The sequence below is a fragment of the Erythrobacter colymbi genome (genome assembly GCF_002155685.1).
Lineage (GTDB): Bacteria > Pseudomonadota > Alphaproteobacteria > Sphingomonadales > Sphingomonadaceae > Erythrobacter > Erythrobacter colymbi.
Map to the genome: position 1 here is coordinate 395,420 of NZ_MUYK01000001.1, position 224,430 is coordinate 619,849.

At 68.2% G+C, this 224,430-nt stretch carries 212 protein-coding genes, 4 tRNA genes and 1 riboswitch (2 of these 217 only partly in view); of the genes, 116 read left to right on the top strand and 100 right to left on the bottom strand.

What is annotated here, in order from left to right; translation table 11 throughout:
* A protein-coding gene (locus tag BZF57_RS01740) for a TonB-dependent receptor domain-containing protein (protein ID WP_086733963.1) crosses the window boundary here: on the bottom strand, positions 1–1,179 show its 5' portion. It extends 1,965 nt beyond the left edge of the window; the window shows 1,179 of its 3,144 coding nt (coding positions 1–1,179); its start codon is at positions 1,177–1,179; its stop codon lies off the left edge, out of view.
* Between the two features lie 341 nt (positions 1,180–1,520).
* Between BZF57_RS01740 and BZF57_RS01745 the strand changes: the two genes are divergently transcribed.
* Together BZF57_RS01745 and BZF57_RS01750 are read left to right on the top strand one after the other, a co-directional pair.
* On the top strand, positions 1,521–2,690 hold the full coding sequence (locus BZF57_RS01745) for an acetyl-CoA C-acetyltransferase (RefSeq protein WP_086733965.1): 1,170 nt from the start codon (positions 1,521–1,523) through the stop codon (positions 2,688–2,690).
* Between the two features lie 28 nt (positions 2,691–2,718).
* The gene (locus BZF57_RS01750) at positions 2,719–3,504 is read left to right on the top strand and encodes an SDR family NAD(P)-dependent oxidoreductase (RefSeq protein WP_086733967.1); all 786 of its coding nucleotides are present in this window, start codon (positions 2,719–2,721) and stop codon (positions 3,502–3,504) included.
* A gap of 151 nt (positions 3,505–3,655) precedes the next feature.
* On the opposite strand, the gene BZF57_RS01755 is transcribed toward BZF57_RS01750, so the two are convergent.
* Positions 3,656–4,519 (bottom strand): hypothetical protein, encoded by an 864-nt coding sequence (locus BZF57_RS01755; protein ID WP_086733969.1) that lies wholly within the window; start codon positions 4,517–4,519, stop codon positions 3,656–3,658.
* A gap of 231 nt (positions 4,520–4,750) precedes the next feature.
* Between BZF57_RS01755 and BZF57_RS01760 the strand changes: the two genes are divergently transcribed.
* Positions 4,751–5,623 (top strand): crotonase/enoyl-CoA hydratase family protein, encoded by an 873-nt coding sequence (locus tag BZF57_RS01760; protein ID WP_086733972.1) that lies wholly within the window; start codon positions 4,751–4,753, stop codon positions 5,621–5,623.
* On the top strand, positions 5,616–6,107 hold the full coding sequence (locus BZF57_RS01765) for a MarR family winged helix-turn-helix transcriptional regulator (RefSeq protein WP_086733974.1): 492 nt from the start codon (positions 5,616–5,618) through the stop codon (positions 6,105–6,107). Before BZF57_RS01760 ends, BZF57_RS01765 begins: the two co-directional genes overlap by 8 nt.
* 84 nt (positions 6,108–6,191) lie before the next feature.
* Here BZF57_RS01765 and BZF57_RS01770 read toward each other — a convergent pair whose 3' ends face one another.
* From BZF57_RS01770 to BZF57_RS01800, 7 genes are all read right to left on the bottom strand, one after another.
* A complete protein-coding gene (locus tag BZF57_RS01770) occupies positions 6,192–7,187 on the bottom strand; it encodes a type II secretion system F family protein (RefSeq protein WP_086733976.1) in 996 nt (331 codons plus the stop codon).
* Between the two features lie 19 nt (positions 7,188–7,206).
* Entirely contained in the window at positions 7,207–8,178 is a 972-nt protein-coding gene (locus tag BZF57_RS01775; RefSeq protein ID WP_086733979.1) for a type II secretion system F family protein, read from the bottom strand.
* A 106-nt stretch (positions 8,179–8,284) separates the two neighbouring features.
* Entirely contained in the window at positions 8,285–9,565 is a 1,281-nt protein-coding gene (locus BZF57_RS01780) for a pilus assembly protein CpaE (protein WP_086733981.1), read from the bottom strand.
* Positions 9,566–9,568: 3 nt separating this feature from the next.
* Positions 9,569–10,264, bottom strand: coding sequence for a CpaD family pilus assembly protein (locus tag BZF57_RS01785; RefSeq protein ID WP_086733983.1), 696 nt, complete (start codon positions 10,262–10,264; stop codon positions 9,569–9,571).
* A gap of 19 nt (positions 10,265–10,283) precedes the next feature.
* A complete protein-coding gene (locus tag BZF57_RS01790; protein WP_086733985.1) occupies positions 10,284–11,885 on the bottom strand; it encodes a type II and III secretion system protein family protein in 1,602 nt (533 codons plus the stop codon).
* A gap of 43 nt (positions 11,886–11,928) precedes the next feature.
* The gene (gene cpaB, locus BZF57_RS01795) at positions 11,929–12,969 is read right to left on the bottom strand and encodes a Flp pilus assembly protein CpaB (RefSeq protein ID WP_086733987.1); all 1,041 of its coding nucleotides are present in this window, start codon (positions 12,967–12,969) and stop codon (positions 11,929–11,931) included.
* Between the two features lie 89 nt (positions 12,970–13,058).
* On the bottom strand, positions 13,059–13,544 hold the full coding sequence (locus BZF57_RS01800; RefSeq protein WP_086733989.1) for an A24 family peptidase: 486 nt from the start codon (positions 13,542–13,544) through the stop codon (positions 13,059–13,061).
* Between the two features lie 133 nt (positions 13,545–13,677).
* On the opposite strand from BZF57_RS01800, the gene BZF57_RS01805 reads away from it, so the two are divergent.
* The 3 genes from BZF57_RS01805 to BZF57_RS01815 all read left to right on the top strand — a co-directional run bounded on the left by BZF57_RS01805 (position 13,678) and on the right by BZF57_RS01815 (position 15,988).
* Complete coding sequence (locus BZF57_RS01805) at positions 13,678–14,643, top strand: alpha/beta hydrolase (protein WP_086733992.1); 966 nt, start codon at positions 13,678–13,680, stop codon at positions 14,641–14,643.
* Entirely contained in the window at positions 14,640–15,749 is a 1,110-nt protein-coding gene (locus BZF57_RS01810) for an NAD(P)/FAD-dependent oxidoreductase (protein WP_086733995.1), read from the top strand. The genes BZF57_RS01805 and BZF57_RS01810 overlap by 4 nt, the downstream gene beginning before the upstream one ends.
* 62 nt (positions 15,750–15,811) lie before the next feature.
* A complete protein-coding gene (locus tag BZF57_RS01815; RefSeq protein ID WP_069309665.1) occupies positions 15,812–15,988 on the top strand; it encodes a YegP family protein in 177 nt (58 codons plus the stop codon).
* Between the two features lie 120 nt (positions 15,989–16,108).
* Here BZF57_RS01815 and rnhA read toward each other — a convergent pair whose 3' ends face one another.
* The 3 genes from rnhA to ispH are packed head-to-tail and all read right to left on the bottom strand — an operon-like array spanning position 16,109 to position 18,557.
* Positions 16,109–16,567, bottom strand: coding sequence for a ribonuclease HI (rnhA, locus tag BZF57_RS01820; RefSeq protein ID WP_086733997.1), 459 nt, complete (start codon positions 16,565–16,567; stop codon positions 16,109–16,111).
* A gap of 25 nt (positions 16,568–16,592) precedes the next feature.
* Complete coding sequence (locus tag BZF57_RS01825; protein ID WP_086733999.1) at positions 16,593–17,564, bottom strand: homoserine kinase; 972 nt, start codon at positions 17,562–17,564, stop codon at positions 16,593–16,595.
* A gap of 15 nt (positions 17,565–17,579) precedes the next feature.
* Complete coding sequence (ispH, locus tag BZF57_RS01830; RefSeq protein ID WP_086734001.1) at positions 17,580–18,557, bottom strand: 4-hydroxy-3-methylbut-2-enyl diphosphate reductase; 978 nt, start codon at positions 18,555–18,557, stop codon at positions 17,580–17,582.
* A gap of 72 nt (positions 18,558–18,629) precedes the next feature.
* Between ispH and BZF57_RS01835 the strand changes: the two genes are divergently transcribed.
* The 9 genes from BZF57_RS01835 to tatC all read left to right on the top strand — a co-directional run bounded on the left by BZF57_RS01835 (position 18,630) and on the right by tatC (position 26,101).
* On the top strand, positions 18,630–19,280 hold the full coding sequence (locus BZF57_RS01835; RefSeq protein WP_086734003.1) for a hypothetical protein: 651 nt from the start codon (positions 18,630–18,632) through the stop codon (positions 19,278–19,280).
* A 224-nt stretch (positions 19,281–19,504) separates the two neighbouring features.
* Positions 19,505–21,253, top strand: a complete 1,749-nt coding sequence (argS, locus tag BZF57_RS01840; RefSeq protein ID WP_086734005.1) for an arginine--tRNA ligase — start codon at positions 19,505–19,507, stop codon at positions 21,251–21,253.
* 28 nt (positions 21,254–21,281) lie between these two features.
* Complete coding sequence (locus BZF57_RS01845) at positions 21,282–21,974, top strand: SPOR domain-containing protein (RefSeq protein ID WP_086734007.1); 693 nt, start codon at positions 21,282–21,284, stop codon at positions 21,972–21,974.
* 91 nt (positions 21,975–22,065) lie between these two features.
* The gene (nagZ, locus tag BZF57_RS01850) at positions 22,066–23,088 is read left to right on the top strand and encodes a beta-N-acetylhexosaminidase (protein ID WP_086734010.1); all 1,023 of its coding nucleotides are present in this window, start codon (positions 22,066–22,068) and stop codon (positions 23,086–23,088) included.
* Positions 23,085–23,870 carry a segregation and condensation protein A gene (locus tag BZF57_RS01855; RefSeq protein ID WP_086734012.1) on the top strand — a complete coding sequence of 262 codons (786 nt, stop codon included), beginning with the start codon at positions 23,085–23,087 and terminating at the stop codon, positions 23,868–23,870. The genes nagZ and BZF57_RS01855 overlap by 4 nt, the downstream gene beginning before the upstream one ends.
* Positions 23,867–24,493, top strand: coding sequence for an SMC-Scp complex subunit ScpB (gene scpB / locus BZF57_RS01860; RefSeq protein WP_086734014.1), 627 nt, complete (start codon positions 23,867–23,869; stop codon positions 24,491–24,493). The genes BZF57_RS01855 and scpB overlap by 4 nt, the downstream gene beginning before the upstream one ends.
* Positions 24,494–24,602: 109 nt before the next feature.
* The gene (locus tag BZF57_RS01865) at positions 24,603–24,842 is read left to right on the top strand and encodes a twin-arginine translocase TatA/TatE family subunit (protein WP_086734016.1); all 240 of its coding nucleotides are present in this window, start codon (positions 24,603–24,605) and stop codon (positions 24,840–24,842) included.
* Positions 24,843–24,876: 34 nt separating this feature from the next.
* The gene (gene tatB, locus BZF57_RS01870) at positions 24,877–25,299 is read left to right on the top strand and encodes a Sec-independent protein translocase protein TatB (protein WP_086734018.1); all 423 of its coding nucleotides are present in this window, start codon (positions 24,877–24,879) and stop codon (positions 25,297–25,299) included.
* Positions 25,292–26,101, top strand: coding sequence for a twin-arginine translocase subunit TatC (tatC, locus tag BZF57_RS01875; protein ID WP_086734020.1), 810 nt, complete (start codon positions 25,292–25,294; stop codon positions 26,099–26,101). The genes tatB and tatC overlap by 8 nt, the downstream gene beginning before the upstream one ends.
* A gap of 144 nt (positions 26,102–26,245) precedes the next feature.
* On the opposite strand, the gene BZF57_RS01880 is transcribed toward tatC, so the two are convergent.
* The gene (locus tag BZF57_RS01880) at positions 26,246–27,886 is read right to left on the bottom strand and encodes an amidohydrolase (protein ID WP_086734022.1); all 1,641 of its coding nucleotides are present in this window, start codon (positions 27,884–27,886) and stop codon (positions 26,246–26,248) included.
* Positions 27,887–28,032: 146 nt separating this feature from the next.
* Here BZF57_RS01880 and BZF57_RS01885 point away from each other — a divergent pair, with 146 nt between their 5' ends.
* From BZF57_RS01885 to BZF57_RS01900, 4 genes are all read left to right on the top strand, one after another.
* Positions 28,033–29,295: a threonine ammonia-lyase gene (locus BZF57_RS01885; RefSeq protein ID WP_086734024.1), complete on the top strand. Its 1,263-nt coding sequence runs from the start codon at positions 28,033–28,035 to the stop codon at positions 29,293–29,295.
* A 210-nt stretch (positions 29,296–29,505) separates the two neighbouring features.
* Positions 29,506–30,351, top strand: coding sequence for an arginyltransferase (locus tag BZF57_RS01890; protein ID WP_086734026.1), 846 nt, complete (start codon positions 29,506–29,508; stop codon positions 30,349–30,351).
* Between the two features lie 43 nt (positions 30,352–30,394).
* Positions 30,395–32,668: an autotransporter assembly complex protein TamA gene (locus BZF57_RS01895; RefSeq protein WP_086734028.1), complete on the top strand. Its 2,274-nt coding sequence runs from the start codon at positions 30,395–30,397 to the stop codon at positions 32,666–32,668.
* Positions 32,668–36,906: a translocation/assembly module TamB domain-containing protein gene (locus tag BZF57_RS01900; RefSeq protein ID WP_086734031.1), complete on the top strand. Its 4,239-nt coding sequence runs from the start codon at positions 32,668–32,670 to the stop codon at positions 36,904–36,906. Before BZF57_RS01895 ends, BZF57_RS01900 begins: the two co-directional genes overlap by 1 nt.
* 117 nt (positions 36,907–37,023) lie before the next feature.
* Here the strand turns inward: BZF57_RS01900 and BZF57_RS01905 are convergent, their stop codons facing one another.
* Positions 37,024–37,590: a lysozyme gene (locus tag BZF57_RS01905; RefSeq protein ID WP_086734033.1), complete on the bottom strand. Its 567-nt coding sequence runs from the start codon at positions 37,588–37,590 to the stop codon at positions 37,024–37,026.
* 217 nt (positions 37,591–37,807) lie between these two features.
* Between BZF57_RS01905 and BZF57_RS01910 the strand changes: the two genes are divergently transcribed.
* Positions 37,808–38,014, top strand: a complete 207-nt coding sequence (locus BZF57_RS01910) for a helix-turn-helix transcriptional regulator (RefSeq protein WP_086734593.1) — start codon at positions 37,808–37,810, stop codon at positions 38,012–38,014.
* A complete protein-coding gene (locus BZF57_RS01915; protein WP_143738303.1) occupies positions 38,011–38,667 on the top strand; it encodes a hypothetical protein in 657 nt (218 codons plus the stop codon). The genes BZF57_RS01910 and BZF57_RS01915 overlap by 4 nt, the downstream gene beginning before the upstream one ends.
* A gap of 47 nt (positions 38,668–38,714) precedes the next feature.
* Here the strand turns inward: BZF57_RS01915 and BZF57_RS01920 are convergent, their stop codons facing one another.
* From BZF57_RS01920 to BZF57_RS01945, 6 genes are all read right to left on the bottom strand, one after another.
* A complete protein-coding gene (locus tag BZF57_RS01920) occupies positions 38,715–39,494 on the bottom strand; it encodes an alpha/beta fold hydrolase (RefSeq protein WP_162290943.1) in 780 nt (259 codons plus the stop codon).
* A gap of 141 nt (positions 39,495–39,635) precedes the next feature.
* On the bottom strand, positions 39,636–41,045 hold the full coding sequence (gene glnA, locus BZF57_RS01925) for a type I glutamate--ammonia ligase (RefSeq protein WP_086734039.1): 1,410 nt from the start codon (positions 41,043–41,045) through the stop codon (positions 39,636–39,638).
* A 65-nt stretch (positions 41,046–41,110) separates the two neighbouring features.
* Entirely contained in the window at positions 41,111–41,449 is a 339-nt protein-coding gene (locus BZF57_RS01930; protein ID WP_066526030.1) for a P-II family nitrogen regulator, read from the bottom strand.
* A 231-nt stretch (positions 41,450–41,680) separates the two neighbouring features.
* Complete coding sequence (gene argC, locus BZF57_RS01935; protein WP_086734041.1) at positions 41,681–42,610, bottom strand: N-acetyl-gamma-glutamyl-phosphate reductase; 930 nt, start codon at positions 42,608–42,610, stop codon at positions 41,681–41,683.
* A gap of 3 nt (positions 42,611–42,613) precedes the next feature.
* Positions 42,614–42,976 (bottom strand): hypothetical protein, encoded by a 363-nt coding sequence (locus tag BZF57_RS01940; RefSeq protein WP_086734043.1) that lies wholly within the window; start codon positions 42,974–42,976, stop codon positions 42,614–42,616.
* 93 nt (positions 42,977–43,069) lie between these two features.
* Complete coding sequence (locus BZF57_RS01945) at positions 43,070–44,455, bottom strand: leucyl aminopeptidase family protein (RefSeq protein ID WP_086734045.1); 1,386 nt, start codon at positions 44,453–44,455, stop codon at positions 43,070–43,072.
* A gap of 68 nt (positions 44,456–44,523) precedes the next feature.
* Here BZF57_RS01945 and BZF57_RS01950 point away from each other — a divergent pair, with 68 nt between their 5' ends.
* The 3 genes from BZF57_RS01950 (at position 44,524) to BZF57_RS01960 (ending at position 46,768) form a co-directional block, all read left to right on the top strand.
* A complete protein-coding gene (locus BZF57_RS01950; protein ID WP_143738306.1) occupies positions 44,524–45,444 on the top strand; it encodes a PdaC/SigV domain-containing protein in 921 nt (306 codons plus the stop codon).
* 32 nt (positions 45,445–45,476) lie between these two features.
* Positions 45,477–46,304: a type I methionyl aminopeptidase gene (gene map / locus BZF57_RS01955; protein ID WP_086734050.1), complete on the top strand. Its 828-nt coding sequence runs from the start codon at positions 45,477–45,479 to the stop codon at positions 46,302–46,304.
* Positions 46,305–46,471: 167 nt separating this feature from the next.
* A complete protein-coding gene (locus BZF57_RS01960) occupies positions 46,472–46,768 on the top strand; it encodes a hypothetical protein (RefSeq protein ID WP_086734052.1) in 297 nt (98 codons plus the stop codon).
* Positions 46,769–46,784: 16 nt separating this feature from the next.
* Here BZF57_RS01960 and BZF57_RS01965 read toward each other — a convergent pair whose 3' ends face one another.
* Genes BZF57_RS01965 through ccmA form a run of 3 tightly spaced genes read right to left on the bottom strand, consistent with a single transcriptional unit; the run spans position 46,785 to position 48,705 of the window.
* Positions 46,785–47,408 carry a hypothetical protein gene (locus BZF57_RS01965; protein WP_086734054.1) on the bottom strand — a complete coding sequence of 208 codons (624 nt, stop codon included), beginning with the start codon at positions 47,406–47,408 and terminating at the stop codon, positions 46,785–46,787.
* 38 nt (positions 47,409–47,446) lie between these two features.
* Entirely contained in the window at positions 47,447–48,097 is a 651-nt protein-coding gene (locus tag BZF57_RS01970) for a heme exporter protein CcmB (protein ID WP_086734056.1), read from the bottom strand.
* A complete protein-coding gene (gene ccmA / locus BZF57_RS01975; RefSeq protein WP_086734058.1) occupies positions 48,094–48,705 on the bottom strand; it encodes a heme ABC exporter ATP-binding protein CcmA in 612 nt (203 codons plus the stop codon). Before ccmA ends, BZF57_RS01970 begins: the two co-directional genes overlap by 4 nt.
* Positions 48,706–48,780: 75 nt before the next feature.
* On the opposite strand from ccmA, the gene BZF57_RS01980 reads away from it, so the two are divergent.
* Together BZF57_RS01980 and BZF57_RS01985 are read left to right on the top strand one after the other, a co-directional pair.
* Positions 48,781–49,080 (top strand): 4a-hydroxytetrahydrobiopterin dehydratase, encoded by a 300-nt coding sequence (locus tag BZF57_RS01980; protein ID WP_086734595.1) that lies wholly within the window; start codon positions 48,781–48,783, stop codon positions 49,078–49,080.
* Positions 49,080–50,210 carry a hypothetical protein gene (locus BZF57_RS01985; protein WP_086734060.1) on the top strand — a complete coding sequence of 377 codons (1,131 nt, stop codon included), beginning with the start codon at positions 49,080–49,082 and terminating at the stop codon, positions 50,208–50,210. The genes BZF57_RS01980 and BZF57_RS01985 overlap by 1 nt, the downstream gene beginning before the upstream one ends.
* A 258-nt stretch (positions 50,211–50,468) precedes the next feature.
* Here the strand turns inward: BZF57_RS01985 and BZF57_RS01990 are convergent, their stop codons facing one another.
* The 3 genes from BZF57_RS01990 to BZF57_RS02000 form a co-directional block, all read right to left on the bottom strand.
* Positions 50,469–51,272, bottom strand: a complete 804-nt coding sequence (locus BZF57_RS01990; RefSeq protein ID WP_086734062.1) for an SDR family oxidoreductase — start codon at positions 51,270–51,272, stop codon at positions 50,469–50,471.
* Between the two features lie 155 nt (positions 51,273–51,427).
* Positions 51,428–51,784, bottom strand: a complete 357-nt coding sequence (locus BZF57_RS01995) for a hypothetical protein (RefSeq protein ID WP_143738309.1) — start codon at positions 51,782–51,784, stop codon at positions 51,428–51,430.
* Between the two features lie 92 nt (positions 51,785–51,876).
* Positions 51,877–52,494 (bottom strand): DNA-3-methyladenine glycosylase family protein, encoded by a 618-nt coding sequence (locus BZF57_RS02000; protein WP_086734066.1) that lies wholly within the window; start codon positions 52,492–52,494, stop codon positions 51,877–51,879.
* A gap of 107 nt (positions 52,495–52,601) precedes the next feature.
* Here BZF57_RS02000 and BZF57_RS02005 point away from each other — a divergent pair, with 107 nt between their 5' ends.
* The 33 genes from BZF57_RS02005 to BZF57_RS02165 all read left to right on the top strand — a co-directional run bounded on the left by BZF57_RS02005 (position 52,602) and on the right by BZF57_RS02165 (position 87,892).
* The gene (locus BZF57_RS02005) at positions 52,602–52,919 is read left to right on the top strand and encodes a 2Fe-2S iron-sulfur cluster-binding protein (protein ID WP_086734068.1); all 318 of its coding nucleotides are present in this window, start codon (positions 52,602–52,604) and stop codon (positions 52,917–52,919) included.
* Between the two features lie 17 nt (positions 52,920–52,936).
* Positions 52,937–53,308: a DUF1905 domain-containing protein gene (locus tag BZF57_RS02010; protein WP_086734070.1), complete on the top strand. Its 372-nt coding sequence runs from the start codon at positions 52,937–52,939 to the stop codon at positions 53,306–53,308.
* A gap of 164 nt (positions 53,309–53,472) precedes the next feature.
* Positions 53,473–54,495 carry a cysteine synthase A gene (locus tag BZF57_RS02015; protein WP_086734072.1) on the top strand — a complete coding sequence of 341 codons (1,023 nt, stop codon included), beginning with the start codon at positions 53,473–53,475 and terminating at the stop codon, positions 54,493–54,495.
* Positions 54,492–54,917: a hypothetical protein gene (locus BZF57_RS02020; RefSeq protein ID WP_086734074.1), complete on the top strand. Its 426-nt coding sequence runs from the start codon at positions 54,492–54,494 to the stop codon at positions 54,915–54,917. Before BZF57_RS02015 ends, BZF57_RS02020 begins: the two co-directional genes overlap by 4 nt.
* A gap of 37 nt (positions 54,918–54,954) precedes the next feature.
* Positions 54,955–55,698 (top strand): DUF4350 domain-containing protein, encoded by a 744-nt coding sequence (locus BZF57_RS02025; protein ID WP_240505819.1) that lies wholly within the window; start codon positions 54,955–54,957, stop codon positions 55,696–55,698.
* 465 nt (positions 55,699–56,163) lie between these two features.
* Positions 56,164–56,592 (top strand): division/cell wall cluster transcriptional repressor MraZ, encoded by a 429-nt coding sequence (locus BZF57_RS02030; RefSeq protein WP_240505820.1) that lies wholly within the window; start codon positions 56,164–56,166, stop codon positions 56,590–56,592.
* The gene (gene rsmH, locus BZF57_RS02035; protein WP_086734080.1) at positions 56,589–57,533 is read left to right on the top strand and encodes a 16S rRNA (cytosine(1402)-N(4))-methyltransferase RsmH; all 945 of its coding nucleotides are present in this window, start codon (positions 56,589–56,591) and stop codon (positions 57,531–57,533) included. The genes BZF57_RS02030 and rsmH overlap by 4 nt, the downstream gene beginning before the upstream one ends.
* The gene (locus tag BZF57_RS02040; RefSeq protein ID WP_086734082.1) at positions 57,530–58,096 is read left to right on the top strand and encodes a hypothetical protein; all 567 of its coding nucleotides are present in this window, start codon (positions 57,530–57,532) and stop codon (positions 58,094–58,096) included. The genes rsmH and BZF57_RS02040 overlap by 4 nt, the downstream gene beginning before the upstream one ends.
* Complete coding sequence (locus BZF57_RS02045; RefSeq protein WP_206073178.1) at positions 58,093–59,823, top strand: peptidoglycan D,D-transpeptidase FtsI family protein; 1,731 nt, start codon at positions 58,093–58,095, stop codon at positions 59,821–59,823. Before BZF57_RS02040 ends, BZF57_RS02045 begins: the two co-directional genes overlap by 4 nt.
* Positions 59,820–61,301 (top strand): UDP-N-acetylmuramoyl-L-alanyl-D-glutamate--2,6-diaminopimelate ligase, encoded by a 1,482-nt coding sequence (locus BZF57_RS02050; protein ID WP_086734084.1) that lies wholly within the window; start codon positions 59,820–59,822, stop codon positions 61,299–61,301. Before BZF57_RS02045 ends, BZF57_RS02050 begins: the two co-directional genes overlap by 4 nt.
* On the top strand, positions 61,302–62,774 hold the full coding sequence (locus tag BZF57_RS02055) for a UDP-N-acetylmuramoyl-tripeptide--D-alanyl-D-alanine ligase (protein ID WP_086734086.1): 1,473 nt from the start codon (positions 61,302–61,304) through the stop codon (positions 62,772–62,774).
* A 48-nt stretch (positions 62,775–62,822) separates the two neighbouring features.
* On the top strand, positions 62,823–63,893 hold the full coding sequence (gene mraY, locus BZF57_RS02060) for a phospho-N-acetylmuramoyl-pentapeptide-transferase (protein ID WP_086734088.1): 1,071 nt from the start codon (positions 62,823–62,825) through the stop codon (positions 63,891–63,893).
* A 16-nt stretch (positions 63,894–63,909) separates the two neighbouring features.
* Entirely contained in the window at positions 63,910–65,280 is a 1,371-nt protein-coding gene (murD, locus tag BZF57_RS02065) for a UDP-N-acetylmuramoyl-L-alanine--D-glutamate ligase (RefSeq protein WP_086734090.1), read from the top strand.
* Positions 65,277–66,512: an FtsW/RodA/SpoVE family cell cycle protein gene (locus BZF57_RS02070; protein WP_086734092.1), complete on the top strand. Its 1,236-nt coding sequence runs from the start codon at positions 65,277–65,279 to the stop codon at positions 66,510–66,512. The genes murD and BZF57_RS02070 overlap by 4 nt, the downstream gene beginning before the upstream one ends.
* Positions 66,509–67,735: an undecaprenyldiphospho-muramoylpentapeptide beta-N-acetylglucosaminyltransferase gene (gene murG, locus BZF57_RS02075; RefSeq protein ID WP_086734094.1), complete on the top strand. Its 1,227-nt coding sequence runs from the start codon at positions 66,509–66,511 to the stop codon at positions 67,733–67,735. The genes BZF57_RS02070 and murG overlap by 4 nt, the downstream gene beginning before the upstream one ends.
* A complete protein-coding gene (gene murC / locus BZF57_RS02080; RefSeq protein WP_086734096.1) occupies positions 67,732–69,168 on the top strand; it encodes a UDP-N-acetylmuramate--L-alanine ligase in 1,437 nt (478 codons plus the stop codon). The genes murG and murC overlap by 4 nt, the downstream gene beginning before the upstream one ends.
* Positions 69,165–70,130: a UDP-N-acetylmuramate dehydrogenase gene (gene murB / locus BZF57_RS02085; RefSeq protein WP_240505821.1), complete on the top strand. Its 966-nt coding sequence runs from the start codon at positions 69,165–69,167 to the stop codon at positions 70,128–70,130. Before murC ends, murB begins: the two co-directional genes overlap by 4 nt.
* A 130-nt stretch (positions 70,131–70,260) precedes the next feature.
* Complete coding sequence (locus BZF57_RS02090) at positions 70,261–71,253, top strand: D-alanine--D-alanine ligase (RefSeq protein WP_086734098.1); 993 nt, start codon at positions 70,261–70,263, stop codon at positions 71,251–71,253.
* Positions 71,231–72,172, top strand: coding sequence for a cell division protein FtsQ/DivIB (locus tag BZF57_RS02095; RefSeq protein ID WP_086734100.1), 942 nt, complete (start codon positions 71,231–71,233; stop codon positions 72,170–72,172). Before BZF57_RS02090 ends, BZF57_RS02095 begins: the two co-directional genes overlap by 23 nt.
* Complete coding sequence (gene ftsA / locus BZF57_RS02100) at positions 72,172–73,512, top strand: cell division protein FtsA (protein WP_086734102.1); 1,341 nt, start codon at positions 72,172–72,174, stop codon at positions 73,510–73,512. The genes BZF57_RS02095 and ftsA overlap by 1 nt, the downstream gene beginning before the upstream one ends.
* 166 nt (positions 73,513–73,678) lie before the next feature.
* Positions 73,679–75,391 (top strand): cell division protein FtsZ, encoded by a 1,713-nt coding sequence (ftsZ, locus tag BZF57_RS02105; protein ID WP_086734104.1) that lies wholly within the window; start codon positions 73,679–73,681, stop codon positions 75,389–75,391.
* 65 nt (positions 75,392–75,456) lie between these two features.
* Complete coding sequence (locus tag BZF57_RS02110; protein WP_086734106.1) at positions 75,457–76,866, top strand: SPOR domain-containing protein; 1,410 nt, start codon at positions 75,457–75,459, stop codon at positions 76,864–76,866.
* Positions 76,867–77,025: 159 nt separating this feature from the next.
* Positions 77,026–77,532, top strand: coding sequence for a type III secretion system chaperone family protein (locus BZF57_RS02115; protein WP_240505822.1), 507 nt, complete (start codon positions 77,026–77,028; stop codon positions 77,530–77,532).
* 120 nt (positions 77,533–77,652) lie between these two features.
* Positions 77,653–78,444 (top strand): pyrroline-5-carboxylate reductase family protein, encoded by a 792-nt coding sequence (locus tag BZF57_RS02120; protein WP_086734110.1) that lies wholly within the window; start codon positions 77,653–77,655, stop codon positions 78,442–78,444.
* A gap of 143 nt (positions 78,445–78,587) precedes the next feature.
* Positions 78,588–79,331: a Bax inhibitor-1/YccA family protein gene (locus tag BZF57_RS02125; RefSeq protein ID WP_086734112.1), complete on the top strand. Its 744-nt coding sequence runs from the start codon at positions 78,588–78,590 to the stop codon at positions 79,329–79,331.
* A gap of 195 nt (positions 79,332–79,526) precedes the next feature.
* Positions 79,527–80,447 (top strand): hypothetical protein, encoded by a 921-nt coding sequence (locus tag BZF57_RS02130; protein WP_086734114.1) that lies wholly within the window; start codon positions 79,527–79,529, stop codon positions 80,445–80,447.
* A 114-nt stretch (positions 80,448–80,561) separates the two neighbouring features.
* Positions 80,562–80,637, top strand: a tRNA-Ala gene (locus BZF57_RS02135).
* A gap of 296 nt (positions 80,638–80,933) precedes the next feature.
* Positions 80,934–81,127: riboswitch (cobalamin riboswitch) on the top strand.
* Positions 81,128–81,246: 119 nt separating this feature from the next.
* Complete coding sequence (locus BZF57_RS02140) at positions 81,247–83,211, top strand: TonB-dependent receptor plug domain-containing protein (protein ID WP_086734116.1); 1,965 nt, start codon at positions 81,247–81,249, stop codon at positions 83,209–83,211.
* A gap of 10 nt (positions 83,212–83,221) precedes the next feature.
* Entirely contained in the window at positions 83,222–83,731 is a 510-nt protein-coding gene (locus tag BZF57_RS02145) for a hypothetical protein (protein WP_086734118.1), read from the top strand.
* Entirely contained in the window at positions 83,728–84,645 is a 918-nt protein-coding gene (locus BZF57_RS02150; protein WP_086734120.1) for a cobalamin-binding protein, read from the top strand. Before BZF57_RS02145 ends, BZF57_RS02150 begins: the two co-directional genes overlap by 4 nt.
* Before the next feature lie 130 nt (positions 84,646–84,775).
* Positions 84,776–85,852 carry an Obg family GTPase CgtA gene (gene cgtA, locus BZF57_RS02155; protein WP_086734122.1) on the top strand — a complete coding sequence of 359 codons (1,077 nt, stop codon included), beginning with the start codon at positions 84,776–84,778 and terminating at the stop codon, positions 85,850–85,852.
* 7 nt (positions 85,853–85,859) lie between these two features.
* Complete coding sequence (proB, locus tag BZF57_RS02160) at positions 85,860–86,978, top strand: glutamate 5-kinase (RefSeq protein WP_206073179.1); 1,119 nt, start codon at positions 85,860–85,862, stop codon at positions 86,976–86,978.
* Positions 86,975–87,892, top strand: coding sequence for an NAD-dependent epimerase/dehydratase family protein (locus BZF57_RS02165; RefSeq protein WP_086734125.1), 918 nt, complete (start codon positions 86,975–86,977; stop codon positions 87,890–87,892). Before proB ends, BZF57_RS02165 begins: the two co-directional genes overlap by 4 nt.
* An 86-nt stretch (positions 87,893–87,978) precedes the next feature.
* On the opposite strand, the gene BZF57_RS02170 is transcribed toward BZF57_RS02165, so the two are convergent.
* The 10 genes from BZF57_RS02170 to BZF57_RS02215 all read right to left on the bottom strand — a co-directional run bounded on the left by BZF57_RS02170 (position 87,979) and on the right by BZF57_RS02215 (position 96,678).
* Positions 87,979–88,758, bottom strand: a complete 780-nt coding sequence (locus tag BZF57_RS02170; RefSeq protein ID WP_086734127.1) for a phosphoadenylyl-sulfate reductase — start codon at positions 88,756–88,758, stop codon at positions 87,979–87,981.
* The gene (locus tag BZF57_RS02175) at positions 88,748–89,209 is read right to left on the bottom strand and encodes a DUF934 domain-containing protein (RefSeq protein WP_086734129.1); all 462 of its coding nucleotides are present in this window, start codon (positions 89,207–89,209) and stop codon (positions 88,748–88,750) included. Before BZF57_RS02175 ends, BZF57_RS02170 begins: the two co-directional genes overlap by 11 nt.
* Positions 89,202–90,860: a nitrite/sulfite reductase gene (locus tag BZF57_RS02180; protein WP_086734131.1), complete on the bottom strand. Its 1,659-nt coding sequence runs from the start codon at positions 90,858–90,860 to the stop codon at positions 89,202–89,204. The genes BZF57_RS02175 and BZF57_RS02180 overlap by 8 nt, the downstream gene beginning before the upstream one ends.
* On the bottom strand, positions 90,860–91,312 hold the full coding sequence (locus BZF57_RS02185) for a hypothetical protein (protein ID WP_086734133.1): 453 nt from the start codon (positions 91,310–91,312) through the stop codon (positions 90,860–90,862). Before BZF57_RS02185 ends, BZF57_RS02180 begins: the two co-directional genes overlap by 1 nt.
* On the bottom strand, positions 91,312–91,611 hold the full coding sequence (locus BZF57_RS02190) for a DUF2849 domain-containing protein (protein WP_086734136.1): 300 nt from the start codon (positions 91,609–91,611) through the stop codon (positions 91,312–91,314). Before BZF57_RS02190 ends, BZF57_RS02185 begins: the two co-directional genes overlap by 1 nt.
* Positions 91,608–92,366, bottom strand: a complete 759-nt coding sequence (cobA, locus tag BZF57_RS02195) for a uroporphyrinogen-III C-methyltransferase (protein ID WP_086734138.1) — start codon at positions 92,364–92,366, stop codon at positions 91,608–91,610. Before cobA ends, BZF57_RS02190 begins: the two co-directional genes overlap by 4 nt.
* Before the next feature lie 63 nt (positions 92,367–92,429).
* The gene (locus BZF57_RS02200; protein WP_086734140.1) at positions 92,430–93,410 is read right to left on the bottom strand and encodes a mechanosensitive ion channel family protein; all 981 of its coding nucleotides are present in this window, start codon (positions 93,408–93,410) and stop codon (positions 92,430–92,432) included.
* The gene (metC, locus tag BZF57_RS02205; RefSeq protein ID WP_086734142.1) at positions 93,410–94,597 is read right to left on the bottom strand and encodes a cystathionine beta-lyase; all 1,188 of its coding nucleotides are present in this window, start codon (positions 94,595–94,597) and stop codon (positions 93,410–93,412) included. The genes BZF57_RS02200 and metC overlap by 1 nt, the downstream gene beginning before the upstream one ends.
* Entirely contained in the window at positions 94,594–95,451 is an 858-nt protein-coding gene (locus tag BZF57_RS02210) for a sulfurtransferase (protein WP_086734144.1), read from the bottom strand. The genes metC and BZF57_RS02210 overlap by 4 nt, the downstream gene beginning before the upstream one ends.
* 96 nt (positions 95,452–95,547) lie before the next feature.
* Entirely contained in the window at positions 95,548–96,678 is a 1,131-nt protein-coding gene (locus BZF57_RS02215; RefSeq protein WP_086734146.1) for a hypothetical protein, read from the bottom strand.
* Between the two features lie 161 nt (positions 96,679–96,839).
* Here BZF57_RS02215 and queF point away from each other — a divergent pair, with 161 nt between their 5' ends.
* Positions 96,840–97,322 carry a preQ(1) synthase gene (queF, locus tag BZF57_RS02220; protein WP_086734148.1) on the top strand — a complete coding sequence of 161 codons (483 nt, stop codon included), beginning with the start codon at positions 96,840–96,842 and terminating at the stop codon, positions 97,320–97,322.
* A gap of 161 nt (positions 97,323–97,483) precedes the next feature.
* Here queF and BZF57_RS02225 read toward each other — a convergent pair whose 3' ends face one another.
* Positions 97,484–99,676, bottom strand: coding sequence for a putative bifunctional diguanylate cyclase/phosphodiesterase (locus BZF57_RS02225; RefSeq protein WP_086734150.1), 2,193 nt, complete (start codon positions 99,674–99,676; stop codon positions 97,484–97,486).
* 333 nt (positions 99,677–100,009) lie between these two features.
* Between BZF57_RS02225 and BZF57_RS02230 the strand changes: the two genes are divergently transcribed.
* The 3 genes from BZF57_RS02230 (at position 100,010) to BZF57_RS02240 (ending at position 110,206) form a co-directional block, all read left to right on the top strand.
* Complete coding sequence (locus BZF57_RS02230; protein ID WP_276206595.1) at positions 100,010–105,457, top strand: AMP-binding protein; 5,448 nt, start codon at positions 100,010–100,012, stop codon at positions 105,455–105,457.
* A 110-nt stretch (positions 105,458–105,567) separates the two neighbouring features.
* Positions 105,568–109,266 carry an SDR family NAD(P)-dependent oxidoreductase gene (locus tag BZF57_RS02235; RefSeq protein WP_086734152.1) on the top strand — a complete coding sequence of 1,233 codons (3,699 nt, stop codon included), beginning with the start codon at positions 105,568–105,570 and terminating at the stop codon, positions 109,264–109,266.
* Positions 109,267–109,279: 13 nt separating this feature from the next.
* Positions 109,280–110,206, top strand: a complete 927-nt coding sequence (locus BZF57_RS02240) for an acetyl-CoA carboxylase carboxyltransferase subunit alpha (RefSeq protein ID WP_086734154.1) — start codon at positions 109,280–109,282, stop codon at positions 110,204–110,206.
* Here BZF57_RS02240 and BZF57_RS02245 read toward each other — a convergent pair.
* From BZF57_RS02245 to BZF57_RS02265, 5 genes are all read right to left on the bottom strand, one after another.
* The gene (locus BZF57_RS02245; RefSeq protein ID WP_086734156.1) at positions 110,203–111,288 is read right to left on the bottom strand and encodes an MBL fold metallo-hydrolase; all 1,086 of its coding nucleotides are present in this window, start codon (positions 111,286–111,288) and stop codon (positions 110,203–110,205) included. The genes BZF57_RS02240 and BZF57_RS02245 overlap by 4 nt on opposite strands.
* A 60-nt stretch (positions 111,289–111,348) precedes the next feature.
* Positions 111,349–111,421: transfer RNA gene (locus BZF57_RS02250), tRNA-Thr, on the bottom strand.
* Positions 111,422–111,440: 19 nt separating this feature from the next.
* A complete protein-coding gene (locus tag BZF57_RS02255; protein ID WP_086734158.1) occupies positions 111,441–112,328 on the bottom strand; it encodes a hypothetical protein in 888 nt (295 codons plus the stop codon).
* The gene (locus BZF57_RS02260; RefSeq protein WP_240505823.1) at positions 112,325–112,681 is read right to left on the bottom strand and encodes a hypothetical protein; all 357 of its coding nucleotides are present in this window, start codon (positions 112,679–112,681) and stop codon (positions 112,325–112,327) included. Before BZF57_RS02260 ends, BZF57_RS02255 begins: the two co-directional genes overlap by 4 nt.
* Positions 112,678–113,994 carry a replication-associated recombination protein A gene (locus BZF57_RS02265; RefSeq protein ID WP_086734610.1) on the bottom strand — a complete coding sequence of 439 codons (1,317 nt, stop codon included), beginning with the start codon at positions 113,992–113,994 and terminating at the stop codon, positions 112,678–112,680. The genes BZF57_RS02260 and BZF57_RS02265 overlap by 4 nt, the downstream gene beginning before the upstream one ends.
* A 118-nt stretch (positions 113,995–114,112) precedes the next feature.
* Here BZF57_RS02265 and BZF57_RS02270 point away from each other — a divergent pair, with 118 nt between their 5' ends.
* Both BZF57_RS02270 and BZF57_RS02275 read left to right on the top strand, forming a co-directional pair.
* On the top strand, positions 114,113–114,778 hold the full coding sequence (locus BZF57_RS02270) for a PadR family transcriptional regulator (protein WP_086734162.1): 666 nt from the start codon (positions 114,113–114,115) through the stop codon (positions 114,776–114,778).
* Positions 114,779–114,877: 99 nt separating this feature from the next.
* Positions 114,878–115,315, top strand: coding sequence for a hypothetical protein (locus tag BZF57_RS02275; RefSeq protein ID WP_086734164.1), 438 nt, complete (start codon positions 114,878–114,880; stop codon positions 115,313–115,315).
* 3 nt (positions 115,316–115,318) lie between these two features.
* Here BZF57_RS02275 and BZF57_RS02280 read toward each other — a convergent pair whose 3' ends face one another.
* Complete coding sequence (locus BZF57_RS02280; protein WP_086734166.1) at positions 115,319–116,500, bottom strand: glycosyltransferase family 4 protein; 1,182 nt, start codon at positions 116,498–116,500, stop codon at positions 115,319–115,321.
* Positions 116,501–116,786: 286 nt separating this feature from the next.
* Between BZF57_RS02280 and BZF57_RS02285 the strand changes: the two genes are divergently transcribed.
* The 5 genes from BZF57_RS02285 (at position 116,787) to BZF57_RS02305 (ending at position 121,995) form a co-directional block, all read left to right on the top strand.
* Positions 116,787–117,965 (top strand): phosphoserine transaminase, encoded by a 1,179-nt coding sequence (locus BZF57_RS02285; protein ID WP_086734168.1) that lies wholly within the window; start codon positions 116,787–116,789, stop codon positions 117,963–117,965.
* A 136-nt stretch (positions 117,966–118,101) separates the two neighbouring features.
* Entirely contained in the window at positions 118,102–119,688 is a 1,587-nt protein-coding gene (gene serA / locus BZF57_RS02290; protein WP_086734170.1) for a phosphoglycerate dehydrogenase, read from the top strand.
* Positions 119,689–119,844: 156 nt separating this feature from the next.
* On the top strand, positions 119,845–120,972 hold the full coding sequence (locus BZF57_RS02295; RefSeq protein ID WP_086734172.1) for an ATP phosphoribosyltransferase regulatory subunit: 1,128 nt from the start codon (positions 119,845–119,847) through the stop codon (positions 120,970–120,972).
* Positions 120,969–121,358 carry a RidA family protein gene (locus BZF57_RS02300; protein ID WP_086734174.1) on the top strand — a complete coding sequence of 130 codons (390 nt, stop codon included), beginning with the start codon at positions 120,969–120,971 and terminating at the stop codon, positions 121,356–121,358. The genes BZF57_RS02295 and BZF57_RS02300 overlap by 4 nt, the downstream gene beginning before the upstream one ends.
* Positions 121,359–121,410: 52 nt before the next feature.
* Positions 121,411–121,995, top strand: coding sequence for a hypothetical protein (locus BZF57_RS02305; protein WP_086734176.1), 585 nt, complete (start codon positions 121,411–121,413; stop codon positions 121,993–121,995).
* Positions 121,996–122,392: 397 nt separating this feature from the next.
* On the opposite strand, the gene BZF57_RS02310 is transcribed toward BZF57_RS02305, so the two are convergent.
* Positions 122,393–123,454, bottom strand: a complete 1,062-nt coding sequence (locus tag BZF57_RS02310; protein WP_086734179.1) for an alpha/beta hydrolase — start codon at positions 123,452–123,454, stop codon at positions 122,393–122,395.
* Between the two features lie 131 nt (positions 123,455–123,585).
* Between BZF57_RS02310 and BZF57_RS02315 the strand changes: the two genes are divergently transcribed.
* The 3 genes from BZF57_RS02315 to BZF57_RS02325 all read left to right on the top strand — a co-directional run bounded on the left by BZF57_RS02315 (position 123,586) and on the right by BZF57_RS02325 (position 126,867).
* A complete protein-coding gene (locus BZF57_RS02315) occupies positions 123,586–124,875 on the top strand; it encodes an adenylosuccinate synthase (RefSeq protein WP_086734181.1) in 1,290 nt (429 codons plus the stop codon).
* A gap of 274 nt (positions 124,876–125,149) precedes the next feature.
* Entirely contained in the window at positions 125,150–125,704 is a 555-nt protein-coding gene (locus tag BZF57_RS02320; protein WP_086734184.1) for a L,D-transpeptidase family protein, read from the top strand.
* Positions 125,705–125,853: 149 nt separating this feature from the next.
* On the top strand, positions 125,854–126,867 hold the full coding sequence (locus tag BZF57_RS02325) for a helix-turn-helix domain-containing protein (RefSeq protein ID WP_086734186.1): 1,014 nt from the start codon (positions 125,854–125,856) through the stop codon (positions 126,865–126,867).
* A 39-nt stretch (positions 126,868–126,906) separates the two neighbouring features.
* On the opposite strand, the gene BZF57_RS02330 is transcribed toward BZF57_RS02325, so the two are convergent.
* The 4 genes from BZF57_RS02330 to argH are packed head-to-tail and all read right to left on the bottom strand — an operon-like array spanning position 126,907 to position 130,722.
* Positions 126,907–127,830 carry a precorrin-2 dehydrogenase/sirohydrochlorin ferrochelatase family protein gene (locus tag BZF57_RS02330; protein WP_086734188.1) on the bottom strand — a complete coding sequence of 308 codons (924 nt, stop codon included), beginning with the start codon at positions 127,828–127,830 and terminating at the stop codon, positions 126,907–126,909.
* Between the two features lie 7 nt (positions 127,831–127,837).
* Positions 127,838–129,097 (bottom strand): diaminopimelate decarboxylase, encoded by a 1,260-nt coding sequence (gene lysA / locus BZF57_RS02335; protein WP_086734191.1) that lies wholly within the window; start codon positions 129,095–129,097, stop codon positions 127,838–127,840.
* 9 nt (positions 129,098–129,106) lie between these two features.
* Entirely contained in the window at positions 129,107–129,346 is a 240-nt protein-coding gene (locus BZF57_RS02340) for a hypothetical protein (protein WP_086734612.1), read from the bottom strand.
* Positions 129,346–130,722 carry an argininosuccinate lyase gene (argH, locus tag BZF57_RS02345; RefSeq protein WP_086734618.1) on the bottom strand — a complete coding sequence of 459 codons (1,377 nt, stop codon included), beginning with the start codon at positions 130,720–130,722 and terminating at the stop codon, positions 129,346–129,348. Before argH ends, BZF57_RS02340 begins: the two co-directional genes overlap by 1 nt.
* A 34-nt stretch (positions 130,723–130,756) precedes the next feature.
* On the opposite strand from argH, the gene BZF57_RS02350 reads away from it, so the two are divergent.
* Positions 130,757–131,323 carry a TlpA family protein disulfide reductase gene (locus tag BZF57_RS02350; RefSeq protein WP_169712916.1) on the top strand — a complete coding sequence of 189 codons (567 nt, stop codon included), beginning with the start codon at positions 130,757–130,759 and terminating at the stop codon, positions 131,321–131,323.
* Here BZF57_RS02350 and BZF57_RS02355 read toward each other — a convergent pair.
* The 5 genes from BZF57_RS02355 to BZF57_RS02375 all read right to left on the bottom strand — a co-directional run bounded on the left by BZF57_RS02355 (position 131,263) and on the right by BZF57_RS02375 (position 135,380).
* Complete coding sequence (locus BZF57_RS02355) at positions 131,263–132,528, bottom strand: FAD-dependent oxidoreductase (RefSeq protein WP_086734193.1); 1,266 nt, start codon at positions 132,526–132,528, stop codon at positions 131,263–131,265. The two genes, BZF57_RS02350 and BZF57_RS02355, sit on opposite strands and share 61 nt — an antisense overlap.
* 91 nt (positions 132,529–132,619) lie before the next feature.
* Positions 132,620–133,468 carry an archaetidylserine decarboxylase gene (gene asd, locus BZF57_RS02360; protein WP_086734195.1) on the bottom strand — a complete coding sequence of 283 codons (849 nt, stop codon included), beginning with the start codon at positions 133,466–133,468 and terminating at the stop codon, positions 132,620–132,622.
* 38 nt (positions 133,469–133,506) lie between these two features.
* Positions 133,507–134,259 carry an SDR family oxidoreductase gene (locus BZF57_RS02365; RefSeq protein WP_086734197.1) on the bottom strand — a complete coding sequence of 251 codons (753 nt, stop codon included), beginning with the start codon at positions 134,257–134,259 and terminating at the stop codon, positions 133,507–133,509.
* Between the two features lie 79 nt (positions 134,260–134,338).
* Positions 134,339–135,214 carry a phosphate/phosphite/phosphonate ABC transporter substrate-binding protein gene (locus BZF57_RS02370; protein ID WP_086734199.1) on the bottom strand — a complete coding sequence of 292 codons (876 nt, stop codon included), beginning with the start codon at positions 135,212–135,214 and terminating at the stop codon, positions 134,339–134,341.
* A gap of 90 nt (positions 135,215–135,304) precedes the next feature.
* A tRNA-Val gene (locus BZF57_RS02375) sits at positions 135,305–135,380 on the bottom strand.
* Between the two features lie 68 nt (positions 135,381–135,448).
* On the opposite strand from BZF57_RS02375, the gene BZF57_RS02380 reads away from it, so the two are divergent.
* The 3 genes from BZF57_RS02380 to BZF57_RS02390 are packed head-to-tail and all read left to right on the top strand — an operon-like array spanning position 135,449 to position 137,483.
* Positions 135,449–136,057, top strand: a complete 609-nt coding sequence (locus tag BZF57_RS02380) for a GNAT family N-acetyltransferase (protein ID WP_086734201.1) — start codon at positions 135,449–135,451, stop codon at positions 136,055–136,057.
* 10 nt (positions 136,058–136,067) lie between these two features.
* The gene (locus tag BZF57_RS02385) at positions 136,068–137,060 is read left to right on the top strand and encodes an asparaginase (RefSeq protein ID WP_086734203.1); all 993 of its coding nucleotides are present in this window, start codon (positions 136,068–136,070) and stop codon (positions 137,058–137,060) included.
* Between the two features lie 39 nt (positions 137,061–137,099).
* Positions 137,100–137,483 (top strand): hypothetical protein, encoded by a 384-nt coding sequence (locus tag BZF57_RS02390; RefSeq protein WP_143738312.1) that lies wholly within the window; start codon positions 137,100–137,102, stop codon positions 137,481–137,483.
* A gap of 129 nt (positions 137,484–137,612) precedes the next feature.
* Here the strand turns inward: BZF57_RS02390 and BZF57_RS20555 are convergent, their stop codons facing one another.
* From BZF57_RS20555 to fmt, 4 genes are all read right to left on the bottom strand, one after another.
* Positions 137,613–138,089 carry a HEAT repeat domain-containing protein gene (locus tag BZF57_RS20555; protein WP_143738315.1) on the bottom strand — a complete coding sequence of 159 codons (477 nt, stop codon included), beginning with the start codon at positions 138,087–138,089 and terminating at the stop codon, positions 137,613–137,615.
* Between the two features lie 319 nt (positions 138,090–138,408).
* On the bottom strand, positions 138,409–139,518 hold the full coding sequence (locus BZF57_RS02395) for a zinc-binding dehydrogenase (protein WP_086734207.1): 1,110 nt from the start codon (positions 139,516–139,518) through the stop codon (positions 138,409–138,411).
* Positions 139,519–139,668: 150 nt separating this feature from the next.
* Positions 139,669–140,409, bottom strand: coding sequence for a tRNA pseudouridine(38-40) synthase TruA (gene truA, locus BZF57_RS02400; protein ID WP_086734209.1), 741 nt, complete (start codon positions 140,407–140,409; stop codon positions 139,669–139,671).
* A 79-nt stretch (positions 140,410–140,488) separates the two neighbouring features.
* A complete protein-coding gene (gene fmt, locus BZF57_RS02405) occupies positions 140,489–141,394 on the bottom strand; it encodes a methionyl-tRNA formyltransferase (protein WP_086734211.1) in 906 nt (301 codons plus the stop codon).
* Positions 141,395–141,447: 53 nt separating this feature from the next.
* Between fmt and recR the strand changes: the two genes are divergently transcribed.
* The 5 genes from recR (at position 141,448) to BZF57_RS02430 (ending at position 145,140) form a co-directional block, all read left to right on the top strand.
* Positions 141,448–142,044, top strand: coding sequence for a recombination mediator RecR (gene recR / locus BZF57_RS02410; protein WP_086734213.1), 597 nt, complete (start codon positions 141,448–141,450; stop codon positions 142,042–142,044).
* 148 nt (positions 142,045–142,192) lie between these two features.
* The gene (locus BZF57_RS02415) at positions 142,193–142,765 is read left to right on the top strand and encodes a peptide deformylase (protein WP_086734215.1); all 573 of its coding nucleotides are present in this window, start codon (positions 142,193–142,195) and stop codon (positions 142,763–142,765) included.
* 4 nt (positions 142,766–142,769) lie between these two features.
* Positions 142,770–143,111 (top strand): hypothetical protein, encoded by a 342-nt coding sequence (locus BZF57_RS02420; RefSeq protein WP_086734217.1) that lies wholly within the window; start codon positions 142,770–142,772, stop codon positions 143,109–143,111.
* Between the two features lie 77 nt (positions 143,112–143,188).
* Positions 143,189–144,619 (top strand): DNA recombination protein RmuC, encoded by a 1,431-nt coding sequence (locus BZF57_RS02425; protein WP_086734219.1) that lies wholly within the window; start codon positions 143,189–143,191, stop codon positions 144,617–144,619.
* Positions 144,620–144,624: 5 nt separating this feature from the next.
* Entirely contained in the window at positions 144,625–145,140 is a 516-nt protein-coding gene (locus tag BZF57_RS02430; RefSeq protein ID WP_086734221.1) for a DUF3291 domain-containing protein, read from the top strand.
* 200 nt (positions 145,141–145,340) lie between these two features.
* Here the strand turns inward: BZF57_RS02430 and BZF57_RS02435 are convergent, their stop codons facing one another.
* The 7 genes from BZF57_RS02435 to BZF57_RS02465 all read right to left on the bottom strand — a co-directional run bounded on the left by BZF57_RS02435 (position 145,341) and on the right by BZF57_RS02465 (position 150,729).
* Entirely contained in the window at positions 145,341–146,138 is a 798-nt protein-coding gene (locus BZF57_RS02435; RefSeq protein ID WP_086734223.1) for a TrmH family RNA methyltransferase, read from the bottom strand.
* A gap of 33 nt (positions 146,139–146,171) precedes the next feature.
* The gene (locus BZF57_RS02440; protein WP_086734226.1) at positions 146,172–146,450 is read right to left on the bottom strand and encodes an HPr family phosphocarrier protein; all 279 of its coding nucleotides are present in this window, start codon (positions 146,448–146,450) and stop codon (positions 146,172–146,174) included.
* Between the two features lie 10 nt (positions 146,451–146,460).
* Positions 146,461–146,889: a PTS sugar transporter subunit IIA gene (locus BZF57_RS02445; RefSeq protein ID WP_086734228.1), complete on the bottom strand. Its 429-nt coding sequence runs from the start codon at positions 146,887–146,889 to the stop codon at positions 146,461–146,463.
* Between the two features lie 106 nt (positions 146,890–146,995).
* Positions 146,996–147,919, bottom strand: a complete 924-nt coding sequence (gene rapZ / locus BZF57_RS02450; protein ID WP_086734230.1) for an RNase adapter RapZ — start codon at positions 147,917–147,919, stop codon at positions 146,996–146,998.
* Positions 147,916–148,392: an HPr kinase/phosphorylase gene (locus tag BZF57_RS02455; protein ID WP_086734232.1), complete on the bottom strand. Its 477-nt coding sequence runs from the start codon at positions 148,390–148,392 to the stop codon at positions 147,916–147,918. Before BZF57_RS02455 ends, rapZ begins: the two co-directional genes overlap by 4 nt.
* Positions 148,389–149,954, bottom strand: a complete 1,566-nt coding sequence (locus BZF57_RS02460; RefSeq protein ID WP_086734234.1) for a sensor histidine kinase — start codon at positions 149,952–149,954, stop codon at positions 148,389–148,391. Before BZF57_RS02460 ends, BZF57_RS02455 begins: the two co-directional genes overlap by 4 nt.
* The gene (locus BZF57_RS02465; protein ID WP_086734620.1) at positions 149,947–150,729 is read right to left on the bottom strand and encodes a response regulator transcription factor; all 783 of its coding nucleotides are present in this window, start codon (positions 150,727–150,729) and stop codon (positions 149,947–149,949) included. Before BZF57_RS02465 ends, BZF57_RS02460 begins: the two co-directional genes overlap by 8 nt.
* Positions 150,730–151,050: 321 nt before the next feature.
* Between BZF57_RS02465 and BZF57_RS02470 the strand changes: the two genes are divergently transcribed.
* Positions 151,051–152,664, top strand: coding sequence for a phosphoenolpyruvate carboxykinase (locus BZF57_RS02470; RefSeq protein WP_086734236.1), 1,614 nt, complete (start codon positions 151,051–151,053; stop codon positions 152,662–152,664).
* A 122-nt stretch (positions 152,665–152,786) separates the two neighbouring features.
* Positions 152,787–153,110 carry a hypothetical protein gene (locus BZF57_RS02475; RefSeq protein WP_086734239.1) on the top strand — a complete coding sequence of 108 codons (324 nt, stop codon included), beginning with the start codon at positions 152,787–152,789 and terminating at the stop codon, positions 153,108–153,110.
* Positions 153,111–153,137: 27 nt separating this feature from the next.
* Here BZF57_RS02475 and BZF57_RS02480 read toward each other — a convergent pair whose 3' ends face one another.
* The 3 genes from BZF57_RS02480 to BZF57_RS02490 all read right to left on the bottom strand — a co-directional run bounded on the left by BZF57_RS02480 (position 153,138) and on the right by BZF57_RS02490 (position 158,566).
* Positions 153,138–154,745 (bottom strand): hypothetical protein, encoded by a 1,608-nt coding sequence (locus BZF57_RS02480; RefSeq protein WP_206073180.1) that lies wholly within the window; start codon positions 154,743–154,745, stop codon positions 153,138–153,140.
* Between the two features lie 109 nt (positions 154,746–154,854).
* Positions 154,855–156,477, bottom strand: coding sequence for an FAD-dependent oxidoreductase (locus BZF57_RS02485; RefSeq protein WP_086734241.1), 1,623 nt, complete (start codon positions 156,475–156,477; stop codon positions 154,855–154,857).
* Positions 156,478–156,715: 238 nt separating this feature from the next.
* Positions 156,716–158,566, bottom strand: coding sequence for a DUF885 domain-containing protein (locus BZF57_RS02490; RefSeq protein WP_086734243.1), 1,851 nt, complete (start codon positions 158,564–158,566; stop codon positions 156,716–156,718).
* Between the two features lie 74 nt (positions 158,567–158,640).
* Here BZF57_RS02490 and BZF57_RS02495 point away from each other — a divergent pair, with 74 nt between their 5' ends.
* Positions 158,641–158,856 carry a hypothetical protein gene (locus BZF57_RS02495; protein ID WP_086734246.1) on the top strand — a complete coding sequence of 72 codons (216 nt, stop codon included), beginning with the start codon at positions 158,641–158,643 and terminating at the stop codon, positions 158,854–158,856.
* Positions 158,857–158,885: 29 nt separating this feature from the next.
* Here the strand turns inward: BZF57_RS02495 and BZF57_RS02500 are convergent, their stop codons facing one another.
* Together BZF57_RS02500 and BZF57_RS02505 are read right to left on the bottom strand one after the other, a co-directional pair.
* Positions 158,886–159,566 carry a TonB family protein gene (locus BZF57_RS02500; protein ID WP_086734248.1) on the bottom strand — a complete coding sequence of 227 codons (681 nt, stop codon included), beginning with the start codon at positions 159,564–159,566 and terminating at the stop codon, positions 158,886–158,888.
* A gap of 422 nt (positions 159,567–159,988) precedes the next feature.
* A complete protein-coding gene (locus tag BZF57_RS02505) occupies positions 159,989–160,645 on the bottom strand; it encodes an alpha/beta hydrolase (RefSeq protein ID WP_086734251.1) in 657 nt (218 codons plus the stop codon).
* A gap of 88 nt (positions 160,646–160,733) precedes the next feature.
* Between BZF57_RS02505 and BZF57_RS02510 the strand changes: the two genes are divergently transcribed.
* From BZF57_RS02510 to BZF57_RS02520, 3 genes are all read left to right on the top strand, one after another.
* A complete protein-coding gene (locus tag BZF57_RS02510; RefSeq protein WP_086734253.1) occupies positions 160,734–161,738 on the top strand; it encodes a cysteine desulfurase family protein in 1,005 nt (334 codons plus the stop codon).
* A 124-nt stretch (positions 161,739–161,862) separates the two neighbouring features.
* Positions 161,863–162,960: a cysteine desulfurase family protein gene (locus tag BZF57_RS02515; protein ID WP_086734255.1), complete on the top strand. Its 1,098-nt coding sequence runs from the start codon at positions 161,863–161,865 to the stop codon at positions 162,958–162,960.
* Entirely contained in the window at positions 162,957–163,292 is a 336-nt protein-coding gene (locus BZF57_RS02520) for a 2Fe-2S iron-sulfur cluster-binding protein (RefSeq protein ID WP_086734257.1), read from the top strand. The genes BZF57_RS02515 and BZF57_RS02520 overlap by 4 nt, the downstream gene beginning before the upstream one ends.
* Positions 163,293–163,299: 7 nt before the next feature.
* Here BZF57_RS02520 and BZF57_RS02525 read toward each other — a convergent pair whose 3' ends face one another.
* Positions 163,300–163,842, bottom strand: a complete 543-nt coding sequence (locus BZF57_RS02525) for a type 1 glutamine amidotransferase domain-containing protein (protein ID WP_086734259.1) — start codon at positions 163,840–163,842, stop codon at positions 163,300–163,302.
* Between the two features lie 103 nt (positions 163,843–163,945).
* Positions 163,946–164,932 carry a DUF4349 domain-containing protein gene (locus BZF57_RS02530; protein WP_086734261.1) on the bottom strand — a complete coding sequence of 329 codons (987 nt, stop codon included), beginning with the start codon at positions 164,930–164,932 and terminating at the stop codon, positions 163,946–163,948.
* 161 nt (positions 164,933–165,093) lie between these two features.
* Here BZF57_RS02530 and parC point away from each other — a divergent pair, with 161 nt between their 5' ends.
* Entirely contained in the window at positions 165,094–167,403 is a 2,310-nt protein-coding gene (gene parC, locus BZF57_RS02535) for a DNA topoisomerase IV subunit A (RefSeq protein WP_086734263.1), read from the top strand.
* A 7-nt stretch (positions 167,404–167,410) separates the two neighbouring features.
* On the opposite strand, the gene BZF57_RS02540 is transcribed toward parC, so the two are convergent.
* The 6 genes from BZF57_RS02540 to BZF57_RS02565 all read right to left on the bottom strand — a co-directional run bounded on the left by BZF57_RS02540 (position 167,411) and on the right by BZF57_RS02565 (position 172,270).
* Positions 167,411–167,944 carry a hypothetical protein gene (locus BZF57_RS02540; RefSeq protein WP_086734265.1) on the bottom strand — a complete coding sequence of 178 codons (534 nt, stop codon included), beginning with the start codon at positions 167,942–167,944 and terminating at the stop codon, positions 167,411–167,413.
* A gap of 217 nt (positions 167,945–168,161) precedes the next feature.
* Positions 168,162–169,346 carry a CCA tRNA nucleotidyltransferase gene (locus BZF57_RS02545; protein ID WP_086734268.1) on the bottom strand — a complete coding sequence of 395 codons (1,185 nt, stop codon included), beginning with the start codon at positions 169,344–169,346 and terminating at the stop codon, positions 168,162–168,164.
* Positions 169,336–169,944 (bottom strand): CoA pyrophosphatase, encoded by a 609-nt coding sequence (locus tag BZF57_RS02550; RefSeq protein ID WP_086734270.1) that lies wholly within the window; start codon positions 169,942–169,944, stop codon positions 169,336–169,338. The genes BZF57_RS02545 and BZF57_RS02550 overlap by 11 nt, the downstream gene beginning before the upstream one ends.
* On the bottom strand, positions 169,941–170,495 hold the full coding sequence (locus BZF57_RS02555; RefSeq protein WP_086734272.1) for a DUF1285 domain-containing protein: 555 nt from the start codon (positions 170,493–170,495) through the stop codon (positions 169,941–169,943). Before BZF57_RS02555 ends, BZF57_RS02550 begins: the two co-directional genes overlap by 4 nt.
* Positions 170,496–170,558: 63 nt before the next feature.
* Entirely contained in the window at positions 170,559–171,089 is a 531-nt protein-coding gene (locus tag BZF57_RS02560) for a GNAT family N-acetyltransferase (RefSeq protein ID WP_086734274.1), read from the bottom strand.
* Positions 171,089–172,270, bottom strand: a complete 1,182-nt coding sequence (locus tag BZF57_RS02565; RefSeq protein WP_086734276.1) for a PQQ-dependent sugar dehydrogenase — start codon at positions 172,268–172,270, stop codon at positions 171,089–171,091. Before BZF57_RS02565 ends, BZF57_RS02560 begins: the two co-directional genes overlap by 1 nt.
* On the opposite strand from BZF57_RS02565, the gene BZF57_RS02570 reads away from it, so the two are divergent.
* The 4 genes from BZF57_RS02570 to folP all read left to right on the top strand — a co-directional run bounded on the left by BZF57_RS02570 (position 172,269) and on the right by folP (position 176,149).
* On the top strand, positions 172,269–172,892 hold the full coding sequence (locus tag BZF57_RS02570) for a ribonuclease HII (RefSeq protein ID WP_086734278.1): 624 nt from the start codon (positions 172,269–172,271) through the stop codon (positions 172,890–172,892). The genes BZF57_RS02565 and BZF57_RS02570 overlap by 2 nt on opposite strands.
* 90 nt (positions 172,893–172,982) lie before the next feature.
* A complete protein-coding gene (locus BZF57_RS02575) occupies positions 172,983–173,690 on the top strand; it encodes a hypothetical protein (RefSeq protein WP_086734280.1) in 708 nt (235 codons plus the stop codon).
* Between the two features lie 213 nt (positions 173,691–173,903).
* A complete protein-coding gene (locus BZF57_RS02580) occupies positions 173,904–175,028 on the top strand; it encodes a site-specific DNA-methyltransferase (protein WP_086734282.1) in 1,125 nt (374 codons plus the stop codon).
* A gap of 8 nt (positions 175,029–175,036) precedes the next feature.
* The gene (gene folP / locus BZF57_RS02585; RefSeq protein WP_086734284.1) at positions 175,037–176,149 is read left to right on the top strand and encodes a dihydropteroate synthase; all 1,113 of its coding nucleotides are present in this window, start codon (positions 175,037–175,039) and stop codon (positions 176,147–176,149) included.
* A gap of 59 nt (positions 176,150–176,208) precedes the next feature.
* Here the strand turns inward: folP and BZF57_RS02590 are convergent, their stop codons facing one another.
* The 3 genes from BZF57_RS02590 to BZF57_RS02600 form a co-directional block, all read right to left on the bottom strand.
* The gene (locus BZF57_RS02590) at positions 176,209–176,970 is read right to left on the bottom strand and encodes an SDR family NAD(P)-dependent oxidoreductase (RefSeq protein ID WP_086734286.1); all 762 of its coding nucleotides are present in this window, start codon (positions 176,968–176,970) and stop codon (positions 176,209–176,211) included.
* 47 nt (positions 176,971–177,017) lie between these two features.
* Complete coding sequence (locus BZF57_RS02595) at positions 177,018–177,797, bottom strand: SDR family oxidoreductase (RefSeq protein WP_086734288.1); 780 nt, start codon at positions 177,795–177,797, stop codon at positions 177,018–177,020.
* 134 nt (positions 177,798–177,931) lie between these two features.
* A complete protein-coding gene (locus tag BZF57_RS02600; RefSeq protein WP_086734622.1) occupies positions 177,932–179,368 on the bottom strand; it encodes a sigma-54-dependent transcriptional regulator in 1,437 nt (478 codons plus the stop codon).
* A gap of 302 nt (positions 179,369–179,670) precedes the next feature.
* On the opposite strand from BZF57_RS02600, the gene BZF57_RS20560 reads away from it, so the two are divergent.
* The 15 genes from BZF57_RS20560 to BZF57_RS02670 all read left to right on the top strand — a co-directional run bounded on the left by BZF57_RS20560 (position 179,671) and on the right by BZF57_RS02670 (position 192,318).
* Positions 179,671–179,793, top strand: coding sequence for an aa3-type cytochrome c oxidase subunit IV (locus BZF57_RS20560; RefSeq protein WP_143738318.1), 123 nt, complete (start codon positions 179,671–179,673; stop codon positions 179,791–179,793).
* An 11-nt stretch (positions 179,794–179,804) separates the two neighbouring features.
* The gene (locus BZF57_RS02605; protein ID WP_086734290.1) at positions 179,805–180,926 is read left to right on the top strand and encodes an NAD(P) transhydrogenase subunit alpha; all 1,122 of its coding nucleotides are present in this window, start codon (positions 179,805–179,807) and stop codon (positions 180,924–180,926) included.
* Between the two features lie 4 nt (positions 180,927–180,930).
* Entirely contained in the window at positions 180,931–181,296 is a 366-nt protein-coding gene (locus BZF57_RS02610) for a PH domain-containing protein (RefSeq protein WP_086734292.1), read from the top strand.
* A gap of 20 nt (positions 181,297–181,316) precedes the next feature.
* Positions 181,317–181,598, top strand: a complete 282-nt coding sequence (locus BZF57_RS02615) for an NAD(P) transhydrogenase subunit alpha part 2 (protein ID WP_086734294.1) — start codon at positions 181,317–181,319, stop codon at positions 181,596–181,598.
* A gap of 3 nt (positions 181,599–181,601) precedes the next feature.
* Complete coding sequence (locus tag BZF57_RS02620; protein ID WP_086734296.1) at positions 181,602–183,056, top strand: NAD(P)(+) transhydrogenase (Re/Si-specific) subunit beta; 1,455 nt, start codon at positions 181,602–181,604, stop codon at positions 183,054–183,056.
* A 7-nt stretch (positions 183,057–183,063) separates the two neighbouring features.
* The gene (locus BZF57_RS02625) at positions 183,064–183,405 is read left to right on the top strand and encodes a hypothetical protein (protein WP_086734298.1); all 342 of its coding nucleotides are present in this window, start codon (positions 183,064–183,066) and stop codon (positions 183,403–183,405) included.
* Positions 183,406–183,493: 88 nt separating this feature from the next.
* Positions 183,494–184,699, top strand: a complete 1,206-nt coding sequence (locus tag BZF57_RS02630; RefSeq protein WP_086734301.1) for a parallel beta-helix domain-containing protein — start codon at positions 183,494–183,496, stop codon at positions 184,697–184,699.
* Positions 184,696–185,712 carry an SO2930 family diheme c-type cytochrome gene (locus BZF57_RS02635; RefSeq protein ID WP_086734303.1) on the top strand — a complete coding sequence of 339 codons (1,017 nt, stop codon included), beginning with the start codon at positions 184,696–184,698 and terminating at the stop codon, positions 185,710–185,712. The genes BZF57_RS02630 and BZF57_RS02635 overlap by 4 nt, the downstream gene beginning before the upstream one ends.
* Complete coding sequence (locus tag BZF57_RS02640) at positions 185,709–186,695, top strand: alpha/beta fold hydrolase (protein WP_086734305.1); 987 nt, start codon at positions 185,709–185,711, stop codon at positions 186,693–186,695. The genes BZF57_RS02635 and BZF57_RS02640 overlap by 4 nt, the downstream gene beginning before the upstream one ends.
* Before the next feature lie 96 nt (positions 186,696–186,791).
* Positions 186,792–187,496, top strand: a complete 705-nt coding sequence (locus BZF57_RS02645; protein WP_086734308.1) for an aspartate/glutamate racemase family protein — start codon at positions 186,792–186,794, stop codon at positions 187,494–187,496.
* A 275-nt stretch (positions 187,497–187,771) separates the two neighbouring features.
* Complete coding sequence (locus BZF57_RS02650) at positions 187,772–188,935, top strand: deoxyguanosinetriphosphate triphosphohydrolase (protein ID WP_086734310.1); 1,164 nt, start codon at positions 187,772–187,774, stop codon at positions 188,933–188,935.
* A complete protein-coding gene (locus tag BZF57_RS02655; protein WP_086734312.1) occupies positions 188,928–189,650 on the top strand; it encodes an NAD(P)H-binding protein in 723 nt (240 codons plus the stop codon). Before BZF57_RS02650 ends, BZF57_RS02655 begins: the two co-directional genes overlap by 8 nt.
* Positions 189,647–190,099 (top strand): ABA4-like family protein, encoded by a 453-nt coding sequence (locus BZF57_RS02660; RefSeq protein WP_086734315.1) that lies wholly within the window; start codon positions 189,647–189,649, stop codon positions 190,097–190,099. Before BZF57_RS02655 ends, BZF57_RS02660 begins: the two co-directional genes overlap by 4 nt.
* Positions 190,100–190,157: 58 nt before the next feature.
* Positions 190,158–191,720 carry a long-chain-fatty-acid--CoA ligase gene (locus tag BZF57_RS02665; protein ID WP_086734317.1) on the top strand — a complete coding sequence of 521 codons (1,563 nt, stop codon included), beginning with the start codon at positions 190,158–190,160 and terminating at the stop codon, positions 191,718–191,720.
* Between the two features lies 1 nt (position 191,721).
* Positions 191,722–192,318 (top strand): DUF938 domain-containing protein, encoded by a 597-nt coding sequence (locus BZF57_RS02670; RefSeq protein ID WP_086734319.1) that lies wholly within the window; start codon positions 191,722–191,724, stop codon positions 192,316–192,318.
* On the opposite strand, the gene BZF57_RS02675 is transcribed toward BZF57_RS02670, so the two are convergent.
* The 3 genes from BZF57_RS02675 to BZF57_RS02680 all read right to left on the bottom strand — a co-directional run bounded on the left by BZF57_RS02675 (position 192,315) and on the right by BZF57_RS02680 (position 193,665).
* Positions 192,315–192,446: an Entericidin EcnA/B family protein gene (locus BZF57_RS02675; protein ID WP_086734321.1), complete on the bottom strand. Its 132-nt coding sequence runs from the start codon at positions 192,444–192,446 to the stop codon at positions 192,315–192,317. The two genes, BZF57_RS02670 and BZF57_RS02675, sit on opposite strands and share 4 nt — an antisense overlap.
* Positions 192,447–192,555: 109 nt before the next feature.
* Complete coding sequence (locus BZF57_RS21710; RefSeq protein WP_276206596.1) at positions 192,556–192,687, bottom strand: hypothetical protein; 132 nt, start codon at positions 192,685–192,687, stop codon at positions 192,556–192,558.
* 66 nt (positions 192,688–192,753) lie between these two features.
* A complete protein-coding gene (locus BZF57_RS02680; RefSeq protein WP_086734323.1) occupies positions 192,754–193,665 on the bottom strand; it encodes a DMT family transporter in 912 nt (303 codons plus the stop codon).
* Between the two features lie 65 nt (positions 193,666–193,730).
* Between BZF57_RS02680 and BZF57_RS02685 the strand changes: the two genes are divergently transcribed.
* Positions 193,731–193,970: a hypothetical protein gene (locus tag BZF57_RS02685; RefSeq protein WP_086734325.1), complete on the top strand. Its 240-nt coding sequence runs from the start codon at positions 193,731–193,733 to the stop codon at positions 193,968–193,970.
* Positions 193,971–194,171: 201 nt separating this feature from the next.
* On the opposite strand, the gene BZF57_RS02690 is transcribed toward BZF57_RS02685, so the two are convergent.
* On the bottom strand, positions 194,172–195,701 hold the full coding sequence (locus BZF57_RS02690; RefSeq protein WP_086734328.1) for a TadA family conjugal transfer-associated ATPase: 1,530 nt from the start codon (positions 195,699–195,701) through the stop codon (positions 194,172–194,174).
* A gap of 195 nt (positions 195,702–195,896) precedes the next feature.
* Between BZF57_RS02690 and glmS the strand changes: the two genes are divergently transcribed.
* Together glmS and BZF57_RS02700 are read left to right on the top strand one after the other, a co-directional pair.
* Positions 195,897–197,732: a glutamine--fructose-6-phosphate transaminase (isomerizing) gene (gene glmS / locus BZF57_RS02695; RefSeq protein ID WP_086734331.1), complete on the top strand. Its 1,836-nt coding sequence runs from the start codon at positions 195,897–195,899 to the stop codon at positions 197,730–197,732.
* Positions 197,733–197,875: 143 nt separating this feature from the next.
* Complete coding sequence (locus BZF57_RS02700) at positions 197,876–200,170, top strand: putative bifunctional diguanylate cyclase/phosphodiesterase (RefSeq protein ID WP_240505824.1); 2,295 nt, start codon at positions 197,876–197,878, stop codon at positions 200,168–200,170.
* A 16-nt stretch (positions 200,171–200,186) separates the two neighbouring features.
* On the opposite strand, the gene purQ is transcribed toward BZF57_RS02700, so the two are convergent.
* Together purQ and purS are read right to left on the bottom strand one after the other, a co-directional pair.
* Positions 200,187–200,876, bottom strand: coding sequence for a phosphoribosylformylglycinamidine synthase subunit PurQ (purQ, locus tag BZF57_RS02705; protein WP_086734333.1), 690 nt, complete (start codon positions 200,874–200,876; stop codon positions 200,187–200,189).
* Positions 200,876–201,121, bottom strand: a complete 246-nt coding sequence (gene purS, locus BZF57_RS02710) for a phosphoribosylformylglycinamidine synthase subunit PurS (protein ID WP_086734626.1) — start codon at positions 201,119–201,121, stop codon at positions 200,876–200,878. Before purS ends, purQ begins: the two co-directional genes overlap by 1 nt.
* A 304-nt stretch (positions 201,122–201,425) precedes the next feature.
* On the opposite strand from purS, the gene BZF57_RS02715 reads away from it, so the two are divergent.
* On the top strand, positions 201,426–203,672 hold the full coding sequence (locus tag BZF57_RS02715) for a TonB-dependent receptor (RefSeq protein WP_086734335.1): 2,247 nt from the start codon (positions 201,426–201,428) through the stop codon (positions 203,670–203,672).
* Between the two features lie 79 nt (positions 203,673–203,751).
* Here BZF57_RS02715 and BZF57_RS02720 read toward each other — a convergent pair whose 3' ends face one another.
* From BZF57_RS02720 to infA, 7 genes are all read right to left on the bottom strand, one after another.
* The gene (locus BZF57_RS02720; protein ID WP_086734337.1) at positions 203,752–206,631 is read right to left on the bottom strand and encodes a M16 family metallopeptidase; all 2,880 of its coding nucleotides are present in this window, start codon (positions 206,629–206,631) and stop codon (positions 203,752–203,754) included.
* Between the two features lie 86 nt (positions 206,632–206,717).
* Positions 206,718–207,521, bottom strand: a complete 804-nt coding sequence (purC, locus tag BZF57_RS02725) for a phosphoribosylaminoimidazolesuccinocarboxamide synthase (protein ID WP_086734340.1) — start codon at positions 207,519–207,521, stop codon at positions 206,718–206,720.
* A 23-nt stretch (positions 207,522–207,544) separates the two neighbouring features.
* Positions 207,545–207,619: transfer RNA gene (locus BZF57_RS02730), tRNA-Phe, on the bottom strand.
* A gap of 130 nt (positions 207,620–207,749) precedes the next feature.
* Positions 207,750–207,935: a DNA gyrase inhibitor YacG gene (yacG, locus tag BZF57_RS02735; RefSeq protein ID WP_086734342.1), complete on the bottom strand. Its 186-nt coding sequence runs from the start codon at positions 207,933–207,935 to the stop codon at positions 207,750–207,752.
* The gene (locus BZF57_RS02740; protein ID WP_086734629.1) at positions 207,932–208,894 is read right to left on the bottom strand and encodes a ribonuclease; all 963 of its coding nucleotides are present in this window, start codon (positions 208,892–208,894) and stop codon (positions 207,932–207,934) included. Before BZF57_RS02740 ends, yacG begins: the two co-directional genes overlap by 4 nt.
* Positions 208,895–209,023: 129 nt before the next feature.
* Complete coding sequence (locus BZF57_RS02745) at positions 209,024–209,596, bottom strand: Maf family protein (RefSeq protein WP_086734344.1); 573 nt, start codon at positions 209,594–209,596, stop codon at positions 209,024–209,026.
* An 18-nt stretch (positions 209,597–209,614) separates the two neighbouring features.
* Positions 209,615–209,860, bottom strand: a complete 246-nt coding sequence (gene infA / locus BZF57_RS02750; RefSeq protein ID WP_007163491.1) for a translation initiation factor IF-1 — start codon at positions 209,858–209,860, stop codon at positions 209,615–209,617.
* A 238-nt stretch (positions 209,861–210,098) separates the two neighbouring features.
* On the opposite strand from infA, the gene BZF57_RS21205 reads away from it, so the two are divergent.
* A complete protein-coding gene (locus BZF57_RS21205) occupies positions 210,099–213,344 on the top strand; it encodes a TonB-dependent receptor (RefSeq protein WP_086734346.1) in 3,246 nt (1,081 codons plus the stop codon).
* 33 nt (positions 213,345–213,377) lie between these two features.
* On the opposite strand, the gene BZF57_RS02760 is transcribed toward BZF57_RS21205, so the two are convergent.
* Positions 213,378–214,571 carry a BaiN/RdsA family NAD(P)/FAD-dependent oxidoreductase gene (locus BZF57_RS02760; RefSeq protein ID WP_086734348.1) on the bottom strand — a complete coding sequence of 398 codons (1,194 nt, stop codon included), beginning with the start codon at positions 214,569–214,571 and terminating at the stop codon, positions 213,378–213,380.
* A gap of 65 nt (positions 214,572–214,636) precedes the next feature.
* Here BZF57_RS02760 and uvrC point away from each other — a divergent pair, with 65 nt between their 5' ends.
* Positions 214,637–216,658: an excinuclease ABC subunit UvrC gene (gene uvrC / locus BZF57_RS02765; RefSeq protein WP_086734350.1), complete on the top strand. Its 2,022-nt coding sequence runs from the start codon at positions 214,637–214,639 to the stop codon at positions 216,656–216,658.
* Between the two features lie 161 nt (positions 216,659–216,819).
* Here the strand turns inward: uvrC and BZF57_RS02770 are convergent, their stop codons facing one another.
* The 3 genes from BZF57_RS02770 to BZF57_RS02780 form a co-directional block, all read right to left on the bottom strand.
* The gene (locus tag BZF57_RS02770; protein ID WP_086734352.1) at positions 216,820–217,725 is read right to left on the bottom strand and encodes an OmpA family protein; all 906 of its coding nucleotides are present in this window, start codon (positions 217,723–217,725) and stop codon (positions 216,820–216,822) included.
* 190 nt (positions 217,726–217,915) lie between these two features.
* A complete protein-coding gene (locus BZF57_RS02775) occupies positions 217,916–219,739 on the bottom strand; it encodes a DUF885 domain-containing protein (RefSeq protein WP_086734354.1) in 1,824 nt (607 codons plus the stop codon).
* A gap of 122 nt (positions 219,740–219,861) precedes the next feature.
* Complete coding sequence (locus tag BZF57_RS02780; protein ID WP_086734356.1) at positions 219,862–221,370, bottom strand: carotenoid oxygenase family protein; 1,509 nt, start codon at positions 221,368–221,370, stop codon at positions 219,862–219,864.
* A 152-nt stretch (positions 221,371–221,522) separates the two neighbouring features.
* Between BZF57_RS02780 and BZF57_RS02785 the strand changes: the two genes are divergently transcribed.
* Positions 221,523–222,338, top strand: coding sequence for a universal stress protein (locus tag BZF57_RS02785; protein ID WP_086734359.1), 816 nt, complete (start codon positions 221,523–221,525; stop codon positions 222,336–222,338).
* A gap of 116 nt (positions 222,339–222,454) precedes the next feature.
* Here BZF57_RS02785 and BZF57_RS02790 read toward each other — a convergent pair whose 3' ends face one another.
* The 3 genes in view from BZF57_RS02790 to BZF57_RS02800 are tightly spaced (at most 22 nt apart) and all read right to left on the bottom strand, a layout consistent with a single transcriptional unit that may run on beyond the window.
* Complete coding sequence (locus BZF57_RS02790; protein WP_086734361.1) at positions 222,455–223,378, bottom strand: acyl-CoA thioesterase; 924 nt, start codon at positions 223,376–223,378, stop codon at positions 222,455–222,457.
* A 22-nt stretch (positions 223,379–223,400) separates the two neighbouring features.
* Positions 223,401–224,279, bottom strand: a complete 879-nt coding sequence (locus tag BZF57_RS02795) for a cupin-like domain-containing protein (RefSeq protein WP_086734363.1) — start codon at positions 224,277–224,279, stop codon at positions 223,401–223,403.
* Between the two features lie 2 nt (positions 224,280–224,281).
* Positions 224,282–224,430: the final stretch of a GNAT family N-acetyltransferase gene (locus BZF57_RS02800; RefSeq protein ID WP_240505825.1), read on the bottom strand. The gene runs 1,009 nt beyond the window's last position; the window shows 149 of its 1,158 coding nt (coding positions 1,010–1,158); its start codon lies off the right edge, out of view — the gene reads right to left on this strand; its stop codon occupies positions 224,282–224,284.

A 224,430-nucleotide genomic window follows, 5' to 3' on the forward strand; every position in this document is an offset into this window, starting at 1 on the left:
GGCAGCGCGCTGACCGGCACCCAGCAGCGGGTTGTCGCAGTTGATCGACAGGGTGTTGCCGAAGTTACCCGACGGAGCGATCTGGGCGACCGTGCGGTCGTCCATGAACATGAACTCCATGTAGGGCTTGATCGCGCTCGAGATCTCGTAGTCCGCGAAAAGGCCGGCGGTGTAACGCTCGTCCGGGCGCTGGAAGTAGTTCAGCGGGCCGAAGTTGAACGGCGTGGTGCCGCCCAGCAGCGTGCGGTTCGGGCCGAACTGCGCGAGGGTCGAGGTGAAGTCTTCACCGAAGCCTTCGTTGTAGAACACGGTGCCGGTGGCCGAGGTGGCCGAGCCGCCGCAGTTGTACAGACGACCGCCGCCCGAAACCGTGGCTGCGGTGTTGGCCGAGAGCGAGCACGACGAGTAGTCGCGACGGGCCTGCAGTACGGGATCGATCTTGCGGTAGCCGACATAGGCCGTGACGTGGCCGCGGCCGTCGTCGAAGCTGCTGCCGAAGGCGATGGTGCCGTCGAAGGTGCCGCCGTCGGTGACCAGACCGGTCGGGTAGCCGAAGCCGCGCGCGTCGTTGGCGCCGCGGATCGAGGCGTTGGCGCGGTTCTGGTGGTTGTAGACGCCGTAGTTGGCGTTGATCTTGAAGCCTTCGAAGTCGGTGTCGAGGACGAAGTTGACAACGCCCGCGACCGCGTCGGCGCCGTACACCGACGAAGCACCGCCGGTCAGCACGTCAACGCGCTCGATCAGAGCGGCCGGGATCATGTTGATGTCAGCAGCCGAGGTGCTCGGCGTGCCGGGCGCGAGGCGACGGCCGTTGACCAGCACCAGGGTACGCTCGGAGCCGAGGCCGCGCAGGTTGAGGGTCGCGGTGCCGGTGGCGCCGTTCGAGATGCTGCCACCCTGGGCGGCGAACACCTGCGGGAGCGAGTTGATGAGGTCTTCGACGCGGGTCGTCCCGGTCAGCGCGAATTCCTCGGCGGTGACGACGGTGACGGGGCTGGCCGATTCAAGGTTCGGCGAGCGCAGACGCGTACCGGTGACGACGATCGCCTGACCGGAATCGGCGGTATCTGCGGCGGTATCCGTGGTAACATCGGCTTCCTGCGCAAAGGCAGGGGCGCCGATCGTCAGCGCGATGACGGCGGTCGCCGCACCGGCCTTGAGAAGCGTGTGCTTCTTCATGGTGGTCTTCCTCCTCTAGGTTTGACCAGGTCAATTGACACTTCAAACGTCAAGGGTGCGCGACAAAACGTACGCGCAGCCCCCTCCGAACTACACCGATGCGTCAAGCGCATAGGCGGTGGGAAGGGGATGAAGCGAACCTGCAACGCTTTGCAGAAGCCATGTATTATATCTGCAACACTTGGCAGGTGAAACGTGCGGCACGCGCGACGAGCCGCCAATCATTTTGACCGCTTGATTTGGCCTCGGCGCTTGAATAGGCGAGGCAGCAAGCGAGTGGCGAAGCGAAACTGATTTGCCCGGCGCGCGGGCCCGCAAGGGCGCTTGAGGAGGAGAGGTTTATGACCACTGCATATATCGTAGAAGCTGTCCGCACCGCCGGTGGCCGCCGCGGCGGACGTCTGGCCGGTGTTCATCCCGTCGACCTGCTGGCAAAGTCGCTCGATGCCATCGTCGAGCGCAGCGGCATCGATCCCAAGGCGATCGACGACGTGGTGACCGGCTGCGTCAGCCAGGCGGGCGAACAGGCGCTCCAGGTGGGCCGCATGGGCGTTCTCGCCTCGAAGCTGCTCCCGCAGTCGACCCCGGCTGTCACCATCGACCGCCAGTGCGGCTCCAGCCAGCAGGCGATCCAGTTCGCCGCGCAAGCGGTGATGAGCGGCACCCAGGATGTCGTCATCGCCAGCGGGGTCGAGAGCATGACCCGCGTGCCGATGGGCTCGAACGTCACGCTCCACGCCAAGGAAGGCCTGCTCAGCAAGGCCGCCGGGATCGAGGAGAAGTTTCCCGGCATCAACTTCAGCCAGTTCATGGGCGCCGAGATGATCGTCAAGAAGCACGGCTTCACGAAGGACGATCTCGACCGCTTTGCACTCTCGAGCCACGAGAAGGCGATTGCCGCGACCAAAGCCGGCGCCTTCCAGCGCGAGATCGTCGGCGTCGAGATCGAGACGCCGGAAGGCACCCAGCTCCACACGGTCGACGAAGGCATCCGCTTCGATGCGACGCTGGAAGGCATCTCGGGCGTCAAGCTGCTCTCGCCCGACGGTGCGATCACTGCGGCTTCCTCGAGCCAGATCTGCGACGGGTCTTCGGCGGTGCTGGTTGTGTCCGAGGCCGCGTTGAAGGCGCATGGCCTGACGCCGCTGGCGCGCATCCACAACCTCACCGTCACCGCGGGTGATCCGGTCATCATGCTCGAAGAGCCGCTGTTCGCCACCGACAAGGCGCTCCAGCGCGCGGGGCTCTCCATCGACGACATCGACCTGTTCGAGGTGAACGAGGCCTTCGCCTCGGTGCCGCTCGCCTGGCTCAAGCACACCGGCGCCGACCCGTCGAAGCTCAACGTCAACGGCGGCGCGATCGCGCTCGGCCACCCGCTCGGCGCGAGCGGCACCAAGCTGATGGCGACCCTCGTCCATGCCCTGCGCGCGCGCGGCAAGAAATACGGCCTCCAGACGATGTGCGAAGGCGGCGGCGTCGCCAACGTCACCATCATCGAGGCGCTCTAATCCCCTATAATTCGAGAGGAAAATCCCAATGGAAGTTTCAGCCAACACCCCCGCCGTCGTGACCGGCGGTGCCTCGGGCCTCGGCGCGGCGACCGCCCGCGCGCTGGCCGCCAAGGGCGCCAAGGTCGCGATCTTCGACATGAACGCCGAAAAGGGCGAGGCCCTCGCCGCGGAAATCGGCGGGGTGTTCTGCCTGGTCAACGTGACCAAGGACGAAGACGTCGACGCCGGTTTCGCCAAGGCCCGCGCGGCCCACGGGCAGGAGCGCATCCTCGTCAACTGCGCAGGCATCGGCAACGCGATCAAGACCGCCAGCCGCTCCAAGGAAGACGGATCGGTCAAGCACTTCCCGATCTCGGCCTTCGACTTCGTGATCCAGGTCAACCTGATCGGCACCTTCCGCTGCATCGCCAAGTCGGCTGCGGGCATGCTGACCCTTGATCCGATCGACGAATTCGGCGAGCGCGGGGCGATCGTCAACACCGCGTCGGTCGCGGGCGAGGACGGCCAGATCGGCCAAGCGGCCTACTCGGCCTCGAAGGCGGGCGTCATCGGCATGACCCTCCCCATCGCGCGCGACCTGATGAACGAGGGCATCCGCGTCAACACCATTCTGCCGGGCATCTTCGACACCCCGCTGCTCGCCGCCGCGCCGCAGAACGTGCGCGATGCGCTGGCCGCTTCGGTGCCGTTCCCCAAGCGTCTCGGCATCCCGACCGAGTATGCCAAGCTCGCCATGACCATGATCGAGACCGGCTACTTCAACGGCGAGGACGTGCGCCTCGACGGCGCAATTCGCATGGCTCCGCGCTAAGCGAAAACCGGCCCCTTGTTTCACGTGAAACAGGGGGCTGGACGGCGCTGACAGGGGTCTGGAGGGGGTCGAGACGGGGTCTGACCCCGGTCTGGCCCCACCTGACAAGCAAAGGGCCCTCCCGCCACCCGGCGGCGAGGGTCTTTTGCTGTCAGGCCAGCGCGTCCTCGCCCGGATGGGTGAAAAGGTCGCACAGCGGCTCCAGTTCCGGGATGCCGAAATGCGCCCCCCAGCGATGCGGCAGGACAAGGTCCTCGGCATCGGCGGGGTAGTAGTGGAAGAAGAGCAGATGGCAGAACCCGCCCGCAACCTTCGGGCGGCGGTAGTGCCATTGCGACGAGCCCTGGAACAGCAGCGCCTGCCCGGGCTGCATCAGGTGTTCGGCGAAATCGAGCGCGGCATCGGCGATCACCGTCTCGGGATCGAAGCTCGCGGGCATTTCGCCCCCCGCCCAGTCGACCGGACGGCTGACGTGGATCGGCCACACCGCATCCTGCTCGATGCAGTAGTCGAAGGTGTACATCGCCCGCGGATCGTCCATGTGCAGGTCGCACTTGCCGCTCGCCCCGTAGCGACTGAGAAAGTTGTAGCTCGATACCAGACGCTGGCCGGTCAGCGCCTCGACCCGCGGGCGGAGTTCTTCCTGCAATTCCACGAAGCGCGGGATGCGCCACATGACATCGCGCCCGAAATCGGCGTTCTCGCGCGCCTGCTGGGCGTGCGCATCGGGCCGGGCGGCGCGGGATATGGCGATGATCTCCTCTCGGGTCGCATCATCGAAGACATCATCGACCAGTATCTCGCGCCAGCCCGGCGCCGCGCCGAGCGAGGCCAGCCCCGCCACGAAATCGGGAAGCCTCTCGGGACGCACCTTGGCGAGATAGCGCCGCGCGACTTCGACCCGGCGCAGGAAGTGGGAATCGTACCAGCCCAGCTGGCCGACCTCGCGGATCGCGGCCGCGGCTTGCAGGTGCAAGACGAAATAGGCCGGATCGCGCAGCCGGGTCTGTGGCACTCTCGTCGACATTCCTTCCGGGCACCCCCATGCCCCGTCTCGTTCGGGGGCGAATTTGGCACGAATCCATCGGCTGACAACCGAAAATACTAACCAAAGATAGGTTTGGATGTAACTTCAGTCACTTCCTTTCGGTGCCCGTCCCTGATCGGCACAGCCCATCGCTTTTGCGGGGGTTCCCTTTTGCCGCAGGCATGGCATCACCCGGACAAAGCAGGAGAGGGATCCGCCATGAGCAAGACCACCCAGATCATCGTCACCAAGGCTGACGGCATCGCCACCATCACCTTGAACCGTCCCGAGAAAATGAACGCCTATACCCGCACGATGGGTGAGGAGATCATGGCGGCGATGGACGATATCGACGCCGACGACGCGATCCGCGCGGTGATCTTCACCGGCAGCGGCGAGAAAGCCTTCTGCGCCGGCGCGGACCTGACGCCCGAAGGCGGCGGGCAGGTGTTCTCGAGCGGGGACAGCGTCGATTCGCTGTCCGATCCGCGCGTGCGCGATGGTGGAGGCCTGCTGACGCTGCGCCTGTTCGAATCGAAGAAGCCGCTGATTTCGGCCTGCAACGGCGTGGCGGTAGGCGTGGGCGCGACGATGCAGCTCGCGATGGACATTCGCCTTGCCAGCAGCACCGCGCGCTACGGCTTCGTCTTCGCGCGGCGCGGGATCGTGCCCGAAGCCGCCTCGAGCTGGTTTCTGCCGCGCATCGTCGGCATCAGCCAGGCGCTCGAATGGTGCTATACGGGGCGCATCTTCGATGCCGAGGAAGCCAGGGCCGGCGGCCTCGTGCGCTCGGTCCATGCGCCCGAGAATCTGCTCCACGCGGCGCAAGGTCTGGCGCGCGAGATTGCCGACAACACCTCGGCGATCTCGGTGGCGATGACGCGCGCGATGATGTGGCGTCTGGCAAGCAGCGACCACCCGATGGAGGCGCACAAGATCGACAGCCGCGCGATCTACCGCCTCAGCCGCGGCGCCGATGCCAAGGAGGGGATCGCGAGCTTCCTCGAAAAGCGCAAGCCCATGTATCCCGGCAAGGTCAGCGCCGACATGCCCGATTTCTACCCGTGGTGGGACGAACGCCCCTATGAGTGACGAGGACAGCGCGCTGTCTGGCGAGCTGGCGGGGTTCTTGCCCTACCAGCTCTCGGTCGCGTCCAACGCGGTGAGCGCGCTGATCGCCGAGCGCTATCGCAAGCGCTTCGGCCTCAAGATCCCCGAATGGCGGGTGATGGCGGTGCTGGGCGACGGGGGCCCGGAAGGTTCAGGCGCCGGTGGGGCGATGACCCAGCGCGCGCTGACCGCGGCGACCGTGATGGACAAGGTCGCGGTCAACCGCGCGGTCAAGGTGCTGGAGGAGCGCGGGCTGATCGCGCGGGTGCCCAATCCGGGCGATGGCCGCTCGCACCTGCTGGCGCTGACGGGGGAGGGCCGGGCGATCCACGCCGAGGTCATGCCGCTGGCCCGGGCGACCGAGGCCGATCTGCTCGCCGAACTCGCACCGGGCGAGGAAGACGCGCTGCGCCGCCTGCTGGCCCGCCTGCGCGCGCGGGCGATGCGCCTGTCGGAGAACCGCTAAGGTCTGCCCCAATAGGCAAGGGCCGGAGCCGGGGGTTGCCCCCCAACTCCGGCCCCGCTCGGCCACATCAGCAGCATTTGGCGACTACTTGATGAGGTTGTCCGAGATCGAGCACGCTGCGGGGCCGAGAATAACGACGAACAGCGTGGGAAGAATGAAGACGATAAGCGGCACGGTCATGATCGCGGGCAGACGCGCGGCCTTTTCCTCGGCGCGCATCATGCGCTCGTTGCGGAATTCGGCCGAGAGCACGCGCAGCGCCGAAGCGAGCGGTGTACCGTAGCGTTCGGTCTGGATCATGGTCGTCACCACGCCCTTCACCGCTTCGAGATTGACGCGGTAGGCAAGGTTGTTGAACGCCATGCGCCGTTCGTTGAGGAAGCTGAGCTCGATCGCGGTGAGGGCGAATTCGTCGCCCAGTTCCGGATAGGCGCGGCCCAGTTCCTTGGCGACGCGGTTGAAGGCGGCGTCGACGGTGAGACCGGCCTCGGCGCAGATCACCAGCAGGTCGAGCGCATCGGGCAGGCCCTTCTGGATTTCCTTGGTGCGCTTGGTCGCCTTGTTCTTGAGGAAGATTTCCGGGCCCTTGTAGGACAGGAAAACGCTCATCGCGAAGGCGAACAGGCGGGTCATCGGGCCCCAGTCGGGCCAGAATTCGACCACGTAGATCAGCAGGCCCATGATCCCGCCGACCACGATCGGCGCGATGGCGCGCAGACCGATGATGAGAACCGCGAGTTCCTTGTTGCGGTAGCCCGCATGCGCCAGCTTCTGCTGGATGGTCTTGATCTGGCTGTCCTGGAGGACGTTCAGCTTGTCGAGGCTCGACTTGACCTTGTCGGTCGTGTCGGTGCGCCGCACGAGGCTGGTGCGCTTCTTCGAGGCGGCGGTGACGATACCGGCCTTGAGCTGTTCGCGCCGCGCTTCGAGCGCCTTGACGCGCTTGGCCATCGGGTCGCGGATCGTGACCGCGGCATAGATCGCCAGCATCATCGCGAAGGCGGCCATGCCGACGAGCACCGTGCCGACGACGATGACGTCGAAGCCGAGCAGTACTGGTCCGGCGGGTTGGTTGATCATGGTCCTCGCTCCCCCGCCGTCAGATTTCGAAGTTGACCATCTTGGCCATGATGAACACGCCGATGCCCATCCACACGCCCGCACCAAGGCCGGCCACGATCAGGCGGTCGTCGGTGAAGAAGGTGCCCATGTACTTGGGGTTGATGTACATGATCGCGCCGAAGACCAGGAACGGCAGCGAGCCGACGATGTAGGCCGAGGCCTTGGATTCCGAGCTCATGGCGCGGATCTTGAGCTTCATCTGGGCGCGCTTGCGCAGCACGTCGGCGAGGTTCGAGAGGGTTTCGGCAAGGTTGCCCCCCGTCTCGCGCTGGATCGCCAGGGTGATCGTGAAGAAGTTGAACTCCGCGATGCCGAGCTTGTCGGCGGTGTCCTGGAGCGCGTCCTCCATGGTCTTGCCGACCTTGATGCGGTCGATCACGGTCTTGAACTCGTAGCCGACCGGACCGGGCACTTCGGTCGAGACGATCTGGAGCGTCTCGGTCACCGGCAGACCCGAACGCAGACCGCGCACGAGCAGCTCGATCCCGTCGGGGAACTTCGAGACGAAGGCGTTGGTGCGCTTGTTGATCAGCCAGTTGACCACGAAGTGCGGCAGGCCCGCGCCCACGAACAGGCCCACGCCCAGCGACAGGATCGGCGCGCGGCTCATGGTGAAGACCACCACCGCCACCGCCAGCGTCAGGCCGAGCGAGGCGTAGATATACTGCGAAACGGTCCAGCCCTTGCCGGTGCGGTTGAGCCGCACGGCCAGCGCTTCGGTCCGCGATCCGGAGCCGGCGACCTTGTAGTTCTTGGGCTTGCGCGCCGCGATCGCGCGCTTGAACTGCGCGTCGACCTTGGCATCGAGGCTTTCCGAGTGCCGGTAACGCAGCGCCTGGATGCGGCGCTTGGTCGCCTTGGCAGCGCCCGAGCCTGCGACCACGGCATAGCCCGCGACCAGCACAGCGAAGATCACCAGGGTGATGAGCAGGGTTTGGAAGAAGTCCATGCCGTCGTGTCCTGCCTTAGTTCCTTGCCGCGCAGCCTATCGCTGCCGCATTGCCGTGGGACCGGCGGGCAGGGGAGCCGGTGCTCGCCCGCCCGCTGGCTGATGCTTATTCTGCCGCTGCGGGCTCGCCCTTGGTCTTCTTGGGCAGCAGCGACTTGATGTCGAAGTTGCCGAGCAGCGACTTCTTTTCGGCCCCGAAGCTGGCCGTCTCGTCCGAGCTCACGCCCATCACGCGCTCGGCGATCTGGCGGATCGCCGCGGTCGCCTTGCTCGAGCGGTTGGCATCGACGAACACCTGGCCAAGCTTGGCCGCGTTGGTGGCCGCCTTGACGTCGTAGGGGATCACGAAGTCGACCTTGCGCTCGATCGAGGCCTCGAAGTCGGCCCTGCTGATCTCCGACAGGCTCGGCTGGACCTTGTTGGCGACGATCATCGGATGCGCGTGGCTCGCGTTGGACTTGAGCCACGAGAGGATCCGGATCGTGTCGCGCGCCGAGGCGAGGGTGAGCTCGCAGGTCAGCACCACCAGGTTCACGTCAGCCAGAAGCTGCGGGAAGTTGATGAGCATGTTGCGCGGCAGATCGATCACCGTCATCTCGAACGCCTGGCGGAACTCGTCCTCCAGCTGCACGAAGGCGGCGCCATCGGTCATCAGCGGCTGGTTGATCGGGGCTTCCGCCGAGAGGATCGACAGGTTGTCACCGGCCCGCACCATCGCGCGCTCGATAAACAGCGGGTCGATGCGGCTCGGGTTTTCGATCGCGTCGGTCAGACCGCGGCCCGGCTCCAGATCGAGCGCGAGCGCGCCCGTGCCGAAGTGGACGTCGAGGTCGAGCAGCGCGGTCGGCGACTTGTGCTGTTCGCTGAACAGCCACGCGAGCGAGGTGGCGAGCGTCGAGGCCCCCACGCCGCCGCGGGTGCCCACCACCGCGGTCGAGATGTGACGCTTGACCGCATCGGAATCGCCCGCCTTGGGCGACATGAACACGGCGAGCGCCTGGTTGAGCGCATCATGCACCTGCTGCGGCGACAAGGGCTTGAGCAGGTAGTCGTGGATCCCGCTCGAGAGCAGGTCGCGGTAGAGGCGCACGTCGTTGACCTGGCCGATGGCGATCACCACCGTGCCCGGCTCGCACACTTCGGCGAGCGCGTTGATGTCGTTCAGCGGGTCGCCGCTTTCCGACAGGTCGACCACGAGGATCGCCGGCGAGGCGCTGACCGAGAGCGATTGCACCGCGTTGCGCAGGCCGCCCTTGTTGCACTTCTCCGGCTGCCAGCCGAGCTCGATCACCACCGGACGCAGCACATCGAGTGCGTTGTCGTCGCAAATATAGGCCGAGAAGGGATCGCGATTGCCGGGCAGGCCCGATTTCCAGGGAGCATTCATGGCTTAGTTACCTCCTCCACCGCCGCCGCCGCCGGAGCCGGCCGTGCCGGGGTCCTTCAGGCCGGATTTGCCGGTCGGTTCCATTTCACGATAGGTCGAGATCGCCTTGCTCGAGGTCGCGATCACGGTCTCGCCCGAGCCCTTCTTGCCTTCGAGCAGATCCTGCGGATCGGCCACCATCGCGGCGAGGTTGCTGTTCACCGCGCAGCCGTGGCCCGGGTGCAGGCCGTTGGTGTAGTTCATGTCGCTCTTGGCCGACCAGTCGGGGCAGCCCGGCACGCTGGCGCTGGAGCGGGTGATGACCACGCGCGCCTGGCCCGGCTGGAGGTAGCCCGGGGTGACGGGTGCGGTATCGCTCAGCATCAGGCCATAACGGCCCGCCAGATCGCGGATCGCGTTGGTCACGGCCGGGTTCTGGCCCGGGTTCTCGATCGCGATGCGATCACCGTAGCGCAGGTCCATCGTCTCGAACCAGCCGTTGAGGCGCTGCTGTTCCGAGATCGGCAGGCCGGCGCTGCTGGTGGTCACGTCGAGCACCATGTTGGTGCGTTCCACGACCGGCTGCTTGACGCTGTAGAGCGAGGGGTTGGTCGGCATCCCGCCGCAGCCGGCAAGGCCGAGGCCCAGCGCCAGCGCGATCGCGGCCTTGGAGACGAGGGCAGGCACGCGGGCCGGCCGGGTGTGTCGTGCATTCGGCATCTGAGGCACCTTTCCTGGATTAGAGGCTGAAGCCCGGAGCGGCTGCGGCGGCATCGGCCTTCGCGGCGCGTTCGGGACGGCGGGCTTTCTTCTCGGCGCGGCGGGGTTCCTCGCCGGTGTTGCCGGGCAGGATCGCGGCCGGATCGGCGGTGCTCACCTTCGGCGCGGGCGCGTCAGGCTGGGCGGCCGTCGGGCCGGGGCGCTGTTCGCCCGAGACGCCGGCGTTTTCCTTGTAGCCGAGCAGCTGCTGGAACTCGTTGGCCGAGCGGTAGCCGTCGGTCGGCAGCTTGATGTCCTTCGCATCGACCGGCTTCACCAGATAGGGGGTGACGATGATCACCAGCTCGGTCTCGCCGCGGCGGAATTCGCGGCTGCGGAACAGGTTGCCGAGGATCGGCACGTCACCCACGCCCGGCGCCTTGTCGAGCAGGTTCTGCGCGTTGGCGCTGAGCAGGCCCGCGATCATGAAGCTCTGGCCCGAGCCCAGCTCCACGGTGGTTTCGGTGCGGCGGGTGGTGATCGCGGGAACCTGGAAGTTGTTCAGCGTGATCGCGCCGTTGGTCGAAAGCTCCGAGACTTCCGGACGCACGCGCATCGAGATGCGGCCGTTCGAGAGCACGGTCGGGGTGTAGGCGAGGCTGACACCGAACTGGCGGAACTGGATCGACACCTGGCCGAGGCCCTGCGACACCGGGATCGGGAATTCGCCGCCCGCGAGGAAAGTGGCGGTCTCGCCCGACAGCGCGGTGAGGTTGGGTTCGGTGATGGTGGTCACGAGGCCAAGGCGTTCCGACAGGTCGAGCGCGCCGAGCACGTCGACACCGAACAGCTTGCCGAGGCCCGCGATCGAGGTCTTGCCGGCGGAGTCGAGGCCGTAGCCCGGGATCTCCGTACCGTCGGGCAGGGTGAAAGCGGTCTGGCCGACGCTGTTGCCCACGCCCAGCGGACCCGAGGGGCCGCCGTCCTGGGGCACGATGTTGCGGCCGGTGCCGACACCGAAGCGGAAGCCGCTCGAACCGTCGAAGGTCTGCAGGTTGCCGCCGATGTTGCGCAGCAGGCTGCGGTTCACTTCGGCGATCTTGACCTGCAGGTTGACCTGCAGCGGGGTCGCGGTGCGCAGGCGGCTGATGACGTTGGCTTCCTTGCCGAGGAAGGCGGTGACGAGACGCTCGGCCTCGGCAGCATCCTCGGGGGCGCCCACGGTGCCGGTCAGCAGCACGGTGTTGGTGCCCATCGTCGACACGTTCACCTTGGCATCGGGCATCGCCATGGCGAGCATCTGGTCGATGCTGCCGATGTTCGAGCCGACGCGGATGTTGGCCGAGAAGATCACGTCGCCGCGTTCGTTGCTGGCGTAGACCGTGGTCTCGCCGCCAGCCTTGCCGAACACGTAGAGCTGGCGCTGCGACTTCACCTGGACGTCGGCAACATCTTCATTGGCGACGAAGACATCGGCCATCGTGCCGGGCACCGTCACCAGTTCGCCCTTGCCGATCGACAGGACGATTTCCTGCGAAGGCTTGACGACCTGCTGGGCGATGGCCGTGCCCGCCGGCATCGCTGCCATCGGGACCGCGATCATCGCGGCGGCCAGCAGCTTGAGCTTCAACTTGCGTGTCATGGGTTGACCCCCCTCGGGTTTGATCGACATCAGTGCGCTCCCGTCAGTTCGACTTGCCAGCGCCGGATCGGGCGACGGGGGTCTCGGTGGTTTCCTTGCCGCGGGTGACGCGCACGCTCGGGCCGCGATAGACCGGAGCCGCGTTGCCGCCGCCGTTCGAAGGCGCCACGACCGGAGCCGCCGGAGCCGAGTACTGCTGCGGGGCAGTCTTGGGCGGCACGGTGGAGCGCTGGAAGCGCGACACATCGCCACCGGTCACGAAGGTCGTGCCCTTGTCCATCGGACGGGCCATCGCCGCCTTCAGCATCTTTTCTTCCTGCTCGGGCGTCGCGCCTTCGGGGATCTGGACGTCGCCTGCGGCCACGGCCTTCTCCAGTTCCGACTGGCTGTCGGCGATCGAGCGCAGCGCCAGGCTGATCGTGCCGATCGTCTGGGCGACCGCGATCTTCTCGGCGATCTTGGGCGTCACCTCGAGCGTAACGGTGCGGAATTCCGCGACGACAGTCTTGCCGTTCTCGTCGGTGGTCTTCTCGGTGGTCTGGTCGGTCGCCAGCACCCGCAGGTTGCGCAGCACGGTTTCGGCGGTGCGCAGCGGAGCGGACTGGTCGGCGCCTTCGATCTGCTGGGTCAGCACCAGATCGACGCGGTCGCCGGCGAAGATGAAGCCCGCAACCCCGGTGGTGGCCGAAACCGGCACCGTGACGGCGCGCATGCCCGGCCCGAGAGCCGCCGCGAGGAAGCCGCGGTCGCCCGGGCTCACCAGCGAGCCCTGCGTGACCGGCTCACCTGCGGTGATCGGATAGCGCACGACGGTGCCGAGCAGCTTGTTCATGTCGGCTTCGCCGTCGATGAAGTAGGCGTCCTGCACCAGCTCCTTGGGCCAGGGCTGGAAGCCCAGCGCATCGGCGGTGATGATGGTGCCGGCAGTGAGTGCCCGCTTGGCGACCAGCACGCGCGGGCCGGTCGGCACGGCGGCTTCGGCGGCGGGGGCATTGCCTCCGGCGAACAGGCTGCGTGCGGCAAAAGCCGTGCCGATCGCGATGATCAGTGCACCGAGCAGCAGAACCAGTTTCTTCCTATCCATGGCTCAAGTAGCCCCCTCGTAATCGCCCTGGGTTTGGTTAGCGGGCAGGTATGGTTGCAGTGCGTAAGGCTTGACTGGTTAAAATCGGGTTATGCGCTGAAAGAGGCCATCGTGCCGGCCGGCAGATAGTTGATCGCCAGCACCCACAGTCCCCCGATCGCGATCGCCACGCCATAGGGCACCGCGATCCGGTCGCGCTGGCGGCGGGCGATGTGCCAGAACACCAGCAGGATCGTGAGGAAGCCCCCGACCACCGCCATGATCAGCAGCAGCTGCATGAAGGTGTAGAACGGCAGCCACAGCGCCAGCGCGGTCAGCAGCTTCACGTCGCCCCCGCCCATCCAGCGGATCGCGAACAGGCCCGAGCACACGAAGAAAGTCACGACCGCGACTCCGACCTGCAGGGCCACATCGGGCCACGGCGACAGGCCGGTCGACCACCAGAAAGCGGGTGCGGCCAGCGCAATGCCGAAGTTCAGCCAGTTGGCGATCTGCCGGCTCCGGATATCGGTGAAAGCGGCCACCAGCAGCGCAATTGCCAAGGCGATCAGCAGACCGTAGGAAATGGTATTCATCGTCGTCGTCCCCCGGACAGGGCCGGTGCCACACGCACCCGCTGTCCTTCTTCGGGACACTGCTACAGGCTATGACTTACCAAATAGTAACCACACTTCGCGGCCTCGCCGGCCGGTTTGCAGGAGCCCCGCGATGAGCACCGCGACGATTCTCCAAGCGATTGATCGCCGCGCGATTCCCGCCGATGCGCGCGAAAGCACCTGGGCTTCAGCCGATGGCCACGCCATCCGCCGGATCGACTGGCCGGGCGCCGCCGCTTCCCCGCGCGGCTCGATCCTGTTCCTCCCGGGGCGCGGGGATTTCTACGAGAAATATCTCGAAACGCTCGAACAGTGGCACCGCGCCGGCTGGCGGGTGACCGCCTCGGACTGGCGCGGGCAGGCGGGCTCCGGGCGGCTCGGCAAGGACGCCTACACCGGCCACATCGAGGATTTCGGCATCTGGATCGACGATCTGGCACTCCTGTGGGAGCGCTGGGTGGCCGAGACTCCGGGGCCGCACGTGCTCGCGGCGCATTCGATGGGCGGGCATATCGTCCTGCGCGCGCTCGCCGCCAAGCGCGTGCAGCCCGATGCCGTGGTGCTGAGCGCGCCGATGACCGGCGTCAACGGCCCGCCGCTCCCGCTCGGTGTGCTCCACGGAGTCGCGCGCGCCATGTGCGCGGTCGGCGATCCGATGCGGCAGGCGTGGAAGTGGAGCGAGAAGCCCGGCGTCCTCCCCGACAACCGCGACAAGCTGCTGACCCACGATCCCGTCCGCTATGCCGACGAGCAGTGGTGGCGCGATCACCGCCCCGCGCTCGTCATGGGCCCGGCCAGCTGGCGCTGGGTCGAGCGGGCCTATGCCTCCTCGATCGTGCTCGAAGCCCCCGGCGCGCTGGAGGGGGTGGATACGCCGGTGCTGATCATCTCGACCTCGGGCGACAAGCTCGTCAGCCACCCCGCCAACGTCCGCGCCGCCGCGCGCCTGCCCAAGGGGGAACTCCTCGCGCTGGGCGAAGAGGCTCACCACGAGGTGCTTCGCGAGGTCGATGCGGTGCGCGACCGGCTGATGGCGGCCATCGGCGATTTCCTTGACCGGACAGCGCCCGCCCAATGATCCACGATATCGCCGTCATTGGTGCCGGGATGGCCGGCGCGAGCCTTGCTGCCGAGCTTGCCCCGCACGCCCGCGTGCTGCTGCTCGAGGCGGAGGACGCGCCCGGCTATCACGCCACCGGGCGCTCGGCGGCGTTCTGGGAGGAATGCTACGGCGGCCCCGGCGTGGTGCCGCTGACCCGCGCCTCGGGCGCCTATCTCGATGCCCACGGCTTCCTCACCGCGCGCGGCGCGCTCTATGTCGGGCGCGCGCAAGACCGCGCGGCGATGGCGGAGTTCCGCGCCAGCTATGACGGGACAGGGGTGCAGATCGAACCGCTCGCTCCGCAGGCGCTGGCGCAGCGCGTGCCCCATATCCGCCCCGAATGGAGCGAGGCGCTCTACCAGCCGGCCTGCGCCGACATCGACGTGGCGGGCCTGCACCAGCACTATCTCGCCGAGGCGCGGCGGCTGGGCGTGACCATTGCGACTCGGGCGCGGGTGAGCGGGCTCGCGCGCAAGGACGGCGTGTGGACCATCACCGGCGAACGCGGCGAGACATGGCAGGCCGCCACCCTGGTCAACGCCGCCGGGGCCTGGGCGGACGAGATCGCGCGCCTCGCGGGCGTGCGGCCGATCGGCATCGCCCCGTTCCGCCGCACCGTCGCCGTGCTGCGAGTCGCGCCCGCAGCGCCCGCCGATCTTCCGCTGGTGATCGACGTCGGCGGCAGCTTCTATTTCAAGCCCGACGCGGGCCGCCTGTGGCTCTCCCCGCATGACGAGGTGCCCTCCGACCCCTGCGATGCCGCGCCCGAGGAACTCGACGTCGCCATCGCCATCGACCGCTTCCAGAACGTCACCGACTGGCGGATCGAGGCGGTAGAGCGGCGCTGGGCGGGCCTCAGGAGCTTCGCGCCCGACCGGATGCCGGTCTACGGCTTCGATCCGGCGGAAGAGGGCTTCTTCTGGTTTGCGGGGCAAGGCGGTTTCGGCATCCAGACCGCGCCCGCCGCCGCGCGACTCGGGAGCCAGCTGATGACGGGGCAGGGGCCGGACGCGATGACAGCGGCGATCGACGCCTCAGTCTATGCGCCTTCGCGCTTCGCGGTAGCGCTACAATCAGCCTAGGCAAGCCGCGGCCCATCTGGCATTTCCCTAATGTGGATTAACCACTTCAGGAGGGAATACCGATGGCTCACACGTTCGAGATCTACAAGGATAACGCCGGCGAGTTCCGCGTGCGCTTCAAGTACAATTCGGAAGTGATGTTCTCGACGCAGGGCTATTCGAGCAAGGCCAGCGCGCAGAACGCGATCGATTCGATCAAGAAGAACGGCCCCGACGCGGCGGTCGAAGATAACAGCTGATTTCCCCCCTCGTCATTGCGAGGAGCCAAAGGCGACGAAGCAATCCATGGACGAACCGCCCAGCGTGCGGATGGCCTGGATCATGGATTGCTTCGCCTGCGGCTCGCAATGACGAGAATGTCAGTGCGGGAAGCTCGATTTCGGATCGGCCTGCCGCACCGCTTCCTCGCTCGCCAGCGCGTCGGCGCGTTCGTTTTCGGGGTGGCCGGCGTGGCCCTTCACCCATTGCCATGACACCTTGTGGGGCCGCACGGCCGCGATCAGCTCGCGCCACAGGTCCTCGTTGGCGACCGGCTTTTTCGCCGCATTCACCCACCCGCGCTTCTGCCAGCCGAAGATCCACTGGGTCATCCCGTCGATGACATAGCGGCTGTCGGTGTGGACGGTGACCGCGCAGGGCTCCTTCAGTGCGGTGAGGCCGCGCAGCACGGCGGTCATTTCCATCCGGTTGTTGGTCGTCTCGGGCTCGCCGCCGACCAGTTCCTTCTCGTGCCCGCCGCTGCGCAGGATCGCGGCCCAGCCGCCCGGGCCCGGATTGCCCTTGCACGCGCCGTCGGTGAAGATGTCGACCTGTTTCATCGCCGCGGCTTTGGCGGGAGGCGTGTCAGCCTGCAAGCAGGGCCGCGCCGTGGTCGTGGTAAAACTGCCAGCGCCGCGCGAACTGCATCGGGTCCTTGCGGGTGACGAGCGCATCGTCGGGCGTGTCGAGCCAGTCCTCGGCGCGGGATGCGACGAACCTGAGGCACGCGCCCTTGGCGACCTCGGGGAAGATCGCGCGCTCTTCCGCCGTCAGGCGGCGGACCGACTGGTAGCCCTCAGCCAGCGCCGCGCCGCAATCCGCGCGGTAGGCGTTCGCGGCATCGAAGCACCACGCGGCATGGGTCACGGCGAGGTCGAGCACCATCGGGCCGGTGCAGGCGAAGTAGAAATCGATCAACCCCGTCACCCGGTCGCCCAGCATCAGCACGTTGTCGGGGAAGAGATCGGTGTGGGTCTGCGAGTGCGGGAGCGCCGCAAGGTCGAGCGCCGCGGCGGCGCGGGCGTGACCGATCATCGCGGGCAGCGCGGGGTCGATCGTCGCCAAAGCATCGGCTCCGCAGGTCTCGAGGATCGCGGCCGAGGCGGCGAAGTCCATCGCGTTGGCGCGGGTTTGCGGGAAATCGGCGGCGGCAAGGTGGAGGTTCGCCAGCACCTCGCCCACGGCGCGGGCCTGCTGCGGGGTGGGCCGCGTCGGCGAGACCCCTGGCAGGAACTCGATCAGCGCTGCCGCCTTGCCCTCGACCATCCGCCACGAAGCGCCCTCGCGGTCGTGCATCGTGCGCGGCACCGGACATCCCTTGCCGGCCAGATGATCGAGCAGTCCGAGGAAATAGGGGAGGTCCGCATAGTCGATCCGCCGCTCGTAGAGCGTGAGGATGAAGCGCGTGCCGGATGTGCCGGAACCCGTCGTCTCGACCAGCCAGTTGGAATTGGAGACCCCCTCGGCGATCCCCTTGGCCATCACCAGCCCGCCGACGTCATATTGCGCGATCAGCCGGGCGAGGTCCTCCGCGCCGAGGTGCGTGTAGACGGCCATCGCCCTGCGGAACCCTTACTCGGTCAACTGGCGGGGCAGCTTGAAAACCATCTTCTCGACCGTGGCGGTGATCTCGCGCTCGCGGATGGTGCGGTGCTGGGCGAGGGCGGCGACCACCTCGCGCACGAGGATTTCCGGCGCCGAGGCCCCGGCGGTCAGCCCCAGCGTCTCCACCCCTTCGAGCCACGCGAAGTCGATCTCGGAGGCGCGCTGGATCAGCTTGGCGGGGGTGCCGAGCCGCTCCGACACCTCGACCAGCCGCAGCGAGTTCGAGGAATTGGGCGCGCCGATCACCAGCACCAGATCGCAGTCGTGTGCCAGCTCCTTCACCGCCGCCTGACGGTTGGACGTGGCATAGCAGATGTCCTCCGCCTTCGGCCCGAGGATATTGGGATAGCGCCACTCCAAAGCCTGGATCACCTCGCGGGTATCATCCACCGACAGCGTCGTCTGGGTGAGGTAGGCCAGCTCCTCGTCGGAATCGAAGGGCAGCTTGTCGACGTCCTCGATGGTCTCCACAAGGGTCATCTGCCCCGGCTCGACCTGGCCCATCGTGCCGATCACCTCGGGGTGGCCTTCGTGGCCGATGAAGATGATGTGGCGGCCCTTTTCGATCTGGCGCTCGGCCTGGCGGTGGATCTTGCTCACCAGCGGGCAGGTGGCATCGACATAGAGCAGCTGGCGGCGCTTGGCCTCGGCCGGCACCGTCTTGGGCACGCCGTGGGCGCTGAACACCACTGGTGCATCGTCGGGCACTTCGTTCAGTTCCTTGACGAACACGGCGCCCTTGGCCTTCAGCCCTTCGACCACGTATTTGTTGTGGACGATCTCGTGGCGCACATAGACCGGCGCGCCGTAGCGTTCGAGCGCCTTCTCGACGATCTCGATCGCGCGGTCGACCCCGGCACAGAAGCCGCGCGGGGCGGCGATCAGCAGGTTCAGGGGCGGCAGCTCGGCGGCGGGAGCATCGGTGGCGGGAAAGGGCGCGTTCATGTCGCCCCCTCTAGCGCTTTCCACCCGTCCTCGCTAGGGCGCACGGGATCGTTTAATTCGAGGACGGCTTTGATGATGCTCCGCGCACGCGCCCTTTTTGCCCTGACCGCCGTGGCGGCGCTGTCCGCCTGCTCGCAGAAGGGCGAGCTGGTGATCGACCAGGGCGTCGGCATCGCCAGCGTGCTGACCCTGTGCCCGGCAGTCGGCATCCCCGACTACACCGGCGACATCACCACCTTCCGCAATCCGGCCGACACCACCGTCGCCAGCCTCGATGTCAGCGCGGCGATGACCAACCTGCGCAGCGAGTGCAACGACACCGCCGACAAGGTCTATTCCGAAGCGAGCTTCACCGTGAACGCGCGGCGCACCGACACGCGCGGCGCGCGCACGGTCGAGCTCCCTTATTTCGTCACCGTCGTGCGCGGCGGCAGCGCGGTGGTCTCCAAGCGCATCGGCACCGTCACGCTCGCCTTCGCCGACGGGCAGGAGCGCGCCTCGGCGACCGCCAAGGCCGGCAGCTTCGTCAACCGCGCCGATGCCGCGCTGCCCGAGGACATCCGCCAGAAGATCACGAAGCGACGCCGGGCGGGCGACGAGGAAGCAGCCCTCGATCCGCTCGCCGATCCCGAAGTGAAGGCCGCGATCGCGCGCACCCGCTTCGAAATGCTGGTCGGCTTCCAGCTGACCGAAGCGCAGCTGAAGTACAACGCGACGCGCTGATTTCTTGCGGGGGCGCCTCCGCGCCCCCGTCCTCGGTGCTGTTCCCTTCGCTTCGCTTCGGGGCACCTGCGGCTCGCTCCGTGCGCTCGCGACGCCTTTGGCGTCGAAACATCGCCACACGCTGCGTTTCGTTTGTGTCCCTTCCTCCCCGCCCCGGGCTTGACCCGGGGCCCCGCTTCCTATCTTGCACGCGCGACATATCGCGCCAGACGCACGAGAACACGATGACCGCCACGAAAACCCTCTACGCCGCCTATGCCGCGCTGATCGAAAGCGTTCTGACCGAACTGGTCGCCGAGGGCACGCTGCCCGCCGGCACCAGCTTCGCCAACGTCACGCTCGAGCCGCCGCGCGATGCATCGCACGGCGACCTGGCGACCAACGCCGCGATGGTTCTCGCCAAGCCCGCCGGATTGAACCCGCGCGCGCTGGCCGAGGCGATCACGGGCAAGCTCGCCGCGCACGCGGGCATCACCAGCGCCGAGATCGCCGGCCCCGGCTTCATCAACCTGCGCCTCGCGCCTGCCGCATGGCTCGACGAGCTTGCCGCCATCGCCACCCTCGGTGCCGACTACGGCCGTTCGCAGATGGGCGAGGGGCGGATGGTCAATGTCGAGTACGTCTCGGCCAACCCCACCGGCCCGATGCACATGGGCCACTGCCGCGGCGCGGTGGTGGGCGATGCGCTTGCGGGCCTGCTTGAATTCGCCGGGCACCGCGTCACCAAGGAATATTACGTCAACGACGCGGGGGCGCAGGTCGATGTCCTCGCCCGCTCGGTGCACATGCGGTATCGCGAAGCGCTGGGCGAGGCAATCATCATCCCCGAAGGCCTCTATCCGGGCGACTACCTCGTGCCGGTCGGGCAGGCGCTTGCCGCCGAGTTCGGCGACCGGTACGCCGCCGCGCCCGAAGCCGAGTGGCTGCTCACGTTCCGCACCCGCGCCGTCGCGGCGATGATGGACATGATCCGCGCAGATCTGGCGACGCTCGGCATTGCCCACGACCTCTTCTCTTCGGAGGCCGAATTGCAGGCCTCGGGCAAGGTCGATGCGGCCGAAGCCTGGCTGCGCGCGCATGACCTCGTCTATGACGGCGTCCTCGAAGCCCCCAAGGGCAAGGCCCCGCCGGAAGACTGGGAGCCGGTCTCGCTGCCGCTGTTCCGTTCGACCAATTTCGGCGACGATCAGGATCGCCCGATCAAGAAGTCGAACGGGGCGTGGACTTACTTTGGCGCGGACCTCGCCTACCACTTCCAGAAGGCCCAGAGCGCAGATGCGCTGGTGGACATCTGGGGCGCGGACCATGCCGGCACCGTCAAGCGGATCAAGGCGGCGGTGGCGGCCCTGACCAGCGCGGATGGTGCGGCCCCCAAGCCCTTCGAGGTCAAGCTCGTCCAGATGGTGCAGCTGATGAAGGGCGGCCAGCCGTTCAAGATGTCCAAGCGCGCGGGCAATTTCGTCACGCTCGCCGATGTCGTCGAAATGGTCGGCAAGGACGTGGTGCGCTTCACCATGCTGACCCGCAAGCCCGACGCGCAGATGGATTTCGACTTCGACAAGGTGGTCGAGGCCTCGAAGGACAATCCGGTCTTCTATGTGCAATACGCCCACGCGCGCATCCGCTCGACGCTGCGCAAGGCCGCGGACATCGGGATCGTGCCGTCCGATGCCGCACTGGACAGGCTGGGGGCCGAAGAGCTGGCGCTGGTCGCCCGCGCCGCGCAGTTCCCGCGCGAGATCGAAGCCGCGGCCCGCGCGCGCGAGCCGCACCGGATCGCCTTCTACCTATATGATCTGGCCGCCGACCTCCATTCCTACTGGAACCTCGGTAATGACCGCCCGGAAAAGCGCTTCATCGTGGAACAGGATGCAGAGCTGACCGCGGCGAGGCTTTTCCTTGCGCAGGCAATCGGGCAAGTGATCCGCAATGGTCTCGGCGTTCTGGGCGTCGAGGCGGTGGAAAGCATGTGATTCTGCCCGAGGGGGGCTTGGTGTCGTGATGGTCGATGCGGAATACGAGGAACTGGGCGAAGCGGACGGCGAGCTTGATCTTGCCGATACCGACAGCCTGCCCTGGCTCGAATCCGACGAGGAGGACGAGGAAGCGGGCGGGCTGGATACCAGCCAAATCATGCTCTTCGCGCTCGGGCTCGTGGCGCTGCTCGGTGTGGTGGTTGCGGGCGTGTGGTGGGTGTCGAACCGCGCCGCCAACAGCGAAATCGTCGCCGATGGCAGCGTGATCGCCGCGCCCGAAGGCCCGATCAAGACCCGGCCCGACGATCCGGGCGGCAAGGAATTCGCCGGCACGGGCAATGTCGCGCCGGTGGTGGGCGAGGGCGGATCGCGCCCGGCGGTGGTCGCCGAGCCGACCATGCCCGCGCTGCCCGGCCCCGCCGCCTCGCCCTCGGCCGCCGCGACGAAGCCGATGCCTGCCGCCTCGCCTTCGGCTGCGCCTGTCCCCGGGGTCGGCGTGCAGCTCGCCGCCTACGGCACCCGCGCCCGCGCCGAGGAAGGCTGGCAGCAGGTCTCGCGCCGCACCGATGCCCTGACCGGGGTCAAGTACCGGATCGTCGAGGGCAAGGTCGATATCGGCACGGTCTATCGCCTGCAGGCCGTCGCCGGCAGCCGCGCCGAGGCGGACCGGCTGTGCGCCGCGCTCAAGGCCGACGGGGTCGATTGTCAGGTCAAATAGGGTCGAAATAGGTGGGGATTGGGGCGGGTCAGACCCCGTCTAGACCCCCTCCAGCCCTTGCTAGACCCCCCTTAGAGTGCGACTTTGGGGCATGATTCCGGCGATTTTCGGCATTTCCGGCCCCGTCCTCACTCCGGACGAACGCGCCTTCTTCCGCGATTGCGACCCGGCGGGCTACATCCTGTTCGGTCGCAATATCGTCGATCCGGAGCAGCTGCGCGCGCTGACCGATGACTTGCGGGCGATCCACGGGAGAGAGCGCCTGCTGGTCTCGATCGACCAGGAAGGCGGCCGCGTGGCGCGCCTGAGGCCGCCGCACTGGGTGGGCTATCCGGCGGGCCAGTCCTTTGAAAAGCTGTATGAAATCGCTCCCGCCAGCGCGATCGAGGCGGCGCGGGCCAATGCCACCGCGATGGCGCTGGAGCTGTCGGCGATGGGGATCACGGTCGATTACCACCCCCCGCTCGACCTGCGCGTGCCCGGCGCCCACGACGTGATCGGCGACCGCTCCTTCGGCGAAGACCCGATGCAGGTGGCAGCGATCGGCCGCGCGATCCTCGAAGGCCTCGCAGCGGGCGGGGTCGCCGGTTGCATCAAGCACATGCCCGGCCACGGCAGGACCGATGTCGACACCCACAAGGCGCTCCCCACCGTCACCGCTTCGGCCGACGAGCTGGAGGCCGACCTCGCGCCGTTTCGCACGCTTAATCATGCACTTGTCGGCATGACAGGGCACCTCGTCTTCACCGCATGGGATGCCGAGAACCCCGCCACCCTGTCGCAAACCGTGATCCGCGACGTGATCCGCGGCCGCATCGGCTTCGACGGGCTGCTGCTTACCGACGACATCGACATGGAGGCATTGGGCGGCTCGATCCCAGAACGCGCCGCGCGCGCGCACGCGGCGGGGTGCGACATCGTCCTCAATTGCTGGGCGAAGATGGACGACATGACGGGCATCTGCGAGGTGCTCCCCGCCATGTCCGAGGCCACCACCGCGCGGCTCGACCGGGCGCTGGCGGGCACGCGGGTCGCCGATGGGATCGCGCCGCAAGCCACGGAATTGCTGGCGAAACGCGACGCTCTGCTCGCGCTGACAGGGACGCCTGCATGACCGCGCCCGACCAGCCCTTCATGTTCGCCGCCGACGCCGGACGGCCGGACACCGATGCGCTCTATCTCGAACTCGACGGCTGGGAAGGCCCGCTCGACCTGCTGCTCGATCTCGCGCGGCGACAGAAGGTCGATCTCAGGCAGATCTCGATCCTCGCGCTGGTCGACCAGTACCTCAATTACATCGAGCGGGCGGGCGCGCTGAAGCTGGAACTGGCGGCCGATTACCTCGTGATGGCGGCCTGGCTCGCCTATCTCAAGTCGGCGATGCTGCTGCCCAAGGCGGAGCAGGAAGATCCCTCACCGGAGGAACTGGCGCTCCGGCTCCAGATCCGCCTGCAACGCCTCGGCGCGATGCGCGAGGCGGCGGGCCGTCTGATGGGCCGCGACCGGATCGGGCGCGACGTGTTCCTGCGCGGCGCGCCCGAGGGCCTGCGCACCGACCGCAAGACCGTGTGGCGCTCGGACCTCTTCACCCTCATCCAGGCCTATGGGCAGGTGAAGGCCCGCACCGCGCCGCGCATCTATCACGTGGCGAACCGCCCCGTGATGACGCTCGATTCCGCGCTCGAGCGGGTCTCGGCGATGCTTGGCGTGACGCTCGAATGGATGGAAATCCGCGACTTCCTGCCGCCCCATGCCTCGCCCGAACTGAAGCGCTCGGCGCTCGCCTCGTCCTTCGTCGCGGCGCTGGAACTGGCCAAGCGCGGGCGGGCCGAGCTGGAGCAGGAGGGCGCCTTCGCCCCCTTGCGCATCCGCCGCCTCAAGGACGCCGCTGCATGAGTGAGGAGCCCGGCACCCTCGAACGCGCGGTGGAAGCGACGCTGTTCGCCGCCGAGGAGCCGATGACGGTCGAGGCGCTGGCGGGCCATCTCGGCGGGCTCGCGCATGGCGATGTGCGCGAGGCACTGGCCCTGCTCGAAGCCCGCTACCGCGCCCGCGGCGTGCATCTGGTCGAGCGCGGTGGGCGCTGGCATTTCGAGACTGCGCCTGACCTCGCCCACCTGCTGCGGCGCGAGAAGGAGCAGGTGCGCCGCCTCAGCCGCGCGGCGACCGAGGTGCTCGCCATCATCGCCTATCACGAGCCCGTCAGCCGCGCCGAGATCGAGTCGATCCGCGGGGTGCAGACCAGCGCGGGCACTCTGGACGTGCTGATGGAGGCGGGCTGGGTGAAACCTGCGGGCCGCCGCGAGGTGCCCGGGCGTCCGGTGATCTATGCGACCACGCCCGACTTCCTCGACCACTTCGGCCTATCGAGCCGCCGCGACCTGCCCGGCATCGACGAACTGCGCGCCGCCGGTCTGCTCGATCCGGTCGACGAGGCAATGGAGAACGCGATGCGCTTCGAGCCCGACGAGGAGCCCGACGAAGACAGCACGCCGGACGACGAGAATCTGGCGGACTGACTGGCAATTCGCGTGAAGCTGCCCTAAATGGGCCTCTACCAGATCCGGGCAGGTTCCCGGCCATGCGGCGCACCATACCCCCTCGGGCCGCATTTCAGGAGTTGAGACAATGGGTAGCCTTTCCCTCGTTCACTGGCTGATCGTCCTGCTGGTCGTGCTGATCCTGTTCGGACGCGGCCGCATCTCGGAAATGATGGGCGATTTCGGCAAGGGCATCTCGAGCTTCAAGAAGGGCCTCAACGAGACCGACGAGCAGGTCGCCAAGGCCGCGCGGATCGAGCCCCCGGCGGCTCCGGTCGAGACCCCGGCCCCCGCGCCGGTCGAGAAGACCGACAGCACCGGCGCCTGATCGCGCTCCCTGACCGCAAGCCGGGCATTCCCCCATGTTCGATGTCGGCGCCGGAGAGCTGCTGGTCATTCTGATCGTCGCCGTGGTGGTGATCGGGCCCAAGGACCTGCCGCTCGCCATGCGCACCGCAGGCCGCTGGATCGGCAAGATGCGGCGCATTTCGGCCCATTTCCGCTCCGGCATCGACGCGATGGTGCGCGAGGCCGAGCTGGAGGAAATGGAGAAGAAGTGGAAGGCGCAGAACGAGGAAATCATGCGCCGCTCCGCTGCCCTGACCGAAGCCGAGGCGGGCGCGCCGGTGATGACGGGGCCGCCACCCGTTGAGACGGCCCCGGCCGTGACCTCGCCTGCCGAGCCGCCTGCCGCTGACACGCCCCCGGTCGAGCCTGCTGCCGAGCCGCTCGCCCAGCTGCCGCTGCCCGAACCCGCGCCCAAGGGCTCCAGCGCCGATGTTTAAGATCGAGGATCTCGACGAGACCCGGGCGCCGCTGCTCGACCACCTGATCGAGCTGCGCACCCGCATCGTGCGCGCGCTGATGGCGCTGGGGGTGGGCTTCGCGATCTGCCTCTACTTCGCCGACGAGATCCTCGGCATCCTTGTCTTTCCGCTGAAGCAGGCCTTCCCCAACGGGCAGGGCCAGCTGATCTTCACCAAGCTGCCCGAGGTGTTCTTCGTCGAGCTCAAGGTCGCGCTGTTCGCGGGCTTTTTCGTCAGCTTCCCGATCATCGCCAACCAGATGTGGGCCTTCATCGCGCCCGGGCTCTATGCGCGCGAGAAGAAGGCGTTTCTGCCCTTCCTGCTGGCGACCCCGGTGCTGTTCACCGCGGGGGCCTCGCTGGCCTATTTTCTGGTGATGCCGACCGCGTTCAAGTTCTTCCTCGGCTTCGGGGGCACGGCGGGCGGGCTGAAGGTCGAGGCGCTGCCGAGCGCGGGCGAATATCTCAACCTCGTGATGCAGTTCATCCTCGGCTTCGGGGTGACCTTCCTGCTGCCGGTGCTGCTGCTGCTGCTCCACCGCGCAGGGATCGTCAGCCGCGAGCAGATGGTGGCGGCGCGGCGCTATGTGATCGTCGGCATCTTCGTGATCGCCGCGATCGTGACCCCGCCCGATCCGGGCTCGCAGATCATCCTTGCCGTGCCGCTTCTGCTGCTGTTCGAAGCCTCGCTGGTGCTGATGAAACTGCAGGAAAAGGCCGTCGCAGCCGACAAGCTGGCGCGCGAGGCGGAGGAAGCGGCAGAACGCGCGGCGGCGGAGTAAGCGTTCTTGTCGTCAGCCACCTTCGGTGGCTCAGACCTCCCGCCCCGCCTCCCCACCCGGCCACCAATAGTACCACTATGTTGTGGTGGCCGGGTGGGGAGGCGGGGCGGGAGGTCTGCATCGCGCGCCAGCGCGATCGCAAAATCAACGCACCTTGACCCCGCCGACCCACACCTGGAGCACCTTCATCTCGCGCAGCGCCTCGGGCGAGGCGAAGAGAGGGTCGCGGTCGACGATCAGGAAGTCCGCGCGCTCGCCCGGCAGCAGACGGCCGAAGCGGCCCTCGGCGAAACCGGCATAGGCGGCATCGGCGGTGAAGCCTGCGAGCGCCTGTTCGCGGCTCACCGTCTCCTGCGGGAACCACCCGCCGAAGGGTTCCCCCTTGGCATCGGTGCGGCTGATCGCGGCGGCCATCCCGGCCCAGGGATCGGCGGGCTCGACGGGCGAGTCCGAACCGAAGGCGAGCCTGCCGCCGACCTTCAGCACGCTCCGCCACGGATAGGCCCCCGCCAGCCGGTCCGGACCGAGCCGCGCCTCGGCCATCAGCCGGTCGGAGGTCTGGTGGAGCGGCTGCATCGAGGCGATCACCCCGTGCTGGCCCAGCCGCGCGATGTCGGCGGGATCGACGATCTGGGCGTGCTCGATCCGCCAGCGGCGATCACCCTTGTAGCTTTCCGAAAGCTCCTCGATCGCGGCAAGGACCTCGGCATTGGCGGCATCGCCGATGGCGTGGACGGCGGTCTGGAAATTGTCCATCGCCGCGCGGCTCATCAGGTTGCGGAGCTGCGAGGGGCTGAGCAGCGGCAGGCCGCGGGTGCCGTGATCGTCGGCATAGGGCGCCTTGAGGCTCGCTCCGCGCGAACCCAGCGCGCCGTCGAGGAACAGCTTGATCCCGCCCATCCGCAGGTGATCCTTGTAGAGCCAGCCGGTCGGCTCCGGCCCCGCCATCAGCTCCAGCGTCTCGACAGAATCGGCATAGGACATGATGCGGATCTGCAAGCGCCCCTCGTCGCCCGCGCGGCGGAAAGCGGTCCAGTCGGCGGGCTTGGTGCCCATGTCGGCCACCGCGGTGACGCCCTTGGCCAGCAGCACCTCCTGCGCCTTGGCGAGCGCGAGATCGCGGTCCTCGGGGCGCGGGGCGGGGACGACCTTGCCCACCAGCTGCACCGCGTTGTCGACGAAGACGCCAGCGGGCGCGCCCTTGGCATCGCGGATGATCTTGCCGCCTGCCGGATCGGGGGTCTTGGCGGTGATCCCGGCGGCCTCGATCGCGAGCGTGTTGGCCCACTGCGCGTGATTGTCGGCCCGTTCGAGCCACACGGGGCGGTCGCTCACCACCGCGTCGAGCTCGGCGGCGGTCGGGAAACGGCCGAGGCCCCACTTCTCCTGGTTCCAGCCGCGCCCGATGATCCAGGGGCGGCCCGGATTGGCTTCGGCAAAGGCCTTGATCTTGGCCAGCGCGTCCTCGAGCGAGGTCGTGCCCGACAGGTCGAGCGTCAGCGCGGCAAAGCCGGTGTCCATCACGTGGACATGGGCATCGATCATGCCCGGCAGCATCACCCGCCCTTCGCCATCGAGCCGGTAGTCGGTCTGCGGACGCTTGTCGCTGCGGTCGAGAACGGCGGTGATCTTTCCGTCGTCGTCGAACACCAGCCCCGAGAAGCGCTTGACCTTGCCCTCGGCGTCGATCGTCACCCCGTCGACATTGTCGACCAGCGTGTCGGCAAAGGCGGGGGCGGCAAGGGCGAGGGAGGAGGCAGCAAGAAGAGCGGAAACGAAGCGCATGGCGATCCCTGGGAAAGCGGTGAGGCGGGCTGCCTATCGCCTTCTCGGGCGCTTGCCAACTTTCACCCCTGCACAGAATTCCTTTCGTGGCCGCGGCCCAAGCAACATTGCCCTTGCGCGTCCAAGGCTCTAATCGCCTCGGCACTATGTCGACACAGCTTGCCGCATCGAACCCCAAGGGCGCCGCCGCCACGCCGGCCGACCTGACCCTCGACGACGTCCGCGCCGCTGCCGCGCGGATTGCCGGATCGGTGGTCAACACCCCGATGATGCACTCGATCACGCTGTCGGAGATTACCGGCGCGGATATCTGGCTGAAGTTCGAGAACCTCCAGTTCACCGCCGCCTACAAGGAGCGTGGGGCATTGAATGCGCTGCTGCTGCTCGACGAGGAACAGCGCGCACGCGGCGTGATTGCGGCCTCGGCCGGCAACCATTCGCAGGGCCTCTCCTATCACGGCACCCGTCTGGGCGTGCCGGTCACCATCGTCATGCCCAAGCCCACCCCCACGGTGAAGGTGATGCAGACCGAGAGCGTCGGCGGCAAGGTGGTGCTCGAGGGCGAGACCTTCGACGAGGCCTATGCCTATGCCCGCAAGCTCGAAGGCGAGCTGGGCCTGACCTTCGTCCACCCCTTCGATGATCCCCACGTCGCGGCGGGCGCGGGCACCGTGGCGCTCGAAATGCTGCAAGTGAAACCCGATCTCGATTGCATCGTTACCCCGATCGGCGGGGGCGGGCTGATTTCGGGCATGGCGACCGTCGCCAAGGCCATCAACCCCGATATCGAGGTCGTGGGCGTGCAGGCGGGTCTGTTCCCCTCGATGTTCGACCGGATCAAGGGCGCGAACCTGCCCTGCGGCGGCGACACGCTGGCCGAGGGCATCGCGGTCAAGGTGCCGGGCGATTTCACCAGCAAGGTGATCGCCGAGCGGGTCGACGATATCGTGCTGGTGGATGAACCCGCGCTCGAAAAGGCGGTGGCGCTGCTGCTCCAGATCGAGAAGACCGTGGTCGAGGGCGCGGGCGCGGCAGGGCTGGCCGCAGTGCTGCGCAATCCGGCGCGCTTTGCGGGGAAGACCATCGGCCTCGCGCTGTGCGGCGGCAATATCGACACGCGCCTCCTCGCCAACGTGCTGCTGCGCGATCTGGCGCGGCAGGGCCGCCTTGCGCGACTGCGCATCACCTTGCAGGACCGCCCCGGCGCGCTGTTCCGCGTGATGCGCCTGTTCGACGAGCACAACGTCAACATCATCGAGATCTACCACCAGCGCATCTTCACCACGCTGCCGGCCAAGGGCCTGATCACCGACATCGAATGCGAGGCGCGCGATGCCGAGCAGGTCGAGCGGCTGGTCGAGGGCCTGCGCGCCAACGGCTACTCGGTGCAGCTGGTCGAACTCGGCTGATTTCCGCGAAAATCCGGTGACGCGGACCGGGGTTAACGTCCCGGTTTGCACCATTGCGGCTGCGCTTTTGCGGTGGCCTGCGCAGCCATGTGCCAATTTCGCGATATTTTCATGGTTAAGGGACTTTTACCGGAGCGAAGGTGTGGGCATAAGATTTTCTTAACACTTTCGCCCATCCGCGATTCAGCGCTCAAAGGACAGGCCCCACCCGTGACGGCACCGATCCGCTTCCCTCGCTTCTTCGTGACCAGCCCCGCGCCGTGCCCCTATCTGCCGGGCCGCAGCGAGCGCAAGGTGTTCACCGAGCTGAAGGGGCCGCACGCGGATCAGCTGAACGAGGCGCTGGGCCGCATCGGGTTCCGCCGCAGCCAGACGGTCGCCTATCGTCCCTCCTGCCTCGATTGCCAGGCCTGCGTCTCGGTGCGGGTGGTGGCGGGCAAGTTCCAGCCCTCGGCCACGCAGAAGCGCGATCTGAAGCGCAACAGCGACCTCATCGTCACCGAATGCCGCCCTTGGGCGACCGACGAGCAGTTCGCGCTGCTCGCCCGCTATCTCGGCCAGCGCCACCCCGATGGCGGGATGTCGGCGATGGACGAGCTCGATTATGCCGACATGATCGAGCACACGCCGGTCTCCAGCGTCGTCACCGAATATCGTGAGCCTGGTCCCAACGGGAAGCCGGGGCGGCTGGTGGGCGCGTGCCTGACCGACCGTCAGGGTGACGGCCTGTCGATGATCTACTCTTTCTACGAGCCCGATCACCCGACCCGCGCGGGTCTCGGCAACTTTATTATCCTCGATCATATCCGCCGCGCGGCGGCTGAGGCATTGCCTTACGTCTATCTGGGTTACTGGGTCGAAGGCAGTCCGCGCATGCAGTACAAGGTTCGCTATCGTCCGCTCGAGCGGCTGACGCGCGAAGGCTGGCAGCTCATGGAGGCCGGTGACCAGCACCGCCTGATCGCAGCGGCAACCGCGCCGCGCCGCGCGCAGGACGAAAGCCTCGCCGCCGTGCGGGGCAAGGATGGCCAGCCTGTCAAGTTCACGGCCAGCTGAGGCCCGTCGGCGGGCCACTCTCCGTCTCGCTATTGTCGCAGGATTGGGTAACGCCGCGCTGGCGATCACCGGCGGGGCGGCCCATGCGGCTGCCGCGGCGCAGCCTGCCCAGCCGGGCGCGGAGCAGGTGGAGAAGCCGCCTGAAACGCCCGAGGTAACCGCGGTCGCCCCCGAGCCAGAGCCCGTTCCCCAATCGCTCGACGACCTGATCCCGGAAGAAGCCGTCAACAATCCCGAAGCCTGGGCGACCGGCGGCGTGCCCGGCACCACCCCGCAGGTCGAGGATGTCGATCCGCTTGCCGCTGCGCCCGATCCGGCCTTCGATGCTGCCTTCACCGCACTGGGCGATCCTTCGGCCGATGCGGGCCTGCCTGCCCCGGTCGATGGCGGCCTTGGCGATTTCGCGCTTGAGGATATCCAGCCGCTCCCCGCCGATCCCGAGCTTGAAGCGCTCGCCAGCATCGATGCGCCGGTGCTCGCCGAACTGCCAGAACTCGCCGAAACCCGCATCAGCAGCACGCTGGTGCTCGCGCTCCCCACGGCAGAGGCCGCCTTCCCCGAGAAGGACGAATTCGTCGAGCGCTTCCGCGACCTGTCCACCTTGCGCGAGCTCGACGATGGCGAGGAAGCCGCCCCGCAGGTCGCCGCCCGCGCGCGGGCCGATGCCGAACTGCTCGGCGATATCCTGCGCACCTATGGCTATTACAGCGGCGAGGTGGTGCGCCAGCTTTCGGGCGGTCGCCGCGCGGGCGAGGCGGCGGAGGACGCTGCCGAGGCCGCCGCCAGCGAGCCGCGCGTGCGCTTCGATATCCTGCCCGGGCCGCGTTATACCTTCGGCACCATCGATCTCGGCGCGCTCTCCGCCCTGCCGGAGCCCGATGCCACCCGCCTGCGCGAGGTCTTCGCCATCGCCTCGGGCGATCCGCTCTACGCCGACCGCATCATCGAGCGCGAGATCGACTTGCGCGTGGCGCTGGGCGAAAGCGGCTATCCCTTCGCCGAGGTGGCCGAGCCGGAATTGCTGATCGACCATGCGCGCGAACAGGGCGACCTGACGCTCGATGTCGAACCCAAGGGCAAATATGTCTTCGGCGAAGTGGTGAGCAACGACCCGCGCTTCCTGTCGGGCAAGCACCTCGCACGGATCGCCCGCTTCGACCGGGGCGACACCTTCCAGCAGAGCCTCGAGACCGATCTGCGCCGCGCGATCATCGCCACCGGGCTTGTCTCCAGCGTCACCGTCACTCCGCGCGAGACCCGCGCGCCCGAGGGCGGCAGGCCGGGCGAGGTCGCGGTCGATGTCGCCTTCGAACGCGCGCCGGTGCGCACCATCGCGGGCGCGATCGGTTACGGCACCGAGGACGGGATCAAGCTCGAAACCCGCTGGGAGCATCGCAACCTCTTCCCGCCCGAAGGCGCGCTGCGGCTGCGCGGCATCCTCGGCACGCGCGAGGCGCTGGCGAGTGTGGGCGTGCGGCGCAACAACTTCCTCGGCCGCGACCAGGTGCTCACCGTCGACGTGTTCGGCAGCGACATCACCACCCAGGCGGTGGACTCGCGCGGCTTCGGGACGCGGGCGACCTTCGAGAAGGTCTCCAACATCCTGTTCCAGAAGCCGGTCAGCTGGCAGATCGGCGGCGAGCTGCTCTATACCGACGAGCGCAACCGCACTGCGCGTGTCGCGCCCGGCGGGCCGGTGCCGCGCCAGACCTATCTGATCGGCGGGCTGTTCGGATCGCTCACGCTCGATGCGAGCGACGATCTGCTCGACCCGACCGAGGGCTGGCGCGCGACGCTGTTTGTCGCCCCGGAAGTCTCGCGGCAGGGCGGGGCGCAAACCTTCTATGTTCGCACGCAAGCCGACGCGAGCTATTACCAGAGCTTCGGCGAGCTGACGCTGGCGGGCCGCGTGCGCGCGGCGACGATCCAGGGCGCGGCGGCCGAGGACATCGCGCCCTCGCGCAGGCTCTATGCCGGCGGCGGGGCCTCGGTACGCGGCTACGGGTTCCAGGGCGTCGGCCCGCGCGACACGGCGGGCAATCCGGAGGGCGGCGCCTCGCTGGTCGAATTCGCGCTCGAAGCCCGCATCCCGACCCCGCTGTTCGGCGGGGCGATCGAGGTGGTGCCCTTCATCGACGGCGGCTCGGTCGCGCGCGGATCGACCCCGGACTTCGACGAGATCCGCTTCGGTGTAGGCGTCGGCATCCGCTACAAGACGACCTTCGGCCCGATCCGCGTCGATGTCGCAACCCCGCTCAATCCCACGCAGTTCGATAGCCCCGTGGTGGTCTATGTCAGCCTCGGGCAGGCGTTCTGATGGCCGGGGGGGTGGAGACCGCCGGCGACACCGCGCCGCCGCCGCCGCCGCCGTCGTCCGGTGCCCGGCGGCGCTGGGGGAAGCGGCTGGGCTGGATCTTGGGCCTGCTGCTCGCCCCCTTCCTCCTCACCGCGCTGTTCTTCGCCACGCCCATCGGCAAGCGCTTCATCGCCGACCGCATCGCCGCCACCGCGCCCGCCTCGGGGCTCAGGTTCAGCGTCGGACGGATCGAGGGCGACATCTACGGGCAGGCGGTGCTGCGCAAGGTGGTGGTGAGCGACCCCAAGGGCGCGTTCCTCACTATTCCCGAAGTGCGGCTCGACTGGCGGCCGCTGAACTGGCTGTGGAGCGGGCTCGACATCCGCGAGGTCACGGCGCGGCGCGGGCGGCTGACGCGCCTGCCCGAACTGCTCCCCGGCGACCCCGATGCGCCTCTGCTCCCCGATTTCGACATCCGCGTCGACAAGCTGGTGATCGACGATCTGGTGATCGCCAAGGGCCTCGCCACCGGGCGGGACGAGCGCACCGATCTCACCGCGAAAATCGACATCCGCGAAGGCCGCGCGCTGATCGACGCCAAGGCGAAGCTCGGCGCGGAGGACCGCATCGCGCTGCTGCTCGATGCCGAGCCCGATGGCGACCGCTTCGAGCTGGAGGGCGATTACCGCGCGCCGGCGGGCGGCGTGCTGGCAGGGCTGGCGGGCTTGCAGGCGGGCTACACCGCGCGGATCGTGGGTGACGGCACCTGGGCGCGCTGGCGCGGTGCGGCGGTGGCCCGCAGAATCGGCGCACCGGGCGAGCGGGTCGCGGCGTTCCGGATTGCCAATGACGCGGGGCGTTACGGCGTGCTCGGCCAGCTGCGCAGCGGTCTTGCGGGCGACACCATCGCGGGCCGCGCTCTGGGCGATACGACCTCGCTCGCCGCCAGCTTCACGCTCGCCGACAGCGTGATCGAAGGGCGCGCGGCGGCGGTCTCCTCAGGCGCTGACCTGCGCGCGGCGGGCATGGCGAACCTCGCCGACAAGCTCACCGATGGCGCGCGGGTGCGGCTGACCTTGCGCAATCCCGACCTGTTCGGACCCAACCTCAGGATCGAGGGCGGCACGCTCGCCGCGAGCCTCAATGGCGCCTTCGATGATCTCGGGATCAGGCACGAGATCGCGGTGAAGCGTCTCGTCGCCGCCGGAACCGTCACCGCGACAGGGCTGGCGCAGGACGGCAGCGCGCGGCTCAAGGATTCGCTCCTCAGCCTGCCCATTGCGCTCACCGCCGAGCGTGTCACCACCGGCAATGCCTTCGCCGATCCGCGCCTCGTGAAGGGCCGCGCGGGCGGGGTGCTGACCTTTGACTTCGCGCGCAACTTCCTCGCCATCGACCGCGCGCAGATCATCTTCCCGGGGCTCGAGGCGATGCTGGCGCTGCGGGGCGATATCCCGGCGGGCGCCTATGCCATCGCGGGCCCGGTCGAGGCGAGGCGCCTCAAGGTCGAGGGCGCGGGCGAGGTAACCGCCAATGCCAAGATCCTCGCCAAGTTCGGCCCCGCCGTGCCGTGGAGCCTGCGCGCCAATCTCTCCGGCGTGCTGAGCCGGATCGGCAATGCCACCATCGTCAACCTCGCAGGCGAAAGGGTAGCCTTCAAGGGCGAGCTCGGCATGGGGGCGGGCCAGCCGATCGTCTTCAGGAACACCACCGTCACCGCCCCGCGTCTGACCGCGCGGCTCGACAGCAAGGTGGTGACCGGCGGCGGCGTGACCCGCACCGTGCTCGCCGGGAGCGGGCGGCAGGCGCAATATGGCCCCTTCAGCTTCGATGCCGAGATCGCCGCCGATGGCCCGCGCGCCGTGCTGGTGCTCGCCGATCCCTATCCGGCTGCCGGCCTCAAGGACGTGCGCATCGCGCTCGCGCCGAGCCAGGAGGGCTTCGGGCTCGATGTGGCGGGCCAGTCGCTGCTCGGCGAATTCGACGGCGCGCTCGAGCTGTTCCTGCCCGAGAACGCGCCGACACGGATCGCGATCAACCGGCTCAATGTCTACAAGACCGACGTGACCGGCGAGGTCGTGCTGCGCGACGAGGGCGTGGCGGGCGACCTGAGGCTCGCGGGCGGGGGCGTCAACGGCACGGTCAATTTCCGCCCGCAGGATGGCGGCGCGATCGGCTTTGCGGTCGATCTGGCGGCGCGCAACGCGAGCTTCAGCGGCGCGACCCCGATCAGCATCACCCGCGCCGATCTGCAGGCGACCGGGCGCTATGCCGATGGCAATGCCACGATCGACGCCGATGTCTCGGCCGCGGGCTTTGAATATGGCAGCCTCAGCCTTGCCAACCTCACTGCCAAGGCGGCGATCAGGAACGGGCAGGGCAAGGTGACGGGCACGGTCTCCGGCCGCCGCGCGGACCGCTTCGCGCTCAATTTCGACGCCGATGTCGCCGCCAACCGGATCGCGGCGGTGGCGCGCGGGCAATATGGCAATGCCCGGATCACCATGCCGCGCCGCGCGGTGCTGACGGCCCGGGACGAGGGCGGCTGGGCCCTCGCTCCCACCCAGATCGGCTTCGGCGGCGGCTTTGCCATCGCGCGCGGCAGCTTCGGCGGCGGGGCGACCGATGTCGAGCTGAAGGTCTCGCAACTGCCGCTGCGGCTGCTCGATCTCGCAGGGGCGGACTTGGGGCTGGGCGGACGGCTCACCGGCGTGATCGATTACCGTCAGGCGGGCCGCGACGCCCCCACCGCCCGGGCGCGGGGGCGGATCGACCGCTTCAGCCGCGCGGGGTTGGTGCTCTCGTCCAAGCCCATCAACGTGCTCGGGGTGGTCGACCTTGGCGCGGATCGCATGACCGCCGCCGCCCGCCTGTTCGAAGGTGACGCGCGGCGCGGCGACGTGACGGTCGCGATCAACGGCCTCGGCCCGGACGGGGCGCTCCCAGACCGGCTGATGCGCGGGCGGCTCGACGCGCGCCTCGCCTTCGACGGTGCGGCCGAGACCTTGTGGCGGCTCGCGGCGGTCGAGGCCTTCGACCTTGCCGGCCCGGTCCGCATCGGCGCCCGCGCGACCGGCACGCTCGCCGATCCGCGCATCACCGGCACCGTCGCGAGCGACGACCTCACCGTCCAGAGCGCGCTCACCGGCACGCGCATCACCAAGGTCACCGCGCGCGGGCGCTTTGCCGGATCGCGGCTCGAACTGGTGCGCTTTGCCGGCCAGACCGCCGGAGACGGGACGATCAGCGGCAGCGGCACGGTCGACCTTGGCGGGATGAGCGCGACGCGTGGCCCCGCGCTCGATCTGCGCGCGGCGGTGAAGGACGCGCGGCTGCTCGACGCCAACGGCTTGCAGGCGACGATCACTGGCCCCTTGCGGATCGTCTCCAGCGGCATCGGCGGCACCATCGCGGGCCGTGTCACCATCGACCGCGCGCGCTGGGCGCTGGGCCGCGCGGCCGAGGACAATGCGCTGCCCCGGATCGCCACGCGCGAGATCAACGGCGAGGGCCGCGGGCGCACGCAGGTTTCGGGCCGCGATGCGACCTGGCGCTATCTCGTCAACGCCTCGGCCCCCAACCGCGTGGCGGTGGAAGGGCTGGGGCTGGAGAGCGAGTGGGGCATCGATATCGCCCTGCGCGGCACGGTCGCCGATCCGCGCATCGGCGGCACCGCGCGGCTGGTGCGGGGCGACTACACCTTCGCCGGCACCCGCTTCGAGCTGACCCGCGGGCGCATCCTGTTCGACGTGGGCGAGCCGATCAACCCGCGCCTCGACGTGCTGGCCGAGACGTCGAAGAACGGCACCAATGTCGATATCGCGATCACCGGCAACGCCCAGTCGCCCAGCATCGCCTTTTCGAGCGACCCCTCGCTGCCCGAGGAGGAGATCCTCGCGCGGCTGCTGTTTGGCGGGTCTGTGACCTCGCTCTCGGCGACCGACGCCGTGCAGCTGGCCGCCGCGCTGGCCGCGCTCCAGGGCGGGGGCGGGGGGCTCGATCCCATCGGCCAGCTGCGGCGTTCGATCGGGCTCGACCAGCTGCGCATCGTCAGCGCCGACCCGCTGATCGGGCGCGGCACGGGCATCGCCATCGGCAAGAACATCACCCGCAACATCTATGTCGAGCTGGTCACCGACGGACGCGGCTACAGCGCGACGCAGGTCGAATACCGCATCACCAGCTGGCTGGCGCTGCTCGGCACGGTATCGACCATCGGGCGCGATTCGGTGCTGGTGCAGGTCTCGCGGGATTATTGAGGAATCCTTGTTTCCGCACGCCTCCGGCGCGCGAAATCCTCGCTCACGCGGCCTGAAGGCCACATCGCTGCGGGCGGCCGTTCGGCCTTGCGGTGGCTGCGCCGCCGATAACCAGCCCTAGCCATCCTCGCTCGTATACAATTCGGCCTCCTCCGCCCGCCGCCGGACGAGGCCTTGCAGCACCTTCCCGTCGGCGCGGGTCCAGCGGGCGAATTCGTGCGCGGCGCCGGCATGGTCGCCTGCCACGTGCTTGCGGGTGAGCGTCGCGCTCCGGATCGCGCCGGTGTTGTAGTGGAAGCTGACCAGCGCATCGAACTGGCTCTGGGTGGTCAGCGCCTTGCCGATCGCCTTCGACACCTCGGCAGCGAAACGGTCGAGGTCAAGCGCGAGGCGGATGTCGCATTGCGCCTGCGTCCAGACGGTATCCGGGCCGATCATGCCGCCGGTGAAATGGTCGCGCCCGGTCGCGCCCCAGCCGATGGTCCAGGGCGCAGCGCCGGTGCCGGGGTCGGGATAGGCCGCGATCAGCCCGTCCGGCCGGAGCCGCGCGCAGCCCTCGAAGCGCTTGATGAGCGCGATGCCGGCGGGGCCGATGGGGCGGGCGGGGGCGGGCTGCACGGCGGCGGGAATGGCGGCGAGCTTGCGCATCAGCACAGTGAGCGGGGTGGAGGGCTGGTAGGGCATGGCGGAGCCTCTTCGTGAACGGTGAGGCCCGGCGATTGAGCATGCTTTGGCGGAGTAGGAAAATGGTTTCCTGCGCGCCGGCGTGAGGGGTGACAAGAGTTCTTGACTGACAAGAACTCTTGTCTGTAAAGAGCTCTTGTCAGGTGGCGCCACGATTCGCTTTCGGATCCCACGCAAAGCCCGAATGCACTTCATCAACTTGCTGCCGGAACCGAACGTGGAAAACCGTCTGAAGCACTACCGGGAGGAACGGGGCTGGAGCCAGGGTGAACTCGCCCGCCGCCTCGGCGTCTCGCGCCAGACGATCAACGCGGTCGAGACCGACAAGTACGATCCCTCGCTGCCCCTCGCGCTGCGCATGGCGCGCCTGTTCGAGGTGGCGGTGCCGGATCTGTTCATCGATCAATGGGAGCCCGAAGCATGATGACCCAGGAAAAGTCCCCCGCAACCCCGCGCTGGGTGAAGAAGCTGCTGATCCCCGCCCTGATCGGGGCCGCGGCGGGCTATGCCGCTGCAACCGCGATGATGCACTACATCGACAGCCCCGCGATCGGCGGTCTCGGCGAGTCCGCGACCGTCGCGGCGCTGACCGCGCTGGTCTATATCGTCGTCGGCCTCGGCGTCGCTTTCGGAGCCGCCAGCCCCAAGGTCGGCGCGCGCTTCCTCAACGTCGAGGACGCGGATGAACTGCGCGAGCAGAAGAAGGTGCTCACGCTCTCGGGTGCGGCCATGACGCTGTGGGGTGCGAGCCTGCTGGCGCTGGCCTTGGCGGCGCCCGACGGGCCCGTCCCGCAGGGTCTCGCACTGGCAATTGGCCTCGGGGGGCTGGTGGTCGGCAGCTGGCTTTCGCTGGTGGTCTACCGCGCCAGTGACGAGCTGATGCGCGCGGTCAATCTCGAGGCGGGGGCGCTCACCTACGGCCTTGTCCTGCTGGTGGCCGGCGGCTGGGCCATGCTGGCGCACCTCGGCTACACCGCCGCGCCGCAACCGCTCGATATCTTGAGTCTGTTCTATGCGCTGGTACTGGTGGCGAGCTTCATCGTCATCGGCCGGCGCGGGATGCTGATGCCACGGTGACCACCTCTGCTCGAGCGGCCGCGCATCGCAGCCGAGCCACCCGGCGTTTAGCGGTCCAGATCAAGGAACTCCGCGATCAGGCGATTGAAGGCGTCGGGCTGCTCGAAGTAAGGCGAGTGGCCCGCGCCGGGCATCACCACCATCCGGGCATCGGCGAAGTGCGGCACCAGGTCCGACAAAGCGGCTGGCGGCCAAATCGGGTCGTGCTCGCCCGCCAGGATCAGAACGGGTGCGGTGATCCTCGAAAGGCTTTCGAGCGGAAGAAGGAAATCGGGCGCGAACAACCGCTCGGCGAGCACCGGATCGGCGACCGGGTTGAACGCGCCGAATTGCCGGTAGATCGAGGCCATCAGCGGCTGCGCATGGATAAAGCTCTCGGTCAGCGCCAGCGCTGCGGGTCCTTGGCGACCCATATGCTGGCGGGCCTCGGCGAAGGAATGGAGTCCCGGAAGGTGGGCGATGCCGGCCAGTGTGCAGCACAGCACCAGACGTTCCACAAGATCGGGGCGGGCGAGGGTGAGGCGGACGCCCGTCCATCCACCGAGTGACTGGCACACGACCTTTGCGCGGGTTGCTCCTGCTGCGGTGATTACGTCGGCGGCGGCTTCCACCATCTGCGCATCCATCCGCGCGGCGTCGACCGCGCCGGATTCACCGAAGCCGGGGAGGTCATAGGCGATGACGTGATGCGCTTGTGCGAATGCTGCGAATTGTTGCCACCACGCCGCTCGGTTGGCACCTGCGCCGTGAATGAACAGCAGGCTCGCCTCGCCTGCGCGCGGCTCTCCCTGAGCCGACCAGCGGATCCCGCCAACTGCGCCTTCCATGATCGTCGTGCCCTCCTGATGCAGTCCTACCATAGTCGGGTTACGTAGCATTTGCTACATCAAATCCGCGCATGGGCCCAAGCGAAAGGGGCGGAAGGATCGCTCCTCCCGCCCCCTTGGGTGCAAACCGGCAGGTGCCGATTACATCGAATAGTACATGTCGTATTCGACCGGGCACGGCGTGGTTTCGGTGCGGATCACCTCTTCCCACTTCAGTTCCATGTAGGCCTCGATCTGGTCCTTGGTGAACACGTCGCCCTTCAGGAGGAACTCGTGGTCGGCGGCCAGGCTGTCGAGCGCCTCGCGAAGCGAACCGCACACGGTCGGCACTTCGGCGAGTTCGGCCGGCGGCAGATCGTAGAGGTTCTTGTCCATCGCCTCGCCCGGGTGGATCTTGTTCTCGATCCCGTCGAGACCCGCCATCAGCAGCGCCGAATAGGCGAGGTAGGGGTTGGCGAGCGCATCGGGGAAACGGAACTCGACGCGCTTGGCCTTCTCGCCCGCACCATAGGGGATGCGGCACGAGGCAGAGCGGTTGCGGGCCGAATAGGCCAGCAGCACCGGCGCCTCGAAGCCCGGCACCAGACGCTTGTAGCTGTTGGTGGTCGGGTTGGTGAAGGCGTTCAGGGCCTTGGCGTGCTTGATGACGCCGCCGATGTAGTAGAGGCACATTTCCGACAGGCCGGCATATTCGTTGCCAGCGAACAGCGGCTTGCCGTCCTTCCAGATCGACATGTGGGTGTGCATCCCCGAACCGTTATCGGCCTTGATCGGCTTGGGCATGAAGGTCGCGGTCTTGCCGTAGGCGTGGGCGACCTGGTGCACGACATACTTGTAGATCTGCATGCGGTCGGCGGTCTGCACCAGCGTACCGAAGGTCAGGCCGAGTTCGTGCTGGGCGGCTGCGACTTCATGGTGGTGCTTGTCGCAGGGCAGGCCCATTTCGAGCATGGTGGTGACCATCTCGGCGCGAATGTCGACGGCGCTGTCGACCGGCGCGACCGGGAAGTAGCCGCCCTTGGCACGCGGGCGGTGGCCCAGGTTGCCGTTCTCATATTCCTTGCTGGTGTTGCCCGGCAGTTCGATATCGTCGATCGCGAAGCCCGAGCCGGCATAGCCGTCCTCGAAGCGCACGTCGTCGAACATGAAGAACTCGGCTTCGGGGCCGACATAGACGGTGTCGCCCAGACCGGTCGACTTGAGGTAAGCCTCGGCGCGCTTGGCGGTGGTGCGCGGGTCGCGGCTGTACCAGTCACCGGTCGAAGGCTCGACGATGTCGCAGTTGATGATCAGCATCGGGGTGGCGCTGAAGGGATCGACCCAGGTCTCGGTCAGGTCGGGCTTCAGGATCATGTCGGATTCGTTGATCGCCTTCCAGCCGGCGATCGACGAGCCGTCGAACATCAGGCCGTCTTCCAGCTCGTCCTCGCCCATGACACCGGCGACCATGGTGAGGTGCTGCCACTTGCCCTTGGGATCGGTGAAACGCAGATCGACCCACTCGATTTCCTCGTCCTTGATCTTCTTCAGGACGTCTTTTGCTTTCGACATTTCGGTGTTGCCTCCAAGTTATATCTGGCCGGCCCGCCCGGTTGGCAGGCAGGAGAGGGTGGAAATCAGATCGCGTCGTCGTTGGTTTCGCCGGTGCGGATGCGCAGGGCGCTCTCGATGGCGGTAACGAAGATCTTGCCGTCGCCGATGCGGCCGGTCTGGGCGGCCGAGGCGATGGCTTCGACCACGCGTTCGGCCTGGTCGTCGGCGACGACCACTTCGAGCTTCACCTTGGGCAGGAAGTCGACGACATATTCGGCGCCGCGGTAGAGCTCGGTATGGCCCTTCTGCCGCCCGAAGCCCTTGGCTTCGGTGACGGTGATGCCGGACACGCCGATTTCGTGCAGCGCCTCCTTCACCTCGTCGAGCTTGAAGGGTTTGATGATCGCTTCGATCTTTTTCACGTCGTCCCCATCCGGTTGGCCGATCCGCGCCTGGCCGATTGCTGACCGATTCTTAACAAGAACCGTGCCAAGCGCTAAGGTGATGGCCTTGTACGATCCTTGCCGCTTGAAGACTCAAGGGGAGGGATGTCTTTCGCCGATGAGGGGCGGTTAGCAAGATTATGGTGCACCGCGCAATGGTGCACAGCATCAGATCACCGCATGCCTAAATTTTAAGCAGGGTTGCCGGATTCAAAGGCGCAGGCCGGTGGTTTCCGGCAGGCCGCACATGATATTGAGGTTCTGGATCGCGGCCCCCGAAGCGCCCTTGCCGAGGTTGTCGAGGCGGGCGATCAGGCGGGCCTGCGTGCCGTCGGCAGAGGGGCAGACATGCAGGGCGAGGCCGTCCCACGGCGCGGTCGATTTCAGCAGCAAAAGCTCGGCCGGGATCGGGGCGAGCGGCGCGACCGAAACGAAGGCGCTGCCGGCATAGAACGCCTCGAGCGCGGCGTGGAGCGCGGTGCCTTGCGGCTGGACGGGAAGCGCGGCGAGCGGCAGCGGCACATCGACCACCATGCCGCGATGGGCCGGAATGACGCTGGGCGAAAATACCGGCGCGTGGGTGAGGCCGGCATAGGTCTGCATTTCGGGCAGATGCTTGTGTCCGCCAGCCAGACCATAGGCCCGGAAAGCGATGTCGGGCTCGGCCTCGAAACGGTCGATCAGCGCATTGCCGCCCCCCGAATAGCCGCTCACCGCGTTGACGGTGAAGGGGAAGTCGGCCGGCAGCAGCCCGGCGCGCACCAGCGGCGCGACCAGTGCGAGGAAGCCGGTGGGGTAGCACCCCGGATTGCTCACCAGCCGCGCTTCGGCGATCCGCTCGTGCCCGATCAGTTCGGGGAAGCCATAGGTCCAGCCTTCCGCCACACGGTGCGCGCTCGAGGCATCGATGATGCGGGTATCGGAGCCCTCTGCCAGCTTCACCGCTTCCTTGGCGGCCTCGTCCGGCAGGCACAGGATCGCGATGTCGGCGGCGTGGAGCGCATCGCGGCGGGCGGCTTCGTCCTTGCGCTGGGCATCGTCGAGGACGATCAGGTCGAACTCGTCACGCCCTTCCAAACGCTCGCGGATTTCGAGGCCCGTGGTGCCTGCGGCCCCGTCGATGAACAGCCGGATCGCCACGGCTCAGGCTTCGGCGGGGGCGAGGTCGCTCGCCCGGCACCAGCCGGAGGGGCCTTGCGGACCCGGGCAGCCCCATACCCATTCGCCCGCCACGTCGAGCAGCTCGAACCGGCTTCCGGCGGGGAGCGTCGCGAAGACCTCGGCATCGGCGCGGGGGGTGAGGCGCAGGCCTGCGCCCGCGTCGCCGACAGTGCGGGCATGGGGGATGACATAATGCGCCGCGAGATGCGTTCCGGCGAGCGCCATGTGAGCCAGATCGCCGCGCAGCGGCAGCGTGCCGGGCGCGGGGCGCTCGACCGGGCCCTTCAGGCCCAGCACGCCCTCGGGCACTGCATAATCCGTAGTGTCGCGCGCCGTGCCGCTCATGCGTGTTCCGTCAGCCCTTACCGGTAGCGCCGCTGCCTCTCCCCAGGCGCGGCGTGGCAGGCCCGTTAGCGGCAAGCGGCCCCGAGGGCAAGGTCAGGCACCGTAACGGCTGCGGATGGCGTGCCACGCTGCTCTCAGGCCGAGGCCCCTGCCGCCCCGCGCGCGGCCGGGCTTGGGCGCGGGGGTCCAGGCGAAGGTGTCGAAGTGCACCCAGTCCAGCCCCTCGCCGACAAAGCGGTCGAGGAACAGCCCGGCAACGCTCGCCCCGGCAAAGGGGTTGGCGGCCGAGTTCGCCATGTCGGCGACGTCCGAGGCGAGGTATTCGCGATAGGCATCGTGGAGCGGCAGGCGCCAGGCCGGATCGTCATGCGCCTTTCCGGCGGCGAGGAAGGCTTCGGCGGTCTCGTCCCGCCTCGCCATCAGGGCAGGGAGATCAGGGCCGAGCGCGACCCGTGCCGCGCCCGTCAACGTGGCGAAATCGACAATCAGATCAGGGCTTTCCTCCGAGGCGCGGGTGAGCGCGTCGCCGAGGATCAGGCGCCCCTCGGCGTCGGTATTGTCGATCTCGACCGTGAGGCCCTTGCGGGTGCGCAGGATATCGCCGGGCCGGAAGGCATTGCCCGCAATCGCATTTTCCACTGCCGGAACAAGCACATGGAGCCGCACCTTGAGCCGCGCCTCCATCACCAGCCCCACCAGCGCGATGGCGTGCGCGGCGCCGCCCATGTCCTTCTTCATCAGCCGCATGCCCGAGGGCGGCTTGATGTCGAGACCGCCGCTGTCGAAGCAGACACCCTTGCCGACCACCGCGAGCACCGGATGTGTAGGATCCCCCCAGACGAGATGCATCAGCCGCGGGGCATGGTGCCGTGCCGCCGCGCGCCCGACGGCGTGAACCATCGGGTAGTCCTGCTCGAGGGCATCGCCCCGCACCACGGTGAGCTCGGCCTTGTGGGCCTTGGCGAGCTTCTCGAATTCCGCCTCGAGCGCGGCGGGGCCCATGTCCTCAGGGGGCGCATTGACGAGGTCGCGCACCAGCAATTCTGCTTGCGCTTCAGCCACATAGCCATCGATCTGTCCGACCTGCGCGGTCAGCAGCACCCTCGGCCCCTGAGCCTTGTCCTCGCTCTTGTATCGGGTGAAGCGGTGCTGGGCGGTGATCCAGCCGAACATCGCCGGCCCGGCCTCGCCATTCGCGAGGCGGTAGACCCCTTCGGGCAGTTCCTCGGCGAGCTTGGCGAGGCACCAGGCCGAGAGGCTCTCGGGATTGGCTACCCCGCTGATAACAAACCACGAATCTCCGTCGGGAATGATCGCGAACTGGTATCCCCCGCCCTCGAATTTCTGCGCCGCAAGGCTTGCGCGCTGGCCGGCCGACAGCCCCTTGGCGAAGGCTTCGAAGCCGTCCTTGCTGACGAGGTGGATGGCAATGGCAGGTTCGCCGCGGTCGGGCCGGATCAGGGCTTTGGCTTCGGTCATTCCCGTTCCATAATCGGACCGGCCCGATTGTCACCACCGGATTCGGATGAGGCCATGAGGAGGACGCCATGTTTCATGTGAAACGCGCAAATGCGGGGGGTCTAGAGGGGGTCTGGAGGGGGTCTGGCAGGGGTCTGGACGCCGCTGGTGCCCGTCTGGCGCGCGCTGGCGGGGTGCTGGCGCTGGTCTGGCTCGCCGCCTGCTCCGCGCCCGAGGATGCGGCCGGGAAGACCGCCGCTGCCGCACCCGACACCGCCGCCGCACCGACGCCGCCCGCACCGCCTGCTCCCGCACCCGCCAAGGTCGAGTTCACCGACAACGAGGCGAAGACCGTCAAGGCCGGCGAGGCCAAGCGCGAGTTCGCCTATAGCTGGCCCGAAGAGGTGTCCGCCATCCCCGCACTCGCCGCGCGCTTCACCGCCGAGCGCGACCGGCAGCTCGCCGAACAGAAGGCGGACTGGCAGGGCTCGCTCAAGGAATTTGCCGACAGCGACTGCTTCGGCTGCATCAACCGCGAGGCCCAGACCAACTGGGACGTGGTCGCCAACCTGCCGCGCTTCCTCTCGCTCTCGCAGGCCTTCTACGCCTATACCGGCGGCGCGCATGGCAACAGCGGATCGGCCGGGCTGGTGTGGGACCGCGAGGCCGGCAAGGCGCTCGAACCGGAGGATTTCTTCACCTCGGCCAAGGCGATGCAGGACGTGCTCGGGCCGCGCTGGTGCAAGGCGCTGGCCGAGGCGCGCCGCGCCAAGATGGGCGGTGATGCGCCGGTGGATGACGGCACCTTCCCCTGTCCCCCGATCGAGGATCTGACCGTGCTGCTCGGCTCGAAAGGCAAGACCGCCTTCGACCGTATCGGCCTGATCGCCGATCCCTATGTCGCCGGTTCCTATGCCGAAGGGCAGTACGAGGTGACCATCCCGGTCACGCCTGCGGTGCTTGCGGCCGTCAAACCCGAATACAAGGCAGCCTTCGCGCTCGGGAAGTAGCTTTTCGGGGCGGCAGTCGCTATGTGAGGGCGATGCACGATTATCAACTCGTTGACGGCGATACGACCGTCTACCGCGATGGCTCCATCAAGCTCCACACGCCGGAAGGCTTCGAGGGGATGCGGAAGGCCGGGCGCCTGGCCGCCGAAATCCTCGATGCCTGCGTCGAACTGGTGAAGCCCGGCGTCACCACCGGCAGCATCGACGATGCCGTGCGGGGCATGATGCTGGATGCGGGCGCGGTGCCGGCGACGCTCGGCTACCGCGGCTATGCGCATTCCTCGTGCATCTCGATCAACCACGTGATCTGCCACGGCATTCCGGGCGACAAGGTGCTGAAGGATGGCGACATCCTCAACATCGACGTCACCCCGCTGGTCGATGGCTGGCACGGCGACACCAGCCGGATGTTCTACGCGGGCGAGCCTTCGCTGAAGGCGAAGAAGCTGGTCGAGGTGACTTATGAATGCCTGATGCTCGGCATCGCCGCGGCGCAGCCCGGCGCGCGGCTGGGCGATATCGGCGCGGCGATCGAGGCGCACGCGAGCCAGTTCCGCTACAGCGTGGTGCGCGAATTCTGCGGCCACGGCCTCGGCAAGCTGTTCCACGACGCCCCCGAAGTGATCCACGCCGCGCGCGCAGGCACGGGGCCGGAGCTGCGCCCGGGGATGTTCTTCACCATCGAGCCGATGATCAACCTCGGCAAGCCGTGGGCCAAGGTGCTCGGCGACGGCTGGACCGCGGTGACTCGCGACAAATCGCTCTCCGCGCAGTTCGAGCACTCGATCGCGATCACCGAGACGGGGAACGAGATTTTCACCAAGAGCCCGACGGGGCGGGACTGCCCGCCTTACGTTTAGGTTTTTCGCACGCCCCTCCGGGCGCGCGATCCTCGCTAGACGGGCAGCAAAGCTGCCCCCGCTGCGGGCGGGCAGTCGCCCTTGCGGCCCTGCGGGCCGTCTCGCCATTTTCGTCATCCCGGACTTGATCCGGGATCCAGCTTCCTTTTGGATTGGGGGCATTCCAGATGCGCGACCTGATCGAGCAAGCAACCCGCGAAACGCTGGTCGAGTTCATCTTGGCCGTCATCCACGGCTACACAATCATGGCGCGCGATCCTGATTTGAGCGAAGAGCAGCGCGCCATCATCAATAACCGCATCCACTACCTTGTCGGTCATGCATGGTCGCTGGTGAAAGGCCTCGAACTGAACAGCTGGATGATCGACGGAATTGCGGAGCATTCCGCCCCGCTTGTCCCTTCGCTCCGCAAGCACGCCGACGCGATCCTGAAGAAGCTGGACCCCGGATCAAGTCCGGGGTGACGGGAGAGGTCCGCCTCTACAAAAACAGCACCGCCAGCACAGCGCTCATTACCGTCACCAGCCCCACGGAAAACCCCAGCATCGCCAGAACCGGCCGCGTCACGCGTCCGTGCAGCACCCAGTCGTACCCCGCCGACACCGCGACCGTGATCGGCACCTGCACCGCAATCGCGACCGGATCGGGCAGGCCGAGGACCTGCACCACGCGGGCATAGGCCGGGGTCATCAAGGCGAGGGTCGCGATCAGCATCGCCTGGCGGTGCGCGGCGATGTCGCGGCGGCGGGCGTAGTGGATCGCGAGGAAGTAGAGCGGCACGAAGGTCGCAAACGCCGCGAGGTTCACCACCGTCACCTCGGGGCGGCCGAGTTCCAGCCCGATGCGCCACGAGATCACCCCGCCGCTCACCAGCATCGCGCCCACCAGCGCGATTGACGCGCGGCCCGTCGCGCGGTGGGCGGCGAGCTTGAAGCGCGCGGCGAGGAAGCTCTGGCTCGCGAGCAGCGTCAGCCAGGTGATCATGCTACCCGCATGGAACACCACGATCGGGGTATAGCGCGCCTGCACCTGCGGATGGGCGAAGGCCTTGAGCGCGAAGGCGGCGAGCGTGAAGCCCAAGAGCCCCAGCGCGATATTGCCCATCAATAGATTCGCCCGAACGTGGGACTCCGGTGCTCTCACTACTGCTCCCTTGCAGCCCTGATCGCGGCTCCGGCGGCAAACGGGGCGAGTGCCACCAGCGCGAGGCTTATGGCTCCAACGAAGCCGAGGCTGACTTGATCCTGACGGGCGAGCGCACCGGCGCCGAAAATCAGGATCGGGAGGGCGAGGGGGATGAGCAGCAGCCCAGAAAGCGCCGCGCCCGCCCTCAGCGAAGCGGTGAGCGCGGCGATCATCAGGCCTATCGCCGCCAGCCCCGGCGTGCCTGCCAGCAGACCGAGGAGGAGGATGGAGAAGGTCTCGCCCTCGATCTTGAGCAGCGCGGCGGCGGGGAAGGTCGCCAGCAGCAGCGGCGGGCCGAAGCTGAGCCAGTGGGCGAGGAGGCGGACGGCCATCATCGCCTCTTCCGCCACGCCCCGAAGGCGCAGCTGGTCGAAGAACCCGAGCTGGATATCGCGCGCGACCAGCTTCTCCAGCGGCAGGATCGCCGCCAGCAGCGCCGCGATCCACACCACGCCGCCGCCTGTCTTGGCCAGCAGGTTCGCGTCCGGCCCGACCGCGAAGGGGAACAGCATCGCCACCGCGACGAAGAACACCACGGGCAGCGCCGCCCCGCTCCCCGTGAAGGGGAAGAACTGCGCCAGATCGCGGCGGAGCAGGGCGAGGATCATGCGTAATCCTCTTCCGGCGCCGGCGCGAAGTCCTCGATGGCGAAGCTCGTCATCCCCGGCACATCGAGCGGCTGGTGCGAAGCGATCAGCGCGATCCCGCCGCCGCCGATATGCAGCCGGATCAGAGCGACGACCTTGGCAATCGTATCGGTGTCGAGCCCGGACAGCGGCTCGTCGAGCAGCCAGATCGGCACCGCGCGATTGAGCAAAGCCGCCAGCGCAGCGCGCTTCTTCTGCCCGGTCGAAAGGAACCGCACCGGCACCTCGAGCAGCGGCCCGAGCCCTAGGATCGTGATGGCGCCATCGGGGCTGGTGCAGCCGTCGACACGTTCCCAGAACGCCAGCGCGCGGCCGAGCGGCAGGTCGGGATCGAGGCCGGTGCGCTCGTCGAGCAGGCCCAGCGCGCCCTCGCGCCGCACCTCGCCCGCATAAGGCGTAGTGAGGCCCGCGAGCGCGCGGATCAGCGTCGTCTTGCCCGCACCATTCGCCCCCGTCACATGGCACGCCGCGCCCGCCTCCAGCCGGAACGACAGCCTGCGGAACAGCAGCCGCTCCCCGCGCCGGCAGGCGAGGTTTTCGGCGGTCAGCAGGGGCGAGGGCGCTTGCATTGGGCCGCAGCGTTAGGGAAAAGGCGGGCCGCAAACAAGCGACCCCCTTCAAGGAATTGCCCCCCGATGTCCGATATGTCCGTGCCCGAACTCACCCCCGAAGAGGCCGCCGCGCTGCTCGCTGCCCACCCGCAGTGGGAGGCCGCGCGCGAGGGCAAGGCGATCGCGCGCACCTTCCGCTTCAAGGATTTCTCCGAGGCCTGGGGCTTCATGAACCGCGTCGCCCTGCTGGCTGAGGCGCAGGACCACCACCCCGAGTGGTTCAACGTCTACAACCGTGTCGAGGTGACGCTGACCACGCATGATGCGGGGGACAGCGGCGGCCTCTCTGCGCGCGATGCGAAGATGGCCGCCAGCATCGACGCGCTGGTGTGATGCACGCGGGCGCTCTCCTCGCCGCGCTGGCGCTGGTCGCCGCGCCGGCGGGCGCGCAGGAGCCCTCGCAGCAGGCGCGCATCTGGAAGGGCACGCTCGGTGATGCGGCGATCACCGCCTGCTTCGATCCGGCGGAGGACGGGCGCAACGTCTATTACCGCGATGCCGCGCTCGAGACCGTGCGGCTCGAGGCGCGTGACGCGCCGACGCCGCTGGTCTTCACCGAAGCGAGCGGGGCGGAGGAGGACACGGGCGCGGTCTGGACGTTGCAGCCGCCCGCCGGGGAGACCATGACCGGCGAATGGCGCAAGGGCGATGCGGTCCTGCCGGTCCGCCTGACCGCTCTCGCCGTGAAGGCGCCCGAATATGGCTCGATCTGCGAGGAGGCCGATTTTCTCGAGCCCCTGCTGGCGGGCGGTACCTATAGCAGCACTGCGAAGGTGCTGGGCGGGATGGCCTATACCGAGCTTGCCTATGCCGGGCCGCAGCGCTCAGGCCTGTCGGATTACAACTTCCGCACCTTTGCCATCGCGCCCGCGAGCCTCGAAGACGAAGCGATCAATGCCGCGCTCGGCGCGGTGCTGCCCGATGGCTCGCTCGCCCATGCGATGGGCCAGTGCGCCGCGCCGATGCTCGCCAATGCGGGGGTGCCCGGGTACATCGACGAGGCGCTGACGCCGATGCTGATCACGCAGCGCTGGGTGGCCCTGCGCCGCAGCGGCAGCTCCTATTGCGGCGGGGCGCATCCCAACGAGATCACCGCGTTCGAAGTCCATGACCGGAAGAGCGGCGGCGAGGCCGACACGACCAGGTGGTTCAGGCCGGGCGCGCTGGTGTTCTACGATTTCGAACCGCAGCCGGGCCAGTTCCGGCCGATCAAGGGCCTCTCGGCCGCGCTTACCGAGGCGGTGATGGCTCGGTGGCCCGAAGGCGCGCGCGATCCCGAATGCCTCGAAGCCGCGCGCAGCGAATGGGGCTGGGAGATCGGCCTCACTGCGGAAGGGCCCGTCTTCGTCCCGATCTTCCCGCACGTGTTCGCCGCCTGCACCGAGGAGGTGACGCTGCCGTGGAAGGTCGCGCGGCCCTTCCTCTCGGCCGAGGGGCGGGCCGTGATGACGGGTTTGCGCTGAACTACGCCAGCGTAAACGCGCTGATTTCGGCGCGTAGCGCCGCAAGGGCAAATGCCCGCCCGCAGCGACGCGCGCTTCAGCGCGTGTGAGCGAGGATTTCGCACGCCGGATGGCGTGCGGACAAATGACCGCGCGCAGCGCCGCAAGCGCGAATGGCCTCAAGCAGCGCAGCGGTAGGCCAAAATTACACCCGCCCGCAGCGGGCGCAGCTTGCTGCGCGTCTGGCGAGGACCGCATCGCGGAGGCGATGCGGAAAACCTATTGCCCCAGGGGCCGCAGGCTGTTGCGCAGTTGCTTCCGCACCCGCCCGGGCATCCAGCGCTTGGCGAAGGCCATGCGCTTGCTGGTCTCGCCCACGAAGTAGTCGAGCTTGGTGCCGTGCACCGCGTCCCAGATCGCCTGCGCCACGTGTTCGACCGGGGTGATCTCCAGCCCTGCCGCCTTCACCCGTTCGCGGATCGCCTCGTTCGATTTGCGGTTGCCGGTGCCGTTGAGGAGCGGGGTCTCGATGAAGCTCGGGCACACCGAGGCGACCGTGATGCGGTCCTCGGCCCATTCGGCATCGAGGCTCTCGGTCACCGCGCGCACCCCGAACTTGGTGGCGCAATAGACGCTCATGCCCGAGGAGCCCGCGATCCCCGCCGCGCTCGCGATGTTGACCAGCGCCGCGCCCGGCGCGCTGGCCTTGAGGTAGGGATAGGCGGCCTGCGCGCCGTAGAGCACGCCCTTGAGGTTGATGTCGAGGCAGCGGTCGATCTCGTCCGGGTCGAGCTCGGACAGCGATCCGCCGGTGCCGATCCCGGCATTGTTGACCAGCACGTCGATCCGCCCGCCGGCGGCTGCGGCGAACTCGGCCAGCGCCTCGTCCCACCGCGCACGGTCGCGCACGTCGAGCTTGCCCGACCACTTGGCGTTGCCGGAGATCAGCGACAGGGTTTCGGCCATCCCGCTCTCGCTGATGTCGCCGATGCCGACGAACCAGCCCTTGGCGGCAAAGTGCAGCGCCGTCGCGCGCCCGATGCCTGAGCCGCCGCCGGTGATGAAGATGCTGCGCTGTGCCATTGTGGGGGATCCCTCTCCGATTGCTATTTGCAACCTGTCTAGAGCGGACTGACACGCTTGTCAGCAGTAAGCGTGAGGGAGTTCACAGGGGCGGGTTTCGGGGCGCGTGAAACTGCGACCTTAGGGCCGGAAGTGGGTGGAATGCGGACGGTTTTTCAATCGTGGAAAGAGTCGATGATGTGCTGCTCGGTGACTCCCTCTTGCCGTGCCCAAAGGATCATAAACTCAGCAAGATACCAGTCGATAATCTCGTTTGGTCGCGTAAGGCCTATTAGGAGGCGCAACCCGCCTTGGTTTTCGACGCTTGTTTTGCCAATCTCGGCCCATACAGCAGCCTCAAGTGCAGCCATGTCATGCGGCTGGCTGCAATCATCGAACGCGGCAACGACCTTTTTCTGCAGGTCATCCGAAAGCGAAATGTGCCTGTAAAGATTACGAGTAACGATATGCGTCATCGGACTGATGCCACCTTCGTCTATCGCTCGAATTAAACTGTCAGCATCACCTGCCATATAAGCAGAATATCGACCTGGAGAAAGTCCGCAACGGGGTCGCTAGCTGACCGTCCGCTTTCGGGCGGGAAATTCGAAAAGCGGACGCCCACTTACAGCGCCGGATTGGCGTAGAAATGCCACGTGAAGATCGCCATCGCCCCGCGCTGCGGCGACCATGGCTCGGCCAGCGCGCGGGTGGCCTTTTCCGCGGGGCGCTCTTCGAGGCCGAGCAGGCGCTTGACCCCCTCCTGCACAGCAAGGTCGCCCGCGGGCCAGATGTCGGGGCGGCCCTCGGCGAAGAGGAGGTAGATCTCCGCCGACCAGCGGCCGATGCCCTTGATGCGGGTGAGGAGTTCGATCGCTTCCTCGTCGTCTGCCGGGAGGTTCTCGAAATCGAGCTCGCCAGCCTCCGCCAGCTCGCACAAGCTGCGCGCATAGCCCTGCTTCTGGCGCGAGAGGCCGCAGGCGCGCAGGGTGTCGAAATCGCGCTTGAGCAGACAGCCGGGGGTGAAGCCCTCTCCCAGCTCCGCCTCGAGCTTGCGCCACATCGAAGCCGCCGCCGCGACCGAGACCTGCTGGCCGACGATGGTGCGCAGCATGGTCACAAAACCGCGGTCGCGCAGGCGCGGTTCGGGATAGCCGATCCGCGCCAGCTCCGCCGCCAGTCGCGGCTCCCTCGCAGCCACCGCATCGAGGTCTTCACGCAATTTTTCGGCTGACAGGCCCACTCGCACTTTCCTTAACTTGCACTGGTCGCCAGACTATCATAGCAGCGCCCTCGAGCCTCTCACAGCGCGTGATCTTGCGCCCAATAGCCGAAAAGGAACACCTATCCATGCCCAGACTGGTCGTCACCAACCGCGAAGGCGCCACCAGCGAGATCGAGGTCGCCGACGGCCTCACCGTGATGGAAGCGATCCGCGACAATGGCTTCGACGAGCTGCTGGCGCTGTGCGGCGGGTGCTGCTCGTGTGCGACCTGCCACGTGGTGGTCGATCCGGCCTTCGCCGACAAGCTGCCCAAGATCAGCGAGGACGAGGACGATCTGCTGGAATCCTCCGATCACCGCGCGCCGACCAGCCGCCTGTCGTGCCAGATCCCCTTCACTGCGGATCTCGACGGGCTGCACGTCACCATCGCTCCGGAAGATTGATCGGGTAGGGCGGGGCGGTGGACGCTGACCTCGCCCGTTTCCTGCGCGACGAGCTGGGCGTAGCGCCCGAGGGCTCGTCCGCCGGGCCGTGGCGCGTGAGCGGTCCGGTGTGGCTGTGGCAGGGCAGCGATGGCGCGCCCGCCAAGGGCAGCTGGTATTTCCTCACCATCGGCGGCGAGACCGCACAGGCGATCAAGGCCGCTGCGTCCAAGGCCGACGCCTGGGGCTCGGTGCGGATCGAGGCGACCATCGGTGGCACGACATGGCGCACCTCGCTGTTCCCCTCCAAGCAGGTCGGCGGCTGGATGCTCCCCCTGAAGGCTGCGGTCCGCAAGGCCGAGAAACTGGCCGAGGGCAGCGTGGTCGAGGCGGTGCTGGCGCTGGCCTGATTTTCGTCATTGCGAGCAGCCGAAGGCGACGCGGCAATCCATGGTCTGTCTTGGCACCCTGATGATGGCCTGGTTCATGGATTGCTTCGCCTGCGGCTCGCAATGACGAAGGGGAGGCGCCTTCCCCGTTGCTCCTCGCGTTCCGAACGCCTAACTCTCACCCCATGAACATCACCCGCCCCTTCGGCGACACGCTCGCGCTTATCGGCAATACCCCCATCGTCCGCCTCGCCGGCCCCTCCGCCGCCGCCGGCTGCGACATCTACGGCAAGTGCGAATTCGCCAACCCCGGCTCCTCGGTGAAGGACCGTGCGGCCTTGTGGATGATCCGCGATGCGGAGAACCGCGGCGATCTCAAGCCCGGCGGCACGGTGATCGAGGGGACGGCCGGCAACACCGGCATCGGCATCGCGCTCGTCGCCAATGCGCTGGGCTACAAGACGATCATCGTGATGCCCGACAACCAGTCCAAGGAGAAGATGGACACGCTGCGGGCGCTGGGCGCCGAGCTGGTGCTCGTCCCGCCGACCAAATATTCCGATCCCGGCCACTTCCAGCATGTCTCGCGCCGGATGGCCGAGGAGACGCCGGGCGCGGTCTGGGCCGGGCAGTTCGACAATGTCGCCAACCGCAAGGCGCATATCGAGGGCACCTCGCAGGAAATCTGGGAGCAGCTCGAAGGCCGCATCGACGGCTTTACCTGCGCGGCTGGCACCGGCGGCACCATCGCCGGGGTGGGGATGGGGCTGAAGGAGAAGGACCCCGAGATCCGCATCGCGCTGACCGATCCGCACGGCGCAGCGCTCTACAACTACTATGCCAAGGGCGTTCTCGAGGCTGAAGGCTCCTCGGTCGCCGAGGGGATCGGGCAGGGGCGCATCACCGCCAACCTCGAAGGCGCGCCGATCGACACGCAGTACCGCATCTCGGATGAGGAAGGCCTCGTCTGGGTCGAGCGGCTGCTGCGCGAGGAGGGCCTGTGCCTCGGCCTCAGCTCGGGGATCAATGTCGCGGGCGCGGTGGCGCTGGGCAAGGAACTGGTGGCCGAGGGCCGCCCGAACCCGCGGGTGGCGACGATCCTGTGCGACACCGGCTTCCGCTATCTCTCGACCCTCTACAACCCCGAATGGCTGGCCGCCAAGGGTCTGCCGTCCTTCGACTGGCTTCAGCAGGGAGCAGCGGCATGAGCGGACTTTCGTGGCGGGAACGCATGCGGCGGATGAACCAGCGCAGCCTGTTCGCTCCGGGCAGCACCGCGCCGGCGGCAGCGGGCGAGGTCGCGGGCGAACCGGTCGACATCCTCGCCCCCGCCAGCGTGCGGGCAGAGGCGGTGCAGCGGCTTCAGGTCGGGGTGGTGAGCATCGGCACGATGGTGCTGCTCGTCGGCCTTGCCAGCATCATCGGCGGGCAGGCTGACCGCAACGACAAGCTCGCCGTGCCCGAAGCGGCGCCCACGACCGAGCCGAGCGCGGCCGCCGCGCAGGCCAATCCGCTGGCGGATGCGGGCGTGGTGCCCGATATCGCCGCCCAGCCGAGCCCCTCGCCGAGCGTCAAGCCGCTCGACCTGCCGCCGCCGGACTCTGCGGGCAATGCCGCGCCCGGGCAATAGCGCCCTTTCCTTAGCGCTGACTCTCGCGCTGGCGCTGATGCTGGCGGGATGCGACCGCGCGCCCGCCATTGCCGACGCACCATCCTCCGCTGCGAGCGCGGCTGCGCCCGCCACGAGGCTCGGGCTGATGAGCAGCCTGCCGCTCTACTGGCCGGCCGGCGCCGGGATCGAAGACATCGCCAAGGGCACCGCGACCCCGCCCTGGCAGCGCGCCGCGCTGGAGGGGGCCTATGCGCTCGAACCGCTCGATACGCTTGCGCCCGTTCCCGGCCTGTCCGCCGATGCGCCCGCGACCGATCCGCTGGCGGGCCTGACGAGGCTCGCGGTGATCCAGCCGCGCGGGCTTTCCCCTGCCGACAATGTCGCGCTCGATGACTGGGTGCGCAGCGGGGGGCACCTGCTGCTGGTGCTCGATCCGGCGCTGACGGGGGAGTACGACGCCCCGCTCGGCGATCCGCGCCGCCCGGTCGATAGCGCGCTGATCCCGCCGGTGGTGGCGCGCTGGGGGCTCGCGGTCAGTTTCGACGAGGCGCAGGCCGGGGACGTCACGGCCGCGCCTTTCGGCCCGCTCTCAATCCCGCTCGCGTTGGCGGGCCTCATCGCGATCACCGATCCGTCAGCTTCGGCCTGCACGCTCGAGGCGGGCGGGGCGGCGGCGCGCTGCACGATCGGCAAGGGCAAGGTCACCCTGATCGCCGATGCCGCGATCTTCGAGCATCCCGAGCTTGCGGGCGAGGGCGGGGCGGCCTTGCGCGCCGTGATGGCGGAGGCGCTCAGATGACGGGCACGGGAAATCACGGGACGCGGGGGACTCGGGACTCGGACGGGCAGGGGAAATCGCGGGATGGCGCGGTTCCGCAGGCCGTTTCCGGGCGGAGTCTTGACCCCCCGGACGGGTTACGCAGTGATACTGTCAACGGGAGAAATGTTGTAAAAACAGTTTAATACCAAGTTTTCCCGCAAAATCCCCGAAAAATCCCTTTCATCCCCGCCCCATCCCCGATATGACCGGGGTCCATCAGACATGCCTGTATGTCGTGCTGTCAGCCGGTGGGGCTGGCGCAGGCCGTGCCGCTTGCGTGCGGCCGGGGCGGGGAAGGCGTGTCCGGGGGAATTTGAGCGCGTCGTTTTGCGGGACCGCCGGTCGCCGGTGCCGCGAGGGGTTAGAGGGGATCGCAGGCACGTGTCTGCTTTTGGAGCATATAATGGCCAAGCTTACTCGCCCGCGGGCGAGAAGGGCCGCTTTGTGCTTCCGCCCGAGTTCCGCAAGGCCGTGAAGGAAAGCTCCGCCGGCAACCGCACCCTCTGCCTTGGCGTCCACGACCGGCTCGATTGCCTCGTCGGCTTCGGCCTGTCGCGCATCGACCAGCTCAACGCGCAGCTCGACCGCGAGGAAAACCTCGCCATCGAACGCAAGGACTACGGCTTCGACCGCGATGTGCGCGCCGCGCAGCTTTTCGGCTTCTCGCAGCTGCCCTTCGACGACAGCGGCCGCTTCGTCATGCCCGAGCATCTGCGCGAGCTCGGCAAGGTGGGCGAGGGGCTCTATTTCCACGGCGCGGGCCACTTCTTCTTCATCTGGAACCCGGAGGAACTGGCGCGCATGGGCCCCGAATGGCGCGGGGCGCAGGCCGCCTGTGCCAAGCTGATGGCCGCGGGGAGGAAGGCGGCATGAGCCAGGCAGCCCCCCACATCCCCGTGCTGCTCGACGAGGTGATCGCCGCGCTTCAGCCGCGCCCCGGCATGACCATCGTCGATGCGACCTTCGGCGCGGGCGGTTACACCACCGCGCTGCTCGAAGCGGGCGCGACCGTCCACGCCTTCGACCGCGATCCCGATGCGATTGCGGCGGGGCAGGCGCTCGTGGCGCGCTACGAAGGCCGCCTTGCGCTCCACCCCGCGCGCTTTTCGGCGATGCGCGACGAGCTCGCCGCCGCCGGCGTGCCGCAGGTCGATGCGGTGGTGATGGATATCGGCGTGTCCTCGATGCAGCTCGACCAGGGCGAGCGGGGCTTTGCCTTCATGCACGACGGCCCGCTTGACATGCGCATGAGCCAGGCGGGCGAGAGTGCTGCCGATTTCCTCAACACCGCCGACGAGGAAGCGATCGCCGACGTGCTCTACCAGTATGGCGAGGAACGCCAGTCGCGCCGCGTCGCCCGCGCCATCGTCGCCGCGCGCCCGCTCTCGACCACCGGCGAGCTGGCCCGCGTGGTGCGCCGCGCCTTGGGCCACAAGCCGCACGACAAGAAGGACCCGGCGACCCGCACCTTTCAGGCCGTGCGCATCCATGTGAACGACGAGCTGGGCGAACTCGAAGCCGGCCTTGCCGCCGCCGAGGCGCTGCTGGGCGAGGGCGGGATCCTCGCCGTGGTCAGCTTCCACAGCCTCGAGGACCGCATCGTCAAGCACTTCTTCAAGGCGGCGAGCGGCGCGGGCCGTGCCGTTTCGCGCCACCTGCCCGGGGAAATCCCCGGGGCACCCCCAACCTTCGTGCAGGTTTCCAAGGCTATTCGTCCCTCAGAGGCCGAGATCGCCCGTAACCCGCGCGCCCGTTCATCCACCCTGCGCCATGCCATCCGCACCGGCGCGCCAGCGAGGAGCCTTGCCGCATGATGACCAGCTCTCAAGCCCGATCGCTCGGCTGGGCCGCTGTGCTCGCGATGTGCTTTGCCGCGGTGGTGGTGCTCAGTTTCAAGGTGCACGCGGTGCGCAGCGAGGTGCTGCTCGCCGAACGCCAGCTGATCGCGCTCCAGCGCGAGACGCTGCTGCTCGAAACCGAGTTCGAGACCCGCGCCAGCCAGCGCCAGCTCGCCGAATGGAACCAGGTCGAGTTCGGCTACGAGGCCCCGCGCGCCGGGCAGTTCCTCGATGGCGAGCGCCAGCTGGCGAGCCTTGGCGAGGTGCGCGGGCCCGATGCGCCTTCGCCGATCCGCCTTGCTAGCGCCGATGCCGACGAGATCGCCGCCGCCGCGGCCGACGCGCCCATGCGCTCGCCGGTGTCCGGCGCGAAGGTGACGCTCGCTTCTGCCGCGTCCGAGAAGGATGCCGGCGCGGTGTTCGCGCAAGCCTTCGGTGACTTCCTGATCGACGCCTCGCCGATCCGCCCCGCGCGGGCCGAAACCCCGGCGCGCGCCGCCAAGGGCGCCGCCGCCGCCGCGAAGGGAACCGGGGAATGAACACGCTGGCGGTCCACGCCGCCACGCCCGTCATTCCCGCCGGACGCCTGCCGAGCGCAGGGCTGCGCGCCCAGTTGCTGTGGGCGGCGCGCTTCCGGGTGCTGTGGCTGCTCGCAGGCTTCGTCGCCATCGCGCTTGTCGCGCTGCTGCGGATCGTCTCGCTCGGCCTGGGCGGCAATGCCCCGCAGCGCACCAGCCTCGAAGAGGCGCTGCTGCCCCCGCGCGGCGAGATCACCGACCGCAACGGCGCTCCGCTCGCGCGCGCCTTCCCGGCCTATGCCATGTGGTTCAACCCCAAGGCGATGGGCGACAATGGCGCGCCGCTGGTGCGCAGCCCCGCCGAGGTCGCCCGCGCATTGAAGGAAATCTTCCCCGACATCGACGAGGCGCGGATGGCCAAGCGCCTCGCCTCGGGGCAGTCGGGCTACCTGCGCCGCCGCATCCTGCCGGAGGAAGCCAACAAGGTCTTCGCGCTCGGCGAGATCGCGCTCGAAATCCCGCGCGAGACCGACCGCTACTACCCGCAGGGCACGCTCGCCGCGCATGTGCTGGGCTATGTGGTCGAGGACAAGGGCGGGCAGCTCGGCATGGAAGAGGTGCTCGAGGATCGCCTGAGCCACCCCGACCAGCGCACCGCGCCGGTCGAGCTCTCGCTTGACCTGCGTGTGCAGGGCGCGCTCGAGGACGAGCTGCGCCGCGGGATGCTCGCCACCAACGCGCTGGGCGCGGCGGGCATCGTGCTCGATGTCGACACCGGCGAGGTGATGGCGATGGCGAGCCTGCCGGAATTCGATCCCAACACCGCAGGCGCGAGCGGGGCGGTCAACGTCTTCAACCGCGCCACCAACGGCGTCTACGAACTCGGCTCGACCTTCAAGCCGCTGACGGTCGCCGCTGCCATCGACGCTGGCGTGGTGCGCGATCTCGGCCGCCAGTGGAATGCCGCGCCGGTGCCCGTGGGCAGCCGCACGATCAAGGATTCGCACGCGATGGGGCCTAGCCTCAACGTGCCGCAGGCGCTGGTGCATTCCTCCAACACCGTCACCGCGCGGGTCGCCGACGAGCTCGGGCCGGAACGCCTGCGCCGCGCGATGATTGATCTGGGCATGGACCGCCGCCCGTTCATCGAACTGCCCGCCAAAGGCAAGCCGCTGTGGCCGCAAGGCGACTGGAGCCGCGTCACCAACATGACCGTCGGCTTCGGCCACGGCCTCGCCGTGACCCCGCTGCACCTCGCCAGCGCCTATGCCGCGATGGTCAACGGCGGGATCTGGCGTCCGGCGACCCTGCTGAAGCTTGCGCCCGCCGACGTGCCGCGCGGACGCCGGGTGTTCAAGGAATCGACCTCCTCGCGCATGCGCCAGCTGCTGCGGATGATCTCGCTCTACGGGACCGGCAAGGCGGCTGACGCCCCCGGCTACCGCGTGGGCGGCAAGACCGGCTCGGCGGAGAAGGCTGGCGTGGGCGGCTATAACAAGACCGCGCTGGTCTCCTCCTTTGCTGCCGCCTTCCCGATGGACGCGCCGCGCTATGTCGTGGTGGTGGTGGTCGACGAGCCCAAGGGTACGATGGCCTCGAGCTTCCAGCGCACCGCCGCCTTCACCTCGGCCCCGATCGTCGGCAAGCTGGTGCCGCGCATCGGCCCGATGCTGGGCGTCCAGCCCGACGACAGCCGCGATGTCGATATCTCGGACCTGCGCTACCTCGTGGGCGGGGACAAGGAATGAAGCTGGGCGAACTCCTTGCCAAGGCGGGCCTGCCCGGCAGCGGTGACCAGGCCGTCACCGGCTTTGCCATCGATCACCGCAAGGTCGCTCCCGGAACCGTATTCGGCGCCTTCCAGGGCGCGCGTGTCAATGGCGAGGATTTCATCCCCGCCGCAGTTGAGGCTGGCGCGATTGCCGTCGTCGCCAGACCCGAAGCCCGCGTCGAGGGTGCGCTGCACCTTTCCGACGTCAACCCCCGACGCGCTTTTGCGCGCCTCGCCGCGGGCTTTTTTTCTCCCTACCCCGCCACCATCGTTGCGGTGACGGGGACCAACGGAAAGACCTCCACGGTCGAGATGACGCGCCAGATCTGGCGCATGGCGGGCGAGCGCGCGGCGAGCATCGGGACGCTCGGCGTGACCACGCCCGACGGTTCGGTCTCGACCGGGCTGACCACACCTGACATCGTCACCTTCCTCGCCAACATGGCGGGCCTTGCGCGTGAGGGCGTGAGCCATGTCGCCTACGAAGCCTCGAGCCACGGGCTCGACCAGTATCGCAACGAGGGCCTGACCGTTTCGGCGAGCGCCTTCACCAATTTCAGCCGCGACCATCTCGACTATCACGGCACGATGGAGGCCTATTTCGCGGCCAAGATGCGGCTGTTCACCGAGGTCGTCGCGCCCGGCAGCCCGGCGGTGATCCACGTTGGCGAGCTTGGGGCGGACGACGGCTCGGAATGGACCGCGAAGGCCATCGCGCAGGCACAGGCGCGCGGTCTCAAGGTGCTGACCGTGGGCGAGGGCGGAAGCTTCCTCAAGCTGGTCGCACGCGAACCCGGGCAATTGGGGCAGCTTCTTCACATCGAACATGAAGGCACGATGCGCAAGGTCAACCTGCCGCTGATCGGGGCCTATCAGGCGGCCAATGCGCTGGTTTCGGCGGGCCTTGCGATGGGGACGGGGATCGCGGCATCGTCCGTGTTCGACGCGCTCACCCGCCTGCAACCCGTGCGCGGGCGGCTGGAGCGCGCGGCGATCAACGCTGCCGGCGCGCCCGCCTATGTCGACTATGCCCACACCCCCGATGCGCTCGAAGCCGCCATCGCCGCGCTGCGCCCCCACGTGGCCGCGGGCGGCCGCCTGATTGTCGTCTTCGGGGCCGGGGGCGACCGCGACGCGGGCAAGCGACCGCAGATGGGCGAAGTCGCCGCGCGCGCTGCCGACATTGCCATCGTCACCGACGACAACCCCCGCTCGGAAGATCCCGCTGCGATCCGCGCCGCGATCATGGCGGGCGCGGGCCCCAACACCCGCGACATCGGCGGGCGCCGCGAAGCCATCGCCGCCGCAATTGGGGAAGCCGGGGCGCAGGACATTGTGCTGATCGCGGGCAAAGGCCACGAGCAGGGACAGATATTCGGGTCTGGAGACAACATGCGGATCGAAGCGTTCGACGATGTCGAAGTGGCGCGCGAGTGCGCCGGAGGGCAGTGTTAAATGAATATGCCGCTCGCTCACCCGATGCTGCACCAGTGGCCCGTCACGCAGCGTGACGCGCTCCCCCTCGCGCTGTGGACCGCCGCCGAGATCGCGGCTGCGACCGGCGGTATCGCCAGCCATGACTTCGAGGCGAGCGGCGTCGAGATGGATTCGCGCGACGTGAAGCCGGGCGATGTCTTCGTGGCATTGAAGGGCGAGGCGATGGACGGCCACCGCTTCGTCGAGGCGGCCTTTGCCAAGGGTGCGGTGGCGGCGATCGTCGACCGCCCGGTCGATTACCCGCACGTGCTGGTCACGGACACCACCGCCGCGCTCCACGCGCTCGCCCACGCCGCGCGCGACCGCGCTGTCGAGGCGGTGCGGATCGGGATCACCGGATCGGTCGGAAAGACCGGCATGAAGGAGGCGATCTTCGCCTGCCTCGACCGCGCCAGCCGCGGCGCGGCGCATCGCAGCGTGCGCAGCTACAACAACCATGTCGGCGTCCCGCTTTCGCTGGCGCGGATGCCCGCGCGGGCCAAGTTCGGCGTGTTCGAGATGGGCATGAACCACCAGGGCGAAATCGCGCCGCTTTCTGCTCATGCGAAGCCTCACGTGGCGCTGATCACCACCATCGCGCCCGCGCATATCGAGAACCTCGGCAGCCTCGAGGCCATCGCCGACGAGAAGTCGCAGATCTTCACCGGTCTTGTCGAAGGCGGCGTCGCGATCATTCCGGCTGACAGCGAATGGGCCGAGCAGATGATCGGCCACGCCAAAGCCTGCGGCGCGCATGTCGTGACCTTCGGCCGCGCCAAGACCGCCGATGTGCGGCTGCTCGACGCGATCCCGGCGGCAGGCGGCGGCTCGCTCGTCACCGCCGACCTTGGCGACCGGCGCATCTGCTACACCATTGCCGAGCCGGGCGAGCACTGGATCGTCAATTCCTTGGGAGTCATGGCGGCCGTGCGTGCGGCTGGCGGCGATCTCGCCAGCGCCGGCCTCGCGCTCGCCGAGATGGGCGGCCTCAAGGGCCGCGGCGCGCGCCATAACCTCAGCGTCGCCGGCGGCACCGCTCTGCTGATCGACGAGAGCTACAACGCCAACCCCGCCTCGATGCGCGCGACCCTCAAGGCGCTCGCCGCCACGCCCGCCACCCGGCGGCTCGCAGTGCTCGGCTCGATGAAGGAGCTGGGCGACTTTGCCGATGCCTTCCACCGCCAGCTCGCCGAGCCGATGGCCGAGGCCGGCGTCACCCACGCGATCCTCGTCGGCGACGAGATGCGCGCCCTCGCGGACGAATTGGGGAAACTGTCCACAGGCCCGCTTGGCAAGGCCCTCACCTTCGCCCATTGCGAGGGGCCTGCCGAGGCGATTGCGGCGCTCGGGCAGTTCGGCCTCGCCAAGGGGGATGCGGTGCTGGTCAAGGGGTCCAATTCGGTCGGGCTCGGCAGGCTGGTGTCACATTTTACCGAGAATGCCCGCGCCTGAGGCGCATCCGGAGGCTCAGGCCCGGTGACGGGCGCAAGGGACGACTGAATGCTCTACCTGCTTGCCGAGTGGCTTGGCTTCGAAGGCATCCTCAATCTGGTGCGTTACCAGAGCTTCCGCGCGGGCGCGACGCTGATGACCGCGCTGCTGATCGGCCTCGTGATCGGACCCCGTTTCATCAACCTGCTGCGCGTGCGCCAGGGCAAGGGCCAGCCGATCCGGCTCGACGGCCCGCAGACGCACCTTGCCAAGCGCGGCACGCCGACGATGGGCGGGCTGATGATCCTCGTCTCGCTGACGCTGGCGCTGCTGATCTGGATGAACCTGGCCAGCCCCTTCGTCTGGGCGTGCCTTGCCGTCACGATCGGCTTCGGGATCATCGGCTTTCTCGACGATTACGACAAGGTCTCGAAGAACAGCCATGCGGGCGTGCCGGCGCGCGTCCGGTTGCTGGGCGAGTTCGTGGTAGCGGGCGGCGCGGCGTGGCTGATCGTCAGCCAGATCAACACCAACCTCTACCTGCCCTTCCTCACCGGCGTGAGCATCCCGCTTGGGCCGGCCTATTATGTCTTCGCCGCCTTCGTGATCGTGGGCGCGGGCAATGCCGTGAACCTCACCGACGGGCTCGATGGCCTGGCGATCATGCCGGTGATCATTGCGGCGGGCACCTTCGCGATCATCTGCTATCTGGCGGGCCGCGCGGACTTCTCGAACTATCTCGGCATCCCGCATGTGCCCGGTGCTGGCGAACTGGCGATCTTCTGCGCCGCGATCATGGGCGCAGGCCTCGCCTTCCTGTGGTTCAACGCGCCGCCTGCCGCGGTGTTCATGGGCGACACCGGCAGCCTTGCGCTCGGCGGCGCGCTGGGCGCGATCGCGGTCGCCTCGCACCATGAAGTCGTGCTCGGCATCGTCGGCGGGTTGTTCGTGCTCGAGGCGGTCAGCGTCATCGTGCAGGTCTTCTGGTTCAAGCGCACCGGCAAGCGGGTGTTCCGCATGGCCCCGATCCACCACCATTTCGAGCAGCTCGGCTGGAGCGAGAGCAAGGTCGTGATCCGCTTCTGGATCATCGCCATCGTGCTCGCGCTGATCGGGCTGTCGACGCTGAAACTGCGGTAAGGGAGGGGCGCGCGGCGTGATCACCTCCCCCGCCTTCAAGGGCAAGCGCTATGCGGTGCTCGGCCTCGCCCGTTCGGGCGCGGCGGCGGCCGAGGCCTTGCTGGCGAGTGGGGCGGAAGTGATCGGCTGGGACCGCCAGCCCCACGCGCGCGAGGTGTTCGAGGGGCGCTGCCGGTTGATCGACCCGCTGGAGCTTGACCTCACCGGCTTTGCGGGCGTCGTCGTCTCGCCCGGCGTACCGCTGAACTCGCACCCCATCGGGCCGCACACCTGGCAATATGGCCTGCCCGTGATCGGCGACATCGAGCTGTTCGCCGCCGCCCGTGCGAGCCTGCCGCCGCACAAGGTCGTCGGCATCACCGGCACCAACGGCAAGTCGACCACCACCGCGCTGACGCACCACATCCTTGCGACCGCGGGCATCCCGACGGTGATGGGCGGTAACATCGGCGATCCGATCCTCGGGCAGGAGCCGCTGCCGGAAGGCGGCATCTATGTGCTCGAACTGTCGAGCTTCCAGATCGACCTCACCTTCACCCTCGATTGCGATGTCGCCGCGCTGACCAACATCACGCCCGATCACCTCGATCGCTACGCCGGGTTCGAGGCCTATGCCGCCTCCAAGGAACGGCTGTTCCAGATGCAGGAGCACGGCACGGCGATCATCTGTGATGAAGACGCGCCGACCACCGCCATCGCGGACCGGCTCGCCGCGGCGGGCAAGCCGCTGGTGCGGGTGAATACCGCCGATCTCGATGCGGCGGGGCTGGCCGAGGGACGCTCGCCCTCGCTCGCGGGCCCGCACAATGCCCAGAATGCCGCCGTCGCGGTCGCGATCTGCCGCCAGCTCGGCCTCAGCGACGCGCAGATTGCCGAGGGCCTCGCCTCCTACCGCGGCTTGCCCCACCGCATGGAGCGGGTGTGCGAGGTCGAGGGCGTGACCTACATCAACGACAGCAAGGCGACCAACGCCGCCTCCGCCGCCCCCGCGCTTGCCGCCTTTCCGCCTGATCCTGCCATCAACGGCGGCGCGCCCCGCATCCACTGGATCGTCGGCGGGCTGCCCAAGGAAGATGGCCTCGGCGCATGTGCCGATCACCTCGCCAACATCGCCGCCGCCTATACCGTGGGCGAGGCCGGGCCGATGTTTGCGGACCTGCTTGAAGGCCAGGTGAAGGTCGAGCGCTGCGAGCTCATCAGCGAGGCCGCGCGCCGCGCGGCCGAGGCGGCGCATCCGGGCGATGTCGTATTGCTGAGCCCGGCCTGCGCCTCCTATGACCAGTTCCGCGACTACGAGAAGCGCGGTCTGCACTTCCGCCAGATGGTCGGCGCGATCGCCGGCTGCGACACCTGTCTCGATCCCGAAAGCCGGAGCATCCTGCCATGACCGCACCGGCCTACACCTCGCCCACGCGCGTGAGGGGCAGCGGCAATTACCTGCCCCCCGTGCCGGTGCAGAAGCGCTGGCGTGACAGCATCCGCATCTGGTGGCGCGAGATCGACAAGATGCTGCTGCTGCTGATCGGCCTGCTGATGGCGGTCGGCATCGTCGCCGTCGCCGCGGCCTCGCCCGCAAGCGCCGACCAGCTTTCGACCGCCAAGGAGCGGGTGCCCGATTTCATGTTCTTCCAGCGGCACATCGTGTTCCAGCTGATGGGGCTGACGCTGATGATCGGCCTCAGTTTCCTCGAACGCGATCAGGCGCGCCGGCTCGGCATTCTGGTCGGCGCGGTGATGCTGGCGCTGCTGTTCGTGGTGCCCTTCATCGGCGAGGAAAAGAACGGCGCGCGGCGCTGGATCAATGTCGGCATGAGCCTCCAGCCGTCGGAATTCCTCAAACCCGGCTTTGCGATCATCTGCGCGTGGATTCTGAGCTGGCGGCTGCGCGATCCGGGCCTGCCGGTGATCGCCTTCGTCACCGGCTTCTTCGGCCTGATCGCCGCGCTGCTGATGCTCCAGCCGAACCTCGGCGATGCGATCCTGTTCGGCGGTATCTGGCTCGTCATGGTGCTGCTGGCCGGCCTGCCGTGGCAGCGCATCGCGGGCGTGGGCGTGGCGGGCGCCCTCGGCCTGACGCTCGCCTACATGTTCTACGACAACGCGCGCCACCGTATCGACGGCTTCCTCGGCGGCGGCACGGCCTTCGATCAGGTCGACCTTGCGCAGCGCACCATCACCGCGGGCGGGTGGACGGGCACCGGCCTGTGGCTCGGCATCCGCAAGATGAACCTGCCCGAGGCCCACACCGACTACATCTTCTCGGTGATCGGCGAGGAGTTCGGGCTGATCATGTGCGGCATGATCGTGCTGCTCTACTGCGCGCTGGTGCTGCGCGCGCTGATGCGGCTGACGGGTGAGGACAACCTCTTCGCCCTGCTCGCGGGCGCGGGCCTCATCACCCAGTTCGGCGGGCAGGCCTTCATCAACATCCTCGTGAACCTCAAGCTGTTCCCCTCCAAGGGGATGACCCTGCCGCTGATTTCCTACGGCGGTTCATCGACACTGGCGGTGTGCTTCACGCTTGGGCTATTGCTCGCGATCACCCGGCGCAATCCGTTCCTCGCCCGCGAGGGGACGAGCCTGCGCGACCTGATCGAACGCAAGGACGAACGCCCATGACGAGCGAACCCCGCACCGGCGCTTCCCGCCATTTCGTGCTGGCGGCCGGCGGCACCGGCGGCCACCTGATCCCGGCCTTCGCGCTCGCGGCCGAGCTGCACGCGCGCGGGCATCACGTGGCGCTGATCACCGATGCGCGCGGGGCCAATATTCCGGGCAAGCCCGACTTCATGCCCGCCCATGTCCTGCCCGCAGGCCGCTTCGGCAAGAACCCGCTGGGCTGGCCCGCCGGCATCCGCGCGGTGATGGAAGGCCGGGCGATGGCGCTGCGGCTGTTCGAGCACTTCCAGCCCTCGGCCATCGTCGGCTTCGGCGGCTATCCCGCGCTCCCCGCGCTGCTCGCCGCGACCTCGGCCAAGCTGCCGAGCATCGTCCACGAACAGAACGCGGTGCTCGGCCGCGTCAACCGCCTGCTGGCAGGGCGGGTGGACGCGATCGCGACCTCGTACGAAAGCGTCGACCGCCTCAGCCCCAAGCACGCTGGCAAGGTCCACCTCGTCGGCAATCCCGTGCGCGCCGATGTGCTGGCGCTGCGCGAACAGGATTTCCCCGCCTTCACCGAGGAGAGCCTGCTGCGCATCCTCGTCACCGGCGGATCGCAGGGGGCGAGCGTGCTGTCGCAGGTGGTGCCCGATGGCCTCGCCATGCTGCCGCCGGCGCTGCGCCAGCGCCTTCAGGTCACGCAGCAATGCCGCCCCGAGGACCTCGAGGCGGTGCGCAAGCGCTATGCCGAGCATGACATTCCCGCCGAACTCGGCACCTATTTCGAGGACATGCACGAGCGGCTGGCCGACGCGCACCTGTTCATCGGCCGCGCGGGCGCCTCGACCATTGCCGAGCTCACCGCCGTGGGCCGCCCGGCGATCCTCGTGCCGCTCCCCATCGCCACCGACGACCACCAGGCCGCCAACACCCGCGAGATGGTGAAGGCGGGCGGGGCGCGGATGATCCGGCAGGACGCGTTCCAGCCCAAGGAGCTCGCCAAGCAGATACAGGTCATGGCGATGAACCCGGCGAGCCTCGCCAACGCCGCCCATTGCGCCTTCAACTGCGGGCGCCCCGATGCGGCGAAGGATCTCGCCGACCTCGTCGAAAGCATGAGCGGGATCGATCTCATGGACGTGATCCGCGTCGGCGAGGCTGCACCTGCGGCCACCGCCGCCGCCGCGCGCCCCGCCACCGGGACGGCCTGCGCAGAAGCCAAGGAACAGACAGAGGCATGAAGGGCGTCGGCACCGATATCGGCATCATCCACTTCGTCGGCATCGGCGGGATCGGCATGTCGGGCATCGCCGAGGTGATGCATAACCTGGGCTACCAGGTGCAGGGCAGCGACATTGCCGAGGGCCCGAGCGTCGAGCGGCTGCGCGCGCGCGGGATCACCGTGCACGTGGGCCACAAGGCCGAGAACGTCGCGGGCGTCGCTGTGGTCGTCACCTCGACCGCCGTGCGCCGCACCAACCCCGAAGTCGCCGCGGCGCTCGAAGCCCGGGTTCCCGTGGTGCGCCGCGCGGAAATGCTCGCCGAGCTGATGCGCCTCAAGTCCACCGTCGCGGTGGCGGGCACCCACGGCAAGACCACCACGACCTCGATGATCGCGACCCTGCTCGATGCGGGCGGGATCGACCCCACCGTGATCAATGGCGGGATCATCGAGCAATATGGCTCGAACGCGCGGCTGGGCGATTCCGACTGGATGGTCGTGGAAGCCGACGAGAGCGACGGCAGCTTCCTGCGCCTCGATGGCACCATCGCGGTCGTCACCAATATCGATCCCGAACACCTCGACCATTACGGCGATTTCGATGGCGTGAAGCGCGCCTTCGTGGAGTTCATCCACAACGTCCCCTTCTACGGCGCGGCGGTGCTGTGCGTGGACCATCCCGTCGTGCAGGCGGTGATCGGCGATGTGCGCGACCGCAAGGTCGTGACCTACGGCTTCTCGCTCCAGGCCGATATCTGCGGGGTCAACATCCGCAGCGAGGACGGGGGCAACTCCTTTGACGTGATCGTCCGCCAGCGCGGTCTGGAAGATCGCCGGATCGAGGGCGTCCACCTGCCGATGCCCGGCCGTCACAACGTCCAGAACGCGCTCGCCGCGATTGCCGTCGCGATCGAGATGGGCTGCTCGGACGAAGTGATCCGCACCGGCTTTGCCCGCTTCGGCGGCGTGCGGCGGCGCTTCACCCGCGTCGGCGCGGTGGAGCTCGATGGCGGCAAGGTCACCGTGATCGACGACTACGCCCACCACCCGGTCGAAATCCGCGCCGTGCTCAGCGCCGCGCGCGAGGCTGTGTCGGCAGGCGGGCGCGTCATCGCGGTCGCCCAGCCGCACCGCTACACCCGCCTCAAGGACCTGATGAACGACTTCCAGTCGTGCTTCGACGATGCCGACATCGCCTATGTCGCCCCGGTTTACCCCGCGGGCGAGGAGCCGATCGAGGGCGTCGACCATGCCGCGCTGGTGGCGGGCATGAAGGCCCGCGGGCACCGTGCCGCGCGCGAGATTGCGGGCGCCGATGCGCTCGCCGAGACGCTCGCGGGCGAAGTGGTGCCGGGCGATCTCGTCGTCTGCCTCGGCGCGGGCGACATCACCAAGTGGGCCGCGGGCCTCGCGCCCGCGATCACCGCCCGCCGGGGAGCGCAGGCGGCATGAACCAGCCGGGCGATACCTATATCTACGACGACGGTTCGGCCCCGACCTGCGCGGTTGAGGGCGCGGTGAGCGCGCCCGTGCCGCTCGACGGCATCCGCGGCAAGCTGACCTGCAAGGCCCCGCTTGCGCCCTATACCTGGTTCAAGACCGGCGGGCCGGCCGACTGGCTGTTCGAGCCTGCCGACATCGAAGACCTCAAGACCTTCCTCGAACGGCTCGATGGCGAGATTCCGGTCATGGCGCTGGGCCTCGGCTCGAACATGATCGTCCGCGATGGCGGCGTGCCCGGCGTGGTGGTGCGGCTCGGCAAGAGCTTCGCCAAGGTCGCGCATACCGGCGAGATGGAACTGACCTGCGGCGGCGGGGCGAGCGGCATCCTGGTGGCCTCGACCGCGCGCGACCTCGGTATTGCGGGGCTGGAATTCCTGCGCGGCATCCCCGGCACGGTCGGCGGCTTCGTGCGCATGAACGGCGGCGCTTACGGGCGCGAGGTGGCCGATGTGCTGCTCGACTGTGCGGTGATCCTCCACGACGGCAGCTTCATCACCTTGAACGCCGAGGAACTCGACTATTCCTACCGCCACTCGGCCCTTCCCGAGGGGGCGATCGTGGTCTCCGCGCGCTTCCGCGGCCACCCGGGCGAGCCTGCCGCGATCGGCGCGGAGATGGACCGCATCGCCGCCGCGCGGGAGGCCTCGCAGCCGCTGCGCACCAAGACGGGCGGATCGACCTTCAAGAACCCCGAGGGCCACAAGGCGTGGCAGCTTGTCGATCAGGCGGGCTGCCGGGGCCTGACGCTGGGCGGTGCGCAGGTCTCCGAGAAGCACACCAACTTCCTCATCAACACCGGCACCGCCACCAGCGCCGACATTGAAGGCCTCGGCGAAATGGTGCGCGACAAGGTCTATGCCCAGACGGGCGTGAGCCTCGAGTGGGAAATTCAGCGGGTGGGGCGGCCGTGAGGAACCACGCACCACAGCCCTTCGCCTCGAGCCCTTCGGCAGGCTCAGGACAGGCTGCCGACTATCTGTCGCCAGTCGAGAGGCAGGAGAGCGGTGTCTCGACTTCGCTCGACACGAACGGAATTGAAGGATGACTTTTGCCAAACCCCTCCACGTCGCGGTCCTGATGGGCGGCTGGGCGAACGAGCGGCAGGTCTCGCTGACTAGCGGCGCGGGCGTCGCCGATGCGCTCGAGAGCAAGGGGCACCGCGTCACGCGGATCGACATGGGGCGCGATGTTGCCCTGCGCCTGCATGAGGCAAAGCCCGATGTCGTCTTCAACGCGCTCCACGGGGTGCCGGGGGAGGACGGGACGGTGCAGGGGATGCTCGACCTGATGGGGCTTGCCTACACACACTCGGGCCTCGCCACCTCCGTGATCGCGATCGACAAGCAGCTGACCAAGCAGGCGCTGGTGCCCCACGGCATCCCCATGCCGGGCGGGCGGATCGTGACGCGTGACGAGCTTTACCAGCGCGACCCGCTGCCGCGCCCCTATGTGCTGAAGCCCGTGAACGAGGGATCGTCGGTCGGCGTCGCCATCGTCACCGCGGACAGCAATGTCGGCAACCCGATCATCCCGCAGGCGACCGGCCCGTGGCAGGAATTTGCCGAACTGCTCGCCGAGCCCTTCATCAAGGGCCGTGAACTCACCGCCGCGGTGCTCGACGGCCCCGATGGCCCGCGCGCGCTCGGCGTCACCGAACTGATCGTCGCCAACGGCTTCTACGATTACGAGAACAAGTACACCGCCGGGCGTACCGAGCACATCTTCCCCGCCAAGCTCCCGCCGGAGATCACCGCCCTGTGCGAGGCCTATGCGGTCAAGGCGCATCAGGTATTGGGCTGCCACGGCACCAGCCGCACCGATTTCCGCTGGGACGAGGAAGCGGGCGAGGACGGGCTGTTCGTGCTCGAAACCAACACCCAGCCGGGCATGACGCCCCTGAGCCTCGTGCCCGAACAGGCGGCGGGCTGCGGCATCTCCTACGCCGATCTGGTCGAGATGCTGTGCGCGGAGGCCCTGCGGGTTCATGCCCTCAAGCAAAAGGGAGGCAGCGATGGCGCAGCAGATCAGGCGTAACGGCACCCCCGGTGTCCGCCGTGCGGCCAAGGCGCAGAGCCGCGCCGTGGTCGCCCGCAAGGCGCGCGGGCAGGCGAGCGGCGTGCTCGACCGGATCATGGGCGCGCTGCCCTTCACCGAGGAACAGTGGAGCCGCATCTGGCTCGCCATGATCATCGGCACGGGCGTGGGCGTCGCCTTCATCATCGCCAGCCTTGCCGGGGTTCCCGCGCTGGCGCAGGCGCAGGTCGCCTCGATCGCGGCCGATGCGGGCTTCACGGTGCAGAACGTGCGCGTGACGGGCACCAGCCGGATGGACGAGCAGCAGGTCTATGCCCGCGCGCTCGCCACCCGCAACCAGGCGATGCCCGATGTCGATATCGCCAAGCTGCGCGAAGATCTGCGTGCGCTGCCGTGGGTCAAGGACGCGCGGGTCTCGATCCAGCTGCCCCACACGCTCGCCATCGACATCGTCGAGCGCGAGCCGCACGCGGTGCTGGAGAAGGCCGACCGGCTGATGCTGATCGACGCAAGCGGGGTTGAGCTCGAACCGGTCGCCGCTGCCAAGGCCAAGGGCATGCTGCGCCTTGCCGGGCCGGGGGCGGGCAAGCAGGCGCAGGCGCTCGAGACGCTGCTCGCCGCCGCGCCCGCACTGGCGCCCAAGGTCGAGGCGGCCGAGTGGGTCGGCAACCGCCGCTGGAACCTCACCTTCACCACCGGCCAGCTGCTCGCCCTGCCCGAAGGCGAGGTCGAGGCGGCGACGGCGCTGGTCAAGTTCGCCCGGCTTGACGGCAAGAACCGGCTATTGGGCGGCAAGGTGATCGCTTTCGACATGCGTACGCCCCCGCGGCTCTACCTCCGCCTGCCCGACGCCGTGGGCAAGCCCAAGGTCGTCGCCGCGCCCGAAGAGAACGGCAAGACCGGCGGGGAGACCACCTGATGGCCAGCCGCGCCACATCTGCCCAGCGCCGCCTCGCGCGCACCTATGCCGCGGTCAATGTCGGCAGCTTCCGCATCTCGGCCATGATCATGGGCGAGACCGAGAACGGCGACTTGCAGGTATTGGGCAGCGGCCACCGTGCCAGCGCCGGGATCAAGCGGGGCTATGTGACCGACATGGGCGCGGCCAGCCACGCGATCCGCGACGCGGTGGAGCGCGCGGAGAAGAGCGCCAACACCCCCGTCAGGAGCGTGTGGATCGCCTGCGCCGGCGCGGGGCTCGCCAGCCACGTGGTCGCGGTCGATATCGAGATCGGCGGGCGTCGGATCGAGGACGAGGACGTCGAGGCCCTGCTGGTCGAGGCGCAGGACATGATCCAGCCCGATGGCCGCAAGGTGCTCCACGCCCAGCCTGCGCATTACACATTGGATGGCGCCCACGGCGTCGCCAACCCGCGCGGGCTTCATGCCGAGCGGCTCGGGGTCGATATCCACGTGATGCTCGCCGATGGCGCGCCGGTGCGGAACCTCACCGAAGCGGTGCAGAACGCGCATCTCGAGGTCGAGGGCGTGGTCGCCGCGCCGCTCGCCGCCGGGCACGCCTGTCTGACGCCGGAAGAGCGCGAGCTTGGCGTTGCGCTGGTCGAGATCGGGGCGGACATCACCAATGTCGCGGTCTTCGCGGGCGGGATGCTGCTCGGGCTCCACGCGATCCCGATGGGATCGGGCTCGATCACCGATGCGATCGCCTCGAGCTTCGGCATCCGCCGCTCGCAGGCCGAGCGGCTCAAGTGCGTCGCCGGATCGGCGGTCGCCAGCCCTTCGGACCACCGCGAGCTGATCCCGGTCAGCGGGCCCCAGGAACTGGGGGGCGAGGGCGGGGAGGGCGGCGCGCCCGTCGGCCCGCTCGCGCGCGGGGCGGACGACAAGAACCGCATCGTGCGCGCCGAGCTGATCGCGGTGGTGACGCAGCAATTGTCGGTGCTGACCGGCGAGGTCGGCAAGGCGCTCAAGACAATGGGCTTTGCCGGCGCGCGCGCGGGGCAGGTCGTGCTCACCGGCGGGGGAGCCGAGCTTGCCGGTATGGCCGATTTCATGCAGGGTGCGCTCGGACAGCCGGTGCGGCTCGGGCGTCCACCGCAGCTCACCGGCATGCCCGAAGCGCACCACGCGCCGGGCTTCGCGACGCTGGCGGGCCTGTGTCTCTACGCCGCCGACGACCCGGTCGATATCCGCGCAGTAGGCACGCGGCGCGCAGGGGTGTACAAGGCCTTCACGCGCGAAAGCGGGATCATGGCGCTGCTGACGCGGCTGTTCCGCGCGCTGAAGGAGTATTTCTGAGCGGTGCGGCGGCCGGTTGACGCAGGGGCCGCCACGGAAAACGCCGCAAGCGATGCTGTGGATAAGGGTTTTGCCGCTATAAAATGTGCAACCCGATTATGTCAGAGACGATAAATGCGGGAAATCGGATAAAAATGGCCGTTGCCCGCGCCTGGAGGACCAGCTGATGAGCATCAATATCGGACCCGCAGCGAGCGACGATCTGCGCCCGCGCATCACCGTCATCGGGATCGGCGGGGCCGGCGGCAACGCGATCGCCAACATGATCGCGGCCGAGATCGAGGGCGTCGAGTTCATCGTCGCCAACACCGACGCGCAGGCGCTGAGCACCTCGCCGGCCGAAAAGCGCATCCAGCTCGGGCCCGACATCACCGGCGGTCTCGGTGCAGGCGCTCGCCCCGAAGTGGGCAAGGCTGCGGCGGAAGAAACCGTCGCCGAAGTCGAGAAGGCGCTCGAAGGCGTCAACATGTGCTTCATCGCGGCGGGCATGGGCGGGGGCACCGGCACCGGCGCCGCGCCCGTGATCGCCGAAGTCGCGCGCCGCATGGGCGTGCTGACCGTGGGCGTCGTCACCAAGCCGTTCCTGTTCGAAGGCACCCGCCGCATGCGCGCCGCGGAAGCCGGGATCGAGGAGCTGCAGCAGCACGTCGACACGCTGATCGTCATCCCCAACCAGAACCTGTTCCTGGTCGCCAAGGCGGAAACCACCTTCAAGGAAGCTTTCCAGCTCGCCGACGAAGTGCTCCAGCAGGGCGTGCGCTCGATCACCGACCTGATGGTCATGCCCGGCCTCATCAACCTCGACTTTGCCGACGTGCGCTCCGTCATGAGCGAGATGGGCAAGGCGATGATGGGCACCGGCGAGGGTGAGGGCGAGAACCGCGCGCTCGACGCCGCCGAACAGGCGATCGCCAACCCGCTGCTCGATGGTGTCAGCATGGCCGGCGCCAAGGGCGTCATCATTTCGATCATCGGCGGCGAGGACATGCGCCTGCTCGAAGTCGACGAGGCCGCCAACCACATCCGCGAACTGGTGGACGAGGACGCGAACATCATCTGGGGTTCGGCCTTCAACCCCGACCTCAAGGGCAAGATCCGCGTCTCGGTGGTCGCCACCGGGATCGAGCAGAGCGCCATCGGCCAGTCCGAACGCTCGCAGCCGGTCTCGCTCGGCGGCGCCCGCGCGCCCAAGCGTCCGGTGCTCGAACTGTCGGACGACGAGGGCTTCGGCGAGCTTCCGCCCGTCGCCGCTCCCGCTCCTGCTGCGCCGACCTTCGATCTGGGCGCCGCTCCGGTGACCACTTCGGTCAGCTATGACGACGAGCCGCTCGACCTTGCCGAGGAAGCCGATGGCGACGAGGACGGCGATTATGGCACGGCCGCGCCCTTCGAGCTGACCGGCATGCAGGCCGGTGACGATTACGGCGAGGAATACGAGGACGACGTCGACGATATCGTCGATCCGCTCGCAGGGCTGCGCGGGGCCGATGCCGGTGCCGGTGCGACCCCGGGCTACGGCTATGCCGCCACGCCGGCTGCCGAGGACGACGCGGACGAACCGCTCGAACTCGACGGCGGCTATGCCCCCTATACCGAGGCCGAGGACGAAGGCCCGGCGCAGGACGACCTGCTTGCCAGCGCCGATCGCCTGGCTGCCGAAGACCGCCCGGTCGAGGCGCGCCTTGGCGGCGGACGTCGCCGCTCGCTGCTCGGCGGCGAGGGCGGTGCCGGTGGCGGCGCGGGTGGCGGCTCGACCCTGTTCGAGCGCATGGCCAACCTGTCGCGCAGCACCGCGCGCGATGACGATGACGAGGACGAGGGCGACGAAGGTCCGGCGCTCAGCATCCCGCGTTTCCTCGGCCGCCAGAACAACCAGTAACCGCGCGCCAGCCGCGCTGTGTCGCAGTGCGGCTGGCGGGTCGCTGACAGCTTGCTAGAGACCCGATGATGGTGTCGCGCTCCTGTGTCTCCTGTGCCCTCGCACTGGCTGCGGCCCTGCTGCCTGCGGGCGTGGTGCGCGCGCAGGACAGCGTCTCGCAGCCGGTGGTGCAGGCGCTCCCTTCGCCCGAAGTACAGCGGTTGAACCGCGCGCTGGTCGCGCTCGCCAAGGCCCCGCGCGACCGCGATGCGCTGGTCGAGGCAGGGCAGGCGGCGCTGGGCGTCGACGATCTCGAAGCGGCAATCGGCTTCTTCGGTCGCGCGGCGGAGGTCGATCCGGGCAGCGCGGCAGTCGCGCAGGGGCTCGGCTCGGTCTACCTGCGCGCAGGCCGGGCGGGCGAGGCACTGGTTCAGTTCGACCGCGCTCTGGCCGCCGGGGCGGACGAGCGCACGGTGCTCTCCGACCGCGCCCTGACGCTCGATCTGGTGGGCGAGCATCCCGCCGCGCAGACCGCCTATACCCGCGCGCTCGAACTCGATCCCGCCAATGACGAGGCGCGCCGCCGCCTCGCGATCAGCTTCGCCATTTCGGGCAACCGTGCGCGGTTCGAGGATACGCTGCGCCCGCTGCTCGACCGGCGCGACATGGCCGCGCAGCGTGCGCGCGCCTTTGGCCTCGCGATCCTGGGCGACAGCGACCGTGCGACCGCGATCGTCGAGCAGGTGATGCCGCGCGATCTGGCGACGCGGCTGGTGCCCTATCTCGGCTATATGCCGCGCCTGACGAAGCCGCAGCAGGCCGCCGCCGCCAATCTCGGGATCTTCCCGCGCGCCGCCGATATCGGGCGCGACGATCCGCGCCTTGCCCGTTTCGCCGCCGAGGAGCGCGCCGACAGCCGGCTCGCGCCCGCAGGCGCGCCGCTCGGTTCGCGCCCGTCACCGACTCCGACTCCGACGTCAGCTTCCGCCACGCCGCGCCCCGCGCCCGCCCGTCCGGCTCCCGCGCCCGCAGCGCCGACCCTGCGCGTTGCCGATGCCTTCGCCGATCTCGGCGCGCCGTTGCCCGATGCCAAGGTCAGCGGAGATGCGGTCGACCTCGCGCGAATCGAGGTGAAGCGCGAAGCCGCCCCGCAGCCCGCGCCAAAGCCCGAAGCCAAACCCGAAGCCAAACCCAAGCCCAAGCCCAAGGAGCCCCCCAAGCCGGTTCACCCGAGCCGCGTCTGGGTGCAGGTGGCGACCGGCAAGAAGATCGACGCGCTCGCCTTCGACTGGAAGCGCATCTCCAAGGAAGGCGGCAAGGCGATGTCCCCCTACAAGCCGCACACCGCGCGCTGGGGGGCGACCAACCGCCTCGTCATCGGCCCCGTCGCCAACCGCGACAAGGCCGAGGCGCTGGTGCGCGAGCTGAAGAAGAAGGGGCTCGATGTGTTCCTCTGGCTCAGCGACGAAGGCGAGGCCGTTCAACCACTTAAGTAACGCAAGACGCCTGTCCCCGCGTTTCTTTGCACAGGCTTTGCACAGGTCTGTCCGGTTCTCCCCAGCCGCCCTGATGCAGGTGATTGCCAATCGCCCCCTTCCGCGTCCATCCCTCCTCGCGATGGTGACACACCCCTCTTCCACCACGAGTGCCAGGGCATGAGAGCAGCTGACATGGACTATTCCGCCGAGGACGATGCCGCCCCCGTCGACATGCTCGCCAGCCTGTTCGCAGCGCGCGGTTGGCCCTGCGAGCTGGTCTCGGAAGACGAGATGACCGGCGAGGTGCAGGGCAGCTGGGCCAATTACCAGCTGCGCGCGATCTGGCGACCCGAGGACGGCGTGCTCCAGTTCCTGTGCTTGCCCGACATCCGCGTCACCGACGACAAGCGCGCGGCGGCCTATGAACTGCTCTGCCTCGTCAACGAGCAGATGTGGCTCGGCCATTTCGACATCTGGTCGAACGGCGACGTCCTGCTCTACCGCCACGGCGCGCTGCTGGGGGATCACGGACGGCTCAGCCTCGACATGGCGCAGGCGCTGGTCGAGAGCGCGATCGACGAATGCGACCGCTTCTACCCCGCCTTCCAGTTCGTGCTGTGGGGCGGCAAGAGCCCCCGCGCAGCGCTGGAAGCGGCGATGGTCGACGCGGCGGGCGAGGCCTGAAGACATTCTACCCCAACTCCGTTCGGGCTGAGCTTGTCGAAGCCCCGCACTTCTTTATTGCGCTCCAATCGAAGAAGAAGGACGGCCCTTCGACAGGCTCAGGGCGAACGGATATTGCGTATGAACCATCTCCTCATCATCGGCTGCGGGAACATGGGCGGGGCGATGCTCGCCGGATGGCTGGCTGCGGGCGAGCCGCCTGCGCGCTTATCGGTGCTCGATCCCGCCTTGCCCGAGGCACCCGAGGGCGTGGCCCTCTATCGCGATGCCGCCGAAGTGCCGGGCACGCATGACGCGGTGCTGCTCGGGTTCAAGCCGCAGCAGCTTGGCGCGCTGGGGCCGGGCTTGCAAGGGCTGACCGTGGGGCGCACCGTGTGCTCGCTGCTCGCCGGGATCACCCGCGCGCAGCTCGCAGCGGCGTTCCCGGGCGCGAGCGCCCACATCCGCGTGATGCCCAACCTCGCCGCGCGCATCAACAAATCGCCGGTGATCCTCGCCGAGACGGGCCTCGATGCCTCCGCGCGCGAGGCTGCCTTCGCACTGTTCGACGCCCTCGGTAGCGCTGTATGGCTCGAGGACGAGGCGCAGTTCGATCTCGTTACCGCACTCGCCGGATCGGGGCCGGGCTTCGTCTACCGCTTCATCGATGCGCTGGCGGGCGCGGCCATCGATCTCGGGCTCGACGAGCCGACCGCCGCAGCGCTTGCGCTCGCCACGGTCGAAGGCGCCGCCGCGCTTGCTGCTGCTTCGGACGTCGGCCCCGCCACCCTCGCTGACCGCGTTGCCAGTCCGGGCGGCATGACCCGCGAGGGCCTCAACGTGCTCGACGAAGGCGCGGCTCTGCGCAAGCTCCTCACCGCCACGCTCGCCGCCACCCGCGACAAGGGCGCCGCGCTCTCGCGATCAAGTTAAGATTAACAACGGTTAAGCTGAACAAATTGCACGCTTTGCAATCCGGTTTCGCTTGAAAAGCCCGAAGGAACCCACGATATTGCGTCACATGGAGAGCACGGGCTTTTTCCGCGCTCCATGATGGAAAGGCTAAGGGTTTCACAATGGCTGACTGGAATGACACCTCGCGCAACGCGCAGCGTCTGGGCTCCGTGCCCCGCGCGGGAGGCGATGTCGCTGGCCGCGTGACCTTCGACGAGGGTCTGCGCAAGCACATGCTCTCGATCTACAACTACATGACCTCGGGCATCCTGCTGACCGGGATCGTCGCGCTGCTGGCCTTCACCAGCGGCATGGCCGAGACGATCCATTTCAGCGCGCTGCGCTGGGTGGTTGGCCTGTCACCGCTCGCGATCGTGTTCGCGATGAGCTTCGGGGCGAGCCGCTTCAGCACCGGCACGCTCCAGCTGATGTTCTGGGGCTTTGCCACGCTGATGGGCCTGTCGCTGTCGTCGATCTTCCTCGTCTATACCGGCGGCTCGATCGCGACCACCTTCTTCGCCACCGCGGCGGCCTTCGCCGGTCTGTCGCTCTACGGCTACACCACCAAGAAGAGCCTGTCGGGCCTCGGCAGCTTCCTGATCATGGGCGTGGTCGGCCTGTTCGTGGCGATGCTGATCAACCTGTTCCTGCAGAGCCCCGCGTTCTACTACGCGATCAGCTTTGTCGGCGTGCTGATCTTCGCTGGCCTCACCGCCTATGACACGCAGCGCCTGAAGGACGAATACCAGTATCTGCGTGGCACCGAGTTCGCCGGCAAGGCCGTGGTGCTGGGCGCGCTGACGCTCTACCTGGACTTCATCAACATGTTCCAGTTCCTGCTCAGCTTCCTCGGCAACCGCGAGTAATCGCGCTGCCCGGCGGGCCTCGCCCCGCCGCAAGAATGTTGAAATGTCGAATGCCCGGGGGCCTAAGCGGCTTCCCGGGCATTTGCTTTGTTAGCCGCCGCGGCTATCGCAGCGCTTCAGGCTGGAGCAAGCCGGGGGCCCACATGCTGACCCCGAAGCGGCGCGCACAGCCGCAGCAGGAGAGAGATACCCCCGATGAGCGCGGCCCCGCATACGTCTTCCCCGTCCGCCACGACCACGCGCACGCCTTTCGGTCTGGCGATCACCACGCTGGCCGTGGGCGCGGCGCTGCTCGGCGCCTGCGCCACGCCCGCTCCCCCGCCGCCTCCGCCGCCTCCGCCCCCGCCGCCGCCCGCGCCGGTGGTGGTCGAGGCCGTGCCCTATCGCCCGCTCCCGCCGGGCGGCGCGCATTACGTGATGACCATGCCGACCCGCGGGCCTGACGGGCGGCGCATCACCGTCAACAGCAACCTGTCGAACGACCAGCTGGTGTGGAACCTGCGCTCGGCCTGGAACGTCGCGGCCCTGAATTGCCTCGCGCCCGAATACGAGCCGATCCTGCAGGCCTACCGCGCTTTCCTCACCAAGAACGTCAAGGGGCTGAAGGCGGTCAACGACCGGATCGAGCGCAGCTACACCAGCCGCTTCAAGGTCAAGCGCGATGCGATCGTGGCGCGCGATGGCTACACCACGCAGGTCTACAACTTCTTCGCCGAGCCCGCCGCACGCGCCGGGTTCTGCCGCGCCGCGCTCGAGATGGCGAACCGCGCACTCGCCGCCCCGCCCACCGATCCGCTCGCATTTGCGCAGGCCAATTTTGATGGCCTGCTGGTGCCCTTCGAGCAGTTCTTCGACGAGTACGAGGCCTATCAGCGCGACTCTTCGGAATGGGACGACAAGTGGGGCGCGATGTACGGCGCCTCGCAGCCCGGCTGGGTGGCGGTGCAACAGGCCCGCGCGGGCCTCAGGATCGACCCGAACGCCGGAGCCGCGCAGACCGTGATCGACCCCGTCACGGGGCTTCCCGTGCCGGTCATCCCGGTCAAGGAAGGCGTCACCTCGCAGCCTGTGGTGCAGCCGATCGCGCCGGGCACCGGAGGCGCTTCGGGCAAGTAGCGCGAGGCGGCGTGTGGGCTGCAAAAACGCCGTTGCAAGCCCGCGCGCGAGACGCTAATGCGCCCGCCTGCCCGCTCCCCCGAAGGGGCGCGGCGGGCATGTGAAAACTGGAACGGGGCCGTAGCTCAGCTGGGAGAGCGCGTCGTTCGCAATGACGAGGTCAGGGGTTCGATCCCCCTCGGCTCCACCAGTTAAACGCAAAGGGCCCTCCCCTCGCGGGGAGGGTTTTTTGTTTTCGCCCTCAGACGCCGGGCGGCGGACGTCCGTCCGCCTTGGCTTCGCCGCATAAGCGGCGGCGGCCGTTCGGCCTTGCGGCGCTTCGCGCCGATTCACCACGCCTATCGAAGTCCTCTTACTGTCATCCTCGCGCAGGCGGGGACCCAGCTCCCTTGGCAGTATCGTTATCGAGAGACCGGTTCCCCGCCCGCGCGGAAATGACAGGAATGCCATGACAAGGCCGCTTGCCGTCAGCCTTGCCTGACGCTATCCACCTCCCCGCGCCAAGGTAACGGGAATGCGGTTCGATTCCGCAGCTGTCCCTGCAACTGTAAGCGGTGAGTGTGGGGTGCGCTCCCTCCTTTCGGGAGGGCAGCCACTGGGGGTCTCCGGACCACCGGGAAGGCGAGCATCCCATGCGGCGATCCGTGAGCCAGGAGACCGACCGGGGCGTGTCGCTCTATGCCGGGTTCAGGGGTTGGCCAGGCGCGGAAACAGACTTTCGTTGTGAGCGACATCGCTGGGCTGTGGGGAAGGGCAACCTCCCTTGCGGCCACCATGTTGCTGATGACGGGAGGAATCCGTGAAGAATTTTGCATTGCTGGGAAGCGTCGCTGCGGCGGCGCTGGTTTGGGCTGCGCCTGTGTGGGCGCAGGAGATCGACCGCGAGAACGGCGAGGGCGATCCGCTGATCGAGGGTCTCTATGATCCCGCAGCCACGGTGCCGGAAGGCAACATTCTGGTGAACGCGTCGCGAGCGGCCGGATACACCTTGGCATCGAGCTACACCGGCTCGGCCCTCGTCATCACCGCCGACCAGCTCGAAGACCGCCAGACCCGCGACATCGCCGACGTGCTGCGTGACGTCCCCGGCGTCGCGGTCGCGGGCGTGGCGGGCCAGACCCAGATCCGCCTGCGCGGCTCGGAGGCCAATCACGTGCTGGTGCTGGTCGACGGGATCGAGGTCTCCGATCCCTTCGCGGGCGAGTTTGACGTGGGCACCTTGCAAGCCGAACCCGGCGCGCGGATCGAAGTCCTGCGCGGGCCGCAGTCGGCGCTCTATGGCTCCGACGCGATCGGCGGGGTGGTCGCCTACAACAGCGGCAGCGGGCGCTCGGTCCCGGGCTTCTCGGCGCGGCTGGAAGGCGGGACGCAGGGCACCGTCAACGGCGCCGCGCGCTATGGCGCCTTCGGTGACAGCTGGGACGCGGCGCTCTCCGCCGTGGTCGTCAGCACCGACGGCCAGCCCAACGCGCGGGGCGGCACGCGCGATATCGGGCGCGACAGCTACACGCTGGCGGGCAAGGGCAGCATCGCCGTCGGCGACACCCTCACCCTGCGCACCGCCACCCGCTTCATCCGCACCGAGGGGCAGTCGAACGACAGCGATTTCGACACCACCAGCCCCACTTTCGGCTTCATCATCGACAGCCCCGGCACAGGCTTCACCAACGAGGCGGTCTATGCGCTGGTCGGTGCGCGGCTCGATACGCTGAACGGCCGCTGGATCCATGATTTCTCGGTCCAGATCGCCGATGTGAACCGCGAGACCTTCAGCCCCTTCGGCACCTCGAGTGCAAGCGAGGGTGACCGTGTGAAGGCCTCCTATGTCAGCGCCTTCACGATTGCCCAGGAACACAACCTCACCTTCGCCGCCGATTACGAGGTCGAGGGCTTCCGCAACGCCTTCGCGGGCAGCGGCGGCTTTACCGGTCGGCGCGAGATCGAGCAGGTCGGGCTGGTGGGCGAGTATCGCTACGAGGGCGAGGCGCTCGACCTCTCCGCCGCCATCCGCCACGACTTCAACGACCTGTTCCGCGATGCGACCACCTTCCGTGTCGGTGCGGGCTACCGCATCACCGAGGGCACGCGGCTGCGCGCGGCGGGCGGATCGGGCGTCAAGAACCCCGGCTTCTTCGAGCTCTACGGCTTCGTCGACGGTCGCTTCATCGGCAATGCGGCGCTCCGGCCCGAGAAGTCGAAGGGGTGGGAAGTGGGCCTCGACCAGAACCTCGGCGACAGCGCCAAGGTGGCGGTGACCTATTTCGACAGCACGCTCGACGGCGAGATCTTCACCACCTTCCCGCCGCCCAACTTCATCGCAACCCCGGCCAACCGAACCACCGAGAGCCGGCAGCGCGGGGTCGAGGTATCGCTGGCCGCGCAGCTGTCCGACCAGTGGAGCCTCGATGCGGCCTATTCCTACCTCAAGGCGCGCGAGAACGGGGTGGAGGAAGTCCGCCGCCCCAAACACATCGCCAGCGCCGCGCTGACGTGGGAAGCGCCCGATGATGCCGCCTCGGCCACCTTGGTGGTGCGCCACAATGGCGCGACGCCGGACGTCGCCTTCTCCGACCCGAGCTTCGTGCCGGTGCGGGTGCAGCTCGATGACTACACCCTCGTCAACTTCAACGCCCGCGTGAAGCTGACCGACAGCCTCGCCGCCTTCGCCCGCGTCGAGAACCTGCTGGGCGAGGAATACGAGCAGGTGTTCAGCTTCGTCTCCCCCGGTCGCTCGGCCGCGGTGGGCGTCGAGGCGCGGTTCTGAGGGGGGCTGGATGATGACCGATACGCGCAATCCGCTCGCCCTGCTGGCGCTCCCCGCGATCCTTGCTGCAACCACGCTGTCGGGCACGGTGGTGCTCGCCTGCATGATGCCCTTCGCCGCCATCGCCACCATCGCCGCGCTCGCCATGCCCGGGCGCCGCGGGCTGGCGGCGGTGGTGCTGTGCTGGCTAGGCAACCAGGTGCTCGGCTTCGGCCTCATGGGCTTCCCGTGGGACGGGCCGACCTTTGCCGCGGGCCTCTCGCTGCTGGCATCGAGCCTCCTCGCCTTCGCCGCGGCCGGGGCGGTGCGGGGAGGGGCGCTCGTCGCCTTCCTCGCCGCCTTCGCCACCTTCGAGGCGAGCCTCTTCGCCTATGCGCTGCCCTTCGGCGATCCGGCACTCTTCGCGCCGCGCATCGTCGGGCTCATCGCGCTGAATGACGCGCTGTGGTTCGCCGGGCTGTGGCTCGGCTGGCAGGTGCTCGCGCATATCCCCGCGCTCGGCCAGCGGCAGGCGCGATGAGCGCCGCACTCTTGCGGATCGTCTCGCTGCTCCCCAGCGCCACCGAGATCGCGGTGGCGCTGGGCTTGCAGGACAACCTCGTCGGCCGCAGCCACGAATGCGATTTTCCCCCGGCGGTGCAGGCGCTCCCCGTCTGCACCTCGACAAAGCTCGAGAAGGGGCTGACCTCGCAAGCGATCGAGGACCGGGTGAAGGCGATCGTCGAGAAGGGCCTGTCGGTCTATGATGTCGATGCGCCGCTGCTGAAGTCGCTCAGGCCCGACGTGATCCTGACGCAGGCGCAATGCGCGGTCTGCGCGGTGACGCCTGCCGATCTGGAGGAGGCGCTGGCGAGCTGGGTGGGGACGCCACCCCGGCTGGTCTCGCTCGCGCCCGATGACCTTGCCGACGTGTTCGGCGATCTCCGGCGCGTGGCCGAGGCAGCGGGCGTGCCCGAGCGCGCCCCCGAGGCGGCGGCGCGGATGCGGGCGGGGCTCTGTGCGCTGCCGCTGGCGCCTGCCACGCGCCCCAAAATGCTCGCGGTCGAATGGATCCAGCCGCTGATGGTGGCGGGCAACTGGGTGCCCGAACTCATCACCGCCGCCGGGGCCGAACCGCTGCTCGCCGCGCCGGGGGTGCATTCGCACTGGATCGAGGCCGAGGCGGTGGTCGCCGCCGATCCCGACATCATCGCGCTGATGCCCTGCGGCTACCAGCTCGCCCAGACCCTGCCCGAAGCGCGCGCGCTGCTGGCGCAGGAGCCGTGGCGGAGCCTGCGCGCGGTGCGCGAGGGGCGGGTCTTCGCGGTCGATGGCCACCATCTGTTCAACCGCCCCGGCCCGCGACTGGTCGAGAGCGCCGAGGTGCTGGCCTGCCTGATCCACACGCCCGACGCGGTGCCCGAAAGGCTTGCGCCTTTCATTGCGAGGCTGTGAGACCGAACCCGTTCGTGTCGAGCGAAGTCGAGACACATGGCCACGGCCTCTTGACTGCGCTCGAGGCGAACGGGGAAGGGGAATCGCCATTCTCCTCGCATTCGCAGCAAAAAATGCATAAGGGGCGCCCATGCATTTCCTCGACCAGGCCAAGATCTATGTGAAGTCCGGCGGAGGCGGCCCCGGGGCCGTCTCGTTCCGGCGTGAGAAATACGTCGAATATGGCGGCCCCGATGGCGGCAATGGCGGGCGCGGCGGGGACATCGTGTTCGAAGCCGTCGCCGGCCTCAACACGCTGATCGACTTCCGCTATTCGCAGCACTTCAAGGCCCCGCGTGGCGGCCACGGGATGGGCAAGGACCGCACCGGGGCCTCGGCCGAGCCGCTGGTCATCAAGGTGCCGGTCGGTACGCAGATCCTCTCGGAAGACAAGGAAGAGGTGCTCGCCGACTTTACCGAGGTGGGCCAGCGCATCGTGTTCCTCGAAGGCGGCATGGGCGGTCGCGGCAACGCGTCTTACAAAACCTCGACCAACCGCGCCCCGCGCCAGCACCAGCCGGGCATTCCGGGCGAGGAAATGTGGGTGTGGCTGCGGCTGAAGCTGCTTGCCGACGTCGGCCTCGTCGGCCTGCCCAATGCGGGCAAATCGACCTTCATCAATGCCGTAAGCAACGCGCAGGCGAAGGTCGGCGACTATGCCTTCACCACGCTCGTCCCCAAGCTCGGGGTGGTGCGCCACAAGGGCCGCGAATTCGTGCTCGCCGACATCCCGGGCCTGATCGAGGGCGCGGCGGATGGCGTGGGCATCGGCGACCGCTTCCTCGGCCATATCGAGCGCTGCCGGGTGCTGATCCACCTCATCGACATCACCGGCACCGAGGACGCCGACCCCGCCGAGGCGATGCGCATCGTCGAGGAGGAGCTCGCCGCCTATGGCGACAAGGAGCACACGCGCCTCGACGAGAAGCCCCGGCTGGTGGTGCTGAACAAGCTCGACCTTGCCGACGCCGAACTGGTCGAGGGCTTCCGCAAGGAGCTGCTTGAGGCGGGTGCGGAGCAGGTCTTCGCTGTCTCGGGCGCGACGGGTGCGGGGATCCCCGAACTCCTGGACGCGGTGCTCGGCTACCTGCCGGACCGCACCGCGACCGAGACCAAGGCGGTCGAGATCGAGGACGACGGCGACGCGCCCGAGTGGTCGCCCTTGTAACCTGCCCATGCTGAAAAGCCTCGCCGACATCACCGCCGCGCGGCGGATCGTGGTCAAGATCGGCTCTTCGCTGCTGGTGCGCGGCGGGACGGCGGGCGTCGCATGGCTGCACAGCCTCACGGCCGACCTCGCCGCGATCCGCCGCGAGGGGCCGCAGGTGATCGTGGTGAGCTCGGGCGCGATTGCGCTGGGCGCGGCGCGGCTGGGGCTGGCGAAGGGCGGGCGCGGGAGCCTCGCCGACGCGCAGGCCGCCGCCGCCGTCGGCCAGATCCAGCTCGCCGACCTGTGGAGCCGCGCGCTGGGCGAGCACGGCATCACCGCCGCGCAGATGCTGCTGACGCTGGGCGACCTCGAGGACCGGCGGCGCTATCTCAACGCTGCGGCGACTTTGGATCGGCTGCTCGAGGCGGGCACGATCCCGGTCATCAACGAGAACGACAGCGTCGCCACCGAGGAAATCCGCTTCGGCGACAACGACCGCCTCGCCGCGCGCGTGGCGCAGGCGGCCAATGCGGACGTGGTGCTGCTGCTGTCGGACGTCGACGGGCTATATGACCGCGACCCGCGCGAGGAGGGCGCGACGCTGATCCCGGTGGTCGAGGCGGTCACGCCCGAAGTGATGGCGATGGCGAGCGGGGCCTCGTCCTCGGGGCTTGGCTCGGGCGGGATGATCTCCAAGCTGCAAGCCGCACAGATCGCGACGCGCGCGGGGATCGCGCTCGGGATCCTCAACGGGACGTGGGAATCGCCCATCGCCAATGCTCTGGCTGCGGGAACGGGGACGCTGTTCCTCCCCGTCAGCGCGGCTTCGGCGCGCAAGGCTTGGCTCGGCGGGCGGCTCGCGCCTGCGGGCGAGCTGCGCGTCGACAAGGGCTGCGCCGAAGCGCTGAAGGGCGGGGCGAGCCTGCTCGCGGCGGGGGTCGTGGGCGTGTCCGGCCAGTTCCGGCGCGGCGATCTCGTCAGCGTGCTGAGCCTCAGGGGCGAACGCCTCGCGCAGGGTCTTGCCGAGTATGACGCGGACGAGATGCAGCTGATCGCCGGCAAACGCGCCGAGGATCAGGCCGAGCGGCTGGGCTATGCGCCGCGTTCCTGCGTGATCCACCGCGACCACATGGTTCTGCTGTGACCCTGCTGGCGATCACCGGCGCGACCGGCTTCGTCGGCTCGGCGGTGCTCGATGCGGCGCTCGCCGCAGGCCACACGGTCCGCGCGCTCGCCCGCCGCGAGCAGGCTGCCCGCGCCGGTGTGGAGTGGGTGCGCGGCGATCTGGGCGACATGGCGGTGCTCGCGGCGCTGACCCAAGGCGCGGACGCGGTGATCCACGTTGCGGGCCTCACCAACACCCCCGACCCGGCCGAATTCGAGGTGGCGAACGTTACCGGCACGGCGAACGTGATCGCGGCGATGCGGGGGGCAGGCGTCAGGCGGCTGGTGTTCGTCTCCTCGCTCTCGGCGCGGATGCCCGCGCTGTCAGCCTATGGCGCGTCCAAGGCGAAGGCCGAGGCGCTGGTGGAGGCCTCGGGGCTCGACTGGACCACGGTGCGCCCGCCCGGCGTCTATGGCCCGCGCGATATCGACTATCTCGACATGTTCCGCACCGCCAAGTGGGGCTTCGTCCCCCTGCCGCCCGGCGGGGCGAGTTCGATCATCCATGCCGACGATCTTGCGCGCCTGCTGGTGACCCTCGCTGCGAGCAACGCCGCGCCGACGCGGAAGAAGGTCTACGAGCCCGACGACGGCCGCGAGGGCGGGTGGAGCCACAAGGAACTCGCCGCCGCGATCGGCCGCGCGGTGGGGAAGAGCAGGGTCTTCGCCCCGCACCTCCCGCGCGCCGTGCTCGATGCCGCCGCCGCCGCCGACCGCATTGCACGCGGCGACCGCGCCAAGCTCACGCCCGACCGCGTCGGTTACATGGCGCACCCCAACTGGGTCTCGCGCTTCGACAGGAAGCCCCCGCCGGGCCTGTGGCAACCGCAGATCAGCGGCGAGGAGGGGCTGAAGGCGACCGCGGAGTGGTATCGCCGCGAGGGGTGGCTTTAGCCTCTTCGTTCGTCATTGCGAGGAGCCGAAGGCGACGCGGCAATCCATGGATTGCTTCGCTACGCTCGCAATGACGAGAATTGTTCCTAGAGGAACGGTTCCTCGCCCGGCTTGTGGATGCCGCATTCGGTCTTGTCCCAGCCTTTCCACCGGCCCGAGCGCGGGTCTTCGCCCGGCGCGACCTGCGAGGTGCAGGGCGAGCAGCCGATCGAGGGATAGCCTTGCGCGATCAGCGGGTGGCGGGGGAGGTCGTGCTGGATGAAATAGCCCTCGATCTGGCCCGCGTCCCAGTCGATCAGCGGGTTGATCTTGAGCCGTCCCTGCGCGTCGCTCGTGTCGATCTCGAAGCGCGGCAGGTTGGCGCGGGTCTTGGCCTGGAACGCCTTGCGTCCCGTAAAGCTCGCATCATAGCCCGCCAGCGCCTTGCCGAGCGGGCGCACCTTGCGGATCTCGCAGCAGCCGTCGGGATCGTAGGACCACCTGAGGCCGGTCTCGTCGCGCTTGGCGAGTTCCTCCGCATCGGGCGTCAGCACCACGAGGTTGAGGCCGAGCAGCGCCGCGAGCTCGTCGCGATAGGCGAGCGTTTCGGGGAAATGCTTGCCCGTATCGAGGAACAGCACCGGCACGGTCGGGTCGACCGATGCGACCAGATGCAGCAGCACCGCGCTCTCCGCCCCGAAGCTCGAGACGATCGCGAGGTTGCCCGCCAGCTGGTCGCGGATCACGCTTTCGAGCATCTCCTGCGTCGAGGAGCCGCGGAACAGGTTGTTGAGGCGCACGGCGTCATGCTCGGTGAAGCGGGGCTTCAGGTCGAGGATGTCGGGGGTGTGCACCGCGCCCGGGACGAGCTTGAGTTCAGGCTTCATGGCGCTTGTCCGCAATCGTGCGCCGCGCATCCGCCGCGCGCTGGTAGACGTTCTCCCAGGTCGCGAAGGCGCGCATCGCGTCTTCCTCGTCGAGGCGCTTGTCGGGGGCGAAGCTGTCGAAGCCGCAGCGACGCATGTGGGAGAGCTGGTCGATCAGCACATCGCCGACCGCGCGCAATTCGCCGGTGTAGCCCGCCTCGCGCAGGATGCGCGCCGCCGAATAGCCGCGCCCGTCGCCGAACACGGGGAAGTTGACTTCCACCAGCGCGAGGCGATCGAGGAAGGGCAGCAGCACCCGCGCATCGTCGCCCGGCTCGATCCGGACCGCGGTGGCGTTGGTCTGGTCGCAGCAGGAATCGACCGTGACGGCGGCATGATCGACCGGCTCGTCATCGCGGAAGCGGAACTGCACCTCGTCGGGGGAAGTGCCGAGATCGCGGGCGTTACCCATACAAAGCCTCCTTGAACGGCTCCATGCCGATGCGGCGGTAGGTGTCGAGGAAGCGCTCGCCCTCTGCGCGGCTCGCGAGGTAGACGTCGGTCACTTTCTCGACCGCGGCGATCACGCCGTCTTCGTCGAAGCCGGGGCCGGTGATCTTGGCGAGGCTGACGTCCTCGGCCTCCGATCCGCCGAGCGAGAGCTGGTAGTTCTCGGTCCCCTTCTTGTCGACGCCGAGTATGCCGATGTGGCCGGCATGGTGGTGCCCGCAGGCGTTGATGCAGCCGGAGATCTTGAGCTTCAGCTCGCCCACCACCTCGGTGCGGCCCGTCTCGGCGAAGCGCTCGGAAATGCGCTGGGCGAGCGGGATCGAGCGGGCGTTGGCGAGCGAGCAGTAATCGAGGCCCGGACAGGCGATGATGTCCTCGATCGTGTCCATGTTGGCAGCGCCGAGGCCCGCCGCGTCGAGCGCCTGCCACACCGCCGGAAGATCGGCGATGGCGACGTGCGGCAGCAGCAGGTTCTGCGTGTGCATCACCCGCAGCTCGTCGAAGCTGTATTCGCGCGCCAGCCGCGCCACGACACGCATCTGCTCCGAGGTTGCGTCCCCGGGGATGCCGCCTGCGGGCTTGAGGCTGATGACGGCCGAGACGTAGCCCGGCGCCTTGTGGGCATGGGTGTTGCGGCGCACCCACTGCCCGAAAGCACTGCCCTGACCGCCGTTCGCCTCGAGCATAGTCGAGAGGCTCTGTGTCTCGACTTCGCTCGACACGAACGGGGGAGGGGCGAAGAACGCCTTGATGCGTTCAAGTTCCTCGCGCGGCGGTTCCACGCCCACGCTGAGCATGTGCGCGAATTCCTCCTCGACCTGGCGGATATATTCCGCCGCGCCGAGCTCGTGGACGAGGATCTTTATGCGCGCCTTGTACTTGTTGTCGCGCCGGCCGTAGCGGTTGTAGACGCGCAGGCACGCCTCGGCATAGGTGATGAACTGGTCGATCGGCACGAAGTCGCGGATCAGCGGGGCGATCATCGGCGTGCGGCCCATGCCGCCGCCGGCGTAGAATTCCGCGCCGATTGCGCCGTCGCGCTGCACGATCCGCACGCCGATATCGTGCAGCCGCATCGCCGCGCGGTCCTTCTCGCTCGCGATCACCGCGATCTTGAACTTGCGCGGCAGGTAGGTGAACTCCGGATGGAAGCTCGACCACTGGCGCATCAGCTCGGCATAGGGGCGGGGGTCGACCACCTCGTCCGCCGCCGCGCCCGCGAAGTGATCGGACGAGATGTTGCGGATGCAGTTGCCGCTGGTCTGGATCGCGTGCATCTCGACCGTAGCGAGGTCCGCAAGGGCATCGGCGCAATCGTCGAGCTTGATCCAGTTGTACTGGATGTTCTGGCGGGTGGTGAAATGCCCGTAGCCGCGGTCATACTTGTCGGCGATGTCGGCGAGCATCTCCAGCTGCCGCGCGTCCAATGTGCCATAGGGAATGGCGACGCGCAGCATGTAGGCATGGAGCTGGAGGTAGAGCCCGTTCATCAGCCTGAGCGGCTTGAACTGGTCTTCGGTCAGCTTGCCTTCGAGGCGGCGGCGGGCCTGATCGCGGAACTCCTCCACGCGGGCATCGACCATCGCCTGGTCGTATTGGTCATAGCGGTACATCAGCGGGTTCCAGTCAGAACGGGGAGGCGCTCGGTGCCAAGGATGGTGCCGAGCTCGCGCAGGGTCTTGCCCTCGACCGGCACGGTCTTGTGCGCGGCGCGGATGGCTTCGAAGGCGGCGCGGGTGGGGGGATCGTCATAGCCGAGCGGGGTCGGGTAGCCGACTTCGACCAGCAGATCCCACTCGCCGTCCGTGGCCGGATTGGCGATCAGGCGGTAGGAGGTGAACAGGCCCTGCTCCACCGCCTTCGCGTCCATCGCAAACCAGTTCAGATGGATGAAGGCGGTGAGATTGGCGCGCTCGCCCGGGAGCGCCTTGAGGCGGGTCCATTCGACCACCATCGTGGTGCGGGACTCTGCCGGCTTGGGCGCCGGAGCGGGCGCGGTTTCGGAAGCGGCGGGCACGGCGGCGAAGGCGAAGGCCGAGGCGAGCGTGACGGCAGGCAGGCGCATCAGATCACCCAGTCCCAGCCGGTCTTGGCGGCGGTCGGCACGGCAAGGTCGCGGCGCACCGTGGGACCGAGCGCGCGCACGCGGTCCTTGATATGCGCCGGGCGGACATGACCCGCGGCGTCGATGCTGGCCTCGATGGCGTAGGGCACGTTGACGCGGCGCGCGGCGGTTTCGCGGGCGAGGATTTCTTCGGCCTCGTCACCCACGTCGACTGCATCGTCGACGAACAGCGACCAGCCGCTGCCGTTCCACCAGGTGACAGCGCCCGTGCGCAAGTCGTTGCCGGTGAGGATTTTCATTCTGCTCTCTCCTGTGCGAGCGCCGCCACGACAGCGTCTTCGCGCGCGGTGACGTCGCCGATGACAATGAGGGCGGGGCTCTTGACCGCCTCGGCCTCGACCAGCTGCGGCAGGCCCGCAAGCAATCCGCGCAGCACGCGCATTTCGGGGCGCGCGGCGTTCTCGATCACCGCGACCGGCATTTCGGGGGCAAGGCCGTCGGCCATCAGCTTTTCGGCGATCTGGGGCGCGGTCGAGACGCCCATGTAGATCACCAGCGTGCGGCCTTTGCCCGCGAGGCCCGACCAGTCCTGTTCGGCAAGGCCCTTGCACTGGCCCGCGACGAAGCTGACGATGCTCGAGGCGTCGCGGTGGGTGAGCGCGATCTGCGATGCGGCCGCCGCGCCGTTCGCCGCGCTGACGCCGGGGACGACTTCGACCGGAACGCCGGCCGCGCGCGCGTCCTCGGCTTCCTCGCCGCCGCGCCCGAAGATGAAGGGATCGCCGCCCTTGAGGCGCACGACATCATGGCCTTGCAAAGCCTCGCGGATCAGGAGGGCGTTGATGTCCTCCTGCGGCATGGTGTGGCGCGCGCGCTGCTTGGCGACCGAGATCAGGCGCGCGTCGGGGCGGGCGAGGCCAAGGATGTCCGGGCCGATCAGTCCGTCATGGACGATGACGCTTGCGCCCTCGATCAGGCGGGCGGCGCGCAGGGTGAGAAGGTCCACCGGACCCGGCCCCGCGCCGACGAGATAGATGGTGCCGGTCTTTCGCATGGAAGCGCAAATGGGCGAAGCGGCCCATCCGTTCCAGCGAGAATGGGTTGGCCGGGGTGTAGCTTAGCTTTCGGGGGCGTCGGTGCCGCGCTTCTCCAGCGCCGCGACAAGCTGGTCGAGCGCCTCGCTCTGCTTCAGGTTAAGGTCGCGCTGCGGGAAGGGCAGGCCCACGCCGTGCTCCTTGAACAGCGCCCACAGGTGCTTGAGGACGTCGCTCTTTACATTGCCGACACCCTCCTCGGGATCGTCGATCCAGCAGTGGATGGTGAAGTTCACCGCATTATCGCCAAAGCCGTTCCACCACACGCTGGGCGCAGGGCTGGCGAGCACCCGCCGCGCCTTGCCCGCCGCCTCCAGCATCAGCCGCTCGGCCAGCGCCATGTCGGCATCGTAGCTCACCCCCACCTGCACCTGCACCCGCACATTTTTCGAGGAATAGGACCAGTTCTCGACCTGATTGATCATCAGGTTCTCGTTGGGGATGAGGTATTCGCGCTCGTCGCGGGTGGTGACCGAGACCGCGCGGATGCCGATTTTCCTGATCTGGCCGAAGGTCTGCTGTCCGCTCTGGTCGGATACCGCGATAACGTCGCCCGGCTTGATCGACTTGTCCATCAAGAGGATGATGCCCGAGATCAGGTTGCCGAAGGTTTTCTGCAGGCCGAAGCCGATCGCGAGGCCGAAGGCGCCGGAGAAAACCGTCAGCGCCGTGAGGTCGATGCCGAGCAGGTCGACCCCGATCAGGAAGGTCGTCACCCAGATGACGATGGTGGCGATCTTCTCGGCGAGGACGGTCTGCGTCCCGTCGAGCCGCGTGAGGCGGCGCAGCGCCGCGCGGGTGAGGCGCGTCGCGATCATCGCGAAGGCGAGCGCGGCGAGGATCGCCCCGGCGGCGAACAGCACGTCGAACAGCGAGATGCGCCAGTGGCCGACCTCCAGCGCGATGGCATCGAGCCGGTCGGCGATCCCGCCGATGGTCTGCGAGCGTTCGGCGAGATCCTCGCGCAGGACGTCCGCCCCGCCGACGCTGTCGCCCGCCGCCATCACACCAGCGCCAACGCCTGGGCGAGGTCGGCGATCAGATCGTCCGGATCCTCAAGCCCGATGGAGAGGCGCAACGCGGGCGCACCGCCGGTGGGGCAGGGCATGACCGAGCGGTAGGTGCGCGGGGTGATGGGCAGGGCGAGGCTCTCGTAGCCGCCCCAGGAGTAACCGTTGCCGAACAGCGCGAGCGCGTCCGAGACCCGGGCCGAGGCGGCGGGGTCGTCGCTCGCCAGCACGAAAGAGAACAGCCCGCAGCCGCCGGTGAAGTCGCGTTGCCACAGCGCATGGCCGGGATCGGAGGGCAGCAGCGGGCACAGCACCCGCGCAACCTGCGGCTGGCCTTCCAGCCATGTCGCCACCTTGAGCGCCGCGGCGGTCTGCGCAGCGAGACGCACGCCCATTGTCCGCAGACCCCGTGCCGCCAGCGCGGCATCGTCGGGCGAGACCACCTGCCCGAGTTCAAGGCTCACCCGCCGCAGCGCGGTGTACCAGCGCTTGCCCGCGCTCGCGCTGCCCATCATCAGATCGGAGTGGCCGCCGACATGCTTGGAGAGGCTCATCATCACGATGTCGCAGCCATGCTCGAGTCCCGCAAAACCGAGCGGGCTCGCCCAGGTGTTGTCGAGCAGCACGACAGCCCCGGCCTCGCGCGCGATGCCGGCCAGCAAGGGCACGTCGGTCATCTCGAAGGTGAGGCTGCCGGGTGCTTCGAGCCACACCGCCTTTGCCCCCGGCACGGCGGCGCGGAAGGCCTCGACATCGCGCGGGTCGAAGAAAGTGGTCTCGACCCCCAGCCGCGTCAGCAGCCCCGTCGCCATGCTGCGCGTGGGGTCATAGGCATTGTCGCTCATCAGCAGCCGGTCGCCCGGCTTCAGCACCGCGAGCATCGCCCCCGCAATAGCCGCGACGCCGCTCGGATAGAGCACCGTCCCGTAAGCGCCCGGCTCGATCGCAGTCAGCGCATCGGCGAGCGCCCACTGGGTCGGCGCGCCGCGGCGGCCGTAGAAGAACTGGCCGTCGGCATTGTTCTGCCCCGCCGCCTGACGATCCGCGTCGGTGGCATAGAGGTGGGTCGAGGCGCGCCACACGGGCGGATTGACCACCGGTCCGGTCCACTCCGGCCGCCGTCCTCCGCGCACCAGACGGGTGGCAGGCTTCAGATGCCGGTCGTCCCCGCCGCCGCTCATTCTTGCGGCCCCTGCGCCTTGGGCGTGGCGGGATCGGCGCTCCATTCGCTCCAGCTGCCATCGTAGAGCGCGGCGTCGTCCACCCCCACGAGATGCAGCGCGAAGAGCAGCACGCTCGCGGTCACGCCGCTGCCGCAGGTGGCGGTGATCGGGGCGGACAGGTCGACCCCTGCGCCTTCGAAGGCCGCGCGCAGTTCGGCGGGGGTCTTGTAGGTGCCGTCGGCGTGCAGCACCGAGGTGAAGGGCAGGTTGAGCGCGCCCGGGATGCGCCCGTTCTGGCCGCCATGGACCGGATCGATCCCGCTGCCAAAGACGCGGTCGGCGCTGCGGGCGTCGAGCACTTGGGCGGCGCGGGTTTCGAGGTTGGCGAGCATGTCGGCTTTGCTCCGCACCCGCGTCGGCGCGGTGAAGGAGGCGGCGGTGCCGCTCGCGCTCTCGGGCGTCCCGCTTTCGAGCGGCAGACCTTGCGCGCGCCACTTGGCGAGGCCCCCGTCGAGGATCGCGACATTGCTCCGCCCGCTCGCGGTCAGCACGAACCATGCCCGCGCCGATGTGCGGATCGCGCTGTCGTCATAGATCACGATGGCGTCGTCCGGCCCGACGCCAAGGCCGGCGAGACGCTCGGCGAGCTGGGCGGGGGTGGGGAAGGCATAGGGGACGGGCGACCCTGCGTCATAGAGGCTCGCGAGGCCAAGAAACCGCGCGCCGGGGATATGCGCGGCGGCGAATTCGGCCTCGGGATCGCGCGCGGCGGCGGGCAGGTGGTAGGAAGCGTCGAGCACTGTCAGGCCGGGCGCGCCGAGGTTGTCGGCGAGCCACTCAGTCGAGATCAGCGAGGCGGAAAGCGTGGTCATGCGCCCGACCCTAGCGCGGCCTGCGTGCGGGTGCAAAGGGCGCGGGGTCGGCGGTGCAGCGGGCGGGGCGGCGGGTGCCTCTCCGGTCCGCCGGCCTCAGGCCGCCGCGCCGACCGGCGGGATCGCGACCGCCTGCGCCACCAGTCCGGCAATCGCCCCCGGCGGCACGTCGAGCGCGATGGGATGGACGCGGCCCGCAGCGCTCGGGGTGCCGATCACGAAGCTTCTGGCCTGCGCAGGCACGCCCTCGGCTTCGAGGGTGACGTGGGCCAGCGGAATGAACAGCGGCGTCTGCCCCTGCCGCAGCGGGGCGATGGCCGAGAGCGGGAGCTGCACCGTGCCCGAGACGCTGCGCGCCTGATGCGGTCCGATGCGCTCCAGCTCCGCCAGACCCTGCGCGCTGCCCGCCGAGGGTGCATTGCCGGCACTGGCCCGCGCACAGGCAAGCTGCACCGCGGTGCGCGCGTCATTGACCGCGCGGCCCGAACGGTTCGCGATGGTGAGGCGGTATTCGACCGTGAACATCATCACGCTGCGGGTCGCCGAGGTGATCTCGAGCACCATGTCGAGGCGCGGGGCCTCGTCGATCACGGGCGCGGATGCAGGGGCGCTGCCCGCGACCGGCGCGGCAAGGCGCAGGGCCTTGGGCTTGCGCCGCCGTGCCAGCATCACGCCTCCGCCGAGCAGCGCCAGCGCGCCGAGCCCGCCTGCGGCATAGGGCCACCATGCGGGCAGCGCGGCGAGGGCGTCGGTCGCGGAGGCATCGGTCGCAGGCGTCCCGGCGAGCGGCGGCGCGCCCGACAGGATCGAGGGCGCGGGGGCATCGGCGGTGCCGCTCGGCAGCGTCGTCGGCGCAGCGGCGTCGGGCGCGGCTGCCGCGTTGGCCGCTGCGGTCGAGGGGGCGGCTGCGGGCGCCGGGGACGCAGGGCGCGGCGCGGGCGCGCGGCTCGCACTCGGCGCGGGGAGCGGCTGGATCACCGGCGTCGAAGTGGCGCTCGGCGCAGCACTCGGCGTTGCGGTTGGCGTCGCGCCGGGCGCGGTGCGCGGCGGAATGGCGATACCCGCGCGCTCGTCCGAAGGGCCGGCAGGGGCGGGCGTGGGCGAGGGGCTGGCGGGCGGCAGCTCGAAGGTCTGCTGCGCGGCCAGCGGCACGGGCGGCGCCAGCCACAGCGCGGTGGCGGCGGCGAGCGCGGGCAGGGCGGCAGGGCGGATGGTCGGGCGGATCATGGTCGCGTGGAACGGCTCTGGTGGATCGGGCGGGCAAGGCGGGTGCCGGATCCTGCGTGAACCGGCGCTGTCTTGCCTCTTGGCTCCCCCATAGAAAGCATGGGCCCCCCGCGTCCAGTTCCGGCCTTGCGCGGCGCGGCGGATCGGGGCAACAGCGCGGCATGGAAAGCACACCCCCCTCTTCCGGCCCCGCAAAGCCGACCCCCCAGTTCCTCGGCAAGGATACGCCGCTGCCGACCTCGCCCGAGGAAGCGGTGCTCGATTACGTGCCCAACCCGCGCGTGGGCCTCACCTATCTGGTCCGCTTCGTCTCGCCGGAATTCACCTCGCTGTGCCCGGTGACCAACCAGCCCGATTTCGCGCATCTGGTGATCGACTACGTCCCGGGCGAGACGATCGTCGAGAGCAAGAGCCTCAAGCTGTTCCTCGGTTCGTTCCGCAACCACAACGGCTTTCACGAGGATGTGACCGTGGGGATCGGGGTGCGCCTGTTCGAGGAGATGCGCCCGCAATGGCTGCGCATCGGTGGCTACTGGTATCCGCGCGGAGGCATCCCGATCGACGTGTTCTGGCAGAGCGGCACGCCGCCCGAGGGCCTGTGGCTGCCCGATCAGGGCGTGCCCTCCTATCGCGGACGCGGCTGAGGCGGGCGCTGGCGGGAGCCTGCCGCAGCCTGCCGCCAGCGGGCGTTCGCGCGCTTCCAGCGGCCGCCAGACCCCCTCCAGACCCCTGCCAGACCCCATCCAGACCCCCTCCGGCGCGATGTTTCGCGTGAAACATCGCGGTTCGGGGTGGCGGGGCCGGATCAGTGCATCGGCATGCTCAGTTCGAGCTGGGTGAACTTGGGGATCGACTTGTTCGCCTCGCGCCACTTGGCGAGCGGGAAGGCCCCCGCGCCCAGCGCCGCCAGCGGAATGCCCGCCTCGGCCAGCGAATAGGGCGAGATGCGGTGCCGGGTCATGAACCCGCCGCTGCCGTCGGAGATCAGCGGGGTCTCGAACTTGAGGCCCTGGCTGTTCTCGGTGGCATTTACCACTTTGCTTACAACAAGTTGCCCGTGCCCGAGATCGAGCACCACGTCGGTCCCGACCGGCACGCCGGCCAGCCCCGTGATGCGCGCCCCGGTCTTGGACAGGTTGCGCAGGATCACGTCGTAGTAATGGTCCTCGTGGATCAGCCCGACCTTGCGGAAGATGGTGATGCGCTCCGAACGGTGGCGCGGCGGGCCGCTCGGGCGGAACATCGCGCTGCCCTCGGCGAACTGGGCGAGCACCTGCTCCTGCGTGATCGGGCGCGAGAAGATGTAGCCCTGCACCAGATCGGCCCCGCGCTCGCGCACCAGCTCGAGTTCGTCCATCGCCTCCACCCCCTCGGCGACGGTTTCCATGCCCAGCGCCTTGGCCAGCGCGACGATCGCGGCGATGATCGCCGGGTTGATGTCGCCGTTCTCCGTGCAGCCGCGCACGAAGCTCTGGTCGATCTTTATCTTGTTGAAATGCCCGTGTTTCAGGTAGCCGAGCGAGGAATAGCCGGTGCCGAAATCGTCGAGCGCGAGGCGCACCCCGAGCTTCTTCAGGTCGCGGAAAATCGCGTCCACCGTCTCCAGATCGCCGACGAAGACGCTCTCGGTGATCTCGAGCTCGAGCCGGCCCGGCGGCAGGCCCGAGGCCTGGAGCGCATTGGCCACCGCCTTGCGATAGCCCGGGCGGATGAACTGCTTGGCCGAGACGTTGACCGCCACCCGGATCGTCTCCGGCCACGCCAGCGCGTCCATGCACGCCTGCCGCAGCGCCATCTCGCCGATGCGGATGATGAGATCGTCGTTCTCGGCGACGGGGATGAACTGCGCCGGGCTGATGTCGCCCTCTTCGCTGTCGTGCCAGCGCAGCAGCGCCTCGAAGCACTTGACCTCGTTGGTGACGGGATCGACCAGCGGCTGGTAGGCGAGCTTCAGCTCGCCCTTGTCGACCGCGTCGCGCAGCCGGTCGCCGAGCATCGCGGTTTTCGATGCCGCGTCGCGCAACTCGCTGGTAAAGAAGCAGAACGTGCCGCCACGGGTTTCCTTGGCGGAGTAGAGCGCCATGTCCGCGGCGCGGGTCAGCTCGTCGGCCTCGACCCCGTCATAGGGCGCGATCGCGATGCCGACCGAGGTGCCGATGATCGCCCGGCGGCCGTTGATCTGGTAGGGTTGCGAGAGCGACTGGACGATGCGGTTGGCGAGCTCGCCCAGCGTGCCGCGGTCGTCCATGTCGGGCAGCAGCACCTGGAACTCGTCCCCGCCGAGCCGGCCGACTTCGCCGTGGTCCTTGACGATCGAGGACAGGCGCTGCGCGACCTGCTTCAGCAGCTCGTCCCCCGCGGGGTGGCCCATCGTGTCGTTGACCTGCTTGAACCGGTCGAGATCGAGCATCATCAGCGCGCAGGAGCGCTGGCTGACCCGGAACGCGGCGAGCATCGCCGAAAGGCGCTCGCCCAGCTTGCGGCGGTTGGCGAGCCCGGTCAGCTCGTCGACCTGCGACTGGCGCGCGACCTGCGTTTCGTAGGCATACTGCGCCGAGATATCGACCGCGCTGCCACGATAGCCGCGGAACTCGCCCTTGGCATCGAGCAGCGGGCGCGCGTTCAATCGCCACCAGCGCGTGGCGCCGCGTCCGGTGGGCACGGCGACGATCTGCTCATCCAGCCGCGAGCGCGCCTTGAGCTTGAAGGCGAGGCTGCGCTGGGTGGGGCCACCGTCTTCCTCGTCGACGTCGCGGAAGACGCGGGTGAGCGGCTTGCCGATCAGCGACTCGCTGTCCGCACCGAGGTCCGCGAGCGCGCGCTGCGACAGGAAACTGAGGTTGCCTTCGGAATCGGTCGCCCAGAACATGCCGATGCCGAGCTCCTCGACCTCGCCCAGCACCGAGGTGCTGTCGGGCGAGGGCGTGCGCGGCGACTTGTTCGCAGCGGGCGCGGCGTTCCTCGAATCCCGAACGGTCTTGCGAAAGCCTAGCGGCATGTTTCGTCCTTGCCCGGCGCTCCCGGCGGGACGCGCGCATAAGGCGCCATAAGGCTAACGTCCTTGCGAAAGCGTTACCCATAGATTTCGCCCCCGCTGCGGCAGGCGGAGGCGCGGGCGCGGCAGATGGTCCGGAACTGAATCCGAGCAACCGCGTTATCGGCCTGTGCACCTTGCGCGGCATTTTCTTGCCCGTGAGGCTAGCGACGTGTAATTTTGCTGCAATCCGCCGGCGTTCGGGATCGCGCCCTTGCGAGTTTGCATGCGTAGGGGGACGGTGCCATTTCTGTCGATACACTGCTGGCGAGCAAGCCCGAGGCTCTGACCAACCCCGTGCGCACCCGCGCCGATTGGGACGCGATGCGCGCCGCCGCGCTCGCCGATCCGGGCGCGTTCCATGGCGACATCGCTGCCCGCAACATGCACTGGTTCGTGGCCGAGGCAGGCCCCTCGGGCGCGTGGCTTGCGCGCGGGGAGGATGGCGTCTGGCACGGCTGGGATGCGGCGAGCGGTGCACCTGTTTCTCCCGTGCTCCCCGCCAGCTTTACCCCCTGGCACGCCGGTTTCGACGGCAGCAACGCCCCGCACTGGCGCTGGTTCGTCGGCGGGCGCACCAATGCGGCCTTCTCCGAACTCGACCGCCATGTCCTCGCCGGCCACGGCGCCGAGGCAGCGCTGGTGTTCGAGGGTGACCGCTGGGACATGTCCGCCAACGCGGGCAAGGGCGCACCGATCGACTGCTTCACCGTTAGCCGCAAGCAGCTGCTGCTGGAGGTGGCGAAATGCGCGGTGGCGCTCGAAGCGCTGGGCCTGAAGCCGGGCGACCGCATGGCGTTGAACATGCCGAGCATCGTGCCGCAGATTTACTGGACCGAAGCCGCCAAGCGCATGGGCGTGGTCTATACGGCGGTGTTCGGCGGCTTCTCCGACAAGACCCTGTCCGACCGCATCGCCGACACCGGCGCGCGGGTGATCGTCACCTCGGACGGCTCCTACCGCAACGCGCAGGTGGCCGCTTTCAAGAACGCCTATACCGACCCCGCGCTCGACAATTTCGTGCCGGTGACAACGGCGCTCGACATCCTCGGCGGCCTCGATCTGGAACTGCCCGAGGGCGGGCATGAGACGATCCTCGACACCGTGCGCGAGGCGCTCGCCGGAGAGATCACGGTCGATCGGTCGGACGTGATGCGCGGCGTGGGCCGGGCGCTGATCAACCTCGGCGCGGAAGGGCGGATTACCTCTGCCGACGCGGCGCGCGTGCGGATCGCGATTGCCTCGAGCCTCGTCACCCTGCCGCCGCGCGTGGAGGCGGTGATCGTGTGCCGCCACACCCACCAGCCCGACATGATCTGGCGCGAGGAACGCGATCGCTGGAGCCACGAGCTGACCGACAGTGCGCTGGTGACGGTGCTCGAAAAGGCGCGCGGAGCGGGCTTTGCGGTGCAGTCCGAGGCTGATCTGCTGGCGCTCGCCGATGCCGATTTCGTCCGCGCGATCTGGGCTTCGTCAAAGCCGATGCCGGTCGATGCCGATTATCCGATGTTCTTCATCTACACCTCGGGGAGCACCGGCAAGCCCAAGGGGATCGTCCACTCGCACGGCTATGCAGCGGGCGTGGCCGAGACCATGGCGGCGAGCTTCGACGCGCGCCCCGGGGACACGCTGTTCGTGGTCGCCGATCCGGGCTGGATCACCGGGCAGAGCTACCTAATCTGCGCGCCGCTGATGACGCGGGTGACCTCGCTGGTCAGCGAAGGCTCGCCGGTCTTCCCCCACGCGGGCCGCTTCGCCTCGATGATCGAGCGTCACAAGGTCCGTATCTTCAAGGCGGGGGTGACCTTCCTCAAATCGATTATGTCCGATCCTGCAAACCTCGCCGAGGTCGAGCGTTACGACATGAGCGGCTTGCGGGTGGCGACCTTCTGCGCCGAACCCGTTTCTCCGAGTGTGCAGGCCTTCGGGATGGAGCACGTCACCCCGCGCTACATCAATAGCTACTGGGCGACCGAGCACGGCGGGATCGCGTGGACGCACATGTTCGCGAACCACGATTTCCCGCTGCGCCCCGATGCCCACGCCTATCCGCTGCCGTGGATCGTGGGCGATGTCTGGGTCGAGGATGGCGAGGGCAAGGGCGCCCCCGCTCCCTTCGCGCGCGCCGATGATGGCGGCGTCCCGTGGCGTAAGGCGGACATCGGCGAGAAGGGCGAGATCGTCATCGCCGCGCCCTATCCCTACCTCGCGCGCACCATCTGGGGCGACATCGCGGGCTTCAAGGTCGAAGACGGCCGCGTCGATCCCGCCTGGCGCGGCGATGCGGCGCGCTGGGAAGAGGGCTACTGGAAGCGCTGGAAGGGCGCCTGGGCCTATACCCAAGGCGATTTCGCGATCCAGCATGCCGATGGCTCGTTCTCGCTCCACGGCCGCTCCGACGACGTGATCAACGTCTCGGGCCACCGCATGGGCACCGAAGAAATCGAGGGCGCGGTGCTGCGCGACAAGGCATTGGCGCCGGACTCGCCGGTCGGCAACGTGCTGGTGGTCGGCGCGCCGCACCGCGAGAAGGGGCTGACCCCGCTCGCCTTCGTGGTGCCGGTCGCGGGCCGCAAGCTGACGATCGAGGACAAGCGCCGCCTGTTCGATCTCGTCCGCACCGAAAAGGGCGCGGTCGCGGTGCCGGCGGACTTCATCGAGGTCTCGCAATTCCCCGAAACCCGCAGCGGCAAATACATGCGCCGCATGGTCCGCGCGCTAGTGGTGGGCGAGGATGTCGGCGACGTCACGACCCTGCGCAACCCCGAGGCGCTGGACGAGCTGCGCACCGTCATCGCCGACTGGCAGCGCAAGCAGCGCATGGCCGACGAACAGGCGCTGTTCGACCGGCACCGCTATTTCCTCGTGCAATACAACACGGTTGCTCCCGGCAAGCAGGTGGCGACCGTCACGGTCACCAACCCGCCGGTCAACGCCCTCAACGAACGCGCGATCGACGAGCTGGTGCTGGTTACCTCCACCCTTGCGCGCGACGACAGCGTGGTCGCGGTGGTGTTCACCGGCGAGGGCACATCGTCCTTCGTCGCGGGCGCGGACATCCGCCAGATGCTCGAGGAGATCCACACGGTCGACGAGGCGATGGTGCTCCCCAACAACGCCCACCTCGCCTTTCGCACGATCGAGGGCATGAACAAGCCCTGCGTCGCGGCGGTGCAGGGGGTGGCGCTGGGCGGCGGGATGGAGTTCGCGCTCGCGTGCCATTACCGCGTCGCCGAGCCGGTGGCGCGTTTCGGCCAGCCCGAGATCCGCCTGCGGCTGCTCCCCGGCTATGGCGGCACCCAGCGCCTGCCGCGCCTGCTCGCCGACCGGCGCGGGGCTGAGGGCCTGCGCGATGCGCTCGACCTGATCCTCGGCGGGCGGAGCATTACGGCGGAGCAGGCCGCGGCCATCGGCGTGGTCGACCAGCTGGTCGATGGCGCGGAAGACGCGCTCTCGGCGGCCCATGCCGCCGTTCGCGACTTCGTGAAGCGCGGGCCTGACAGCGCCTTGGGCTTTGCCTTCGCCGAAAGGCAGGCGGCGACCGCGCGCTGGGAAGGCGCGGCGGAGGTCGATCTCGATGCGGTGCTGGAGGACGATTTCCTCCAGCGCATTTTGCGCCAGCTCGCATGGGCGGGCCGCGATGTCGCGGGCGCCCGCGCGCTCGATGCGGTGCGCACGGGGCTCGAACACGGGATCACCCAAGGCACCGCGCGCGAGGCGAAGCTGTTTGCCGAGGCGATCGTCGATCCCGAGGGCGGCAAAACCGGTATCAGGCAATTCATCGACAAGGTTGCGCCCCCGCTTCCGGTGCGGCGCGATGGCGTGTGGATCGATGCCGAGCACGAAATGCGTGCCCAGGCATTGGAAGCGGCAGGCGAGCTGCTTCCCGTAGGAGCGCCGTTCTATCCCGGCGTGACCCCGATCCCGCGTCACCAATACGCCTTCGGCATCGCCCGCGATCCCGATACCGGCCAGCCCCGCTTCGGCCCGCCCGCGAGCCACGAGAAGGAGCTGATCGTCAAGGTGCCCGAGCCCGCGCCCAACGAGGCGCTGCTCTACATGCTGACCAGCGAGGTCAACTTCAACGACATCTGGGCGCTGACGGGCATTCCCGTTTCACCCTTCGATGCGCATGAGGAAGACGTGCAGATCACCGGCTCGGGCGGCATCGCGCTGGTCGCGGCGCTCGGCAGCGAGACGCGCGCGCAGGGGCGTATCAAGGTCGGCGATCTTGTCACCGTCTATTCGGGGACGAACGACCTGCTCAGCCCGCAGGTCGGCAATGACCCGATGTATGCCGATTTCAGCATCCAGGGCTACGAGACCGAGACCGGCAGCCATGCGCAGTTCCTGACCGTGCAGGCCCCGCAGATGCACAAGGTGCCGCCTGACCTCACGCTCGAGCAGGCGGGGAGCTATGTGCTGAACCTCGGCACCATCGCGCGCTGCCTGTTCACCACCTTGCAGATCGCACCGGGGCGGACGCTGTTCGTCGAGGGCGCGGCGACGGGGACGGGGCTCGATGCCTTGCGCTCCTCCGTGCGCACCGGCTTGCAGGTGACAGGGCTCGTTTCTTCCGAGGAACGCGCGAAGTTCATCACGCAGGTGCAGGGCGCGGTCGGGGCGATCAACCGCAAGGATGCGCGCTTCGCCGACCTCTACACGGTCGTCCCCGAGGACAAGGCCGAGGCGATCCAGTGGGAAGCCGCAGGCGCGCCGCTGGTCGAGGCATACAAGGCGCTGAACGGCGGCAAGCTCGCCGATTACGTCGTCAGCCATGCGGGCGAAACCGCCTTCCCGCGCTCGTTCCAGCTGCTCGCCGAGGGCGGCACACTGGCCTTCTACGGCGCGTCGTCGGGCTACCACTTCAGCTTCATGGGCAAGCCGGGCACGGCCTCTCCCGAGGAGATGCTCCGCCGTGCGGCCCTGCGCGGGGGCGAGGCGGTGCTGATCTTCTACGGGCCGGGTTCCTCCGAACTGCTCGACGAAACCGGCCTCGAAATGATCGAAGCCGCGCGCCGCTTCAACGCCAAGAGCGTCATCGCCACCACCACCGACGGCCAGCGCGAGTTCCTGCAGTCGCTGGGGCTGGAGGATGCGATCGAGGGAATCGTCTCCCTCGAAAGCATCCGCCGCCGCGAGGGGGCGAATTTCCACTGGCCCGACACCATGCCGCGCCTGCCCGACGCCAAGGCCGATATCGAGGTCTTCAAGGCGGCGGTGCGTGACTATCAGGACCGGGTGATGAAGCCCTTTGGCTCGGCCGTGGGCAAGATCCTGCGCTCGCCCGACAATCCGCGCGGCAGCCCCGATCTGGTGTTCGAGCGCGCGGGGCAGGACACGCTCGGCATCTCGACCTCGCTGGTCAAGCCCTTCACCGGCCGCGTGATCTTCGCCGAGGACCTCACCGGCTGCCGCTTCACCTTCTATGCCCCGCAGGTCTGGACCCGCCAGCGCCGCATCTACATGCCCACCGCGCAGATCTTCGGCACGCACCTGTGCAACGCCTACGAGGTCGCGCGGATGAACGACATGATTGCGGCAGGGCTCCTCGAAGTGACCGAGCCGGAAGTCGTGGCGTGGGACGGTCTGCCCGAAGCCCACCAGGCGATGTGGGACAACCGCCACACCGGCTCGACCTATGTCGTCAACCACGCGCTGCCCGAACTCGGCCTCAGAAGCCGCGACGCGCTGCTGGAGGCGTGGGCGGCGCAGGGAACATTGGCAAGCCCCGGGGAACCGTAAGCCCGCCACGTGCGTTGCGGTTTTTGAAACGTTCTTAGCTCTCCTCCCCAGGGTTTGAACGAAACACAAAGCGAAGCACGGCTTCGCAGCAATTCTGTGAGGAGAGTCCTATGGCCAAGTCGAAAGCCGTTGCCGCTGCGCCCGCTCTGCAAAGCGACGTTCCGGGCCGTCTGGCCGGCAAGATCGCGGTCGTCACCGGCGCCGCGGGCAATCTCGGCGGGCATATCGTCACCCATTACCTTGCAGAAGGCGCAACCGTGGTGATGACGGGGCGCACCCCCGATCGCACCAAGGCGGCGGCCGAGGCGCTGCTCAAGGCGACCGGCGCGGACCCCGCGCGGCTCGCCACCGTGGCATTGGACGGGGGCGACATCGCCTCGGTCCGTGCTGCGATTGCCGAGGTGGTGAAGCAGTTCGGCCGCATCGACATCCTCGTCAACAATGCAGGGAGCGCAGGACCCAAGCAGCCGATCGAGCAGCTGCCGCTGACCGCCGAGGAGCTCGCCACGCTGCAAAAGAAGGGCGCCACCGACAGCGAGACCGTGGGCGATGCGCTGCGCAACATCTTCGGCGTCGCATGGAACGTCGCGCGGGTCGCGGCCGAGCACATCCCCGAGGGCGGCTCGATCATCAATGTCTCGACCATCTTCAGCCGCACGCCCTACTACGCGCGCGCGGCATACGTCGTCCCCAAGGCGGCGATGAACGCGTGGAGTCGCGAGCTCAGCTTGGAGCTTGGCCCCAAGGGCATCCGCGTCAACCTCGTCTACCCCGGCCCGATCGAGAGCGAGCGCATCCGCAATGTCTTCGCCGCGATGGACACCGCGCGCGGCGATGCGGCCGGCACCACCGCGACGCAGTTCTTCGACATGATGAGCCTCGAACGCGCGACCGGCGGCAACGAGAAGGCCAAGACCTTCCCCACGCCGACCGACATCGCGACGACCTGCGTCTTCCTCGGCTCGGACGAGAGCGCGGCCTATAACGGCCACGATTTCGAGGTCACCCACGGCATGTCCGTGCGCAAGGAGCAGCGCTCGACCTATCTGTCGCGGCCCACGATGCGCTCGATGGACGGCACGGGCCTTGCCGTGCTGGTCGCGGCGGGTGACGACTGGGAGGAAGCGCTCGAAATCGCGCAAGTGCAGCTTGCCTGCGGGGCCGAGGTCGTGCTCGGCCTGCCGCGCGCGGCGGACGTCGCCATCGCCGAGAAGCGCTGCGCCGCGCTGGGCCTCGGCGACAAGCTGTCGATCATCCGCTTCAGCCGCAAGGACCCGGCGGCGATGGAAGAGGCGCTCGAGGATTACACCAAGAAGGGCACCCCGATCAGCGGCGCGCTGTTCCTGCCGGCGCTGGGCGCGGGCGAATTGAGCGGCGCGATCACCGCCGCCGATGACGGTGTGGTCGAGGCGCTGATGGACGTGGAGCTCGCCGGCAACATGGCGCTCGCGCGCACCATGAGCCGTTACTGGAAGCGCCACGACAACCTGCTGCAACCGCCGCGCTTCGTCTTCGTCAGCCACAAGAGCGACGGCAAGGGCGACATCTATGGCCACATCCTGCGCGCCGCGACCGAGCAGCTGATCCGCATCTGGCGCGACGAGTCCGAGATCGACACCGCCCATGGCCGCCGCCGGCAGGCCGAGTGGGGCAACCAGATCGTCCGCTTCACCAATACCGAGGCAGAGAACATCCGCTTCACCGCAGGCCACGCCGCGCGCATCCTCCTGAAGGAGAGCAAGCTCGGCGAGATCACGCTCTACGTCCCCGCCAACATCGGCGAGGCTACGGGCGCGCGCAAGGCCATGCCGGGCTTCTCCGAGAACATCACCGGGCTGCATCTGGGCAAGGTCGCGCTGATCACCGGCGGTTCGGCCGGGATCGGCGGACAGGTCGCGCGCCTGCTGGCGCTCGCGGGTGGCAAGGTGATGATGGTCGCCCGGCGCGAAAGCGAACTCGCGGTGGCACGGGCCAAGATCGTCTCCGAGCTGGAGGACATCGGTTTCGCCGGGGTCGAGCGCCGCGTCCAGACCCTCGCCAATGTCGACGTCAGCAATTTCGAGAGCCTCAAGGGAGCCGTCGACGCGACGCTCAAGGCCTTCGGGCGGATCGACTACCTCATCAACAACGCCGGGGTCGCGGGTGCAGAGGACATGGTCGTCGACATGACGGTCGATGCCTGGAACTACACTCTCGATGCGAATCTCGTATCGAACTATTTCCTGATGCACCACGTCGCCCCGCTGATGAAGGCGCAAGGCTCGGGCTACATCCTCAATGTCTCGTCCTATTTCGGGGGCGAGAAGTATCTCGCGGTCGCCTATCCCAACCGCGCCGATTACGCCGTGTCCAAGGCCGGGCAGCGCGCGATGGTCGAGAGCATGGCGCGCTATCTCGGGCCGGAGGTCCAGTTCAACGCGATTGCCCCGGGGCCGGTCGATGGCGACCGCCTGTCGGGCACCGGCGGCAAGCCCGGGCTGTTCGAGCGGCGCGGCAAGCTGATCCTTGCCAACAAGCGCCTCAACGCCGTCCACGCCGCCGCGATCAAGGCGATCCGGCGCGGGGTGCGGGTCGAGGCGGTGCTGGCGCGGCTCGCCCGCAACGATACCACCAAGATGAGCCACGACACCAACAACCCGCGCGAATTGCGCGAGCTGGCGCTGGCCTGCGCGCGCGAGGGCGATGGCACCTGCACCTGGGACCAGTACCTGCTGACCCCGCAGATCGCCGCCGGCCTCATCGGGCGCTTGCGGCAGGCGGGACTGTTCCTCGACGCACCCGAGTGGAACGACCGTCCGGCCACGCCCGAAAGCGATGCCGACTGGCTGCTGCGCGTGCCGCCCGAGGATGCGCCCTTCCTCCCCGCCGACAAGATCGCGGTCGAGGCCAAGAAGGTCGGCACCGGCGTGCTTTCCAAGCTCTATCTCGGCAAGATGCCGACCGAGCATGACGTGGCGCAGGCGACGGTGTTCTTCCTCGCCGACCGTGCCGTCTCGGGCGAGACCTTCATGCCCTCGGGCGGTCTTTCCGTGGAACGCTCCACCACCGAGCGCGAGCTGTTCGGCAGCCCCAAGCAGGAGCGGCTCGACCAGATGCGCGGCAAGACCGTGTGGATCATCGGCGAACACCTCGCCGACTACCTCGCCGAGACCGCGCGCGCCTTCATCGAGGATTGCCACGCCGCCAACGTGGTCCTGATCACCCGCACGGTGGAGGCCTTCGAGGCGGTCAAGGCGCAGCTTGAGCCCGAGACCGCCGAGGCGCTGACCTCGCTGGTCAAGACCACCGACATCGAAGCCGCGATGGACGAGGCGCTGATCGCCTGGGGCAAGCCGACGACGATCCTCTCGACGCCGATGTCGGCGCTGCCGGGCAAGCTGTTTGCAACCGACGATCCGCTGACGCCCGAAGAGTTCCGCACCGTGGTGGCCGACAACCTCACGCACCACTTCCGCGTCTCGCGCCGCGCCTCGCTCTATGACGATTGCCAGCTGGTGCTGACGTCGCCGGACGTGCCGATGGGCGACAAGTCCCCGGCTTTCGCGCTAGCGAACTTCATCAAGACCACGCTCCACGCCTTCACCGCGACCCTCGCCGTGGAGAACGAGCGGCTGGTGCACGATGTGCCGGTCAACCAGATCAACCTCACCCGCCGCGTCCAATCGGAAGAACCGCGCGATCTCGACGAGCATCTCGAAGAGGTCCGCCGTTTTGCCCGTGCGGTGCTGCTGGTCGGCGCGCCGCTGCCCGATGCCGAGGATTCGCGTTACCGCGCGCGGATCTATCGCGGCATGTCGATGACGGTGTGAGGAGCCCCGGGGGGTGATCCAGTACCTGCCCTTCGAAAAGCCGATCGAGGCGCTCGACAAGCATGTGGCGGAGCTTTCCGCCCATGCCGAGGGCACCGACGAGGCGCGGATGCTGCGCGAGCGGGCGGACAAGCTGCTTGCCGATACCTATGCGCGCCTCTCCCCGTGGGAGCGCACGCTGGTCGCCCGCCACCCGCAGCGGCCGCGGTTCGAGAAGCTGGTCGCGGGTCTGTTCAGCGAGTTCCTCCCCATCGCGGGCGACCGCACCTTTGGCGATGACCAGGCGATCATCGGCGGCTTTGCGCGCTTTGAAGGCCGCAAGGTGATGGTGATCGGCCACGTGAAGGGCGAGGACACGCCGGGGCGCCTCCGCCACAATTTTGGCATGGCCCGGCCCGAGGGTTATCGCAAGGCGATCCGCCTGATGGAGCTGGCCGACCGCTTCGGCCTCCCCGTGGTGACGCTGGTCGACACCCCCGGCGCCTTCCCCGGCGTCGATGCCGAAGCGCGCGGGCAGGCCGAGGCCATCGCCCGCTCGACCGAGGCGTGCCTCGCGCTCGGGGTGCCGCTGGTGGCGGTGATCATCGGCGAGGGCGGATCGGGCGGGGCGGTCGCTCTCGCGGCGGCGAACCGCGTGCTGATGTTTGAACACGCCGTCTATTCGGTAATCTCGCCCGAGGGCTGCGCCTCGATCCTGTGGCGCAGCGCCGCACAGGCCGCCACTGCGGCCGAGGCGATGCGGGTGACCGCGGGCGACCTCCTCAAACTCGGCGTGATCCACCGCATCGTCTACGAACCGCGCGGCGGCGCGCATCGCGACCATGCCGAAACTGCCAAGCGCCTCACACTCGCGCTTCGTGCAGAGCTCGATGCGCTTGCCGCCATGACCCCCGAAGAGCTGCGCCGCGAGCGCGAGGAGTTCTTCCTGAGGCTGGGCTAGAACAGCACGTTTTCGTAATCCATCGCCGTACCACCTGCGGGAAGGCTGATGCGGTCGCCATCATGGCCCATCCGGATTTCGCCGCCGAAGGCCTCGTCCGTGCCTTCGAGGAACAGGCCTTCGACCATGCTGTAAGGCATCGGCGGGATCGTGTGGTAATAGACCAGCATCCGCGCGCCAGCCATCTGCGCGACCTTCGCCGCCTCGACGGGGCTCGCATGGTAGCCGGGAATGTCGGACATCACCTTGGCGATCGGGGCGGAGCCATTGCGCTTCGCGGCGGCTTGCATCCGGCGCACCAGCTCGCGGTCGAGCGCTTCGTGGAAGATCACGTCGACACCCTTGGCCGCGCGGGCGAACCGTTCGTCATAGGCCGTGTCCCCGCTGATCGCCACCGAGCGGCCCTTGTAGTCGATCCGGTAGCCATAGGCATCCTTGACCGGATCGTGGCTGACGCGGATCGCGGTGACGGTAAGGTCGCCCTTATTGAGCACCACCACGCTGTCGGCGCCGGGGGGAATGACGATCTCCTCCGCAGCCAGCCCAGCGCCCGCCGGATCGGCGATTTCCGGTCCGTGATGCGCGGTGCGGTAGGTCGCATCGAGCGCGTAGGCTTTGGTGAATCCCTCGGCGAGGGCGATGGTCCCCGGCGGGCCCGAGACCGGGAGTGGCTTGTGGCGCGCGCCCTGCACCCAGCTCTGCACCATCAGCTCGCCGAGGCCGTCGAAGTGGTCGGAATGGAGGTGGGTGAGGAACAGCTGCTCGGTCTTGCCGACCGGAAAGCCCATGCGCCCCAGCACCCGCATGCTGCCCGATCCGGTGTCGAAGATCAGCCGCGTATCGCCCGCCGCCACCGCAAGGCACGCGCCCGCGCGCTCCGCATCGGCCATCGGCGAGCCCGAACCGCAGACATAGACATGGAGTCCGTCGGGCAGGTCCTTGCTCGGATCGGTTCCGACATTGGCGTCGATCGCCCGCTGGACGAGGTAGAGCGCGATCGGCCGTTCGAAGAGCTTGAAGGCGGCAAGCCCGATGGCAGCAAAGCCGAGAATGACGAGCGCGATGCGGGCGCGGCGGCTCATGCTGGTGTCTCCCCCCCGTGCCTCCCCGGACGCAATCCCGTGTCGCTCTGGTGGAGGCGGTGCCGGCTGCAGGGATCGAACCCGCGACCCCCTGATTACAAATCAGGTGCTCTACCATCTGAGCTAAGCCGGCTTTCGCCCCGGCCATAATCCTAGAGCGCGCCGAAAGTCCAGCCTTCGGTTCTGGCGACTTCGGGGGTGAGCGTCTCGGGGTGCCACAGGTCGCGCTGGCCGTGGACACGGCGCAGCCATGCGGCGGTCAGCAGCGCGTCGGAGGAGTGGTCGTCGAGCGCCCCGCGCCCCGCCACCGGGGGCGAGCCAAGCGCGTCCAGCGCATCGTTGAGCGCCTCGAAGCTGCGGATCTTGGTCGCGGAGCCCGTCACCCCGCCGAGCCGCGCGGCCATCGAGGTGTAGATCTCGGTCACGACCGAGCCTTCTTCCGGCAGCGGGTCGACCGGCCAGACGGGAAGGCGCGTGCCCAGCCGGTGGAGCATCCGCATCCCCGTCAGGCTCGACTTGCCGACCTGCGCCGCGCCGACGAGGTTGAAATTGCTCACCGGCCGCACGCCCTGCTGGCGCTGTGCGGCTTCGGCGAGGCGGAAACGGCCCTCGCGGGTGGTCGCGCCGGGGAGGAGAAAGCGGTCGCCGGTCGCCCCCGCGCCGTGCCGGAAATAGCGCATGGCCTCGGGGTGGGCGAGCAAGCTGCCCGCCTCGAGATGCGGATCGGCGGCGCACAGCGCATCGATCAGCGCCCACAGCGCGCGCGCGTCGGGGGGCGAGGCGTCCCACCCGGGAAAAAACGCCCCCGCATCATGGAACGGCAGCGAGATGCCGAGGTCGAGCCCAACCAGCGTCGGCACCTCCAGCCCCGCCAGCAGCGCCAGCACCTCGCCGCGCGCCCAGCCTTTGGGATCGGGCGGGGCAAGCAGCACCGGCGCGCCGCCCCCCGCCTGCGCCAATGCGACCGCGATACCCTTCTGCCGTGGGCCCTTCGCCCCCGACCAGTCGACCGCGAGGAATTGCGCGAAGCGGGGTGTCACCGCTTGCGCTTCACGGCTGGCTTCATCGCCGCCACCTGTTCGTGCGCCAGCCGGATCGTGTCACGCACCCGCTCGGGATCGGGGCTGTCGAAGCGTACCAGCACTGCCGGATGCCCTTCGTAGTGCGGGGTCTGCCAGAATGTTTCGGGGCCGGTCGCCATCAGCATTTCGGCGGTGGCGATATCGATGTGGAGCACGAAGGAGGTGTCCGTCTCCCGCCCCGTTCCGAGGAAGGGGCGGCCATTGGCGGCGATCTTGACCGCAGGCTTGCCGTAGCTGGTCGAAAGTTCGGTGCCCGGCAGGGTCAGCGCGAAATCGCGCGCGGCCTCCCAGCTGTCCAATGCCCCCGTCACCCCCGCTCCTTACGCAGCTTGTCCCAGTAATCGAGGCGCTTCTTCACCTCGCGCTCGAAACCGCGTTCGACGGGGGAGTAGAAGGTCTCGGGCGCCATGCCCTCGGGCCAGTAGTTGTCGCCGGAGAAGCCTTCGGCGGCGTCGTGGTCGTAGGTGTAGCCCGCGCCGTAGCCGATGTCCTTCATCAGCTTGGTCGGGGCGTTCAGGATGTTGGCGGGCGGGGCGAGGCTGCCCGTCTCCTTCGCGGCCTTCCAAGCGGCCTTCTGCGCCATGTAGGCGGCGTTCGATTTGGGCGCGGTGGCGAGGTAAAGGCAGGCCTGCACCAGCGCCAGCTCGCCCTCAGGGCTTCCGAGGAAGCGGTAGGCCTCCATCGCGGCCATGCATTGCGGGAGTGCCTGCGGGTCGGCCATGCCGATATCCTCGACCGCCATCCTCACCAGCCGCCGCGCGAGAAACAGCGGCTCCTCGCCAGCCGTCAGCATCCGCGCCAGCCAGTAGAGCGCCGCCTGCGGATCGCTCCCGCGCACGGACTTATGCAGCGCCGAGATGAGGTTGTAATGCCCGTCGCGGTCCTTGTCGTAGACCGCGACGCGGCGCTGGAGGAAGTTCCCAAGACCCGCAGGGTCGAGCGCCGCGCCGAGCTTGGCCGCATAAAGCGTCTCCGCCTGCCCGAGCAGGAAGCGCCCGTCGCCATCGGCCTGCGCGATCAACGCCGCGCGCGCCTCGGGGGTAAGCGGGAGGGCGCCCTCCAGCGCCTCGGCCTTCTCCAGCAAGGCCGCCAGCGCGCTCTCGTCGAGCCGGTTCAGCACCAGCACCTGCGCGCGGCTGAGCAGCGCGGCGTTGAGCGCGAAGCTCGGGTTCTCGGTGGTCGCGCCCACCAGCGTCACCACGCCGCGCTCGACGAAGGGGAGGAAGCCGTCCTGCTGGGCGCGGTTGAAGCGGTGGATCTCGTCCACAAAGAGCAGGGTCTTGCGGCCCGCTTTCGCCATCTTCTCGGCCTCGGCGAAGGCCTGCTTGAGGTCGCCCACGCCCGAGAACACCGCGCTGATCGCGGCGTAGCGCATCCCCACGGCATCGGCGAGCAGGCGGGCGATGCTGGTCTTGCCGGTGCCCGGCGGGCCCCACAGGATCATGCTGGCGAGCTTGCCGGCCGCCACCATCCGCCCGATTGCGCCTTCGGGGCCGGTCAGGTGTTCCTGCCCGACCACCTCGGCGAGGGTCTGCGGCCGCAGCCGGTCGGCGAGCGGAGCGTCGGGCGCAGGTGCGTCGTCGCGGGGCGCCTCGGAGGCGTCTTGTCCGAACAGGTCAGTCATTCGTCGGTCGAGATAGGCCATCGGGCGGAAAAGGAAACTCCCGCCGGCAAGGCGTCTTGAAACGATAGCTCTAAGATATATCTTTGCTGTATCGCTGATATAGGCGAGGAGGAATGATATGACCTGGAACCGGTATGGCCGCGGTGGCGGCTGGGAAAAGCTCGCCGAGGCAATGGCGACGATGGCAATGAACGGGAACGTCAACTTTGGCGGCCCGAACTGGAAGATGCGCGCGCGCTTCGACGAAGACTTTCCGCGAGGCCGCGAGGCGGATGGCGAAGAGGGCGGGCCCGAGGGCTATCGCGGTCGCCGTGGCGGACGCCGCGGACGGATGTTCGCGCAGGGCGAGCTGCGTCTCGCGCTGCTGGCGCTGATCGCGGAGAACCCCTCGCACGGCTATGAACTGATCAAGGCGATCGAGGAAATGACCGGCGGCGACTACGCCCCGAGCCCGGGCGCGGTCTATCCGACGCTCCAGCTGCTCGAGGACGAAGGCGCGATCGAGGAAGCCCAGGCCGAAGGCGCGAAGAAGCCTTTCGCGGTTACCGCGCAGGGCACGCAGGAACTCGAGGACCGCAAGGACGAGGTCGAGGCCCTGATGCGGCGTCTCGGCCATCACGGCGAACGCACCACCACGGTCCGCTCGCACGATGTGTTCCGCGCGATGGGCAATCTGGGCTCGGTGCTCAAGAACCGCGCGCGGGCGGGCAAGCTCGACGAGCGCACCATCAACGAAATCGTCGACATGATCGACGAGATGGCCAAGCGCATCGAGCGGCTCTGACCCGCTGGTGACGTTACGGCATCCCAAGTTGCAGCGGATGCAAGAAAGGCATATCCTCTCCCCCGTCCGGGTCGCACGGATTGGGGGAGGGGAACGCCCATGACGACGGTTACCGAAGGCCGCATGCCCACGCCGGTCCACCTCTGGGTGGTCGGCATTGTCACCCTGCTGTTCAACAGCATGGGGATCATCAGCTATCTTTCGACCAAGCTCGGCAAGCTGGAGGAGATGGGCATGACGCCGAGCCAGATTGCCTTCATGGAAAGCTATCCCGCATGGGCGACCGCTGTCTGGGCGATGGGCGTGTGGGGTGCCTTCGCCGGATCGGTGCTGCTGCTGCTGCGCTCGAAATGGGCGGTGCCTGCAATGGCAATCGCGCTTGCGGGACTGATCGGGGTGACGATGGCCGAGAACGTGATCCTCGACACCCCGGCCGACATGGCGACCCCGCTCGGGCTCAAGCTGTCGATCTGGGTGTCGACGCTGTTCCTGCTGTTCTATTCGGTGCGGATGAAGAAGGCGGGGGTGCTGAGATAACCCTTATGCGGCCTTTGCCGCACGCCGCTCCTCGACCAGCTGCACATAGGTGTCGCCGACCACGGCGTTGATCGCTTCCCAGCTGTATTCGCAGGCGCGCGTCTCGCCCGCTGCGCCATGCGCGGCGCGGAGCGCAGGGTCGGTGCAATAGGGCGCGAGCGCTTCGGCAAAGGCCGCGGCGTCACCCTTCATGCTGCCGGTAGGCGCGACCAGCCGTCCGGTGACCACGTCCGCGACGAGGCTCGCGCTGCCGGTTGCCCCGGCGGCGACCACGGGCAGCCCGCTTGCCATCGCTTCGAGGGTGACATTGCCGAAGGTCTCGGTGACCGAGGGGTTGAAGAACACGTCGCCGCTCGCGAGTGCCTGTCCCAGCGCCTCGCCGGTCTTGAAGCCCGCGAAGATCCCGCCGGGCAGGTTCGCCTCGAACCAGCCGCGCGCCGGGCCGTCACCGATCACCAGCACCTTGTGCGGCGCGCCGGCCGCGCGCAGGCGGGTGATGGTCTCGGCGAATACGTCGAGGCCTTTCTCCATGACCAGCCGCCCGAGGAAGACGATGGCGACGTCCTCATCGGCAAGGCCGAGGCTGCGCCGCCATTCCGGATCGCGCCGCGCGGCCGAGAAGATCGTGCGATCCACGCCGCGGCTCCACAGCCCGATGCGGGTGTGCATGCCCATCGCCAGCAGCTCGTCGATCATCGACTGCGAGGGCGCCACCAGCGCGTCGCAGCGGGTGTAGAACCGCCGCAGCATCCTGATGATGATCGGCTCGAGGAAAGCCATGTTGTAATAGCGCGGGTAGGTCTCGAAGCGGGTGTGGACGCTGGCGAGCACTGGAATGCCGCGCTCCTGCGCCCATTTGAGCGCGCCGTGGGCGGCCGGATCGGGCGAGGAGAGGTGGACGATATCGGGCGCGAATTCGGCAAGGTCGCGCTTCACTGCCGCGCCGAGGTGAGTCGGCATGCGGTACTCGCCGCGCCCCTTCACCGGCATCGGCACATTGGGCACGCCGACGAGATCGCCGGTCGGGGGGAAATCGGGATTGGCGACCTTGGGCGAATAGACGCGCACCTTCGCGCCGCGGCCGAGCAGCGAGCCGACAAGGCGGTTCAGCGCCTGGTTGGCCCCGTCGCGGGTGTAGTTGTAGTTGCCGCTGAACAGGGCAATGCGAAGATCGGATATGTCCATGGAGCGGCCCTGTTAGGCGACCCGCGCGCAGATTGCGAGAGGGTATCCTCCCCTGCAGGGGGAGGGGGGCGCGACCCGCAGGGGCGGGGCGGAGGGGCGGGCAACGCTGCCCCGATGGCAAAACTTTCGGATCGCGGTGGCTCGCCCCTCCACCATCCTGCGGATGGTCCCCCTCCCCGTGCCGGGGAGGAGCAATCAGTGATTGACTCCTCGCCCCCCGCCACTAAAGCCGCCCGTGGGCCACGCGGTCCCAACGCCGCGCGTGCTCTCTGCAAGGAGAGAATACATGACTGAATACGTTCGCGGGCTCGCGCATGAGCCGTCGCTGAAGCCTGAGCGCCCCTTTTTCTCGTCGGGCCCCACGGCAAAATTCCCCGGCTGGTCGCTGGACAAGCTCAAGACCGATGTGCTCGGCCGCTCGCACCGTTCGGCGCTGGGCAAGAATCGCCTCAAGTATGCGCTCGACCTCAGCCGCGAACTGCTCGGCATTCCTGACGATTACCTGATCGGCATCATGCCCGCCTCGGACACCGGGGCGATCGAGGCCGCGATGTGGTCGATGCTCGATCCCGCGCGCCCGGTGACGGTCGCCGCGTGGGAGAGCTTCGGCAATATCTGGATCCAGGATGCGGTGAAGCAATTGAAGCTGCCCAACCTGCAGGTGCTGACCGCCGATTACGGCGAGATCCCCGATCTCACCACCATCCCCCAGCGCAACGACGTGGTGTTCACCTGGAACGGCACCACCTCGGGCGCGCGCATCCCGAACACCGACTGGCTCGAAGCCGGGCGCGAGGGCGTGACGATCAACGACGCCACCAGCGCGATCTTCGCGATGGAGATGGACTGGGCCAAGCTCGATGCCACGACCTATTCGTGGCAGAAGGTGATGGGTTCCGAAGCCCAGCACGGCATGCTGATCCTCAGCCCCAAGGCGATCGAGCGGATCGAAAGCTACGATCCGGCCTGGCCGCTGCCCAAGCTGTTCCGCATGAAGAAGGGCGCCAAGCTCAACCGCGGGATCTTCGAGGGCGAGACGATCAACACCCCCTCGATGCTGGCGACCGAGGATTACATCGCCGCGCTCGAATGGGGCAAGGCGATCGGCGGCCGCAAGGCGCTGATCGAGCGGGCCGATGCCAACGCAAGAATCGTCAAGGACTGGATCGAGGCCACCCCGTGGCTGCGCAACATGGCGAGCGATCCGGCCCAGCAGACCAACACCGGCGTGTGCATGGTCTTCCAGGGCGACTGGTACGAGAGCCTCTCGGCCGAAGATCAGGCCGCCGTGCCCAAGAAGATCGTCAAGCTGCTCGAAGAGCGGGCGGTTGGCTATGACTTCAACGGCTACCGCGATGCGCCCCCGAGCTTGCGCATCTGGTGCGGCTCGACCGTCGAGCAGGAGGACCTCAAGCGCCTGCTGCCGTGGATCGAGTGGGCCTACGAGAAGGTCAAGAACGGCTGAGGCCGTCCGTCCCGCTTTAACTTATTCCGTCACCCTGAACTTGGTTCAGGGTCCATTTCTCCACATCGAACTCCGACCTCGGAGGCTCGATGGATGCTGAAACAAGTTCAGCATGACGAATTCAGGGAAAACGAAAATGACCCGTCCCAAAGTTCTCATTTCCGACAAGATGGACCCCAACGCCGCGCGCATTTTCGAAGAGCGTGGCTGCGATGTCGACGTGATCACCGGCGAAACGCCAGAACAGCTGATCGCCCGCATCGGCGAGTATGACGGCCTTGCCATCCGCTCCTCGACCAAGGTCACCAAGGCGATCCTCGATGCCGCCACCAACCTCAAGGTCATCGGCCGCGCGGGCATCGGGGTCGACAACGTCGACATCCCCTATGCGAGCGGCAAGGGCGTGGTGGTGATGAACACCCCGTTCGGCAACTCGATCACCACCGCCGAACACGCCATCGCGCTGATGTTCGCGCTCGCGCGGCAGATCCCCGAAGCCAACGCCCAGACCCAGGCGGGCAAGTGGCCCAAGAGCGGGTTCATGGGGGTCGAACTCACCGCCAAGACCCTCGGCCTGATCGGCGCAGGGAACATCGGCTCGATCGTCGCCAGCCGGGCGCTCGGCCTCAAGATGAAGGTGATCGCCTATGATCCCTTCCTCACCGAAGAGCGCGCGATCGAACTCGGGATCGAGAAGGTCGATCTCGACACGCTGCTGAGCCGTGCCGACTTCGTCACGCTGCACACGCCGCTGACCGAGGAGACCCGCAACATCCTCAGCCGCGAGCGGCTCGAGAATGCCAAGAAGGGCATCCGCATCATCAACTGCGCCCGCGGCGGGCTGATCGACGAGGCGGCGCTGAAGGAGTGCCTCGAAAGCGGGCAGGTTGCCGGCGCCGCGCTCGACGTGTTCGAGACCGAGCCGCCGGCGGCCGATCACCCGCTGTTCGGCGCGCCCAACTTCATCTGCACCCCGCACCTCGGGGCCTCGACCACCGAAGCGCAGGTCAACGTCGCGCTGCAGGTGGCCGAGCAGATGGCCGACTACCTCGTCAATGGCGGCGTCACCAACGCGCTCAACGTCCCCTCGCTGAGCGCCGAGGAAGCCCCGAAGCTCAAGCCCTACATGGCGCTGGCCGAAAAGCTGGGCAGCCTCGTGGGCCAGCTCGCCCACGGCAACCTCACCCAGATCGGGATCGAGCGCGAGGGTGCAGCGGCCGAACTCAACGGCAAGCCGATCACCGCCGCCGTGCTCGCGGGCTTCATGCGCCGCTATTCGGACACGGTGAACATGGTCAACGCGCCGTTCCTCGCCAAGGAGCGCGGGCTGGCGGTCAGCGAAGTGCGCCACGAGCGCGAGGGCGCGTTCAGCACCCTCGTCCGCGTCACCGTGGAGACCGCACAGGGCCCCCGCTCGGTCGCGGGCACGCTGTTCGGCACCGAAGCGCCGCGTCTCGTCGAAATCTTCGGCATCGGCATCGAGGCCGAGCTGTCGGGCCACATGCTCTACATCGTCAACGACGACAAGCCGGGCTTCATCGGCCGCATCGGGACGCTGCTGGGCAGCCACGGGATCAACATCGGCACTTTCAACCTCGGCCGCCGCGAAGCGGGCGGGGAAGCGGTGCTGCTGCTGAGCCTCGACGAAGCCCTCACCCCCGCCGTGATCGCCGAGGCCGAGAAGGTCGAAGGCGTGAAGATGGTCAAGGCGCTGGCGTTTTGAGGTTGGCTTAGGCCCACCCCCGACCCCTCCCGCAAGCGGGAGGGGAGTCAACTGCGCGACCCAGTCCCCCTCCCGCTTGCGGGAGGGGTTAGGGGTGGGCCTCCCCAAGGCAAGCCCCTTCACCCCGCGCCCATACCCCGCTAAGCGCGTGGCGACATGACCAAACCCAACGACCTCCTGCCCGAAGGCCTCGAAGACCGGCTGCCGCTTGAAGCGGCGCGGATCACGGCGGCGATGCGCGCCTGTCTCGATGTGATGGACGCGCATGGCTATGACCGGGTGCGCCCGCCGCTGCTCGAGTTCGAGGCCGCGCTGGTGGGCCGCATGGCGGGCGTGACCGTGGGCGAGACAAGCGCGATGTTCCGCTTCGTCGACCCCGCATCCTTGCGCACCCTCGCGCTGCGCTCCGACATGACCCCGCAGGTCGGCCGCATCGCCTCCACCAGCCTCGCCAGCGCCCCGCGCCCGCTCCGGCTCGCCTATTGCGGCGATACCGTGGTGATCAAGGCGAGCCAGCTCGATCCCGCGCGCGAGCGCCTGCAGCTCGGCGCCGAGCTGATCGGCGCCGACAGTGTCGCAGCGGCGGGAGAGGTGGTGATGCTCGCAGTCGAGGCGATGAAGGCGGCGGGTCTGACCGGCATTTCGGTCGATTTCACGCTGCCCGACCTCGTCGATACGCTCGCGGCGAAGGCCTTCCCCCTCACGCCCGACCAGATCGAGGCGGTGCGGCGCGAGCTCGATACGAAGGACGCGGGCGGATTGAAGGCGGCAGGCGGCGCGGCCTATCTGCCGCTGCTCTACGCCACTGGCCCGCTGGAGAGCGCGCTCGCGGCGCTGCGCGCGGTCGATGCGGGCGGGGCGCTCAAGTCCCGGCTTGACGCGCTCGAGGCCATTGCCGCGGCGGTGGGCGATGCGGCGACGATCACCCTCGACCCGACCGAGCGCCACGGCTTCGAATACCAGTCGTGGTTCGGCTTCACGCTTTACGCCGAGGGCCTGCGCCGCGCGGCGGGACGGGGCGGCACCTACCGCATCGCCGGAAGCGACGAGGCCGCGACCGGCTTCACCCTCTACCTCGACCGGATCGCCGAAGTGGCCCCCCAGCCCGAGGCGGTGCGGATGGTCTACCTCCCCAAGGGCCACGACCGCGCGGCGGCCGCGCGCCTCAGGTTCGAGGGCTGGCGCACGCTGGCGCAACTGGCCGAGGGCGAGGACCCGGCGGCACTGGGCTGCGGCTATGTGCTAGAAGGCGACACCCCCGTGCTGCTCGAGGGCGGCGCATGAGCGGCCCGGCGCGTGCGATCACCCTGCCGGGCGATCCGCTCGCCGCCTACCACTTCTCGCCCGCGTGGCAGGTGGGCGAGCTGCTGTTCGTCTCCGGCCAGGCGAGCATCGGTGCGGACGGCAGCATCGTTGGTGAGGGCGATTTCGACGCGCAGCTCGAACAGACCTTCGCCAACCTCTCGCGCGTGCTGGAGGCGGGCGGGAGCAACCTGTCGAAGGTGGTGAAGGTCACGATCTACCTCACCGACATGGCGCACTTCCCCAAGATCGTCGAAGCGCGCGCGAAGTATTTCACCGCGCCCTATCCGGCGGACACGACGGTCGGGGTCACCACCCTCGCGCTCCCCGAACTGATGGTCGAGATCGAAGCTATCGCCCGGGTGTGAGGGGGCAGGTTGGCCTCGCTAGCTTTCTGATATTGCTGTGGTAGGACGAGCCATGCGGCGCGGCGCTCTCCTCCTTGCCCTGCTTCTGGCGGCCTGCTCCGGCGCGGATGAACGCGCCCCCGATGCGCCGCCCACCGAGGCGGTGGCTGAGGCACCGGCACCAACGCCCACGCCCGCCCCGAGCGCCACCCCTGTCGACTGCGGAGACCAGCGCAATGGCGGCTATGACAACGCTAAGGTGTGCTACTACGACCAGTGCAACAAGGGCGACGCCGAGGCTTGCCGGATGGCCGAGAGCTTCAACGGCAACCTCTTCCCCGATGGCGCCTCCAAGGGGCTGCGGCTCGAGGACATGGACTATCTCGACGCCCGCAAGGAGATCCTCGCGCTTGGCTGGCAGCCGCTGGAGGGTCCTTGCGAGGGCGTCTCGGACGAAGCCTGTGTCGACTTTCCCGAAATCGGCAATTGCAACTGTTGCGGGATATGCGACCTGAACTTCCGCCGCGGAGATCGGTGCCTCGTTGTCATAATCAGCGATGGCTGGCCCGATCGATCGATACCTGACAGCGCGCCGGTCGAAAGGGTGCGCTTCTCCAAGGCGCCGTGCTCGAAGGACCCGAACGAACGAGGACGATGATGGCGCATGGCCCTGCGGGCTGCGGCCCGCCCCTAGCCCCTCCCGACAGCTGGAGGGGGACAAGGTTACGCGGCTGAGCCGCGGGGTTTCACGCAGAGATCGCAGAGGAAAGGAGAGGCGCAGAGATGTTGCGCCTGTGGCGAAGCCGCAACCGTCCCCGGACGCTGCGACAAGCCGCACCGGAGCGAATCGTGGATGTGCCTTCGGCCCCTCCAACCGCTCCGCGTCTTTCCTCTCTTCTCTGCGTCTCCGCGAGAAACGACCCGCAGCGAAGCTGCGTGACCTTCTCCGCGCTCTCCTTTCCTCCGCGGTCTCTGCGTGAACCCCAGCGACGTCTGCAGCCAAGCCGCAGCACCGCACAGGGGCACCCACGCCCGCCGAGGGAAGGGCACAGGCCTCATCCCAGCACCTTCTTCAGCCACGCGTCCATCACCGGGGTCGCGGGGTAGTCCGGCTCGCCCAATTTGCGGTTGATCTCCATGTGGCCGCGCAGGCCCTCGCCGGGGAAGCCTGCGACCTCGGCCTGCGATCCGGCCTGCTTCAGCGCCTCGGCCAGCCGGGCGGACTGGGCGACGGCGTCGGGGCGCTGGACGTGGAGCAGCAGGAAGGCGGGCGCATTGGGCGCGCCAGCCTGCCAGATCGGGGAAAGCGCCTTCTGCCGCCCGGGCTCGGTCCCGAAGGCCTGCTTGTAGGTCTCGAGCATCATCGGCCCCGCGCCTTCGATCTGCGCCGCCACATCATAGGCCGCGCCGTCGTTGGGCATCACCCCGTCGATATCGGCGAAGGACAGGCCGACGCTCTTCAGATAGCGCTCGTCCGTCCCCACCAGCGCCACCAGATGCGCGCCCGCCGAGTGGCCCGTCAGCACCACGCGGCTCCGGTCGATCCCGAGGCTGTCGGCGCGCTCCAGCAGATAGGCGAGCGCGGCGGCGACATCGCTCGCCTGCTCCTCGACCGTGTTGCGGGGGACGAGGCGGTAGTCGACCGAGGCGAAGGCATAGCCCTGCGCCAGCATATGCGCGGGCATGGCGCGGCCCATCGCGTTGTTCTTGGAGCCGCGCTTCCACCCGCCGCCATGGACGAACAGCACGAGCGGGGCGTTCTTCGCCCCTTCGGGCACCCACAGGTCGAGCGCCTGGAGGCTGTCATTGCCATAGGCGAGCGTCTGCGTCGGCGCGAGCTGCTTGCCCGCCCCGCCATCGCGCCCGCCGCGGCGGCCCTCGAAGCGCGAGCGCAGCTCGCCGCGGCATTCCTCGGACAGCTGGCTCGCCTTTTCGGCAAGGCAGGAGCGCATCTGCGCGCGGTCGGTGCCGCACAGCTTCACGATCTCGGCGCGGCACGATTGCGGCAGGCGATCGCCCCCCCCAAATCCTCCTCTGGCGCGCTGCTGGGCGAGGATCGGGCTCGCCAGCACGGCCAGCGCTCCGGCGGCGAGAAGGGCTTTGGCGGCGGTATTCATGGCAGGGGTGCTCCGTCAGGCATTGTCCGTCCCCCAACGCAGGCACGCGCAAAACCCTTCGCGGCTTGCTTCACCGGCCCCGAACGCCTAGGCCCCCGCGCGGATTTCCCGCCAGCCGGATAAGGATAGCAATGGCCAACGTCACCGTGATCGGCGCCCAGTGGGGCGATGAGGGCAAGGGCAAGATCGTCGACTGGCTGGCGAGCCGCGCCGATGCCGTCGTGCGCTTCCAGGGCGGCCACAATGCCGGCCACACGCTGGTGATCGATGGCAAGACCTACAAGCTCTCGCTGCTGCCTTCCGGCATCGTTTCGGGCACGCTCTCGGTGATCGGCAACGGCGTGGTGCTCGACCCGTGGGCGCTGCGCGACGAGGTCGCCAAGGTCGAAGGGCAGGGGGTCTCGATCACCGACGACAACCTTGCCATCGCCGACAATTGCCCGCTGATCCTGCCGCTTCACCGCGATCTTGACGGCTTGCGCGAGACGGCGGCGGGCAAGGGCAAGATCGGCACCACCGGGCGAGGGATCGGCCCGGCTTACGAGGACAAGGTCGGCCGCCGCGCGATCCGGGTGTGCGACCTCGCGCATCTCGACACCCTTGAACCGCAGCTCGACCGCCTCTGCGCCCACCACGATGCCCTGCGCGCCGGCTTCGGCCAGCCCCCGGTCGACCGCGCCGCGCTGCTCGAAGAACTGCGCGAGATCGCGCCTTTCGTGCTGCGCTTCGCCCAGCCGGTGTGGAAGCGCCTCAAGAAGGTCCGCCGCGCGGGCGCCAAGATCCTGTTCGAAGGCGCGCAGGGCGTGCTGCTCGATGTCGATCACGGCACCTATCCCTTCGTCACCTCGTCGAACACCGTCAGCGGCACGGCGGCGTCGGGCTCGGGCCTCGGCCCCAATTCGACCGGCTTCGTGCTGGGGATCGTCAAGGCCTACACCACCCGCGTGGGCAGCGGTCCCTTCCCGACGGAACTGGAAGACGAGATCGGCCAGCGTCTCGGCGAGCGGGGGCATGAATTCGGCACCGTCACCGGCCGCAAGCGGCGCGTGGGCTGGTTCGACGCGGTGCTGGTGCGCCAGTCCTGCGCGATCAGCGGCGTGACCGGCATCGCGCTCACCAAGATCGACGTGCTCGACGGGCTGGAGAAGGTCGCGATCTGCACCGGCTATCGGCTGCGCGGGAAGGTCTACGACTACCTCCCCAGCCACGCCGCCGATCAGGCCCAGTGCGAGCCGATCTACGAGGAAATGCCCGGCTGGAGCGAGAGCACGGCAGGCGCGCGGTCCTATGCTGATCTCCCCGCCAACGCGATCAAGTATATCCAGCGCATCCAGGAGCTGATCGAATGCCCCGTGGCGCTGGTGTCCACCTCGCCCGAGCGTGACGACACGATCCTGATGCGCGATCCGTTCGTCGATTGAAGAAGGTTACGGGGCTGCGCCGCGGGTTTCACGCAGAGACCGCAGAGGAAAAAGAGGCGCAGAGATGTCGCGCCCGCGGCGCAGCCGCATTCCTTCTCCGACATGGCGACAAGCCGCACCGGGGTAAATCATTGAAGTGCCTTCGGCAGGCAAAACACCTCCGCGCCTCCCCTTTCTTCTCTGCGCCTCTGCGAGAAACCCCCGCGGCATAGCCGCGTAACCTTCCGCCGGGCCGTTATTGCAGGCCCGAACATCGCACCATAGAATGGCCGTCATGAAGCGCGCCGCTCTCCTCCCCCTGCTGCTCCTCGCCGCCTGCGCCGCACCGCCCGCGGATGAAGCGCAGGGTCCCTCGTCGCAGACGCCGCTGGCGCGCGAGGCGGCGCGGATTATTCCCGAGCAGCGCTTCACCACCGTCGATTATCTCATCGTCGACAAGTCCGAGCGGCTGATGGTCGCCTATGCGGGCGGCCAGCCGGTCAAGGCGTGGCGCGGCCTCCAGTTCGGCGACGCGCCGAAGGGCCACAAGCAGTTCGAGGGCGACGAGCGCACGCCCGAGGGCACCTACACGATCGAGGGCCGCAACCCCGGCAGCGCCTATCACCTCAGCCTCAAGGTCTCCTACCCCAACGCGGCCGACCGCGCTTTCGCGCGCGCGCGGGGGCGCTCGCCCGGGGGCGATATCTTCCTCCACGGCCAGCCCAATTCGCTCCCTTTCGGACGCATGCCGGGCGACTGGACCGACGGCTGCATCGCCTTTTCCAACGACGAGATCGAGGAGCTGTGGCGCATCGTCCCCGACGGCACGGCGATCGAGATCAGACCGTAATCCTCCCCTACAGGGGAGGGGGACCACCGCAGGTGGTGGAGGGGCAGGAGAGGCTTTCCGCAGGGCCGATCCTACAGAGATTACGCGGATTTACTTGACCTGATCGCGTTTTGTTCCATAATCGTTCCAACATTGTTGGAGTCGATTCGATGCTGACCCACACCTCTCCCGCCGACGATTTTTCCTATGGCTGCGCTGACGATGGCGCCGGATTGCCCGCGCGCGTCGCGATCTTTGCCGAGGATGAACGCCTGCGCCGCCAGATCGGCGCGGACCTTGGCGGAGCGGGGTTCCGCTCGATCGACGGTGGCAATCTGCGCTCGCTGCTCGAAGGGCCGATTGCCCTGCTCGGCGATGTGGTGGTGGTCGATTGCCCGGTCAGCGGTGCGCGCGGGATCGATGCGATGATCCTCGCAGGCCTCGCGCGGCTCGATATGCGCGTGGCGCGCTCGGGCGCGAAGCTGATCGTGGCGACCAATCTTGCGGGCCTCGATGATGTCTTCGCCGTGCTCGACCAGTCGAACCCCCAGATTCTCGTCAGCCCCAGCCGTGCCGAACGCGTGATCGCGGTCGGCCGCGTGATGGGGGAGGCGGGGGCGGCGCGCCTGCGCGAAATGGGCGAGGAAGACCGCGTGGCGCTGCTGCGCCTCTCGCAGCAGGTCGAGGCGATTGCCCATTCGCTTGACCGGCTGAGCCATGCGCCGGCCGGCGGCTCGCCCGTGCTCGGCGAGTTCAAGCGGGATTATCACGCGCCCGAAGGCGGGCTGGTGGCGGGCTTCGGTGCCGCAGCCCCGCGCCCGCAGGAAGGGGCAGCGCTGCCCGATCCGCAGGTGGTGCGCCAGATCATCGCCAACCGTCAGGCGCGCAACCGCTTCTTCGATCCGGCGCTGTTCGGCGATCCGGCGTGGGACATGTTGCTCGATCTGACCGCCGCCCATGGCGAAGGCGTGCAGGTCTCGGTGACCTCGCTGTGCATCGCGGCGGGCGTTCCGGCGACCACGGCGCTGCGCTGGCTGACGCAGATGGTCGAGAGCGGGATCTTCGTGCGGGTGCCCGATCCCGCCGACCGCCGCCGCGCCTTCATCGCGCTGAGCGAGAAGGCGCTGGCCGCCATGTCGGGCTATTTCGCGAGCCTGCGCCAGCCGGTGCTGCAAGCGGCCTGACCGGGGCCGGAGCCGGGCGCTCCGCCGCCGGACAGGAACTCAGTCCGGCTGCCAGTGAAGCACGACCGTCAGTCCCGGCCGGGTCCCGCCCGTTTGGGTGGCCTCGGCAGCACCCGTTTGCAGCCCGGTGCCAGACCCCGCCTTGCCCGGTTCAGACCCCGTCTCGCCCCCCTCCAGACCCCCGCCAGACCCCTGCTTGCCCCCCGCTTGTGCCCCCTGTTCCACGTGAAACACGCGCCGCGCGGCATCGGCGCGGGCGCGGGCAAGGATCGCGGGCGGAACGTCGCCATAGACCAGCAGCACATCGGCCTCGCCCAGCAGCCGTGCCTGACGCAGGGTCAGGTCTTCGGGATCGGGACTGGTGACGAGGATCAGCTCGGTCTGGGCCGAAAGAGTGGAAATGCCGCTCTCGGCCCAGGCGGCAACCCGCTGAAAAGATTGCGGATCAAGCGGATCAAGGGGGCCGCCCTCGCGCAGGGCCTCGTCCACCGCCCGCCGCCGCGCCGCCCCCTCGGGATAGCGCTGCCGCAGCAAAGGCCGCGCCGCCTCGAGCGCCCGCGCCAGCGCGCCGAGCGTATCGGGCAGCACCCGCTCGAGCCTTAGCCGCACATGCTTGGCCAGCCCCGCCGAAGCCCCGCCCGTGCCGATCGCCACCAGCAGCGGATCGCGATCGAGGATCGAAGGTGTTGTAAAATCGCACAATTCCGGGCGGTCGACGACGTTCACCAGCATCCCCGCACAGCGCGCATTGATCGCCGCGACCTCGCAAGCCTGAGCGTCCTCGAAGGCGATGAAAGCAAGCCGCACGCCTTCATCGACCGCGCGGGCGAAATCCTCGACGATGACGCCCCCCGCACGCTCGACCAGCCGCCGCTTGGGCTCAGCCGCCGGGCCTTCGCCGAGGACAAGCACCTGTTTTCCCGCGATCTGGTGGAACAGCGGCAGGCTGGCGATACGGCTCATAGGGGGGTCAGAGCAGCCATTCCGGCACGCGCTCGGCATCCATGATCGCGCCTGCCTCGATCCGGTCGGCGACCACGGCGAACTTGTCCCCGTCCACCAGCACCTCGGCCACGAAGCCGCGCGAATTGTAGGACGAGGCCATCGTCGCGCCGTAAGCCCCCGCGGTTCGGAACACGGCGAGATCGCCCGCTTCCAACGCGTCGCAGTCGCGGCCCATCGCGAAGGTATCGCCCGTCTCGCAGATCGGGCCGACGATATTGGCGGTCATCTGTCCGCCCTTGGGCGCGACCGCCTCGAAGTGGTGATAGGCCCCGTAGAGCGCGGGTCGCGCCAGATCGTTCATCGCCGCATCGACGATCACGAAGGGGTCCTTGATCCCGCGCTTGACCCGCACTACGCGGGTCAGCAGCACCCCGGCATTGCCCGCAATCACACGGCCCGGCTCGAAGATCAGCTTGACCCCCCAGTCCTTCGTCACCCGCTCGACCATCGCGCCATATTCGGCCGGCGCAGGGAGCACCTCGCCCACGCGGTAGGGCACGCCGAGCCCGCCGCCGAGGTCGACATGGGTCACCTCGTGTCCCGCGCCGCGCAGCGCCTGCACCAGCGCGCCGAGCTTCTCGAAGGCAGCCTCCAAAGGCGCGAGATCGGCGAGCTGGCTGCCGATATGCACCGCCACGCCGCGCAAATTCACCCCCGGCAGCCCAGCGAGCTTGCCGAAGATCTGCCCCGCCTCGCTGATCGGCACGCCGAACTTGTTGTCGGCCTTGCCGGTCGAGATCTTGTCGTGGGTGCCCGCATCGACATCGGGATTGATGCGCAAGGTGCACTGCGCGGTCATCCCCCGCGCGGCGGCGATGGCGGCAAGCTCGACGCCCTCCTCCTCGCTCTCGATATTGAACTGGCCGATCCCCGCTTCCAGCGCGGCGACCATCTCGGCTGCGGTCTTGCCCACGCCCGAGAAGACGATCATCTCCGGCGCGATCCCCGCCGCGAGCGCGCGGCGCATCTCGCCGACCGAGACCACGTCCGCGCCCATTCCTTGCGCGCCAAGCACCTTCAGGACGGCGAGGTTGGGGTTCGATTTCACCGCGAAGGCGATCAGCTTGTCGGGGACGCCCGCAAGGCCATCGCGGAACACCCGCGCGTGGCGTTCGAGCGTGGCGCGCGAATAGACATAGACGGGGGTGCCGACCGCCTCGGCGATCACCGGCAGCGGAACGTCCTCGGCGTGCATCACGCCGTCACGGTAGGTAAAGTGGTCCATCGGGGCTCGTCAGTCTTCGGGGGGCAGATCGAAGGGATCGTCCTGGCGTTCCTCCGAGCGGCGACGCAGTTCGACGCTGCGCTCGGGCGCGGCCAGCGCCTCGCGCCGCAAGAGCTCCTCGGCCGACGGCGTGGTCGCCGCGCCATAGGGGGCGTCGGGCGCCTTGGCACCTTCGGGCGGGGTCAGGGGCGAGACGGTGCCGCAGCCGGCGAGCGCCAGCGCAAGGCCCGTGATGGCGACGATCCGCATCATTCCTCCATTCCCAGCGCCGCGCGCGCTGCGGCCACCTGCTGCGCTACCCGCTCCGGCGCGGTTCCGCCATAGGACGCACGCGCCGCGACCGAGGCATCGACCGAGAGCGCAGCATAGACGCTTTCGTCGATCCGCGCATCGATCGCCTTGAGGTCTTCGAGCGGGAGCTGGTCGAGCGCAACGCCGCGGCTTTCGGCGAGCTTCACTGCGGCGCCGGTGATGTGGTGCGCCTCGCGGAAGGGGATGCCGCGCGCGCGCACCAGCCAGTCGGCCAGGTCGGTCGCGGTGGCATAGCCGAGTTCGGCGGCGGCGCGCATCCGGGCGGTGTTGAAGGTCGCGCCCGCGATCATGCCCGTCATCGCGGCGATGCTGAGCGCCATCAGGCCTGCCGCCTCGAACACCGGCGGCTTGTCGTCCTGCATGTCCTTGGAATAGGCCAGCGGGAGCCCCTTCATGGTGATCATCAGGCTGGTAAGCGCTCCGATCACCCGCCCGCTATGGCCGCGCACCAGTTCGGCAGCGTCGGGATTCTTCTTCTGCGGCATGATCGAGCTGCCGGTCGACAGACTGTCGGGCAGGCGGATGAAGCCGAAGGGCTGGCTCGCCCAGAGGATCAGCTCTTCCGCGAGGCGCGAGAGGTGGAGCGCGGTGGCCGAGCAGGACCACAGGAAATCGAGCGCGAAGTCGCGGTCGGACACGGCGTCCAATGAGTTGGCGGTCGGGCGGTCGAAGCCGAGCGCGTGCGCGGTCGCCTCGCGGTCGATGGGGAAGCCCGTGCCCGCCAGCGCCGCCGAGCCGAGCGGGCACTCGTTCATGCGGCCCCGCGCATCGGCGATCCGCGCGCGGTCGCGCCGGAACATCTCGTAATAGGCCATCAGGTGGTGGCCGAGGGTCACAGGCTGCGCGGTCTGAAGGTGGGTGAAGCCGGGCATGATACTCGCAGCGTGCTCGCCCGCGCGGGTGACGAGTGCGCGCTGCAAGGCGGCCAGCCCCTCGTCCATCTGGCCAAAGGCGTCGCGCACCCACAGGCGGAAATCGGTCGCGACCTGATCGTTGCGGCTGCGCGCGGTGTGGAGCCGCCCTGCGACCGGCCCGATCAGCTCGGCAAGCCGGGCTTCGGTGGTCATGTGGATGTCTTCGCGGTCCCAGTCCTCGGGCACGCCGCCCGCCTCATATTCGGCAGCGACCGTATCGAGCCCGGCGGCGATGGTGACGGCGTCCTCCGCCGGGATGATCCCCTGCGCGCCGAGCATCGCGACATGGGCCTTGCTCGCGGTGATGTCCTGCCGCCACAGCGCCTTGTCGAAGGGGATCGAGGCGTTGATTTCGCGCATGATGGCGCTAGGGCCATCGGCGAAGCGGCCGCCCCACATGGCGTTGGTCGCCGCACCCTGATCGGAGCCCGTCATGTCCCGCTCGTCGCTCATTCTCGCGTGTTCGCTCCTGCTGCTGGCGGGATGCGATAGGGCCGCCGAAGCGCCAGCGCAACCGGCTGAGGGCGCGCAGGAAGCAAAGGCGGCGGCGGGGCTGGTGGAGCGCCGCTTCGCGGGCACGCCGATCCCGGCGATCACCGTCACCGATGCGGCGGGGCGCAAGCTCGATCTGGGCGCGCAGGACGGTCCGGTGCTGCTCAACCTGTGGGCGACGTGGTGCCCGCCTTGCGTCAAGGAAATGCCGCAGCTCGATGCGCTTGCAGGCATGCTCGAGGGCGAGGTGCGGGTCGTCACCGTCAGCCAGGATATCCGTGGGGCCGAGCTGGTCACGCCGTTCTTCGCCAAGGGCAAGTTCCAGCATCTCGAACCCTGGCTCGATACCGGAACGCAGCTTTCGGCGCAGTTCACCCCCGATGGCATCTTGCCGCTGACGATCCTGTTCGATGCGAGCGGCAAGGAAGTGCTGCGGGTGCCGGGCGGCTATGACTGGGGCTCGCCCGAGGCCGCCGCGATGGTCAGGGACGCGCTCAAGCCCGCATAATCGGGCAGGGCAAGGCCGAGCGGGGCGAGCGGGAAGCCGAAGAGCCCGCTCATCAGCTGCGCCTGAATGCCGCGCGCGGGCCAGTGGCGCGAAAGCGGGGCGAGCAAGCGGTCGCGGATCGCCGGAAGATAGCGCGATTCCGACTGGTAGAGCGGGGTGAAGAGCTTCGTCACCCATTGATACAGCCACACATGATCGCTGCGCCATCCGGCCGCGAGCCGCAGCTTTTCCGCCAGCGTACGCCCCTCGGCGAGCCCGCGGGCAAGGCTCCACGCATCGAGCAGCGCCATGTTCGCGCCTTGCCCGAGCTGCGGGCTGGCCGAATGCCATGCGTCGCCGATGGCGATCATCCGCTCGCCCACGGGAGCCGGGTGGCTGCGATGGGCATAGCGCGCGAAGGTCAGTTGCTCGCGGCGCTCGATCCGGGCGAGCAGACCCTCGAGCGCGGGCCACAGGCGCAGGACTTCGGCCTTCCATTCATCGAGCGGGGTCGCTTCCCACGCGGCGTAATCCTCCGCCTTCAGCGACCAGAAGAAGGCAACCTCCGGCCCCGCACCACCGCTACGCATGCCGATAGGCAGGACGCCCGCCATCTGGCTTGCGCGGCGATAGCGCTGTTCGAGGAGGTTCCCCGCGAAGGGATCGCCCGGCGCCAGCGGCAGGCTCGCCCACAGCGCGCCGAAGGGGAGGATGTTCTTCGGCGAAGGGTCGAAGCGGGTGCGCCACCCGCTCGCATCGACCACCAGATCGAAAGGCGCGCTGGCCTCGCGGCCCTCGAACAGCAGGCGGCGGCCGCCCGCGCCGCAGGTGCTTCCCGTGACCGCATGGCCGGCGTGGATGGCGATGCGCGGTTCGGCGAGGGCGGCTTCATGCAGAACATCGAACAGGCTCGCACGGTGGATGCCGAGGCCGAAGGCGTGGGGCACCCCGAGCGCCGCATAGGGCGCATCGAGGACGGTCTTGCCGTGTTCCTCGATCCCCTGAAGCGCGTCGATCCGCGCCCCGCGCGCCACCACCTCGGCGGCGAGCCCGAGCTCGGCGAGCACCGCCAGCCCGCTCGGCTGGATCATCAGCCCCGAACCGACGGGGCCGGGCGAGACGAACTGGTCGAAGACCGAAACCGCATGGCCCTGCCGCGCCAGCAGCAGTGCGGCGGCAAGGCCCGCAGGCCCGCAGCCGATGATGGCAATCCCGAGCGGCTCCATGCCCATGCCCCTTGCAGCGCGCAACGCGCGCAAACCCCTGTTATCGCGGGGCTAGCGGGGAACCAGTGAATTTAGTGCAAAAGCTGTACGCTCAGCCGGGAAGGCGCGTTGCGAGCGCCTCGCCCATGCGCAGCGGATCGCCGGGCTTCAAGTCGTCGCGCCATGCCACGCGGCCCGGCTCGAACAGCAGGACGACGGTGGAGCCGAGGTAGAAGCGGCCCATCTCGTCGCCCGCCGCAAAGCTGCGGCCTTGCCCGGCGAAGTCCTCGTGGACGGGCGCGGAGACATGGGTGCGGAAGCGGTTGGGCCACACCGTGTCGATCCCGGCGACGATCATCGCACCCACCATGATGCTGGCGAAATGCCCGTCCGGCCCGTCGAAGCGGCACGAGAGGCGCTCGTTGCGTGCGAACAGCCGGTCGACCCCCGCAGCGGTGGCGGTGTTGACCGAGTAGAGGTCGCCCGGAATGTAGGTGGTCTCGGCCAGCGTGCCGGCGGCGGGCATGTGGACGCGGTGGTAGTCCTTGGGGGAGAGATAGATCGTGATGAAGCTCCCGCCCTCGAACCGCGCGGCTTCTTCCGCCCCGCAGCCGAGGATTTCGGCCACCGAGTAATCACGCCCCTTGGCCTGAATGATCCGCCCGCCGCTGACCGGGCCGAGCTGGCTCACCGCGCCATCGGCAGGCGAGAGGATGAAGCGCTCCGCATCGGCCAGCGGACGCGCGCCGGGCTTCAATTCGCGGGTGAAGAAATCGTTGAAGCTCGCGAATTCCCCGATCCCGCGCGCGGCCTGCGACAGATCGACGCCATAGGCCGCGACGAAGCGGCGGATCAGCGCGTCGCGCAGCCACGGTGTCTCGCTCGACGCGATGCGCCCGGCAAGGCGCGAGAGGGCGTGTTGCGGGACGATGTGCTGGAGCGCGATGAACAGGTCGGACATGGGCACGTGCGCTAGGGGCCTCGGCGCGCGGGCGCAAGTTAGAGCGTTGGCGTCTGCCCGCCGTCGACCTTGATCGCGCTGCCCGTGATGAAGCTTGCGCGCGGGGAGGCGAGGAAGGCGGCGATGTCGCCGAACTCCTCCGGCCGCCCGAGCCTTCCGGCGGGAATCGCCGCGATCGAGCGGGCGGTGACCTGCGCCGCCTCGAGCTCCTGCGCCGCGGCCATCCCGGCGTGGAGGCTGGTCAGCCGGTCGGTCGCGATCTGGCCGGGGAGCAGCAGGTTCACCGTCACGCCGTCCGCCGCGACCTCGTTCGCCAGCGTCTTGCACCAGGAGGCGAGCATCGCGCGCACCGCGTTCGACAAGACAAGCCCGGCGATGGGCGTGACGAGGCTGGTCGAGGCGACTGCCAGAACCCGCCCGAACCCGCGCGCGCGCATATCGGGCAGGAATTCCTGCGCGAGGGTGAGCTGGGCGTTGAACATCCGCGGCAGCACCGCGGCGAAATCGGCCGGGGTGGTGCTCGCCGCGCCGCCCACCGGCGGGCCGCCCGCGTTGAGCACGAGGATATCGGGCGAGGCGCCGCCCGCGCGCACCCGGTCGATGATCGCCTGCGGAGCTTCGGGCGCGTCGAGATCGGCGTGGATGTGGAGCCGCCCCGGCAGCCCCGCGCCCGAGCGCGCCACGGTGATGACGCCCGCGCCCTCCGCCGCCAGAGCCTCGGCAATCGCGCGCCCCAGCCCCTTGCTCGCGCCGAGCACCAGCGCGGTCTTGCCTTCGAGCCCTAGATCCATGTCTCTCGTCCTTTCGCCATCACGCCTGCCCGAATGTCACAGCCTGCGCGCCTGATCAAATGCGTGGGACTTGCTTCGCTTAGGGCGCGGCAGCGGCGATCAGCGGGGCGTAGCGGGCCGCATCATAGGGCGTGAACCGCTCGGCGCCGGCGAGTTCGGGCCAGCCTTGCGCAATCCCCTGCGCTGCCGCGCGCGTCTCCGCGTTCTCGCTTGCGAGGCTTGTGGCAAGCTGCGCACAATCGAGGCGGGGAGAGGGGCGGCACACCACCGGGCCGGAGGGCAGAGGCTCGGACCGCCAGATTTCCACTGGCGGCGCGGCGGCGTCGGGATTGGCCTCCCGCCACTTGCGCCACGGCGTTTCGGCCAGTGCCGCCAGATCGGCGTTCCCCGCGATCAGCGTCGCCAGCGCCGCCTCGTGCGAGCCGGCATAGGTGATTGCGAGCGAGTGGGGCGCACCCGCCTTCGCCTCGGCCAGCGCGGCCAGCTGGACGAGGCCGCCCGAGGTCGATCCGCGCAGAACCGCCGCCAATCGCAGACCGGGAGCGGCTTCGGCCACATCCGCGAGTCCCCCCACGTCCAGCCCCGCGCGGGCGAGCAGCACCGCGCGATAGCGGTCCTGCACGGCGGCAGAAGGCTGCAAGGTCGCCAGCGGCACCAGCCCGGGCGTGCGCGCCGCGCCGAGCCATGCGCCGAGATTGAGCACCGCAACATCGACCACGCCCGCAGCCACCGCAGCGGCGATCGCGTCGGGGTCCTTGTAGAGCCGGACCTCGACCGGCTGGCCCGCCGCGTCCTCGACCACGTCAGCGAGCGGCGCGAGCGCAAGCGCGCGGTCGATGCCGGGGTAGGCGTAGCTTCCGAGCACCAGCGGCGCTTCTTGCGCGGCGGCGGCGGGAAGCGCGAGGGCGGCGAGGAGCGCGCCTGTCAGGCGGAAAAGCGTGCGCAGGCGGTTCATGGTGGCGGCTCCAACGTTGAGCAAGCCCTTCGCTTCGCTCGGGAGTTTTCGCGTGAACCCGTCCCCCGGACGGGTTCATCTAGCGAAAACTGGTGGGCGGTAACGGGCTCGAACCGCTGACCCTCTCGGTGTAAACGAGATGCTCTACCAACTGAGCTAACCGCCCCACGGCGCGTGGGCTCCGGCGGTTTAGCGGTGTCGGCGGCGGGGTCAAGCTGGTAGAAGGCGCATCCGATGGCCATTTTCACCCAGCTCAACGATGGCACCCCGGTCTGCATCCGCCGCGTCCGCCGCGAGGACGAGGCGCGGCTGAAGCAGGGCATCGCGCAGCTTTCGCCGCAGTCGCGCTATCTGCGGTTCTTTTCGGGGATGCGCGAGGCGCCGCCCCATGTGCTGCGCGCGCTCGCGTCGCCCGACGGGCACGACCACCTCGCCTGGGGTGCGCTCAGGAGCGATCTGCCGGAGACGCCTGCCCTCGGCGTGGTCCACGCCTTCCGCGACAAGGACGACCCCGAGGCCGCCGAATTCTCGGTCGCGGTGGTCGATGCCTATCACGGCAAGGGCCTCGCGCGGCTGCTGACTGCGGTGCTGCTGCTCGATTGCGCGCGCGAGGGGTACGAGCATTTCACCGTCCATGTCCTCCCCGAAAACCGCCCGGCGCTGGCGCTGGCACGCTCCCTCGGGGCGAAGGGGGTGGGGTACGAGAGCGGGGTGACCGAGATGGCGATCGACATCGAGGACGCGCTCGCTGCGCTGCGTGCGGAAAGTGACGTGCCGGGGCTGGCGGCGGTGTTCGAACAGTTCGGCGATGAACAGCTAGGCGAGGGCGCGTGCGGCGGCTAGGGGCGGGCGCATGAGCACCCGCACCCCCCGCATCCTCGTCCTCGGCACCGGCGGCACGATTGCTGGCGCGGGCGCAGGCGGGACGGGTGCGGCCTATCGCCCCGGCGGGTTGTCGCTGGAGGTGCTGGTCGGCCACCTCGCGGCGCTCGGGCTCGCCGCGGAACTGGTGCCGCAGGAGATCGCCCGCATCGGCTCGCAGGACATCGGGTTCGCGGAGTGGCAGGCGCTCCACGCGGCCTGTCTGGGGGCGATGGACGACCCCGCGATTGACGCGGTGATCATCACCCACGGCACCGATACGGCGGAGGAGACGGGCTTCCTGCTCGACCTGACGCTCCCCACCACCAAGCCCGTAATCCTCGTCGGCGCGATGCGCCCCGCGGATGCCGTGGGCGCGGACGGGATGCGCAACTTCGCCAATGCGGTGAAGGTGGCGAGCGATCCGGTCGCGGGCGGGCGCGGGGTGATGCTGGTGATGGGCGATGCGGTGCTGGCCGTCCGCGATGCGCGCAAATCCGCGACCAGCGCCATCGACGCCTTCCGCACTTTCCCGAGAGGGCCGCTCGCCCGCGTCACCCCCTCGAGCCTCGACTGGTTCGGCCCCGCGCACCGCACCGGAGAGGCAGCACGCTATCCCTTCCCGGCGGAGCTGCCCCGCGTTGCGATCCTCACCGCCGGGGCGGGGATGGACGCCAAGCCGGTCGAGGCGCTGCTCGGCATCGGCGCGAAGGGGATCGTGCTCGCCGGGATGGGACAGGGCAATGCGCCCGCCGTGGTGCTGGAGGCCCTCGCCCGCGCGGCGGCTTCGGGCGTGCCGGTGGTGCGCGCCTCGCGGGTCGACGAGGGGCTGGTCGACCGCAATGTCGAGGTGGACGACGATGCCCTCGGACTGGTCGCCGCGCGTGCCCTCGGCCCAGCCCGCGCGCGGGTGCTGCTGATGGTGCTGGTGGCGAATGGGGTTACCGACGCGGCGGCAGTGCAGGCGGCGTTTGACGCGGGGTGAGGGGTTGGCGCTCGCGCGATCGATGCCTCACGCCCCGTGGTGAACGCGGCCGCACGCTGCTACAGCAATGGCATGGATGCAGATAACGCCCCGATCCCCAAGCGCTATGCCGTGGCGCGCCGGTGGCAATGGCCTGCGGCCATCGGGTGCGGCCTTTTCGCCCTGACCTGCTTCATCGGTTGGCCGCTCGGCTATTTCTGGCCGTCGGCCGTGGGGCTGGTCCTCTTCATTCCCGCGATCATGGTGTTCAACATCACATGCCACTCTTGCGGCTACCCCGCGTTCGGGGACTTCCGGGATGACGAGCGGGTGAGACGCGACGACCGCTTCTGGACGCGTGTCTGGGGGAAGCAATATGGCGGCGCCCATTTGCCGCTCCGGTCCGAATGTTCCAAATGCGGGACGCGCTTCGTTGAGGAATAGCGCAAGATAAGTGACCGGTGTCGCGGTGATGCAGGCGGCGTTTGGCGGGTGAGGAGGGAACGCTAACTTCCGCGTGTCTCCTGCCAATGGCTGAGGGTCGGCTATCGACCCCAAAGCGGTCATTTATCCTCACTTGTCTAGGGATGCTTCACAAGCCGCTATTGCATCAGAAATCGAAGCAAGCATGTGCGGCCCTAATGTGGAAATGCTCTTCCAGTTTCGCAGGCGCGGTAGCAGGGATGGGTGCGCTGCTAGCCTCGCTGCTTCGAAAGTGCCTAAAGCGCACTCCTCTCCACTGAGTTCTCTTTCAATCAATGGCAAGACGAGGTTTTTGTCGCGCATCGCCAGGCCTTCAAGTGCCTCAGCACGAACCGAAGAATCCGTGTCTTCAGCCGCGAAAAGCAATGCCGAACGGACCGCTGGGGTATCGATCTCCTGCATTGCTAGCAGCATCGTCGCCCAGTCGCGATTAGACACGTCATTGTCTCGCGTGAGGGAGATGAGCAGCATCAAATTCTGCTCGGCAAAGTTACTTCCGCTCAGCGGAACTTGACCGTTCGCTATGCTGCAAAGGAAATCAGAGCTGGGGAGGTAGTCGTCATCCACTGTGATGACTTACCTTAAATCGCCCAGTTTCCGCAATCCACCCACTTGCGGTCATTCGGGCGTCGTTTTTCGATCGCTGAAAGCTGCCATTCGGGTTGTGCTCGAAACGTCGCAATCCCCGTCGCCCCGTGTCAAGCACGGGACGACGATGGAGGGGAGGCTCTATTCCCCCTCCTCTTCAGAGGAGGGGCAGGGGTGGTGGCGCGGCGCGCCAGCGTCGCGCTTTGCGGCGGGCACCACCCCGCTGCGACCAGGCCCGGATCAAGTCCGGGCCAAGTCTCGCGACCCTCCTCTCAAGAGGAGGGTGGGACATCGCCCCTCACCCCCAGGGCGTGACCAGGTACTTCTCGCCGGTCTTCATCTGGCGGTAGTCGGTGATCGCTGCCTTCTCGAGCATCCCCTCCAGCGTCACCTTCGCCTTGTAATGCGAGGCGAAGGTGGTGGTGAGCTTCGCCTGCACCCGCGCGCGCATCCGGGCGGCAGTTTCGAAGCCGGCGCGCTGGAGGAAGGGCGTCAGCAGCCAGCCGGCGATGCTCCACTGGAGGCCATAGGACGGCGTCAGCACGGTCGGCGACAGGTCGAGGCGGCCGTAGATGTACATCTTCTTCTGCTGGTTCGAGCCATAGCGCGAGAACTCGCTCATCTGGCTGACCGCGACCTGCTCCATCGCCTTCAGCACCCCGTCGCTCGCCTGCCCGCCGCCGATCGGGTCGAAGCCGAGGAAGGCGCCGGTCTCGGCGATCGCGGCGCGCAGGTCGGCCATGTAGGTGGGGGCCGAGGAGTCCACGACATAGGTCGCGCCCTGCGCCTTGAGCATCGCCACGTGCTCGGGCTTGCGCACGATGTTGACCAGCTTCATCCCGTCCTCGATGCAGATGCGGTTGAGCATCTGGCCGAGGTTCGAGGCGGCGGCGAGGTGGACGATGGCGGAATGCCCTTCCATCTTCGCGGTCTCGACGAAGCCCAGCGCGGTCATCGGGTTGACGAAGCTGGAGGCGCCGACCTCGGAGGAATGCTCGCCGAGCGGCAGGCACATCATCGCATCGGCAATCGCATATTGCGAGAAGGCGGTGCCCGGCACGCAGGCGACGCGCTGGCCGACGAGGCTCTTGGCATAGTCGCTGTCGCCCGCCGCGATCACCGTGCCCGCGCCTTCGTTGCCCGCCGGAAGCCGCTGGCCGTGGCGCGCCTTGTTGCCGGTGAGGAAGGGCTCGGGCATGGTCGCGACGACCTTGCCGGGGGTGTATTCGGCGGTCTCGAAGTCGGCCGCGCTGGTGAGGATCGCGAGATCGGACGGGTTGATGGGGGCGGCTTCCATCTTGACCAGCACCTGATTGCCCTTGGGCTCGGGGAACTGGCTTTCCGCCACTTCGAGCGTCAGCTTGCCGTCGGCGGTGAGGGTGGTGAAGAGCTGCTTTCCGGTGGTCATGGCGATCGTCTCCCTTTGTCGCTGGCGGGCCTAGGGTTTCTGGTTGCGCTTCGCAACCTTTGGCGAAGGCCCACCCCGCTGCGACTAGCGAGCAAGCTTGCCAGTCTCGCTCCCCTCCCGCCTGCGGGAGGGGTTAGGGGTGGGCACGAATCAGGGATAGGTCGCTTCGACGAAATAGAGCCCGTGCGGCGGGGCGTTGAGGCCGAGCGCATTGCGGTCGCGCGCCGCGAGCGCCTCGGCGATGCGGCTCTCGGGCCATGTGCCAGCGCCGACCAGCTTGAGGCATCCCACCATGCTCCTCACCTGATGGTGAAGGAACGAGCGCGCGGCGGCGTGGATGTGGATTTCCTCGCCGACCCGTTCGACGTCGAGCCGGTCGAGCGACTTCACCGGATCGGCGGCCTGGCAATGGACCGAGCGGAAGGTGGTGAAATCATGACGCCCGACCAGCGCCTGCGCGGCGCGGTGCATGGCCTCGGCGTCGAGCGGCTGGGGCACGTGCCACGCCTTGTCCCTGAGCAGCGTCAACGGCGCGCGGCGGTTCACGATGCGGTAGAGATAGCGCCGCCCGGTGCAGGAAAAGCGCGCATGCCAGTCGTCCGGCACCACCTCGCAGGCCGTGACCGCGACCGGATCGGGGCGCAGCTGGGCGTTGACCGCCGCCATCAGCCGGAAGGGATCGAAGGGCTTTGCGATGTCCACATGGCTGCGCATCGCCAGCGCATGCACCCCCGCATCGGTGCGCCCGGCCGAGTGCATCACCACGCTCTCGCCCGTGATCCGCTGGAGCGCATCCTCGACCGATTGCTGCACGCTCGGCCCATGGCTCTGGCGTTGCAGCCCGAAAAACGGCGTGCCGTCGAATTCGAGGGTGAGGGCGAAGCGGGTCATGCTCCGCCCCTAGCCGTTCGTGTCGAGCGAAGTCGAGACACCTGTCTCCGGCCTCTCGACTGCGCTCGAGGCGAACGGATCAGGCAAGTGTGGTCCCGCTTGCCACCGGCCGCCCGCGCAGGAACTCGGCGCGGTCCAGCACAGGCTTGCCCGCGCGCTGGAGCCGCAGGGGGCGGATCGCGCGGAAGCCGCAGGCGATGGTGAAATCCTCGTCGAGCACGGTGCCGGGCGCACCGCTGGCGTCTGCCACCTCGGCGAGCAGCAGCTTCACGCGTTCGTCACCAAGCTCGAACCACGCGCCGGGGAAGGGGGCAAGGCCGCGCGCCAGCCGCTCGATCGCGGCGGCATCCTGCGCCCAGTCGATTTTCGCCTCCGCCTTGTCGATCTTGGGGGCATAGATCGCTTGGCTCTCGTCCTGCACCTCGGGCGGGAAGGCGGCGAGATCGGCGAGCACCTCGACCATCGCCGCCGCGCCCATCGCGCCCAGTTCCGCGAACAGCTCGCCCGTCGTCTTCGTCCCGACCGGCGTGCGCGCCTTGTGCAGCATCGGCCCGGTATCGAGCCCGGCCTCCATCTGCATGATGGTGACGCCCGTCTCGGCGTCGCCTGCCATCACCGCACGGTGGATCGGGGCCGCGCCGCGCCAGCGGGGCAGCAGCGAGGCGTGGATGTTGAGGCAGCCATGGCGCGGCGCATCGAGCACCGGCTGCGGCAGGATCAGGCCATAGGCCGCGACCACCGCGACATCGGCATCCAGCTCGGCGAATTCCGCCTGCGCCTCCACACCCCGCAGCGACACGGGCGAGCGCACCGGCACCCCCAGCCGCTCGGCCTCAAGCTGCACCGGAGAGGGCATCAGCTTCTTCCCCCGCCCGGCCGGACGCGGCGGCTGGGTGTAGACGCACACCACCTTGTGCCCCGCTTCATGCAGCGCGCGCAAAGCCGGAACCGCGAATTCCGGCGTCCCCATGAAGATGATGCGCATAAGCTTTGCCGCGAGCCTTTGTGAAGCGAAGCGCAGCCCCTATCTCTGACCCCATGGCATCGCAAGAGATCGAGGCATTGAGCGCCGCGCTCGCCCGCCTGCCGGGCCTCGGCCCGCGTTCGGCGCGGCGGGCGGTGCTGTGGCTGGTCAAGCACCGCGAGTCTGCGCTCCCCGCCCTGCTCGAGGCGCTCGCAGGGGTCGCCGAGACGCTGGTCGAGTGCCACATCTGCGGCAATGTCGACACCCGCGACCCCTGCGCCATCTGCGCCGATCCGCGCCGCGATGCGCGCGCGCTGTGCGTGGTGGAGGAGGTCTCCGACGTCTGGGCCTTGGACCGCGCGCGGCTCTTCCCCGGGCGTTACCACGTGCTCGGCGGGCGGCTCTCGGCGCTCGACGGCATCGGCCCCGAAGACCTCAACATCGCCAGCCTCCTCGCGCGCGTGGAAGCGGGCGGGATCGACGAGGTGGTGCTCGCCATGAACGCGACATTGGAGGGCCAGACCACCGCCCACTACCTCGCCGAGCGGCTCGACGCGCACCCCGTCCGCGTCACCCAGCTCGCCCACGGCCTGCCCGTCGGCGGCGAGCTCGACTATCTCGACGAGGGCACGCTGGCGCAGGCGCTACGGGCGCGGCGGCCCGTCGGCTGACATTCCCACCCCCAACCCCGATACCCGCCCCGGCGAAGGCCGGGGGCAAGCGGGAGGGGTGCGAGACTTGCCAGCTTGCTGGCTAGTCGCAGCGGGGTGGGCATCCGCGGCGTTGTAATTCGCGCCTCATCCGCCTATTTTGCCCCGCATGGCTATCCGCGAAATCCTTGAAGTGCCGGACCCCCGGCTTAAAACCGTCTCGACCCCGGTCGAACCCCACGAGTTCGGCCCCGAGCTCAACACGCTCGTCGAAGACATGTTCGAGACGATGTATGATGCCCCCGGTATCGGCCTTGCCGCGATCCAGGTCGGCGTGCCCAAGCGGGTGCTGGTGATCGATCTCCAGCCCGACGATCCCGACGCGCCGCCGGTCGAATGTTCGCATGACGGGCACAAGCACACGCACCCGGCCACGAAAAAGGAACCGCGGGTGTTCATCAACCCGGTGATCCTCGATCCGGCCAAGGAGCTGTCGACCTATCAGGAAGGCTGCCTCTCGGTCCCCGAGATCTACGCCGACGTCGATCGCCCGGCGACCTGCACGGTCCGCTATCAGGACCTCGAGGGCAACACCCACGAGGAACACCTCGAAGGCCTGCTCGCGACCTGCCTGCAGCACGAGATGGACCACCTCGAAGGCATCCTCTTTATCGACCACCTCTCGCGGTTGAAGCGGGCGATGGTGCTGAAGAAGCTGGAAAAGATCAGAAGGGCTGCCTAGCGCCATGACCGGCGGGTGGCCCGGATGGCTGAGCTACGCGCCGCTTGTCGTGTTGCTCGGCATGTTCGTGTGGTTCGTCACCAGCTGGGACCCTTACGCACCAAAGAAGCCGCAGACCCGCGCCCAGCATGTTCGGCAGGGCCTGTTCTGGATCCTGATGACGGCAAACTGGACGGTTTTGCTGGCCTACAAATGGCGTGATCCCGATGCGAGTCAGGCGTGGATCGTTCTCTATTCGGTGGCCGCCGGCGCGGGTGCGATCGAAGCGTTACGCTGGCTGCTGAAAGCACGCCGCATTCCGGCGGAGGGCGACGCCGAACGCTCATCCTCCCCGCCCCGGACTTGATCCGGGGCCCAGCTTTCCTGTCGGAAATCGCATCGCGGCCTCTGGCGTTCTCCATTCGTTCCATGTAGGCTTGTCGAATGGACTCCGCGATTCTCTCGATCATTGCCCTGCTTGCCGGCGCCGCGCTCGGCTGGTTTCTTGCCTCGCGCCCGCTTGCCGATCTGCGCGCGCGGATTGCTGCGGGGGAGGCTGCTGCGGCCGAGCAGGAGGCGAAGTTCGCCCGCGCCATCGCCGAGCTGGGCGCAGCGCGGGTCGAGGTTGCAGCACTCGGTGAACGCGCCGCGCGTGCGGACGGACTGGCTCAGCAACTCGACGCCGCACGCGAGGAAAACGCCCGCTTCCGCGCCGAGCGCGCCGCCTTCGAGGAACAGAAGCGGCTGCTTGAGGAGTCGCGCACGAACCTGCTCAAGGAATTCGAGAATACGGGCGCACAGGTGCTCAACCGCGCACAGGAAGCCTTCCTCAAGCGCGCCGAGGAACGCCTCGGCCATTCCGAGAAGGCGAGCGAGGAGAAGATCAAGGCGCTGCTCTCGCCGGTGGGAGAAAAGCTGGCGAGTTACGAAAAGCAGGTCGCCGATCTCGAAGCCAAGCGCACCGATGCCTTCGGGCAGCTCGCGGGGCTGATCCAGTCGATGCGCGAAGGCCAGGAGCAGGTCCGGCGCGAGGCGCAGCGGCTCGGCAATTCGCTCACCAATGCCCCCAAGGCGCGCGGGCGCTGGGGGGAGCGGGCGCTGCAGAACCTGCTCGAGCAATGCGGGCTCGCGCAGCACACTGACTTCGTGATGGAGCACTCGATCGACACCGAGGACGGCCGCCTGCGTCCCGATGCGATCGTGCGCATTCCGGGCGGCAAGGTGCTGGTGATCGATTCCAAGGTCTCGCTCAACGCCTATCAGGAGGCTTTCGAGGCCACCGACGACGAAGCCCGCGCCCGCGCGCTCGCCGATCATGTGCGCTCGATGCGCAATCACGTGCAGACGCTGGGCACCAAGTCCTACCAGTCGCAGTTCGAGGACGCGCCCGATTACGTGGTGATGTTCGTCCCCGGCGAGCATTTCGTTGCCGCCGCGCTCGAGGCCGATCCGGACCTCTGGAACTTCGCCTTCGACAAGCGCGTGCTGCTGGCGACGCCGACCAACCTCGTGGCGATCGCGCGCACCGTGGCGCAGGTGTGGCGGCAGGACGGCCTCGCCAAGGAAGCGCAGGAAATCGGCCGGATGGGCGCCGAGCTCTATGATCGCCTCGCCACCGCCGCCGAACATCTCAAGCGCGTCGGCGGGGGGCTGGAAAGCGCGGTCAACAACTACAACAAGTTCGTCGGCTCCTTCGAGCGCAACGTGCTGTCCTCCGGCCGGCGACTGGCCGAGAAGGGCGTCGAGATCGGCAAGCGCGAGATCGACGAGGTGCCTCTGGTGGCGAGCGCGCCGCGCTACAATGCCGAGGATGTTGCAGCGCTCGAAGCGCCTGATAAGGATGACGAAAGCGCAAAGCGCGACGCGGCGGAGTAGGGCGGATGGGTAGCGGGGCACAGGGCTGGCAGCTGGCGCAGATCAACATCGGCAAGCTGCTTGCGCCCGAGGGCGATCCCCGCGTGCAGCCTTTCTTCGACGCGCTCGACAAGGTGAACGCCATAGCCGATGCCTCGCCCGGTTTCGTCTGGCGGCTGCAATCGGACAGCGGCAACGCGACCGATTTCGACGTCGCCTCCGATCCGCTGCTGCTCGTCAACATGTCAGTGTGGCAGGATGCGGAAAGCCTGTTCGACTTCGTCTACCGCTCGGGCCACACGCCCGAAATGGCGCGGCGGCGCGAGTATTTCCACCGCTTCGAGAGCGCCTATCAGGCCCTCTGGTGGGTGCCCGCAGGCCACCGCCCGAGCATTGACGAGGGCCTCTCGCGCCTGTGGATGCTCGACCGCTACGGCCCGACCCTGCAGAGCTTCACCTTCAAGGCGCGCTTCCCGCAGCCGGGCGAGGGCACGCCGCCGGTCGATATGAAGCCAGACCCGTGGTGCATCGGCAACGCGTGAGCGACGGCTTTCCTACTGCGCCGGATGTCGCCATTCTCCGGGCTGGCTCTTTCGCATCGTCCGCCCCCTGACCCCGGCCAGTTTGCGTTTTCGCGCGCGCACTCCGTGTCCGTCCGCTTGCGGCAATGATCGCCAAGCAACGAAAAAAACGAGGAAAATTGCTCGGGAACAAAGCGGACAGGGTGTCCGCTTTGTCCGCCTTATGCGTCGAGCGCGGCCAGCACCTCGTAGGCCAGCACCGCGCCCGCGACCGCCGCGTTCAGCGAATCCGCGCGGCCTTTCATCGGCATGGTGACCCTGAGGTCGCAGGCCAATTCGTAATCCTCGGGCAGCCCTTGCGATTCGTTGCCCACCAGAATGAAGCACGGCGCCTGATACGGAGCCCCGCGATAGGGCACCGCATCCCGCAGCGAAGCGGCGACCAGCTGGCCTTCTCCCGCACGCAGCCACTCCACAAAATCCTCCCACCGCGCCTGTGCCAGCCCTACGGTGAAGACCGCCCCCATGCTCGCGCGCACGGCTTCGGCGCTGAAGGGATCGGCGCAGTCGTCGATCAGGATCAGGCCGCCCGCACCCACCGCGTCGCAGGTGCGCAGCATCGTGCCGAGGTTGCCCGGATCGCGCAAAGCCTGCGCGGCAAGCCAGATCGGCGCGGCGCTGCGGTCGAGCCGCTCCAGCGAGGTGTCCCACTCGTCGAACACCCCGGCGACCGCCTGCGCGTTCTCCTTGCCGGTGATCTTGGAGAGGATGTCGGGAGTGGTCGCGATCACCTCGCCGCCCGCCGCCATGACGTCGGCCTCGAGCCGTTCGAGCAGCGGATGCGCGCGCCCCTCGGCCATCACCAGCGTCTGCGGCACGCGGCCCGAGGCGCGCGCGTCCTCGAGCAGGCGCAGCCCCTCGACCAGGAACTGGCCCGCGCGCTTGCGGTGCTTCTTGTCCCGCAAGGACCGCAGGTACTTGACCGTCGGGTTCGAAAATCCGGTGATGTGCTTGCGCATGGGCGGCCGCCTAGCGCAGCGCGGGCGCGGGCACTAGTCCTCGCCGAAGCCGTCGGCGACCAGCGCGATGAGGTCGGCGAGCACGGCCTCGGCCCCGTCACCCTCGACCGCGACCTCGACGGTGTCGCCCTTGGCCGCGCCGAGCATCATCAGCCCGAGGATCGATCCGCCCGCCGCGCTGTGCGGCGCTTTCGACACGGTCACCTTCACGCCCTCCGGCAGCGCGGCGACTGCCCCCACGAACTTGGCGCTTGCCCGGGCGTGCAGGCCCCGGCGGTTGACGATGGTGACGCTCTGCCTTGCCTCCCCCACGGCAGCCTCCCTAGGCTTTGGCCCTTGCGGGCGGCGCGGTGTCCGCCCCGAGCAATTCGCTGGCAATGGTGATGTAGTTGCGCCCCGCGGTCTGCGCGGCGTGGACGGCGGCGGTGACGTCCATCGACTTGCGCGCGCCGGCAAGGCGGATCAGCATCGGCAGGTTGATGCCCGCGATCACCTCGACATGGCCTGCATCCAGCAGCGAGATCGCGAGGTTGGACGGAGTGCCGCCGAACAGGTCGGTGAGGATGATGACACCCTTGCCGGTATCGACCGCTCCGATCGCGTTGGCGATATCGGTGCGGCGCTGCTCCATATCGTCATTGGGGCCGATGCAGACCGTGACGATCGCCTCTTGCGGGCCGACCACGTGCTCCATCGCCTCGACGAATTGGTCCGCGAGGCGGCCATGGGTTACCAGGATCAAGCCGATCATGTGTGAATAGGGGTCCGTTAACTGCCCGCCCGTCGGGAGGCCTTACGCGTTTCTACCTTAACCGACAATGTGTGTTGCACTGCGGCGTGATTTTCATGGGCTTTGCCTACCGGCGGTCGCCTTCGATGGCGTCAGCCGCGCGCGAGCCCAGGTTGCGGTGGCGGACAGTGGGCGAAAAACCTTCAGCGCGCAAGGCATCAGCCATGCTTTCGGCGGTGTAGACCGAGCGATGTCTCCCGCCGGTACAGCCGAAGGCGACATGGACATAGGGCTTGCCCTGCGCCGCATAGCGCGGAAGCAGTAGCAGGAGGAGGTCGCGGATGCGGGCGAAGGCCTCCCCGAACGCAGGGTCCTTCGCGATGTGCTCGCCGACGGGGGAATCCTGCCCGGTCTGCTCCTTGAGACCCGGCACCCAGTGCGGATTGTCGAGAAAGCGCATGTCGAACACGAGATCGGCGAGCGGCGGCATCCCGCGCGCAAAGCCGAAGCTCGAGATGGTGAGGGTGAGCGCGGCTCCGGCCTCGGGCGGGGCGAACAGCTCGCGGACGCGCGCCTGCAGGTCGTTGCTGTTCATCACCGTGGTGTCGATCATCACCTCGGCCCAGCGGCGCAGCGGTTCGAGCAGCTCGCGCTCGGCGGCGATGCCTTCCTGCACGGGGCGCCCGTCAGCCATCGGATGGCGGCGGCGGGTCTCGTTGAAGCGGCGTTCGAGCTCGCCCCCGGCGCAGTCGAGGAACAGCGAGGTGAGCGCGAGGTCGGGGCGCTGCGACAGGTCCTTCACCAGCGCGATGATGTCGGCCGGCACGAAGCCTCGGGTGCGCGAATCGAAGCCGATCGCGAGCGGCCCGCGGGTCTCGTCGGGCATGGTGACGAGCCGCTTGAGCATCCGGACGGGGAAGTTGTCGATGGTCTCCCAGCCGAGATCCTCGAGCACGTCGAGCGCGGTCGATTTGCCCGCGCCCGCAAGGCCCGTGACCAGCAGCAGCTGGCGCTGGTCGCAGGGTGGGGAAGAGACAGCGGGATCGCTCATGGGCCTCTATGTGGCGCTACGCCGGGGCAAAGGGAAGACGGATCGAACACGTGGCCGTGCATGGCCAGCGCCCGTTCGGCGCGGGGGGCGGGGGCGATGGTGCCGGGATCGAAGGCCAGCACCGGCACGGCGACGCCCGCGATGGAGCAGGTGGGAAGGGGCGTCTCCGGCAGGCGTTCCGGCAGCGGGCCGCCGAGGGTCAGGATCAGCGCCACCGGGGCGGGCGGGGCGACGGGGAGCGAGGCAAGGCCCACCCCGCGCACCTCCAGCAGCCCGGCGATATTGGGCGGGGGCGCGGCGATCAGGCGGCCGGACTTGGCGGTCAGCGTCACCGCATCATCTCCGATCAGCCCGGCCCCGCGGTCAATCAGGGCGAGCGCGAGGCTCGATTTGCCGCTCCCCGGCGGCCCCTCGATCAGCAGCGCGCGGCCCGCGATGACGACCGCGCTCGCCTGGAGCACCAGCGCGGTCATGCGGCGGCGGCGGGGAGGGTCAGGCGCAGGCACGCGCCACCTTCCCCGTCGGGGCGGGCGTCGGCGACGAGCGTCCCGTCATGCGCCTCGGCAATCGCGCGGCCGATGGCGAGGCCGAGGCCGGAGTGGTTGCCGAAGCTCTCCTCGTCCGGGCGGTCCGAATGGAAGCGCCGGAACACCGCCTCGCGCGCATCGGGGGCGATGCCGGGACCCCGGTCGCAGACCTCGGTGACGATCTGCCGCCCGCTCTGGCGGATCGCGACGCGCACCTCGCCTTCAGGGGGCGAGAAGGAGACGGCATTGTCGAGCAGGTTTTCGGCCACGCGTTCGAGCTGGGTCGGCACGCCCAGCACCTTGAGCGGGCCTCTGGCGGTGCTCAGGTCGAGCGTGATGTTCCGCCCGTTGTTGAGCCCGCGGTCCTCGCGGCTGCGGATGAGGTTGGCGAACAGTTCGGCCAGATCGACCCGTTCGAGCGTCGCGCGGCTGATTTCCGCGTCGACGCGGCTCGCGGCGGCGATCTCGGTGACGAGCCGGTCGATCCGGCGCACGTCATGCGCAGCGATGGCGATCAGCTGCTGGCGCAGTTCGGGATCGTCGACGCGCGGCAGGGTATCGACCGCATTGCGCAAGGAGGCGAGCGGGTTCTTGATCTCGTGCGCGACATCGGCCGCGAAGCTGTCGACCGCGTCGATCCGCTGCCGCAGCGCGCCCGTCATGTCCGAGACCGCGCGGGCGAGCAGGCCGATCTCGTCGCTGCGCTGGGGCAGGCGCGGGACCTCGACCTCGCGATCGCGCCCCTGCTTCACGCGCACGGCGGCGCGGGCGAGCAGGCGCAACGGGGTGACGATGGTGCGCGCGAGGAACAGCGAGAGCGCCGCCGATGCCGCCATCACCACCAGCATCGCGAGAAACAGCGCCGAGCGCGCGGTGCGCACGCTTTCGGTGATGTCGACCGCGTTGCGCACGGTCAGCAGCGTCGCGCCCTGCAGGCCCACGGGCACGGCGGCGGTGATGACGGGGGTGCCGTCCTGCCAGTCATAGAGCCGCACCTGCGATAGGCCGAGCTCGCGCGCGCGGGCCAGTTCAGGCCAGGCGTCGGCGTCCTGGGCTTCGGGCTCGACATAGTCCTGCACCGGTTCGGCGCTGACAATGGTATCGACCGTGCGGTCGAGCCAGACCGAAAAGCGCTGCTCCCAGTTGTCGTCAGAGATGTCGTTGAAGCGGAAGGCAGGGTCGGCGAGGGCAAAGCTGTCGGCGACGAGCCTGCCCTTGGCATCGAAGGTGCGCAGCCGCATCCGCTGCTCCTTCCCGATCTGCACCAGCAGCGCCTCCTGCCGCTGGCGGCTCGCCCCCGCGAGCGCCTCGGCGGTGATCTGCGCCTCGATCCGGGCGAGCTTGAAGCGTTCGTTGATCAGCTGGGTGCGGTAGCTGTCGAGGTAGAACAGCCCGCTGCCGAGGATCAGCAGCGGCAGGATGTTGACCGCGAGGATGCGCCCCGTCAGTGCGAAACGGCCCGTCGCGCTCAGCTGCTCGCCGCTCCCGGCGCGCTTGCTCTCAGCCATCGGTGAAGCTGTAGCCCGCGCCATAGAGCGTATCGATCGCGTCGAAGGCGGGATCGACCACCTTGAACTTGCGCCGCATCCGCTTGATGTGGCTGTCGACCGTGCGATCATCGACGAAGACATCGTCGGGGTAGGCCGCGTCCATCAGCTGGTTGCGGCTCTTGATCACGCCCGGCCGGATGGCGAGCGCTTCGAGGATCAGGAATTCGGTGACGGTGAGGCTCACCGCTTCGCCCTGCCAGGTCACTTGGTGCCGCGCGGGATCCATGAACAGCCGCCCGCGGGTGAGGCTGGCGGGCTGCGGTTCGGCGGGCGAGGCCGGCGCGCTGCCCGTGGTCCCGACCGGCTCGGCCCGGCGCAGGATCGCGCGGATGCGGGCGATCAGCAGGCGCAGCGAGAAGGGCTTGGCGATGTAATCGTCCGCCCCCAGTTCGAGGCCCGCCTCCTCGTCGCTCTCGTCATCCTTGCTGGTGAGGAAGATCACCGGCAGCGCGGAGTTCTGGCGCAGACGGCGCAGCAGCTCCATCCCGTCCATCTTGGGCATCTTGATGTCGAAGACGGCAAGGTCGGGCGGGTTGTCGAGCAGCGCCTTCAGCGCGGTCTCGCCATCGGAATAGAGCCGCGTGGCAAAGCCTTCGGCCTGGAGCGCGATCGAGACCGTGGTGAGGATGTTGCGATCATCATCGACCAGCGCGATCTGGAGCTTGCGCGCCTCGCCCCCCGCCTGTTCGGGCGGCAGGGCGGCAGCATCGGCGGTGTTCCCGTCCATCGCCATCATCCGGTTTTCGGCCGCGCTTTCATGGCCCTTGGGTAGCGCCAACGGCGACGCGCCGCAATCGCCGCTGCAAGCCGCGCGCAAAGCTGCGGTTGGCCGCTCCCCAAATTTGCTATGCCGCAGCCCCTTTGACGCAAATGTCATCGCAATTTAATGCCGCCACCAAGGGATCGGACAGTTTGGGACAACGAAGTCCGCCTGAGGTTGCATACGTATGCGCAAGTGCTACGGGGTGTGACGAAGGGCGGGCGGGATTCGCTGGAATCGGCTGACCGACCCCTCGCGCACATTATCCACGCTGCCTCGCCCAGGAGACATACGTTGACCCCGCTCGCAACCCCGCTGGCTGCCCAGAACCTCAAGACCGCCGCCACGATCCATCCCAACCTCGGGACCTCGGCGCTGGTCGAGCATGCGCTCAAGAAGGGCGAGGGCAAGCTGACCAAGCACGGCGCGCTGCTGGTCGATACCGGCCGCTTCACCGGGCGCAGCGTCAAGGACAAGTATGTCGTCCGCGATGCCGAAACCGAGAACACGATCAACTGGGGCACGATCAACCAGCCGATGAGCGAAGCGCATTTCGCCGCGCTGAAGGCCGACTTCCTCGCGCATCTCGAAGGTCAGGATGAACTCTACGTCGCGGACCTGTTCGGCGGCTCGCAGCCGGAATATCGCGTGAACGTGCGCGTCATCAACCAGCTGGCGTGGCACAACCTGTTCATCCGCACCCTGCTGGTGCGCCCCACCGCCGAGGAACTGGCGGACTTCGTTCCCGAATACACCATCATCAACCTGCCGAGCTTCAAGGCCGATCCCCAGCGTCACGGCTGCCGCAGCGATACGGTGATCGCGGTGAGCTTCACCGAGAAGCTGATCCTGATCGGCAACACCGAATATTCGGGCGAGATGAAGAAGGGCGTGTTCGGCCTTCTCAACTACCTCCTCCCCGCGCAGGGCGTGATGCCGATGCACTGCTCGGCCAATATCGGCGCGGACGGCAAGAGCGCGATCTTCTTCGGCCTGTCGGGCACCGGCAAGACCACGCTTTCCGCCGATGCCAGCCGCACCCTGATCGGCGATGACGAGCACGGCTGGTCGGACACGGCGGTCTTCAACTTCGAAGGCGGCTGCTACGCCAAGATGATCAACCTCTCGGCCGAGGGCGAGCCCGAGATCTACGCGACCACGCAGATGTTCGGGACGATCCTCGAGAACGTGACGATGGACGAAGCCACGCGCGAGCTCGACTTCACCGACGGCAGCAAGACCGAGAACACCCGCGGCGCCTATCCGATCGAGTTCATCCCGAACACTTCGGAAAAGAACCTCGGCCCGGCGCCGTCGAACGTCATCATGCTCACCGCCGATGCCTTCGGCGTGCTGCCCCCGATCGCGCGGCTGACCGCGGATCAGGCGATGTACTACTTCCTCTCGGGCTACACCGCCAAGGTGGCCGGCACCGAGATCGGCGTGACCGAGCCGGAAGCGACCTTCTCGACCTGCTTCGGCGCCGCCTTCATGCCGCGTCACCCCTCGGTCTACGGCAACCTCCTCAAGGAGCGGATCGCCAAGGGCGGGGTGGATTGCTGGCTGGTCAACACCGGCTGGACCGGCGGCAAGTACGGCACCGGAAGCCGCATGCCGATCAAGGCGACCCGCGCGCTGCTGAACGCGGTGCTCGACGGCAAGATGGACGATGTCGAATTCCGCCGCGATCCGAACTTCGGCTTCGAGGTTCCGGTTCACGTGCCGGTGCTGGCCGAGGCCGGGATCGACCAGACGATCCTCGATCCGCGCAGGACCTGGGCCGACAAGGACGAATACGACGCGACCGCCAAGAAGCTGGTGCAGCTGTTCATCGACAACTTCGCCCAGTTCGAAGCCCATGTCGACGAAGGCGTGCGTCAGGCGGCACCCGCGCCCGTCGCGGCCTGATCACATCACGAGTTAGGGAGAGGGGTCCCGCCCGGCGCAAGACCGGTGCGGGGCCTTTTCCTTTGAAATGACGCATCGCTGGGCCACACTCCCTTTCGAGACGACTCGAAGGAGGGACCAGCATGAGCATTCTCGACGGCATTCTGAAGAACATCGGCGGCGCGCCGGATGATGTGGCGAACCTCGCCAAGCAGATCGGGATCGACCCGAGCATGGTCGAAACCGCGATCGCGGCGCTCGGCAAGACCCATCAGCTCGATGGCGACACGGTGCAGCTGGCAGCGGAGAAGACCGGCCTTTCGCCCGACATCCTCAACCAGGTCGTCAGCGCCATCGGCGGCGAGGGCTCGCTGACCCACTTCGCCTCGATGCTCGACAAGGACGGCGACGGCAATCCGGTCGACGACGTGATGGACATGGCCAAGGGCCTGTTCGGCAAGAGCTGAACGGCCCGCTGGCGAAGGGGGCGCAGCCTAGCTTGCGTCCCCTTCGCCGCCGCCACCGCCATCGCCTTCGCCCTCGGCGCCGTCTTCGGGCGCGGCATCCGCGGCTGCATCCGCACCCCGCACCGCCTCGGCCAGATCGAGGCTTTCGCCTTCCTTGGCCGCTGCGATCAGCTTCATCAGCAGCTTGGCCCGCTCCGCCGCCCCGCCGCCGTGCGGACTGGCTGCCAGCGGTGCAAGAAAATCGCGCGCGATCGCGTGCTTGCCTTCGCCGATCAGCATCATCCCGGCATTGATCTGCAGACCCTGATCGAAGGGCGCGAGCGTCGCCGCCTTCTCCAGCGCCGCCCGCGCGTTCTCGTTGGGCTTGAGCCCGCGCTCGACCTGGCTGCGGTAGTAGTAGATCAGCGGCAGGGGGTGGTCGTTCTCGAAGGCGTTGAGCGCCTCGAAAGGCTTCATCGCCGCGTCGTAGGCGACTTTCGGATCCTCGGCCTCGCCCGCCTGCCGGAACAGGGCGTAGCCCTTCTGGACATAGGCGTTCACGCGCCTCGGATCGCGCGCGATCGCCTTGTCGGCGGCGGCGATGGCCTCGGCGTCATTGCCCGCGTCATACTCGGCCTCGGCCAGCGCGGCGAGCGCGCCGGGGTCGTCGGGATACCTCGCGGCGATGGCGCGCGCCTCGGTCAGGAGCGCGGCCGCCTCCTTGTCGTCCACCCCGCGTTGCGAGCGGATCACGACCGGCATCATCGCCGCCTCGCCCGCAGGCAGCTTGCGCAGGGCGACGGGGCTGATCGGTCCGATCTGCTGCGGGGTCAGCACGTAGGTCATCATGCCCCGCCCGGTCATGTAGTTCTTGAGCTCTCGCTCCAGCTGGTCGAGGTCGCCGAAAGCCGCCTCGCCCGCCTCCAGCGGTCCCATGCCGTTGAACAGGTTTATCTGGTACTGCGCCAGCTGCCTGCCGCGCTCCTTCGAGAAGGAGAGGTAGTGATAGAGCAGCCAGCTCTTGCCGTAGAAGGCGTCGTAGCCCTTGCCCTTCTGCTTCTCGTAGAGCGCCGGATCGAGCAGCTCGCGCACGTGGACCGGGTCGGCATAGACCAGCTCGGCCCCGCGGTGCAGGGCGGGGCGGCCGATCAGCAGGCCGCCATCATCCTTGAAGGTCGTTGCCGCGAAGAATTCCGCCGCCCCCTCGCTCAGCCAGCGCGGCTTGGGGAAGCGCGAGGAGCCGATCAGGAAGTGGTGGGCATATTCGTGCAGCAGCACGATGGTCGAGAAATCGGGGTAGCCCTTGGTGTTGCGGATGTCCTGAACGAAGGCGCGGCTGCCGCCGGCGCGCGGGATGTAGAACCCGCCGACATAGCGGTTGCCGCCGACGAGTTTGCGCATGTCGCCCTGCCCGCCGACAACGAAGATCGTCACGCGGTTGGAGGGGCTGGGCTTCTCCAGATCGCGCCCCGTGAGGAACGCCATCGCGCCGTGATAGCGTTCGAGGTTCTCGGCGAACTTGCGGATGTCGGCTTCCTTGTCATCGGCGTAGATGACGAAGTGGTCGCTCGATGCCTCGTACCACTCGGCCCATGCGGGCGCTGCGGCGAGCAGCGCGAGGGCGGCGGCGAGGCTGCGGATAAGCGCGGAAATCATGGTATGCGTCCCCTGATCGCGCGGCCCTGCGACGGCCGGACGATGACGCCAAGCATATCGGCTTTATCGCGCAATGCCAGAGGGTTGCGACGAAATGCGCGCGCGGCGCCTAGCCCTGCGGACGGGTGTCTTCGAGATATTGCCAGATGCGGCTGACCACGACCGATCCCTCGCCCACCGCGCTCGCGACGCGCTTGACCGATCCGGCGCGCACGTCGCCCACGGCGAAGATGCCGGGGGCGGTGGTGGCGTAGTCGTCGCCCTGTCCTGCCGCTGCGCCGGTGAGGACGAAGCCCTTGTCGTCGGTTGCGGCGAGGCCCGAAAGCCAGTCGGTGTTGGGCGCCGCGCCGATCATGATGAACAGCGCGCGGGTGTCGATCCGGCGCTCCGAGTCCTTCGTCTTGAGCGTCAGGCCCTCGAGCCAGTCATCGCCGTGGAGCGCGGTGACTTCGGAGTGATAGTGGATGGTGACGCGCGGATCGGCCTCCAAACGCTGGGAGAGGTAGCTGGACATCGAGGCCGCAAGGCTGCCCGATCGCACCACGAGGTGCACGTGCGACGCGGCGCGGCTGAGATACATCGCCGCTTGCCCGGCCGAATTGCCCCCGCCGATCACCACCGCCTCGGTCTTTGCGCAGAAGCGCGCTTCCATCTCGGTCGCGGAGTAGAAGATTCCCGCGCCCTCCAGCTCCTCCAGATTGGCGAGCGGCAGGCGGCGGTACTGCACCCCGGTCGCCACCAGCAGCGCGCGGGCGCACAGCTCGTCGCCGTCATCCAGCGTCACGCAATAGGAACCGTCATCGCGCTTCGACAGCGCCTCGACCCGGCGCGGCATGACGAAGCGGGTGCCGAACTTCATCGCCTGCACCTGTCCGCGCCAGGTGAGGTCGGTGCCGCTGATGCCGGTGGGAAAGCCCATGTAATTCTCGATCCGGCTGGACGTGCCCGCCTGCCCGCCGACCGCCGTGTCCTCGACCACCAGCGCCTCGATCCCCTCCGAGCCCGCATAGACCGCCGCCGCCACCCCTGCCGGGCCGCCGCCGACGATCACGAGGTCGTAGGTGCGGCGCGAGCAGATATCGAGATCGAGCCCGAGATATTGCGCGACCTTGCGCGGGGTAGGGTCCTCCAGCCGCGTGCCGTTGCCGAGCAGCACGGCCGGCTCGTGGCCGATCAGGGTGCACACCTGCACGCTCTGCTCGTCCTTGGCATCGAGATCGTAGCTCTTGAAAGGGATGCGGTTCCTCGAGAGGAAGCGCTCGACCGCCTGCACCGCCGCATCGCGGTCGGCGCCGACCACCTTGACCGCCGCATTGCCGAGCTCGAACTGCTTGCGCCGCCGCGCGGCGAAGACGGTGATGAGGTGGTCGGACAGCTCGGGGATGCGGCTCATCAACTCCAGCACGCCGCGGCGCGGGGCCTCGATCACGCGGGTGTCCACCGCCGCGCGCATCTTGAGGTAGTTGGTCGATCCGCTCAGGAACCCGATCTCGCCGAGAAACTGCGTCGGGCCGAGGCCGGATTCGAACATCCGCTCGCCGGTATAGGGATTGACGACCTCGATCTCGCCTTCGAGCACATAGACGAAGCGGTCCATCGGCTCGCCGATGTCCATCACGATGGTGCCGGCAGGATAGAGCTTCTCGCCCCCGATCGCGCAGATCGCATCGACATGCTCGGCCGCGAGCGGCACGCGGCGCATGGTCTCCAGGTCTTGTCCGAGTGTTTCCATGCCGCCCTCCTGTCATGCGCGGATTGCAAGATGGGGACAGGTTAGCGGTTTGGGAAGCGGGGCGATGTGCGGGAATTGCTGTGTTGTGGTCGAGGTTGGCGTTGACCGCCCTCCTCTTGAGAGGAGGGCCGCGAGACTTGGCAGCTTGCTGCCTAGTCGCAGCGGGGTGGTGTCGAAGGTGCTCGCTTCGCTCGCCATCACCCCCAACCCCCTCCTCTGAAGAGGAGGGGGGATATGTTCACCCCTTTGCCCCCGCGATATAGCGGCTCACCGTGTTCGCCATCACCGAGAGCGGCGCATTGCCCCCCAGCACCACGGCGGTGTTGAACGCCTTGAGGTCATACTTGCCGCCGAGCTCCGCCTGCGCGCGGGCGCGGTTCTTGACGATCTCGCTGTGGCCGATCTTGTAGCCGCAGGCCTGGCCCGGCCAGCTGCAATAGCGATCGACCTCGGAGGCGACCTCCTCGACCTTCGATCCGTTCTCCTCGACGAAGAACTGGCGGCCCTGCTCGCGCGTCCAGCGCTTGGAGTGCATGCCGGTGTCGACCACCAGACGGCAGGCGCGGAAGGCGAGCGATTGCAGATAGCCGAGGCGGCCCACCTTGAACTCGTCATAGGCGCCCAGCTCGTCGGCGAGCTGCTCGGCATAGAGCGCCCAGCCTTCGGAGAAGGCGTTGAAGGCGAGGATCGAGCGGATCAGCGGCAGGCGGTTCGAGAATTCGCCTTCCCACACGTGGCCGGGGATGCTCTCGTGGAAGGTGAGGTCGGCAAGGTCGTACTTGCGGTGGAGATCGGTGGTTCTGAGGTTGATCCAGAAGCGGCCCGGGATGGTGCCGTCCTTGCTGCCCGCCCCGCCATAGGCCCCCGGCGCGCCGGGCTCCTCGGCGAGCGGCAGGCGGCGCACTTCCATGTTGGGATTGACCAGCTGGTTGAAGGCGCGCGGCATCTGCCCGCGGATCCACTTGAGACGGTCGTTGATGAAGTCGAAGATCTCCGCGCGGCCCGCGTCGCCCTCGGCGAAGTGGTAGCGCGGATCGGCGCTGAGCGCGCGCATCCGCTCGCCCACGCTGCCTTGGGTGTAGCCGATCTCGCGCAGGATCGGGTCCATCCGCCCGTGGAGCGTCTTCAGCTCGTCGAGGCCCTGCTGGTGGATCTCGTCGGGCGTCATCTTCGTGGTGGTCGAGGCGCGGATCGCCCAGTCGTAATAGGACTCGCCATCGGGCTGGGCCCACATGCCGGCGAAGTCCTTGGCGGCGGCGCGCTGGACCTTCAATTCGGCCAGCTGGCGCTCCAATGCGGGGACGATACCGCTGGCGGTGATCCGCTCGGCCTGCGCGGCGGCGGTGTCCGCACCGGCGATGCCGCTGGCGGTGAGCGGCCCGGCGTAGCTCTCGCTTGCGCCCTTGATGCTCGCCTCCATCTGCCGGATCGCCTTGTCGAGCAGGAAGGCGGGCGGGATCACGCCCTGGCCGCGCGCGTCTTTGATCCGGTCAAGCTCGCCATCGAGCAGCGCCGGGACTTCCGCAAGGCGGCTCATGTAGGGGCCGAGATCCTCGGGCTTGGACAGCGGCTGCGAGGAGCCGAAGTGGCGGGGCAGATCGATATAGCCGCCGACGTTCTGGATCACGACATAGGGCGCATTGCGCCAGCTGCCCACGGCGACATCGCCATAGGGCTTGGCCATGCCTTCGAGCGCGCTGGAGAAGGCGGTCTCGACCACCTCGAAGCCGATCTGCTGGTCGCTGGTGAGGCCTGCCTTGGGATAGGCGCGCACTTCGGCGACGAGCTCCTTGAGGGTGGCGGCATAGGCCGCGCGGCCCTCGGCCCCGCCGGTGCCGAAGGTCGATCGCCACGCCGCATATTCGCCCGTGTCGACCCCGAGACCGGTGGCGCGGCCCGGCTCGTGCGCGAGCATGCGGTAAGCGATGTTCTCGAGCGCGGCATCGGGGTCAAGGCCCGCGATGGAGCCCGAGGCGCTGGCCGGCGTCGCGGGGTTCGCGGCGCAGCCCGGCAGCAGGGCGAGTGTCGAGGTGCCGGCAAGCCCTGCAAGGGCGGCGCGGCGGGTGATCGTGGTGGTGCTCTCTCTCATGGCGGCAGGGTGTGGCGAGCCGCCGCGCGCAAGTCAATTGCACCGGCAGGCCCGCCCGCGCTAAGGGCGCGCGCATGACCAGTATCGTGCTCGCCATCGTCATGCTCGCCGCCTTCGCGCTGGTCGCGGGGGCCTTTGCCCTGTGGCGCCGCACGGGCGACGCGAAGAACCCCGCGCTGATGGTGCTGCTGGCGGTGATCGCGATCGTCAACGTGCTGATCTGGACCGTGCCGACCGACACCGGCGAGACGCCGGTCGACCAGATCGGAAAAGCCGCCGGGGGAAACTAGGGGGTAAGCCTCCCCCGGCGACACCCGGGTTACTCCGGGATTCTCCAGGTCACGCTGTTCGAATAGCTCCCCGCGACCGGCTTGCCCGTTCCGTCGCGTGCCGCATCGAAGCGCGCGCGTTTGCTCACGAGATCGCAGGTCGCCGCATCGAGCGCGGCGTGGCCGGTCGAGCGGGTGATGGTGCAGCCCGACACCTTGCCGCGCGCGTCGATCTGGAGCGTGAAGCGCGCGGTGCCCTCGAGCCCCTCCATGATCCAGCGCGGGCGATAGTCGTCATTGGTCACCCACTTGCCGGGATTGCCCTTCGCCTTCGCGCCGACCGGATCGTAGAGCGAAGCCGGGCTCGGCACGGGGCCGGGGGTGCCGGTGACGATCGGCCCTTCGGTGCCCGGCGGCGAGGTGGGGATGGTGATCGGCCCGTCGAAGATCACCGGCGGATTGATCGGCGGGTTGGGGATGACGGGGATTTCGGTGACGGTCGTGGGGTTCGTTGTCTTGTTGTCGGTCTGCGACTTTTCGTCGGTCGGCGGCGGAGGCGGGGGCAGGGGGATCTCGGCGACCGAGGTGGCCGTGGGGTTGGGCGGCTTGGGCACCGTCACCACCGTCACCGCAAGGCCGACGACCAGCAGCGCGCCGAAGGCTCCGGGGATGCCCAGCGCGCCGGCAAGCGCGGCGGCGTTGGGGCGGCGGTTGGCAGAAGCGTATGTCATATGTGCTCCTCTCTCCATCATCGTGGGAGCGGTGGCCGGAGCACCTTTGACAAGCAGAACACTCCGGCCCCGCTCGGGACTCAGAGTACTATGACTTTTGCTAGGCCCGAAGAACTTTCGCGTTGTTTTTCAGGACTGTAATTTTTGCAACCATTTCGGTAGAGAAATGGTTGAATTTGCTTGCGTGCCCGCCTCCGCGGGCACGTCCTCGGCGCTGTTTCAAGCCCTGCGGGCTTGAGCGCCTGCGGCTCGCGCGCGTGCGCTCGCGGTCGCTGGCGCGACCGAAATCATCGCAAGTCTGATGAGTCGCGCTGGCCCGGCCCGTAGGGCCGCAAGGCCGAACGGCCGCCCGCAGGTGCCCGGAGCGCAGCGAAGGAACAGCACCGAGGACGTGGTCGCGGAGGCGACCACGCAAACAAGAGCTACTTGATCGGGCAATCCGGCGAGAGGCGGAAATCCAGATAGTTGTCGACCGAGCGCATCAACTCCTCGAGCTCGTTCTCGAAGAAGTGGTTGGCGCGCGGGATTTCCTCGTGGTGGATGGTGATGTGCTTCTGGGTACGCAGCTTGTCGACCAGCTTCTGCACCGCATTGGGCTGCACCACCGTATCCGCCGCGCCCTGCACGAAGATGCCGCTCGCGGGGCAAGGGGCGAGGAAGCTGAAATCGTACATGTTGGCGGGCGGCGCGACCGAGATGAAGCCGCGCACTTCGGGGCGGCGCATCAGCAGCTGCATGCCGATCAGCGCGCCGAAGGAGTAGCCCGCGATCCAGGTGCTCTGCGCCTCGGGGTGGATCGACTGCACCCAGTCGAGCGCGCTCGCCGCATCCGAAAGCTCGCCGATGCCGCTGTCGAACGACCCTTGCGAGCGGCCCACGCCGCGGAAGTTGAAGCGTAGCGTCGCAAAGCCGCGATCGGCGAAGGTCTTGTAGAGCCGCTGCACGATCCGGTCGTTCATCGTGCCGCCGCCCTCGGGGTGCGGATGCAGGATCATCGCCACCGGCGCGCGCGGGCGCGGGGGCGGGGAGAAACGGCCTTCGAGACGGCCTTCGGGGCCGGGGAAGATCACTGAGGGCATTGCTGGACCTTATGAAACGCTGTGCCGCGCCGGGTGGCGCCGGAATTGCGCGGCCTATATAGGGGCACTCGCGAAAATCGCAATTATTGTGAGGAATCCCGCCATTTCAGGCCGCATCTACCTCGATCACGCCGCCACCAGCCCCCTGCGCCCCGAAGCGCGCGCGGCGATGGAGGAGGGCTTCGCGATCTGGGCCAACCCCTCTTCGCCCCACGCCGAAGGCCGCAAGGCGCGCGCCGCGCTGGAGGATGCGCGCGAGCGCGTGAAGCGCGCGCTGGGGTGGGAAGGGGAGTTGATTTTTACCTCGGGCGCGAGCGAGGCGCTGTGGATTGCCCTCAACCGCGCCAAGGTGGAGCGCCGGATCGTTAGCGCCGTCGAGCATGACGCGGTGTTCCGCGCGGCACCGGATGCCGAACTTTTCACGGGCGGCGAGCCGCCGGCCGAAGGCACGCTCATCGCAGTCCAGCACGTCAATCCGGAAACCGGCACGATACTCAGGATCGCAGACACCGCCGATGCGATGCGCGAAGACGGCGCGCTGCTCCTTTCAGACTGCGCCCAGAGCGCAGGCAAGCTCCCGCTGCCCGAGGCCGACATGATCGTCGTCAGCGCCCACAAGTTCGGCGGACCGATTGGCGTGGGTGCGCTGCTGGTACAGGACTTTGCAGTGCTGGAACCCGTCGGCGGGCACGAGCGCGGCTATCGTCAGGGCACCGAGAATCTTCCCGGCGCTATGGGCATGGCGGCAGCGCTCGAGGCGGGCTGCTGGGTAACCTCGCCCAATGAACGCCGCGCCTTCGCCGAGGCGCTGTCGCCCTACCAACTGGAGCGGGGCGAGCAGGTGGATTACATTTTCGCCCTCGCCCACCCCACGATGAGCGCGCAGGCGCTCCTGATCCGCCTCGACGGACAAGGCTTCGCGGTCTCGGCGGGGAGCGCGTGTTCCTCGGGCACCTTGAAGAAAAGCCGCGTGCTCGATGCCTTCGGAGTGCCCGACGATGTGGCGGCGCGCACGATCCGGGTCAGCCTCGGGTGGAACACCACGCCCGAGGAGCTTGAGCGGTTCGCGAAGGCCTGGGCTTCGCTATGCTGATCTCGTCATTGCGAGGAGCCGAAGGCGACGCGGCAATCCATGGACGGACCGCGCGTCAAGCGGGAACCTCACGCCATGGATTGCTTCGCTCCGCTCGCAATGACGAAGACATGGGCGTAACCCCATGATCTACCTCGACTATCAGGCCACCACACCCCTCGCCCCCGAAGCGCGTGAGGCGATGTTGCGCTGGCTCGGCGGGCCGGAGAGCGACACTTTCGGCAACCCCCACTCGCCCCACCGCATGGGCCGCATGGCCGCCGCGGCGGTCGAGGCCGCGCGCGATCAGGTCGCGGCGCTCATGCCCACCGGCGGTCGGACGATCTTCACGAGCGGCGCGACCGAGGCGCTCAACATGGTGCTGCTCGGCACCACGGGCGATGTCCTCACCTTCGCCACCGAGCACGCCGCGGTGCTCGATTGTGCGGTGGCGGTCGAGGCGCAGGGGCGGCGCTTCACCGTGCTCCCCGTCCTGCCCGATGGCCGCGCCGACCTTGAGGCGCTCAAGGCCGCGCTGACGCCGCAGACGGGCCTCGTCGCGATCATGGCGGTCAATAACGAGATCGGCGTGGTGCACCCGCTCGCCGAGGCCATCGCCATCGCCCGTTCGGCGGGTGCCAGAGTGCTGGTCGATGCCGTCCAGGCCTATGGCAGGCTCGCCTTGACCCCCTTCAGCCCCGACTTCGTGGCGGTCTCGGCGCACAAGATTCACGGGCCCAAGGGGATCGGCGCGCTGTGGATGGCGCCGGATACCACGCTCCAGCCCCTTGTTCACGGCGGCGGTCAGGAGGCTTCGCTGCGTTCAGGCACCCTCTCGCCCGCCCTTTGTGCAGGGTTCGGGGCGGCCTCGCGCCTCGCTTTTGAGGGGATGGAGGCGCAGATGTTTCACGTGAAACATTTGGAGAACATTGCCCGCGATCTGTTCGAAGGCTGGCAGCTGAACGGCAGCGCGGAGCACCGCTGGCACGGCAATCTCAACATCCGCAAGGACGGCCTCGACGTCGCCCGCCTGATGAGCGACTGCCGTCAGGTGATGTTCTCCGCCGGGAGCGCCTGCGCCAGCGGGTCGGGCCGTCCCAGCCATGTGCTGCGGGCGATCGGGCTTTCGGACGCAGAGGCAAAGTCCTCTATCCGCCTCGGATTCGGGCGCTATACGAGCGCAGCGGAACTCGAATCCGCCGCTGCCATGTTGAACGCCGCCGCGAGGGAGCAGGGCCTGTGAGCATTACCGTCACCTTCATCGACCCGCGCGGCAAAGTCATTGAAACTGCTGCGGAAAGTGGTGACAACCTGCTGCGCGTCGGGCAGGCGGCGGGGCTGCCGCTGGAGGGCACCTGCGAGGGGCAGATGGCGTGTTCCACCTGCCACGTGATCGTCGCGGCCGACTGGTTTGAGCGCCTGTCCCCCGCCTCGGAAGAGGAGGAGGACATGCTCGATTTCGCCGCCGGCGCGCGGCGCACCTCGCGCCTGTCGTGCCAGATCGAGCTGACGGCGGAGATGGACGGATTGACCGTCACCGTCCCCGCCACCAGCTCCGATGCGCGGCGGATGTAGCGCGGAATTACAGCGGTTCTTCAACGCGTTCCATGTTGAGCGCGGCCATTAGCGCCTCGGTGAAGGCGGGGATGTCGCCCGGCTTGCGGCTGGTGATGAAGTTGCCGTCGACCACCACCTCCTCGTCGACGACCGCCGCGCCGGCATTGGTGAGATCGGTGCGGATCGAGGGCCAGCCGGTGACGGTACGCCCTTCGATCAGATCGGCCTCGGCGAGCAGCCACGGGGCATGGCAGATGGCGGCGAGGGGCTTCCCCGCGGCGTCGAATTCGCGGATGATTTCAATGACCTTGTGCTCGGTGCGCAGGATGTCGGGGTTCATCTGCCCGCCGGGGAGCAGCAGCGCGTCATAGTCTCCGGTCTGCACCTCGCCGACGGTGAGGTCGACCGGCACGCTCTCGCCCCAGTCCTTCTGGTCCCAGCCCTTGATTGCCCCGGGCTTGAGGCTGGCGACCGAAACCTCGGCCCCGGCTTCCTCGAGCAGGCGCTTGGGTTCCATCAGTTCGGACTGCTCGAACCCGTCGGTGGCGATGATGAGGACGCGCTGCATGATGTGTCTCCTGCGGTTGGTATCCGCGAGGGACAAGCCCTTGGCGCAGGCCGATGTTCCACTCTACGGGACGGGCCGCAAGGCAGGTGCGGCGGGCCGCGCCCTAGCTCTCCGCCGGCTCCTCTGCCGCCTTGGTCTTGCGCAGGTCGTTCTTCCAGAACCGCAGGCGGAAGCCGAAGCGGTGGAGCACCCAGCGCAGGCCGGCGATCAGCAGCACCAGTGGCAGCAGCGCCGTCACCGCATAGACGATCGCCGCGATGCTGACCCCGAGGGTCGAGCCGACCGAGCGCAAGGCGGTGGCGACAGGGCGCACGAAGCCGACCTGGCTCTCCCCGAAGGCCGGCTCGTACTGGATCTTCACATCGCTGTAACGGATGCGCCCACGGAAGCTTTCGAGCCGCGCGCGCACCGCGTCGATCTCCTCGTTGACCTTGGCGACTTCGGATTCGGCCTTGACCAGTTCGTCGACCGAACCGCGGTTGTTCTGGAGGATCGCCGTCAGCTTGTCGCGCAGCAGCAGGCGCGATTTGAGGCGGGCTTCGGTGTCGATGATCTGGGTGCTGAGGTCCTCGCCCTCGCGCACCGAGGAAACCAGCGTGCCGCCCAGTTCCTCGGCCGGAGCCAGCAGCGCTTCGCCGAGCTTTCCGGCGCGGTCGGCAGCGACTTCCATGCTGACTTCGCCATAGCCGTCCCAGCTGTCCGAGCGCGATTGCGAGGTGCGGATGATGCGGCAGGCGGGGGCCATTTTCTCGCACAGGGCGACGTGGCGCTCCTGCAGCTTGGCGATGGCGTCGGCCTCGATGCGGAAGCCGTAGCCATAAGAATAGGCGATCTGGTTCGGGGCCGAGGCCGTGGCGGCAGTGGGCAGGGGGACCGAGGAGGCTGTGTCGGCAGGTGGCTCCTCGACGCTCAACGATTGGACCCGCTCCACCATGGCCATGTCGCTGTCGCCTTCGAGCAGGTTGAAGACCGAGGATTGCTGCGCCTCGTGAAAGCCGAATTCGCTTTCCGTCCCGCCCCCGTCAGCGGGCTTGCTGCACCCCGTCAGGCACAGAGCGAGCGAAGCGGCGGCGATCAGTGATGTGCGCATGAATTCCCCTGTCCCCTGGGTGCGCGGCGATCATCGAATGAAATCAGGCGGTTTGGCAAGCGGAATGCACATTGCGACCCCCTCCCGCCCCGCGCGATTGCGGAGCATTCCCTGTGGAAACCCCTCTCCCTCGCGCGCGCGGGGATTGCTAGACGGGGGCCATGTCCGATCCCGTGCTTCCCGCCGATCCCGATGACGGCTTCGACGCCATCGTCGATGCGCCCTTCGATGCCGCGCTGTCCGAGCGCTATCTGGTCTATGCGCTCTCGACGATCACCGCGCGCTCGCTCCCCGATCTGCGCGACGGGCTGAAGCCGGTCCACCGCCGCCTGCTGTGGGCGATGCGGCAGCTGAAGCTCAATCCGAGCGATGCCTTCAAGAAGTCGGCCCGCGTCGTCGGCGACGTGATCGGCAAGTATCACCCCCATGGCGATGCCTCCGTCTACGACGCGATGGTCCGCCTCGCGCAGGATTTCAGCCTGCGTTATCCGCTGGTCGAGGGGCAGGGGAATTTCGGCAATGTCGACGGCGATAACGCCGCCGCCTACCGCTACACCGAAGCCCGCCTGACCCGCACCGCATTGGAACTGATGGCGGGGCTGGACGAGGGCACGGTCGATTTCCTCCCGACCTATAATGGCGAGGAGATCGAGCCCGAGATTTTCCCCGGCCTGTTCCCGAACCTGCTCGCGAACGGGGCGAGCGGGATCGCGGTGGGGATGGCGACCTCCATCCCGAGCCACAATGTCGCCGAGATCATCGACGCCACGCTCGAGCTGATCGACAATCCCTCGGTCACCCATGAGCGGCTGATGGAGCTGTTCCACGGCCCCGATTTCGCCACCGGCGGGCACGTGATCGACAGCCCGGCGATCATCGCCGAAGCCTATCGCACCGGGCGCGGTGCCTTCCGTCTGCGTGGGCGGTTCCGCGCGCCCGAGGCCAAGGATCAGGCCGATATCGATGCCGGGATCGAGCGGCTCGGCGGGGGCCAGTGGCAGCTCGTCATCTCGGAAATTCCCTATCAGGTGCCCAAGTCCAAGCTGATCGAGCAGATCGCGCAGGCGATCGCCGACCGCAAGCTCCCGATCCTCGAAGACGTGCGCGACGAGAGCGACGAGGCGATCCGCATCGTGCTCGTGCCCAAGAGCCGCAATGTCGATCCCGAGCTCCTGAAGGAGAGCCTGTTCAAGCTGACGGATCTCGAAACCCGCTTCAGCCTCAACATGAACGTGCTCGATGCCCCGCCGGGCCTTGGCCGCACCCCGATGGTGATGGGGCTGAAGGAACTGCTTGAAAGCTGGACCTCGGCGCAGATCGACATCCTCCAGCGCCGCGCCAGGCACCGGCTGGACCAGATCGCCAACCGGCTGGAACTGGTGCGCGGCTACATCATCGCCTTCCTCAACCTCGACCGGGTGATCGAGATCATCCGCACCGAGGACGAGCCCAAGCCGGTGATGATCGCCGAGTTCGAGCTGACCGACCGGCAGGCCGAAGCGATCCTCAACATGCGGCTGCGCTCCCTGCGCAAGCTGGAGGAAATGCAGCTGCGCAAGGAACAGGACGAGCTGCTTGCCGAAGAGGCCGACCTGAAGGCGCTGCTCGAAAGCCCCGCCAAGCAGCGCACGCGGTTGAAACGCGACCTGCGCAATCTGCGCAAGAACTACGCCGAGGACACCCCGCTCGGCCGCCGCCGGACGCTGATTGCCGAGGCTACGCCCACGGCGGTGTTCAGCATGGACGCGATGATCGAGAAGGCGCCCGTCACGGTGATCCTCAGCCAGAAGGGCTGGATCCGTGCGGCCTCGGGCCACGTGCCGCTCGACCAGGAGTTCAAGTACAAGGAGGGCGACGGCCTCGCCTTCATCCTCCACGCCCAGACCACCGACAAGTTGCTGCTCGCCGCCTCCGACGGGCGGTTCTACACGCTGGGCTGCGACAAGCTCCCTGGCGCGCGCGGCTTTGGTGAGCCGGTGCGCACCATGATCGACCTCGAGACCGAAGCGAATGTCAGCGCAATGATGGTCCACCGCCCGGGCGGCAGGCTGCTGCTCGCCTCAAGCCACGGCAAGGGCTTCGTCGCGCTGCTCGACGAGCTGCTCGCCGAGACCCGCAAGGGCCGGCAGGTGGTCAATCTCAAGGACGGGGCGAAGCTTTCGGTGATCCGCCCGATCGGCGAGGGGCACGATCATGTCGCGGTGGTGGGCGACAACCGCAAGCTCGTTGTCTTCAACCTCGAAGAGCTGCCCGTCATGTCGCGCGGGCAGGGGGTGCAGCTCCAGCGCTACCGCGATGGCGGGCTGTCCGATGCGACGACCTTCGTGCTTGCCGATGGCCTCAGCTGGCAGATGGGCGGCTCGGGCGAGCGCACGCGGACCGAGACCGAAATCCGCATGTGGAAGGTCGCGCGCGGGGCTGCCGGGCGGATGCCGCCGCAGGGCTTCCCCAAGTCGGGCAAGTTCGGCTGAGCGGGGCCTAGTTCCCGGCGCCCGTGGCCGAGGCGTTGCGGGTGCTGCCATTGGCGGCGCTGGCGATCTGGTCGCGGCTGTAGAGCACCATCAGCTGGCCCTGCGGGGTCACAGCGAAGTGCTCCTTCTTCAACCGCAGCGGCCCCTGCGGGCTGTCGAGGATGATCGAATCCGCAGTGAGGTCCGCCACACGGATCGTGCCCACCGCACGGCCCCCGGAGGAGATCACCGCCGCGCCCGGCTTGAGCTTGGCGTCGCGCTCGGCATTGGCTGCGGCAAGGCGCTCGTCCATCATGCTGTCGACCAGCGAGCGGGGCGCGTTGACGCTCTTCCCGTTGGGCCCGTCGAACACCATGCTGAGCGGTACGGGGGCCTTGTGGCGGCCGGTGTCGATCACGACCACCTGCGCGTTGACCTCGACCACGGTGCCGACCGGCTTGCCATCGCTGCCGTAGATCGTCGTGCCGACATCCTGCGCAAACACCGCCGCGGGGGTAACGGCAATGGCGCCGGCCATCAGCGCCAGCCTGAGGGTTTTCATCACAGCACTCCAACTCTCGTTTCCCCGTCGCCGTGCCAAGGGGGCGGCATGGCGTATCGGGGTGCGGGCTGGTCGGCCGGGGGTGGCCAAGAGGACCGGTGTGGCTTGTGACCGGTGGGGCCCGCAGCCAAGACTCTAACCTGCGTGAGTATGGAGGGGAACCGGCCGGGACCGCATCCGTCGCGGGTTTCGCCCCGTTCGCCCCTTTACGTTCGCGTCAGGAGGCCGCGCGGGCGAGTTCCTCGGTCAGCAGCGCGTCGATGCGGGCAGCGTCGGGGAAGCCTTCGGCGACCCAGCGCGCCTCGACCTGCTGGAGCACGCGCGCGACCGCCGGGCCGGCGGTGACCCCGCGCGCGACGATCGCGCCGCCCTTCAGCGGGAAGACCGGCACGCTCCACCCGTCGAGCGCCCGCGCGTCGCCGCCGCCGATCAGCAGGCGGTCCGTCGCGACGGGGGGCGTGAGGCGATAGGCGAGGGCGCGGGGGTTCGCGGCATCTTCCGGCCGGCGCTCGGCCGCGGCCACCAGGCGGCCGCGCTGGGCCTTGGAGAGGCGCAGGCGCGCGGCGACGGTCTCGGCCGTCTCCGGCATCGGCGGAAGCAGCGCCGCGAGCCGCCGGACGGGATCGGGGGCAATGCCCTGCTCGGCCTCGGCCGCGATCAGCCGCGCAAGGGCAGCGACCTGCGGCGGGCAGGCCTCGGGCAGGATCACCGGCAGCACGCCGCGCTTCCTCATGCGGTCGATGGTCGGGTGCGGATCGGGCAGGGCGAGCAGGGACAACAGTTCCGAGGCGATCCGCTCGCGGCTGAGGCCCTTCAGCGTGTGTGCCAGCTCGGCGCAGGCATCCTCGGCCTCGGGATCGAGATCGGCGCCGAAGCGGGTCTGGAAGCGGTAGTAGCGCAGGATCCTGAGGTGATCCTCGGCAATCCGCTGGCGCGCGTCCCCGATGAAGCGCACGCGGCCTGCCGCAAGATCGTCGAGACCGCCAAAATAGTCTGCGATCTCGAGCGTTTCGGGATGGGCATAGAGCGCGTTGATGGTGAAATCGCGCCGCGCGGCATCCTCGGGCCAGTCCTGCGCGAAGGCGATGGTGGCGCGCCGGCCATCGGTGGCGACATCGCGCCTCAGGGTGGTGACCTCGACCGGGCCATCCTTGAGGATCGCGGTGATGGTGCCGTGATCGATCCCGGTCGGCACGGTGCGGATCCCCGCGCGCCCGCAGGCAGCGATCACCTCGGCGGGCATCAGCTTCGTGGCGCAATCGACATCGGCCACGGCCACGCCGAGCAAGCCATCGCGTACCGCCCCGCCGACCCAGCGGATGTTCTCCGCCCCCAGCGCGCGCGTCAACAGGGCGAGGCCCTCGCGCCTGGTCCAGTCGGCCTGCGAAAGTTCACGCAGCATCGAACAGCGCCTCCCGGCTGATCCGCCGCGACAGGTTGGCGATGATCGCCGCGGTCACACCCCAGATGCGGAAGCCCTGCCAGTCGAGTTCGAGATAGCGCCGGTTCGCCCCGCGCCAGAACACCTCGTTGGTCGTCCAGCTGGCAGGATCGAGCAGCAGGCCGAGCGGCGCTTCGAACCACGCCTCGACCTCTTGCGGGTTGGGGACAAGCTCCAGCCCCGGCGGAACGACGCCCACCACCGGCGTCACCAGAAAGCCGGTGCCGGTGTGGTAGACATCGCTGGTGCCGATCACCCGCACGGCATCGCGGGGGAGAGCAAGCTCCTCCTCGGCCTCGCGCAGGGCGGCGGTGACGGCATCCTCGCCCGGATCGATCTTGCCGCCGGGAAAGGCGACCTGCCCGGGGTGATCGCGCATCGCGCGGGGGCGCTGGGTGAGGATCACCTGCGGATCATGCGCCACGTCGGTGATAGCCACCAGCACCGCGGCGGGCGTGGCGCGGCCATCCTTGGCGAAGTGCGCGTCGCTCAGGAGATCGGGAATGTCGCGCGCATGGCCTTCCGCAAAGGCGCGGGCGAGGGGGTCGTAGAGGCTCATGGCAGCAGGCGGAAATGCGCGCCCTGGCTGGTGACCCGCCAGCCATTTTCCTCGGCCCCTTCGGCCAGCGCGATCTCGGCCAGCTGCGCCCAGGTTGAGCGGTTGAGCCGCGCTTCGCACCCGCGCCGCACGTGGAGATAGAGCGCGGGCTCCTCGGTCGTGCCCGCTGCGCGCAGAGCGTGCTCGGGGCCGGCGATCACCAGTTCGTCGGTGTTGAGCCGGAACGCCAGCGCGCCCTCGGTCCGCACGCAATCGGTGGCGATGAAGGCCGCGTCCTCGACCTCGATGCTGAGCTTCTCGATCGGGGTGACGAGCCAGTGGTGCCCCGCCGCGTCGCGGGTGAGCAGGCTGGCAAAGGCGCGCACCATCGCCTCGCGCCGGATCACGCCGCCTTCGTGGAACCAGGTGCCGTCGGCGGCGATCACCATGTGGCTCTCACCGATCTGCTGCGGGCTCCAGCTTTCGACCGGCGGCAGCTTGCGCTCCTCGACCAGCGCCGCGATCTGCGCGAGGGTCAGGCCGGCAAGGTGAGGGGGCGGTTCGTAGGGCATTGCGGGAAGGGGATGGCAGATGGCGCGCGCGAGGTGAAGGGGTTAGTGTCCCTTATGTCGCCGCTAACCCTCCCACGGGCCCAGCATCCCTTCGGTCGGCATCGCGGCAAGGCCGTGGCCGCGGGCGAGCAGGCGGTCCTGTTCGTAGGGGCCGGGGCAGTGCCAGCCGCCGGTCATCGCGGCCGAGAAGCCCCAGCGCCCGTAATAGGGGGCATCGCCGATCAGCACCTGCGGCAGCGCGGGGCCGCCGCTTGAGGCAAGCCGCGCATCCTCGGCGATCATCGCGCTCATCAGCCCGACCCCGAAGCCTTCGCCCTGCCGTTCGGGCACGACCGCGACCGGACCGACCATCACCAGCGGCACCTGTCCCTGCTTCGTCTGCAAGCCGATGGGCCAGCACTGGATCGTGCCGACCAGCATCTCGTTCTCGTCCAATGCGGCGAGGCTGAGGCCGGGGAGCCAGTCCATCCCGGCGCGAATGCGGTAAGCGGTGCGCGCATGGCGATCCGGCCCGAAGGCGCGGTCGAGCACCTCCTCGATCATGGCGGGATCGACCGCCTCGAGCGGGATCAGGGTCGCGGTGGAGGTGGCCATCAGCGAGGGCTGAGCTTCAGCAGCCGCGCGCCCTTGCCGTCCTGCGCAACCCAGATCGCGCCGTCCGGCCCCTGCGCGATGGCGCGCAGGCGGTTCTCGAACTCGTGACGAGCGACTTCGCGTGCGCTCTCGCCATCGATCGCGACATCGACGATCGCCTGCGAGGCAAGGCCGGTGATCAGCGCATGGCCCTTCCACGCGGGGAACTGGTCGCCGGTGTAGAAGATCATGCCGCCCGGCGCGATCACGGGGTTCCAGCTGGTCGCGGGCTGGGCGAAGCCGTCGCCGGGTTCGTGATCGGGGATCTCGTCGCCGTTGTAGTGGCTGCCGTTCGAGCGCAGCGGCCAGCCATAGTTGGCGCCGGGCTTGACGAGATTGAGCTCGTCACCGCCCGCCGGGCCGTGCTCGACCTCCCACAGCCGCCCCTGCGCATCCCAAGCGACGCCGAGGATATTGCGGTGCCCCATTGACCAGATCTCGGCCGTGACGCCGCCTTTGTCCGCCATCGGATTGCCCGCGGCAGGCGTGCCGTCGAGGTTGAGGCGCACGATCTTGCCGAGCGTTGCGGCGGTGTCCTGCGCTGGGGTCATCTTCTGCCGCTCGCCGCTGGCGACGAACAGATACTTGCCGTCGGGCGAGAAGGTCAGGCGGTGCGAGTAATGCCCGCGCCCCGTCACCTTGGGGGTCTGGCGCCAGATCACGCTGAGGCCCTCGATCGCGCAGGTCGTGGGGGCCGAGCACACCAGTTTGCCCTTGCCAACCGCCGCGCCGCGGGTGTCGTTCTCGCCCGCTTCGGCCCAGCTGAGGTAGATCGTGCGCGTGCCGAGCGTATCCGACGCCTCGGCCGGCAGGAAGGCGATGTCGCCAAGCCCGCCCTGGCCGCCGTAATCGACCTTAGGCGCGCCGCTGACGGTCGCGGTCTCGCCGGTCTTGGTGTCGAGCAGCTTCACCGTACCCGATTTCTCGGTGACGAAGAGCGTCGCCGTGCCCGGCGCGAAGGCCATCGCCCAGGGCTCCTCGAACCCCGCGACGTCGGTCGTCTTGAACGGGTAGGCGGGGCCGGTGGTCGCGACGATCTCGCCCGATTGGGCTGCGCTGTCCCCGGTTTCGGCGTTGGCACAGCTTGCCAGCAGCAGGGCAGGGGTCGAAAGAGCGGCGAGCAAACGGGCAGAACGGATCATGCTTGGGGTCACTCCGGATTTGATCGCCTCGGGCGCGCCGCTGGTGATCGGCGTCGACGAGGCTGGGCGCGGGCCGCTCGCCGGGCCGGTGGTGGCCGCGGCGGTGGTTCTGGGCGCCGCGATACCTGCGGGGCTCGACGATTCCAAGCGCCTTTCGCCCGCCCGCCGCGCGGTCCTCGACGAAGCGATCCGCAGCAGTTGCGGCTGGGCCGTGGCGGTGGTCGATCCCGAGGAGATCGACCGCGTCAACATCTTCATGGCGACCATGCTGGCGATGACCCGCGCTGTCGCCAGCCTCACCGCCGCGCTCGGGTGCGAGACGCGCGAGGTGCTGATCGACGGCAACATGACACCCCACGGGCGCTGCACCGACTGGTGCTGGCCTGCCCGCGCAATCGTCGGCGGGGACGGGATCGAGCCCGCCATCTCCGCCGCCTCGATCATTGCCAAGGAATGGCGCGACCGGATGATGCTGGAGGCCGCGCAGACCCATCCCCACTACGGGTGGGAGCGCAACAAGGGCTACGGCACGGCCGAGCATATGGAAGCGCTGCGGCTTCACGGCCCGAGCCCGCTCCACCGCCGCAGCTTCGCCCCGGTTGCGCAGCTGGTGCTGATCTAGAGCCCGGGTCGTCAGGGCAGGCAACGGGCCGGAATCAACAAAGATTTCAGCATTCCCCTGTATGGCATTCAGCCAAAGGGGAACGCCAGCATGACCATCCATCGCCCGGTTTTCGGCCGCAAGCAGAGCCCGGCGGTACAGCGCGCTGCGCCGCAAGCCGCCGCACATGACGCGCCGGCGAGCCGCATTCTTCCTGCCGAGCTGTGGGACGGCCCCGCAGGCGCTACGCTGCGCGAGGCGGGGATGGAGCCGGATTCCCCCGCCAACCAGCGGATGACGCAGGAACGGGCGGATGCTTTGCAGGACGAACAGATCGCCTTGCAGCGCCAGTTCCTCGACCGGGTCAACGCGCAGCTGCCGGCGGGCACGCAGGTTTGCGCCTACGCCATGCTGCCTTGGGCGCTCTGGAACGGGCCATACGGGCACATGCTCGCGGTAACGTGCGGGTTGTGGCCGCAGCAACCGTGGAACACGATGCTGCTCGCCGCAGACCAGCGCGCGAGCTTCGTGCTTGACCTGCCGGAACATCCGGGCGGCTATCCGCCCGATTTCGTCCCCCAGCTCGAACGCCTGCTCGGCGAGCTGCGTCAGGACATGGACGCCGAAATGGCGCGTGCCCGAGCGGTCGCACGCCTCGATTGGGACGCGGTGGCGGCGTGGGAGGAAAAGCGGGTTGCCATGATCCCCAAGATCATCGCGATGGCGCATTATGTCGGCCGGGTCTGCATCGGCGAGGCGGCGTTCGACCGCCACCGGGAGATGTTCGGCGCGACGCTCGGCTGGCCGGGCGCACGCTGAGTCTTTCGCGCCACACCCCCGCATCTGGAGTCCTGCCAGCGGCGCCGGACTCTACATCTTGTGCCGGACTCGTTTCGTTCCGCGCCGGGAGTGGTCGCTGCACGACAAGCCCCGCAAAATTAGGTGCTTGACGCGGACTCTTCAAAGACTCATGCCTGTGGATAAGTTCCATGCATCACAGGTGAGGCCCCGGTGGCAAGCGTAATAGAAAAGGTGAAGTCGCGCGCGAAAAGCGTTCAGAAGACGCAGGAAATTGCGCGTGCGCCCGATCTTCCGCTGGGCCGCATCCTGCCGGGCGACTGCATCGAGGCGATGCGCTCGCTGCCGAGTGCGAGCGTCGATCTCGTCTTCGCCGATCCGCCCTATAACTTGCAGCTCGGCGGCGATCTGAACCGCCCCGATGGCAGCCATGTCGATGCGGTCACCGACCACTGGGACCAGTTCGATTCCATGGCCGCCTACGACAAGTTCACCCGCGAATGGCTGGCCGAGGCGCGGCGCGTGCTCAAGCCCGATGGCGCGCTGTGGGTGATCGGCAGTTACCACAACATCTTCCGCGTCGGCGCGATCCTCCAGGACCTCGGCTTCTGGATCCTTAACGACATCGTCTGGCGCAAGACCAACCCCATGCCCAACTTCAAGGGCACCCGCTTCACCAACGCGCACGAGACGCTAATCTGGGCGAGCATGGGGGAGAAGTCGCGTTATCACTTCAACTACCGCGCGATGAAGACCTTGAATGACGAACTCCAGATGCGCTCCGATTGGGTGCTGCCGATCTGCTCGGGCGGGGAGCGATTGAAGGAAAACGGCCGGAAGGCGCACCCCACCCAGAAGCCCGAAGCGCTGCTCTACCGCGTGCTGCTGGCAACGACCGAGAAGGGCGACGTGGTGCTCGATCCCTTTTTCGGCACCGGCACCACCGGCGCCGTCGCCAAGCGTCTGGGGCGCGAGTGGATCGGGTGCGAGCGCGAGGATTTCTACCGCGGCGTCGCCGAAAAGCGCATCGCGCGCGAGCTGCCGCTCGATGAAAGCGCGCTCACCACGATGCAGAGCCCCCGCAGCGCGCCCAAGGTGGCGTTCGGCGCGGTGGTCGAGAGCGGGCTCATCCCGCCCGGCAGCCAGGTGTTCGACAAGAAGCGCCGCTGGATCGCCACGGTGCGTGCCGATGGCTCGCTGGAGTGGCAGGGCAAGACCGGCTCGATCCACGGGCTCGGCAAGGACCTGCAAGGCGCGCCGAGCTGTAACGGCTGGTCGTTCTGGCACTACGAGAACGGCGGGGACGTGCAGCCGATCGACGCCGCACGCCAGCTCTACCTGCTCGCCGCCGAGGATTGATCCGGCCGGTGACCGAGCGGGTCTATCTCCATCCCCTGACCCTTGCCCCCGGCCCGCAGGCCGTGGAGGGCGAGGCGGTGCGGCTGGGCGGGTCGATGGCCTATGCCCGCGAATTCGCGCTGGTGGTTCGCGACGCCGGGCAGGTCGCATCGCGCCTCGTCGGCACCCGCACCGAGATCGAGGCGGCGATCGCGCGGCTGCCCTCGGGGCTCGCCGACGATGCCGCCCGCCAGTGGGCGAACCTCGCGCGGGTCCACCCGCCGCTCCAACTGGGCGAGCGCACCGTCAGGCTCGATCAGCCGCAGGTGGTGGGAATCCTCAACGTCACCCCCGACAGCTTCTCCGACGGCGGGCAGCATGATGCCCTCGAGGCGGGGCGCGCCCATACCGCAGCGATGCTTGAGGCCGGCGCAGCGATCATAGACATCGGCGGGGAGAGCACCCGCCCGGGGGCAGCGGCGACCTTCGAGGACGAGGAGATCGGCCGCATCCGTCCGGCGGTGGAGTATTGCGCCGGGATGGGCGCCGCGATCAGCCTCGATACCCGCCGCGCGGGCGTGCTTGCCGCGGGGCTGGATGCGGGCGCGCATATGGCGAACGACGTTTCGGCGCTGCGCTATGACCCGCGCTCGATCGAGGTCGTCGCGGCGCGGGGTTGCCCGGTGATTCTGATGCACGCCCCCGGAGCGGGCGAGGATCTGCACGCAGGCGGCACCTATGCCGACGTGGTGAGCGAGGTGTTCGATTTCCTCGCCGCCGCGCGGGACCGGGCGGTTGCTGCGGGGGTGGAGGAGAGCCGCATCATCCTCGATCCCGGCATCGGCTTCGGCAAGTCGCTCGCCGAGAATCTCGCGCTGATCAACGCCCTGCCGCTGTTCCATGCGCTCGGCTGCCCGCTGATGCTGGGGGCGAGCCGCAAGCGAATGATCGGGGCACTCTCCCGCGAGGAGGCGGCAGACCAGCGCCTCGCCGGATCGGTCGCACTGGCGCTGAAAGGCATGGAGGCGGGCGTCCACCTGCTGCGGGTGCATGACGTTGCCGAGACGGTGCAGGCGCGCAATGTCTGGCGCGGCCTCAAGGACGCGGCGCTGACCGATTTCAGCACGCTCCCGCCGCTCTAGCAATGTTTCACGTGAAACATTTCAAGCGCTTAGTGTAGGATTTCCCCTCCGCAAATCCTTCAGAGCGTGAAGCCGCCGTCCGATACCAGCACGTGGCCGGTGATGTTCGCCGCAGCGTCGGAAAGCAGGTAGCAGATGCTATCTGCCATCTCCTGCGAGGAGGCAAAGCGGCCCGAGGGGGTGGTTTTGGCCATGCGGGCGAGGGTTGCCTCGCGGCCGATGCGGGCGACCGAGGCCTGAAAATCCGCGCCGCTTTCCCAGATTGCCGTATCGACACCGCCGGGGGCTATCGCATTGATGCGGATGCCGTTTTTCGCATTCTCCGCCGCGGCGATGCGTGCCATGTGGGCGACCGCTGCCTTGGCGACGCCATAGGGCCCGATCCCCGGCACCGGCTTCAGCCCCGTGGTCGAGGAGACCACCACCACGCTCCCCTGCCGGCCTTCCATCGCCCGCAAGGAATGGGCGAGGGTGAGGAACGCGCCGTCGAGGTTCACCGCCATCACGCGGCGCCATTCGCCCAGCGAAACCGCCGACAAAAGGCCCCCTGAACCTATGCCGGCATTGACCACGGCATGGTCTAGACCGGCCAGGAGGGGGTCTAGTGCCACCCAAAGCGCCTCGTCGGCGACGCTGCCGGTGATGCGGTGGACCTCGCAAGCCTGAAGATCGAGCGCATCGAGCCCCGCGCCGTCCACGTCCACCAGCACCAGCTTGCTGGCACCCCGTGCCGCGAGCGCCTTGGCACAGGCCGCCCCGATGCCCGAAGCCGCCCCGGTGACGAGCGCGCTGCGCCCTGCGAAATCCTGAATCTGTGTCATGGCGGGGGCTGCTAGGCGCGCAGCCCCCGCCAATCAAGCCGCCAGCCTCAGCCCGGCGATGCCGCGCTGCCCGCCAGCAGGCCGCCGTCGAGCGTGAGTTCGGCGCCGGTCATGTAGGCGCTCTCCTCGCTGGCGAGGAAGACGCACAGGGCCGCGACCTCCTCGGGCGTGCCGAAGCGCTTCAATGGCGTATCGGCGACCAGCGCCGCCATGTTCGCCTCGCGCTCCGGCCCGTCGCCCAGCATCGGCTCCCACATCGGGATGAGCACCGCGGCGGGGTGGACCGAGTTGCAGCGCACCTGCCAGCCCTGCTGCGCCGCGTAGAGCGCGACCGACTTCGAGTGGTTGCGGATCGCCGCCTTGGAGGCCGCATAGGCCGCCGCCCCGGGAATGCCGACCAGCCCCGAGCGCGAGGAGATGTTGATGATCGAACCCTTGCGGGCCTCGCGCATCGCCTTGAGGGCATAGCGGCAGCCGAGGAAGGTGCCGTCGGTGTTGACCGCGTGGACCGCGCGCCAGTCGGCAAGGCTGGCGTGTTCGGGATCGTGCGGCGCCATCCCCGCCTCGAACCCGGTGATGCCGGCATTGTTGACCACCACGTCGGCCTGCGGGTGAAGCGCGGCGAGCGCCTCCCAATCGGCCTCAGAGCGGACGTCGAGCTTGAGGAAGTCGCAGCCGAGCGCCGCCGCGCTGGCCGCACCGGTCTCGGTGTCGATGTCGGTGAGGAGGACGCGGGCGCCCTCGGCGATGAAGGACGCGCAGATGGCGCGGCCGATGCCGCGCGCAGCGCCGGTGACGACGCAGAACGCGCCGTAAAGTCTAGGCATGGGGTAACCTCGGAAATGCAAGTGAACATGGGGGCGTCCGGCTTTGGCCGCGCCCGGTTGTGCTGTTGCCGCCTTAGCGGTGACGCTTGTTCACTTGACCCACTCCTCGTGCCGAGGCGTGCCCCTTAGCGGCATCAGGCCGCGTTGTCGATCCCGAGGTCGGAGAGCTTGCGGTAGAGCGTCGAGCGCCCGATCCCGAGCCGGCGCGCCACTTCGGTCATGCGGCCGCGATAGTGGCCGATGGCGAGGCGGATCACGTCGGCCTCGATCTCCTCGAGCGGACGCAGGTTGCCGTCGGGGGTGTAGAGCATGATGCCCACGCCCTCGTGGCTGCTGGCCATGGTGACGCTGCCCTGCTCGCCCAGCATTTCGGAGAGCTGCGGGAAGCTGTCGGCGGTGAGCGAATTGCCCTCGGCATAAACGGCCGCGCGGAACAGCACCGATTGCAGCTGGCGGACATTGCCCGGCCAGTCATAGGCGGCGAGCAAGGCCAGCGCGGAATCGCTCACCGAAAGATGGTTGAGGCCCGGCTGCTCGCCGATGCGGGCGAGGAAGTGGCGGGTGAGCGCGGGGATATCGCCGGTGCGGTCGCGCAGGGCGGGCAGGACGATGCGCGTCGCACCCAGCTTGGCGGCAAGGCCCGCGTCGAACTGGCCGGCTTCGACCATCCGGTCGAGCCCGACATTGCTGGTGACCAGCAGGCGCACGTCGACGCGGAAGCCGTAGCTTGCGCCGACGGGGCGGATGATGCCGCTATCGAGCGCCTCGGCGAGGCGCTGCTGGAGAACGGGGGTGAGGCGGTCGATCTCGTCGAGGATCAGCGTGCCGCCGTCGCAATGCTGGAAGGCGCCGATCTGGCGGTCGAAGGCGCCGGGGAAGCTGCCGGGTTCGTGGCCGAACAGCACCGAATCGATCGAGCCCGGGGGGATCGAGGCGAGGTTGATGATCCGCAAGCTTTCCTTGGCACGCGGGGATGCGCCGTGCATCGCGCGCATCAGCATTTCCTTGCCGGTGCCGCTTTCGCCCTCGATCAGCACATGGCCGTGGCCGCGCGCGGCCTTGGCGGCCTGCGCCAGCGCGGCGCGGAATTGCGGGGCGGTGCCGATCATCGCGTCGAAATCGAGATGCGCGGCCATTTTCTCGGTCAGCGGCGCAAGCTCGTCGCGCGGGCTTTCGCGGGTGGTGACGCTGCGCAGCGCCTCCATCAGCCGGTCGGGGGAGACAGGCTTGACCAGATAGTCCGAAGCGCCCGCCCGCATCGCCTCGACCGCGAGCAGCGGCGAGGCGCTGGTGGTGAGCATCAGGATGGGGAGCGCCGGGCGGCGCGACTTCAGTTCGGCGATCAGCGCGCAGGCATCGTCGCCCGGCACCCACTGGTCGAGCAGGATCGCGGAAAGCTGCATCCCCTCGCGCGTGCCGAGCATGGCGATCGCGGTCTCGGCGTCCGGGGCGACGATCGTGCGCCAGCCGTCGCGCGCGGCGATCGCGGTGATCAGGCGGCTCTGTGCAGGCTCGTCATCGATGAGCATGACGATTCGCGCATCGTCCTGCGCCTGGGGGAGGCAATCCATCTCTGCCATCGCTCGTGCCGCTTTCTTTCCCTCGTCACGCGCGGGCAGACGGCCCGCACAACATCACCCGCCATGCATAAGACGGGGAGGTAAAGACGTGATTAAGGCTGTCCCGCTCCGGCACAGAAAGCCGCGGCGCGCAGATGGCTGCGGACAGCGCGCGCCTCTCACTAAAGGTGACTTGAGATAGGCGCGCGGCTCCGATACGTGGGCGCCATGGGCAACGGCGCCCGCTTTTTTCGCAACCATCCGGCAACCAATCGCTCGCCCGAGCATTGAGGAGCCCAAGGGGAAGAGACATCATGAGCGTTCACGACATGGAAAAGGCCGAGGCCACCTACACGGGCTTCATGGCCACGCTGAAGTGGGCTGTGCCCGTGATTGCGGTGATCGCCTTCGCGGTCGTCGCGGCAATCGCCAGCTAAGCGGCCGCTAAGTGAAGATCGCCATCCTGAAGGAGCGCGCCTCGGGCGAGACGCGCGTCGCCGCCACGCCGGAAACGGTGAAGAAGTTTGTCGGCCTCGGTGTCGAAGTCGCGGTCGAGGCGGGGGCGGGCGTCACCGCTTCGGTCGAGGATGCGGCCTATGCCGAAGCGGGCGCGAGCGTCGGCACGGCGGCGGCGACGGTGAAGGATGCCGACATCGTGCTCGGCATCCAGGCGCCTGACCTCGCGCTGCTCAAGGGTGCCAAGCCCGGCGCATGGGTAGCGGCGCTGTTCGATCCCTTCACCAAGAAAGATGTGGTCGAGGCCTATGCCGCAGGCGGCTTTGAGGCGCTGAGCATGGAATTCATGCCGCGCATCACCCGCGCGCAGTCGATGGACGTGCTGTCCTCGCAGTCGAACCTTGCGGGCTACAAGGCCGTGCTGGCGGCGGCGGATGCCTATGGCCGCGCCTTCCCGATGATGATGACCGCGGCCGGCACGGTGCAGGCCGCGCGCGTCTTCATCATGGGCGTGGGCGTTGCCGGCCTCCAGGCGATCGCGACCGCGCGGCGTCTGGGCGCACAGGTCTCGGCGACCGACGTGCGCTCGGCCACCAAGGAGCAGATCCAGTCGCTCGGCGCCAAGCCGATCTTCGTCGAGAACGTCGCGGGGATCGAGGGCGAGGGTTCGGGCGGCTATGCCACCGAAATGAGCGAGGAATACCAGAAGGCGCAGGCCGAACTGGTCTCCAGCCACATCGCCAAGCAGGACATCGTTATCACCACCGCGCTGATCCCGGGCCGCGCCGCGCCGCGCCTCATCACCGACGCGCAGATCGCGACGATGAAGCCGGGCAGCGTGATCTTCGACCTCGCGGTGGCGCAGGGCGGCAACGTTGAAGGCTCGGTGGCCGACGAAGTCGTGGTCAAGCACGGCGTCAAGATCATCGGCTACGCCAACACCCCCGCCGCGCTCCCCGCCGACGCCTCGGCGCTGTTCGCGCGCAACCACTACAACTTCCTCAGCGCCTTCTGGGACAAGGAGGCCGGCAAGCCCGTGCTCGACGAGGAAATCGGCAACGCCATCCGCCTGACGCAGGGCGGCAAGGTCGTCAACGAGCGGCTGCTCGGCTGAGCCGATGGGCCTGATCAACGCCACTGTCTGGGACAGCGCCGATGCGGCCGAAGACCTCGCCTATGCCCTCGGCAAGGGCGAGGCGGTGCGCATGGCGTTCAAGCTGGTGCGCGATTCGATCATCTTCACCGACCGCCGCATCCTGATGATCGACATCCAAGGGCTGACCGGATCGAAGAAGCGCTTCCTGACGATCCCGTACCGTGCGATCACCACCTTCACGCTGGAGAGCGCCGGGCATTTCGATCTCGATACCGAAGTGACGCTGACGGTTTCGGGCTCTGCGCCGATCGCCTTCAACCTCAGCCGCGGCGCCGACGTGCCGGGGCTGGTGACGCTGCTCACCGAATATCTCGCGCCCGGAAAATAGACCGGCAAAGAGGGGCTCTCATGGACTTCATCTCAATTCTCAGCATCTTCGTGCTGGCCTGCTTCGTGGGCTATTACGTTGTCTGGTCGGTGACCCCGGCGCTGCATACCCCGTTGATGGCGGTGACCAACGCGATCTCCTCGGTGATCATCGTCGGTGCGCTGATCGCTTCAGCCGAGGCCAATAGCCCGATTGCCAAGTATCTCGGCCTGTTCGGCGTGGTGCTCGCCGCGATCAACATCTTCGGCGGCTTCGCCGTGACCGAGCGCATGCTCGCGATGTACAAGAAGAAGGAGAAGTAAGAGATGACCTTCTCCATCCTCTCGGCAGCAGCCCATGGTGGCGGCGTTCCGGCCTGGGCGATGCTCGCCTACCTTGCGGCGGGCGTGTTCTTCATCCTCGCGCTGCGCGGGCTTTCGAGCCCGGCGACCTCGCGTGCAGGCAACCGCAACGGCATGATCGGCATGGCCATCGCGCTGGTGACGACGCTCGTCACCCACGACATCGCCAACATCGTCGAGATCGCCATCGCGCTCGCCATCGGCGGGGCGATCGGCGTGGTCGTCGCGCGGCGCATCGCCATGACGCAGATGCCCGAACTGGTCGCCGGCTTCCACTCGCTGGTGGGCCTTGCGGCGGTGGTGGTGGGCTTCGGCGCGTGGCTCGATCCGCAGTCCTTCGGCATCGTCGACGCCGCGGGGCAGATCCTCGCGGTCAGCCGCATCGAACTCGGCCTCGGCATCGCCATCGGGGCGATCACCTTCTCCGGCTCGGTCATCGCCTTCATGAAGCTCTCGGGCCGCATGAGCGGCTCGCCGATCATGCTGCCGGGCCGCCATGTCATCAACCTCGGCACGCTCGCGGCGATCCTCGGGCTGATCGCGCTCTACACCGTCTCGCCGCAGGGCGCGGCGGGCGAGGGCTGGATGGTGATTGCCGTCGCGATCCTCGCCTTCATCATCGGCTTCCTGCTGATCATCCCGATCGGCGGCGCGGACATGCCGGTGGTCGTCTCGATGCTCAACTCCTACTCGGGCTGGGCCGCGGCGGCGATGGGCTTCACCCTCGGCAACACCGCGATGATCATCACCGGCGCGCTGGTCGGCTCCTCGGGGGCGATCCTCAGCTACATCATGTGCCGCGCGATGAACCGCAGCTTCATCAGCGTGATCGCGGGCGGCTTCGGTGCCGACGCAGGCGCGGGCGGCGGTGGCGGTGCGCGCGAACAGCGCCCCTACAAGCAGGGCTCGGCCGAAGACGCCGCCTACATGCTCGAACAGGCCGAGAAGGTCATCATCATCCCGGGCTACGGGATGGCGGTTGCCCAGGCCCAGCACGCGCTGCGCGAGATGGGTGACAAGCTCAAGGAAAAGGGCGTGGAGGTGAAGTACGCCATCCACCCCGTCGCGGGCCGTATGCCGGGGCACATGAACGTGCTCCTCGCCGAAGCCAGCGTGCCTTACGATGAGGTGTTTGAACTGGAGGACATCAACTCCGAGTTCGCCCAGTGCGACGTCGCCTTCATCATCGGCGCGAACGACGTGGTGAACCCCGCAGCTAAGACCGACAAGTCCAGCCCCATCTACGGGATGCCGGTGTTCGATGTCGACAAGGCCAAGCAGGTGTTCTTCATCAAGCGCTCGATGGGCGGTGTCGGCTATGCCGGGGTCGACAACGACGTGTTCTACATGAACCAGACCGTCATGCTCCTCGCCGACGCGAAGAAGATGGTCGAGGAAATCGTCAAGTCGCTGGACTGATCCGGATATGCGCAAGCTGCTGATCGGACTTCTGCTGATCGTGGTTCTGGGGGCGGGGGCGCTGTTCAGCGGCCTCGCCAACCCGCTTGTCGAGATGCGCGTCAAATCCGCGCTGGTCGAATCCGGCATCGGCGAGAAGCGCGCCGAATGCATGGCGGAGCGCATGGTCGACCGGCTCTCGCTCGGTCAGCTGTGGAAGCTGCGGCAGGGCATGGCCCCGCAGGAAGGCGAGCCCGAAGAAGGCTATGGCCTCGGCGAACTCGTCAAGCGCCTGCGCCGCGTCGGCGATGGCGAGGCGGTGGCTGTGCTGACGACTTCGGCGGGCCTCTGCACCATCGGTCTCGGCTGAGCCTTTCGCCCCTGCCGCATTGCTGCTTGAGGCGCTTGCCATCCCTCCCCCCGATGCGCCACAACAGGCGCCGGAGAGGGAGACCATCATGAACCGCATCGCTTTCGCCGCCGCGCTGCTCGCCGGAGCCGCCGCCTCGCCGCTTGCCGCCGAAACGCACCGCGTCGCTGCGGGCGAGGGGGCGGGGGCGCGGTTGCAGGAGGCGCTGATCCTCGCAGCCCCGGGCGACGTGATCGAGCTGGGCGAGGGCCGCTTCACGCTCACCGACGGGCTCAGCCTCGACGTTGACGGGGTGACGGTGCGCGGCGCGGGGATGGACAAGTCGGTCCTCGATTTTACCACCCAGCAGGGCGCGGGCGAGGGGCTGCTGGTCACCTCGGACAACGTCACCTTGCGCGATTTCGGGGTCGAGAACCCCAAGGGCGACGGGATCAAGTCCAAGGGCGCGGACAACATCGTCTACTCGGGCATCCGCGTCGAATGGACCGGCGGGCCGAAAGAAACCAATGGCGCCTACGGCATCTACCCGGTCGAGAGCACCGGCGTGCTGGTCACCAATTCCAAGGTCTCGGGCGCGTCCGACGCCGGGATCTATGTCGGCCAGAGCCGCGACATCACGGTGAGCGAGAACATCGTCACCTACAACGTCGCCGGGATCGAGATCGAGAACAGCCGCAATGCGCTGGTGACGAACAACATCGCCTCGAAGAACACCGGCGGGCTGCTGGTGTTCGACCTGCCCGGCCTGCCGGTGATGGGCGGGGGCAACGTGATCCTGCGCGAGAACATCCTCAAGGACAATGACACCCCCAACTTCGCGCCCAAGGGCAACATCGTCGCCTCTGTGCGGCGCGGCACAGGGGTGCTGGTGATGGCGAATGACGGCGTGCTGATCGAGGAGAACGCCTTCGAGAACAACCCGACCGCGCACATCATGGTGGTCGCCTATCTCCAGCCCTTCGACGACCCGCGCTACAACCCCTATGCCCGCAACGTGATCATCGGCCCCAATGCCTTCGGGCGCGGCGGGGACGATCCGCAGCTCGATGGCAAGGAAGCGCTGCTCGCGGCCTTCGGCGGCGCGCTGCCGCCGGTGCTGTGGGACGGGATCAAGGAGGATGACGACACCGGCCTGCGCATCGCGGAGGGCGTGAGCGGCTGGACGCTCAATCTCTCGAAGCCCGGCCAGTCGATCGCCGAAGCCCAGCCCGGGCCGCTCGAACTGACGCCGCTGGAAAGCTGGGAATTCCCCAAGGTCGGCGCGCCCGCAGCGCTGGAGGCGCGGCTGAAGTGAGGCGCGGTCTCGCCATCCTTGCGCTCGCCTGCGCCACGCTCGGCGGCGCGCTGGCCCATGCGACGGTGCTGGTGCCGAGCCTCGTGAACGACGCCGCGATCCGGGGCGAGGCCTTTCCGGCCAAGCTATCGGAGTTCGGCTTCTTCAAGGATGGCGCGCGGCAGCTGCCGCAGGATTTCGTCTATCCTTACGCGCTCAATACACCGCTGTGGTCGGACGGGGCGGAGAAGCTGCGCTTCATCTACCTGCCCGACGGCACGCAGCTGACCGCGGACGGGGAGGGCCTGCTGCAATTCCCGGTCGGTTCGGCGATCATCAAGACCTTTGCCTTCGGCGAGGGGAGCGAGCGCCGGCTGATCGAGACCCGCGTGCTGCTCCACCGCGCCAATGGCTGGGTGGCGCTGCCCTATCGCTGGAACGCCGAGCAGACCGAGGCGACGCTGGCGCTGGCGGGCGGGCGGGTCGATCTGGTGACGCCGGCGGGCGAGGCGATCTCCTATGCCATCCCCAACAAGAACCAGTGCAAGACCTGCCATTCCAACGCCAACCGTACTGTCCCTATCGGGCCGAAGGCGCGCAACCTTTCGGTCAAGTGGCTGGGCGGGATGCTGAAGGAGGGCAAGCTCGACCGGATCCCGCCGGGCGCGGCGACCATGCCCGTCTGGGCGGCCCGCAAGCCCAAGGACGCGGCCGAGCCGCTCGCGCGTGCCTATCTCGATGTGAACTGCGCGCATTGCCACCAGCCGGGCGGGGGCGCCTCGAACTCGGGGCTCGACCTGCGCTGGGAGCAGCGCGATCCCCACGCCTACGGCATCGGCAAGCGCCCGGTCGCGGCGGGGCGCGGGGCGGGGGAGTATGATTTCTCCATCGTCGCGGGCCACCCGGACGAATCGATCCTGCTCTATCGCCTGAACAGCGCCGAGCCCGGCATCGCCATGCCCGAACTCGGCAAGGCGAGCGTCGACAGGGAAGGCGTCGCGGTGGTGCGGCGCTGGATTGCGGAGATGAAATGATGAAGTGGCTGAAGCGCGGGCTCCTCGCGCTCGTTGGCGTCCTCGTGATCGCCTTCCTCGTTTTCCGCACCCCCGACACGGACCCTGCGGAAATGCGCGCGAAGTACGGCGCGCCGCCCTCGCAATTCGTGACGATCGGCGACGGCGTGACCGTCCACCTGCGCGACGAGGGGCCGCGCGATGCGCCAGCGATCATCCTGCTTCACGGCTCCAACGCGGACCTCCACACCTGGGAGCCGTGGGTGCAGGCCTTGAAGGGCAGGTATCGCGTGATCCGCTTCGACCAGATCGGTCACGGTCTCACCGGCCCCGATCCGAAGGAGGATTACTCCACCGCCAATTTCGTCGCCGATATCGGCGAGGTGGCGGACAGGCTGGGGCTCAAGACCTTCGTCCTCGGCGGCAATTCGATGGGCGGCAAGCACGCGCTTGCCTATGCCATCGCCCATCCCGAGCGGCTGACGGGCCTTGTGCTGGTCGACGGCAGCGGCGGGCCGATGCTCAAGATCGAACGCAAGGGCGAGGAAAAGAAGGACAGCGGCAATATCGGCTTCACGATCGCCCGCATGCCCGGCGTCAATCTGCTCGCCGAACAGATCACGCCCCGCTCGCTGATCGCGCAAAGCCTCGAGCAGTCGGTGTCGGTCAAGTCGGTCGCGAGCGAGGCCACTATCGACCGTTACTGGGAGCTGCTGCGCTATCCCGGCAACCGCCGCGCGACATTGAAGCGCTTCAGCCAGCCTTATGATCCGCTCAAACCCGAAGACATCGCCAAGGTGCAGACCCCCACCCTGATCCTGTGGGGCGAGGAGGACCGCATCATCCCGGTCGAGGCGGGGCAGTGGCTCGCGAAGACCCTGCCGGTGAACAAGCTCCACATTTATCCGAAGATCGGCCACCTGCCCCACGAGGAGGCGCCCGCCGCCACGCTCACCGATCTCGAACCGTGGCTCGCGCAGCACGCCCCCGGCGCAAAACCCTGATAGCCACGGGGCGCGTCATCTGCCCACTGGACGGGAACCGCGCGCAGGCCCTAGAGCCATCCGCACACGCACATTCTGACAAAGGGGCACCCGGCATTGCGCAAACTCGGGATCATCGGTGGCATGAGCTGGGTGTCGACCGCAACCTATTACGACCGGATCAACCGCATCGTCCAGAAACGCGCCGCCCCGATGGCGAGCGCGCCGCTGCTGATCGAGAGCCTCGACTTCTGCCAGCTCTACGCGCTGACCGCCGAGGCCGACTGGCAGCGCGCGGCGAGCGTGCTCATCGAAAGCGCGAAGCGGCTCGAGGGGGCAGGGGCCGAGGCGCTGGTGATCGGTGCCAATTCGATGCACCGCCTCTATGACGATGTCGCCGCATCGGTGAACGTGCCGATCCTCCACATCGCCGAATATGTCGGCCTCGCCATGAAGCGCGCCGGCAAAACCAGCGCCGCGCTGCTCGGCACGCGCAATGTGATGACCGAGAGCTTCTACCGTAAGCGTCTGGTAGCACACGGGATTGATCTGCTCCCGCCGAACCTCGCCTATGTCGAGATGCTCGACCGGATCATCTATGACGAGCTGATGGTCGGCAAGGTCAGCCGCGAGGCGGAGCGGACGATGAAGACGATCATCACCAACACCGAACAGGAAGGGGCGCAGGCCGTTGTGCTCGCCTGCACCGAACTGGCGCTGGTGGTCGATGTCGATGCCAATGTCCTGCCGATCTTCGACAGCACCCGAATCCATTGCGAAGCCGCAGCGAACTGGATCCTCGAACAGGAAATGGTGAACTAGTCTTCGTCCTGTCCCTCGCATCGCCCGTTTCATCGCAACCCATGCAAGGGCGGGGTGTATCTGCAACCCTTTGAACCTATGTCGCCCCCGGATTTTGTCACCTTCTAGGTAACAGGCATAATTCGGGTCTTCGGGTCGCCCGCGGGCCCTTGGAGCCGCCTTCCTCCCCCCCAATCACCGGAAGGCGGCTCCATAACTCTCCCCTGATTCGTGCCATGTTCGCGCCCCGTTCCGGTTGAGCCGCGCGCTACGCTCCCCTAATCGCTGAGCCCGTGATGACCCGCGCTTCCTACGCCGCCGATCCCGACGCCGCGCCCGTCCGCGAATTCGGCGGAGCGCCTGCAACAGAGCGCCGCGGCCCGCGCAGCGCCTTCCAGCGCGACCGCGACCGGATCATCCATTCGATGAGCTTCCGGCGGCTGAAGTCCAAGACGCAGGTCTTTATCGCTCCCGATGGCGACCATTACCGCACCCGCCTGACCCACAGCCTTGAAGTCGCGCAGATCGGCCGCGTGATCGCCCGCGCGCTCGGCCTCGACGAGGACCTGACCGAGGCGCTGTGCCTTGCCCATGATCTCGGCCACCCGCCCTTCGGCCATGCGGGCGAGGCGGCGCTGTCGGAATCGATGGAGCGCCACGGCGGCTTCGATCACAACGCGCAGGCGCTGCGCACCGTGATGCGGATCGAGTGCCCCTATCCCGATCATGACGGGCTGAACCTCACCTGGGACCTGCTCGAAGGCCTTGCCAAGCACAACGGGCCGGTGATCGCGCCGAACTGGGCGCTGGCGGAACTGGACGCGGCCTTCCCGCTCGATCTCCTCACCTGGCCCTCGCTCGAGGCGCAGGTGGCGGCGGTGGCGGACGATATCGCCTATGACAACCACGACATCGACGATGGCCTGCGCGCCGGGTTCCTCCAGCTCGACGACCTGCTTTCGCTGGATTTCCTCGCAGACCAGTGGCGGACGGTCGAAAAGCGCTTTCCCGGCGCCCCGCGCGAGCGTCTGCTGCGCGAGATGATACGCGACCAGATCGGGATGATGGTGAACGATGCTATTGCGCACACGCGGGAGCAGGCGCGCGGCCTGTCCTCGGTTGCCGAAGTGCGCGCTGCCGGACGCCAGCTCGCCGGTTTCTCGCCCGCGATGGCGGCGCAGGAACGGCGCCTCAAGACCTTCATGTACGACCGCCTCTACTACCACCCCGAACAGATCGCCGCCGCCGAGAAGGCGCGCGACGTGGTGGCGCGGCTGTTTGCCGCCTATGCGCAGGATGCGACCCTGATGCCCGATGACTGGCACGCGCGGCTCCCGCTTCAGCAGCCGCAGCGCGCGCGGGTGATCGCCGATTTCATTGCCGGCATGAGCGACCGCTTCGCGATGCAGGCGGTCGGGCAGATCTATGGCACGCGGCCGGAGGGTCTCATCAATGTCTGATCCGCGGCACATCGGCCCCGTGCGCGTCGCGCTGGTGGGCGCAACCGGCCTTGTCGGGCGCAAGGTGATCGAGATCGCCAGCGCGGGCGACGAGGTGCGCATCGTCGGTATCGCCCGGCGCGAGGCCCCGTTGCCGCCGGGCGCGCGGATGGAGATGTTCGTCTCCGAACCCGACAAATGGGGCGAGGTGCTCGACGCGGTGCGCCCGCGCGCGCTGATCTGTGCGCTGGGCACCACATGGAAGAAGGCCGGGCGCGACGAGGCCGCCTTCCGCGCGGTTGATCAGGAACTGGTGATCGCCACGGCCGAGGCGGCCAAGCGCGCGGGCGTGCCCAACATGGTCGTCGTCAGCGCGGCCGGCGCCGACAAGCGCGCCAAGGCGCTCTACATGCGCGTGAAGGGCGAAACCGAGGAGGCGCTGACCCGCGTCGGCTTCAAACGGCTCGACATTCTCCACCCCGGCCTCTTGCGCGGCGAGCGGGTGGACGACCTGCGCTTCGCCGAGCGCGCCGCCCTGCTGGCCGCGCCGCTGATCGATCCGCTGCTGTCGGGCAAGTGGGAACGCTATCGCTCGATCGACGCAGCCGTGGTCGCCGAGGCCGCGCTCGGCCTTGCGCTGCGCCGTGCGGGCGGGCGCTTCACCCATGACAACGAGGCAATGCGCCGCGCCGCACGCGAATGGCGCCGCGTGGGCGAGCCGGGGGAGGTCGCATGACGGACTGGGCGCTGGTGTTCAAGGCGGTGAGCCTGCTCGCGGCTGTCAGCTGGACTGCGCTGATCTTGCTGCCGCGCTGGCCCGCGCTGCTCTCGGCGATCCTCTATCTCGGCATCGGCCTCTTGTGTCTGGTCTATGCCACCGGCCTCATCGGCGTGGTCAGCGGGCTGATCCCCAATTCGGGCGGCGGGGGCATGGACTTCACGTCCATCACCGGCATCCGCGCGCTGTTCGCCACCGATGGCGGGGTGACGATCGGCTGGACGCATTACCTCGCCTTCGACCTGTTCACCGGCCTCTGGATCGCGCGCGATGCCGATGCGAAGAACGTCTCGCGCTTCCTTCAGGCGCCGGTGCTGCTGCTGACCTTCCTCGCAGGGCCGCTGGGCCTCGGGATCTGGCTGATCGCGCGCGAGCCCGCCGCGCGCCGGCAGGGGCGGTTTCGCTAGACCCGCGCGGGGGCTTTTGCTTAATTCTCCCAAACGGCTTTTGGGAGAGAGCACGGCCATGGCGCGCAATGCCTATCACGCATTCCAGACCTTCGACGAAATCCTGCATTTCTGGGCGAAGGAGCGCCCCGATGGCCATGCCTTCGATCAGGAGGGGCGGGTCACGACCTATGCCGAGGCCGATGTCCTCACCCGCCAGCTGATCGCGCTGATGCAGGCGCGCGGGATCGACAAGGGCGACCGCGTGGCGTGGCTGGGCAAGAACCGCGACACCTATTTCCTGCTCTATATCGCCGCGGCGCGGATGGGAGCGGTGATGGTGCCGATCGGCTGGCGGCTCGCCCCGCGCGAGATCGCCTATATCCTCACCGACACCGAGGCGAAGCTGCTGTTTGCCGACGCCGATTTCGTCGAGACCGCGCATGGCGTGGCAGGCGAGGTTTCGGCCAATCCCGAAGTGATCGAGGCCGAGGCTGCGCGCATGGCGGCAGGCGGGTTCGAGCCGGCGGACTACACCCCGCCCGGCCCGCATGATCCGGTGCTCCAGCTCTACACCAGCGGCACCACCGGCAACCCCAAGGGGGCGATGCTGTCGAACACCAACCTCCTCGGCCTGCACAATGCGGCGGTGGCCGAGGGGCTCGACTGGCAGTTCTACGAGCCGGGCGACTGCATGCTCGTCGCCATGCCTTGCGCGCATATCGGCGGCACGGGGCTGGTGAACATCGCCGTCGCGAGCGGGGTGAGGAGCCTCGTGCAGGCGGAGTTCTCCCCCGTCGGCGTACTCGAGGCGATCGAGGCGGGGGCGACGCATATGTTCATCGTGCCGGCCGCGCTCCAGATGGTCGTCCAGCACCCGCGCGCTGCGAGCACCGACTTCAGCAATCTCAAATACCTGATGTACGGCGCTGCGCCGATGCCCTTGGAGCTGCTCAAGGAAGCGGTGCGGACGATGCCGACGACGAAGTTCCTGCAAGCCTACGGCATGACCGAGACGTCAGGTACGATCTCGATCCTTCCCCCTGAGGACCACAGCCTCGAAGGCAACCAGCGCATGCGCTCGGCGGGGAAGGCCTGCCCCGGGGTCGAGATCGAGGTGCGCGGGCCGGACAATGTCGAGGTTCCGCGCGGCGAGATCGGCGAGGTGTGCATCAAGTCGCCCTCCAACACGGCGGGCTACTGGAAGCTGCCCGAGGCAACCGCCAAGACCATCGATGCCGACGGCTGGCTCCACACCGGCGATGCGGGCGTGATGGACGCGGACGGCTATGTCTACATCCAGGACCGCATCAAGGACATGATCATCTCGGGCGGCGAGAACGTCTATCCCGCGGAGGTCGAAAGCGCGATCTACGGTCACCCCGCCATCGCCGAGGTCGCCGTGATCGGCGTGCCGAGCGCCAAGTGGGGCGAGGAGGTCAAGGCCTGCGTCGTCGCCAAGCCCGGCATGGAAGTCGACGAGGCCGACGTGATCGCCTGGACGCGCGAGCGGATCGCGGCGTTCAAGGCACCCAAGAGCGTCGACGTGATCCCGCTGATGCCGCGCAACGCCAGCGGCAAGATCCTGCGCCGCGAGTTGCGCGCGCCCTATTGGGAAGGGCAGGAGCGGCAGGTCTCCTGACATGAAACAGCACGCCCCCGCCACCTTGCGCAATCGCGAGCCGATTGCCGCCGTGCTCGCGCAGGAATTGCCCGCGCGCGGTACGGTGCTCGAAATTGCGGCAGGCACCGGGGAACATGCGGTGTTCTTCGCAGGTGCTTTCCCCGCGCTCGACTGGCAGCCGACCGATCCCTCGCCCGAGGCGGTGGCCTCGATCACCGCCTATCGCGACGACTATGGCGGCACCAATCTCGCCGCGCCGCTGCTGCTCGATGCCGCCGCGCCCGAGACGTGGCCCGTCACCCGAGCCGACGCGATCGTGTGCATCAACATGGTCCACATCAGCCCGTGGGAGGCGACCCTCGGGCTGTTCCGGGGGGCTGCACAATTGTTGGGCAGCGGCGCGCCGTTGATCCTTTACGGGCCCTATCTCGAGGCGGGCGTGGAGACCACGCCCTCCAACCTCGAATTCGACGCAAGCCTCAAGGCGCGCAATCCGCTGTGGGGACTGCGCGAGGCGGAAGCGCTCGATGCGCTTGCTGCGCAGCACGGCATGGCGCGGACCGCGCGCCATGCGCTGCCCGCCAACAATATCGTGCTGGTGTACCGAAGCGCTTAGTCTATCGCGCGCTTGCCCGCCTGGCCGACCGACTTGATGTCGTCGCCAAGGCCGTCGACCGTGTTGCAGGCCGCGGTGCCAAGGGCGAGAGCGGCAAGGGCGGCGGCAGTCAGAACATTGCGAATCATAAACGGGTCCTTCGTCAAACCTGCTGGATCAACGCACAACCTGTCGCAAAATTCCTGACAATGCGGTGAATCGCCGCCCCTGCCCGATGGATGGGCGAGGCCCGCCCGGTCAGATTTCCTTTTCTACCTCGCGCGAGGCCGACTGGAGGGCCTCGCCTGCGCCTTCGACGGTGTTGCAGGCAGCGGTGGCGAGCGCGGCTGCCGACAGGGCGAGCGCGGTGATAAGGGTACGGTTGGTCATGGCAGGGTGCTCCTTCGTGGTTGTCCCTGCAGGGCCGAACCGGAGCAATTGCCCGAAAGGTTCATCCTATTCGCCGGAATGCACCCGGGATCGGGCGAGTTGCCGTTCGCGCCAGGCGATCAGCAGGCCCGCTCCGATGATCAGCGGCGCGCCGAGCCACAGGCTGGCGGGCGGGGCGCGGTCGAAGATGGTGTAGCCGTAGAAGCTCGCCCATAGCAGCGCGGTGTAGTCCATCAGCAGGATCACCGCCGCCGATCCGAAGCGCAGCGAGGTGGTGAGCAGCATCTGCGCGGCCGCGCCGACGAGGCCCATGCCGAGGATCAGCGCCCATGTGACCGGATCATGCGCCGCGCCGACGAAGGGCAGGGCGATGGCGGCGACCGGCGTGGTGATCGCGGCGAACCAGAAGACGATGCTCCACGGGTTCTCGGTGGTGTTGAGGTCCTGCAACTGGTGGCTGATCACCGCCACCATGAAGGGCGCGACAAGGCCGACCGCGATCCCCGCCAGCGTCACGCCTTCGTGCAGGGCGCCAAAGGGCTGCATCACCACCAGCACCCCGGCAAAGCCCATCGCCACCGCGCTCCAGCGGTAGGGGCCGATCTTCTCGCCGAACAGGATCATGCCGATCAGCACGGCAAAGACCGGGGCGGTGAAGCCGAGCGTCGTCGCCTCGGCGAGTGGCAGCAGGAGAACGGCGCCATAGGTGAAGACCATTCCGAACAGCCCGCTGAAGGCGCGCCGCGCCTGCGCGCCGATCCGGTTGGTCCTGAGCATCGCGAGCCTGCCGGTCAGCGCCAGCCCCGCGCCCAGCAGCACCACGGTGAGCGCCTGCCGCCAGAATATCAGCTCCATCAGATGCGCGCCGCGTTCGCCGGCGAGCTTCACCAGCATGCCCATCGTCGCCAGCGCGAAGGCGGCGAGCAGCCGCACGAACAGCGCGAGCAGCGGGCGGGGGCGGGCGATCGAGCCATCCATCGCCGCCAGCCTTGGCCGCAGGGCGAGGATTGCGCAACCCGCCCCGCGTCCTACATGGGGCCGCGATGGATCTGATCGCGCAATTCGAGCTGATGAGCGATGCCGCGCAGCTGGCGTGGATCGGCGGGGGGCTGTGGCTGCTTGCCGGGGTGTTCACCCTGATGGAGCGCCGCCGCGCCCGCGCGCGCAATCTGGCGAAGCTGGAAGCGGTCGGGTGGATGCCGTGGACGACCCTGTTCGTGCTCGCCGCGATGCTCGGCGCAGGGTGCCTCGCGATGGCGCTGCCGGCGGTGATGAAGGGCTAGGCAGCGTGACGGAGGGGTATGTGCCTCGTACCCCTCCGTCAGCCGCTGGCGCGGCTGCCACCTCCCCATTCCTCACGGAACGGGGAGAGACCTGAAAACCTGAGCTTATGGATGCCGTTCGAACCCGCAGGGTTCGCAAGGCCGAACGGCGGCCGGCCGGTTAGGCCGAAACTCCGGGCCGGAGGGCCCGGAGCGCCTGCCTTACAGGCAGGCCTCCAGATACGCCTGATCGAAGCCGAACTGGCGCGCCTTTTCGAGCGTGTAGGGGCGAAGGCCCGACGAGCGGAATTCGCCGAGGATCTTCCCGTCGTCGGTCTCGTCGAGATATTCGAACTTGAACAGCTCCTGCGTCACGATCACGTCGCCTTCCATCCCGATCACCTCGGTGATGTTGGTGGTGCGGCGCGAACCGTCGCGCAGACGCTTGACCTGCACGATGAGATCCACCGATTCGGCGATCTGGCGGCTGATGGCTTCCTTGGGGATCTTGATGTCGCCCATCAGGATCATGTTTTCCATACGGCCAAGGCATTCGCGCGGGCTGTTGGCGTGGAGCGTACACATCGAGCCGTCGTGACCGGTGTTCATCGCCGCGAGGAGGTCGAAACACTCCGCGCCGCGAATTTCGCCCAGGATGATGCGGTCAGGACGCATACGCAGGGCGTTCTTCACGAGGTCGCCGATGGTGATCGCGCCCTGGCCTTCGAGGTTCGGCGGGCGGGTTTCGAGCGGCAGCCAGTGCGGCTGCTGCAGGCGGAGTTCCGCCGCGTCTTCGATGGTCAGCACGCGCTCGCCCGGGTCGATCATCTTCGACAGGGCGTTGAGCATCGTCGTCTTACCCGAACCGGTACCGCCCGAGATGACGATGTTCATGCGGCACGCGCCGGCAATCTTCAGCGCGGTCGCCATCTTGTCCGACATCGACCCGAAGTCGCGCAGCATGTCGATGGTGATCGGCTTTTCGGAGAACTTACGAATCGAGATCGCGGTGCCGCGCAGCGAAAGCGGCGGCACGATCACGTTCACACGGCTGCCGTCCTTGAGGCGGGCGTCCGCGAGCGGGGTGGTCTGGTCGACGCGGCGGCCGACCTGGTTCACGATGCGCTGGGCGATCTGGAACAGGTGCTGTTCGTCGCGGAAGCGGATCGGGGCGAGCTGGAGCTTGCCCTTCTTTTCGATGTAGGTCTGGTCCGGGCCGTTGACCATGATATCGGACACGTCCGGATCGTTCAGCAGCTCTTCCAGAGGGCCGAAGCCGAGCAGCTCGTCGATCAGCACCTTTTCCAGCGCGAACTGTTCGCGCCGGTTGAGGGTGACCTTCAGCTCGGCCAGCACTTCCATGATGATCGGGCGGAATTCCTCGGAGAGCTCCTCCTTGGAAAGCGTCGCGGCCGCTTCGGGGTCGACACGTTCGAGCAGGCGCGGGAGCACCTGTTCCTTGATCTTGTGGACGCTGGCTTCGAAGCCGCCGACTTCCGAATTGGCCTCGTTGACCGCGGCCATGCGCTCGTTGAGGCGGTCGATCGCCTCCGAGGTCGTCTGCGGACGGCTGGGCGCCGGGGTCGGAGCCGGAGCGGGGCGCGCCGGAGCGGCTTCACCCGGGATCGGCGGGAACTGCTCGCCGCCGCGCGGGGCAGCGCCCGCGCCCTTCATGGGCCGTGCGACACCGAAAGCGGGCCTGGCGCCCGGCTTCATCCCGCCTGCATTGCCCTTTTTGCCGAATGCGCTCATTCCCAGCCCCCGAGGGTCTCTACCAACCTGCGCAGATCGCCCCGAAAAGGCGAAAGCTGCGTCACGAGAAATGGTGAATAGGTGGGAATGGTTGTTTTTTTCCTAAACACCTTTTCAAGCCGGCGGCGTTGGGGTTGTCGTTAAGGAGGCCGGCGCTAGAGCGGCGGAATCGGCAGCAAGGGAAAAGCCAGAACGATGTGCGGCATTATCGGTATCGTGGGTCAGAGCAGCGTCGCCGACCGGCTGGTCGACGGGCTCAAGCGCATGGAATATCGCGGCTATGACAGCGCGGGCGTGTGCACGCTGCACGGCGGGGAACTGGTGCGCCGCCGTGCCGAGGGGCGGCTGGCCAATCTGGTAAACGTGCTCGCGCATGATCCGGCGCCGGGCAATGTCGGCATCGCGCACACCCGCTGGGCGACCCACGGCGCGCCGACCGCGGCCAATGCCCACCCTCACGCGACGGGCGAGCTTGCCATCGTCCACAACGGGATCATCGAGAATTACAAGGAATTGCGCGCCGAACTCGCCGCCAAGGGCCGCGTGTTCGAGAGCGAGACCGATACCGAAATCGTCGCCCACCTGATCTCGGTCGAGGTCGAAGCCGGGGCGGAACCGGCCGAGGCGGTGCGCCGCGTTCTGCCGCGCCTGCGCGGGGCCTTCGCGCTGGCCATCGCCTTCCGCCGCTATCCCGATCTGCTGATCGGCGCGCGCCTCGGCTCGCCGCTGGTGCTGGGCTATGGCCCCGAGGGCGCGGACGCGGAGATGTATCTCGGCTCCGACGCACTCGCGCTCGCGCCGCTGACCCAGCGCATCGCCTATCTCGAAGAGGGCGACTGGGTGGTGATCAAGCGCGGCAGTGCGGAGATCTTCGATATCGAGGGTAACCCCGTCACCCGCGAGATCCAGACCTCGGGTGCATCGGCGGCGGCGGTCGAGAAGGGCAATTACCGCCACTTCATGCAGAAGGAGATCTACGAGCAGCCCACCGTGGTGGCGCAGACGCTCGCATCCTATCTGCGCCGTTCGGACAATTCGGTCGCGCTGCCGCAGATCGATTTCGACCTCTCCGCCATCCGCCGCCTGACGATCGTCGCCTGCGGCACCAGCTTCTACGCCGGGATGGTGGCGAAATACTGGTTCGAGCAATTCGCCCGCGTGCCGGTCGACATCGATGTCGCCTCGGAATTCCGTTACCGCAACCCGGTGCTGGAGGAGGGCGGGCTTGCGCTGTTCATCTCGCAGAGCGGGGAGACCGCCGACACGCTCGCCGCGCTGCGCCACTGCAAGGCCAACGGGCAGACCATCGGCGTCGTCGTCAACGTGCCGACCAGCACGATGGCGCGCGAGGCCGATCTGCTGCTGCCCACCCACGCCGGGCCGGAAATCGGCGTCGCCTCGACCAAGGCCTTCACTTGCCAGCTTGCCGTGCTCGCCGCGCTGGCGGCGCACATGGCGGTGAAGAAGGGCCGCCTCGACCGCGAGCAGGAGGCCGAGATCGTGCGCCACCTGCTCGAAGCGCCCGCCGCGCTCAACGCCGCGCTTGCCCACGATGACGACATCGCCGCGATGGCGCACCTCGTCGCCCCGGCGCGCGACGTGCTTTATCTGGGCCGCGGGCAGGACTATCCGCTGGCGCTGGAAGGCGCGCTGAAATTGAAGGAAATCAGCTACATCCACGCCGAAGGCTATGCCGCGGGCGAGATGAAGCACGGGCCGATCGCGCTGATCGACGATGCCGTGCCGGTGGTGGTGATCGCGCCGTCGGGCCCGCTGTTCGAAAAGACCGTCTCCAACATGGAGGAGGTGCGCGCGCGCGGCGGGCAGGTGGTGCTGATCTCGGACGCGGAAGGCATCGCCCACGCGGGCGAAGGCTGCATCGCGACCATCGAGATGCCGGTCGTCCACCCGCTGATCGTGCCGCTGGTCTATGCCGTTCCGGTGCAACTGCTGGCCTATCACGTGGCCGTGGTGAAGGGCACGGACGTCGACCAGCCGCGCAATCTGGCGAAGTCGGTGACGGTCGAATAGGCCTGCCGTTCTTAACCAAATATCGCGCCGGATATCCTCGGAGCTTTACGGGGCCCTAACCATTAGCGGTTAAGGTGTAGGCCGTGGGCAAGCACCTTTCCTCTCCGCAACCGGCGCCCCCCGCCGAATTGCCGATCTCCGACGTGCTCGGATTGACGCGCAATCCTGCGTTCGATCCCACGCGCCTGCGGGGCGACGAGTATGGCGAGCTGGCTCAGGCGAGCCGCAACCGGATGCTGGCCAACGCGTTGCTGGCGGCCTTCATCGCCTCGGTCTTCGGTCCGCTGATCGGGCTGGTCTATGTGGTGCCCTGGGCGGCGCTGCTTGCGTTCATCCTCTACAAGACCCGCCAGACCGATCTGCTGATCGCCGCACCCGGCGCGCGTGTCGGCCCGGCCACGCTGGAAAGCCAGCAGAACCGCAACGCCGTGGCCGGCGCGCTGTGCTGGGTTGCGGCGCTGATTGCCTTTCCGCTGCTGTCGGGCGGTGCGCAGGAGCTGACCCTGCTGCTGGTCACGCTGGCGCTGATGACGGCATCGACCTTCGTCTTCTCCACCTCGCCCGTCAGCGTACTGCTCTACATCGGCACGCTCGGCGCGGGCGCGATCGTCTCGCTGGCGCTGTCGGGCCAGTGGCAGGCGATGGGCGGAGCGATCCTGTTCACCATCGCGGCGCTGGTGGCGACCGTGCAGGTGCGCACCACCTTCGTGAAGGCGCGGCTGGCCGAGGCTGCCGTGATCGAGAAGGAAGAGGTCGTCTCGCTCCTCCTGCGCGAGTTCGAGGAGAACGAGGCCGACTGGCTGTGGGAGGTCGATCCGGCCCGCCGCCTGCGTGCGGTCTCCCCGCGCTTCGCCTTCGCGCTCGGCCGGACGCAGGGCGATGTCGAGGGCAAGCCGCTGCTCGAAATGGTCGCGGGCGCCAACTGGGAGAGCGGCCAGTTCCCCGCCAGCCTCCACGATCTGGCCGAGCGGCTCAAGAACCGCGAGAATTTCTCGAACATGCTGGTGCAGGTCTCGATCCTGGGGGAAGAGCGCTGGTGGGAGCTTTCGGGCACGCCGATGCGCGACGAACAGGGGCGCTTCACGGGCTTCCGCGGGGTCGGATCGGATGTGACCGAACAGCGCAAGTCCTCCGAAAAGATCGCCTATCTCGCGCGATACGACACGCTCACCCAGCTGCCCAATCGCCTGCAACTGACCGAGGCGCTGGGCGAGGCGCTGCGCTATGCCGTGCAGTGGCGCACGCGCTGCGCGCTGCTGATGGTGGACCTCGACCGGTTCAAGGCGGTCAACGATTCGCTCGGCCACATGACCGGCGACAAGCTGCTGGCGCAGGTGTCGGCGCGGCTGCAATCGCTGATGGGCGAGAACCAGCTGTGCGGGCGTCTGGGCGGCGACGAGTTTGCCATCGTTATCCGCGATGCGAGCACGCCGGGTGTGATCGGCGATCTGGCGCGCCGCGTCATCAACCGCCTGTCAGAGCCCTATCAGGTCGATCATCACACGCTTTACGTCGGCGCCAGCGTCGGCTCGGCCGAGGGCCCGCGCGACGGGAACACGGTCGAGGAGATGATGCGCAATGCCGACCTTGCGCTCTACCGCGCCAAGGACAGCGGCGGTGGCGAGCATTGCCGCTTCGAACCCGTGCTCCACGCCTCGGCCGAGGAGCGGCGCCAGCTTGAGGTCGCGCTGCGCAAGGCGCTGGGCCGTGACGAGATGGTGCTGCATTACCAGCCCGTCGTCGACGCGCGCACCGAAAGCGTCGTCAGCTTCGAGGCGCTGGTGCGCTGGAACAGTGCCGAGCACGGTTTCGTCAGTCCCGGCAAGTTCATCCCGCTGGCCGAGGACACGCGCCTCATCGTGCCGATCGGGCAATGGGTGATGCGCAAGGCCTGCGAAGAGGCGCGCAACTGGCCCGAGCACGTGAAGGTCAATGTCAACGTCTCGCCCGAACAGCTGCTCGAACCCGGCTTCCATGACGAGGTGGTGCAGGCGCTCGCGGCGACCGGCCTCAGGCCCGAACGGCTCGAGATCGAGGTGACCGAGAGCATTTTCCTGCGCGATGCCAGCGTCGCCCGCAACGCGCTGGAACAGGCGATGGCGCTGGGTTGCTCGGTCGCGCTCGACGATTTCGGGACGGGCTATTCCTCATTGGGCTACCTGAGGAAGCTCAAGTTCTCGACCATCAAGGTCGATCGCACCTTCGTGCAGGGCGCGGCACAGGGCAGCGCGGAGAGCCTCGCGATCATCAACGCGGTGGTGGCGATGGCCAAGAGCCTGCAGATGACCACGACCGCGGAAGGCGTGGAGACCAGCGAGGAAGCCGAACTGATCCGCAGCCTCGGCTGCGACAAGATCCAGGGCTTCTATTTCGGACGGCCGATGACCGCGGAAGACGCGCGCAGCCTGTTCAACCTGATGAAGGAACGCCGCGCCTGACAGGTGCGGGCCGCGCTCAGGCGGTCGCGAAGCTCGCCAGAATGCTCTCGAACATCCGCCGCCCGTCCGCGCCGCCGAGCGCGCTCACGGCCGCCGGCTCGATCGCGCGTTCGGGGTGCGGCATCATGCCCAGCACCCGGCCGTTCTCGCTCACCACCCCGGCAATGTCGCGCGCCGATCCGTTGACGCTCTCGGCATAGCGGAAGGCGACAAGGCCTTCGCCTTCGAGCCGGTCGAGCGTTTCGGCGTCGGCGTAGTAGTTGCCGTCATGGTGGGCGACGGGAATGCGGATCGTCTCGCCCGCGGTGTAGCCTGCGGTGAAGGGCGAGGCGGTGTTTTCGACCTTGAGCGCCACGGTGCGGCAGATGAAGCGCTGGCCGGCATTGCGCAGCAGGGCGCCGGGCAGCAGGCGCGCTTCGGTGAGGACCTGGAAGCCGTTGCACACGCCCAGCACCGGCACGCCGCGTCCTGCTGCTGCGACAACCGCGCGCATGATCGGGCTGGTCGCCGCCATCGCGCCCGAGCGCAGGTAGTCCCCGTAAGAAAAGCCGCCGGGCAGAGCGATCAGATCGAGGTTGTCAGGAAGATCGGCATCGCCGTGCCACACGCGGATCGCAGGTGCGCCCGACACCGCGGCGAGCGCGCTTGCCATGTCCCGGTCGCAGTTGGAGCCGGGGAAGGTGATGACCGCTGCCCGGAATGCCATCAGTTTGCGCCTTCGCCCAAGCCTTCGATCGTGAAGCTCTCGATCACGGTGTTGGCGAGCAGCTTCTCGCACATCTGCGTGATCGTGGCGTGATCGGTGCCTTCGGCGACGTCGAGCTCGATCAGGCGGCCGATGCGGACATCCTCGACCCCGGCAAAGCCGAGACCTTCGAGCGCGTGGTGCACCGCACGCCCCTGCGGATCGAGCACACCGGGCTTCAACCTGACGAGGACGCGCACTTGCATGGCCTGATGCTCCATTGATTCCGCCGCTGCGGCCGGACCGCTTGCGGGGCCTATAGCGTCCCGCCGCGCAGGCGCAATCGCGGTGATGCGGCTTCTGCACCGCCGGGGTGCGTCACCGAGCCGTCATATCCCGGTCAAAACTGCCCTGTGATTGTAACCCTGTTGCAACAACCTTCCCAAGATCGGTTGGTTCTCGTCGCTTTGCTGCAACATTTGCATCCGTGAAACTCGCGCGAATCGGACAAAAATGTCACCGCGCGCGTCACACCCACTCTCCGTTCGACAATCATAAGGGGGTAATCCGATGTCACACCGCTTTGCCGCATTCCGTGCCGCCTGGGCCGGCTCGACCGTGCTCGCTGCTGCTGCTCTGGGCTTTGCCGCTCCTGCCGCCGCGCAGGACGACACCGCCGCCGCCACCGCTGACGAGGGCCAGCTGGCCACCATCATCGTCACCGCCAACCGCCGCGAGGAAAACCTTCAGGACGTCGCCGTATCGGCCGAAATCCTCGATACCGAGCGCGTCGGCGCCGTCTTCAGCGCCGCCGGTGACATCACCGCGCTGGCCGGCACCGTCCCCGGCCTCAACGTCGAAAGTTCGAACGGCCGCGTCGCCCCGCGCTTCTATATTCGCGGCCTCGGCAACACCGACTTCGACCTCGCCGCCTCGCAGCCGGTCTCGGTGCTGCTCGACGACGTCGTGCTCGAGAACGTGACCCTCAAGAGCTTCCCGATCTTCGACGTGGAGCGCGTTGAAGTGCTGCGCGGCCCGCAGGGCACGCTGTTCGGCCGCAACACTCCGGCCGGCGCGGTGAAGATCACCAGCGTCAAGCCGAGCCACGACACCTCGGCCAACGCCGCGATCTCGTTCGGCAGCCTCGACACCTTCTCGCTGAGCGGTGCGGTCGGCGGCTCGATCGCCAAGGACGTGCTGGCCTTCCGCGCCTCTGCCCAGATCCAGCGCCGCGGTGACTGGATCAGCAACGGCTTCACCGGCGACGACAACGTGCTCGGCGGCTTCACCGATGTCGCCGCCCGCGCGCAGCTGCTGTTCACGCCGAGCGACCGGTCGAGCATCCTGGCCGCGGTCAACTTCCGCGACCTCGACGGGTCGTCGACCTTCTTCCGCGCCAACATCCTCGGCCCGGGCAGCAACAAGCTCAACAGCAACTACGACCGCGACACGGTGTTCTATGACGCCGGCGGCGGCAACGTGGCGAAGTACCAGCAGTTCGGCGCGACGCTGACCGCGGCCTACGAGTTCGACGGCGTCACCCTGACCTCGATCACCAGCCACTGGACCAGCGAAGGTTCGAGCCGTGGTGACATCGACGGCGGCTTCGGCGCGGTGTTCCTGCCGGGCGGCGGCGGTCCGGGTCTGATCCCGTTCCCCTCGGACACGCAGGACTCGATCGACCTCAAGCAGACCACGCAGGAAATCCGCCTCGCCTCGAACGGCGATGGTCCGCTCAGCTGGCAGATCGGCGGCTTCTACTTCGACAGCGACTTCGACGTCACCACCGTCGGCTTCACCTTCCCGCCGCCGGTTACCGTCAACCACACCAACGAAGCCTGGGCGCTGTTCGGTCAGGCGACCTACCAGCTGACCGAGACCCTGCGCGTCACCGGCGGCCTGCGCTACACCGATGACCAGAAGGACTTCTTCGTCCGCTCGGGTGCCGCCCGCCAGCCGCGCAGCGTGGGTGACAAGAACGTCGATTGGGATATCAGCCTGTTCGCCGACGTGTCGGACGACGCGAGCGTCTATGCCAAGGTCGCCAACTCGTTCCGCGGGCCGACCATCCAGGGCCGTGACGTCGCCTTCTTCAGCGCGCCTTCGATCGCCCAGTCGGAGAACATCACCTCCTACGAGGCAGGCTTCAAGACCGAGCTCGCCGATCGCCGCGTGCGTCTGAACGGTGCGGTCTACTACTACACCGTCAGCGACCCGCAGTTCACCGCGGTCGGCGGCGCGGGCAACCTCGTGCAGCTGATCAACGCCAACAAGGGCGAGGCCTATGGTCTCGAGTTCGACGGCGCCTTCCAGATCAGCCCGCAGTTCCTCGTGACCCTTGGCGTTGCCTACAACAACACCGAAATCCAGGACGCCACCCTCGAAGTGGGCGGCTGCCGCCAGTGCACCATCACCGATCCGTTCCGTTCGGTGAACAACCCGGACGGCAGCGTCAGCCGGTTTGCGCGCATCAACGGCAACCCCTTCCCCAACGCGCCGGAATGGAGCGGTGACTTCACCGCCCGCTACAGCGTGCCCGTGGGCAATGCCGGCGAGTTCTTCATCTTCACCGACTGGACCTATCTCGGCGAAACCAACTTCCTGCTCTACGAAAGCAAGGAGTTCAACGCCAAGAGCCGGATCGAGGGCGGCCTGAAGATCGGCTACTCGGGCGGCAACGGCCAGTGGGAAGTCGCCGCCTTCGCGCGCAACATCACCGACGAGGACAACGTTCTCGGCGTGATCGACTTCAACAACAACACCGCTTTCGTGAACGATCCGCGCGTCATCGGCGCGATGTTCAGCGTCAAGTACTGACGGTTAGCGCCCCCGCGAGGGGAGCGCGCCTTACGGGGAAGGCCGGCAGGGGGCGACCTGCCGGCCTTTTCTGTGCCCGCTAGTCCTGCGCCTGCACGGAGGCTTCGGGCACCACCACGAACTCCACCGCACCCTCGGGAGCGAGGTACTTCAGCGCCATCTGATGGATATCCTCGGGCGTAATCTTCGCCATGATGTCCGGCACGGCGAGGAAGCGGTCGATCCGCTCGGGCTCGCTCTGGGCGCGGGCGGCAAGGCCCATCCACCCGCCGAGGTCCTTCAGCGCATTGTTGTATTCCTCGAGATAGGGCTTCCTCGCCCGCTCGATCACGTCGGCATCGAGCGGCGCGGCGCGCAGGTCCGCAAGCAGCCCCGCCACCGCCTCCTCGGTTGCCGCGCGCTTGTCGGCCGCGACCGAGGCGCCGATGATGAAGGCGCCGTAGCCGGGATAGTAGTGGCTCGGCGCCGATCCGGCCGAGGGCGAATAGGCCTGCCCCAGCTTCTCGCGCAGCCGGTCGGTCAGCTCCAGCCGGACGATGCGCGAGAGCAGGTCGAGCCGCAGCGTCTCGGCCAAATCCTTGTCGTCGGTGGTCGGCCAGACCCATTGCAGCAGCGCCTGGTCGGGCTCGCCCTTGTGGGTGATGACCTTCTGGCCGCGATTGGCGGTGAAGCTGCGGCTGCGGTTCTCCGCGCGCAGGTTGAACGCCGCCTCGCGCTGCGGCAGCGCGCCGAGGGTCGCGGCGACGGCGGCGATGGCCGCTTCCTCGTCGAGGTCGCCCACCAGCGCGATTTCGATCGCCCCCTTGGCCAGCCGGTCGCCGATCGCGGCGCGCAAGCCGTCGTAATCGAGCGCGAAGAAGGCCTCGCGCGGGGCGAGGCTGAAGCGCGGGTCATTGTCCGACAGGATCGCCCCGCTCGCCGAGGAGAGCGCGCGGCCGGGGGTGGAATCGAGCGTGTTGAAGAAGTTGTCGATGTTCTTGCGGAACCGCTCCACGCCTTCGGGGCGGTAACCCGGATCGGTCAGCGTCGCGGCCAGCACCTGCATCTGCAGGGCGAGATCGCGCGGAGTGGTCGTGGACGAGGCGGTGAAGGCATCGGTGTCGCTGTCGAGGTCGAAGCTGACGCTGCGGCCCGCCAGCACGCTCGCTAGCTCGTCCGCGCTGTGCTTGCCGAGCCCGCCCGCCGCGAGCGAGGTGGCGAGGTAGACCGCCGTCGGCGCCTCGCGGGTGTTCATCAGATCGCCCCCGTCGACCGCCATCGTGAAGGCGATGCGGTCCTTGCGCACATCGGTCTTCTTGAGGGTCAGGCGCACGCCGTTGGCGAAGCGGATTTCGCGGAAGCCGAGGCGCGGCTCGGTGGTGTCGGACACGACCTTGCCCGCCGGACCGAAGTCGCTGTAGCCGAAGGCGAGCGGGCCGTTGTCGACCGGCGCGGCGATGGCGAGCTTCATGCCTTCATCGAAGGCGCCTCGCAGTGCCGCCTCGCCGCCTTCGGGCGCGGTGCGGCCCTCGAAGCGGATCAGCGGCTCGGTAAGCGGCGTGGCATCCGCGCGCATCGCCTGCCACACGGCCTCGGGCGTGATCTCGGGCGCGAACTGCTCGAAACTGGCGAGCGCGAATTCAGGGGTGGTGGGCACCCGCTCGTCGCTGGCGAGGCCCAGCGCCGCGCCCACAAACACCGCATTGCCGCGGGTGTCGGCAGCCTTGGCGGCGTTCTCCAGACCGGTGCGGATATTGGCGAGCTGCTCGTCGAGCTCGGCGCGGGTAAAGCCGTAGGTGACCGCCTGGTTCACCTCGCGCACCGCGGCGAGCACGCCCTTCTTCCACTCCCCGTCGGCGCTGCTGACGGTGAGGCTGGTGATCCGCGCGGCCTCGAAGATGTCGCCCGAGCCGAAGCTTGCACCGCGGAACGGCGCATCGGCCCCGCGCGCGAGGCGGGCGAGGCGGCGGTTGACGATGCCGTAGCCGATGCCGCGCAGCAGATCGGTGCGGCGGTTAGCGAGGGTGTCAGGCTCGTCGCGCCACGGGGCGAGGCGGCTGATGGCGACGCTTTCGGGGAGGGCGGGGTCGATGTGGATGTCGGTCTTGCCCTTCGCCGTCACGTCGATCGGCCCGGCATCGGGCTCGGCCGGGGCGGGGCCGGGCGCCCAGTCGGCAAAGCGCGCCTTGATCGCCGCCTCGACCACCGCGACGGGATAGTCGCCGACCACCACCAGCACGGTGTTCTCGGGCCGGTAGGTGCGCTGGTAGAGCGCGCGGATCTGCGCGGCGGTGGCCTTCTCCAGCACCTCGAGCGTGCCGATCGGGATGCGCTGGCCATAGCGCGCCTGCGGGGCGAGGAAGGCGACGTTATCCTCGAAATTGCGAAGCTGGAAGCCCGCCCGGTCGCGCCGCTCGGCAAGGATCACCCCGCGCTCGCGCGCCACGGCCTCGTCCGAGATCGTCAGCTCGCTCGCGGTCTCGCGCATCAGCATCAGCGCCGTGCCCAGCAGCGCCTCGTCGTTGCGCGGCAGGTTGAGCATGTAGGTGATGTTCTCGAAGCCGGTCGAGGCGTTGGTGTCCGCGCCGAAGGCCAGTCCCTCGCGTTCGAGCAGCTTGACCATCTCGCCCTCGGGAATGCCCTTCGATCCGTTGAAGGCCATGTGTTCGAGATAGTGCGAAAGCCCGCGCTCGGTGTCGGTCTCCTCGAGCGCGCCGGAATTGACCCGCATCCGCACCAGCGCGGTGCCTGCCGGGGTGGCGTTCTGGCGGATGACGTAGCGCATCCCGTTGGGGAGCCGCCCGAAGGTGAAGCCGGGATCGACCGGGACGTCGCTTGCCTCGAAAGCCCAGACGGGCTTGGGCGCCTCGGTCTTGGCCGCAGATTCAGCGGCGGGCGCATCCTGCGCGGCGAGCGCGGTGGTGAAGGCAAGCGGGGACAGAGCCAGCAGCAGGCCGGCGGCAAGGGGAAAATTCCGCATGTAAATCAGACATCTCTCGGATCGGTTGCGACCAATCCCGAGACTAGCGCGAGAAATGCGGCTGTCAGCCTATTTCTTGAGGCGCGTCACTTCTTGAGTGGTGGGGGCCCGCGCAGGCGCGAGCGGGCGTGGGAGAGGTCGAACACCTCGCCCGGGCCATTATCCTCGCCGTTCAAGAGGCCGAGCCGGCGCGCGACTTCGCGATAGGCCTCTTCCTCGCCGCCCAGATCGCGGCGGAAGCGGTCCTTGTCGAGCTTTTCGCCGGTGGCCATGTCCCACAGGCGGCAGCCATCGGGGCTGATCTCGTCGGCGAGGATCACGCGGCTGTAATCGCCATCGTAGAGCCGCCCGAATTCGAGCTTGAAGTCGACAAGGCGGATGTCGATCGCGGCGAACATCCCGCACATGAAATCGTTGATGCGGATCGCCATCGAGGAGATGTCGTGCATCTCGTCGTTCGAGGCCCAGTTGAAGCAGGCGATGTGCTCTTCGGCGACCAGCGGATCGCCCAGCGCATCGTCCTTGTAGTAATATTCGATTAGCGTGTGCGGCAGCGGCTCGCCTTCCTCGATCCCGAGGCGCTTGCTGATCGAGCCTGCGGCGACGTTGCGCACCACCACTTCGAGCGGAATGATGTCCACCTGCCGGATCAGCTGCTCGCGCATGTTGAGGCGGCGGATGAAGTGGGTGGGGATGCCGATATGGGCGAGGCGGGTGAAGACGTGCTCGCTGATGCGATTGTTGATCACGCCCTTGCCGTTGATCGTGCCCTTCTTCTCCGCGTTGAAGGCGGTCGCATCGTCCTTGAAATACTGGATCAGCGTGCCGGGCTCCGGACCCTCGTAGAGGATCTTGGCCTTGCCTTCGTAGAGCTTGGTGCGGCGGGACATCGTCTGTTTCCCTTTTCAGCGAATGGTGCCCGGGGGCGGATTTGAACCACCGACACGCGGATTTTCAATCCGCTGCTCTACCCCTGAGCTACCCGGGCATTCGCTGCGAGCGACGGGGAGGTGCCATTCGGCTGCCCCGGCGAGCAAATGAGAGCGGCCCTATGGCGAAGGGTTTTGGGCTTGGCAAGGGGGATTTGTCCACAAAGCGCAAGAATGCCCGCCCCCGTCTCAATCCTGCTCGCGCCAGCTTTCCTGCGCGAGTTCTTCCGGATCGGCCGGAGGGCCGGGGACGGCGTAGGAATCGGAGAACCAGCGCGCCAGATCGCGGTCGCGGCAGCGCGTGGAGCAGAACGGATGGTGGTCCGGATGCCGCGGCTTGCGGCAGATCGGGCAGGGCTTGGTCGCGGTCGTCATGCGTCCACAAGCTGGGCATGGGCGGCCTCGATGGCAAGCCCCGGATCGGCGGAGACGCGCACCTCGCGTCCCGTGCGGCGGGCGAGTTCGGCGAGCCATGCTTCCTTGAGCTTGGCCTTGAGCGCGGGGTGGACCGCGAGTTGCAGCACGCGCCCCCTGCCGCCCGCATCCGCCGCCAGCTCCGCGCGCCGCAAGGCCATGCGCGCGGCCATGCCGAGGCGGGCCGTCGCGAATCGGTGCAGCAGCGAGGGGCCTGTGAGCCGCGCGACGATCTGGACGAAGCCGAAGCCGTTCATAGCGGTGCGCTCATGCGGAAAGGCGCCGAGCGCCGCCTCCAGCGCCGCATCGACCGCGCGGCGATCTTCCTTGGTTGCGAGCGTCGGGAAATCGATGCCGATATTCCCGCCAAGGTCGAACCACGCCAGCGCCTGCGCGATGGCCGGGACGGCTGCCAGCGCCACTTCGCGCGGCGCGCCGATCCCGTCGATGTCGATTACGGTCATGGCCGGGGTGACACTGACGAGAATCTCGCCGTTGGGAAAAGCGATGCTGCCCGAAGAAGCGGCGTGCCACACCTCGTCCCACAGGTCAGCGGGGAAGCGCCTGACGATGCGCCCTTCCGGCCATCCCGGGGCGGGGGAGGGCGCATCCGCCCCCGCGACCCGCGCCTGCGCGCGCTTCAGCCGCCCGCGCTCGGCCAACGCCGCGCGGGTGATGACGAGATCGAGGCTCTGACCCTCCGTCACCTGCGGCGGCAAGTGATCGACCAGCGCCTCGATGCCGCCATCGAGCTGCGCGACCCCGCGGCGCGTGCCCTTGAGCTTGGCGGTGAGCCTGCCGGTGGCGCGCGCGCCTGCGGCAAGCTCGCCCGGCCACATCAGCTTCGCGGCCAGCACACGCTCGCCCTCGACCAGCAGCCCGCGGGTCTCGCCGATGCCTTCTTCGATGAGCCAGTTCACGAGCGAGCCTCGGCGGTAGTGAAGGCCCACCCCGCTGCGACTAGGCCGCTACGCGACCAAGTCTCGCTTCCCTCCCGCTTGCCCCCGGCTCGGTGGCCGGGGCAGGTATCGGAGTTGGGGGTGGGCAAGTCACCCAATCGCAAACCCCGCTGCCTTGAGCAGCGCCCTCGTGTGATAGAGCGGCAGGCCCATCACGCCCGAATGGCTGCCTCTGATCCACGCGATCAGGCCCTCGGCCGCGCCCTGGATGGCATAGCCGCCCGCCTTCCCGCGCCATTCGCCGCCCGCGAGATAGGCGGCGACTTCCTCAGGCGAGAGCCGCTTGAAGCACACCACCGTCTCGTCGAGGCGTTCCCTCAGTGTGCCGTCAGGAGCGCGCAGCACGACGCTCGAGAGCACCTGATGCCGCCGCCCGCTCATCAGTTCGAGGCAGGCGCGCGCTTCGGCTTGGTCTTCCGTCTTGGGAAGGATGCGGCGGCCCACGGCTACCACCGTGTCGCCCGCCAGCACGAACCCGGGGGCCTCGACCGCCAGCGCCTTCTCGCGCCCCATGCGCAGGGCATAGGCTCGGGGGAGTTCGCCCTTGAGCGGAGTCTCGTCGATATCGGCTGGCGTCACGGCGTCAGGCGCGAGGCCCAGCCGCGCGAGCAGTTCGCGCCGCCGGGGCGAGGCCGAGGCCAGTGTCAGATGAAGGGCGCCCATCGGGGCCGCCGCAGGAAATTACTGCGGGCCGGGGCCGCCGCGACCCGGCATGAAGCGGTAGGTGATGCGCGCCTTGGTCAGGTCATAAGGGGTGAGTTCGCACAGCACTTCATCACCCACCAGCACGCGGATGCGGTTCTTGCGCATCTTGCCCGCGGTGTGCCCCAGCACTTCATGGCCGTTTTCAAGCTCCACCCGGAACATCGCATTGGGCAGCAACTCAACCACGCGCCCGCGCATTTCGAGGAGTTCTTCCTTGGCCATGTATTCCCTTTGGTTTTCGTTGCGGCGCACAATACGCCCGTCGATTGCTGGCCGCGCTTTAGCGATGCGGGAACCAAAAGGGAAGGCTCGTGCGTTAGGCGGATGATCCACACGATTTTGCGGACAGGTTCCGGCCGGGCGCGCCCCGCATCCGGCCACGATCAGACCGCGTAAACCGATGGCCCCAAGGGAGCGGTAACAAGCCGCCCCGGCACAAGACAAAGACTGAAGGGACCCGATGAACCTCTCCCCGCTTTCCCGCGCGATGCTGCGCACCGGCACCTGTGCCCTAGGCCTTGCCGTGGCTCTGCCGCTCGCAGCCGAGGCGACGACGGCATCGTCCACCCAGCCCCAGCCCGAACCCGCGGTGCAGCCCCAGGAGGAAGAGCCCGAAAGCGCGAGCGACACCGGCTCCACCAACGAAATTATCGTGCGCGCCGGCCGCCTGCGCGGGCAGCTGTTCGTGGAACAGGCGCCGCTGCTCCAGCTCGACGAGACCGCGATCGCGGCCGAAGGCGTCACCTCGATCACCGATCTCATCGCCCAGATTAGCGCCCGCACCGGCTCCGCGCGCGGGCGCGGCGGCGGTGGGCAGCCGGTCATTCTGGTGAACGGCATCCGCATCGGTTCCTTCCGCGAATTCGCCAACTACCCGCCCGAAGCCCTCGCCAAGGTCGAGGTCTTCCCCGAGGAAGTCGCCCAGCGCTTCGGCTTTCCGCCCGATCGCCGCGTGATCAACCTGATCCTCAAGGACAATTACTCCAACCGTCAGGCCGATCTCGAATTCGAGGCGCCCTCGCGCGGGGGCTACAGCCGCAACGAGCAACAGCTCGGCATCCTCAAGATCGCCAACGGGGGGCGGATCAACGCCAATATCCGGGTGGAGGACGCGACCCTGCTGACCGAGGCGGAGCGCAATGTGCCGCAGACCGCCGGCTCGCAATCGGCGGTCGCGGGCGATCCCGATCAGGCAGACTATCGCAGCCTGCTGGCAGATACCTTCGGCCTCGATGCCAATATCTCCTGGGCCAAGGCCTATATCGAGAGCGGCACCTCGGTCAGCGCCAACCTCAACTACGCGCGCGAGGAAAGCCGCAGCCTCGACGGGCTCAACACCGTCGTGCTGCGCCGCAACCCGGCCGATACGGGCACGCTGCGGACCTTCGGCGAGGAAACCCCGCTCGCGCGGCGCACCTCGAGCGATACGGTCTCGGTCGCGGGCTCGATCACCAAGCCGGTCAATGCCTTCCGCCTGACCAGCACCTTTGACGGCTCCTTCGCCGAGAGCGAGACCGAGATCGACCGGCGCCTGAGCCCGGCGCAGCTGGCGGTGTTCCAGAACGCCGCGTTGGCCGGCACGCTGGCGGTAACCGGCGATCTGCCGGGCAACACTGCCGCGGGCTTCGACACCGCGCGCAGCCGCGTCATCAGCGGCTCCTCGCTCACGACGCTCGAAGGCGGATTGGCCGAGCTTCCCGCAGGCGAATTGCGCGCGACCTTCGATGTCGGCCTCAACTGGCAGCGCATCGAAAGCGCCGACACGCGTTCGGCCACGGCAGCAACGCTGACCCGCCGCAACCTTTCGACCGGGGCGAACCTCGTGGTGCCGCTGACCAGCGAGCGCGAGGAATTCCTCGATGCGCTCGGCGACTTCACGCTCAACCTTCAGGCGGGCGTCGAGGATCTCAGCGATTTCGGCGTGCTGGGCGACTGGAACGCCGGGGTGACGTGGAAGCCGGTCGATGGCCTCGACCTGTCGGCGACCTATATCTGGCGCGAAGTGGCGCCGGGGCTGGCGGCGCTCGGCAATCCGCAGGTCACCAATTTCAACGTCCCCGTGTTCGATCTGTCGCGCGGCGAGACGGTGCTGGCCGAGGTGGTGACGGGCGGCAATCCCGATCTGCCGGCCGAAACCCAGCGCGACTGGAAGTTCTCGGCCAACTGGGAGCTGCCGTTCTGGGAGAATTCGCGCCTCAGCGTCGATTACATCCGCAACCGTTCGGACAATGTCGTCAGCGCCTTCCCGCAGATCACCTCCGAGATCGAGGCGGCCTTCCCGGGCCGCGTCACGCGTGACGCCAATGGCCGGATCGTGCGGGTCGACCGGCGCTCGGTGAGCTTTGCCGAGACGCGGGCGAACCGCATCCAGTTCACCTTCTCGACCAATGGCAGCATCGGCGCGGGCGAGGGCGGTGGCGGCTTCGGCGGCCCGGGTGGTGGCGGCGGCGGTCGCTTCGGCGGCGGCGGTGGTGGTGCTGGCGGCGGTGCTCCGGCGGCGGCTCCTGCGCAGCCTGCTCCGCCCACGACCGGCGCTCCGGCGGCTCCCCAGGCCGGCGGCCCGCCCGCGGGCGGCTTCGGCGGCGGTTTTGCCCCGACCCCCGAGCAGCGCGAGCAGTTCATGGCCTTCCGCGCGCGGCTGTGCGCCGATGACGGGCAGGCCTTCCTCGAAAAGCTGGTCGCCGCGATCGACAGCGGGGCGGATATTTCCAAGGAATATCCCGGCATCGACCCCTCGCGGCTTGCCCCGATGCTCTCGCGGATGCGCGGGGCGGACGGGAAGATCGATCCGGCGCGGCTGGCCTCGTTCCGCACCCGCATCTGTTCCTTCGACCCCGCGATGATGGGCGGCGGCGCACCCGGGGCTGCTCCGGGCGGCGCACCGGCTGGCGGGCCGGGCGCTCCGGCGCAGGGCGGTATGCCGCCCCAGTTCGCCGCCTTCCGCGAGCGGGCCTGCGGGCCGGACGGCGACGCGGCGATCAGGGCGCTGATCGGCAAGATCGAGCGCGGCGAGGACATCTCGGCCGAGCTTCCCGGCGTCGACCCCGCCTTCATCAAGATGGCGCTCGACCGATCGCGCCTGCCTGACGGCACGCTCCCGCCCGAGGCGATCACGCGCTTCAAGGACCGCTTCTGCGCGGCTCCCGCTCCGGCAGGCGCGGGCGGCGGTGCCCCCGGCGGCGGCGCGCCTGCGGGCGGCCCGGCGTTCAACCCGCTCGCCCAGCGCAGCTTCCCGGGCTGGCGCTATTTCTTCAACCTGACCCACACGATCGAGCTCGCCAACGAGATCCTGATCGCCCCCGGTCTCGATCCGCTCGACCAGCTCGACGGCGAGGCGACCGGCGCCTTCGGCCAGCCGCGCCATTCGAGCCGGTTGGAAGCGGGCCTGTTCGGCAAGGGCATGGGCTTCCGCCTGTCGGGCATCTACACCGGCTCCACCCGCCTCGACGGGGCGGTGGGGACGACCGACCTGTTCTTCGACGACATCGTCACCTTCAATCTGCGCGTCTTTGCCAACATGGGCGAGATCACGGGCAAGAACGAAGGCTTCCTCAAGGACTTCCGCGTCAGCCTCGTGGCCGACAACCTGTTCGACGCGCAGCGCCGCGTGCGGGATTCAAACGGGGTCACGCCGGTCAATTACAACGCCTTCGTGATCGACCCGCTGGGGCTTTATCTGGGCGTTGATCTGCGGAAGTTGTTCTGACGATCTTCCCCCTCCCCTCGGGGAGGGGAGCGGTCAGCGCTTGGCCTCCGCCAGCGCCTCGGCGCAGGCGTGGGCGCTCGCCCAGGCCCACTGGAAATTGTAGCCGCCGAGCCAGCCGGTGACGTCCACCGCCTCGCCGATGGCATAGAGGCCGGGCACCCTGGCCGCTTCCATCGTCCGGCTCGAAAGTTCCGCCGTAGCGATCCCTCCCGCGGTCACTTCCGCCTTGGCATAGCCTTCGGTGCCGTTGGGGGCGAAGCGCCAGTCGGCGAGCTTCGCCTGCGCGGCGCGCAGGTCCTTGTCGCCGCAGTTGCCGAGTTCGCGCTCCAGAGCGAGCCGGTCGGCCAGCGCATCGGCCAGCCGTGCGGGCAGACGCTCCCTCAAGAGCGTGCGCAAATGCGCGCGGGGGCGGTCGCGCTTGGCTGCGATCAGCCAGTCGCTCGCGGCATCGGGGAGAAAGGTGATCCCCACCGGCTCGCCGTGCCGCCAGTAACTCGACACCTGCAAGATCGCCGGGCCCGAGAGCCCCTTGTGCGTGAACAGCGCCGCCTCGGCGAATTCCGCCTTGCCCGCTCGCGCCAGCACCGGCGCGGCGACGCCTGACAGCTCGCGGAACAGCGCATCCTCGCCCCCCAGCGTCAGCGGGACCAAGGCAGGGCGCGGCTCGACCACCTTGAGGCCGAATTGTCGCGCCAGCCGGAAGGCAAAGTCGCTCGCGCCCATCTTGGGGATCGAAGGCCCGCCGGTGGCGATCACCAGCGCAGGAGCGGCCCATGCGCGGCCATCGGCGGCGGTGACGGTGAAGCAGCCATCCGCGCCCCGCGCAACATCGGCCACATCGACCCCGCAAGTGAGGGTCACGCGATCGGGCGGACACTCGCCCATCAGCATCGCCACGATCTGCTTCGCCGAGCCATCGCAGAACAGCTGCCCCAGCGTCTTCTCGTGCCACGCGATGCCGTGGCGATCGACCAGCGCGATGAAATCCGCAGGCGTGTAGCGGGCGAGCGCGCTCTTGGCGAAATGGGGGTTGGCGCTGAGGTAGTTGGCAGGCCCCGCACTCAGATTGGTGAAGTTGCACCGCCCCCCGCCCGAGATCAGGATCTTCTTCCCCGGCGCCTCGGCCTTTTCGAGCAGCGCGACCTTGAGCCCGCGCTGGCCTGCCTGTCCGGCCGCAAACAGCCCGGCCGCGCCCGCGCCGAGGATGATGACGTCGCTCTGTTCCACGAACCTGCCGATAGGGGGCCGCACGGCAATTGCCAATCGCCCCCCATCATCCCTATCTGGCGGGCATGGCCCGAACCCCCGCCGGCACACCCCATGATCCCCGCGGTGCGGAGCGCTTCAACGAGGAGCGCGCCGCCTATACTGTTGCCAGCGCCCAGCCCGATCTCGAGGGCGGGGTGCAGGCGATCCGCGAGACGGTGAAGGTGCTGAAGCCCGTCCCCGGGGTCTACCGGATGCTCGATGCGCGGGGCGAGGTGCTCTATGTGGGCAAGGCGCGCAGCCTGAAGGCGCGGGTGGCGAACTACACCCAGATCGCCCAGCTATCGGGGCGTTTGCAGCGCATGGTCAGCCAGACCCGCGCGATGGAAATCGTCATCACCAATTCCGAGGCCGAGGCGCTGCTCTTGGAAGCGCAGCTCATCAAGCGCTTCCGGCCGCCGTTCAACGTGCTGCTGCGCGACGACAAGAGCTTTCCCTTCATCCTGCTGCGCGCCGATCACGCCTTCCCACGCATCCAGAAGCACCGCGGCGCGCGGCGGGCCAAGGGCAATTACTACGGGCCGTTTGCGAGCGCAGGGAGCGTCAACACGACGCTGAACGCGCTGCAAAAGCTGTTCCTGCTGCGGAGTTGCACCGACAGCTTCTTCAACAATCGCGACCGGCCCTGCCTGCTCTACCAGATCAAGCGCTGCTCGGCGCCCTGCGTCGGGCGGATCGACGAGCCGGGCTATGACGCGCTGGTGCGGCAGGCGAAGGATTTCCTCTCGGGCAAATCGGGCGCGGTGCAGGCCGATCTCGAGCGGCAGATGGCGGAAGCCGCGCAGAACCTCGATTTCGAGACCGCCGCGATGCTGCGCGACCGGCTGCGGGCGGCGACCTTCATTCAGGGCTCGCAGGCGATCAATGCGCAAGGCTTGGGCGATGCGGACGTGTTCGCGCTCGCTGCCAAGAACGGGCAGATGAGCGTCCAGTCCTTCTTCATCCGCGGCGGGCAGAACTGGGGCCACCGCGCGCTCTTCCCGCGTCACACGGCGGACGTGGACGAGGCGCAGGTGCTCGCCGACGTGATGTTGCAATTCTACGAGGAAGTGCCCCCGCCGCCGACCATTCTGGTGGACCGCGAACTGCCCGAGGCCGAACTGATCGAGGCGGCCCTCTCTGAGCTGGCGGGGCGCAAGGTGCGGCTCTCGGTGCCCGAGCGCGGCGACCGGCGCAAGCTGATGGCGCAGGCGCAGAGGAATGCGGTCGAGGCGCTCGAGCGGCGCCTGGCCGAAACCGGCACCAAGGCGAAGATGAACCGCGAGCTGGCAGAGTTTCTGGAACTCGACGCGCCCCCGCAGCGGATCGAGGTCTATGACAACAGCCATATCCAGGGCAGCAAGGCCGTGGGCGCGATGATCGTGGCCGGGCCGGAGGGCTTCGAGAAGGGCCAGTACCGCAAGTTCAACATCCGCGAGGCGCAGACCAATGACGACTTCGCGATGATGCGCGAGGTGATGACGCGGCGGTTCCGGGCGTGGCGGGATGAGGAGGAAAGCTCCGTTCGTGTCGAGCGAAGTCGAGACACTGATGCATCGGACGGGTCTCTCGACTTCGCTCGAGACGAAAGGGGGAAGAGCCACGACACTGTACTTCCCGACCTGATCCTGATCGACGGGGGCAAAGGGCAGCTCTCCAGTGTCATGCGGGTGCTCGAGGAGATCGGCATCGACGATGATGTCGCGGTGATCGGCATCGCCAAGGGGCCGCATCACGGGCGCGAGGGCCGCGAGGTGTTCCACTTCCCCGACGGGCGCGAGAAGATGCTTCCCGTCAATTCGCCGCTGCTGTTCCACTTGCAGAACCTGCGCGACGAGGTGCACCGCTTTGTCATCGGCGCGCACCGGGCCAAGCGCTCGAAGGCGATCACGGCGAGCCCGCTCGACGAGATTCCCGGCATCGGCCCGGCGCGCAAGCGCGCGCTGCTGCTGCACTTCGGCACGGCGAGCAAGGTGCGCGCGGCGGCGCTCGAAGACCTGCAACGCGCGCCCGGGGTAAGCGCGACGGTGGCGCGCAAGGTCTACGACTTCTACCACGCGGGCGGGTGAGGTTCGCCGGGGTCTCGCGTGGTGTCAGACGCGTCCAGACCCCCACCAGACCCCCACCAGACCCCCTCCAGCGGGCGCTTTTTGCCGCGTTTCACGTGAAACAACGGAAAAGGGCGAGCCGCGCGGCTCGCCCTCCTTCGTCACCCGGTTGTGCGGCAGGCTTACTGCCCGTCAAGCGCCTTGCTCACCAGCACGTTGACCGAAACGCGGCGGTTCTGCGCGCGGCCCGCAGCGGTGCTGTTGTCGGCGGCCGGATCGGCGGTCGCCATGCCGGTCGGGGTCAGCATGCGGTAGGGCTTCCACTTGCACACCTGCTGGAGGTGGTTGACCACGGCGGCAGCGCGCTTCTCGGAGAGGGTCTGGTTGACCTCCTGCGAACCGGTGGTGTCGGTGTAGCCGAGCACCAGCATCAGCGAGTTCTCGTTCTGCGCGGCGGTCTGCGCGGCGGCGCACAGCTCGTTCTTGGCCGAGGGGCTCAGGATCGCCTTGCCGGTGTCGAAATAGACGTTGGTGGTGCCCTTGAGGTTGTACTTGTCGATGTCGCCCAGACGGCCACGCAGCGCCTCGGTGGCGGCGGCATTGGCCTGGATCGCCGCGCCCTGCTCGCCGAACTGCTGCTGGGTGCCGCCGCGGATCATCGCCGCGATCATGCGATCATCGCTGGTGAAGCGGACTTCGCTGGCGACGAGGCCCTGGCCATATTGCGCGGTCTTGACCACGACCGGCAGGCCGTTGATCAGCGCCGACTGGTCGAGCGTCTTGTTGCCGATGCCGAGGAACCCGCCACGGGTGCGGATCTCGGTTTCGTTGTGGAGCGTCACGATGGTGTTGGTGCCATCGTCGGCGGTGATCTGGAGACGCGATCCCTTGCGGGCCGAGATGATGCCGGTGACGCGCGGACCTTCCTCCATCTCGGACAGGGCCGGCAGCGTGCCGTAGACGGTGGTCTCCATCTCGGCCGGATCGGCCGAAGCCGGGGTGGTCTGGGCGGCGAGGCCCGAGGCCGCTGCGGCGCCCAGCAGGGTGGCCAGCGCGAGGCGGCGGGGGGTGCTCAAAGTGGTGGTCACAGTTGTTTGCTCCTGCGGTGCGGACCCGGCGATCCCTTTGTCGGGCCCTTGATTGGCGTTGTGCGCCGGGCCGAGTTGTTGGGCAACACCTTGCTCGCAAATGAACGCGCACGACAAGAGCCCCGCAGGAGCGGGCAATCGGGGCAGGGGATGCGACGAGCCGAGCCGGACGGGCCGGTCCGGCAGCCGTTCACTTCGCCGTTTGCGCCGCAATCCAGCGGTCGATCTTGGCCTCGAGCACCGCCAGCGGCAGCCCGCCGGTGCTCAGCACCTGATCGTGGAAGGCGCGGATATCGAACTTCGGCCCGAGCTTGGTCTCGGCCCGCTTGCGCAGTTCCTGGATCTTGAGCGCGCCGATCTTGTAGGCGAGCGCCTGGCCGGGAATGGCGATGTAGCGATCGACCTCCGCGACCACATCGGTGCGGGTCATGCCGGAATTGGTCAGCATGTATTCGATCGCCTGATCGCGGGTCCAGCCCTTGGCGTGGATGCCGGTATCGACCACCAGCCGCATCGCGCGCAGCTGTTCGTCCTGCAGCGTGCCGTAGCGGTTCCACGGGTCCTTGTAGAAGCCCATCTCGTTGCCGAGCGTCTCGGCATAGAGCGCCCAGCCTTCGACATAGGCAGTCGTCCCGCCATAGCGCATGAAGGCGGGCAGGGCCTCATTCTCCTGCGCGAGGCTGATCTGGAAGTGGTGCCCCGGCGCGCCTTCGTGGAGGTAGAGCGTGACGATCCCCGGCGTCAGGCGGCTGGGGAGGTCATAGGCGTTGAAGTAGAAGATCCCCGGACGCTTGCCGTCGGCCGAACCGGATTCGTAGGAGCCGCCGGCCTCGAACTTCTCGGTCGAGGGATCATAGGGCCGGATCTCCAGCGGCGACTTGGGGAGGCGGGCAAACAGTGCGCCGATCTTCGCATCGACCTCGCGCCCGACGCGGTAATAATCCTGCGTCAGCGCCTCGCGGCTCTCGGCCTTGAAGCGCGGGTCGGTGCGCACGTAGTCGAAGAACTGGTTGAGCGTGCCCTTGAACTTCACCTCGCGCTGGAGCTTGACCATCTCGGCCTTGATCCGCGCGACTTCGGAAAGGCCGAGCTGGTGGATCGTCTCGGGATCGAGCGGCAGGGTGGTCGAATCCTCGACCAGCAGGCGGTAGAGCGCAGGGCCGCCCTTCATCTGCGACAGGCCGATGCTCTCGCGCGCAGCAGGGAGATACTCGTCGCGCAGGAAATCGCGCAGCGCCGCGGTGGCGGTGTAGATTTCGCGGGTCTTGGCCTCGTAGGCGGCGGTCAGCCGTGCCTTGTCCTCGGCAGAGAAGCTGTCGGGGAACTGCTTCGTCGGCCCCATGAACTGCGATTCCGCGACCGGCGTATCGAGCTGCGTCGTCAGCTGGGTGACCATGATGCCGACCGTCAGCTTGGTTTCCAGCACGCCGGACTTCATCCCCTCGCGGAAGCGCCCGATCGCGCGGCCGAGATAGGCGATGTAGTCATCGTGGCGCGACAGGTTGTCCTCGTAATTGGCGAGGGTCTTGAACGGCGCGGCCCCGATCCCGCTGGCGAGGTTGGGGTAGGAGTTGTGGAAGCCGAAGAAGTGGTTGAGCGGGCGCACTTCCGTGAGCGCGCGCATCTCGTCGCTCATCCCCGCGAGCGCGCGGGTCTGGGTGTACTGGAACACGTCGTAGGCGAGCTGGTCGGTCTCGTCGAGCTTCGCCCGGTCGATCTGGGCCAGCAGCGCGAGGTTGAGCTTCACGTCGGTGCGCGCGGCGAGGAAGCTCGCGTCGGTCAGCTGGTCGCCGAGCCGGTCGACCCCTTCCTCGTCCCCGCGATAAAGGCGGCTGAGGGGATTGAGCGCCAGCTCGCGCGCATCGGCATCCTCGAACAGGGCGAAGAGCTTGTCGTGCTCGGTCTGCGGCGCGGTGGTGGGAGCAGTAGCGGGGGACGGCTCGCTCTGGGCCAGCAGCGGTGCAGGCGCCATCAACAGCGCGGTCGAGGCGGCGAGCAGCAGGCGCAAGGTCATCGGTTTCAGTCCCCGGAAATCTGTGTCCAAGCGCGGCGCGCTACGCCCCTGCCACCCGAACGGCAAGCACGGCGGCGACGAGCGACGCCGGGGCTTCGACCGGGGGCTTGGCGCGGGAGGCGTCAGGCGGCGGCGAAGCGCTCGCGCAGGAAGGCGGCATCCGCGCGCAGCTGGTCATGCTCGACCCACACCGAGTGCGTCCCCGAACAGATCTTGTGCGGCAGGGCGAGGCGGCAGATCGGGCCCTTGGCGATGTCGGAGGCATCGAGGATCGCGCATTCGGAGGTGCCGGTGTTCTCGTCGATCAGGAAGGTGACCAAGTAACCATCGTCTTCGGATGTGCCACCCTTTCTCGGGATCATCGGGCTTTCGCTGGCATAGACCCCCTCGGGCAGGCGATAGACCTGTTCCTCGCCGGTTGCGGTGTCGTGGCGGACATAGCCGTTGAACAGGAACCAGCCGGGACGCGTGGTAGTCGACCAGACGTAGCGGCTCTTGTGCATGGCGAACCGCGGATTGATCATCCCGAATTCGACGATCCGCTCCGACAGGCGCTCCTCCCGGGTCTCGCCGGTGCGCAAGTTGAAGCGCCAGCGGTGGAGGCGGGACTGGAAGGAGTGTTCGTCCACATAGGCCATCATGTGGCTGTAGCGGCCCATTTCCTCGAGCGGATCGGGCATGGGCTTGGCCTGATGATAGCCTTCGAGGATGACCTCGTCGCCCTCTGACCCAGAGACTTCATACGCGTTGGTCCAGTGGAGGACATAGGTGGGCGAGGCCTCGAACCAGCGGATCTCCTCTGGCTGGCCATGGCGCGGGATCAGGGCGAAGCGGGTGGGGACGCCCTCGTGCAGCCGCGCGGCGTGGATGTTCCGGGCGAGCAGCTCCTCGTCCCAGAACAGCGGCATGTCGTTGAGGATCGACCAGTTGGGCGTGATCGCCATGTCGTGCGGCAGGCGCGGCCCCGGAAGCGGGACGGGGACGTAGTGCACCAGCGCGCCGGTGCGGTCGACCACCCCGTAATGCATGAAAGGGGCGTGCTTGGAGTAGTTGAAGAACATCATCTCCCCCGTGCCCTCGTCGACCTTGGGGTGGGCCGAGATGCCGTCCAAGGGCACCCACGGGGCCTTGCCGCGGCTCCCCAGCGTGACGGGATCGAGCATCCACGCCTCGCCGCACTGGTAGAGCGTGGCATAGGCCGTGCCGGCATGGACGATGATGTCGGTGCTGCCTGTATCCTTCAGCCCCCCATGCGCGCCGAAGCCCGGGCGCACCGATGTGCCCCACGGGTCCATCAGCCCTCCCCATAGCGATCGGCCCGCGATCTGCTCGGCCTCGAAGCAGTGGGTGCGCACGAAGCGGTTGCGATAGCTCGCCTTGCCGCCCGAGATGTTGACCTGATGGATCATCGCGTCGCCATCGAAAGGATGATGGCGCCCGAGCGGCTGGTGCACCTGGTTCTCGGTGTTCCTGAGGTAGATGCCGTCGATGTCGGCTGGGATCGCACCCTCGATCACGCGCAGCTCGGCGACGTCGACCTCTTCATGCAGCGGCGTCCACGGCCCGCTGAGATAGGGGTGGTTCGACGGCTCGAGGCTGGTCTTCACCGGCGGGTGACGCGTGATCTGCATGGCTCTCTCCCTTGCCCCGCAGAATGAGCGCGCGCCTTATCTCTGGCAAGATGCTATGGCGCGGCCACGTGGGCCCGATAGAAAATTGATCCGGGTCAAAGCCAGACACGACGTCCGGGGCGATCATCCTCATCATGAATGGGAGATCCGCTATGAAATCGATCCTGCTGCATATTGACCACGATCCCGCGATGCAGGCCCGCCTGCAGGTCGCGCTGGACATGGCCCGCGCGACCAACGGCCACATCACCTGCCTTCAGGCGCTGAGCTACGAGGTCTTCATGCCGGGCGACTTCTACGGCTCGGCCATCGCAGCGGCGCTCCCGGTCATCAAGGAGAATGCCGAAGCGCTGCGGGCCGAGATCGAGAAGGCGATGGAGCACGAAGGCGTGCCGTTCGACTGGCGCTTCGAATACGGGATCGCCGCCCAGCGCCTGATTGCCGCCTCGCCGCTGGCGGATATCGTGATCCTTGGCCCGGACGAGACGGGGACCGGCGGGCGCGGGCCATCGGCGCTGGTGGGCGATGTGGTGCTCGGCGCGCCGGTGCCGGTGCTGGTGGTGCCGGCGGACGCGAAGAGCTTCGATGTCGGCGCGCCGATGGTGGTCGCATGGAACGGCTCGCCCGAAAGCGCCTATGCCCTGCGCGCGGCGGTGCCGCTGCTGGCGTGCTCGTGTCAGGTCACGCTCGTCTGCGTGGTTGAGGATGGAGAGCAGGGCGGAAAGGCGCTCCCTTCGACCGAGGGCGCGCGCTACCTCGCCTGCCACGGCATCGCCTGCGAGATCGTCGAGATCCCGCGCGGTTCCGCGAAGATCGCCGACACGCTGTTCGCCGCGGCGCAGCTGCGCGAAGCCTCGCTGCTCGTGATGGGCGCCTATGGCCACACCCGGCTCGCCGAGATGGTGCTGGGCGGGGTGACGCGCCACATGTTGAGCGATCCGGCGATGCCGGTTCTCCTCGCTCACTAATTCGTCATTGCGAGGAGCCGTAGGCGACGCGGCAATCCATGGACCGGTGGCAGGTCAAGTTGCACCGTCTGTTGATGGATTGCTTCGCCTGCGGCTCGCAACGACGACGGAGAGGGCTAGGCCTTCACCCTCTTCCGCATCATCCCCTCCTGCGCGACGCTCGCCACGAGCTCGCCTGCGAGGTTGAAGATGCGCCCGCGGTTGAAGCCGCGCCCGCCGCCCGACCACGGCGCGTCGGTGGCGTAGAGCAGCCACTCGTCCGCGCGCGCCTCGCGGTGGAACCACAAGGCATGGTCGAGGCTCGCGCCCACCAGCTCATTGCGCATCCAGCTCAGGCCATGCGGCAGCGCGCTGGTGCCGAGCAGGGTGTAGTCGCTGGCATAGGTGATGATCGCGCGGTGGAGTTCGGGCGTGTCGGCCGCGCCGGTGATCGGCGCGCAGACCCTGAACCACGTGTGGGCGCGCGGTTCTCTCGGTTCGCGGCTCATCCAGTGCAGGCGGTCCACCGTGCGCATCTCGATCGGGCGCGGGCGCAGCATCATGCGGCGCTGGGTCTCGGACAGCTTGTCGCCCCACTGCGCGGCGATCTCGCGGCGCTGGTCCATGTCGGGGCGCAGATCATCGGGGCGCGGGACATCGGGCATGGGCGAATCGATGTGTTCGAGACCGTCCTCGGGTAGCTGGAAGCTGGCGGTGAGGTTGAGGATCGGCACGGGCGTGCCGTCCTCGCCCTCCTGCGAGGCGACCACGCGGCGGTTGGCGAAGCTCCTCCCGTCGAAATCGCGCGCGATGCGGTACTCGATCGGCGCCCCCTCGCGCCCGCCGCGGAGGAAATAGGCGTGGAGCGAATGGGCGGCCTTGCCATCACCCACGGTCGCCTGCGCGGCCTGCAGCGCCTGCGCGAGCACCTGCCCGCCGAACACGCGCCCGATCCCGTCCTGCTGCGGCGGCCCCGCATAGACGTCGGCCGCGCGCTTCTCGACCGTCAGCAGACGCACGAGGCCGGCGACCAGTTCTTCGTTGGTGGGAGTGTCAGTCATGGCTTCGCGCCATGCTGCGGGTTTACCCTCCCGTCAATCCGAGCTTCCGCAACACCCGGAAGGCATAGGCCTTGGCATAGTTCTGGTGCGGGAAGCGCCCGGGGGCCTTGGGGCTGAAGCCCCGCGCGCGCAGGATCGCGTTGAAGATGCGCGCGTCGCTTTCGCGGTAGGACCATTCGCTGCGCCAGGTGATCGACAGCGAGACCGATGGCGCGGGGCCATTCTTCACGAAGTGCGGGGCCATGACGGGTACGAACAGCGCCTCGCCGGGGGCGAGCGGGAATTCGGTGCCCGCGCTAAGCATCGCATCGTCCCACTTCAGTTCGCGCGGGCCGCCCGAATGGTAGATCTCGTGGGCTTCGTCCGGTACGAAACGGGTGTCGCCCGCTGGGAACTGGGTCATCACCTTGGTGCCGCGAATCTGGAGCAGGATGTTGTGCTCCGGATCGAAATGGTAGGGCGTGACCGAATTGGGCGAGGACACGAAGATGAACCCCTGCGGCGTCAGCATCGCGCCGGTCGCCGCCTCGATCTCGGGACGGATTTCTTCCAGCAGCCCGAGCAGCAGGTCGCGATAGGCGGGCACCTGCTCGATGTTCTTGAGCACCGCCCAGCTCTCGGCCTCGGCCACCTTGCGGATGGTTTCGGCGATGGTCATGCCGTTGGAGCCGGGCTTGCCGTCGACCCCGATGGGCAGATCGCCGCGGTTATACTCGACACTGGAGAGCGGCAGCCCTTCCGCCAGCTGCGCCAGCGCCTCGATCTCGAGCAGCGGGTGGCTGGTGAGGCTGTGGCCGAGGATATGCGGCTTTTCCGGGTAATGGCGGGCAAAGCGCGCGCGGGCGGGCGCGTCGAAGACGGGGGCGGCAAGCGCGTCGGCAAAGCGGGCAGGGGCGTTCATGGTCAGCTCCTCGGGCGGGTTTCGTAGGCCTTGAGCAGGCGGAAGGCGGTGCGGCGGAGCCATCCGCCGATAGCGATATTGCGGCTCTCCATGCGGCGCGCGTCGCGCCACAGGCGTTCGATCATCGGGTGGCCTTCCACCGCGCAGCTAT

Bases quoted from the DNA above. Each gene is read 5' to 3' on its own strand.
- BZF57_RS01745 (WP_086733965.1), top strand. From the start codon at position 1,521: ATGACCACTGCATATATCGTAGAAGCTGTCCGCACCGCCGGTGGCCGC.
- BZF57_RS01750 (WP_086733967.1), top strand. From the start codon at position 2,719: ATGGAAGTTTCAGCCAACACCCCCGCCGTCGTGACCGGCGGTGCCTCG.
- BZF57_RS01760 (WP_086733972.1), top strand. From the start codon at position 4,751: ATGAGCAAGACCACCCAGATCATCGTCACCAAGGCTGACGGCATCGCC.
- BZF57_RS01765 (WP_086733974.1), top strand. From the start codon at position 5,616: ATGAGTGACGAGGACAGCGCGCTGTCTGGCGAGCTGGCGGGGTTCTTG.
- BZF57_RS01770 (WP_086733976.1), bottom strand. From the start codon at position 7,187: ATGATCAACCAACCCGCCGGACCAGTACTGCTCGGCTTCGACGTCATC.
- BZF57_RS01775 (WP_086733979.1), bottom strand. From the start codon at position 8,178: ATGGACTTCTTCCAAACCCTGCTCATCACCCTGGTGATCTTCGCTGTG.
- BZF57_RS01780 (WP_086733981.1), bottom strand. From the start codon at position 9,565: ATGAATGCTCCCTGGAAATCGGGCCTGCCCGGCAATCGCGATCCCTTC.
- BZF57_RS01785 (WP_086733983.1), bottom strand. From the start codon at position 10,264: ATGCCGAATGCACGACACACCCGGCCGGCCCGCGTGCCTGCCCTCGTC.
- BZF57_RS01790 (WP_086733985.1), bottom strand. From the start codon at position 11,885: ATGACACGCAAGTTGAAGCTCAAGCTGCTGGCCGCCGCGATGATCGCG.
- cpaB (WP_086733987.1), bottom strand. From the start codon at position 12,969: ATGGATAGGAAGAAACTGGTTCTGCTGCTCGGTGCACTGATCATCGCG.
- BZF57_RS01800 (WP_086733989.1), bottom strand. From the start codon at position 13,544: ATGAATACCATTTCCTACGGTCTGCTGATCGCCTTGGCAATTGCGCTG.
- BZF57_RS01805 (WP_086733992.1), top strand. From the start codon at position 13,678: ATGAGCACCGCGACGATTCTCCAAGCGATTGATCGCCGCGCGATTCCC.
- BZF57_RS01810 (WP_086733995.1), top strand. From the start codon at position 14,640: ATGATCCACGATATCGCCGTCATTGGTGCCGGGATGGCCGGCGCGAGC.
- BZF57_RS01815 (WP_069309665.1), top strand. From the start codon at position 15,812: ATGGCTCACACGTTCGAGATCTACAAGGATAACGCCGGCGAGTTCCGC.
- rnhA (WP_086733997.1), bottom strand. From the start codon at position 16,567: ATGAAACAGGTCGACATCTTCACCGACGGCGCGTGCAAGGGCAATCCG.
- BZF57_RS01825 (WP_086733999.1), bottom strand. From the start codon at position 17,564: ATGGCCGTCTACACGCACCTCGGCGCGGAGGACCTCGCCCGGCTGATC.
- ispH (WP_086734001.1), bottom strand. From the start codon at position 18,557: ATGAACGCGCCCTTTCCCGCCACCGATGCTCCCGCCGCCGAGCTGCCG.
- BZF57_RS01835 (WP_086734003.1), top strand. From the start codon at position 18,630: ATGATGCTCCGCGCACGCGCCCTTTTTGCCCTGACCGCCGTGGCGGCG.
- argS (WP_086734005.1), top strand. From the start codon at position 19,505: ATGACCGCCACGAAAACCCTCTACGCCGCCTATGCCGCGCTGATCGAA.
- BZF57_RS01845 (WP_086734007.1), top strand. From the start codon at position 21,282: ATGGTCGATGCGGAATACGAGGAACTGGGCGAAGCGGACGGCGAGCTT.
- nagZ (WP_086734010.1), top strand. From the start codon at position 22,066: ATGATTCCGGCGATTTTCGGCATTTCCGGCCCCGTCCTCACTCCGGAC.
- BZF57_RS01855 (WP_086734012.1), top strand. From the start codon at position 23,085: ATGACCGCGCCCGACCAGCCCTTCATGTTCGCCGCCGACGCCGGACGG.
- scpB (WP_086734014.1), top strand. From the start codon at position 23,867: ATGAGTGAGGAGCCCGGCACCCTCGAACGCGCGGTGGAAGCGACGCTG.
- BZF57_RS01865 (WP_086734016.1), top strand. From the start codon at position 24,603: ATGGGTAGCCTTTCCCTCGTTCACTGGCTGATCGTCCTGCTGGTCGTG.
- tatB (WP_086734018.1), top strand. From the start codon at position 24,877: ATGTTCGATGTCGGCGCCGGAGAGCTGCTGGTCATTCTGATCGTCGCC.
- tatC (WP_086734020.1), top strand. From the start codon at position 25,292: ATGTTTAAGATCGAGGATCTCGACGAGACCCGGGCGCCGCTGCTCGAC.
- BZF57_RS01880 (WP_086734022.1), bottom strand. From the start codon at position 27,886: ATGCGCTTCGTTTCCGCTCTTCTTGCTGCCTCCTCCCTCGCCCTTGCC.
- BZF57_RS01885 (WP_086734024.1), top strand. From the start codon at position 28,033: ATGTCGACACAGCTTGCCGCATCGAACCCCAAGGGCGCCGCCGCCACG.
- BZF57_RS01900 (WP_086734031.1), top strand. From the start codon at position 32,668: ATGGCCGGGGGGGTGGAGACCGCCGGCGACACCGCGCCGCCGCCGCCG.
- BZF57_RS01905 (WP_086734033.1), bottom strand. From the start codon at position 37,590: ATGCCCTACCAGCCCTCCACCCCGCTCACTGTGCTGATGCGCAAGCTC.
- BZF57_RS01915 (WP_143738303.1), top strand. From the start codon at position 38,011: ATGATGACCCAGGAAAAGTCCCCCGCAACCCCGCGCTGGGTGAAGAAG.
- BZF57_RS01920 (WP_162290943.1), bottom strand. From the start codon at position 39,494: ATGGAAGGCGCAGTTGGCGGGATCCGCTGGTCGGCTCAGGGAGAGCCG.
- glnA (WP_086734039.1), bottom strand. From the start codon at position 41,045: ATGTCGAAAGCAAAAGACGTCCTGAAGAAGATCAAGGACGAGGAAATC.
- BZF57_RS01940 (WP_086734043.1), bottom strand. From the start codon at position 42,976: ATGAGCGGCACGGCGCGCGACACTACGGATTATGCAGTGCCCGAGGGC.
- BZF57_RS01945 (WP_086734045.1), bottom strand. From the start codon at position 44,455: ATGACCGAAGCCAAAGCCCTGATCCGGCCCGACCGCGGCGAACCTGCC.
- BZF57_RS01950 (WP_143738306.1), top strand. From the start codon at position 44,524: ATGTTTCATGTGAAACGCGCAAATGCGGGGGGTCTAGAGGGGGTCTGG.
- map (WP_086734050.1), top strand. From the start codon at position 45,477: ATGCACGATTATCAACTCGTTGACGGCGATACGACCGTCTACCGCGAT.
- BZF57_RS01960 (WP_086734052.1), top strand. From the start codon at position 46,472: ATGCGCGACCTGATCGAGCAAGCAACCCGCGAAACGCTGGTCGAGTTC.
- BZF57_RS01965 (WP_086734054.1), bottom strand. From the start codon at position 47,408: ATGGGCAATATCGCGCTGGGGCTCTTGGGCTTCACGCTCGCCGCCTTC.
- BZF57_RS01970 (WP_086734056.1), bottom strand. From the start codon at position 48,097: ATGATCCTCGCCCTGCTCCGCCGCGATCTGGCGCAGTTCTTCCCCTTC.
- ccmA (WP_086734058.1), bottom strand. From the start codon at position 48,705: ATGCAAGCGCCCTCGCCCCTGCTGACCGCCGAAAACCTCGCCTGCCGG.
- BZF57_RS01980 (WP_086734595.1), top strand. From the start codon at position 48,781: ATGTCCGTGCCCGAACTCACCCCCGAAGAGGCCGCCGCGCTGCTCGCT.
- BZF57_RS01985 (WP_086734060.1), top strand. From the start codon at position 49,080: ATGCACGCGGGCGCTCTCCTCGCCGCGCTGGCGCTGGTCGCCGCGCCG.
- BZF57_RS01990 (WP_086734062.1), bottom strand. From the start codon at position 51,272: ATGGCACAGCGCAGCATCTTCATCACCGGCGGCGGCTCAGGCATCGGG.
- BZF57_RS01995 (WP_143738309.1), bottom strand. From the start codon at position 51,784: ATGGCAGGTGATGCTGACAGTTTAATTCGAGCGATAGACGAAGGTGGC.
- BZF57_RS02005 (WP_086734068.1), top strand. From the start codon at position 52,602: ATGCCCAGACTGGTCGTCACCAACCGCGAAGGCGCCACCAGCGAGATC.
- BZF57_RS02015 (WP_086734072.1), top strand. From the start codon at position 53,473: ATGAACATCACCCGCCCCTTCGGCGACACGCTCGCGCTTATCGGCAAT.
- BZF57_RS02020 (WP_086734074.1), top strand. From the start codon at position 54,492: ATGAGCGGACTTTCGTGGCGGGAACGCATGCGGCGGATGAACCAGCGC.
- BZF57_RS02025 (WP_240505819.1), top strand. From the start codon at position 54,955: ATGCTGGCGGGATGCGACCGCGCGCCCGCCATTGCCGACGCACCATCC.
- rsmH (WP_086734080.1), top strand. From the start codon at position 56,589: ATGAGCCAGGCAGCCCCCCACATCCCCGTGCTGCTCGACGAGGTGATC.
- BZF57_RS02040 (WP_086734082.1), top strand. From the start codon at position 57,530: ATGATGACCAGCTCTCAAGCCCGATCGCTCGGCTGGGCCGCTGTGCTC.
- BZF57_RS02045 (WP_206073178.1), top strand. From the start codon at position 58,093: ATGAACACGCTGGCGGTCCACGCCGCCACGCCCGTCATTCCCGCCGGA.
- BZF57_RS02050 (WP_086734084.1), top strand. From the start codon at position 59,820: ATGAAGCTGGGCGAACTCCTTGCCAAGGCGGGCCTGCCCGGCAGCGGT.
- BZF57_RS02055 (WP_086734086.1), top strand. From the start codon at position 61,302: ATGAATATGCCGCTCGCTCACCCGATGCTGCACCAGTGGCCCGTCACG.
- mraY (WP_086734088.1), top strand. From the start codon at position 62,823: ATGCTCTACCTGCTTGCCGAGTGGCTTGGCTTCGAAGGCATCCTCAAT.
- BZF57_RS02070 (WP_086734092.1), top strand. From the start codon at position 65,277: ATGACCGCACCGGCCTACACCTCGCCCACGCGCGTGAGGGGCAGCGGC.
- murG (WP_086734094.1), top strand. From the start codon at position 66,509: ATGACGAGCGAACCCCGCACCGGCGCTTCCCGCCATTTCGTGCTGGCG.
- murC (WP_086734096.1), top strand. From the start codon at position 67,732: ATGAAGGGCGTCGGCACCGATATCGGCATCATCCACTTCGTCGGCATC.
- murB (WP_240505821.1), top strand. From the start codon at position 69,165: ATGAACCAGCCGGGCGATACCTATATCTACGACGACGGTTCGGCCCCG.
- BZF57_RS02090 (WP_086734098.1), top strand. From the start codon at position 70,261: ATGACTTTTGCCAAACCCCTCCACGTCGCGGTCCTGATGGGCGGCTGG.
- BZF57_RS02095 (WP_086734100.1), top strand. From the start codon at position 71,231: ATGGCGCAGCAGATCAGGCGTAACGGCACCCCCGGTGTCCGCCGTGCG.
- ftsA (WP_086734102.1), top strand. From the start codon at position 72,172: ATGGCCAGCCGCGCCACATCTGCCCAGCGCCGCCTCGCGCGCACCTAT.
- ftsZ (WP_086734104.1), top strand. From the start codon at position 73,679: ATGAGCATCAATATCGGACCCGCAGCGAGCGACGATCTGCGCCCGCGC.
- BZF57_RS02110 (WP_086734106.1), top strand. From the start codon at position 75,457: ATGATGGTGTCGCGCTCCTGTGTCTCCTGTGCCCTCGCACTGGCTGCG.
- BZF57_RS02115 (WP_240505822.1), top strand. From the start codon at position 77,026: ATGAGAGCAGCTGACATGGACTATTCCGCCGAGGACGATGCCGCCCCC.
- BZF57_RS02120 (WP_086734110.1), top strand. From the start codon at position 77,653: ATGAACCATCTCCTCATCATCGGCTGCGGGAACATGGGCGGGGCGATG.
- BZF57_RS02125 (WP_086734112.1), top strand. From the start codon at position 78,588: ATGGCTGACTGGAATGACACCTCGCGCAACGCGCAGCGTCTGGGCTCC.
- BZF57_RS02130 (WP_086734114.1), top strand. From the start codon at position 79,527: ATGAGCGCGGCCCCGCATACGTCTTCCCCGTCCGCCACGACCACGCGC.
- BZF57_RS02145 (WP_086734118.1), top strand. From the start codon at position 83,222: ATGATGACCGATACGCGCAATCCGCTCGCCCTGCTGGCGCTCCCCGCG.
- BZF57_RS02150 (WP_086734120.1), top strand. From the start codon at position 83,728: ATGAGCGCCGCACTCTTGCGGATCGTCTCGCTGCTCCCCAGCGCCACC.
- cgtA (WP_086734122.1), top strand. From the start codon at position 84,776: ATGCATTTCCTCGACCAGGCCAAGATCTATGTGAAGTCCGGCGGAGGC.
- proB (WP_206073179.1), top strand. From the start codon at position 85,860: ATGCTGAAAAGCCTCGCCGACATCACCGCCGCGCGGCGGATCGTGGTC.
- BZF57_RS02170 (WP_086734127.1), bottom strand. From the start codon at position 88,758: ATGAAGCCTGAACTCAAGCTCGTCCCGGGCGCGGTGCACACCCCCGAC.
- BZF57_RS02175 (WP_086734129.1), bottom strand. From the start codon at position 89,209: ATGGGTAACGCCCGCGATCTCGGCACTTCCCCCGACGAGGTGCAGTTC.
- BZF57_RS02180 (WP_086734131.1), bottom strand. From the start codon at position 90,860: ATGTACCGCTATGACCAATACGACCAGGCGATGGTCGATGCCCGCGTG.
- BZF57_RS02185 (WP_086734133.1), bottom strand. From the start codon at position 91,312: ATGCGCCTGCCTGCCGTCACGCTCGCCTCGGCCTTCGCCTTCGCCGCC.
- BZF57_RS02190 (WP_086734136.1), bottom strand. From the start codon at position 91,611: ATGAAAATCCTCACCGGCAACGACTTGCGCACGGGCGCTGTCACCTGG.
- cobA (WP_086734138.1), bottom strand. From the start codon at position 92,366: ATGCGAAAGACCGGCACCATCTATCTCGTCGGCGCGGGGCCGGGTCCG.
- BZF57_RS02200 (WP_086734140.1), bottom strand. From the start codon at position 93,410: ATGGCGGCGGGCGACAGCGTCGGCGGGGCGGACGTCCTGCGCGAGGAT.
- metC (WP_086734142.1), bottom strand. From the start codon at position 94,597: ATGAGCGGCGGCGGGGACGACCGGCATCTGAAGCCTGCCACCCGTCTG.
- BZF57_RS02210 (WP_086734144.1), bottom strand. From the start codon at position 95,451: ATGACCACGCTTTCCGCCTCGCTGATCTCGACTGAGTGGCTCGCCGAC.
- BZF57_RS02215 (WP_086734146.1), bottom strand. From the start codon at position 96,678: ATGATCCGCCCGACCATCCGCCCTGCCGCCCTGCCCGCGCTCGCCGCC.
- queF (WP_086734148.1), top strand. From the start codon at position 96,840: ATGGAAAGCACACCCCCCTCTTCCGGCCCCGCAAAGCCGACCCCCCAG.
- BZF57_RS02225 (WP_086734150.1), bottom strand. From the start codon at position 99,676: ATGCCGCTAGGCTTTCGCAAGACCGTTCGGGATTCGAGGAACGCCGCG.
- BZF57_RS02235 (WP_086734152.1), top strand. From the start codon at position 105,568: ATGGCCAAGTCGAAAGCCGTTGCCGCTGCGCCCGCTCTGCAAAGCGAC.
- BZF57_RS02245 (WP_086734156.1), bottom strand. From the start codon at position 111,288: ATGAGCCGCCGCGCCCGCATCGCGCTCGTCATTCTCGGCTTTGCTGCC.
- BZF57_RS02265 (WP_086734610.1), bottom strand. From the start codon at position 113,994: ATGACTGACCTGTTCGGACAAGACGCCTCCGAGGCGCCCCGCGACGAC.
- BZF57_RS02270 (WP_086734162.1), top strand. From the start codon at position 114,113: ATGACCTGGAACCGGTATGGCCGCGGTGGCGGCTGGGAAAAGCTCGCC.
- BZF57_RS02275 (WP_086734164.1), top strand. From the start codon at position 114,878: ATGACGACGGTTACCGAAGGCCGCATGCCCACGCCGGTCCACCTCTGG.
- BZF57_RS02280 (WP_086734166.1), bottom strand. From the start codon at position 116,500: ATGGACATATCCGATCTTCGCATTGCCCTGTTCAGCGGCAACTACAAC.
- BZF57_RS02285 (WP_086734168.1), top strand. From the start codon at position 116,787: ATGACTGAATACGTTCGCGGGCTCGCGCATGAGCCGTCGCTGAAGCCT.
- serA (WP_086734170.1), top strand. From the start codon at position 118,102: ATGACCCGTCCCAAAGTTCTCATTTCCGACAAGATGGACCCCAACGCC.
- BZF57_RS02295 (WP_086734172.1), top strand. From the start codon at position 119,845: ATGACCAAACCCAACGACCTCCTGCCCGAAGGCCTCGAAGACCGGCTG.
- BZF57_RS02300 (WP_086734174.1), top strand. From the start codon at position 120,969: ATGAGCGGCCCGGCGCGTGCGATCACCCTGCCGGGCGATCCGCTCGCC.
- BZF57_RS02305 (WP_086734176.1), top strand. From the start codon at position 121,411: ATGCGGCGCGGCGCTCTCCTCCTTGCCCTGCTTCTGGCGGCCTGCTCC.
- BZF57_RS02310 (WP_086734179.1), bottom strand. From the start codon at position 123,454: ATGAATACCGCCGCCAAAGCCCTTCTCGCCGCCGGAGCGCTGGCCGTG.
- BZF57_RS02315 (WP_086734181.1), top strand. From the start codon at position 123,586: ATGGCCAACGTCACCGTGATCGGCGCCCAGTGGGGCGATGAGGGCAAG.
- BZF57_RS02320 (WP_086734184.1), top strand. From the start codon at position 125,150: ATGAAGCGCGCCGCTCTCCTCCCCCTGCTGCTCCTCGCCGCCTGCGCC.
- BZF57_RS02325 (WP_086734186.1), top strand. From the start codon at position 125,854: ATGCTGACCCACACCTCTCCCGCCGACGATTTTTCCTATGGCTGCGCT.
- BZF57_RS02330 (WP_086734188.1), bottom strand. From the start codon at position 127,830: ATGAGCCGTATCGCCAGCCTGCCGCTGTTCCACCAGATCGCGGGAAAA.
- lysA (WP_086734191.1), bottom strand. From the start codon at position 129,097: ATGGACCACTTTACCTACCGTGACGGCGTGATGCACGCCGAGGACGTT.
- BZF57_RS02340 (WP_086734612.1), bottom strand. From the start codon at position 129,346: ATGCGGATCGTCGCCATCACGGGCCTTGCGCTGGCGCTCGCCGGCTGC.
- argH (WP_086734618.1), bottom strand. From the start codon at position 130,722: ATGTGGGGCGGCCGCTTCGCCGATGGCCCTAGCGCCATCATGCGCGAA.
- BZF57_RS02350 (WP_169712916.1), top strand. From the start codon at position 130,757: ATGTCCCGCTCGTCGCTCATTCTCGCGTGTTCGCTCCTGCTGCTGGCG.
- BZF57_RS02355 (WP_086734193.1), bottom strand. From the start codon at position 132,528: ATGGAGCCGCTCGGGATTGCCATCATCGGCTGCGGGCCTGCGGGCCTT.
- asd (WP_086734195.1), bottom strand. From the start codon at position 133,468: ATGTCCGACCTGTTCATCGCGCTCCAGCACATCGTCCCGCAACACGCC.
- BZF57_RS02365 (WP_086734197.1), bottom strand. From the start codon at position 134,259: ATGGATCTAGGGCTCGAAGGCAAGACCGCGCTGGTGCTCGGCGCGAGC.
- BZF57_RS02370 (WP_086734199.1), bottom strand. From the start codon at position 135,214: ATGAACCGCCTGCGCACGCTTTTCCGCCTGACAGGCGCGCTCCTCGCC.
- BZF57_RS02380 (WP_086734201.1), top strand. From the start codon at position 135,449: ATGGCCATTTTCACCCAGCTCAACGATGGCACCCCGGTCTGCATCCGC.
- BZF57_RS02385 (WP_086734203.1), top strand. From the start codon at position 136,068: ATGAGCACCCGCACCCCCCGCATCCTCGTCCTCGGCACCGGCGGCACG.
- BZF57_RS02395 (WP_086734207.1), bottom strand. From the start codon at position 139,518: ATGACCACCGGAAAGCAGCTCTTCACCACCCTCACCGCCGACGGCAAG.
- truA (WP_086734209.1), bottom strand. From the start codon at position 140,409: ATGACCCGCTTCGCCCTCACCCTCGAATTCGACGGCACGCCGTTTTTC.
- fmt (WP_086734211.1), bottom strand. From the start codon at position 141,394: ATGCGCATCATCTTCATGGGGACGCCGGAATTCGCGGTTCCGGCTTTG.
- recR (WP_086734213.1), top strand. From the start codon at position 141,448: ATGGCATCGCAAGAGATCGAGGCATTGAGCGCCGCGCTCGCCCGCCTG.
- BZF57_RS02415 (WP_086734215.1), top strand. From the start codon at position 142,193: ATGGCTATCCGCGAAATCCTTGAAGTGCCGGACCCCCGGCTTAAAACC.
- BZF57_RS02420 (WP_086734217.1), top strand. From the start codon at position 142,770: ATGACCGGCGGGTGGCCCGGATGGCTGAGCTACGCGCCGCTTGTCGTG.
- BZF57_RS02425 (WP_086734219.1), top strand. From the start codon at position 143,189: ATGGACTCCGCGATTCTCTCGATCATTGCCCTGCTTGCCGGCGCCGCG.
- BZF57_RS02430 (WP_086734221.1), top strand. From the start codon at position 144,625: ATGGGTAGCGGGGCACAGGGCTGGCAGCTGGCGCAGATCAACATCGGC.
- BZF57_RS02435 (WP_086734223.1), bottom strand. From the start codon at position 146,138: ATGCGCAAGCACATCACCGGATTTTCGAACCCGACGGTCAAGTACCTG.
- BZF57_RS02445 (WP_086734228.1), bottom strand. From the start codon at position 146,889: ATGATCGGCTTGATCCTGGTAACCCATGGCCGCCTCGCGGACCAATTC.
- rapZ (WP_086734230.1), bottom strand. From the start codon at position 147,919: ATGAGCGATCCCGCTGTCTCTTCCCCACCCTGCGACCAGCGCCAGCTG.
- BZF57_RS02455 (WP_086734232.1), bottom strand. From the start codon at position 148,392: ATGACCGCGCTGGTGCTCCAGGCGAGCGCGGTCGTCATCGCGGGCCGC.
- BZF57_RS02460 (WP_086734234.1), bottom strand. From the start codon at position 149,954: ATGGCTGAGAGCAAGCGCGCCGGGAGCGGCGAGCAGCTGAGCGCGACG.
- BZF57_RS02465 (WP_086734620.1), bottom strand. From the start codon at position 150,729: ATGGCGATGGACGGGAACACCGCCGATGCTGCCGCCCTGCCGCCCGAA.
- BZF57_RS02475 (WP_086734239.1), top strand. From the start codon at position 152,787: ATGAGCATTCTCGACGGCATTCTGAAGAACATCGGCGGCGCGCCGGAT.
- BZF57_RS02480 (WP_206073180.1), bottom strand. From the start codon at position 154,745: ATGATTTCCGCGCTTATCCGCAGCCTCGCCGCCGCCCTCGCGCTGCTC.
- BZF57_RS02485 (WP_086734241.1), bottom strand. From the start codon at position 156,477: ATGGAAACACTCGGACAAGACCTGGAGACCATGCGCCGCGTGCCGCTC.
- BZF57_RS02490 (WP_086734243.1), bottom strand. From the start codon at position 158,566: ATGAGAGAGAGCACCACCACGATCACCCGCCGCGCCGCCCTTGCAGGG.
- BZF57_RS02495 (WP_086734246.1), top strand. From the start codon at position 158,641: ATGACCAGTATCGTGCTCGCCATCGTCATGCTCGCCGCCTTCGCGCTG.
- BZF57_RS02500 (WP_086734248.1), bottom strand. From the start codon at position 159,566: ATGACATACGCTTCTGCCAACCGCCGCCCCAACGCCGCCGCGCTTGCC.
- BZF57_RS02505 (WP_086734251.1), bottom strand. From the start codon at position 160,645: ATGCCCTCAGTGATCTTCCCCGGCCCCGAAGGCCGTCTCGAAGGCCGT.
- BZF57_RS02515 (WP_086734255.1), top strand. From the start codon at position 161,863: ATGATCTACCTCGACTATCAGGCCACCACACCCCTCGCCCCCGAAGCG.
- BZF57_RS02525 (WP_086734259.1), bottom strand. From the start codon at position 163,842: ATGCAGCGCGTCCTCATCATCGCCACCGACGGGTTCGAGCAGTCCGAA.
- BZF57_RS02530 (WP_086734261.1), bottom strand. From the start codon at position 164,932: ATGCGCACATCACTGATCGCCGCCGCTTCGCTCGCTCTGTGCCTGACG.
- parC (WP_086734263.1), top strand. From the start codon at position 165,094: ATGTCCGATCCCGTGCTTCCCGCCGATCCCGATGACGGCTTCGACGCC.
- BZF57_RS02540 (WP_086734265.1), bottom strand. From the start codon at position 167,944: ATGAAAACCCTCAGGCTGGCGCTGATGGCCGGCGCCATTGCCGTTACC.
- BZF57_RS02545 (WP_086734268.1), bottom strand. From the start codon at position 169,346: ATGCTGCGTGAACTTTCGCAGGCCGACTGGACCAGGCGCGAGGGCCTC.
- BZF57_RS02550 (WP_086734270.1), bottom strand. From the start codon at position 169,944: ATGAGCCTCTACGACCCCCTCGCCCGCGCCTTTGCGGAAGGCCATGCG.
- BZF57_RS02555 (WP_086734272.1), bottom strand. From the start codon at position 170,495: ATGCCCTACGAACCGCCCCCTCACCTTGCCGGCCTGACCCTCGCGCAG.
- BZF57_RS02560 (WP_086734274.1), bottom strand. From the start codon at position 171,089: ATGGCCACCTCCACCGCGACCCTGATCCCGCTCGAGGCGGTCGATCCC.
- BZF57_RS02570 (WP_086734278.1), top strand. From the start codon at position 172,269: ATGCTTGGGGTCACTCCGGATTTGATCGCCTCGGGCGCGCCGCTGGTG.
- BZF57_RS02565 (WP_086734276.1), bottom strand. From the start codon at position 172,270: ATGATCCGTTCTGCCCGTTTGCTCGCCGCTCTTTCGACCCCTGCCCTG.
- BZF57_RS02575 (WP_086734280.1), top strand. From the start codon at position 172,983: ATGACCATCCATCGCCCGGTTTTCGGCCGCAAGCAGAGCCCGGCGGTA.
- BZF57_RS02590 (WP_086734286.1), bottom strand. From the start codon at position 176,970: ATGACACAGATTCAGGATTTCGCAGGGCGCAGCGCGCTCGTCACCGGG.
- BZF57_RS02595 (WP_086734288.1), bottom strand. From the start codon at position 177,797: ATGCCTAGACTTTACGGCGCGTTCTGCGTCGTCACCGGCGCTGCGCGC.
- BZF57_RS02600 (WP_086734622.1), bottom strand. From the start codon at position 179,368: ATGGATTGCCTCCCCCAGGCGCAGGACGATGCGCGAATCGTCATGCTC.
- BZF57_RS20560 (WP_143738318.1), top strand. From the start codon at position 179,671: ATGAGCGTTCACGACATGGAAAAGGCCGAGGCCACCTACACGGGCTTC.
- BZF57_RS02610 (WP_086734292.1), top strand. From the start codon at position 180,931: ATGGGCCTGATCAACGCCACTGTCTGGGACAGCGCCGATGCGGCCGAA.
- BZF57_RS02615 (WP_086734294.1), top strand. From the start codon at position 181,317: ATGGACTTCATCTCAATTCTCAGCATCTTCGTGCTGGCCTGCTTCGTG.
- BZF57_RS02620 (WP_086734296.1), top strand. From the start codon at position 181,602: ATGACCTTCTCCATCCTCTCGGCAGCAGCCCATGGTGGCGGCGTTCCG.
- BZF57_RS02625 (WP_086734298.1), top strand. From the start codon at position 183,064: ATGCGCAAGCTGCTGATCGGACTTCTGCTGATCGTGGTTCTGGGGGCG.
- BZF57_RS02630 (WP_086734301.1), top strand. From the start codon at position 183,494: ATGAACCGCATCGCTTTCGCCGCCGCGCTGCTCGCCGGAGCCGCCGCC.
- BZF57_RS02640 (WP_086734305.1), top strand. From the start codon at position 185,709: ATGATGAAGTGGCTGAAGCGCGGGCTCCTCGCGCTCGTTGGCGTCCTC.
- BZF57_RS02650 (WP_086734310.1), top strand. From the start codon at position 187,772: ATGACCCGCGCTTCCTACGCCGCCGATCCCGACGCCGCGCCCGTCCGC.
- BZF57_RS02655 (WP_086734312.1), top strand. From the start codon at position 188,928: ATGTCTGATCCGCGGCACATCGGCCCCGTGCGCGTCGCGCTGGTGGGC.
- BZF57_RS02660 (WP_086734315.1), top strand. From the start codon at position 189,647: ATGACGGACTGGGCGCTGGTGTTCAAGGCGGTGAGCCTGCTCGCGGCT.
- BZF57_RS02665 (WP_086734317.1), top strand. From the start codon at position 190,158: ATGGCGCGCAATGCCTATCACGCATTCCAGACCTTCGACGAAATCCTG.
- BZF57_RS02670 (WP_086734319.1), top strand. From the start codon at position 191,722: ATGAAACAGCACGCCCCCGCCACCTTGCGCAATCGCGAGCCGATTGCC.
- BZF57_RS02675 (WP_086734321.1), bottom strand. From the start codon at position 192,446: ATGATTCGCAATGTTCTGACTGCCGCCGCCCTTGCCGCTCTCGCCCTT.
- BZF57_RS21710 (WP_276206596.1), bottom strand. From the start codon at position 192,687: ATGACCAACCGTACCCTTATCACCGCGCTCGCCCTGTCGGCAGCCGCG.
- BZF57_RS02680 (WP_086734323.1), bottom strand. From the start codon at position 193,665: ATGGATGGCTCGATCGCCCGCCCCCGCCCGCTGCTCGCGCTGTTCGTG.
- BZF57_RS02685 (WP_086734325.1), top strand. From the start codon at position 193,731: ATGGATCTGATCGCGCAATTCGAGCTGATGAGCGATGCCGCGCAGCTG.
- BZF57_RS02690 (WP_086734328.1), bottom strand. From the start codon at position 195,701: ATGAGCGCATTCGGCAAAAAGGGCAATGCAGGCGGGATGAAGCCGGGC.
- glmS (WP_086734331.1), top strand. From the start codon at position 195,897: ATGTGCGGCATTATCGGTATCGTGGGTCAGAGCAGCGTCGCCGACCGG.
- purQ (WP_086734333.1), bottom strand. From the start codon at position 200,876: ATGGCATTCCGGGCAGCGGTCATCACCTTCCCCGGCTCCAACTGCGAC.
- purS (WP_086734626.1), bottom strand. From the start codon at position 201,121: ATGCAAGTGCGCGTCCTCGTCAGGTTGAAGCCCGGTGTGCTCGATCCG.
- BZF57_RS02715 (WP_086734335.1), top strand. From the start codon at position 201,426: ATGTCACACCGCTTTGCCGCATTCCGTGCCGCCTGGGCCGGCTCGACC.
- BZF57_RS02720 (WP_086734337.1), bottom strand. From the start codon at position 206,631: ATGCGGAATTTTCCCCTTGCCGCCGGCCTGCTGCTGGCTCTGTCCCCG.
- purC (WP_086734340.1), bottom strand. From the start codon at position 207,521: ATGTCCCGCCGCACCAAGCTCTACGAAGGCAAGGCCAAGATCCTCTAC.
- yacG (WP_086734342.1), bottom strand. From the start codon at position 207,935: ATGACGACCGCGACCAAGCCCTGCCCGATCTGCCGCAAGCCGCGGCAT.
- BZF57_RS02745 (WP_086734344.1), bottom strand. From the start codon at position 209,596: ATGGGCGCCCTTCATCTGACACTGGCCTCGGCCTCGCCCCGGCGGCGC.
- infA (WP_007163491.1), bottom strand. From the start codon at position 209,860: ATGGCCAAGGAAGAACTCCTCGAAATGCGCGGGCGCGTGGTTGAGTTG.
- BZF57_RS21205 (WP_086734346.1), top strand. From the start codon at position 210,099: ATGAACCTCTCCCCGCTTTCCCGCGCGATGCTGCGCACCGGCACCTGT.
- uvrC (WP_086734350.1), top strand. From the start codon at position 214,637: ATGGCCCGAACCCCCGCCGGCACACCCCATGATCCCCGCGGTGCGGAG.
- BZF57_RS02775 (WP_086734354.1), bottom strand. From the start codon at position 219,739: ATGACCTTGCGCCTGCTGCTCGCCGCCTCGACCGCGCTGTTGATGGCG.
- BZF57_RS02780 (WP_086734356.1), bottom strand. From the start codon at position 221,370: ATGCAGATCACGCGTCACCCGCCGGTGAAGACCAGCCTCGAGCCGTCG.
- BZF57_RS02785 (WP_086734359.1), top strand. From the start codon at position 221,523: ATGAAATCGATCCTGCTGCATATTGACCACGATCCCGCGATGCAGGCC.
- BZF57_RS02790 (WP_086734361.1), bottom strand. From the start codon at position 223,378: ATGACTGACACTCCCACCAACGAAGAACTGGTCGCCGGCCTCGTGCGT.
- BZF57_RS02795 (WP_086734363.1), bottom strand. From the start codon at position 224,279: ATGAACGCCCCTGCCCGCTTTGCCGACGCGCTTGCCGCCCCCGTCTTC.